Raw genomic sequence first — 230686 nt, 5'->3', positions numbered from 1 at the left:
ACACTCTACATTAGTATCCTTTTTTCGCTCTTTTTTATCCCTAACTTCCAATCTTTAAAGGAAGCTCTGCTATCAACCCGATTACCACTTATTTCGATCACCTCTCTAAAAATAACATTTGGGGCTAGGGTCGTATCTACATTTATTTCCAAGCAAAAGCCTCGGGGAAGATAATTCAGTTTCTTTATATTCTTCATGAATTACAACTGTAGGTGGTCCAGTTATATTTGTCTTTTTGGTAGTAGCTTTTTTAGCAGATTTTGTTTGTGTATAGTCATTAGTAGCAACTAAGCTTAAACCTATGGGCAAATATTTGATGATTTTCATTTTCGAATCAACTTAATTTTCGTAATTTTTATATTTATTATTTCAGACAATCAACTAGCAAAATATCTTCTACTTGAATAGCCATTCTTTTTGCTTTGAGCAAATCGGAACAATAATCTACATCATTCAAAAGCTGTTTAATTTGCCCTCTGACATAATATGAAAACCCGTTATTAGGATCCAGCTCAATTGCCTTATTACAATCTCCCAAAGCATTTAACAGATTTGGTTTATCTTTTTTGGATTTCATAACCCAGTTCATTTTAAACGGTTGATTCGGCAATTTACTGCTGATAATTATATTTGACTGTTTCGATTTTTCAGATAAACATACTTGAGCAATTGCTCTATTGACATAAGCTAACGCATATTTTTCATTGCTCTGGATGCTCTGATCAAAATCTGCCAAAGCAAGTTTATATTGATGTTGAAGCAAATAAATATATCCCCTTCTATTCCAATATAACTCCTTTTCAAAACTACTACCATTAGACATTAACGTTATTGCGCTATTTATAGCAGATAACCCTTCATCCAGATTATCAGATTGAACTTTACATTCAGCATTATTATAATATATACTTGCTGTTGATGCATTGTAATAAGATTGTATATCTTGCTCACTCATATATGCAAACCTCGGATTACGTTTTAATTCCCTCATCAACCCCTCTTTATTGACTAATGCATGATCATAATTTAATGCTGCATTTTTAAAATCTTTTAGCGCAAGATGTGTGTTACCCCGAAAAGATAAAAGCATAGCGTTATTGGGAAATTTAGTGAGCCCGGCATCATAAATTTCCAGCGCTTTATCAAACTTTTTTAAATTATAAAAAGCCACTCCGCGTTGGTAATAAAAGCTAGCTTTACTATTATCGCAAAAATCCAGCAATGCATCATCTATCCTTTTAAAAAATGCGGGGTCATTAACTTTTAACTGTTGTGCAAGCAATTTTGCAGTAGTATAATCCTGATAAGAGGCATCCATATCTTCCAACTCAAAGTGCACTTCAGCTTTGTTCAAGTAAGCTTGCAAATTATTCGGATTTAATTGGATCGCTTTAACATGATCTACCAAAGCCTTTTCCGGTTGTTTTAAATGATGATATATTGTACCTCGAGCATCAACCACTCGATCATCCATAGGATCAATCGCCACGGCCGTATCCAAGTAAGTTAAAGCTTCAGTAAAATCGCTCTTGGCGGCATAAATAAGACCTATATTCAAATAGCAACGTGCACAGGAAGGGTTGATGGAAAGTGCCTTCCTATAGTATTGTTCGCCCAGTACTAAATTACCTATCTGGAGATATTGGTATCCCGTTAAGCGTAACAAAACCTCATTTTCAGGATGATTTTTTACCTGCATCTCCAAATATGGGATGATCTTTTCAGATTGACCAATCAAATTTAAAGAATCTACAGTCTTTTCAAAAACACTTTTACTCTGCCCATACACCTGTACAGTAAACAAAAATGAAAAGAATAACATCGTCAACACCGATCTCATAATATGAAATTTAAAATCTGATAGAGTTTATGAAACATTAGGTCTAGTAAATCGGCAAGTATTATAAAAACCTATCTTCAAAACAATTTATGCACTAATCATGCCTCATTTTTATAAGCACTTTCATAATTTACTTATATACTAAGCTACCTAATCTATTTACTTGTTATAATAAGGTAATTGGATACGCTCTTTTATTTCTTTTTTCCCTTTTCCGTCAAAGAGCTTTGTTATTTTTTTCACCAATTTACTTGATGCAATTCCTAGCACAGTATTGAACACTTTGATTCCAAACTTTGTTTTCGGATGTGCTAGCCATGGTACTCCCGGGGGTAGATTCTGAATATCTTCAACATAAGGGCGCATTAACTTTTCATAAGCTTCAAAGGCATCTTGATGATTCTGGTGTCTCGACAATTCTCCAGCCAATACATATGCACCAACTATAGAAAGACTTGCCCCCATTCCTGACATCGGAGTTGGACAATAAGCCGCATCCCCAACCATAGCACATCTTCCATTGGTCCATCGAGGTGCCTTCACTTGACTTATACTATCAAAATAAACATCTTTACTTTCCTCCAATCCTTGTAGCAGACGTGGTGCCTGCCAACCAGCATCAGCAAACTTTTGCTTCAAAATTCCTTTCTGCTCTTGCAAACTAAGTTTTTCGTACCCTTTCTCTGGCGATAGAAAAGAAAATGATGCACGGGTGGTTCCTACATTATCTGGTCTTAGGTTTAATACTCTTGATTCTGGTGCATTATACCAATAAGCCCATGACGTGTCAGAATCAATACGTGGAATAGTCAAATAAGAGCAGTAAACTCCAATATATTTGATCACGGGCTCATCTCCAAAAATTAGCTTCCGTGTTGACGAACGAATTCCATCAGCAGCAATGACCAAATCAAAGGAGCGCGGAGTACTATTTTTAAAAGTAACATTCACTTTATCTTTATCTTCTACTAAAGCTAGAATCTGATCTCCAAAAATATAGGGAATATTATCTTTAGTCGCATTAAAAAATACCTGCGCAAGATCTCCACGCAAAATCTCAAGTTCTGCGGTTCCGAATCCACCAGTAGTTTTAGGAAATTCAGCTAAAGTATGATTGTTAACATCAACAAAACGGATTCCTAGTTCACCTGTATTTGCTGCTCTGATTTCATCTTCGAGCCCCATTAGCTGTACTACTTTCTGAGCTTCATCTCTAACATCTATATTTTGTCCGCCTAATCTCAATTCTTCTGCACGCTCTACGATGGTGACATCAAAACCAAATCGATGTAACCAAAATGCTAAAGCCGGACCAGCAATACTAGCGCCTGATACAAGTACTGTTCTTTTTTCCATTGATTTTTATGTTTTATGACTCATCTACAATACGAATAACAGTTGAAATTCACATCGTACTGAATTTTCACACTGCTCCCTTTATGTACCGGTTCAATTAGTCCAGAAATATTTTCACTTTCTCTAATGTAAACCTATTTTTCCAAAACTAATAATTCTTGCTATATGATTATAAATTACAAATGCATCATCATGATGATTAAATATCAAGCCACTGCGGCAGCCTGCTATTAAATAATGAAACCTAAAATTCACATTTAATTAATACCACTTACCTGCCTATCTGCTTTTTACTTCATCCAAATCACTCAACTAAAACAACCTACATATTAAATCCATATTAATTAAAAACACACTTTATGACAGATATTTTACCGATAAGCAACAGTAATAAAATAAATTCGGTATATTCAGTTATTATTAACCGTACAGAATTATAGTGATTTGAGCCAATAATATACAAAATCAGCATCATTATGTTTTTAGCAACCAAATCGAAAATCATTACAACAGCCTTATTTATAGGGTTTATGACGTCCTGCTCTGTTAATAAGAATACAGCATTTATGCTGACCCTTAAAAATAGTTATTGCATACCACCAACCTACTTTCTAAAGGCAGAGCAGACATTACCTAATTACGCTATAGATTCTCTAGCCATCCACGATGAATTAAACAGTGTATTCTCAAGACAAAATATCCTTATGCTTTATGCTCTTGGACTGACCAAGGAGATAAAAGAATTACAAAAACTTAAAGGCAATACTAGTGTTAGTGCAGAAATTCGTAAGCTAACGATCAACAATAAGGTCAATCGAACACTGCTTCTAGCACTATCAGATATCAATGCCGCAGCAGCCGAACTAGATTGTGAAGCAGAACGCGTCGATCAGGTCGCTGGATATATAGATAATATCAATGCTTCAAGAAATAATAAACTTGTCGTGGGCTCTATTGCACTGGGTGCGGCTGCATCAATAGCCGGAGCTCTCATTACCAATAATAATGTCAATAATGCAGTAGGTATTACAGGTGGGGTACTTGGTGGAGGCCTTGGTTTTTTCACCTTGAATCCCAAAGGAAAAAAGATAGAGTTTTTTCATCCTCATAACCTATTGCGAAATGTATGGACTGAAAATGATTCGGATCAAAGCTTTTCACCTTTTATCTGGTATATGCTGAGCGAGAAAGAATTTAGTAACGATGGTAATAGCTCGCTATTGCACAATCTCAAAACACGATGGATCGATTATCAGTTTGACAGCAACGAAAATCAGGGAAACCAATCTGTTATATTTTCGGATGGAGGCATTTACTTTGCTGATGATTTACACTCCAGAGCAGCTATGATCAACCAGTTACAAGCCGTTATCCGCTCCATTAACCAAAGTATCAACAACTTAATACTGGAAGCAAATAAAACACTTGAATAAATTAATTACCCAACATACTCACGCTAAAATCAATAATGATAAAACTTACCTTATTAGTTGCTTTAATATTCATTTACTTTAATCCGCTTGCTAGTGATATATATTATCTTCATGAATATTATAAGTTTATGAAGATCTTTTCCCGAAGCGTAATATTCTTGAACGCGCTTTCCGTTTAATTTAACCAATTAATACTGCTCTAAATCAAAACATAAAGAGAAATAGTCTAAGCGTAGGTAATTAGTAATTATAATAATGGTTTGGCCCCAACTTTTCATCATTTACTTTTCTTCCTGTTGTTAGATTTAGAGACGCTGTACTTGTAAGCTTATCTTATAAGGACAGAAAATTACCTCCTATCACTATATTTTATATAAAATCACTTATAAAAATCACGCAATTATTTGTCAATAATAAAAAAATATATCACAACAATAATTGACTTTTCCCCGATTTGATAGTTATAAAAAGCTATTTTCTAAAAATAATTTAAATCCATAAGTAATTGCAAATGAACACATTTGGTTCAAATTAAAATATTTTTAAAATAAAGACTACCAAAATGGTAGATTTAATATTTTTTTCTAATATATTTACATCACAATCAACAGAAATTAGCTAACCCTATGCCTTATAAAAATCATTTCTCACTGCTTCGAATGTGCCACTGGCACTTCACTAATTCTACCCCAAAAGCAACAAGTGTCTATACATCGACATTTCCATAAAAAAACATTTAGTTACTACTAAACAAATCGTCGTTTACTAAAAATTTAAATTTTCAATGAAACATATTCAATTTTCTAAATACACCCGTATTTGGCCGGGGATACCTTTGCTCATATTTACCCTCTCCACTGTAGTGGCATATGCACTTGAAAATCCCCAGTTGAAAGGCAAACAACTACAATTACCTGCATCACCTCATACTAGGTATTCCCAACTGTCAGATCAAAAAACAGTAGTCCGTGGCAAAATCCTTAACGAGTCGAATAAACCCATACGTGGGGCTACAGTTAAGTCGAAAACCTCCGGCGTGCTGGTACATTCTGACGCAGGGGGAAACTTTGAGATTCCTTCCAGTAAAGGAGATATACTAATTATCTCCTATATTGGATTTGAGACCGTTCAATACCCTTTACACAACCCGAAGGAACGAATTGATATTACGTTACGTATTCGTCAAAATGCACTTGAGGAGACCGTCGTTGTCGCCTACGGCCGTTCCAAAGCAAAAGATATTACCGGATCAATGACACGTCTTACTGAAGCTGATCTAAAAAATGCTCCTATGGGGGCCAACATCCAAAGTCTGCTTCAAGGAAAAGCTGCAGGAGTCAATGTAGCCATTCAGTCAGCCTCCCCTACATCACCAGTCAGCGTCATTATTCGAGGAGCATCTTCTTTGACCGGAAACAACCAGCCACTATGGGTCATCGATGGTGTACCTGATTATTCGAACAATACATCTGGCAATATAGCCAATACCCTTTATAATCTGAATCTCGAAGATGTTCAAAGTGTTGACATTCTAAAAGATGCATCTGCTACGGCTTTATACGGATCAAGGGCCTCAAACGGTGTCGTTTTAGTAACTACAAAAAAAGGTAAACAAGGTCAGGCACCGACTATTGAAGTTTCTTCCCGACTGGGACTACAGACTCAGAATTTCAATGATTACTCTTACTTTGACGCACCCCAATACATTGATTTTGCCGATAAGGCGGCACGCGAAGAAGTAATAAGTAGAGGATCCTTCGATTATTTCACTCGCTTATATTTAGATGAGCAAGCATTTTTTAACTTACGTACTAGCGAATATGATAAATCCGATCTCCGTATATTACCAGGCGCTTTTTATGAAGGGAACACCAACTGGTTAAACGAAATGACACAATCCCCCTGGAACCATACCCACACATTATCTTTACGTGGAGGAACACAAGATGTAGTTTATTACGTTTCCCTCAACAATCAGAATTATTATGGAGTAATACAATCAGGAAAAAGTCGACTTTATGGGGGCCGTGCAAATCTAGAAGCAAAGCTTAGAAAAGGATTAAAATTTGGTCTACAGATAAACGGTTCATCCCGCAACACTGATGATAAAGATTATATGCTCAACGTGATTAAAAAAATAAGACCTGACATTCCAGTTTACAATCCAGACGGAACACTTTTCACCCGAGATCCTTATACTGAAAACCCCTATACTACTTTATTGAATACACAAAATGGGGAGAACAAAAATTTTAATGCTACTACTTTTTTAGAAGTAAATGTATGGAAAGATTTCCTCTTTAGAACTGCCTATACCGCCAATTATAGCAATAATGAATTTCTTAAATACATGCGACGGGGCAGTACCTTTAATTACGACGGCAACCGAAACTGGCAGTATCAAAAAACGAACTCTCAAGTCTGGGAAAACACACTTACGTATGCTAAACAACATGGCAACCATGATGTGCTGGCCTTATTAGGTTATTCCTTTGAGAAAACAGGTCTCACCAATTTTGGCATGATAGCATCTAATTTCCCTGACGATGACATCCTCAATAATTTTTCTTCGGGAGCAAACAGAGGTGCTTTGGCAGAGGATTACACAGCCTACGCATTGGTATCTCAGTTCTCAAGACTACAATACAAATATAAAGACCGCTACATCCTAGGTGGAACCTTAAGAAGAGACGGCTCATCCCGTTTTGGTCCTAATAACCGTTGGGGAATTTTCCCCTCCGGCTCTTTTGCCTACCTGATCCACGAAGAATCTTTTTTTAAGAACGCAGCTATTAAAGAAAAGATCTCCTACCTTAAATTAAGGGGATCAATCGGAACAGCAGGATCACAAAATCTTGGAAATTACAGTTGGCAGACTTACATCGGCTCGGCTCGGTACAATGAAAGTCCGGCCATAAGTCCCAGCTCGATCGGCAACCTTGGCCTCAAGTGGGAAGAAACAAAAATGGTCGATATTGGGCTAGACTTTGGTTTATTCAAAGAGCGTCTCCGTGGTTCCTTTGGCTATTACTCCAAAAAATCCAACGACCTCATATATTCCAAACCCCTACCGCCCAGTTCATCATTCAGTTCCATCAGCTCTAATGTTGCTTCAATCAAAAATGAAGGAGTAGAATTTGACATCAGATATGATGTTATTAAGCACCCTAATTTCACACTTACTGTAGATGCCAATATTGCCAGCAACAAGGGAAAGGTTCTTAAGATCAACGGATCCGCCACAGAACTCAATTTTGGCAACATCGTAATCAAAGAAGGAGAACGTACAGGTCAATGGTTTGGTTATGAAACCTATAATCGTCTTTTCGTGACACAAGAAGAAATCATTGCGCTTCAGAGCACAAATGCAACAGGTGGCAAACAATATTATAGAAGTGCACAAGAAAGTATCGGAGATCTCTACTTTAAAGATCAGAATGGGGACGGTATCATCAATACCGACGACAAAGTCTCCTTAGGAAGTGCCGAACCTAAATATTTTGGAGGATTTGGTCTGACTGCTATTTACAAAAATTTCTATGCCAATGCCACTTTCACTTATGCATCAGGGATGAAAAGACTATGGAGCATGCCTATGGAGGATGTAGGCTACGTGGGCAACTACAACCACAGTAACAAGATTGCTGGGCAGAGTGCTACTCTATTGAATCCCTACACCGCCACTATCCCTCGGATGACACAGTATGGTGATGGAGCAAACAGTACTTTTTCAGATTTCTGGCTTTATGATGCTTCCTATATTCGCCTGAGTGCGCTTAACCTAAGCTACAGAATACCGCAAAAAACACTTGCCAATTCGTTAATACAAGGCATCGACTTAACTTTTCAGGCAACCAACCTACTTACCCTTACTTCATATCCAGGGTTTGATCCACAAGGAAATTGGTCCAGCTCCAGTATTGGTACTGGAATGGGGACAGACAACAGTGCATATCCAGCTGCCCGGAATTTCAACTTAGGTGTAAAACTAACTCTTAGATAATAACAATGATACTTATGAAAAAACTTACCATACATATGTTCTTGATTTTATTTTTTGCATCGCTCGTCGGTTGTGAGAAATACTTAGATCAACAGCCTAAATTTGCCCTCACAGAATCCAATGGCATTACAAATTATGCTAAAGCTAAAGCCGCTGTCAATGGGATATATTCCACTTTCCGCAATGACAGCTGGTCTGGAGCTCTTTATGTAGCTCAAACCACCAAAGCTGGTTTTATTAACTTTTCAAGTGTAGCAGATTACAACTTATCTTATACACAGGAGTCAGGAGGAGGATCTGCCATCTGGAGCGCCTTTTACCGCAGCTTAAATGCTGCTAATTTCGCTATAACAGGCATTGAAGCACTTCCACAAACCGCTTTTACCAACAATGAACAGCGCAACTCGTTACTTGGAGAGGCTAAAGCTGTACGTGCATGGATCAACCTTAACATTCTTTGGAATTTCGGTTACTGGTGGGCTGAAGATGCTAGCCCTTATGGACTTGTCTTTAGAGACAAACCCGCTTCTTTAGACAATGTCAGGGCTCCTCGAATATCCGTCGGTGAAAGCTATCGCATCATTAATGAGGATTTAGATTTTGCAATACAGCACGCATCGCAATTTGATAGCCCACGTTATATTTCCAAGCAATTTGCTCAAGTATTAAAAGCCAAAGCACTTTTGTATCGGTCAGGCTACCGCAATGAAACAGAACCGCTCAAACAAGCTCTTACTTTAATAAATAATGTCATGGAACAAGCTAGTAGTAAATTCCAGCTTCAGAGTGACCTAGCACAAGTATACCAAAGATCCTGGGAATCACCCGAAAATCTATTTGTCAAATACTTGGAGGACGATGGTTCACGTACTTCTGCAGGTGGTTATTGGTACACTTACGGCATCATATACCAAGGCAATACACTTCCTTTAGCACCCGGTGGGGCACGTACCGCTGGTCTCCGCTACGGTACAGACTGGTTTACTGGCGACCCACGCTGGCCTATTGCTACCGGAGAAGTCCGCGCTCCTGAAACATGGGACAATACTTTTCGGTATACCTTTAAAAAACTAGCGCGTTTAGGTAGCTATCAGGGCAAAGTCAATTCACCAGTTGATGAAAAATATGCGACCTATTATTTTCGTTTTGCAGAACTTTATCTGCTCAAAGCCGAACTGTTAGCACGTACAGGCGCCAGCGTAGCACAAGCTATCGCGCCGATCAATGAGCTTCGACAAAAAAGAACAGCACAAGCTTTCAACCTCCTTCAGCCTGGTAATCAGGAACAGCTTTATGACGCTATTTTTAAAGAAATATTTTTAGAATTATGCTTAGAAAATGGAAGTGAATTTTTCGCTAGTATCCGATTTAAAAAAGATAATCAACCTTGGATTGTAGCAATCAAAGATGGCTTAACTTTCGATATCACCAGAGTATCTTGGCCAATCCCAAATTCCGAGATTATCAATAATCCTGCTGCATTTCAAAACCCAGGGCAAGAGTAAACAACACTATTATTTTTACAATTATTAATTCAAAACATGAATATATTTAGAACACTCAGTTATCTCTCACTATTGGGTCTGACATTTCTCACAGCATCATGCAAAGATGAGGTCAAAGATGCTTTGGTTCCTTACCCGGAAGATATCACCTTCAATGAAATCATATTGGAAAGGTTTTCCAGCCGCATACCAGATGCACCTTTTCGATCAGGCGCCACATCCACAGGCTTTGTACAGATTAATATCCAAAAAAAAGGTGCTACAGATTTCAGTGGTTTTGCATTGTCCAATAAAAACTACCGTTCCTACCCTTGGGTCCTAAGTCCAGATTTCAGACCATCGACAGGGGTATCGGCAGATTTAAAAAGATCAGCTATAGATTCGACAGTATTTAGCGTCTACACGACCACCCCCAATAGAACAGAAACTTACCTCATCGGACACGCAAAAGATGATCAGGCATTTTTATCGTTTGATGACGCTGTCGCGCCTCAACATGTACTAATTGCTAACACAGCTTATACATATCTTCTGGCAAACTATGGATCGAACTATTCGGGCACATTGGATCCTGCCACCCAACAGTACAAGCTTGACGGAACCAAAGTTCGGAATCCCAACATTTCAAGTACCTCCACAGCAGACTATGGCCGATGGTATCTGCCCACATTAGCAGGAAAAGATCTCACCCGAATAGCAGGCTATACTGCTCTGAGCAAGACTCCAACTTATATCCGCTTGCTGATAACAGGATACCTTAAAGGTTCGCTGACAGGAACCACAACATTCTACCTGGGCACGACCAAAGGTGGTGATATTCAGAACCCAACGGTGGAGACCATTCGTTCCAACTGGACAAAAGTTGATTTGCAGCCTTTAGGGCGGGTTGACAAGATATTATTTACAATTGATGGAAATTATCGGGATGCGGAGCAAACATTATTAAGTCCCGCATATTTTGCATTAGACGGCTTACGCATTCAACATTAATACTAAAATATACAAACATGAAAAAAATCACAAAACACATCTTGCTTTTATTGCTTGCTCCGATTGTTTCGCAAGCACAGGTTTCAAAATTTGAAATCCAGGGCCATATTCCTGTTGTAAAAAAGGAATACAAAGCTTATCTGCTTAAAGGCAGTCAAACAGATTCTGTAGACATTAATCCTCAGGGTAAATTTATATTTTCCGGAGAGGTAGAAAGCCCTATAAAGGCACATCTTTTGGTTGGCTCAAGTCTAAGACAGGCCTACCGATATGCCTTTCCATTTTACATCGAGGCAGGTAAACTTGTGGTATCCAGTAAAGACTCTATAAACAACGCTACTATCAAAGGCGGTGCAGTCAATGCCGATGATCAAAAATTAACAGCACTGCTCAAGCCGTACAACGACGAGCAGACCAAACTTTACGAATGGTACAGAAACCTACCTGATACAGAAAAAGAAACCTTAACTGTGAAGCATAAAATTGATGAAACAAATAAAGAGATCAACCAAAAACGAACGACTATACGCAAGGAATTTTTAACCAAAAACCCCAACAGTCCCATTGCCTTAGATGTAGTGCAGGCAATCGGCGGGTATTCGCCTGAGTACAAAGAAATATATCCGCTTTATGATAAACTATCATCTACTGTTAAAAACAGCACTGCAGGAAAAAAATACTACGAACAGTTATTATTACACAAAGCCGTAGGTCTGGGGAGTATTGCCCCTACTTTCAGTCAGCAGGATACTTCCGGCCGAATAGTAAAATTAGAAGAATACAGAGGCAAATATGTGCTTTTAGATTTTTGGGCTAGCTGGTGTGGTCCATGTAGAGCTGAAAACCCAAATGTCGTAAAAGCATTTCATACCTTTAAGGATAAAGGTTTTACTATTATCGGCATCTCTTTAGATGATGAAAAAGGTAAAAATGCATGGCTTAAAGCGATCAAAGATGATAAACTTCAGGATTGGACCCAATTATCTGATTTAAAAGGCTGGAAAAATGATATTTCTACTCAATATGGTATCCGCGCAATTCCTTCTAACTTTTTACTAGATCCCGAAGGAAAGATTATTGCCAAAAACTTAAGAGGAGCTGATTTAGAAAAAAAACTAGCAGAAATTTTGAAACCTTAAGTATTTATACTTATAAATCCTATTACCATTAATTAAAACATTTATAAGGGTCGCCAGCCATGTGCGCTCTTTATAGATGTTTTAATTCCCAAAACGTCTCATCTTACTTAATTAATCACTCTTCAATTCGTTCACTCAAATATCATATGCATTCCTGATATATGTGTCTACAATAACATTAACACGCTCTCCTTTAGAATCAACCGAAATATTATTTTAATTGATCTTCCAAATGCGAATCCAGTTTAGATTACGCTCCTGTAAACGGCATTCTAAGGTATGTTAGCTTAGCACCAACAAAAACTATAGCATAGTTGTTTTCTTGATAATTATCGTGGCACCTATCTACGGTTATTAAACCAAAGAGCTAAACCACATATCCTTTAAAAAATAAATTGTTATATTCAAAAAGACTGAGAAATAGATACACAAAGAGGCACATATTAAATATCGATTTGATACAGTAACAGAATTGATAAAATATTAAAAAACGAATAACATGAAGTTTAAAACAATAATCGGTTTACTACCTTTTTTGATCTTAAGTTGCAACAATTCAAAATCAAAAAAGGTAGATGAAAGAAAAATTAGTAAAGACAGTTTAAGAGTAGATACAGTTGATTTTCCAACAAAAATAGAGGTTCCAAAAATCGATACATTAGCGCGCATAGAATCAGAAAACAACGCATCTGTTACAGTTTCTGCAGATGATGTAACAAAGGCCTACGTGGATCTGAATACTTCGGATAGCATCCTAACGCTAAACGCCAATATGAGACTTGATCATCGTATATTTGGCTATGAAAAACCTGACACCAATTCCAAAAGACTATTTTTACTATCCATTTTCACCAACGACGTTAAGAACAATCCCTTTAAACTTCCATTAGGCGCCTATTATGAAACTTCCGGCTTGGATGAGAAAGGCCTAAAATTAAAATATAAAAATATCACTGGGAACTTTGTTCAAGCCACATTTATAGATGCAACCAAAATCAAAGGAACGACCCTATACTTGGAAAAAAAATGGGTAGAAATTATCCCTAAAAAATAATTAAACTATGCAAGCAGCTGTAATAAATACACAACATTTCAACTACTCTCTCCGTATAAAAAAGCAATTCACTATCTTTGAATTATGTAATTAATTAAAAAGATGCAAACAGAAGATTTATTAGGTTATTATACCAATATAAAGAAAGAAATCCCTTTAGATCTCATCCATTCTCAACGGAATGCTTTACATTTCAATGTCATCAAAACGGAGAGCTGTATGCTAAGTCTCCCCTATGCACGCAGAGACTATTACAAAATAACACTCACACAGAATCCCGGAATTTTAATTACAGATCAGGGTGAGCTTAAAGTTGACCGGCCCACCATATTCTTCTCACGCCCGGAAGTCAATTATGGCTGGGAACCACTTGCTGCAAATCAGGACGGTTACGTCTGCCTTTTCAATGAATCATTTTTAACCAAAGAAATGAAACTAGAATTCGACCGCGTGCATGAAGAGATGATAGCGAAACCGTTTACCTACATCCATCTCGATCAGGCAAAATTCCAGGAGCTCTTTTTTTATTTTGAAAGACTTGCGTCAGAACATATGGATGGACATATGTTTAAAAATGAAATCATTGACAGCATACTGCGTCTCATTATCTACAACGTTATCAAAGTACATCGCGAAACCATCGATGGACAGCGCATTCCGGCAAGCAACCGATTAGTACATCAGTTTTTCACCCTATTAAATAATCAGTTTCCACTAGAGTCACCGCAACAGATTCTGTATTTAAAAAGTCCTGCTGATTATGCCAATCGTTTAAATACCCATATCAATCATCTCAACCATCTGCTTAAGGCAATGACCGGAAAGTCGACTTCTCAGCATATTCAGGAACGCTTATTATTAGAGGGTAAAAAACTATTGGAAAATAGCGACTGGACCATCGGACAGATCGGTCAGGGTCTAGGTTTTGAATATCCGCAACACTTTACTTCCTTCTTTAAAAAGCATGCGCTTATTACGCCTAAAATTCACCGCGAAAGATTTATGAAACAAGTTTGATTTTCGTAAAAATAACTTTGAATCCTGTCTTTTTAATACATCGATCTTCCTTTAATTTTGCTGACAGCATTAAGGAAACAGGTTGATCAAGATAATATGATTTTAGGATGAGAAGACAAGAAAAGAAACACGAGGGTATCAGTACTATTTTGACATTTATGCTTATACCGCTTTCCGGTTTTGCGATGGACATTTACATCCCTTCTTTTCCGGATATGGTAACCGCATTGGGAACCTCCATATCAAGTGTCCGATTAACCCTGACAGTTTATCTCATTTTTTATGGACTGGGACAACTTCTTCTAGGAAGTTTAGTGGACAGTTATGGCCGTTACAGATTAAGCATGTTAGCGTTAGTACTATTTATCCTGAGCAATATCTTACTGATCAACTCTTCCAATATTTATTTTATAATCGGTATGCGGGCCATCCAAGGCTTAGTCATTTCTATTATTATGGTATCCAAACGTAGCTTTCTCGTGGATGTTTATGACGGTGACAAATTAAAAAATTACACCTCATTACTATCTATTGTATGGTCATCCGCCCCCATTCTTGCACCATTCTTAGGCGGGTTTCTGCAAAATTATGTTGGCTGGAAAGGAAATTTTTATTTCCTTGCTATTTATGCACTCATCATGTTTTTATTGGAGTACCGGTTTACAGGAGAAACACTTAAAGAACAAAAACCCTACCGCATTTCGGCTACACTTAATGCTTTTAAAGTGATGTTGAGCGCTAAAGACTTCAGCATGGGCATCGTGCTATTGGGATTCAGTTACGCTATGGCTATTGTATTTGGGATGTCTGCACCTTTTATGATCGAGCATGACTTTAATTTTTCTCCTGTCATGACCGGAAATATGTCTCTTCTTTCTGGCTTATTTTTACTGTTCGGAGGCCTACTGAGTAAAGCTATGTTAGCAAAGCCTATGCTAAAAAAACTACGGCTAGCAACAATCGGACAAGCCACATTAGCCTGTTTAATGTTTGCAACAGCATTCTGGTATTACAGCTTATTTTCTCTGATGTTTTTTGCCTTATTAATGCACTTCCTGATGGGATTTATGTACAACATCTACTTCACCTATTGTTTGACACGGTTCCCACAATATGCAGGCGCAGCAGGTGGATTAACCAGTGGCGGGGCTTATATCGTGACTTCTTTTGCCAGCTACAGCCTGGTCAGTATATTGAATGTTGGTGACCAACAGACATTAGCGATCTGCTATTTTATCTTATCCCTCTGTATAGGTTTAACTTTATTAATAATCGGAAATAAACTAAAGAGAGCAGACTAACAAGGAGCTTTCCATTATAGATATTCAATTAGAACACAAGCTACTATTTCCAGTTTCTTGCTTAAAAAGTCAACAAACTAAAATGAGAATGGAAAATTATCAGAAATAAAAAACATCATTACCTTTGTTTGGTTTTTAAATTAGAGCGACAAACTAATTCGTTAGAGAAACCGGGTCAAAAAGAAGAACTCATGGAATCGTTTTTTAAATTTAATAAAACAAGTAGACAATGGCATCTTCCCATCGTCGCAGGATTAAGTGTAGGCATTCCTATGATTCTGGGCTGGTATATGGACAACATTGAAGCTGGAAAGCTGGGATCCCTAGCTGGACTATCAATCTTATACATTCAATCAGATAAGCTTATCGAACGCATGATCTTACTGATGACTTGTTGTTTTGGGCTTATGCTATCTTTTTCGGTTGGATTGTTATTTTCGTTCAACCCAATGATTGCTCCTATTGCATTGGGTCTTTTCTCCTTCGGAGTACATTACTCCCTGCATAAGCTTCAACTTACCCGTCCACCAGGCAATTTCTTCTTCATCATGCTGGCATCTACTGCCATTTGTTCCCCTTTTCAACCTGAAAATATAGCCGAAAAAATTGGTTATGTTGCAATGGGAACCATATTAACCTGTGGTATCGGTTTAATATATAGCTTACTGACTCTAAAAAAGAATAATCAGCCCGAAAATAGCATTCATCGTAAATCGAGTTACACCAATATTGTAGAATCTCTCATTTTTGGACTCATTATGGCTTTCTCTTTAGCTGTAGCATTTTCGTTAAACATTGAAAAACCATATTGGATCCCCATCTCTTGCTTAGCGGTAATGCAGGGAAGTAGCTCTAAGCATGTTTGGCTTAGAGCAACACAGCGTATAACCGGAACATTAGTTGGTCTTGGAATTACCTGGCTAATTGCGTCAGGAAACCCAACGCCACTTATTATGGTCATAAGTATTACCCTATTGCAAGTCATCGTAGAATTCTTAGTCGTAAGGAATTATGCAATTGCAGTTGTTTTTATTACGATCCTAACTATTTTCCTCTCTGAATCTGGTAAACAGTTAACGCAAGACACCAACGAGATCTTTTTTGCACGTATGATTGATATTTTTATCGGAAGCGTCATCGGAATGATAGGCGGATGGATTTTATATAATGCCAAATTACTCCATCATGCCACGTTGCAATTAAGAAAAGCTAGAATATTAATGAAGAAGACAAATCGCGGTACAGAATAAATAATAAGAAACGATATCGGTGCTTTACATATTTGTACGCTAAACCTTTATTTACTATTAACAATAGTGAATAAATTTAACATATTATGTGAGGATGGTATTCATCTAAAAATGAGACCGATGTAGTTTACTTTTTAAACTGGCTCGGGATAACACCAAATTTTCTTTTAAAAGCCGCCGAGAAATGACGTGGATTTTTATATCCTATACTGTCAGAAATCTCACTGATACTCATATCCTGCTCGGTAATCATCAGTTTAGCCTGATTCATTTTAGCATCCGTCCAAAATCCAAAAACTGTTGTTCCAAACAACTCTTTAAAACCCTTTTTAAGTGTAAACTCATTTGTACCCACATGATGTGCCAGCTCAATCAATGAACAAGCATTATTGAGATTATTCATAATAAACTCCCGCACCGCATACACTTTATGAATATCTTCCTTTCTTAAAGAAACATGGATGTGAGCCACTTCGCTCAGTTGTTCAAACTGCAGCAATAGGAGCTCAATTACCTTTGCCTCGAGGAACATTCTTTTAAAAACACTTTTTCTCTGACAGTTCATAATGTCATCTATAATCTCATACATCTGACGACTAATTCGATTATTTTCAACATTTATTGTCTCTGAATATCCCTTTTCAATTGCATTTCGAAATCTGTCAAATAAAAGAGTATCCTCCGGAAGATATCTTTTAAAGAATGACGGGGCCAAATTAATCTCAAATAACTGAAAAACATCACTTTCCCATTTCATCTTCCCATGTAGCTGGTTGGCATAAATGATATTATGTTGGTGAGAATCAAAACTTACCTCTTTTTTAAAATGCTCTGTGATCGCAGTACTTTTACCTTTTAGAGCAAAATGCATCTCTACTGTTTCAAAATCACTTTCAAAGTACAGCATTAGATTGTTGGACAAAATAGCATCACCAAAACCAATATGTACTCCCTCAAAATATATTTCACGGTAACATCCCTTTCCGATTGGAAGTTCGAGATGAGTTGTATATTCCTGTATTCCACCATCCGATGCAGGTAAAACATCCGGATACTCTTTTTCCAAAAGCAAATTAGAGATATCGGTATTGTACAATCGTAGCGTCATTATATGTTTAATTTTGATTCAGTTTCTCCTTATCGCGGATCTTTTATTCCTTTTCACAGACCTTTTTAGGGTAATTAACTTCTTATATTTGCACAAATATATAAATTATTTAGAACTATTCTTAATAGTAAAGTTGAATATGCAACGCTCCACTTATCATTATTCCCATCAAGTAAAGATGCCCAAAATGAAATAATCACATAGCAGATTTTCAAGAGATCATTAAGCAAATAAGTTAATTAACGTATAAAATGAGTAAACAAAATTTCAAACCCCTACAGGCTACATTAACGGTAAGCCGTAAAGCATATATTACACCGCATTATATTCGCATATACCTCACGGGCGAAAGTGTTCCATCATTCCGTAATACGACAATCGGAGTCAATAACAAGATACTTATACCTCCCGCGGGAATCGGCACTGTTTATTTTCCAGAATTTGATTATGACAAAAAGCAGTGGAAACCCCAACCCGATGAGATTCGCCCTATAGTTCGAACCTACACACATAGGGGTATCAATCTTCAAAAAAAAGAAATTTATATTGACTTTGTTGCACATGGTGATGAAGGACCTGCATCTTCTTGGGCCATTCATGCTCAAAAAGGTGATCTACTGGGTGTTTTAATGAAAGATGGTAAAAGTGAATTATACGGTAAAGCAGCGAACTATCTCTTAGTAGGCGATGCAACTGCCATTCCGGTACTTGGAGCAATATTAGAGGATCTGCCCGAGACAGCAAAAGGTATCTGTATCATCGAAGTACACAGCAAAGAGGATGAACAGCAATTATCGACCAAAGCGGATATCAAATTTATTTGGCTCTACAACTCCAGTCCTCAATTAGGTAGTAACATAGCAACAGTTGTTAAACAACAATCACTTCCAGAGCACTCCCGCTCGGGTTATGTAGCGGCAGAATTTTCTTCTGTGAAAGAAATACGTCATTATTTACGAAAAGAAAAAGGCTGGAAACAAGAAGAACTTTATGCGTACTCCTACTGGAAATCTGGTGTAGCAGAAGATAAATCGGCCACAGAAAGACATGAGGAAAATGAAAGTGGAAAATGATAAAAACGAATGCAATAACTATCTTAGTTAAATGATTATCACAGGGGTGATTTACTTGTAAACACCCCTTATTTTAGATTTGGTAAGTGTAGAGTTACATAGACAATATGAAAATGCTTTATACTTGAATTTAAAAACAATTTTTCTACAGGTACATCGTTCCTATCCGTCTTCGCTTCTCATCAAGCAGTAATTTTTACGTGCCAAATTGAAGACATATCAACATAATTTCTAGCTCCATAATAAAACAAGATTAAACTTGTTTTATTAAATTAATCTCTTTAAATTTGTTCAAGGATTTAATTAAAACAGTTATACTATGAGCAAATTTGAACTCCCTGCCCTTCTCTATACCTACGAAGCACTAGAGCCACACTTTGACACCCTGACCATGACCATCCACCATAGCCGCCATCATCAAGCATATGTGGATAATTTAAACAAGGCACTTGAACAAGACGACATCAAAAATCTGGAACTTCCTGATTTAATAAAACATATCAGTAAATACAGTCCAGCGGTGCGTAATAATGGAGGCGGTCATTATAATCACTCCCTTTTCTGGAGTATCCTTTCACCCACAGCAAGAACTACTCCCGAAGGAAAATTGGTCGAGGCCATCAACCGGAGCTTTGGTAGTCTTGATCAACTTAAAGAAGAAATTAAAAAACTAGGGTTAGGACAGTTTGGTTCAGGCTGGGCTTGGCTATTTGTTTCCTACAGTGGTGCGCTAGCGATAAGCAGTACGCCAAATCAAGACAATCCACTGATGGATATTAATGTAACAAATCGAGGATTGCCTATACTAGGGGTGGACATTTGGGAACATGCCTATTACCTCAAATATCAAAACAAAAGAGCCGATTATCTAGATGCTTTCTGGTCAGTATTAGACTGGGCTGCTGTTGAAAAAAAATACGAAGAGGCTCTTTTAACAATTTAAATTAGTGCAACCATCTATAAATAAACGCAAAATGGCAGAGGAACAATTTATAAATAAAGTAACTGCATCTGGCATAATCGCTTTCGATCTGCTGGACTTTATGCCAGCAGATGAAATAGCAGAATTTGATATTAAAAACCTACTTTTTATGGGCATGATTGTAAAAGAGAAAGAATTCAAAATAGCTATTTCAGAAATTGATTTTTCCGTATTTGTGGCAAAAACAGTTGCAGTGTACTGTTCAGCTGATGCTATTATTCCACCCTGGGTGTATATGATTATAGCCGATAAACTACAACCTCATGCCGCTCATTTTGATTTCATAGATGTTGATTCTATGAAATTAGAACTGTGGAAATCAAATATTGAAAATGCATCTATCTCATCATTTAAAAATCAAAAAGTAGTCCTCCGCGCACGGCCTGATTTACATCCCGCACTCTATATGTTAGCAACTCAACGTTTAAAACCTATTGTAAGAACACTTATGTATGGTGAAATCGGTCTGCCTAAAGTCATTTTTAAATAATAAAATAAACGCTATGAAAGCAATAATATTTAACGGAGCATTAGAACGAAGATCATTTTCTACCTCAAACCTATTATCCAGATACATAAAATCAGGATTAGAAAATTTCGGCATTGAAAGTCACATATTTGACCTTGCAGATAGTGGTATTCCGCTATTCGACTGTACATTGACCAGAATACCTAATGGTGTACAGGTTATGAACAACCTGTTTCGGGAGGCCGATATACACTTCTGGTTAGCTCCATTATACCATGGAAGCATCCCTGGGGTCATGAAAACTGTTTAGACTGGCTAGAGGTAAGTGCTAAGAAAAATAATCCATACCTAACGGATAAAACAGTGGGGCTAGTATGTTGGGCGGATGGGGTACAAGCGATGCAAGGAATCAATACCATGGATGCGATCGCCAAATCACTCCGGGCATGGCCACTTCCTTACAGTGTGCCAATTTCAAAATAAGAATTATTTGATCCGAACATAAGTGGAGAAATTTCGCAGACATACAAAGACAGACTAAATCTTTTGATCAATTTAGCTACAACAAAAATCATTACAGCTATACCAGCAATAAATCAATAAGAATGATCAAAATAGTTTTTTTAATAATTGAAATAGCTACAACAGATCTATTTATGTTATTCAAGACCGATTTACATGTCTATTACACTGTATAATGATCATAGCTAACGATACACATCACAGCCACTGTTATGTGATCAAAATTTCACCTTTCAAAAAATAATTATCAAAATCTAAGATATAAGCTTTAGATTTTGATAATTAACTAACCATACCTTATTCATCTCGTTAATATAGATTACATCATAAAAAGGTTTATATCGCGATGTTTTCTATTGGAGCGTGGATAGTGATTAACCAAAAATAGTACTGAACATTTCATTTCAAAAGAATTAAATATTGGTCTAACCAACTCTTTTCATTATACAGTGCTGACTTTATAGGTTATTGAGATCATTTTAATCGCATTACTATTCTCGTATTATAAATACCCCCAATTTCGGCTATAGTTTCAAATAGGCAAAGCTTCTAAATTTGGGGAAAATAAAATAATTAGTTATGAGAGAGGATAAAAACATTTCGGCAGACACCAATGATGGAAAGACAGTTGCAATAATAGCCTATTTAACCATCATCGGCCTTGTCGCCGCACTTGTTATGAATAGTAAAAATGCGACCAATTTAGGAAGATTTCATATTCGCCAAAGTATCGGAATAACCGTTACTGCACTAGTTGCCGGCATTTTAAGATTTATTCCCATGGTTGGTAATATTTTAGTATCTGTCATCGGAATTGCTATTCTTGTGATGCTTGTTTTAGGTATCCTAAGTGCTGTTAAAGGAGAAGAAAAAGAGTTGCCATTTATTGGACATCTTTACCAAAATTGGTTCTCAGTGATTTAACATCATAAAAAAGGAAGTGTTCTAGTTGAATACTTCCTTTTTTATACACTCCTTCACAATCACCCTCTTTTACATAGAAGCCCATCTTATAACGAATTTAAATTCATCTTTAACGAATTTAAAATGCTGTTCAAAATTTATTCAATAACATTGTATTTTTATAAAAATATAGAACTAACCATACAATAATAAAACGCTATATGGCATCAAAAATAAAAATACCAGCTCTGCTGTTAGCATCCCTTGGTCTTATATCCCTATCCTCTTGCAATGGTTCATCCATCGATACCATTAAAACAATGGAATCCAATTATGACAATGAGGATAAATCTATAACATTAATTGGTGAATTTGATGCTCCCCTATTTACTTTTTCATCAGGTAAATCAACGTTCATACCGATGAATTTCGTTGTAAAATCCAGTGCATTCAGCTCGGAAAAATTTACTGCAACCAGTGTTATTCTTCCTATTGGAACGAATAAGAATAACGTTTTATTTGAGATTCCAATGGACCAAAAAAAATACTCACTTAAAGATTTTTACGTTGTTGATAATACTGGAGAAAAGATTAATCTCGAAAAACATACTACATATAAGATGACAGGTACAGTACATTACACTGAGTTAGAAAAACCTGAAAGCGAACGAGACAATACTAATTTCAATTATAAAATAACCAATGTTATAATTGAAAAAGATTAAATAACATTCATTTTACAACATCATCAACATTTAAATCAAAACTAAAATTATAATGGAAATTAAACTTGGAAATAATCTCTCATTTGGCTGGATTATTATTGCCTTTGCTATTATTATGGCCTGTGGTATTTACATTGCTTATCGAAAACAACAAGTGATCAAAATAAAATATGTAATTGCTGTCATCATCATGTTGGTCGTAGGAATTAATTGGCTTCTGGAAAATTAACATAGACTTCCCAATATTAAGCCTCTCCTTAAAATATAGTAGCAATTATAGATTTACAGCCGATCGCATCAATGCTTCTTTCTCAATAGAAATCTTTTACGGGTAAAAAGACGCAAAGAACCTATTCATGTCTATTTAGATATTTATGAATTTACAATATGATATTAAATCACTTAAAAAAAAACGATCGTTATATGGTAATATTTTTTTTCATCATAATATCAGTCTGCGCGTCATTACCCAACTTAAAAATATGCTTATCAAACTCGATAAAATCATTTTTTTTGTAAAAATTAATCGCTCGCAGATTTTGTTCCCAAACACCTAACCATACATATTTGACCTGTTTATCATGTGCAATCTGAATTGCTTTTTCATATAGTATTTGGCCAATTTTTTTTCCTTGATATTTCTGTAATACATAAATTCGTTCGATTTCTAAACTCGCTTCATTTTTCAATTCGGTTTGTGACCTTCCATAATTTAGTTTTAAATAACCAATTACGTATTCATCATGTACCGCAAAATAGAATTCAGAGTCCCTATTCCCTAATTCTTCCCTGAGCTTTTTAACAGAAAAACCATCTTCTAAGTACTGTTGCATATTTTCCTCCGAGTTGCTGTTGGAGAATGTTTCAAAGAATGTTTCTCTGCCGATTTTCTGCAGTACTGTAATGTCATCAAGAGTGACTCTTTTTATTGCTATATTTTGCATAGTGTTATCTTATCTGGTAAAAATTCCAATTCATAATTTAAACATTTCATATTTTTTTCAGCTTCTACAATCACAAAAATTCTACCTTACGTAAGTGCTAATACAGGTATTAAATATCTCAATTATCAATGACATATCCGATTTTTGATTAAATTGCATGATGGATATTCAGCAGATTAAATACTTTCTTACATTAGCCGATGAACTACATTTCTGGAATACTTCTGAAAAAGTAGGTATTACTCAATCAGCACTTAGCAGGCAGATTATGGCCTTGGAAAGCGAATTGAATCTCAAACTTTTTTATAGAGACAAGAGAAATGTAAAATTAACGGCCACAGGTGTGTTTCTAAAGGATAAGTGGCAAGCAGAACTCATTAATCTTGATATCATACAGCAGCAAGCTCTTCAAATCCATTTAGGGGAGTGTGGCACACTCAAGTTGGCATATCCAGATTCCTTGTCTTCAGCGATCCTGCCCGACATGATATCAAAAATTTCGTCCGTTTTTCCGAAATTAAAAATAGAGCTGCTACAGCTTGCTTATGAAGAGGAAGAAGAATCACTAAAAAATTACAAAATTGATATGTTATTCAGCAGAGATATCAACCACTCCCCATTTATTAATTCGAAAAAACTGAGTACTGAAAATCTTTGTCTTGTTGTCCCTGAAGATCATGATTTTAAAACTAGCGACGATATTTCTAACGCTAATCTCAGTGCTCAAAAGTTTATACTCACCTATGGAGGATTAAATAGCAGTTATGCTACTCTAATTAAAAAGGTTTTTGCCCATTATGACATAGATCCAGAATCCTACATTTCTTGTCAATTTGGATCAACTATTATACCTCTGATTAGAAAAAGGCTAGGTGTTTCTATTTTACCCCAATCATATGATCTCAACAATGCAACAGGTGTTCGTTTCATTTCACTACCTTTTTATACAGATCTTTACATCAACTGGCGTAAAGATGATCCCAATATCATTATTAAAAACGTCCTTAACCTAATCTAATTATTTGAATTCCTTACCATTTCAATATGTACGATACCATCCTCAATGTATAAATCACCAATTTCCACAAATCCGAATTCGTTATAAAATTTTTTCAGATAAAGCTGTGCACCAATTCGTATAGGCGTAATACCAAACAGCTTTTCACAAACCGCTATTGATTGTTCCATTATTTCTTTTCCTACTCCAAGCCCCCTATAAAGCGGAGATGTAATTACTCTTCCTATAGATACTTCCTCAAAACTCAATCCTTCCGGAAGAACTCTAGTATATGCAGCTAACTTGTCATCTATATAGCACATAACATGTAAACTCTCCTGATCTTTGTTATCCATATCCTGAAAAACACAATGCTGTTCTACCACAAACACCTCGCTTCTAAGCTTTAATATTTGGTAGAGCTCCTCATTAGATAGTTCTTTAAATGATTTTATTGCATATATTTTTCCCATAATCAATTTTCCATCTTATTTTTAAGCTATTTTGTAATTTGTATTTTTTTACCCCATTAACATGCTGTAAAATTACCCAAATAAAAAGTTTTGAAAAATGCTATTTTGTGATTATCTAATTCAATTTTTGCATCAAAAAAATGACTCTATTTTATTTCTCACCCCTCATATTTCCAACCCTATGTGCGTAAAAAATGGAGACAACCTAAGAAAAAAAGCGAAGCATTCCTAAGTAGCTTCCAAAATATATAAAATAATATCCCCCGAAATCACAAGAAAATTAGGATAATAAAAAAAGATTAAATAAATAAGATCTGCTCGTCAAAAAATCGTCCTGTTCATCCTATGGGGCTTTGATAAATACAAAGATCTCAGCGCTGTCAATTCCAAAGGTTCGTTAATTAAAGCTTGGTTATACATTGCCAATACAAATTGCTTTCCAACATTCCCGAAACTATATATTTCAATCTCTCATGATCTGACTATTGAAATTTTGTTGTCCAAAAAATCAAAAATACCTCTGGAATTTTACATATCATAATTTTAACAAACAATCAATACGGCTTCCTAAACCATATATAATAATAAAAAAGTATCAATTAATTAATAATCGATACCTAAAAAGTATAACTCATTTATTTCATTTATCTCCCTGTCGCTGGATCAAGAGAGTAATTTCAATACGACACATGATCACGTTGCTGAACAGTAAAATATCGTTGCATAGAGAATCATGTTAATGACAAAAAAGTTGTTGTTAAATCTAAAATGTCCCTAGCTGAGTAACTTGACCGACTCTATAAGGCTAAAAAAGTATGTGCTCCCTCTTACATTGAGAAAAACATAGAACTGGTCAAGGCTTCAAAAGTTAATAACAAACGATTCATATTATTTTTATGAAAAAATGGCCTAGTTTTCACTAAGCCATTTCCTTTATTACAAAACCACAAGTAATGATCAACCTACCTTAACATGTTGGGATGGTCGATAAGATGTGCTGTCTTTTGGAAGGATCACAGTTAAAATTCCCTCTTCATAACTTGCTGTTAAATTGACATTGGAGACCTGCTCGTTCAGCTGGAAAGATCTGCTGAAAGATTGCGGAATAAATTCACGGTACATATACTGCTCTTCGATCTGTTCCTGCACATTGGCTTCATACGAAATTGTCAATATTTTATCTTTTATTTCAATTTTAAACTGTTCTTTCTTGAGACCAGCAGCATAGAGTTGAAGTGTAAAAAATGCACTATTCTCTTCGATATTGACAAGTGGACGTATATCACGAGAAAACTCATTTCTAAACTTTCCAAATTGCTGTTCAAATTGATTTTTTAACTTGCCGTATTTAGCAAAACAGTCTGCGGTGTTATTATTTCTATTAAACATTGTCTTTGTATTAAAATTAATTGATCGGGATAATGGCGAAATTAGTGTGTTGAACTTTGTGGGAAACTGGACGCAATGGCGAACTGTTATCTGTTCTAAAATCAGGAGTAACGGGGGTCCAATATTCCCGCAACATTTTTTTAGATTTCTTATTACGCATCCTGCTAGCTATAAATATCCCTACCGCACTCAGGATCGTAGCTGCTACTAATAATTTAAAAAGCAGTCCGATGACGAAGGACAATAAACCTACAACGATTGTTACTCCTAAGAGCTTTGGTATGATAAATCGAATTTTATTTTTCATGTTTTGTTTTTTTATAATTATTTTAAAGGCCTTTTGATAGAAGACGCACTTGAATCCATAATACTTTAAAAAAAATATCTTTTTTCAAAGTATTATGGGCCTGAAAGAAATTGTAGCGTATAAAAAAAGAGCAACAAAATGAATTTCGTTGCTCTTTTTACTTTCATCTATATTCCTTTTACTGCTTTTTAATTTCATCATCATTTCTATTCCGATCGTGGCAAGCTGCTGAAAATCTACGTTTCCATTCTGCTTTGAATCTGGATCTATCCTCATCACTGAACTGTTGTGAAGGGTTGTTAAAATCATGTCCATGACACATGTCACCTCTACGGCCTTTAAATCTAAAACCACCAAAAAGAATCTTCGATAAGAGTAGAAGACCAAAAGCCTGCCAAAAGGAGATTACTTTTAAACCAAATATTTCGGGCATAAGTACATTCCAGAGTAACTGTACTCCCCATACAAATAATAAGGCAAGTGTGATTCCGCAAGGGATCATAAAAAAAAGTTTTTTCTTTTTATTGCCACTAAATCTATTGTTCATAAGTTATCTTTTAATATTAAATTTCATTATAAAGCACGCGAAGCCTTTCTCTAAGATGCTTCACAGCATATCCTTTACGACTGATGATAGTCTTTATGCTTTCTCCTTCCTGATCTGCTATTTCCTGTAGCGTCATATCTTCAATCTCATGCCATAAAAATGTATTTCGCTGTTTTTCGGGCAATTCATCCAAAGCTTTCATAAGCTGATCCCAAAAAAGATCTTTGAACATTTTCAGCTCGGCATCATTTGTATCATCAGCCAGTAATATTTCTTTAATCTGTATCTTTCCCTCATCATCTTCATAGGTATGATCTTCCAAAGATTCTGGTTTCTTTTTACGATATAGATCTGTTATCTTATTTTTAGCCACCGCATAAAGCCATCCACTCATATTCTCCAACTGGTCGATATTAGAAAGCCGGCTTGTCTGATACCATACTTCTTGCAAAATATCTTCAGCATCCTCTATCTTTTTAACCTTTCCATTGATGAAACGAAGCAATTGTGAGCCATAGTTTTTGACGACCTCGGATATTGAAGATGTTTTTTTATAAGACATGTTTAAGGTATGAGTAGCATCCATGCATTTGTAGACGATCGTCACGGGTTATTACTTTAAATAATTCAAATTAATTTGTACTAGTCACTTAAGCATACTTATAAACGATGATGATAAAGGTATTGTTTTAAATATAATATAGTTAAAACATTTTTGCCATCACAATTGCTGCGCCATGTTTTAACTCGAAGAAATTTAGATTACAAAGGGACGATTTTTTAGATGTATTAGAATATAAAATCAGGGTAATGAAATATTCTATAATATAACAGCAATATAACTCTAAAAATTAGTTTTTGTCCAAACGAAAGTAGCTCTGTTTATTCAGTCAATCTGCTTTACTAATAAACCTCTCTTGTCGAGAAATAATTTCTCAGACAAGAGAGGTTTAGGATACAATGCAATAAATTTTCCAGAATTCTGAATGCATTGCATCAAAATGATTAGAGCATGAATTTAGTCCCTAAGACTAGTAAGATCCTGAGCAGGTATAGGTAATTGTAGATTAGCTATTTCTGTATAAACCGATTCATTAACTTTTAATCCCCACTTTCTAAAAAAGTCTGATAAATCCTTTTGTGTGATTTTACAAGTTGTAAGCATAAAATAACGCATTTTGTCTTCATCGCTTGAAACGGTAGGCCTTTCCTCTCTATTTATTCTACTTAATTGAATATATAGATTATCTCCGAATGCCAATTGTAACTGATAGAACATAATAAGTTTGAGATCATTGTCTCCAGAATTATAATTTCGTTCAGATAAAGGTTTGAGAAAATAGTTACTTAGCTTCGGCCATAAGTTATTAGCTGTAATTCGACTTATTGGAAGGCCAAAACCTCTTTCAGAAGCCAACGAGTAAACATTGACCGTTGTTTCCGTTAATCCACCCCAGGTCCATCCCTTTTGTTGATAAGTATGTCCAACTTCATGCCAAATACCCCAGCCATTCGTATTGGAAAGATATTTCGGTTGTAACATACGATAAGATAGTCCTTCTGTATAATAAATAGAAATACCAGCGGCCATATAGCCGCCCGACGCCGAATCTCTTACAGTAATCAGGTGTTTATTATCTGGTATTGCATGAAGTCCGCTTGTACCACTTAAACCACTGATGTAGTTGGAAAAATTAATAATAGAATCTAAGCGATTGACAATAAGCTGCTGATCTTCATTTTTAAATAATAAAGCCTCGTCCATATTTGCGACTAAAACTGTTCGGTCTGATGAAAACACAACATCTGGCACATTATTCTTTAAAGAATCGAGCGTTCTTATCCACTGTTGATGTGTAGTCTTACCCTTCTGAAAGAAAGGAACAGGAATAAATCCTTGATCAAAGGAAATCTCGATTTCCCCAGTTGTTGTATAATTATTAGCTGTATAGATTAAATAAACCAAACCACCATACTCATCAACCGTAAATGTCTGCTGACCGGAAGTGAGATTGAAATACTGCCTTACAGGTCTTATGTTATCTCTAAAAGGAGTACCTATGGCAAGTCGAGCCGCTGTATTACCATTAATTACATGAACATTTACAGTGATCGTACTGTTTGGAGCTGCATAATAACCTGTGACCTGCATATCGTTGTGATTGGCACGGAACTGTAATCGATCTGCTACCGTCGCCGCTGATGGAGTAACTTTAAAAAGCTGGACCGAATCTGCAATAGCTAAACCTTGTGGTTCTGGATCAGAAATGACAGGTTCCCATCCCTCAGATACTTTGCATGAGGATAGATAACTAAACAAGGATAATACAAACGCATAAAAACATAATTTTCTCATCGATAATTTAATTTAAGTTTATAATATTTCACAACTATAATAGGTTTTGGTTACCTTCTAGTTTACTATAAAAGTGATTCTTTATTTAAATTTGACAAAATAAAAGCACGAAACAAACGATTGCATAAATCACGAAAACGTTGTTTTGAAGAATCAATAATATTCTAAATCATTCATAAAGAAGTACTAAAATGAATACCTTATAAAACTTTAAATCGGAGAAATTATTAATGAATAACGATTTATAAATAGTAATCATAGAAAGATTATAATAGAATTTTTCCAGTATTAGACGCTCAACATTTTAATTATTAAAATTGTAGCATTACTTCGTTTTTCTGCGTTTATTTAAGTATGAAAAAGATCGTGATATTATCCATGCTCGTAGGCCTACTTTCAGGTTGCACAATGAAAAAGACTGGTGGTATGAGTACAATAGTTCTAACAGGAGAAATAACTCCACTAGGAATGACTACTTTTCAATATGGAACACATAAGATAAATTCGGAAAATAAAACCTATGCATTGCAAAGCTCTCGCGTCAAGTTAGATGACTTTGTTAATAAATCAGTCACTCTAAAAGGTAAAAAAGTTTTAGGTTATCCAATTGAGGGTGGTCCTGAATTAATAGAAGTATCGGAAATTTCATTCAAATAAACTACCAAAGCTCAAAAAATATGGTTCGTCAATTCTCTTTAATAATTGGTTTAGGAATTATAATGTTTACAGGTTGCCAAAATCAAAAAACAATAAGCTCTGCAAGTAAAACAAAACAAACTCTTACAGTAATTCCCAAACTGGCAACACATTTGAGAGCCTATTCTAACAATTTAACCACCGATTCTGTGATATTATCCTTCACTGTGGCAAACCACTCAGATACGATGCAGCGTTTTTGTAAATGGGAAACACCTTTTGAACCCTTTTTAGGTAAATACATGGAAATTATAGATGTTCAAGGGAACGAAGCCGAATTTACAGGCCCTATGGCCAAACGGATGATGCCGCCTCCTGAGGAAAGTTATATTCAAGTACCTCCTCATGATAGCGTGAGTACTGTATTTAATCTAGCAAAAAACTATTCCATAAAACCGGGAAAGTACACAGTCAAATACACTGGAGGAGGTATTAGTGGTCTCGAACCAGATAATGAAATCAAGATCGTAGTACTTGGCAAGTAATTTAGTGGAACGCAATATCGAATTTAAAGTCCAAGTTTTACCAACACTTTCAGTTATTCCAATAATCAATTAGATTATGAACATTTTTTCTTTTTATATATAAAAAAACACCTGTTAAATTAAAAATTCATCACAAAGATATCTCCGCAGATGAATTAATAAGTTTAGATGTCTGAGTTAAACACAATAAAAATCTAGCTTTCAAAATGAAAAGTAACTATAAATAATAATAACGATTAATGATCTCATTCTATTAAATCATAAAGTGATGCACTTAATTACGATTTTCGCAATGATGTACAACATCATTTAAAACTACCTTTATAATAAAATATTGAAACGATCTTTTAGCATTGTTTTAGCAGCATGATAACCGCACATACCGTGTACTCCTCCCCCTGGAGGAGTAGAAGATGAACAAATATAAATCTGTTGATCGGATGTTCTATAGGGTTTTAACTGTACAGTTGGTCGGGTAAATAATTGCCGGATATCTATAATACCACCATTGATATCTCCTCCGATATAGTTTGGGTTGTAGGCTTCCAACTGTGCTGTATTCATTGTACTTTTTGCAGTGATTCGTTCTCTGAATCCCGGTGCAAAGCGTTCAATCTGATTTTCAACTGCAACAGAAACATCTCTGGTCGAACCATTAGGTACATGACAGTAAGCCCAAACAGTATTTTTACCGGCAGGTGCTCGGCTGTTATCGAATTTACTTTGCTGAGCGAGCATTACAAATGGTTTTTCGGGATATCCGCCTTTTGATGTCAGTGATTCAGCAGCAGCTATTTCTTCATAAGTATTACCTAAATGAACAGTAGCAGCATCTCCACATCGCTCATCTAAAAACGGTATTTCTCCATCAATAATAAAATCCATTTTAAAAACCCCCATGCCGTAGCGATAAGATTCTAGCTTTTTTTTGTAGGCAGCTGACAATCTATGTCCTGCTATTTTTAAGATCTGCTTCGGTGTTAGATCAAACATAACGGTATTATACGGTGCCAGCTCATCAATATTTTCTACAAAATAATTAAGTTTTAATTCGCCTCCTAAGGAAGTGTACAAGGAAACTAATGCATCGGCAATAGCCTGTGATCCGCCCTTAGGAATAGGCCATCCATATTTATGTCCAACAGCACTTAATATCAACCCTATTGCTGAAGAAGCTATATTAGTAAATGGCTGAATGGCATGCGCAGACATACCTGCCCATAATCCTCTTGTATGAGTTTCCTTGAATTTATTGACCATTGTAGCCGCTGGTTTTAAAGCCTGCAGTCCAAATTTAGCCAATAGAAGGGGGCGTTTCGGAAATTCAAAAGGACCCATTGTTGCAGAAGCGATATAATCCCATTCGGAAACAATAGGGTCAATCAAATCGCGGTACACCTTTCTGTCCAAACCTAATCCCTCGGCAGTTTCTGAAATAGAGCGACTTAAAAATGCCGAAGAACCATCGTCAAAGGGATGAGCAGCCTGGTACTTAGTAAAAATAAATTCCAGTCCGTGCGCCCTCAAATCCAAAGCGGTAAAAAACGGAGAAGCCAAAGCCATTGGATGGATAGCAGAACAGATATCATGTCGATATCCCGGTTCAATCAAATCGGCCGTACGCATGCCTCCTCCAACAGTATCACGACCTTCAATGATGAGCGTAGACAATCCTGCTTTCTGTAATGTAATACCTGCGGCAATTCCATTAGGCCCTGAACCGACTATAATAACATCATATGTTTTAGACATAATCGAAGATAATGTTAAAATTTAGTAATCGCATTGGAAATATCCATAATATTTAGCTCAGGTCGTAAACGCAAAATTAAACTTGCCGCTATTCCTGAGCGATAGCCAGAAGCACAGTGTACAAGTACCGTTTTTCCATCAGGAATCTCTTGCAAACGCTCCGTTAACTCGGAAAGTGGAATATTAATCACCTTATCGAAATATTTATCCTTTGCTTCTTTTTCAGTTCTAACATCAATAATGGTATATCGGTCTTGATTAGCCCTAAGGAGGTCTGAATCAAAATCATCTATACTTAAATCTGCGCTGTTTTGATTATAGACAAATATACCCTTAACAAATACTTCATATCCAATCTTTGCGGTTTTCAGTAGCATAGGCTTGATTTTTGACACCTCTGAAACCACAACATAGAATCCCTGGTGAGGGGCAATTAAAGTGCCTAACCAAGTCTCGAATTTATCAGCATCTGGAATATTTAGTGCTCCCTTCCTGTGCGCTATTCTAAAAGCTGAAGAAGGACGAGTATCAATAAAAAGCGCACTTTCTTCCCAATAATTATTGTCAAGTATTGGAACAGCTGACAATGCTTTATGCAACTCATTCGCCCCTAATTTATTGAGTTCTACATTATAAGGGAAATATTGGGGAATATCGGGCTGATCGAGCAACAGTTGCCTTACAAATTCATCCTCATCGAGCCAAGTGAAAGCAGGGTTGGTTCGTTTCTCTTCCCTAATTGTACTTTCCTTCACATTGCGAATAGCATTACCACAGTGAGAGCCTGCCCCATGTGCAGGATAGACAAGGGTTTTATCTGGAAATAGTGCGAAGATATCATGCATCGTATGAAACTGCTGCTTTGCCAATTGCTCACGCTGAGTAGTAAATTCGCCTGAATATGTTCGTAAATCTGGCCTGCCTACGGAGCCAAACAATAAGGAGTCGCCCGTAAAAACAGCATGTGGCTCTTTGTCTTTTTCTAATACAACAGAAATACTATCCGGAGAATGTCCAGGTGTAGAGAGCGCTTTTAACCTAATAGATGGACTTAATCTAATGGTGTTCCCTGTATCGAAAGGCTCAAACTCAAAACTTGCTTTCTGTAATTTACTAATATAAATCTTCGCCTTGGTATAATTAGCGATCTCGAGATGGGAACTGACAAAATCAGCATGCGGGTGAGTTTCTATAACACCAATGATCGTTGCCCCATGCTCTTTGGCAAAAGTATAATAAGATCCTGCATCACGTGCAGGATCTATTAAAATAATTTTTTTATCTACTAAGACGGCGTAGGAGAAATGTGCTAAACCTGAATCAAAAAATTGATATATAATTTGTTTATCGTTTACTTTTTTTGTCTGTGCCCATATACCTGTCCCAGCTAGTAGTAGGCTTTGCGTGAGAAAACTTCTTCTATTTATCATCTGCTTTAACTATTTTTCTTCCTGACTGTTCCCAGCCGATTATCCCATCCTGAAGATTGTATACTTTTTTAAAACCATGCTCAATAAGCCATGATGCAGCCTTACTACTTCGGTTGCCAGATCGACAATAAATGTAAACAGGTCTTGATTTATCTAAAACCCCAATTTGAGCAACAAATACTGTCGAATCTTTCCAATCGGCCAAGGACGCTGCTTCAAGATGCCCTAAAGCATATTCTTTTGGAGTCCGCACATCAACGAGCTGATGCCGCTTTCCAGAGATCCCTTTCTCAAATTTTGTCACGGTAAGATTTTCATACGATTGTGCATTGACACCAGAACACGCTATCAGTACCAAGACAAATAAAACGATTAATTTATTGTACATAAGTATATTTTTTATTTTCTGAAAACCAGCCTTTTCCAAGTAAAGGTTGCTCTGGAATTCTATCTAAAACGACTTTAATAGAATCAAAACTCACATCTTGACCGGATAGCACAATCTGTTCTGCGGAAGGTCTTTCATATTTCCATTTGAGAATACCAATGCTATCACGGATTGCTGTTTGATAAAGTTTTTTGAGATTAACTTCATTTTCTTTTTTATTTTCCTTTTCGAAGTTTTCATTAAACTTCCTTCCTTTATTGACGACATAAATCGCATTCTCCAAAGAATCAATTTCATAATATAGATATACTCTACCGCCGGCACGGCCAGTAAACTCATAATCTTTAAAAAGATCTGTCTTATGGGGAGTTCCATTTCTTAGATCTATAGGTTGTTTTTTATTAACTTTATACACTAGTGTTGAGTACCTTTCAAATACGGCATCATGCCAACGTACTGAATCATAAGGCGAATAGGTTAAGGTATCGCCATTTAAGATAAATTGGCTAACCGTATAATGGCCTACTGCCTTGGAAAATCCTGGAATAACGGGTTCTTTTAATCGCCCCTGATAATAATGAAAATCATAGCGGTAAGCACCATACACAAAGACAAATACCAAGATAAAAAGTGCTTTAGCAAGATAATATCCACGCCTTTTAGTCCTACTGTCCAACTTTATACGATAATACTGTGGCGTAATTGCTTCTTTTTTGATAAACAACCGATATAAATCTGGAATATACAGGATCAATAAAAACAAGGATAACAATACAAAGTAAGAACTATAGACATGAACAGCCCCGTCATAGGCAAAATTAGCATGGGCAATATTATATAATACACCTGCATTGATAATAGCTCCAATGGCCGTCGTGGCTCTAAAAAACATCAATATACCCGCTCCTATTTCTAAGAAACCTAAGAATATCTGATACCAAACAGAAACTCCTACGGACTGCCAGTATAATTTGAAAGGTGCGTAATCGCCCAGATCGGTATGCAGGTTTGCGATTGAAGGAAAAGGCATCTGCATCGGATAAAATTTAATAAAACCGAATGCAATCAATCCTAGACCGATACGATAGCGAACCAGGACTCTAAGCCAATAATAAAGTTGATTGTATGACAAGCGTTGGCGCCTACTAGCTAACCAAGTCCAGATTGCGGTTCCAATAGCAGAAATAATTGCCGCAATAGCCCAGGTGGCATAAGAATCTATTCCCCACTTACCACTTTCTGACGAAATCTCTATAAATTCCGGTCTGAAACCGGAGACATTCGCCAATAGTCCATAAAATGAAAAATCTTCAAATAACTTTTTATACCAGGAAAATTGAATGGGAACTACCAGTAGTATAAAAAAAATAAAAGCAAATCTAAAACTTATTTTCTCCCAAGTAGACCATGCACGATATATAGAACTTCTCTCCGGATACATATTTTTTATAGCTGACATTGTGAAATAATTTAATAAATGGAAATTGGCTTTCTACGGCCTTTGTCTAAGAGGTATTCTTTATTAACCTTGCGCAATTTAACCTGTAGGGACTCTCCTTGTTCATTCTTCCCTGACAGCAATAACACATTTTCACCACTCTTTTGCAATTCAAATTGAAATGATTGTATTGCATTTCTCTTATTTATTGCAAGGACCTGATACCGTCCATCTGGAGCCTGAGCAAAGGTATAACGGTAAAATTCCCGACCACCATTTCCGATATTTTCAAAATTGCGAAGTGAATCAGCTTGCCAAATAATACGAGGTTTATGAAGATCTGCTTTGATATCTGATTTTCGTTTTATACTAAAAGTATTCCAAGATTCAAACACCACATTTTGCCACCGACTACTGTCGGTCAGGGAGTAGGCTAATGTATCTGAATTAAGAACAAACTCATCCACGTTGTATAAACCTCGGATATGCGCTATTCCAGATTCCTTTGGGTATGGGTAATTACTACTTTTCCAGGAGCTGTAGGTCCAAAATCCAAAAAGTATAAAAAATAGTAAAAACCCACCTTTTAATATTACCCTTAGTTTTTTGAGAGGCTGTGAAACTAGCGGATTAACGATCTCTGGCTGTGTTTTCACCTGCCGAAATACTGCATTAAAAAAACGGGGTAAATCATAGGAAAATAAGGTAATGGCAATCAATAATAGGAATAGACTATACACCTGTTCTCCCAATTCATACACAAAATTGACAATGACAATATTGGCTAAAAGAGCAATTAAAACACCTGCCCCTATTGCTACTGTTTTTCGGAATACCAAGAGTACACCCGCAGTTATCTCTAAAACTCCTATGCCCGGAACATACCCAGCTTTAGTGATTGCAGTACTTAAGTAATAAATCTTCCATAATAAAAAATCGCCGTATTCGGTATTATAATCACTAAGCGTTGGAGCTGGAAACTGAACCGGTACCAGCTTAACTATTCCTGAAGCAATAATGGCAAAAGCCAAACGATAACGTAAAAGTACCCTAAGCCAATAATAGAGCTCATGTTCTTGACTCTTCCGCTTTTTAGTCCATATAACAGCACCAAAAAAAGCAATAATTAAAGCTATGAGCCAATTATACAATCCCTCAAAATGATTTCCTACATAATCGCTTTCAGCTATAAACGATGTTCTAAAAGTCGCTAGCTGATATACAGATTCAAAGCTGAAGTGCCGAAGAGCTTGATACAAATGAACATCATATGGGAGTGTCAAAATAATAAAAAAGATAAATAAAAGCCGGAAGGAGAAACTCTCAGCTGAACTCCATTTTTTAGTTGAAATAGCTATTTCCATAAAAATATTTATTTATATTGAGGATTTTGTTCTAGATTTTTATCGATCAGAATCTGCGCATACGGAATTGGTAAAAGAAGTCGAAAATCTTCATCTATTCCAAGAACTGTTTTTGCACGTCTTGTGCGCACTAGATCATACCACCGATGATTTTCAAATGCAAACTCAATTCGGTTCTCCTGTTCTATGGCTAATAATAATGTTGCTTTATCAGCTATATTAAGTTCCTGAATATCGGCACGTTTTCTGATTACATTTAAGTCTGCAAGAGATTTGGCAATATCATTATCCTGCGCATATGCCTCCGCACGAATCAGGTATAGTTCAGCTATTCGGATCAGAAATGCTGGATCTGTTCCATTAGTTCTATAATAGAGATTGCCGAACCAATTGTCCACACCATTTAATACAACTTTAGAAATTAAAGATTGACGCGTTCCCGCGATCGATTTATTATTTAATAAATTAACAATTCCCATTGAAGGTCGGATCCAGCCTACTCCTCCCTTTGTACTGGGTTGCCATTGATAAGCCTGGGTATTAACGACATTGGTTGTATAATATAATTCCAATATGGATTCATTTGTTCCTGAAGCATTGTCTGCAAAAAATGAAGAGTAAGGCGTTAAAAGATTATAATTACTTTTATCATCAATTAATTTGCTGGCATAAGTAATTGCTTCTTTCCATTCCTCCCGATACAGATGGTAGCGTGCGCGAAGTGCCCAAACTGTTTTACGGGTTGCACGGATACGATTGGTACTATTGGGTAAAAGTTCTTCTGCTTTTATCAAATCTGCCAGTACTTGCCGGTAGGTATCTGCTAAAGAAGATCTTTTTAAATTCTCTAGATTGTTGGAAGAAGATGTTGGGACTAAGACAAGCTGTACCCCACCCCAGGTTCTACCTAGATCAAAGTAAGACAATGCCCGAAGAAAATGGGCTTCTCCGACCAGTTGATTTCTTACCGCATCTGTAAAAGTTGGAGTAACCGATAGGGCCGGTACTTTAGCAATCACATTATTCGCACGGTTGATCGTATTATATATCGCAGTCCATGCTGTGGCTAAAGCGGGTAAATCTGCTCTTACACTGTGATTGGTTAAAGATTGGTTCACAATCTGGCTTCCTGTATATTCAATATTATCGCCGGAAAAAAAACCGATAGTCTGAAATGTATACCCGTAATATCCGTCTGACTGTAACTGATTGTATATTCCTCTAACGGCAGTGTGTGCAGAATTTTCATCATTGATTGTCACCTGATCAGAGGTAGAAATCCGAGGATCTATTTCCAAAAATTTCTCGCATGAGGACAGTGTAAACGTCACGGCCAAAGTCCATATATAGCTATATTTAAGAATTTTCATCTGTTATTTTTATCTTAGGTGAAATTATAGTGTTAGGTTAAATCCAAGCTGAAAGCTTCTGGGCTGAGGTGGAGTTCCGAATGATCCAAGTCCCTGTGCATTCGGATTTGAGGTAACATTAGATTCAGGATCTCCTGTATATTTTGTCCAAAGGAACAAATTCGAGCCTAGAAAATATATCCGAGCATTACTAATTCCAGCTTTACTCAAGAAAGATTTCGGCAGTGTATACCCTATCGACAATTGTTTAAGCCTTACAAAGGATGCGTCCTCTAAATAACGGCTATTCTGATCAATGGTATAGTTATTCCCTATCGATGTTAATCTGGGCACATCGGTAATATCACCATCTTTTTGCCAGCGGTTTAGCACATTTTCAAATACTCCCCCGCTAGTAGGATTACGTTCTCTAAAGTAGCGCTCCAGATTTAAAGTGTAGTTACCAAATTGATAAGACAGTGCTGCACTGAGATCAAAACTTTTATAGCTGAACGAATTATTTAAACCACCATAAAATTTAGGATATGCATTATGCATAATTTTGCGGGCACTTACTGGAACTGTTCCATCTTCCAGCTGACCATCAAATATGGCATTTCCGGTTTTAGGATCAACAGCTAACTGCTCATAGAGCCAGAATGAATTCAAAGATTGTCCTTCTTTTAAAATCACCCAATCACGTGTATACTGCGTAATTTGGGTTGGTAGTTTTTCTATTTTGTTTTTATTTCCTGAGATATTGAAACTACTTTTCCACGTAAAATTTTGATTTTGAATATTAACACTATTAATAGTCAACTCATAACCTTTGTTACTCACTTCGCCAACATTGGCCCAGTACTGGGAAAAACCAGAAGAAGTCTTGATCGGTTGTTGCAGTAAAATATTGGAAGTATATTTATCGTAAACATCCAGGGTAATAGATAACCTATTTTTAAATAACTCTGCATCAAAACCGACATTATACTGTGCGGTTGTCTCCCATTTCAAGTCATCATTACCAAGTTGCTGAGGCCCTATACCTGGTAAAGGTGAACCGATAACATCGGCATACGAACTACCTCCGGACCAAAGTCCTCGTGAAGCGAAATTGCTAATCCCTGACTGATTACCTGTAATTCCATAGGATGTTCTAATTTTCAGATCATTTAACCAGTTTACATCTTTCAAAAAGTCCTCTTGCTTCAGTCGCCAAGCAAGCGCAAAAGCTGGAAAATATCCCCAACGATTATTTTTTCCAAATTTGGAAGAAGCATCAGCTCTTAATGTCGCTTCTGCAAAATATTTATCGGAATACTGATATCCTGCTCTTCCGAAAAAAGAAGCAATAGAGTAAGCTGTCCAGTCCTGAGATGAAGTACGGGTAGAAGCTGAAGAAATTAATTTATAACTATTGTTGGCAAATCCATTACCTTCTGCGTACAAATAATTCAACGTATTATGCTGCAAGGTATTGCCTACTAAAGCCGTAATTTTGTGAACGCTATTGAATTGTTTTTGATAATTTAAGGTCTGCTCATTAATCCAAGTAGTATTTTCAGAAATTCCTGACGTTGCTTGTCCATTGTTAGCTTTTCCAATACTAGTATTGGTATTCCAGTACTGATTTTCATCATATTTGTTGTAATCAGCACTAAAACTGCTCCTGAATTTTAAACCGGGAAGTATATCTGCTTCAGCGAAAACACTTCCGATATAACGTAAACTTAACGTATTGACATCATAATTATCAACTAACACATAAGTATTATCAGATCCTGTAGCCACCCCCTCCTGATCGTGTGTCGCTGTATAGGTAGCCGAAGAAACTGCAGAATTCCACAAACTGACCTGCGGACCGTCACCTGTACGTGCTTGATTTCTTTTTGTTCTAGCAATATTACTTGTAATTCCGATCTTAATGCGTTCATTTAGCTGTTGATCAAAATTAAACTTAAAATTTGCTCGTGAGAAATCGATAACTTTAAAAAATGCTTCTTGATCTGTATACCCAGTGCCTATATAATATCGGGACTTATTCCCTCCACCTTGAATACCTAAACTATAATCTTGCACACGTCCATTTCTTAAAATAAAATCTAAACGATCATAGGTCTGCTGCTCATCCGGAAGGCCACGACCTCCTTCATTAACCGGTCGAAAAGGTCTATTAGAAAAGTTTTGATTTAATGATGGTTTATCAATACCCGAGTTAATCCACCATTCATTCGCTAATGCAGCGGTCTCTGGTCCAGATGCCAAATGTGGCAAAGTCGATTTGTCCGCTTGAACAAAACCATTGGAAAGGTTAAAATCAATTTTTGTTTTTGCACCATAACTTCCCTGCTTAGTCGTTACAATAACAACACCATTAGCTCCCCTAGATCCATAAATTGCTGTTGCTGAAGCGTCTTTTAATACTTCTATAGATTCAATATCTGCCGGATTTATATCGGCTAATGGAGATGTAGTACGACCTCCTAAATTTGCATTTTGTAAGCTTGTATTGTTTAGAAAGACACCATCAATAATATAGAGCGGATCACTACTTGAATTAATAGAAGTCGTACCTCTGACACGGACAAATATACCTTCTCCCGGAACTCCAGAATTGGCTACGACCTGTAATCCAGCTGCCTTCCCCTGTAACTGAGCATCAAAACTGGCTACAGGAATTTTATTGACTTCCCCTGCATTAATCTTTGTGATGGCACCAACTACATCTTGTTTTTTTGTTGTTCCATAACCGATAACGACAACCTCATCCAAATTAGAAGCTGTGGGCAATAATTTTATCATACTTTTGGGTGATGTGATTTCTACAGTTTGAGATTGATAACCGAGAAAAGAAACAATGACAGTAGCTGGTAATTTTTGTCCCGTAATAAATTGAAAATTTCCATGACTATCTGTTTGGACAGAATGTGTCACTCCTTGAAGCTTTACAGTCGCCCCCACTATTGGGCTTCCATTAACCTGGTCAACAACTTTCCCTTCAAAAGCCGCATTCACTATAGGAGTAGATTTACTTTGTGCATGGGAATAGGTTGGTTGCCCTAAATGCACAGTTAGGACAAAGAGTACCTGAAAAATCAGATACTTTTGATTTTTTTTCATATTCTTGTAGAAAATTAAGGTAAAAAAAGGTTTCTGACGACAACGCCAATTGGGAATCAGAACCTCATCTAATTTTTAAAATGGGGGAAGCTTGCTTCCCCTTTTTGTTAGTTTGTCGTTTTAACAACACATTCGAGAATCGTAATCCAGGTATTCGGAATGGAATAGGATGGTGAAAAAATTTAGGGAAGAAATTAAAACATCATCTTCATAATGTCCAAAAAGGTTTGAGTCATCAAGCGTAGAATAATATTTCATACTGCTGTTTTTTAGTTAGGTGATTGATCCTGACTGTCTCTAATCAGGGTTTATTGTGCTTATTCTTTAAAACACTTTGCAAATATAATTTTTTATTTCAATAAAAACTACCAATCCTATAGATTTTATTACGCGTATGGATAAAATAGATTTCACGCTACTAAAAGGGACACTAAAAAACTAAAGTATAGGCTTACTTAGCTTATTTTTATTCTCATACTAATGTTCCTGTTCCATTATACGTGAATGATTTTTTCCTCATATTTGCTACGGGCATAATCTGAAATTTCTATTGATCCTGCTAAAATCGAGAACTGGGTGCTATGATAGTCAAAAGATTAAAAAATAAATCGTTGTTCACAAATGAAAATATTTATCAATTTAAATAAACCCTCTTTAGTTGGCTGTTACAACGGTAATGTTTGTTTCGTAGTAACCTCATAATAAAAAAACATCTGAACATATGTTCAGATGTTTTAAAATTTAGGAATATGTATTTCAGTTTTAATTCTTAAAACGATCTATTACTCCACGTACCCTGGATTTTGTACAAGCAATGGATTTTTCCGAATTTCATCCCGTGATAGCGGAAGAAAATAAACTTGATTTTTCCAAACCCGGTTTTCTTTTGTATTGAATTCTTGCGGTGCGTAGGTATAATTATAAATTGACTCGTCATATTTATAAACATTTGCTAATGACTTACCTGGCTTGAAAGTAGCATCAATTTTAACAATAGTGACCTTTCGTCCTATGGTTTCATTAGCAATAAGCCATCTTCGGGCATCAAAAAAACGTTGCTGTTCATAAGCCATTTCTATACGTCTTTCTTGACGGTATATTGTCCTCAGCGTATTTTGATCTGTGGCAGTGATAGCTGGCATACCTGCTCTAAACCTAATTTTATTCAGCCAGGTTTTTGCTGTTTCTAATTCCCCTAGTTCAATACTTGCTTCCACATAATTAAAAACTGCTTCTGTATATCTAAAATAAGGCCAAGGTACAAACTGTCTTGCTTGAGCATCTACAATATTTGGATCTGGATCAATAAACTTTTGAATGTAATATCCTGTCCAAGTTCCGTTGTGTGCCTCTTTAGGTCCTTGTTTTGTATCCAATCCTGAAAATTTTGTCAGCTTACCGGCTAAAATTAGATCGTATGCACCTGTTTGTATCTGATTAGCTGGATCGATCGGATTATTTCTCGGTTTCCAATCAGCACCATCATATAATATGGATGCATAAAAACGAGGATCTCTGTTTTTATAAGGACTGGCTTTATGAATGGGATTGTTCCAGTCAAATTTTGTTCCGTCATTCATTTCATAATCATCCACCAAAAGACCTATAGGCTGATTTCCCCCCCAGTTATTATAACCATTGGGACCATTATCTCTAGCATGTGAAGAACTCTGCTCCGTGATAAAATAACGGGCATATATTATATCTGACGCTGCCGTGATATCCATATCTGGCGCTTTACTTCCCCCTCCCATGGCAATACTTTTATAATTTAATCTTCCTTGTGCTGGAGTAACAGGTGCTGTAAGATTTAACTTATATCCTGTTCCTGCATCTAACACCGCTTTTGCTGCTGCTTGTGCCAAACGGTAGCGATCTTGTTGTGATCCTGCAGCATATGCCAATAAGGGTAGTTTTTCAGATAGATCATTTAGATCTGTTACCTTAGAAGTAAGTTTAGCTCGATCATGTAAATCACTTGCTGCATAAATTAAAGTTCTTGATTTGAGCGCTAAAATAGTTAACGAATTAATCCTGCCTTTTTCAAGTTTACCATCCCCCAAACGCTTGTAAGCCTCATCACAGTCCTTTAAAATCTGATCTGTACAGGCTTCATAAGTTGCCCGTTCTTTTTGATAGATAATCGGGTCTTCAGAGTATGGATAACTATTAAGAATTAGAGGCACACCGCCATAATACCTTAACAATTGGTGATAACAATAAGCACGGATAAAGAAAGCTTGTGCCAATAATTCATTTTTTACTTTTATATCGCTAATGCCATTTTTGGTATCATCTCCCAGTCTTTCTATGGCAATATTACTGAATCTGATATAGGTGTACATACGCTCCCACCATCTTGATGTACCACCCCACCCTTCATTAGCACCGTTGATGGCTCCTGTATTCAACAAAAGAAAAGCATCGGTATGGTTCCATAATGATTCGTCAGTTGCAGAAGCCTGCATCTGTTCTGTGAAACCGGAATTACTTGCTTCAAATACGTTGTAAATATCACTAACAAACTTTTCAGCCAACACTGGATCTTGCCATACGGTGGCATCTGAAAAATCATTTCGAGGTGTTACATTTAGAAAATCTGTACTGCAGGCTGTCATAAATAATAGCATAACTGCTAGCATATAAAGAATTCTATTTTTGATCAATGTCTTCATTTTAATTATTTTATTATATATGATTTGATTAAAATATAGCCTTTACGCCAAAACTGATAATTTTCGATTGCGGATAGAATTGACCCGTACTATTATCAGATTCAGGATCCCAAATTTTGATTTTATCAAAGGTTAAAAGATTAATGCCATTGGTATAAAAACGAATGGAGCTCATCCCTATTCTACTGACCAAATTGTTGGAAAGACTATATCCCAACTCCACATTCTTTAATCTGATATAATTGGTGCTCCGTATCCAGTAGGTATTGTCGGTTGTTGTATAATAAGTATCCGAACGGTTGGTAAGTCGAGGATCAACATCACTCGGATTATCAATACTCCAACGGTTATCATAATTCCACTCCAGGTAGTTCCCTATTAATCCCGATTCTGTAGGGCCCATTCGTCGCATACCACCAGTAGCCCCCTGTACCAGTATACTGAAATCAAAACCTTTATAATCACCGCCTAATACAAGACCTCCTGTAAAAGTTGGGGTACCATTTTTGTCCAATCGCACACGATCGTCACTTGTAATTTTACCATCGCCATTATAATCGACATATTTCATATCACCAGGCAATAGCTTGCCATTTTTCAATCCTAAAGCTGTGTAATCTACAGTATTCGCATCAATAGCAGCCTGATCTTTGAAAATACCATCATATTGATACACCAGCCAAGAGTTTGTTACTCTTCCGATCTGTTGCTGATAAGGTAAGGTGTTGACAACATCGCTGGAGTACTGTACATTGTTTTTTGCATAACCACCATTAACGCCTACATTAAAGGAAAGATCACCAATTTTATCGGTATAAGTCAATTTAAACTCATACCCCTTATTGATCAAATTGCCAAGGTTGGCAATTGGCAGATTACCCGAAATACCCGAACTTATGGGTACTACTCCAGGATTCTTTGTCAAAACATTGGTCCGTTTATTATAAAAGAAGTCCAGTTCTAGCGCCAGTTTATGATTTAAAAAAGAAGCATCCAATCCAACATTGCTATTATTAGCTACTTCCCATGTGAAATTAGGGTTAGGGATGGTACTTTCGTATAATGTCTGATAGAGTTTATCATTAAATACTCCCTGCCCGGTATTCATCAGTGCTAAGTATTTGTATTCTTGAAAAGCATCACCATAATAAGCTTCTGCCCCCATTTGCCCCCAAGATGCTCTCAACTTTAGGTTATTAACAAACCTAACATTATCTTTGAAAAAACCTTCTTCGGATACACGCCATCCCGCTGAAACACCAGGGAAGAAACCAAATCTTTTATTAGGTGGAAAAACATAAGAACCGTCAACTCTCCAATTAAATTCAAAGAGATACTTTTCCTGAAAATTATAGTTGACCCTTCCATAATAACTTAAACGTGCACGATCGTAAGTATTCTCATTTCCCAAGGTCTGGCGTTCGCGATCACCAAAATTTAACTGTTCTATTAATGTCGAGGCGAAATCCTTACGATCTGCGTAAAAACCATTATTGGTAACAGTCTCACGAGTTAACCCTGCTATCGCGGAGATATTATGCCCTCCTGTTAATGTCTTTTCATAGGATAACAAAGCAGATAAATTGATTGCTAATTGATCTTCCGCCGCTTCACGAAGCTGAGCTTTAGGCTCTATACCTTTGGGTACATACCCTACCAGTGATGGCGTTACTCCATCGGCCTCAAAACTTACCTTATCCCAATCATATAGAGTCCACGGGGTTTCCCATCTTTTCGATCTTCCCCAATATTTATCAATTGAAGCTGTTCCAGTTAATTTAAGTCCCTCAACACCTGGTATTCTAAAATCAATGGCACCTGTGTTCTGCAAATAATCTCTTGTATTTCTGTCATAGCCCGTTGCACCAGTGGTTATTACAACCGGATTGGCACCATTTTCTAAATCTGGGCCAGGAAGACCATTGGGCCAGGTTGCAATTTCAGTTGGCAGACCGCGAATCAAAGATCTAAAGATCGTGCCCGCTCCGCGTGTAGGGAAATTACGGGATTCTTCACGACCTGTTATGCCAAGTCTAGCGGTAACATATTTGCCCAACTTAAATTCTAAGTTTGCGCGCAAATCGTACTGTTTATAATATGTTGCTGAATTTTTGTAGATCGCATCCTGATTTAAATAACCTAATGAAATCAGATATTTGGTAGTTTCGGTACCTCCATTGATCTGTAGATTATGTCGCTGCTGTGGCGACCAATCTTTTATCGTAGAAGCAAACCAGTCTGTATTTGGATAGCGTAAAGGATCTGAACCATCAGCATATTTTTGTCTCTCTTCTGGAGTAAATGCAGCTTCAATTATCCCCTTAGGAGAAGTATATTTTCCGTCACCTGTATTTATTGCTTTCCAAATTTCTCCCCACTTATCACTATCTTGGGGATAAACTGTCGTTACCTCGTTTATAATAGAAGTATACTGCTCAGAATTGGCCATTTTAGGTGTACGTGTCGGACGTTGTATACCATAGGTAAAATCGTAAGAAAACTGCGTTTTACCAACTTTACCCTGCTTCGTTGTAATGAGGATAACACCATTACCTGCACGGGAGCCATAGATGGCTGCTGACGCATCTTTCAGCACCGACACACTCTCTACATCATTAGGATTAATACGGTCAAAACCTCCAGCGCGCTGTGGAACTCCATCAATTACAATCAATGGGCTCGTATTTCCTCCAGGCAGGGAATTGATACCACGAACACGGATAGAAGAACCATCTCCACCAGGCTCGCCACTACTTTGCATAGCGGTTACTCCAGGCAATCTTCCTGCAAAAGAATTAGAAAGATTGACTGACGATGATTTAGCAAGATCTTCTCCCTTTACAGTAGCAATAGCGCCTGAAACTACAGTTTTCTTCTGAGAACCATATCCGACGACAACTACCTCATCCATCGCCATAATGGTCTGTTCTAGCTTAACCTGCAAAAACTCGTTTTTCCCAATTTGGATATCCTTATTTTTGTAACCTACCATGCTAAAATGGAGCAATGTCGCATCACCACTCACTGAAAGACTAAACGAACCCGACGCATCAGAGGATGTTTTATTATTTGTACCTACCTCACTTATAGTAACATTGGCCAAAGGTTGATCATTTTGATCCGAAACTTTTCCTTTGATCTGTTTTTGTAACATCTTGTCAACCACTGCAGGAGTATTTTGAACTTTTGCCGTGGTACTTTGACTCAACACAATATTATTATCAATCAATTTGTAGGTAATCTGATATTTTCCCAACAAATCATTAAGTACTAATTCAAGTGGGATATTTTGAAATTTCACATCTATTTTTCGAATGTGAGCAATCAAAGACTCTTTATATAAAATATTATAGCCGCTTTGCTTCTGTATATCCTTCAATAAAGTTTCCAGATTCACATTTTTCTTATTAAGATTGATCTTCTGACCGTAAGAATTAGCACTAACATGAAAACTTGTAGCAAATAGTAGCGGGATCGCAATCGACAACTTCATAGCCAATGGTTTAAGAGAGGAAATCTGTTTAAACTCCATAGGGATTCCCCACCGATTTTTTTTGTATTTTTGCATTCGGTTGATTTAATTTAATTTTTGTAATAAGTTGATTTGTCAGCTGTCTTATAAAAGACAAAAACTTCAGGGGCGGTCGCAACGCTCCTGAAATTTTTTTTAAAAGTTTGTATCGTTATTTTTCCATATATACTTTCCTCCCTTCAATTTTGAAATGTATACCCCTTTCCAATTCTTTTGTATTATTAATGTTCGACTTATACATTCGTCCCTTCAATAGCGATATGTATAGTTCCGATTGGTTATTTTATTGCTTTAATTTTTGACATATACCTTTCTTCCTTCAATTTCAAAATGTATACCTCCTACCAATTCGATGGTTTTTAACAGTTTTCGAAAATCTTCGTATCTAGATATTGTGCCTGAAAATTCAAAATTTTCAATTTTAGTATTATAAATGACATCCACATCATACCACCGACTGATGATCCCCATTACATCTTGAATGGAGGTTTTGCTAAAAGCAAATTTCCCATCTTTCCAGGCTGTAAAATAATAGGGATCAACGGTATTTTTAATCACTTTATTTGCTTTGGTATAAAAAATAGACTGTTCCGCTGGTGCTAGATATTGATCATCAAGACGACTGTCCTCAAAATTTAGTTTTACTTTACCTTCAACTAAGGTTGTTACAATGTCCTGTCCATAATTTTGAAGGTTAAATTCTGTCCCAAGCACTTCAAGCGCCTGACCACCAGTATGAATAACAAAAGGGATTCGCCGACCATCTTCCTGCTGCGCCATTACATCAAAATATGCTTCTCCCTGCAGATAAATTTCCCGCTTTATTTTATCAAACACAATGGGATACCTAAGGGTGGTCATTGCATTTAACCATACTCTGGTTCCATCTGGTAATTTCAGATTATACTCACCACCACGGGGAGTAACAATTGTATTGTAGGCAATTTTTTTTTCATTATGATCACCCTTTTTCATGCGATATGAAATTGAACCGTCCGCCAATTTTAGGATTTCGAATGCACCATTATCAATAACCGTATCACCTGTAATTTTATCAAGGTCAATAACCTGACCGTTTTCTAGAATAATTTGAGCTCTTTCTTTTCCAGGAACAACCCAGTCTTTAGTATTACTCACCAGAGTCGGGTTGCTTTTACGATTGATATTCCAAATTAAAAAACTGCCCACAGTTGTGCACAGGATTAAGGATGCGATAGCAATTTTGAAAACTTTTGTGGAAATGAGTTTTTTACGCAGAGGTACTGTCGTTAAATATTCCCTGATTCGGGAATCGAATTTGATTTTATCAAATAATTGATCATCGTCCGGTTCTGAGGATGAAGCACGATCTAATTCATCATCATCGATCAACTGCTCCCATGCTTCTAAGAACTCAGGATCTTCTAAATACTGGGCAAAATGGGCTTTCGAATCCTCGCGGACAGACTTCGTATAAAACTGGCGAATCAAATTTTTATATGCTTCTACTTTGGACATCTTTTATTTCCCTTGCTCTATTATACTAATCGCACTAGGTCGAAAGGATGTACTAGTCAGAAAATAATTTTTATAAAAAAAAGTAGGTAAAGAATCTTATCCAATTTTAATCGTACAAAATTACAAGCTGTAGCTAGATGATTTCGTACGGTATGTTTTGATACACCAATTTCAGCAGCGATTTCCTTATAACTAAGTTCATCAAGTTTATTCATACGAAAAATTTTCTGCTGCTGCGTTGGAAGGTCTTTAATAATAGATTCTAGAATATCGGATAGATCCTTAGTTTCAATGTGGGTTTCCAGGCAGTCATATGCTTCATTAAATTGCGATTGATTTTTTAGCATATATTGTTCCCTTACCACTGCTTTCCTGAAGTAAGATATGGACATCCGCTTTCCAACTATATACAAAAAAGGAAAAATCGATTGAATATCTGGAATCTGCTGTCTTTTTAAGAATAATTGTACAAACACTTCCTGCAATACTTCTTCCACCTCGACATTGGAAGAACAAAATTGGTTAAATTTCCGAAACAGGAAAGGCTTATAAAACACAAATATCTTATGAAATACAGCTTCATCACCCAATTGGAAGCGATTAAACTCTTCTATATTGCAAGGCATTCCCTTCAAGTTCATTGTAGTATTGTGCTTAGGTTTTTCTTAAAAAAGAAATATAATTGAAGATAAATCTATAGAAATATTACAGTATATCAAAATGAAATTATCAAGAAGCCATATGCATTTTGAGAATCGTTGACTTTTTATCGGGTCTACAGTTAACGTCAGCTTCTTGTTCAGTATATCTTTTTGCATGGGAAAATATGTTGTTATTCTCTTTAATTATAGAACAGCAATGATGGCAAATCTGAATATACAACAACAATTATTTGCCCTGGTCACATAAATGTTGTAATTTTAGTTAGCTAGAGCGAAAGCTTATCACTCAAAAAAAAACAGGAATACATTTTGTCCCATATAACACCGGAATTAAAACCTAAAGGCGCATTATTATGAAAAAACTAACCTTACTTATATTCCTACTATCAATCACTTCATTTGTTTTTGGACAGGAATTTACAGAAAACACCACACAAATCGTTACTAAATCGGGGATTGGCTTAGGTTCGGTGATAGCAGTTGTTACTTCTTGGGATCGAAACAAATCGATACTCTGGGCCATATTCCATGGTATCTGTAGCTGGTTCTATGTTATATATTTTGCGATCACGCGATAGTAAACGAACATTTTCTACGCTATGAACTTATCATTGATCAATATCGGAACAACAGAAATGCTTTATCTTCTTGTTCCCATTCTTTTGGTCGTGTACACGATTTATCACATCATCACCAATGATAATATACCCGGTGACAAGAGGATACTGTGGATAGTAGCTGTTTTACTATTCAATGTAATTGGATGCATTTTCTATTGGTGGTTTGGAAAAGATAAATCAAATAATATATAAAGAAGATCAGTGCAATCAAAGAGATGAAATGAGTAAGTTTTAGGAAAATCGCTGTTAAACTAAGTGAAAAACAACGCAGTTAATCAGATTCTAAAAAATCTATGTACCGCATTTCCAGAAGAAAGCTAGTTTCTATAGAAGCCTCAAACGAAGTTGGAATATGGCAAGAATACGAGTTAAAATTCAAAACCAGAACTGATCTTACGGTAAGCACTATAGACAAAAAACATACGATTACATGATAAATCACTTCCCGGAACACCTGATATCGTCATAAAAAAAATGTAAACTGGCTATTTTTGTCGATGGTGAATTTTGGCACGGCTTTGACTGGAAAAGAACCGAAACCGTATTAAATCTAACCGTTTATTCTGGATACCGAAAATCGAACGTAATATGCAAAAAGACGTACGCACTAACCTTGCTCTGCGTGAACTAGAATATACGGTATTCCGGTTCTGGACTCAGGATATCATTAAAAAACTCCCAATTGTAATCAATCAGATTGAATTGTTTATAGAATCCCGAACGTGTTGGAAGTAAATTGACTAAATCTACCTCCTTGCCAGTACAAGAAGTGGATATTCATTTCTTGTCCAAAGTACTGGAGAATTAACTATCGAGGCTTGTTTGAAGCTGGTTGATCAGTTACAAATAAAATATTTATTCCCTCTTCAATAACTAAGATTTGCTGGTCTCAGTAATTATCGCTAAATTAATTAAGTAATATAAGAAAATGAGTAGCAAAATTATAGGTACTGGACATTATACTCCATCCCACATCGTTAAAAATACATTTTTTCAAGATTCCACATTTTTTGATGAAAATGAACAGCCTCTAAAACAGTCCAATGAGATAATCACACAAAAACTAAAAGAGATTACTGGAATCGAAGAAAGACGATATGCAATGGATGATCAAGTGGCATCCGATCTAGGATTTCAGGCTGCACAAAAGGCGATAACAAATGCGCAGATCGACCCTGAAACTTTGGATTATATCATCTTTGCCCATAATTTCGGCGATGTTAAGCACGGCTCTATCCAATCTGATATGGTACCAAGCCTTGCTTCACGTGTAAAACATCTTTTAAAAATTAAAAATAACTTCTGCGTAGCTTATGATCTGCTTTTTGGTTGTCCAGGATGGGTGGAAGGTGTTATTCAGGCAAACGCCTTTATCAAAGCAGGGCTTGCTAAAAAGTGCCTGATCATAGGTGCTGAAACGCTTTCCCGCGTCATAGATCCTCATGATAGAGATAGTATGATCTATGCGGACGGTGCGGGAGCAGTGATAATGGAATGTAGCGATGATGATTCTGGGCTTAAATCCCATATTTCGGCTTCTTTTACACTCAATGAGATTGATTATTTATATTTTGGCCCCTCCTATTTTAATCAAGATTCTGACACAAAATACTTGAAAATGAAAGGCCGAAAAATATATGAGTTCGCATTGACTAATGTTTCAAAAGCGATGAAAAAATGCTTTGACGAGAGTGGATATGACATAAAAGATCTTGCTAAGATCATCATACACCAAGCTAATGAAAAAATGGATGAAGCTATTGTACATAGATTCTACCAACTGTACAATACACCACAACCACCCGACATTATGCCTATGATCATTCAGAAATTGGGCAATAATAGCGTTGCAACCATACCAACTTTATTAGCGATGATACTTCAAGGGGAATTGCCTCAACACAAGATCAACAAAGGAGACATCACCCTATTTGCTTCCGTAGGTGCTGGTATGAATATCAACGCATTTGTTTATAAATTTTAAAACTTTTACCGAAACACAAATAAAATTATGAAGATTAATTTCAAATAACTTTCAGAACAAATCGAACTGAATCTAACATTACAATAGCAAACAAGATTCAGATCTAAACAGACGATAAGAGATTGAAAACCGCTCCTAATCTTAAATTATAACACTTATTTTTAGATACTATTTTCTATACAAATCCATACGTTACACATGTCCGATCGTGAAATTCTTAGAAATCATATAGAACAAACTGTCCAGCTTAGTGATGAACAGTTTGATTACTTTTTCTCATTTTTAAAACCTGTATCCTTTAAAAGAAAACAATCTGTTATAAATATAGGGGATCGTGTAGTATGTGAATATTTTGTTCTCAATGGTTGCCTAAAAACTTTTTTTGTCAACGATGAACAAAAGATGCATATTCTACAGTTTGCAACAAAAACCTGGTGGGCATCTGATTATGATGCACTTCATAATAATAAAAAGGCGACTGTCAATCTAGACTGTGTTATCGATACCAATGCTCTTTGCCTATTTAGTGAAGACCGGGAAAAAGTCTGCAAAGAAATTCACGAGATAGAAACATTTCTAAGATGGCGTTCAAATAAAGGATATATAGGTTTACAAAAAAGAATTCTCTCTTTGCTTAACAATGACGCTAGAAGCCGTTATGAGCAACTCATGCAACAATATCCCGATCTTTATAACCTGGTACCAAAGCATTTAATTGCGGCATATCTCGGAGTTTCGCGCGAAACATTAAGCAGACTTTATCAGGTCAAATAATCTGACATATGTCACCAAAACAAACTTTCTTTAAAATGTGATGTATATCACATAAAGGTCTAATGATTTATGCCCTATTTTGTGATATCATTTTAAACATTTAAAATTTTCAAAGATGGAAAAAAAGAATTTAAAAGTATTGGTTGTACTGACATCGCATGACCAACTTGGAGATACAGGTAATAAAACAGGTTTTTGGGTTGAAGAATTTGCCGCTCCCTATTATGTTTTGGCCGATGCAGGTGTAAATGTAACAATTGCTTCTCCTAAAGGCGGACAACCACCAATAGACCCCAAAAGTGCGCTACCAGAATTTCAAACAGCTGCAACAAAACGATTTGATGAAGATAAAGAACTGAAAATTAAACTAGCAAACAGCATTCCATTAAAGGAAATAAGTGAGCAAGATTATGATGCCATTTTTTATCCGGGAGGACACGGTCCTCTTTGGGATCTAACAAATGATAAAACGTCTATCGCACTTATTGAAGCATTCTGGAGAAACAATAAACCAGTTGCCGCAGTATGTCATGCTCCTGGAGTACTGCGCTTCGTAAAAGATACAAACGGTTCTTCATTAGTTAAAGGAAAAAAAGTTACAGGATTTTCGAACTCTGAAGAAGAAGCTGTGCAATTGACCAATGTTGTTCCCTTTTTAGTAGAAGATGAACTGGTAAAACTTGGAGGGATATACAGTAAAGGAGAGGACTGGAACAGCTATGTTTTAAAAGATGGTAACCTAATTACTGGACAGAACCCAGGTTCTTCAGAAGAAACAGCGAAAGAATTACTCGCGCTATTAGCGAATTAAAAGTCTTCATAAGAATAATTACAATCAAGGTATACGGACTGGATCTTACTACATCAGTTCGTATACCTTGGTTACCTTAAGTATCTTGGCTTTATCTATGAAATATCTGATGTAAAACATTTAATAGATAAGATTCATGACAAAACTTGCACACGATCACTTCTAATAAGTGACATGTCAATAAATTTACAATGTAAAAGGATTTACAAGTCTAAACGCATTTTCAATAAATGGGGTTTAAATCCCGCTTTTAGATAGGCATTTTTAGCGATTACATTTTCATCATAAACATCCAATTGAACTTCCGTTAAGCCACGGCTTTTAGCCCATTCCATAAGTTTTTGTAAAATTACACCGTTAATACCCTGACCTCTAAATGTGGGATTCACATACATAAAACCCAAATACGCGTATTCCTTATGTTTTTGAAACGGTTTCGCCTCCAAAATTTTACCATAGCCTGAACCTACAATTTCATTATTAACAACAGCCACCAATAACGCTGCTCGCTCACTTCGAATGAGATCCATTAAATCATAGTAGTGAATCTCCCCTTCTTTTAAACTGTCATCAAAGGGTCTTTCAGCATCTACTATTCCTTTTTCAAAATTTAATAATATCTCAATATCAGATTCAATCGCATTCCGTATTTCTACCATCATTTAATTAACTAATTTAATCTATGTACAACTAATTTTTACATTTCAAGATACATAAAAATGATCCAAAGTCACATTAAATTTAAGGTTCGATTATTCTTCATTTTTCATTACTTTGTAAAATAGATTAGGAGATAACCATTTTATACCTACTAACCTTACTTTATGAATATAAATATTGATGATTTTTTTGAGCCCGTACATTTTAAAGATACTCTGAATGAGCTGGATTATAATATAACCAAACCTATCGTAGATTTTGCGAGATCACTCAGTCAATTAACTTATCAAAGTGTGTATTTGATTGATTATTATAAAAAGGGATTTCTTTTTGTGTCCGACAATCCAATATTTCTTTGTGGTCGTACAGCTGATGAAGTTTTGAAAAATGGTTATCAGCATTATCTTAATAATGTACCTGAAGAAGATCTTCTACTATTAAAAAAAATTAATGATAGTGGCTTTGATTTCCTCAAAAATCTATCGGAAGAAGATCGGATGCAACATTCCATTTCATATGACTTCCATCTTAAGCAACCAATAGGAAAACCAATTCTGATCAATCACAAGCTAAAGCCTCTCCTACTAGACAACTCCTCAAACCTTTGGATAGCACTTTGTTTGGTGTCCATATCGTCTCATGCTAAAGCGGGAAATATTAGAATAAAGAATGAATTTGACAAATCTTATTTCGAATATGATCTGATCAATAATATTTGGTCAGAAAAACCTGCAATTTTATTAAAAAAAAGAGAAAAAGATATTCTAAGATACTCTGCCCAAGGATTAACAATGGAGCAAATAGCTGAAATGCTTTTTGTTTCTATCGATACTATTAAATTCTACAAAAAGCAAATATTCTCCAAGTTAAAAGTAAAAAGTATTACAGAAGCTACAGCCATAGCAATTGAACTGTCACTTTTCTAATTCATAGTAAGATGCACTTATGCTCATCAATTATAAAAATTAACAATCAATTTCGCAATATCATTCAATAGCTTCTGTATATTCAATTTGATTGCAAAATGAGTATTGATTTTATTCCTACACAAAAGTGTAGATTTAATAGGAACGATGCGTACTAACGATTAAACTTAATACATTTGACTCATGGATAATGACAAACTGTTTCATCCATATACATTTCAATATTTATATCAAAAATGGAAGTTGCTACCGCTCTAACCATTTGTAAATAAATACTAGCCAAATTATTAAATGAAGAGAGATGAATTGTAAAAGTTGCAACAACGAAGTATATCAGAATTACTGTCCAAACTGCGGACAACCTTCAAAACTAAAGAGAATAGATGGGCATTATATTGCACACGAGATCGAACATGTATTACATTTTGAAAGAGGTATCCTATATACCATCAAGGAATTAATAACTAGCCCTGGGGACAATGTGAGACGTTATATTTCAGAAAATAGAGCTCGACTTGTAAAACCTATTATTTTTATCATCATCACTTCCCTTCTATATACAATTGTTAACGGATTTTTCCATATTGAGGAAGGTTATGTAAAATATGACGGAATCTCAACAACAACCACAGGCAGAATTTTCAGCTGGGTACAAAGTCACTATGGCTATGCCAACATCATACTGGGAGTATTTACTGCTTTTTGGGTTAAAATATTTTTCAAAAAATATGACTATAATTTTTTTGAAATTTTAATATTACTATGCTTTGTTACAGGTATAGAGATGCTTATATATGCATTTTTTGCTTGCTTATATGGTTTGATACAAATTGACTTAATGCAATTTGGAGGCATGATTGGTATTGCCTATTGTAGTTGGGCTATTGGTCATTTCTTTGACAAAAAGAAGACCATAAACTATTTAAAAGCATTCGCCGCATTCGTGTTAGGAATATTAACTTCTGTAACAATTGCATTAACAATAGGAACAATAATCGACTTACTTATAAAACATTAAAAATATGGAAAATAGAAAACCAATATCATTTGTATTTAGCATTATCGCTATTATACTCGGAGTGACCTTGTTTAAGCAGTTCGACTTTGAAAATTTTACATTTGAAAAACCCGCATTAGCAGCTGTCTATTTTACCGTCTTTGCATTCTCAATATACATCCTTGTAAAAAAACCTAAAAAGCAATCTGAAAAATAAAGTAAGGAAAATCCTATAGACGAGGTATAAAGGCCTGGTTGTTTCAATGAAATAACATCCTATCTCAATATGTTGATTTCATATTAAATCTCATACTATACACATTCTTTTTCCCTCATATAAGCAGGGAAAAAGAATAAATATTCTTATCCGCATGCTATTACTGCACCTTACCGGAATCTTTTTTCTGAATAGCCTTTCTCCAGAGGGTTAAGGATCTGCAATTTATTTCTTAAACTGTAGAACAAATATACGACCAATTAGCCACGCAAGACTGACTCCTTTAAGCACTACTTATACATAAAAAGAAGTAAACACCCGTTCAAGATATCAATTTTTCACACCCGTTCATTATTCCTTTACTAAAAATCCATAACAGCAGTGAATATCTAAGCAAGTGTGAATCTGTACATAAGACGCATTCATAAATTCGGTAATCCATTCTGTGCGAGCACCACAAAGCGGACAGCAAGCTGGTTTCTTATCCATAATCAAACTATAAAGTATACTAATATTAATAGCACTAATATAACTATAATTTATTATATCTAAAAATATTAGTATATTATTTTTGGATACTAGAATTCTCCACTATATTAGAAGCAACATCACACCTCTTGAGGTCGATATACTTACTTTTAATAAGCAAATCATTATTATAACGGATAGACAAAATCAAGGGTAAAATATTTAAGCTTCATCATTGTATAATTGAATTACTTTATAACCTATCATCCTTCGATCAAGATTTGGATTTACGCATACACTCCAAGAAATTAAATTCAACCTTAATTGAATAATTAGTGCCAAAATTTTAACATAGACCCTATCATAACTTCTGTACAAATTTAGTTGCTTAATTTTCCAGATGGTAACAGTAAATCATCAGCACAATGAGATAATTTTGGTTATTTACTGTCTTCAAGTGACAACAAAAAAGAACAAATAGCATAGGACAACATGTCCGAAATGTTAAAAAACCTTAAATATCTAATTATCTAACAGACATTTAACAAGTATACCAAAGCATCAAAAAACAACGATAACCCCACTATAAATCAGTTGTTTATGACACCAATAATTATATCAAGTTTGTTACAATTGGCAATTAACATATTTTTTAAATGGTTATTAGGGCATGTGTTTTGTAAATAGTCAATCGTAATATTCTTATTACAAAAGATAGTTTATCATTTGATAGCAAAATCAAATGCATTAGCACACACTCATAATAAAGAAGAATATGAATTACATGGAAGAAGTTCTCACTCCCTCATCGGAGGTTAAGATGCAAGTCAAGCCAGCAGTATTTAATTCAAAAGAGCTGGAATCAAAACAACAAAAAAATAATTTGTTACGTAAAACAATGCAATATGGTCTCAAAGAATATAGCATTTGGGGCTTTACATTTTTGATCTTACTAACATCGGTTTTCGGTCTATACATGCTTCAAACAGAATTTGAAGCATTAAGATTTGAACGATTAAATAGTATAGGTGGAACATTGCTTGTTGGATTTGGTATTTTTTTACTTTTATCGAGCGTAAGCTTTTTAGTTTATCTAATTGTTTTACATATGAAGTATAAACCGATAGCTTCGGTTTCAAATGAGGAGTTGCCTTCATGTACCATTATAGTACCCGCATATAATGAAGGTCATCTGGTATATGATACCTTACACAGTCTCGCTAATAGTGATTACCCAGAAAAAAAACTTCAGATTATTGCTATTGATGATGGAAGTAAAGATGATACGTTTACCTGGATACAGCGTGCCAAAGCAGAATTAGGTGACCGTGTGGAAATCTATAAGCAACCTAAAAATATGGGTAAACGACATGCATTATATCGTGGATTCAAATTAGGAAAAGGCGATGTATTTATTACAGTTGATAGTGATTCTATTGTAAAAAAAGACACTTTGCGTAATATGGTTTCTCCTTTTGTAAAAAATGAGAATTGTGGAGCAGTTGCAGGAAATGTACGTGTTTTAAACAATAAGAAAGCAATTATTCCACGTATGCTCAGTGTTAGTTTTATATTTAGTTTTGAATTTGTACGCTCTGCACAAAGTGTATTAGGTTCAGTAATGTGTACACCTGGAGCTCTATCTGCATACAGAAAAGAATCGGTAATGAATTGTCTTGAAGATTGGATTAACCAGACCTTTATGGATCAACCATCAGATATTGGTGAAGATCGTGCTATGACAAATATGATTCTAAAACAAGGATATCACGTACTATTTCAGTCCAATGCTTATGTGTATACTGATACTCCTGTACGATACAAAAATCTATATAAAATGTATATCCGTTGGGAAAGAAGTAATGTACGCGAAAACATCATGATGAGCCGTTTTGCTTTTACCAACTTCCGAGAAGGTAAAAAATTGGGTACGCGTATCTTATTGCTTATGCAGTGGAAAAAAGTCTTACTTTCTTATCCTTTGCTTCTATTAATGCTATGGACAATATTTCACTATCCACTAATGTTTCTGAGCGCTACTTTTGTTGGTATATTAATTTTTTCAAGTGTACAAGCTTTCTTTTTTGCTTCAAAAAGTGATAATAAGAAGGAAGCAATCTGGGCATATACATATAGTATTTTTTACGCACTTTCACTATTCTGGATCACACCTTATGCAATTGCAACTGCGGGAAGAAGTGGTTGGTTAACCAGAGGATAATTTAACGTATAATACTTCCATGTATTAGTTACAATAAATATAAATGCACTTAATGGGCAAGACTAAGTAAATTTCACTTAGTTCTTGCCCATTAATCATTACAAGATGCATTAGATTATTATTTCTTCTAGACTTCATTGATAATGCGAATACTTTAGACTTCAATCATCTCAATTTTCGTAAAATATATAAATTCGGCTACTTGCAGTTGTTCTGAATAAATTAGATAAAGAATTGTTTAAACAATTGATTGCAATACATTGAAATCAATATTCTGTCGAATATAGGGGTTTCTATGTGTTAGGACAGGAAATTAATCATTCCTATATAGTAAGTATGGTGATCAGCTTAGCCTTTATAATTCAACTTGATCTCTTAAAAAAAATTATTTATATAAGCCAAAAAGCATAAAAATAATTTTATAGTGCTATACCTAGATAGACTACATGTTCAGATCATTTAATTAATTTCAAAAATAAAAAACAAGTAATTGCAGAAGTAAGAATCAAAAAAAAATCTCATTTTTAAAACATTCAATAACTATTAAAGTATGTTCTAAAAACAAGAAATCAAAATAGTAAGTAATCTTTCTTACAAACTATACGTAACCATTTATAAAATTAAGCTACTATTTTGAAAGTTCAGCAAGCTCAGCTTTTGAGAATGCATGATCTCCCTTAAGATAGCTATTGGCTTCGCTCAGATATTTATAAATTATTTTTTTCCCTTCCTGACTCGGTAGTTTTTTTAGATTACGCACCAAAAACTCTTTATCATCTATTCGATCTTTACTATAATTGAGAAATGAGGGCGCATGGGTTTGCACAGACCAACGGATAAAACGCAGATCAATATTGTCTTTTTGTTTGACAATAACAGATTCTAATAAGTTTTTACCCTTCTTAAACTGGCTTAATTTGGTGAATGGATTGTTTTTATGTTTTGCCCAAAGAATCTCATATGCAGCAAGATATCCTTTTTCGGTTACTGTATTTGCTCCCTCATCCAAGATTTTAAGATTCGTTTCACAGAGCTTTTTATCTTTAACAGCTAAAGCATAATCTGAGCGCATCTTATCAATATTGATTTGACCAAAACATGTGATCGAGCTTACCACGAAAAAAACACAGACATAAAAACGTATTCCCATACTCAATTTAATTTAAAAAATGATACTCAATGATATAACCTCAAAAACCTGTTATATATTATATTATTAAACAAAACAGTTCCACAAGGACAACTCATAAGCTGTCCTTGACCGAACATATTTTTATTATATAACAACACAGAACGGCTTTAAGTTTGTTTGGTTTTTACTCTTCTCGATTAGTCTGAGTAGCTGCAGACTATAATCCCGAGCAAATTATAAAAAAACGATCCGTTAAAAATCATAAATCTTTTTATATATGTTAAATTATCTATTTTATATTATTTTGTCAAGTCCAAATCAAAGATCAATTTCCTTTTCGATTATTATAGCAAAAGATATCCATAAATAATTTATCATTAGGCTGACAAGAAACATAAAAAGGCCGCCAACTTAAATGTAGTTGACGGCCTCTAATGATATAAATGTTAAGACTTCTTATTTTTGTTTTGCTAGAAACGCAACTAGTGAAGCAAATTCTTCAACTGTTAATGAATTTGCCAATCCAGCGGGCATCATCGAGTTACCCATTTCCGTACGTTTTGCAATATTAGCTTTTTTGATTGTCGTAACAGATCCAGCAATATCTCTCAATACAACTTTATCAGCAGTTTCCTGTGTCACAAAACCCATAAAACTCTTTTTGTCTTTAGTGCTGATCAAAACTGTTGCAAATCCTTGAGAAATTGAAGCATTTGGTTTTAAAATTGATTCGGCAATCTGTTCACGATTCATGATTGCACCAATTTGTCCCATAAATGGTCCTTTCATCGTTTCACTTTTACTAAGACTATGACATGCAAAACATCCTTGTTTTGTAAATAGCGCTTTTCCTTTTACCGGATCACCTTTTATTTTAGCTAATGCTAACATAATATCCTCAATGGATGTTTTTCCTACTTGCCCTTTTTGGTTTTTGATTTTTTCTAAATCAACTTTTTTCTCCTTAACTTCTTTTACAGCAACCTCTTTCTTAGCAACATTAAAAGAAGCAATTTCCATACGGAATTTCTCATTTAGATCCGCAAAAAATTGTTTTTTCGTCGCTCCAGCTTTTACGCTCTCTGCCTTCAGGAATTTCTCAATGACCGGTGAAGATTCCCAAACAACTCCTTTATAGTATGGCCCGTGCGAATCTGGACGAGTTCCCCACCACCACGAAGCATCATAAGCATCTTCTTTCTTATATAAGCGAGCTAAGGTTACTAGAATCTTATCTTTAAATTTTTGATCTTTTGATTTTCCATAAGCAGCGATTAAGCCATCAACTGCTCTGGCATCGTGCATATAACGCATAGCCCATAAAGCTAGATCAGGATTTTCTGTTCCCAAAAAACCTACACTTGCATTAACTGCATTTAAGCGAACTAACGCTTTAACCGCTAGATGTGCAGGTATAATGGCGGCATTAGGTTTATCGTGTGGCCCCTCCACTCCTTTAGCGGGAGCAACAAAAGATGCTGGCACCTTTGTCTGCAATAATGCATTTGCAGCTTCTACTCGGCCCAAGCGACCCAAACCAACCATTGAAGCCGTTTGTACACGTACGGAAGCATCTTTCAATCCATCAATGAATGGATCAATTGGCACTTGCTCTAATGATCCCATACGGTCAGTCAAAGCACGTAACGCAAATTCACGGATCTGATCCTCCTTTGTAAGTTCAACCAAAACCGGAATTGCTTTTTCCTTTGCCAACTGTGCATAAGTATATATTGCGGCAACACGAGCACTGAGCCCTAAACTCTTGTCTTTAGCAATACTAATAGCAGCTGCTGTTGCTTCATCTGATGATCTGGAAATAAGTTCTTGTGACGCGTAAAGCCTAGTTGTTGCACTACCCGATTTCAAAAGATTAGTTAACTCGCCAATAGATGCTTTCTTCGTATTAGGAAAAGCTTTGTATGTCCATCCTTTTGGTACTACGCGCGCAACATAACCTTTATCCGGGTTACCTGAGTAACCTGCTCCATCCCAAGCTGCTAGATATAACCTGCCGGAACCATCCACATCTAAATCTGTAATTTGTGGCAATTGGATAAATTCTTCTTCTTTTTGTGTAAAACTTGGTCCATCTGGTGTAACATGATGCATATATAAGAAACTTCTGCCCCAATCCGCCATCATCGGTACCTTATTATATTTTTCAGGCCAGGTATCCTCGTCCATATATAAAGATCCTGTACCCGATCCACCACCTAACATGGCCAAAGCAGGAATAATCTCTTCTGTAAAATTTTGGAATAACAAAGGATAGCCGTACTCTCCAGATTGAATCTGATGCGAAAAACGAATGTCCCAACCGCCACCATCATTGGTATTATCACGGGTAAAGATATTCATATATGGATCAATAGCGACATCATAGATATTACGTAATCCATGTGTATATATTTCCATTTCTTTTCCATCAGGACGCACACGTAAAATTCCTCCCCCCAGCATGGTCAATTTCTTGCCATCTGTACCTGTTGCATTATGAAATCCAAAATCACCAACTGCAATATACATCCAACCATCAATACCCATCCGTATTCCATTAGTAGCATGATCCGTACCACGCTCTTGAATATATTTGGTATTACTTAGACCCACTATAAGTGGTTGAGCTACCCCATCCGCAACCCCATCTTGATTTTTATCTTCAAATACAACTAAATCCATTCCTGTTGCTTTTCCAGTCGATGCATCAAACGTGGTATGCAAAACGAAAACTTGATCACCTAAAACAAAAATACCACGAGGATTATCAACACGTGCAAAATCAGTATGCTTATCCATTTTCCCGTCGTTGTCCGTGTCAACAAATCTGCGGATAAACCCTTTACCCATATCTTTTCCTAAAGATCCGATCATATCAACCCCAACGTAAACTTCACCCGTAGGCGCCACAGCTAAACAAGCTGGACTAGGAGTAAGATCCGCAGCTGTAAAAGAGGTCATAATCAGGTCTGCCGGAGCTCCTGATAAAGTTTTTAAACTATCCTGAGCATGTAATGTAGCTGTAGTTGAATAATGTACATTTTCATTTTTTACTTTTTGATGTACTGGCTTTTCAATATTATTGGTAAATCCCAATAATATAGGAAAGAGAAATAATAGGTTTAGTTTCCTTTTCATTGTAAGGTATTATAATTGCATAAATATTGAGCAAATTACAACTAATGAATCTAATAACTATAATAATAGCAAAAATATTACGAAAATTGAAAGAAATTTCCATTTTTTAAGATCATAATTATTTCAAAAACTGTAATTAATTCCTATATTCACGGTCTTTTGTCTATTCAATAAAAATATACTACTAATCAAATTTGTCTGCATGCTAAACACACAAACCAATTCGCGTACACACGATCTTAATAAACCACATTACAACGTACTGGATGGACTTCGGGGTGTAGCAGCAATTACTGTGGTATGTTTTCACATTTTTGAAGCATTTGCGACCAGTCATTTGGATCAACGTATCAATCATGGTTACCTAGCTGTTGATTTTTTCTTCATTTTATCTGGATTTGTTATCGGTTATGCTTATGATGATCGTTGGTCAAAAATGTCAACAAAAGATTTTATCAGACGCAGAATCATACGGCTACACCCGATGGTTGTAATGGGAGCTGTTTTAGGTGCAATTATGTTTTACTTTCAAGGATGTTCAGTATGGGATGTATCATCCGTAACGATAACGGCTTTACTTGGAGCAACATTATTAAATGCATTACTTATTCCGGCCATGCCGGGACATGAAGTTAGGGGTCTAGGTGAGATGTTTCCGCTAAACGGACCGAGCTGGTCATTATTCTTTGAATATATTGGAAATATTCTTTATGCCTTAATTATTAGAAAATTTTCAACCAAGATTCTAGCATTATTAGTTTTTATTGCAGGTTGTGGTTTAGCAACATTTGCCATTGCAGGACCGTATGGGGACATTTGCGCCGGTTTCTCGTTAACTGAAATAGAATTTACAGCAGGATTTTTACGCGTTCTATTTTCTTTCTCTGCCGGCTTATTGCTCTCCCGAATTTTCAGACCCGCTCATATTAAGGGAGCCTTTTGGATATGCAGTATCACTATAGTGACCCTATTAGCCCTACCCCGCCTAGGTGGAGCAGAGCACTTATGGATAAATGGGCTATATGACACCATTTGTTGCGTAGTAATATTCCCTATTCTTGTCTATCTAGGCGCTTCAGGCAAAAGCACAGATAAATATACAACTCGATTATGTCGATTCTTAGGAGACATTTCTTATCCATTATATACTGTACATTATCCTTTTATTTATCTTTACTATGCCTGGGTAAAAAATAATAAACTCACTTTCGAGCAATCCTTACCTGGCGCGGCAGCTGTAGTCATAGGAAGTATTATTTTGGCTTATATCTGTTTAAAATTATATGATATTCCTGTTAGAAATTACCTAGCAAAACGATTTGCAAAGTCGAAAAAAGGTTAAGTTTAAAACTTATAAATAACAGATAAAAACAATTAAACTAACCTTTGCTTTTCACTGTAGTAAAATCGACAAAAAATTAGCGATATTAAATTTAAATTATTAAAACGGAACCTATTTATGAATAAGAAACCACTCAGTGAATACAGTAATGAAGAATTGCTGCAAGCAAAAAAAACAACGGCAGTCATAGCCATTACGTTAACCTCAATGTTGGTACTGCTATTAGCAATGGGGATTTATATTTCCATAACCAAAAAGTTCAGTGCCCTTTTAACGATACCTTTTTCACTATCAACGATCGCAATCATTCTTTTCAAAAAGCTAAAGGAAATTACAGCGGAACTGAAAAATAGAGAAACAAATGAATTCAAAAACAAAACTGAAATCTAACCTTTAAGAATTGTCATACATTAAGATTGAAAATTAAAACTTTTTAAATCATGAAATAATCCATTATTCCATTCCAACATGCAGTCGTTATAAATCCTACTAAAATACTGATCCCTATGATCAGATTCACTAACCGGGCATTTAACCGAAACTGCTCTGCAATAATGCCCGAGGTAATTAATGTTGGCATAGCGGCTTCAAATATACTGATGCGGGCGATATCCCCTTTAATACCCATAATAACCGCAATAAACAGTACCAAAGCAGGAGCAATCATGAGTTTATATAACATCGCCATTGAAAGTTGTGAAATTTGCTGTTTCCACCCTTTAAACTTGAGCTGTAGACCTACAGAAAACAAAGCAAGCGGACCAACAGTAGCTGCTAATTTATTGATAAACGGTTCTGCTACCTGCAAATCGATAAATTTGGACAAAAAAAGAGCGCTAACACAACCGATAAAAGGAGGAAAAGTAAATAAGCGTTTAATTAATAAAGAAACTTTAACTCCCCCTGTATCGGAAGGATTTCCTTTAACTGCCGCAATAATTCCAATAGTAGACAAAAGAACAAACATCACCTGATCACAAATAATAGCAATACTCAGATCATGTTCTCCAAAATAGGCCGTAATTAAGGGAAATCCAATAAAAGAAGTATTACTATAACCGCTAGATAATTCTAAAGTACTGCGGGTACGTTGCCCATACTTTTTATAACGACAGTAGAATTCCATAAATACCCAACTTCCTGCCCAGACAATAATGGGAGAGATTGCAGGAAAAACCATCTGATTACTCCATGTGATATGTGGAATATACTTAAATGATACAGCTGGTAAAGCTAAATACAATATCCAGATATTAATACCTCTATGTGCATCATGAGGCATGAATTTGGCATGCTGAAAGATCATTCCTGCACTAATACAGAAAGCGATCATTACAAAATTGTCCATGTGAAAATTTGCTATTTTATGACAGCAAAATTATCACCCTGTTCATCCCTATCGCATGTATAAAAACAACATTAGTATGTATATTTGTTTTAAACAAAAAATAAATAAGTTATAATAATGATGGTAATCAACGGTATTTAGAACAATTTTTGAGTATTGGAAGAGATGTATCACGAAGTTTAACAAAGAGAAGTACTACATAAAGCAGCCTCGCATATGACCAAACTCAAGCAATTTGATGCGTTGAAATTATTTGACTTTGAGGAATCCAACTTCCACCTAACCGTTCATGGACAGAACTACTATGAGCTGGTATATATTTATAAAGGGTCGGGAATTCATGAGATCAACAACAACAGCTTAGCCTATAACGCAGGAGATCTCTTTGTAATATCACCTGACGATCAACATAATTTCAAAATTGAAAAACGGACAAGGGTAATAGCAATCAAATTCACTGACGATTATTTCAGTAATAGCAATCATTGGACGCAACAGAATCAAACAATAAATAAGCCTATTGCGATCATGAATAATAAAATATTGAAAGAAATAAAACTAGATTTCAATCCAGAGATAAGGAAAATATTAAGGAATACAATAGATAATATCTTACTTTATAATAGTGTTAGATCACTTTCCACATCTCCACTTGTTTTCCATCAGATTCTTTCCATATTCGGGATAATCATAGAAACGATGACGAAAATGTTATTATTTGGAATAAATGATTTCCCGGCAAAGGAACTTCTTATTTCTTATATTCACCAACATATTTATGAACCAAAGCAAATACAAATTAAACAAATTGCAGCCCACTTCAATATTGCGCCTACTTACTTCAGCACCTATTTTAAAAGAAACTTCGACATGGGTTATCGCGACTATCTAACAGCATATAAAATAACATTGATCGATAAACGATTAGCGTCAGGACTTTTTACTTTCAGACAGATTGCTGACGAATTTGGATTCAACGACGAAAGTCATTTCTCTCATTTCTATAAAAATAGCAAAGGTGTCAGTCCATCTGCTTATTCCAGATCAAAAAAGTAGGAACTAGATTACGCATTTGCACCTTATTCAGATCCTGTATAATAAAAAAGAGACTTTTAAAAAGTCTCTTTTCAACCTACCTTCTTGAAATATCCTGAATGTTTATCAGTAAGTTAAAGTTTATGCATTTCCTCTAATAACACGCAACAATACTACAATTATTGCAATGACTAATAAAGCGTGGATGATACCGCCACTGTAGAAACCTCCTAAAAAACTGATCGCCCAGATAATGACTAAAATGACTGCGATTATATATAATAAATTTCCCATAATATATGTTATTTTAATGTTTTTAATATTTAGCAACTTAATTATATAACAATAGTAACCGAGCATAAGTTTGTTTGTCTAAACAAAAAACTTATGATTTTTTTTTTAAAAATTAGGCGGTATTCTGAATAAAACTGAAAATCAACATCTTAAACAGCTCACGATCTGCCCCCCATCCTTTTATTACACTAAAAATTGCGCAATCGATTTCATTAAAAACAGCTGCTAATTATACAAAGAAAACTTCCTACCTTAATACCATTGCGGAAAGAATACGCAATAAAAACCCATTATAAACAGATCCTTTTATGAGAAAATTAATGATTCACAGCGTATTTCTCGCTGCATTGAGCACAATAGCGTGTTCAAAGGAAATTGTAAAATCGGGATTAGAAAAGCCTTCAAATCTAATCTCACAGAGTGACAAAGATTTACTTAACCTCACATTGACAGGTAGTAATGCAGCTCCTTCACAACATCTTGTTTACAGTTTCACTTCTGATGCAATATTGAAAATGAGCAAAATAAAGATCACAAATACGGCAAAAACGGAATACTTTTCTGTCCTAAATTATAACGGCGGTTATATGGGACTTCAAGATACACCAGACCTGCGCTATGGCACTTCCAATATTATGCTCGCATCACTGTGGGACAAAAATACTGCAACAAATAATTTAGCATTTTACTCTTATCTCGATAGCAAAACAATTGCTAGCCGATTTGGTGGTGAAGGCGATGGGCAAAAGACATTAAATCCTTATAATTGGACGCTCAACACTTGGTATAATATGGTCATTCGTTCCTGGAAGGAAAATGGGAAAATATATATTGCCAATTTTGTTCAAGATTTATCTACAGGAAAATGGTTGCATACCTCTACAATTGGCCGTGAAGCAAGCGCAGGATATCTGGGGTCAGGTACTGGAACATTTTTAGAAAATTGGGTCGGAGATAATCCAAATTATGATGGTAGATTTCACCGTAAAGCATTTCTTAAAGACAATTGGAATTTAAGTATCAATAACGTTTGGGAAAAATCAAATAGCCGATATTTCTCTGCCAATGACAATGATTCAGTACGTAATGGTCAATTTGATCGCGCCTTTAATGTCGGATACAACAGTACAGAAGACGCATATTTCATGGAACACGGTGGTTCCACCACGCCAGATCCAGCCTTTGGTACAGGGCGGGTACTAAATTTACCAGCACAGGCAGGTCAAGGTAATGCACCGGAATTAACGACTATAGAAAACAGCTATAGTACTGTACGTTACCACAACAACAAGCTGATTGTATCCTGGGGAATAAATGAAAACAAATCACCGCAGCTTAGTTATAAACTTGAGCTATTAAATGCTTCAGGGTCTGTAATACAAACGCAGGAGAAAATTAAACCCGAAAAAAGAGTGGACACGTTATCAAGCAGTTTAACATCAGGAAATTATACAGTCCGCATAACATTAACAGATATTTTTAATCAACAAGCACCCTCAAAATTAATTCCGCTCACCATTTTCAGTGCGAATGATACCTACAAAATAAAAAATGTAAGCAGCGGCAAATACCTCACTGTTCGCGATAATAGTACTGCTAATGCAGCTCAGATCGTACAGTATAGCAATAGCATAAGTGATTCACAAAAATGGAAAATCGTTGCCGGAAGCGCTGGGTATGCTTTAGTAAACGTTGCTAGTTCCAAATCTATCGATATTCCTGGAAGTATAGATGACATCAACACAGGATTAATTCAATATACCAATTCGACAAACCAAAATCAACAATGGACCATCAATTTTCTGGAAAGCAACAATACGGTATACATTAAAACCATTCTGAGCAAAGGATACATTATCGACAATCCCGGAAGTAGTACGAGTGATAATACACAAGTTGTATTATACAGTATCAATAATAATATTGGTACTAATAATCAAAAATGGGTTCTAGAAAAGCAATAAATTAAAATCTCCAGTAGTAATTCCAATTCTGGTACTACTGGAGATACCTTGAGAAAATCAAATAGCAGATTGATTATTTTTTTTCAAAAACTTTTACTCTTTTGCGCGATACACTGCTCCCGACTTTGGTTTCTGAACAATTAGTAAAGTATAGATCAAATAAACAGGTACGAATAACTTTAATTCTTCATAAAAGTACGATCGAGATCTATTTATTAATATTTTTACCTAACGTAGTTTCAAAGATCGTCATCACAGCAGCATGATCAGAAGCCCAAACGTCATCAATTTCCGGACTTGTCCTAATGATTTTTGAGGAGATCGCCTGAATAGTCCCCTTATAGTAAATAAAATCTATTCTGGCATCAGGCATTTGACCATATATGGGTGCAAAAGTGCCGCCCTGATTACCTAATTCGTCAGGATTAATTTCACGAAAAGAATCCTTAAAACCGTTTTCTATCATAAACTTCGATGTCGGAAATGGTACTGCACCATAACCAAAATGCAGATCTTTAGTTTTTTCAGTCCAGTCCAGGTGACTATAAGAATTGAAATCGCCGCCTATTATAATAGGCTGATCTACAGCTTCAACATAAGGATCAACATCCTTTTCTAATAAATTTTTCACATCCACCAAAGAAAGTATAGCGTCTTCTGCAACCCAGGTTTTAGGTTCCATACCGAAGTTTTGATAACCACTTGTATATTCAGGTCGATACGCATATCTAAGCCAGCAGCCATTCACTATAATGTCACGTCCATTAGGTAGTTTGATTGTTGCAGGATTAGATTTAAACGGTTCACTTGATTGGATCTTCTTGATAGGATATCTACTGAACAATGCCAGATTGTCCTTTGAAGATTTGGTTTGTAAATAAAATCCCAAAGTTTTTGCGATCGTATCCTGTGCACCATAACCTTCCTGCATGGTAATAATATCCGCATTAGAAGTTTGGATCAAATCAATAATACGTTCTCGGCCTTTATCTTTACCCAAATGCACACCACCATGCCAGATATTCCACTGAAGCACTTTAACAAAATTATTCTTGTCTTTAGGAGTAACAAACTGTTTAACTTTTGATTCCTCTATCTCAGGTTTATATTTTTTTCCAGACAAAACGAAATCAGTAATGAGCGCCCCCAGTTGATTCCCGATCTCCGCTTTATCTTGGACAGTGGCACTAACGAGAAAATAATTAACACCTGGTTTTAAGTAAAATTTATTTTTTGCATTCTTATTTCTAAAAATCATCTTTTTTTCGAGATGCTGTGTACCATCGAAAATTGGCTGTTTAATATTCGATTTAGGATACTGCCCCGTATAATACAATTTTATACCATTGAGATCTTTCAAAGAAGAGTTTTGCGTGAGATCAAGCTTAATTTCGTCCAAGCTAAGCGCTTTTTGATCACCCTGTACCACAATCCTCAATTTTAACAGCTGGCCATCTAAAGTACCTTGTTCTAAATCCCACTCATTCTGTACAACGACCGCATTAAACAATTGCTGTTTCTTATTAAAATTCTGAAAAGAAACATTGGTATTTTCTACCGTATATGCCATCGGAAGCTGGCCATAATAGTCACTGCGTCCATTTCTCAAGTGATAAGATAGATGTCCCTTTCCTACCCAGTTTACCGATACTACATCTTTAAAATCATCAAATGTATAATAGCCTACGAGGGCAGAAAACTGGGGATGAGTTCTTTCAACAGATCTATTTTTCCACTTATTGATTACGTTGATAGGAACAGCTTTTGACCAAATTCTAACCTCATCAATATATCCACCAAAACTTTGTTTTTTCTCGTGGAGACCAATAGCACCTGGTAAAATGGCAACAACTGTATCTTTACGAGCCACTTCTTTACCATCTAAGTATAAAAAAGTAGACTTCCCATTACAGGAAGCCGCAACGTGGTGCCAATTATCATCCAATTGCTCAGAAGCCGTAAGTCCAACCCCATTACTATGTAGATAACCATTCTTAATCACAAGAGGCATATTATCGCAGCTATTTAGATCGCTATACTCACCGCCACCAAAGATAGCTTCATACTCCTTCCATATACGATCATCTCCTTTTATCCATGCTTCTATCGTCCATTCATTCCGTAAAACACCCATACCCGTTCTTACATCATTATCATGACCATCTAAACGCAATGCTAGGTTATGGAAAGATTTTTGAGGATAATTTTTAGGTTTTTGTACAGCAAATGAGCACAGGCAAACGATAAGGAGAAAAGATAATAGTTGATATCTTAGGTACATAATTATTGGTTTGAAGTATAACAAAAATGAGCCAAACTTAATTGTCGTCCCTTTTTCATGTGCCATTCATAGGAAAAGCGCATAAAAAACGATAACAATAAATAAGTCAACCTTATTTTTGTATTTCAAATATATAATAATATGCGCAAAAGCCAAGTTGCAAGCCAGATCATCAAGAAGTGTGGTCCACTAGTTCAAACGTCATTAGACTACCGAATCAAACGTTTGCTTATAAAAAAACAGCTCAATGAGCTGTTCCAAAATTGATTTTTAGTACTTAAAATGTTACAGGAAATACGAGAAATACACTTCATCTTGTAGCATTAGAAACTACAATTCTATTCCTATGCTTATTTCCTATATTTATAAATATAGATTAACCTATTTACTGATATGTTCTACGAGCAATTTTTCACATACCATACTACTTAAAACCTCGGTTCCATCACCCGAGTAACTAACAGACATGCTCTTATCAAATAATTCAACAGATTTTATCGTAATCACAGCCCCAAGAATCAATTGACGGCTATTTAAAAATTTAAGCAATTCTTCCGAAGAAGGTCTAACAGCCATAAATTTTACGACATCCCCACTTTTACAATCGCTCAATTTAATAAACTCTTTTAATTTTAATTTACCATTTACATCTGGTATGGGAGAACCATGAGGATCCACTTCAGGAAAACCTAAAATTTCATCCATTTTCTCAAAAAATGCTGGAGATTTTATATGTTCAATTTGTTCCGCAATATCATGTACCTCTTCCCAGCCAAAACCCATTTTCTCCACAAGATACATCTCGGTAAGACGATGCTTCCGAATAATCAATGATGCCTCTTTCTTGCCCTTTTCCGTAAGCTTTAATGGTTTATAACTCTCATAAATAACAAAATCCTTTTCACTGAGGCGTTTCATCATACCATTAACGGTAGGCATTTTTATATCCAGCAGTTTACTTAATTCATTTACGCTGGCTTCACCTTTTGTACTCGTCAAAGCAAATAATGCTTTCAGATAATTTTCTTCAGTCTGTGATATCATTATAACAAAACTACTAATTATTAGCACAATCTAACAATATTGTTATAAATAATTTGTTAGTTCATACAAACTTTATAGATTTGCATGACTAACAAATAATATTTACATAATGAACATTAACATTTTTTTAATAACAGGAGTCCTCATTTTGATGAGTTTGACTCTTTCTGCCCAAACTGCACGTCTAAAAGGTAAAATAACAGATAGCGAAGGAGAACCTATTGAATGGGCCACAGTAAGCATTCCCCTATTAGGTCTTGCCACAAAAGCAGACAGCACAGGAAATTATGAATTGCAAAATATCCCTGTAGGTTCGCATCAGATCAAAGTAAGTTTCATTGGTTTTGCGACAAAGCTTTTAACGTTAACAATAGCAGATACAAAACTTCAAGTAAGAGATGTAGCATTGACCTCGATCAGCAATCGCTTAAATAGTGTCGTCGTAACCGGTACCCGCACGGCGCGCAAAAGGTCTGAAAGTCCTGTAGCAGTCAATATCCTAGATAGTAGAACATTCAATATTACACAATCCAACACCTTAGCCGACGGATTATGTTTTCAGCCCGGTTTACGTATGGAAACAGACTGTCAGACCTGCAATTATTCTCAATTGCGGATGAATGGATTAGGAGGTTCTTATTCACAGGTTTTAATTAATAGTCGGCCCGTATTTAGTTCATTGATGAGTTTATATGGATTAGAACAGATACCTGCCAACATGATTGATCGTGTTGAAATTGTCAGGGGGGGCGGATCAGTCTTATATGGTTCATCAGCTATAGCCGGAACAGTCAATATTCTGACCAAGCAAGCCCAAAAAAGCTCCTTTACACTTTCAAATAACAGTTCATTAATGGGAAACAAAACCTGGGATCATTTTTTCAATGCCAATCTAACAGCAGTCAATGAAGAGCAAAATGCGGGAGTTTCTTTCTTTGCATCTCACCGCAACCGTAATTCTTACGATGCAAATGGCGATGGTTTTTCCGAAATGCCTATGTTACAAAACAACTCCTTTGGTTTCAATTCATTTTTTAAGTTATCTCCTCAGGATAAACTAGAAATAAATGGTTGGAGTATCAACGAAGAAAGAAAAGGTGGAAATAAATTGGATCTGCAAGCCGACAAAGCCGACCAGTCCGAATATCGGTTACATAATATCTTAGTAGGAGGTTTCAATTATGAACATCAGGCAAAAGATAAAGAAAGCTCATTTAGCGTTTATGGCGCTGCTCAAAATACAAAAAGAACACATTATACAGGCATAGATCAAATCGATGCCTGGGGGCATACAAAAAATCACTCCATTCAAAGCGGAGTCCAATACAATTACATCAGCTCTGATTTTCTGAATGGAAAAAACACCTTTACCACCGGAATTGAAAATCAATATGAATACACTTTCGATGAAATTAAGGCATATGATTATCTTATTGATCAGCATGTCAATCTATTGGGTGCTTTTTTACAAAGTGACTGGGAAGTAACCCGAAAATTAACCGTTCTATCAGGACTACGGTTAGATAAATCCAATCGTATAGATAAACTTGTACTGACCCCTAGGTTAAGTGCATTATATAAATTGGGTAGTGAAACCCAGCTTCGCACATCCTATGCGAGAGGGTTTAAAGCACCGCAAGCATTAGAAACCGACATGCATATGGCTTTTGCCGGAGGTGGAGTTTCCGTCATTAGAATAGATGACAACCTGATCGCAGAAACATCCAATAGCTTTAACGTTTCATTAGATTTCAATAAAGCAAGCGAACATTTTATCTACGGTTTCACGGTAGATGGCTTTTTCACACGGCTGTATAATACTTTTGTTTTAGAAGAAATCGGTACCGATCAAAATAACAATCAGCAACTCTTACGAAAAAATGGATCCAGCTCATCCGTAAGAGGAATCACAGCTGAAGGAAGATTCAATTATGATCAGAAAATACAGCTTGAGACGGGTTTAACATTCCAAAAATCAACCTATGATGAAGCCGTATCTTGGTCTTCAACTATTTCAGGAACAAGAAAATATCTGCGTTCGCCCGATCTTTACGGTTATTATACACTCAGTTTTTGGCCCCAGAATCGCTTCAATGCCGTTTTATCAGGAGTTTTGACTGGTCCGATGAAAGTACCTCATTTTGCAGGTGCCCCAGGCATTGATCAGGATGTCCTGAACACCTCACCCACATTTTTAGAAAATAACATCAAATTATCCTATCGATTTACCTTAAAACAAATTAAGCAAGATCTTCAATTCAATATTGGTATTCAGAATATGTTCAATCAATATCAGAAAGATTTTGATATCGGTAAAAATAGAGACAGTAATTATATTTATGGTCCTGGTCGACCAAGAACTTTTTTTATCGGATTGAAATTTGGACTGATGTAAACCTGTCCATACTAAAAACAACTTCATACCGCTCCTTTGTTATGAGCGGTACGAAGTTGTTAGGAAAAAAAATATGCCTAAGCTGAAGTTAGCACCCGTCAAGAATTAATGATGCTCATCCTCTTGCACCGCCAGTCCAATAAAAAGAGAGGAAAGCATTGTAAAGATATAAGCCTGTAAAAATGCCGCCAATAACTTGATAATAAACAAAAAGGACGTCAGTAAAAGTGAAACAGCAATACTTCCCCCCAATGTCAATTGATTATTCAATAAGTAAATAATTGCAATAAGCCCCATAATAACAGTGTGACCAGCTACATTATTGGCGAACAGTCGAATCATTAATGAGAAAGCTTTGGTAAAAATTCCGATAACCTCAATCGGCATCAATGCGATACGAAAAGGAATTGGAACACCTGGCATCCAGAAAATATGCTTCCAATAACTCCTAGATGCCTTCATATTGGTAATGATTAAAGTAAATAAAGCCAAACATAATGTCACCGTAATATTTCCAGTAACATTAAAACCTAAAGGAGTTAACCCAATCAGATTTAAAATCCATATTAAAAAGAAAACAGAAAGAAGATAAGGTAAAAACTCCTGATATCTAGAGCCGATATTAGGCTTAGCCATTTCATCGCGCACATAGATAATAAGAGGCTCTAACACTCGTCCAAATCCCTGTGGCAACTTATTTTTCCGGTATGATCTTGCCAATGCTATAAACATAAAAAACATTAAACCAGCAGTCAAAATCAAACCAACAACATTTTTTGTAATAGACAAATCGATCGGTTTTACAAATTTATTAGCTTCAACTAGCTTATCCCCATTCTCATCAGTTCGATAAATTTTATTATGATCTATACGATAAAACTTATCCTCGATCTGGACAGGACCATCCGTATGGATAAACCTAGATGATGAAAATATGTTAATACCCTCATCTATTAATATCACTGGCAAAGGAAATCCATAAGTGAGGCTATTCTCTTCGTCTTTAAATAACGAAAAATAATAGTCATCCTCCAGATGGTGCTGTATGAAGCGATCTATATTTTCCTTTTGAGAATTCTTTGCATCCGAAGCATTCCCCTTTGACACAGAAACGAACAGTGTGAAAAGAAACAAACAGAACCATTTCAGATTTTTGATATCATGCATTATTCAATTATTAAGAATTTTAGATTTATGGTGTGCATCACGAGACGCACACCATAATGAAGGAGTATTTTATCGATTTAAAAGATAGGCAAAGATCAAAGGAGCAACTATTGTTGCATCGGACTCAATAACATAGCTAGGAGTATCCACGTCCAGTTTACCCCAGGTTATTTTTTCATTCGGGGTACATCCGGAATACGAACCAAACGAAGTAGTTGAATCTGTGATCTGACAATAATATCGCCACTTTTTAATATTTTCCATTTCAAGATCCTGCTCCAGCATTGGCGCTACACACATCGCAAAGTCGCCCGCAATTCCACCTCCGATTTGAAAGAAACCGATACCTTGATCAATAGCATGCTTCGCATAGTAGTCAGCTAACCAGACCATATATTCAATACCGCTCTTAACCGTTGATGCTTTTAATTCATTTTTTATAACATAGGAAGCAAAGATATTTCCCATAGTCGAATCCTCCCATCCTGGGACCACAATCGGTAGATTCTTTTCCGCTGCGGCAAGCATCCAGGAGTTTTTAGGATCAATTTCATATACATCCTTAAGAACACCACTTAATAAAAGTTTATACATATACTCATGCGGAAAAAATCTTTCACCAGCTTGCTCAGCATCTTTCCAGATTTTCTCAATATGAACCTGTATTTTCCGGAATGCCTCCTCTTCCGGTATACAAGTATCCGTCACGCGGTTATATTTACTGTTAAGAAGATCTAACTCATCTTGAGGAGTTAAGTCCCTATAATTCGGAATTCTTTTATAATGCGAGTGGGCAACCAAATTCATAATATCTTCCTCGAGGTTAGCACCCGTACAGCTTATGATCGCGATTTTATCCTGTCGAATCATTTCTGCCAATGAAATTCCCAGCTCAGCAGTACTCATTGCTCCGGCTAATGAAACCAACATTTTACCCCCCTGCTCCAAATGAGCTTCATAACCTTTCGCTGCGTCAACCAGACTCGCCGCATTAAAATGTAAAAAATTAGCTTCAAGAAACTGTCTAATCGATCCTATCGTTTTTTCCATATCTGAATTTTGTTTATTTAGCAAATCATATTTAATATGGGTGTAAAATTGATAAATCAAAAACAGATAAAAATTTACATATGTTAAATAATGCCTACATACAAATCAGTTCTTTCTTAATGAATCCAGCAGTACCATACCTCCGAACTAAAATAACAAAAGGGCTTTCAGCCAATTGGATGAAAACCCTTTTATAATTACTCCTTGCAGCAAATAAAACGTTCATTATTAAATGCGTTATAATAATATTGCCCTAACTTTTTTTTCTGATCCTACTTAGCGTAACTTGTGTTATCCCCAGGTAAGAGGCCAAATATTTCAATTGTATCCTACGCAATAAACTCGGATTTTTACTCACCAACAACTCATACCTTTCTTTTGCAGATTGTATCTCCCGGGATATCAATTTATTTTCAACTTTTATCAATTCCTTTTCAGCAAGTTTTCGACCCCAATTAGAAATGTAAATATCTTCGTTAAATAAATGTTTTACTGCTTTTATCTCAAGTTCATAAAGTTGACAAGGTTCCATTAATTCTATAAATTCATAACTCCTTTCATTTTCAGCATAGCTTTTCATGGAAAGAATAGTTTCACCTTCCTCACCGAACCAAAAAGTACGTTGTAAACCTTCATGCTCAGCATAAGCTCGAACAATTCCCTTTTTGATAAAATAGATCGACTTTTCGATTTTATTAGCTTTAATAATAATATGCCCCTTTGGAAAATGAACTTCTCGAATTAATAGCAACAACTTCGAAATCGATTCTTCAGGCAATGGATAAATTTCCACTAATATCTTCTTAAGATCCATACTTACTCATTTATAATCAATTCAATTTTATACATCTATTGTAATCAACCTATCATGCGGAGTACAAAATTGACCAAAAGCATTGATTATAAATTTTACATATGTTAAAAAATGATCCTATCTTATGCTATAAAGAGTCAGGAAATTCAACACGTCAGCTTATCCCTTATTAATATCATAACATAAATCCACGAGATCAATATCAGTTACAATAGATTTAGTATCCGCTAACCGCAAAAAACAGTCATAATATAGCTCAAATTCCTTTTCTACAAATTGTATATCTAGCGTTTGCATCCTATTTTTCAATGCAGCTCTACCACTTCGGGCTGTCAGTATAAGATCTGGTAACTCGAAACCGATCATCGCAGGATCGATTATTTCATAATTGCTTCTGTCCTTGAGTACACCGTCTTGATGAATTCCCGAAGAATGCGCAAATGCATTTCTCCCAACAATAGCCTTATTCGCCTGAACAGCATTCGACATAGCCCTTTCGACCATTTTACTCAACTTACTAATATAGATCGGATTCACAGTCGTATACACAGGCAGATCTTTGATCATAAGCGTCATAATGATTTCCTCCAACGCGGCATTTCCAGCTCTTTCACCAACACCATTCACAGTCCCTTCCGCTTGGCTAGCGCCAGCTAGCAGACCTGCGATCGTATTTGCAGTCGCCATTCCCAGATCATTATGGCAATGGACAGAGATTTTAGCTTTATGAATATTCGGAACAGTGTCAATCACAAATTTTATCTTTTCATAATATTCAAATGGTGTGCAAAAACCATTTGTATCTGGTAAATTAACAACCTTTGCTCCCGCATCAATTACATTTTCAACCATTTTTGCTAAGAATAAATTATCAGCTCTACCAGCATCCTCAGCAAAAAATTGCACCTCTTCAATTTTTTTGGACGCATACCGCACCATTTTAAATGCTACGGCTAAAATTTCATCTCTGGTACTATTAAATTTATTTTTAATATGAATATCCGAAGTCCCGATACCAAGTTGCACACGAGGGCACACTGCATTTTTGAGGGCATCAACCGCAATGTCAATATCCAGTTCACGAGCTCTTGCCAATGCGCACACTTTAGCATTTTTAATTAATTTTGAAACTTCCTGTACGGCCTTAAAATCTGCAGGAGAACTCACAGGGAAACCGGCTTCTATAATATCAACACCGAGAAATTCAAGCTGTTCGGCTATTTCCAGTTTTGATTGAAGAGTCAGCAAGCACCCAGGTCCCTGCTCGCCATCGCGAAGAGTTGTATCGAAAATATCTATTTTTTTCTTATTCATTCTATTTCTTTTTCCCAAAAATAAAGACAGATTTTATTTTGTTATATTTGAAAATAGAGCAATACTTATCTAATTATGCCAAAAGCTTATATATCAACACTAGATTGTACAAAAGTTATTGAAGATGGAAATATTGAGATCCGGTATTTTGGTCAATTTAATACCGAGATACATGATCATGAAAAAGCACAGCTGATCTCCCCCGAAATGAGCGCCGTATATCTCTACTCAGAAAAGGGAAGTTTTTGTATTCCTGCCCGCCACTACGCTTATGTTGACGCACAAGTCAAACATAAATTAATATCAAGATCGCCCAATTTAAAACTCAAGACGATCTTTCTTGATTTGAATAAGGAACAGTATCCTATTGCACATTGGGGAAATATCGCTATTTTCTCTCCATCAAACTTATTGGATAATCTGCTAGCCTTTGGCGTACAACATTGGTCCGATAAAGAACTGAAAGAAGTTGGGTTAGCGTCTTTAAAAAAAATGTTATCATATATATTAGTCAGCCCCCTAAAACTTCATGCACAACCACCAAAATCCGAGTCACTCCTAAAAGTTGTTGAATATATTACGCAATCAATCAGTGAACAGATTACAATAACATCCTTATCCAAACACGTAAATATTCCCGAGCGGACATTGTCAAGACAATTTAAAAAAGAAACAGATATAACCATTTTTCAGTTTATAAAATTAAGCCGTATGCAGCTCGCATTAGAATTATTAGAAGATCAATCACTGCATATTAGTGAAATTGTTTACAGAATCGGTTACGACAGTATTCCGACTTTTTCAAACCTATTCAAAGAATTAATAGGAATCAGCCCTCAGAAATATCGGCAAACCTTCCTCTAACTCTAAAAACTTATCCTAGAAAGACAGAATACCCCTACCCGATTCTTATCAAAGAGGAAGTTTAACGAACAATGCATATGTCGATTAGGGGTCGCAGTATGATACCCATTAATCCTTTATAAACAACAAGCATATGCAATTAGGAATAGCGTCAAATATTTAAAAAATTGATGACCTATAAATATTAATTGTACATTTACCTGTTCGATTTCATACATTATTTTAGCATATAAAGAAAAGATATGGCAACACTATATATAAAAAACATGGTATGCGACCGCTGTATCATGGTGGTACAGAGTGAATTAAAAAAACTTGACATTCAGACAGAAAATGTGACCCTTGGAAAAGTGGCTTTGAAGCAAGAATTATCGGACGATCAAATTAAAATGCTGAATGAAAATCTATTAGCAAGAGGATTTGAAGTCATTGACGATAAAAAAAGTCAAATCATTGAGGGTATCAAAAACGTTATTATTGAGTTGGTACATTACCAAGACAGTGAAACAAAAAATAACCTATCCGATATTTTGAGCAATAAGTTACAACATGATTATAATTATCTTTCAAACCTATTCTCAGAAGTTGAAAGCACGACGATCGAAAAATACTTTATTGCCCAAAAGATTGAAAAAGTCAAAGAACTGTTAGGATACGACGAATTGTCTTTAAGCGAAATTGCTGACAGCCTTAACTATTCCAGTGTTGCATACTTAAGCAACCAGTTCAAAAAAGTAACAGGGCTTACACCAAGTCAGTTCAAGCAGATCAAAGAAGACAAAAGAACACCGTTGGACGAGGTGTAAATCTTACAACTCTTTTCCATTAAAGTGCAATACCCAAAACCTTAATTGTTCTCAACTTTGTATCATAAAATAAAAGATACAAAATATGGCAACGAATAATAGGCAACCAATATTCCTTCCTTTAGAAGATGTAGACAGCGAACATTGTGCTTTGATTGTTGATAAAGGATTAGCACAGGTTAAAGGTATTGAAAGCCACAAAGTAGAGCTAAACAATCGCCGTGCAACGATAACGGTCAATGATACCGATACCGTGACGGCGGCTGTTAAAGCCATCCAGGATTTAGGTTATGGCGTTACTACTGTAAAACAATCCTTTCCTGTCCTTAATATGACCTGTGCGTCTTGTGCCATCAGTGCAGAAAGCGGTGTTAAATATGCTGACGGCGTCGTCAATGCAGCTGTCAATTTTGCTACAGCAAGACTGTCCGTAGAGTACCTTCCCAATATGACCAACCCATTAGCGCTCCAAAAAGCAGTGCAGTCCATCGGATTCGATTTACTCATTGAAGACGAAGCCAAAGAACAGGAGACGTTAGAGGCAATACATGAAAAGAAATTCCGTACACTAAAAAATAAAACTATTTGGGCAATCCTACTTTCACTTCCTGTAGTGACTATCGGTATGTTTTTTATGGATATGCCCTATGGCAATGAAATCATGTGGTTTTTTGCCACACCAGTTGTCCTATGGTTAGGTAAAGATTTTTATATCAATGCATGGAAACAAGCAAAACACCGTTCGGCCAATATGGACACCCTAGTAGCCTTAAGCACAGGTATAGCCTATATATTCAGTGTATTCAATATGATTGCACCCGATTTCTGGCATGCAAGAGGATTGCACGCACACGTTTACTTTGAAGCCGCTGCCGTGGTTATCGCATTTATTCTCTTAGGAAAACTACTTGAAGAAAAAGCGAAAGGAAACACCTCGTCGGCTATAAAAAAACTGATGGGATTACAACCTAAAACAGTGATGGTAATACAATCTGACGGTACTGAGAAACAAACAGCAATAGAAGATGTAAATGCAGGCGATGTTATATTAGTAAAGCCGGGAGAAAAAATTGCTGTAGACGGTATAGTAAAATCAGGTAATTCGTATGTGGATGAAAGCATGCTAAGTGGAGAACCTGTTCCTGTGTTGAAAATCGAAAATGAGAAAGTATTTGCAGGAACCATCAATCAGAAGGGAAGTTTCCAATTTACCGCGGTCAAAGTTGGTAAGGAAACAATGCTTGCTCAAATCATCAGAATGGTTCAGGATGCACAAGGAAGCAAAGCTCCTGTACAAAAACTTGTCGATAAAATCGCAGGTATCTTCGTTCCCGTAGTTATTGGCATTGCGCTTATCACTTTTGTGTTATGGATTGTATTAGGTGGCGAAAGCGGTTTAGTACAGGGTCTTCTGGCTGCAGTAACAGTATTAGTGATTGCATGTCCATGTGCTTTGGGATTAGCTACACCTACCGCAATTATGGTCGGTGTTGGTAAGGGAGCAGAAAATGGAATTTTGATTAAAGATGCTGAAAGTCTTGAATTAGCAAAAAAAGTAAATGCGATTGTTTTAGATAAAACTGGAACCATCACTGAAGGAAAACCACAGGTTACCGGTATCAAATGGTTAAATGAGGATGAAACAGTAAAGCAGATTTTATTCAGTTTAGAAAAACAGTCTGAACACCCTTTAGCTGAATCAGTCGTTAAACATATGGCAGGTACAGCTCCCGTTTCACTCAGCACATTTGAAAGTATAACAGGCAAAGGTGCAAAAGCAGGTTACAATAATGAAAATTATTGGGCAGGTAATAGAAAATTACTCCTGGAAAACAATATCAGTATTACAGATGAACTACAGCTGCAAGCTGATAAATGGAGTGAACAATCAAAAACAGTTATCTGGTTTGCAGACAGTCATCAAGCATTGGCCGTACTCGCAATCTCAGACAAGATAAAAGAAACATCTATTGAGGCCATTAAGCAATTGCAACGGATGGGCATCGAATTGTATATGCTTACAGGTGATAATGAAGCTACCGCAAAAGCCATTGCGCAGCAGACGGGCATAGCGAACTACAAGGCCGAAGTACTACCGCAACATAAAGCTGATTTTGTAAAAAAACTACAAAAAGAAGGTAAAACAGTAGCAATGGTAGGCGATGGTATTAATGACAGTACCGCACTAGCTACGGCAGATGTCAGTATTGCCATGGGTAAGGGAAGTGATATAGCAATGGATGTCGCCAAAATGACTATTATTTCATCCGACTTGTCAAAAATCTCACAGGCTATACGTCTTTCTAAACAGACTGTAGCAACAATTAAGCAAAACCTGTTCTGGGCATTTATCTATAATCTTATCGGCATTCCCATTGCTGCAGGAATTCTTTTCCCGATCAATGGTTTCTTGCTCAATCCCATGTTTGCTGGAGCAGCAATGGCCCTAAGCAGTGTAAGTGTGGTAAGCAATAGCTTGCGGTTAAAATGGAAAAAATAACCCAATAAGAGCTAGAAGATTATAAACTATTAATCGTAATCAATATGAAAATAAACAAATTTATAATAGCGATACTGACCTCGGCAATTGCATTTTTATCAGCTTGTGCTAGCGATAACACAAGTGCAAAAAAAGGACATGATCATCAAGATGGAGATACCCACAATCATACGGAGGTTGCTCAGAATAATGGGGCAACAAAAAGAGTAAACAAGTACGAAAATGAACTCGGTCACGCACTTGATAAAAATGGTAATTTTATTACAGGTTGTCCATCACATAAGGAGATGATCGGTATAGAAGGAGACCAATGTCCGAAATGCGGCTATATGACCATGCTTCCCATTACATGGTCTTTGGAAGGGATCGATACGATAAGAGTAACTAATCTTCCCGACTACACACCTATTGCAAAAAAACAGTAACTATAATTTCGACTTTAAATAAAAAGCACAATATTTAAATTGGCGGTTCCATCATTAAGGGCCGCCTTTTCTATTGAACTACCTTCATCAACTATATAGAACAGTCTCGACTTCGACACAATACACCATTCCATCAGTAAATATCGCAAATCAAATAGGAAAAAGTGTAATATAGGATTCAATAACTATCCGGTAATTTGCTATATCAAAATTAGTTAAAAATGAAAAAAGTAGAATTGAGTATACCAGACATGCAGAGTGCTCATTGCCAAACAAGAGTGAACAGTGCTGTGCAAGGTATCGCAGGCATTACAATCGAAAAAATTGAAAGTGGCAAGTTGTTCATCAACTATGAAGATGACAATGAAAAAAAGGAGGTAATTGAAACGATTGAAAAAGCTGGTTATAAAGTCGCTGATAACATCACACAAGACTCAAGTTGCGCAACAGGTTGTTGTGGCAATTAAAAGATTTTAAATCTCAGGGATACCTTAAAACACAATAAAGTATCCCTGAAATTATGTTTAGATTATAGCTGATTAATAATAACACCCTGTTTACACCCACTTTATTGAACACTTTTTCCCGACAGATACTACTTATCGGATATTTCATTTAGAAATCCTCTTTTAATACATCTTTCAGTTTACGATATTGCAAACTTAAATCAGCATACATCGTTTTCAACCTATAATTTTCGTCATGTAGATCTATAAACTCTTTCAAGATATCTGTCCCTAAGTCCTTATATTTTTTCTTCAGTTCAAAAATATTTGTCCCTGATACACCATATTTAGCAAACAGCTCCGAACCACTTTTTCCTGATTCATAATCTTTAAGCACATTTAAAATTTGATCTTCCGTATTTTGTCTATTTTTCATTTTTTTCGCGTTTTTACTTCATACAAAAATCTGCATGATTGATAGTAAATTATTGCTGCTTTTACTTGTTTAGTTTGTAATTTTTAATGCTAATAAATTTGTCGATTATTTTCATGATTCTTAAAATTTCATAAAATAAACAAGAAATAACGTAATATTTTATTACTGATAAAAACGCAATTTTGATCACATAACACAATCAATATTAAACATTTATTTTATCCATGAAACTATTAATCAAAGGAATGGTGTGCGATAGGTGCATATACATTCTGTCAGAAGAATTACCAAAGCTTGGTCTGGAGATTTCCGACATACGCTTAGGTGAAGTAATTCTAAAAGTAAGGGATAAAATCCTTGAAGAGCAAGTTATCAAAACCATGTTGCAGAAGTATGGTTTTGATTTACTATATAACAAAGATCAGAGACTCATCTCGCAGATTAAAAGCGCTGTAGAAAAAGGCATTCAAAAACAATTAGACACTGGCGAACGCATTAAATTCTCAACACTTATCCGCGACGAATTACGTAAAGATTATGATTCATTAAGTGCACTATTCTCATCCTCAGAAGGATGGACACTTGAAAAATTCATTATCTCAAGGAAAATAGAGAAAGTAAAAGAACTGTTATTTTATACACAACTCTCCTTATCTGAAATTGCCTATAGTCTAGGGTACAGTAGTCCTGCACACCTGTCAAACCAGTTGAAGAAATACACAGGTTTTACATCTTCCCATTATAAAAGAATGAAACGCAATAAACTAGCAATTATAGAAGAGCAATCAAAAAATAAAAACCAAGTTTAGAAAACTGCTAAAGAAAATTAGCGGTATAAAACCGCATTAATTAATTCAAATATTTATTCGAACTCCTGTTTATATATGAACAGGAGTTCCTATTTTTTGCCAAGATGTTAAGCGATTCCACTCACGCCATTCAGCAAAAAACGATATAAAACATCAAAATAAATATCATAACTCTTATCTGTAATTCTGTAAAAGTACGGTCGCATTTGTATCTAATTTTGGCAATGAAATTTAATCGATTGTTAAAAATAAAACATCAAAACATGTTATACAAATACACAATACAAAGATTAGGAATTTTAATTCCCATACTCAGCATCTTACTTATTTCTTGTGAAAATAAACAAGAAAAAACGTCAGAAAAAGCACCAACACCATCCGCAGATGCCAGTAAATTACCCGTAGATATCATCATCGCACAGGAAGAGCAACTCGATCAAAAAGAAGCCGTCGTCGGCACCATGATGCCTTATCGAGAAGTTTCCATAGTTGGCGAGCTCCCTCAGAAGATTACTCAGGTATCTTTTAAAGACGGTAGTTATATCAGTCAAGGAACCGTACTTTACAAACTCAATGATGCCGATATCAGATCCCGTTTAAAACAAGTAGGTGCCGAATTGAATCTCGCTAAACTGAATAAAGAAAGACTTGGCAATCTATTAAAAACCGAAACCGTAAAACCGCAAGAATATGATGAGGCCGTTATGCGATTCGAATCTTTAAACGCACAAGAACAGCTGCTTCGAGTAGATTTAGAAAAGACCATAATCCGGGCGCCATTCTCCGGGAAAATTGGTATTTCAAAAGTACATCTCGGAGCCTATGTATCTCCCGGAGAGACACTCGTGACCTTACAGGATCAAAGCGCTATTAAGATCAACTTCTCTGTCCCAGAAAAATACTTACCATTGATAAAGACAGGAAGCAAAATTAAGTTTACATCCGAATTATCCGATACCGAATATTTCGCTACAATAGCAGCTACAGAACCAGGGCTTGAAGCACAAAGCAGAAGCTTACAAGTACAAGCAATAACAAATAATGCTGACGGACAATTCCGTGCAGGTCTATCGGCTAAAGTGTACTTCCAAGTAAATAATCAAGGTGCAAAAGGAATAACAGTTCCAACTGAGGCTTTAGCACCAGGTGAAAAAGGCTATGCTGTTTTTGTGATCAAAAATGGGGTTGCAAAACCGATGGCAGTCACCGTAAGTAACAGAACAGAAAAGGACGCAATCATAACGTCTGGTATCATGCCAAACGACAGCATCATTGTTTCCAATATGCTGCGCTTAGGAGACGGTACTCCCGTAAAAGCTGTCCTGTCAAATTAATTAATTTCAAATCTTAGCTTCATGAGTATATCAGATTTAAGTATAAAAAAACCCGTCTTGGCCGGGGTATTTTCTCTCCTTATCGTCATATTAGGAATAATAGGATGGAAACAATTAGGTATCCGCGAATTCCCGTTAACAGAACCACCCGTCATTACGGTCATTACCTTCTATCCTGGTGCAAGTCCAGATGTAATTGCATCTAAACTGACCAGACCGATGGAAGAATCCATTGCCGAATCAAGTGGCATACGGACCATATCATCCGAATCGCGAGAACAGGTAAGTGTTATTTCAATCGAATTTAATCGGGAAATTGACATTGAGGATGCGCTGAACGATGTTAGAGACAAAGTCTCCAAATCTCGTAAACAGCTCCCGAGCGATGTCGATCCACCAATCGTACAAAAGGCATCATCACCAGACAATCTGGTGGCATTCCTGGAAGTGGAAAGCGACACCAAAAATATAAAAGAAGTAAGTCACCTTGCTTCTACGACTATCAAAGATAGAATGCAGTCTATCCCTGGTATTAATAATGTAGCCATCGTAGGCGAGCATAAGTATGCTATGCGATTGCGCTTTGAACCAGCAAAACTTGCGGCATATCAACTTACTCCTGCCGATATAAGACAAGCATTACTCCGCGAGAATATTGACTTGCCGGCAGGTCGAATCGAAGGAAACAACAGTGAGCTTAGCATCCGGACGATGGGACGCCTAACTTCTGTAAAAGATTTTGAAGAAATGCTCATTAAGCAAGTTGACAATACCATCATAAGATTAAAAGATATTGGATCAGCCGAATTAGGAGAAGAGAATGAACGTACAGCCATCATCAACGAAACAGGAAATCTGAACCGTATCGGTGTCGGTGTTGCTATTCAGATACAACGTGGAGCAAATGCCATAGAAGTAGTCGATGAGTTTTACAGAAGGTTAGATCAATTAAGAAAAGAAGTTCCTTCAGAATATCGCTTGATCGTAGGGTTCGACTATACGCGCTCCGTACGCGAATCCATTAAAGAGGTCGAAGAAACGTTATTCATAGCATTCGGACTCGTGGTCTTGATTATCTTTCTATTCCTGAGAGACTGGAGATCTACTATTATTCCCGTTCTTGCCATTCCGGTATCCATTCTTTCCGGATTTTTCATTATGTATATTGCCGGTTTCACGATCAATATCTTGACACTTCTTGGATTGGTACTTGCCATTGGACTGGTCGTAGATGATGCAATTGTCGTGTTAGAAAATATCTATAAAAAAATTGAAGAGGGTATGTCCCCTATTCAGGCGGCATTTAAAGGTACAAGAGAGATTTATTTTGCGGTTATTTCCACGACAATTACGTTAGCAGCCGTATTTTTACCCATTATTTTTATGGGTGGTATCAGTGGACAACTTTTCAAAGAATTTGCCATTGTCGTATCAGGATCAGTATTGGTTTCAGCATTTGTAGCGCTTACACTGACCCCTATGCTAAGTGCATACTTTTTGAAGAAAAAAGAAAAACCGAGTTGGTTCTATCGTGTCACCGAACCCTTTTTCGTTAGTCTAAACAATGGCTACGCCTATTTACTGATTGCATTTATGCGCGTTCGATGGTTAGCTTGGGTCTTCTTAGCTGGCACTACCCTGCTTATTTATGCTATAGGTAAGCAACTTCCTTCAGAACTAGCACCTGTAGAAGATCGTTCCAACATGAACCTCATCGCTATAGCTCCTGAAGGTGTCTCTTTTGATTATATGAAAAAGCATATGACCGAAGTTGGAAAGTATGTAAATGACTCGACCGACGGATTGTACCAAACCTACTCCATGGTCGCTATTTCATTCATTCCGGCCCCAGCACCGGTCAACGTAGCCGTGCAGAGTATCTATCTTAAAGATCCAAAGGAAAGAAAATCCAGCATTCAGGATCTATATAACCAATATGGAGCAGCTGCGGGTAAATTTAGAGGCTTTCTGCTCTTCCCTTATTTACCTCCAACAATCGGAACCCGTTATGGTGGTGGTATGCCTATTCAATATGTTCTTCAGGCTCCGAACTTAGATAGTCTGACTACCGTGCTTCCAAAATTCCTGGCTGCTGCACGCCAAAGTAAAAAACTGCTATTCATTGACGCTGATCTTAAGATCAACAAACCTGAGGTGAAAGTAAATATCGATCGTGCAAAAGCTTCTATGATGGGCGTATCCATCGAAGAAATAGCCCATACCTTACAACTCTCGTTCTCAGGACAGCGTTACGGATATTTCTTACGTAACGACCGTCAGTACGAAGTGATCGGACAATTAGACCGCCAGTACAGAAATGATAAAAGCGACCTGAATACGATTTATGTCCGTTCAACTTCAGGACAGATGATTCCACTTAATAACCTGATAACAATGGAAGAAGCCGTTAGTCCGGCGGCCATTTATCGCTATGATCAGTATACATCAGCAACTGTATCTGCGGCAACAGCGCCAGGAGTAAGTCTCGCAGAAGGTATACAGGAAATCGAAAAAATAAAAAAAGAAGTACTGGGCGAAACATTCAAAAGTTCACTTGCCGGTCAGTCCAGAGATTATACCGAAAGTCAAGGCAATATCACCTTTACGCTCATCCTGGCACTCGTACTTATTTATATGATTCTGGCAGCACAATTTGGAAGCATGCGCGATCCACTTACCATTATGCTTACCGTACCCATGGCAATTGCTGGAGCAGTGCTTAGTCTTTACTGGTATGAGCAGAGTTTAAATGTATTTAGCCAGATCGGGATTATTACATTAGTAGGACTGATTACTAAGAACGGAATTCTGATCGTTGAATTTGCCAACCACCTCAAGGAAACAGGCCTTTCGAAATACGATGCTGCGATTCAAGCTGCAGAGCAGCGTTTTAGACCGATCCTTATGACGTCTCTTGCCATGATATTTGGTGCATTACCCATTGCACTGACAGCCAATAGCCGCCAGTCATTAGGAATCGTGATTGCCGGAGGACTTGTCTTTTCAGGTATCCTCACCCTATTTATCATTCCGGCAGTTTACTCGTATTTATCAAGTAAGAAAACTCCAAAAGCTGTTGTTGAGGAACCAACTGAAGAGCGCGCTATCGAAATACAACATTAAGTTAAACTGAAACAGATCATGAGCATACCCACACAAAAAAAACGATGAAGCGATCGAAAAATCTTGAATAGGGTTACAAATAAATCTAAAAGGGAAAAAATATGCTCATGATGGTTTCATTTCCTCCGCAATAAGCAGCGATTTGCTTAGCAAAAAATAAAGGAAAAGCATGTATACCGTAACAAGTGAACATCACCACAAATTATAATTCAATGAAAACAAATATCCTATATATCGTTACCCTACTGCTACTCATTGGTAGCAGTAAACCATTGCATGCCCAGAAAAAAATGCTGGCACTCAAAGATGCTTTGGAAATGGCAAAACAGGGAAATAAAGCAATACAGGTGCAAATATTGGAAGAAATCCATGCCCGAGAAATAACCAATGAAGTCAAAGGTGGATTACTTCCAAGTATCTCGGCTAATGCTGCATACTCGCGCTATTTTGACAGACAGGTTATCTTCCTCCCGGGTTCATTTGCAGGTACTGATAAAGCAGTACAAGATGTGGCTATCGGTGGTAAAAATGTCTATCATGTTTTTGCTACCCTCAACCAGCCCATTCTTGCACCTGGTACGCATCATCTGACAAAAGCTTCAAAGATTAATGAATCGATTCAAAATGAAAAAACAGCTGACCTCAAAAGCCAGATTGCCCTTTTGGTCTCTACACGTTATCTTGATATGTTGATGATGAACAGTCAGCTTGATCTACTAGAACAAAGTCTTCAGAGAAATAAAAAAGCACTGCAAGATTCCCGTTCATTATTAGCCCAGGGCAGAGGTTTAAAATCAGATACATTAAGAAGCTTCGTTGCTGTCGCAAATTTGAAATCATCCGTTTCTTACTTAAAAAACAATGTAACGGTAGCAGGCATTGAACTCAAAAGACTGATCGGACTAGAAGATCCTGCAGAAATTGAGCTATCTGACAATCTAGAACTGAACATCGAAACAAGTCAGCATGAGTTTCATCAAGTTGATGCCGCATTGGCTATTGCCGAAAAAAACAGAAAAGATCTCAATATTCAAGAACTTACCATAGAACTGCAACAGAAAAATATGAAGGTGATCCAAGCGGAGCTATTGCCACAGCTTTCTCTAATCGGTCAGTATCAGCTGCAGGCACAAGCGGATAATTTTAAGTTTGGTCAATATGCATTACCCAGAACATCCTTCTTAGGGCTCCAGCTTACAGTACCTGTTTTCAATGGCAACCGTACCAAGTCCAAAATCAACCAGTCCAAAATCAAAATGAGACAGGAAGAAATACGATTAAGCGATTTAAAAGATGAAGTTAAAACCGAGCTTGCAACGTTGATCAGTCAGTGGAAGGAAGCAGTTAACCAATTAAACATCCAAGAAAAAACGGTGCAGTCTGCCACATTAAACCATCAGATGGTAGATGACCGTTTCAAAAACAGTCTGGGGTCAAGACTTGAGTTGACAGATGCTGAACTGGCATTGACACAAGCAAAGATCAACAACCTCAATGCGATATATAAGATACAGGTTCTACATGTAAAATTAAAACATGCTGTTGGGCAGCTAAGCCTATAATTACTTACCATTAATTAAATAAAAAATGAATAAAAATAAAACAGGTACCATAAATCCAACTGCTCCGTACAGTAAACGCTGGGCAGCACTATTTTTACTATGTACCGCACAATTTATTGTGATCATGGACACTTCTATTATTGGCGTGGCATTACCGGCAATAAAAGCCGATCTTGGCTACTCACAAAGTGGCTTACAATGGATTTTTAATGCCTATGTAATTCTATTTGGAGGTTTCTTATTGCTAGGAGGACGTTTATCCGATCTCTTTGGCGCACGTAAGATTTTCATGTGGGGGTTTGCCATTCTCTCAGGAGCGTCACTTTTAGCGGGTGTGGCCTGGTCAGAGGCCGCCCTCAATACCGGAAGAGCTTTACAGGGCTTAGGCTCTGCACTTATAGCCCCTGCAGCACTTACCTTAGTACTGTCCAAATTTACCGATCCCAAAGAACTCAATAAAGCATTAGGTTTCTGGGGGGCTTCTGCTGCTGCAGGTGGTTCAGCCGGTGTATTCCTTGGTGGAGCCATTACTGAATGGCTCTCGTGGCATTGGTTATTCTTAATTAATATTCCAGTAGGACTTGCTGTATTATTCTTCAGTCAAAAACTACTGTTCAAAGGAACTACCCGTAAAGGAAAAGTAGATATCGTCGGCGCAATTTTAGCAACGGTAGCCCTTATTGTGATGGTATATGCGATTATATCAGCAGAAAATGCCGGTTGGATATCAGTCCAAACCATTGGATTACTGGGCTTATCATTGTTGCTGTTCATTATTTTCATTATCATACAGAAACAGAAAAGGGAGCCTTTAATTCCCCTTGCTATTTTTAAAGTCCCTAATCTTTTATCAGGTAACGTGGTGATGGCATTATTAGCGGCAGCATGGATACCCTTATGGTTTTTCCTCAATCTTTACCTGCAGCAAACCCTGCATTACACAGCTTTCAATAGTGGACTTGCTCTTTTACCGATGACAGTTGCAATCATGTTTTTGATGGTCGGTCTTACAGGTAAATTAGTCGCTCGATTTGGCTTCAAAGCAAACATGATAGCGGGCCTGCTTGCCTTGGCAGGTTCACTCCTTCTTTTTAGCACAATCCCTCCTGATGGTACATTTATAATCAATGTATTGCCAGCATCTTTATTAGGCGCTTTAGGTATGTCACTAACGTATATACCTGGCACTATCGCTTCGATGTCGGGTGCCAAACCTGAGGAAACCGGCCTTGCTTCCGGTCTGGTAAACACCAGCTATCAAATCGGTTCAGCTCTAGGACTGGCTATAATAGTTGCCATTTCCGCAGCAAAAACCAATACTATAAAAGCAACAGGAGCCACAGAAGCTACTGCTTTGAACACAGGTTTTCAAACCGGTTTTTTTGCAGCTTCCATCATATGTCTCATTGCAGCAGTCATGGCTGTAATTTTCATTAAGACACTTAAAAAGTAAACGTTAAAACCATATGAAAAAATATAAATGGACCACGCATCAGGTTATACAGGAGACCAAAGATGCTGTAACCATATTTTTCAGTACTGACCAGGATACGATTGAATATCAGCCTGGTCAGTATCTTAATATTTCCTGTATTGTTAACGGAGAACCCCTACAGAGATCCTATTCCTTTAGCTCCGCACCTGCCGATAAATTCCCGTCCATTACAGTTAAACGAGTTGCTGGTGGAAAAATGAGCAATTATCTAGTGGACAATGCAAAAAATATTAGCGAGTGGGATATCGATGCACCTATAGGCAACTTTATCTTGAAGAAACATATTATCCCTGATTCAGAACTTGTTTTTCTTGCAGGTGGAAGTGGAATATCACCCTTGTTCTCTATGCTAAAAAGTCTTATTAAAACAGCTTGTCCCCCTCTGTTGCTATATTCTACCAGCAGCCCGGAGGATACCATATTCAAATTCCAACTGGAAGAAATGGAAAAGAACAAGCAGTTGCGTATTTTTCATTCATTTACGCGTCTTAATAAAGAGATTAAAGGCATTAACAGTATCTCCGGTCGATTTTCTCAACCGATCATTAAAAGCTTGATCGGACAGTATATTAAGCAAAAAATGAAAGCTCATTACTTCATATGTGGTCCAGTAGAACTGATGCAGTTGTATCGTGAGACACTGCGCGCTTTACAGATTCCCGAATCAAATATCCATACCGAATATTTTGATCCGGTCATAACCGATAAGATCATCGTTATCGAGAACGAAGAGCACAGAGAAATACTGGTCAGCTACTTTGAGACTCATTACAGAGACAATGAAGAACAGACCTACGAGTGTACTTCTCTCATCGATGTACAACCAGGACAATCCCTTTTAGAAGCCATTAGTGCCCATGCCATTCAGGTGCCCAGTTCATGTAAAAAAGGCACCTGCGGTTCATGCTGGGCAATCCAAGAAAATGGCAAGATCAAAATGGTAAACAATTATGCCCTCTCGGATGAAGAAGTCACTGAAGGTAAAATTCTACTTTGCCAGAGCTATCCTTTAGATCAGTCTGTTTCCATTGTCATCGCATAATAGTATGAAGCCGTCTAAACACTATCCGGGATACTATTGAGAGTAAGATTACACATGACACGATAATAAAAACAGCATAATCAATAGCATGACTATAATCAGTAAATATTACAAATCAAATAGCAAATAACGTAAAGTGCCACCGTATTTTTTTACTGAAATTTGTACTATAAACAAACGCTAAAAAATAAAATAAAATGGATAGCAATAATCAAAATTTTCAATTCAAGACCAATATTAACTGCAGTGGCTGTGTAACCAAAGTAACTCCTTTTCTAACTGATAAAACGGGTATTAACCATTGGGAAGTAGACGTTGCCAGTAGAGATAAAGTACTTACAGTTAAGACAGATGGGATATCGGAACAGGAAGTTATCGAAATCGTAGAGAAATCAGGTTTTAAAATCGAACCTTTAAAATCTTAAAAAAGAATTAAACAGATTCTTTAAACACTAAGAATTTTGGGTTAAGTAATTGCGGAAGCATATCGAAATTCCGCAATTACACCCAAAGCAAATCTTCAGATATGGAAAACCACCGCCATGCACCTCAGATGAGCATATACACCTGTCCTATGCCCCCCGAAGTAAACGGAACTCAAGGCAACAGCTGTTCGACATGTGGAATGGATCTGAGATCTGTTCAACAGGAAAATCCAGATCAATATCAGGTACAATTAACAACTTTACCACAGATTATTGAAGCAGGACATCCCGTTAGACTACTATTTGCAATCAAAAAAAACCAAAAACAAGTAGCATTGGACATTTCTGATGAAATGAACATTCATGTCATCGTCATTAGTGAAGATCTTAATTGGTTCAGACACATCCATCCAGTGCTGCAGCAAGACGGTAGCTATGCTGTAACACAGACTTTTCATAACGGTGGAAAATACCATTTGTTCACCTATTTTAAACCTCTTGGTAAAGAACATGTCTTAAACATGTTAGAAATCGAAGTGAAAGGGTACTATATGACTTCTCGTGAAGTCACTTCAAAAAAAACGATATGTTACATAGATGACTATACAGTTATCCTTGAAAATACCGATAATTTTAAAACCGGCAACATACAACGTATAAAGATAGCCATCGAAAAATGCGAAAAGAAACTGCATAACAGTAGTTTGGAACAATATTTGGGAACATCAGCTCATATATTAATGATCAATAAGACGGATAAAGAGTTTTTACAGATCCGGCCCATACCACATGTACAATACCCGATATATGCAGAAACAAACATTACAAAGGCTGGTAAATACAAGATGTGGGTGCAGTTTAAAATACATGGAAAAGTCTATACAGCAGACTTTAATATTGACATAAGATCAATAAAGGAAAGCGAAAAGGAAGTACAGCTTCGTCAGCATCAGGTATAGCAAAATGTAAAGCCGAGTGCATTTGAAAGACACAGAATACAGAACCTCTGCTTTAGAAATCGAGAAAATAACGAAGCAGTTCAAAAGTAAAATTTTAAAACTATCTTTAAATGATTAACAGAAAATAGATATGAAAAAGAACTTATTGATATTGGCAATTTCACTATTTGGTCATGTGGCACTTGCCCAAAATACAGAAACACTATTAAGTAAATATTATGGTGTAAAAAATGCATTGGTAAGCAGTGATGAGAAAAAGGCTTCCGAATTCATTCAAGCACTTCAGAAAGTGGTAAAAGCAGAAAGTGCTTTCAAACTGAAAGATAACTTGACCCTTGAAGTAGATAAATTAGCAAAAGCAGGCAATCTTGAAAAACAGCGTGCATCATTCAATGAAGTTTCAACGATCATGTGGCAAATCGTAAAAAGCAGTGATAAGGTCAGCCAACCAGTTTATTATCAATATTGCCCGATGAAAAAAGGCTATTGGTTAAGCAATGAAACGGCGATTAAAAATCCTTACTATGGATCTGCGATGCTTACCTGTGGTAAAGTTACTGAAACCAAGAAGTAACCCGTGAAAAGCTGAGCATTCGATTCAAATAAAAAACTCCGAACCAACAATATCCAATTGTTCGTTCGGAGTTTTTACTTTCCATAGCATCAAATTCATTATCTTCGAATACATAAACCAGTATTCATTCATAAAGATACCCCATGATAGCTATAAAAGTGACTTATACCATCAAAGAAGACTATGTTAATGCGAACAAAGAAAACATTCAGATTTTTCTTGATGAGTTTAAAGAATTGGACAATCATCAATTTGTATATACGATATTCCAGGTTAATGGCAGCAACACCTTTATTCATATGTCACAATATAAAAATGAGGCCATTCAAAAAGAATTATTAAATATGCCCGCTTTCTTAGAATTCCAAAAACAACGCGATCTCCATCTGCTCTCTGAACCAACTATTGAATCCTTAACACAGATCGGTATGTCAAAAAATATATGGTGATGAAATAGTTTAAAAAGCAAGAGCCCTGACAATACTCAAAAACTTCATAATCAATTCATACACAGTTAACATATGCTTTGTAAATTTATATAAGCAAATTAATGTAAACAGTGGTTTAAAACATTTGAATTATGAAAATGATCACACATTTCTTCCAAAGGGTATTATTTCGTATCTTTCTAGTGCAGTTTAGTTCATTCTATTCTCCTCTTAGATTTCACAAATATTAAAACAACTTAAATAAGTGATATTTGCACCACTTGAGAAAATAAATTCCGTAAATGATTTTAACTAAAGATTCCTTTGGCGAAGATTTTATTTGGGGAGTTTCTACAGCCGCCTACCAAATTGAAGGAGCTCATGATATACATGGAAAAGGCCTTTCTATTTGGGATACTTTTGTAAAAAAAAAGAATAAGATCTTTAAAAACCAGCACGGAGATATTGCTTGCGATTTCTATAATCGCTACATAGCAGATCTCCATTTGATGCACAGCTTAAATATTAGGAACTACAGGTTTTCCATTGCCTGGAGCCGTATTCTACCGCAAGGTACAGGAGAAGCCAATCCATCAGGCATTGACTTCTATAATAAACTCATCGATCTTTCTTTAGAATTAGGGATTACACCTTGGATAACACTCTATCACTGGGATCTGCCGCATGCCCTGGAACAAAGAGGTGGATGGATCAACAGGGAAGTCACCGATTGGTTTGCTGATTATGTAGCACTCTGTGTTAAACACTTTGGCGATCGGGTAAAAAACTGGATGGTTTTAAATGAACCTGCGGTATTTAGTGCCGCTGGATACTTCTTTGGCGTACATGCACCTGGAAAAAAAGGAATCGATTACTTTTTAGCAGCTGCACATCATGCATCACTAGCACAGGCTAAAGGTGCAAGAATTATTAAATCACTACAACCAGACAGTACCGTTGGAACCACTTTCTCCTGTTCGCATATTGAACCGTTCACCGGAAGAGAAAAAGATATCCTTGCTGCTAAAAAAGCAGATGTATTACTCAATAGGTTTTTCATAGAGCCCCTGCTAGGTATGGGCTATCCTACAGATGAGATCAAAATTCTAAGAAGAATTGAAAAATATATCAAGCACAATGATGAAAACGAGCTAAAGTTTGATATGGATTTTATCGGAGTACAAAATTATACCCGCGAAATCATCCGTCATTCCTTATTCGTCCCCTACCTACGCGCAAAAATTGTAAGTGCAAAATCGCGCAAGGTCGAACTCACGGCCATGAACTGGGAAGTATTTCCTGAATCCATGTACCATGTTTTGAAAAAATTCAGTGCCTATCCCAATATACCGCCACTGATTGTCACTGAAAATGGAGCCGCTTTTCCAGATGAGGTGGTTAACAATCAGGTCGATGACCCCAAGAGAGTGCAGTATTTACAGTCGACCATTGCCCAAGTACTTAGGGCCAAACAAGAAGGAGTTCAGGTCAATGGTTATTTTGCATGGACTTTTCTCGACAACTTTGAGTGGGCAGAAGGTTATCATCCCAGATTTGGTTTAGTATATGTTGATTTTGAAACGCAACAACGCATCGTTAAATCGTCGGGACATTGGTATGCTGATCTTCTGAAGGAGAAGATATAGGTTCAAGCTATTTGACATTAGCTAAGTGGTATTGATTATAAAATCGATACCACTTACCATATTAATACCTATCATTCACATATTCCGACAGTAACTTCAAGTTCTGAATTGCGTCGCCCATTGTATTGTTAAAATAAGTGAAAACCTCTTTCCCTTCAGCTAACCATTCCCGAATATATGAACTATATTCCTGTAGAAAATCATCTTCATAACTGCCCCGGTAATTACCATTGGGACCATGAAATCGCAGATAAATAAAATCTGTTTCACTATAGGACAATTGCATACCATTACTGTTCTTGTCATGCAGCACAAGACTGGCTCCGTACGAATTTAACAAGCTAAATGTATCTTCACAATGCCAAGATGGATGCCGAAACTCGACGCATACCCGCCATCCCTTTATATGCTCATCATTAACAACAGTCTCTAGCAAAAGATTGACATGCACAGCAGCATTAAACGTAACAGAGGGGGGAAACTGAATCAGTAAACAACCTTTCTTCTCGCCTGCTTCTGCAATCACCTTCAAAAAATGAGCAACATCATTCGGGTCAAAGATCAAACCTTTTGCGTGAGTAATTCCCCTCCATAATTTAAAGGTGAAACGAAATCCATCCGGTACTTCATCTGCCCATCGTTTCACAGTTTCTTCACGTGGTATTTTATAGAATGAACTGTTTACCTCCAACGAATTGAATAATAAAGCATAGACCGCAAGCCTGCTTTTCTCCTGAAGATTTTCGGGATAAAAACTTTTATTTTTATAAGGCAGTAAAATACCGCTCGTACCAGAAAAATACAAAGACTCCATAACCATACAACAAGCACCTCGGAGAGAAGTTATTTTTAATCCTAAATATTAAGATTACATTAGGCAAAAATTACTCAGGATTCCAAATTGAACCATCTAAATATTTTCGGATGTATGTCGACTGGACAAATGCTGAAGTACGATTTGATAGGCCGACTTTTTCTCCCACTTAGCGATCAGCCATGAAATAAAACAAATATGAAAAATATCCGCATGTTCTTTATTCTTTAACAGATCGACCGCAGTTTTTTGAAATACAGGATTAAACACAATATCAGGCTTATTGAAATATTTCTCCACAAGACTCGCAAAATGTAATACCCTTTCTTCATGAGTTTCTGTAAGAAAACCACTGTATCGACGTTTGAAACTACTTAACCTTGAAACAGCAAGTTCGATATGCCCGAACTGTGCATGAACCAAAACCTCCATCAGATTTTTACGAATGGTCCAAAGCATACCCATTTTTTTCTCGTACCATTGATCAGTATGCTGAAACAAAGCAAGATGGCGTAAGCAAGATCTGTCATCCTGCAACGATAAAAACATCGTTAAACATATCCTTAAATCTTCTATGTCCTCCTGTTTTGTCTTTTTTGTTGTCATTTCCAAAGCCTTCATCAATACTGCTGTTCCTTCTCCACCCCTTCCAGTAAAATATAGATTCAGAGCGGATAACAACTGATGCCGCGGATAAAATTGAGATTCATGAAAACGGTGCTGTTCCATTTGGTTCTTCATTTCAGAAAGATACTCCGCACTCTTATCAAAGCTTCTGTTGCGTAAATGAAAGTTTGCCAAAAAATAAAGGACATGCAACTGATAAAATAAGTGCGATTCATCCGCTTTCTTCTTTCCCTGAATAAAATGTTGGATGCGCTGGATATAACGTTCTATAAAACTATAATCCTGATGAATAGCCGCATATTCATTGGCTATAAAAAGTATCTGATAAATAGACTTATAATTCATTAAATCTTTGACTGCAATCTGATATTTTCGTATGGTCCCGAGCATCAGTGCGGCCAAGTTGACCACTTTACCTTTCAGATTTACCTCACGCATTTCCTGACGCAGAAAAGCATATGCCAGATTCAATTTTGCCTCCCGTTGCATATGTTGCTGGTTGACCATAAAACGTGTTGTTAAGTCTTCTAAATTTTCTGAAGCTTCACTATGCGCATAATTTATTTTAAGAAGCAATATATCGTTCAATAAATTATACTGTTCCAGTTTTGTTGCGATTTGCTCGGCCTTCACCAAGCACTTGAAAGCAGTTTTATCCACATCATTTTCCAAAAGAAAACGGCTTACAACGATTAAACGCATCACTTCCGAAGCCTGACTGTTATTGCTTTCAAATGTCTTCTGAGATAGAAATAAAAGTAGGTTATCGTGCAGTCTTTTACGCAAAGCATGGTAAGAATCCCTGCTTTTTGTTTTTTTTAACAGCTTTTCTAAGCCATTTATATCGTCAGTATTTAGCAATTCAAATAATAGAATATTTTTAACATCGTGTCGCTTATTCTTCTTGCGCATAAATGCCTTAAAATCCTTTTTATCCTGATCACCAAGTAAATTTATTAATGTCGCAAGCGCATCCATAATAGGTTAATTTTAAAAACAAACCTACTAAAAAATTAATTTAAATCATCAGTATTTTCAAATATCTCATTTGTGCATCTAGCGACAACAGCGGACATTTGCTTTCATAATAACACATAAAAAAACAAAAATTATGGAACCGCTAAAACACAAAACAGAGGAGAACACTCCACTTACAAAAAACGAAGAAAAAACAAAAAATCCATTCAAACCTACAGGTGCATTCATCGGCGCATCCTGGTTTGCTTTACTAACCGGCTCCATGGGATACTGCATCGGGCTTTGGAACGCTACCATGGAGCTCAATGAAAAAGGATATTATTTCACGATCCTATTATTCGGTTTATTTGCCGTAATCTCCGTACAGAAAAGTGTGCGAGACAGAGCAGAAGGCATTGCCGTAACCGATCTTTATTATGGCCTTAGCTGGTTTGCAACAATTGCTGCAATGGTACTGCTTACCGTAGGGCTCTGGAACGCCGATCTGCTGCTTAGTGAAAAAGGATTTTATGCCATGTCATTCTGCTTAAGTATATTTTCAGCCATCGCTGTACAAAAAAATACCCGCGACGCCAAGATGTTTGAGGAAAACGAATTGTAACTTAGCGGTTGCCACCCGCAGTGACTTGCACAGCAAGCCTGCGGGTTTATTTAATAAATACTGATAAATGAAAAAAAGTAAACTTAAATTATTGAGCAGTACAGCTTTTGTTGCGATGACACTATTTGCATTTACTTTTATTCAAACATATTGGTCGATGGGAAAATTAGCAGATCAAACATCAAGTGGCTGTCTAGACTGTAGTTTCATATACGATGCATGCTTGATTTCTTTATGCAACGCCATTATCCTAACCCTACTATTTCTTTTAATAGCGAAGATCAAGAGAAACCGATATCAAATCGCAGTAGAATTCGTGCTATTGACCAGCTTTTGGTTCTTTTGGAATTACAGTATTTTTGTAGATCGAGAATCCTCGTGGAGTACCTATAGTTTCGATGAAGAAATCTATTATACGGTTTATTTATCCCTATTACCAGTATTGGTAACAGCAACTCTTACCCTCATGACCATCCATCATCAGGTCATTCGTTCAAAATTTAGAGGGCAAAAAAAAGTGACCAGCACCACTCCATAAAAGGTAAATCACTTATTTCGCTTCTATGATCATTAACAAATAATCCGAACCGCCCCATGGAACTTAATCATATTCTGGGGCTTTTTTTTAAAAAAAGATGCCCAGATCGTACAATGTATCGTTTCATAGCAGAATATCTAAGAGCCGCATTGTGTAATACAAGCAAAATTATCTATGTTTGGTCTACTAAATCTACCATAAGTACATTCGTCATATGGCTTAGAATCAAAAAATAGCTTGCAATATGAAAAGACTTTACATTTGTTTCCTTACTGCTTTATTATGCTTTTCAGCCGTCCTTCAGCTCCCGGCTCAGGAGACAGATTCAGTTAATACAAAAGAACTTGGACTGAGCTCCCTATTAAATGGGATCAGGCAGCAACAGATTAACGACTCTTTAGAACGTGTTAAGCTTCAAAATGAAATCACAAATCTAAAGACACAAAATAGCGCAAAGAAAGAAGACCTAAAACAACAGCTCACTAACTTTGATGAAGAAAATATCATCCGAAATCAGCAGTTAAAAATAAAAGTTGATTCAATCAAAAAAAACACCAAACGTTATGCTGTCGCTCCATTTAACGATACGCTGTTTTACATATACAATAAACTCGGTTCATCTTTAGCAAAAGACCGAGCTGACAATGTCGTCACCCGCATTCAAAACTTATACGAAGATGATTTCGTAAAGGTCGATTCCTTCAAAATTGAAAACAATGAAATCAGTTCAGACATTGTATATAAAGATCTCATTATCACTTCAGTTACTGAGTTAGACGCACTACTTGAAGGAAAAAGTAAAGAAGAAATCGCAAAACAATATCTAAAAAGTATTCAGGAAACCATTAACCGAGAAAAAGAAGAAAACAGTATTTCAAAATTATTGATCCGCATCGGGCTTATCGCGCTCATCTTTATTGTTTTTTACTTATTGATACTATTGATCAATAAAATTAAAGATTACAGTGTGCAGCGGATCATGACCGAACGCACACAGCTGATCAAAGATGTTAAAATCAAGAATTATGTTTTAGTCAGTTCCGTTCAAAAAACCCGCATCCTGATTAATAGCATCAACATGTTACGCTGGGCACTTATCATATTAATGGCCTTTATCATGTTGCCTATTGTATTCAGTGTCTTCCCCTTTACACAAAGTTGGGCCAATAGTTTGATCGGCCTATTTACCAAACCTCTAAAAAAGGCATTTTTAGCGATCTGGGATTATATTCCCAACCTCATCACGGTATTTGTTATCCTATTTGTCATGCGTTATGCCGTCCGATTGGTAAAATACATCTTTACGGAGATTGACAAAGGAAAACTAGAAGTGAATGGTTTCCATCGTGAATTTGCGATGCCGACATTTACCATTGTCCGCTTTCTATTGCAAGCATTTACACTCGTCCTGATATTCCCTTATCTACCAGGATCTAACTCGGATATTTTCAAAGGTATATCCGTATTTATTGGGGTGCTATTTTCATTAGGTTCATCTTCAGCAATATCCAACATTATTGCAGGTCTTGTGATTACCTATATGCGGCCTTTCCGAATCGGAGACCGCATCACGATAGCTGATAAAACTGGCGTCGTGATTGAAAAATCACCGCTTGTAACAAGACTGAGGACCATTAAAAATGAGGAGATAACCATCCCTAATTCATCTATCTTGTCAGGTAACACCGTGAACTATTCCACCTTTTCAGATCAGGGAATTTGTTTTCAGGTCGAATTAACAGTAGGCTATGAAGAACCTTGGGAACGCATCCATGAAATGCTCTTAAACATACCTCCGCGGGTAGCACGGGTCAATACCACGCCAGCACCTTTTGTCTTACAGAAGAAACTAGATGACTTTTATGTCCTCTATGAACTAAATGTCTACATTTCGCAGTCTGCTGAAATCGCACTGGCACAGTCCGAGATCTTTCAGTTGATTCTGAACGATTTTCTAGCCGCAGGCATTGAAATGAATGCCCCTCATATTTTCGCTAAAGTGGACCATACTCCACAATATAAAGCAGGAATAGATCACATCTAAAAGTACGTCAAAACACGTTAATTACACCAAAAAATTGCGACCAACTCGGAGAAACCGAGTTGGTCGCAATTAATATCTATTTTGAGCTTAAGCTTCTATTTGTTACCCTTATCTGCTGCAGGCAAATAAGCAAGTACGTCAAAAACGGTATCCCTAAATACAAAACTTCCAACTTTTGTAATACCCATTTTTTCATGAGCACGTAAAGATGGTATGTTGTCTTTTCTAATAAATAAAATCCCTTCTCGATTTGGCACCTGCTTTATAAGTTCGCTGAACATCAATTGTGCCACCCCTTTTCCGCGCAGATCCTTATTTACACAAATTGGACCATACACGTACGAATCTAAAGCGCCACTGTAAGCACTAAACATAGCATCAAGAATCGGTACAGGATGCTCTTTATAGACCATTTTAGATGTAGATAATAAATATCCAACAACTTGATCGTCCGAGATAGCCACTACTTGAGGCATATCTTGCATCATGGCTACAATTTGCTCCCGTCCAAGTTCACCTGACAATGTACCACCCTGTGCAGGCTGGTTTTCAAATTGTAACGCAAGTATTCCATCCAGATCCGCTCCGGATGCGATTTTAATTTTAATATCCGCTTTCATCTTATAAAAATGACTACACCTATTCTAACAGACAACCTACTTATATCGTCGCAAAAGTATAACCAAATCCTCTTACTCAAATATTGAATCCCCTACATCAAATACTTCTAGCATGTACTAGTCAATGACGAGCAAAATATGGGAAACAAATAGAAATAAGCATAAAGGACTAAAGAAATAAGTATCTTTCTTAGCAAAAACAGATTTTCGAAATCTTTTACTAATGCCAACATATTTAAAATCCCCTATAAATCGAAGTAGAAATATAACGGCAATAGTCCACATACCATAAACAACATAGGAGGGTGCTATTGGTACCTGAACAAGACCATCAAAAACCATATTGAGCACCGCAAACAGGAACAACCCAACAGCGACGATAAAGGTTCCAAACCGACTGGGGGTAAAAACTCTCTTCCCATTTAACTTTGTCGGAATCGTGGCCGCAATTCCGAACTGCCCATTGCATACCCAATACAGATGCATCGCGGCAAGAAACAAGAAAACAACAATATTTATTTTTGAAAGTATAAACTCCATTCGTTTATTTTTTTATTTTAATTCAATAATAAGGATACTTAAAACAAGATCAAAGATTCTTCATCCGAATCTCCAGTTAATTCAGGTAATACGACAGCTTTCTGACAATCGTTCAGATAAGTTACCTTTCTTGGGTACTTCGTCATATAGGCATTGATCAGTTGCATCATGTAGTGATTGCCGGGATATCGCTGTAAACTAGAACGGATATCTTCCATCGACTCGAATTGCACGTATTCATCCAGATAACCCATGGCATAAAAATTACCCTGCTCTACCCAGACATAACTTTTCTCCTCTGGTGTTCTTCCTTTATCAACGATTACAAAGGTAGGTTGCTGCTCCAAAAGATGATCGACAGCCAATTCCACTTGCGCATTATGTTTTTCAACTTCCGGCAAATCCGGTTCATCAGGAAAACACCTACTTGCATAAGGTATTTCTGTAGCACCAAATGTACACATACGATGATCGAGCTCAAAATTAACCATCAACTGCCGCAAGACCTGTACCCCATCATATTCCAGATTAAATACCTGAATACATTGACAGTGCTTTTTCAATTTACCGACCGCAAGATACAGATAGCCATTCTGTGCTTCATATTTAAACAAACCAAATTTAGGCTCAAAACGTTTCAATGCACGATTATAGGCCGGCCATAGTTTCTTTATTTCTGTACATTCCAGTAATAGCGCCATGAGTTCCGTCGCGCACACCTCAAATGTGATATGATAGATCTCCCTTAAAAAATGCTGTCGTTGTTTATTGATATTGTGCCCCGTAAAATGAGATGCAACACGCTTCTTCAGGTTTATAGCTTTTCCAACATAGATAACCTTTCCGTATTGGTTCATAAAATAATAGACGCCCGGATGCTGCGGTAAGGCTTCAAAATCCTCTGGTGCCAAATTAGGCGGAAGTCGTTGATCCGGAGCCGCTTTCTTCAGCATTTCGTCCACCACACCTTCATTATCCCACTCCAGTAAACAAGAAAACAATATGGCCGTTGCTTCTGCATCTCCGCCGGCACGATGACGATTTGAAATAGGAATAGCTAAACTGTCGCAAAGCTTTCCTAAACTGTAAGATCGAAAACCCGGTTTTATTTTACGGCTCAGTCGTACTGTACATAGTTTTCGTGCCGTCCATCTATAGCCCTGTTCTTCCAGTTGATGACGAATAAATGAATAATCAAAGTTGACATTATGAGCAACAAAAATACGCCCATCCAGCATATCGAAAACCTTTTGCGCGATATCACCAAATACAGGCGCATCTGCCACCAGCTCGTTATCAATCCCCGTCAGTGCAAAAATAGCCAATGGAATATGCTGTTCCGGATTAATCAACGATTCCCATCGATCAATGACTTTCTCTCCGTCATGAATCACAATCGCAATTTCTGTCATACGGCTACCCCGGGCATTTCCACCCGTAGTTTCAATATCCACGATGGCATACGTTATGTTTTTCAACTTGTTCACCTCAATCAATTTAACAAAGTTTGCAACTCATTATTCTATATACTACAGGAACTAACTAACTTCCGATCAACTTTGCGTAATTTTTCTATTTACAAAAATAAATCCAAATCGTCAGCTGTCACGATAATGCCCTACAAATAATCAATATTTTACACTACATTTGTTTCCAATAGAAACAATTCAATGTTTCTAATAATAGCAAATGGAAAATAAAGAACCAAAAATATTTTTTACCAATAACCTAAAGTTCCTCCGGGAGCGTAAAAAAGTCAGTCAGGCAGTACTCTCCGAAGCCATCAATGTAACACGGGTAAAACTTGCACTTATTGAAATTGGCAAAACAAAAGCCATGGAACCACATTTTATGTTATCCATCTCCAATTATTTTAAGATCAGTTTAGATACCTTAATGACCGTTGACATCAGTAAGCTAGGTGAGTTAAAGATTCGCGATCTGGAAGCTGGGAACGATATTTATATCAAAGGCGGAAATCTTAGAGTTCTGGCCATCAGTGTTGACAAATCCGATCAGGAACATGTTGACTATGTGCCCATAAAAGGACGAGCTGGCTATGTATCTGGAGGGTATGCTGATCCGGACTATATTTCAGAGCTACCGAAATATCATATTCCCAATCTTTCTAAGCACCGAACCTATCGTACCTTTCCTGTAGTTGGAGACTCCATGTTGCCCTTTCCTCAAAATATGGATATAACAGGAAAATTTATTGAAGACTGGAGCCAAATAAAACCCGAATCACTCGCGCTTGTAGTCTTAAAGGGGCAGGATATTATATTCAAAGCCATCACACTGCTTCAAGACGGAATGTTACAGTGTCGTTCTTTAAATCCTATTTACGAATTGTATACCGTTCCACTTGAAGAAATTTTAGAAATATGGGAGTTTCATAGTTACCATACAACAGAATTGCCCGAAACAACAGCAACTATTGCAACTGTACTCCAAAGTTTAGATGACATAAAAAAAATGATTATTCAGAAATCCTAATCCAAGGTCTGCACCCCGCCCCCATTTACAAACAGTACCTGTCCACTTGTCCAACTGGAAATCGGAGCCGCAAAATAAAGCACCGCACCAGCAATATCTTCTGGTTCCCCCAAGCGTTGCAAGGGCGTATGATTCAGCATACTGCGTTCTATTTCCGGCGTTAATACTGTACCCAGTGCATGTGTTCGAACCGCTCCAGGACCCACCGCATTCACGCGGATTTCCGGTCCGTAATCGAATGCCAAATTTTTAGTCATATGATTTACCGCAGCCTTAGAAGAAGCGTAAGCACTAATTGCAGGACTGGTATTTATAGAAGCCATAGATGACATGTTGATTATGCTCCCATAACCTGCCGATTTCATATGGGGCGCTACCAATTGACATAGCCGCCACATACTAAAAACATTCATTTCAAATACCTTGGCAAATTGTGAAACAGCGATCTGATCAGGACTTTCTTTCCCTGCTCCACCTCCACCCACATTATTTACTAAAATATGTATTCCACCATACTTTGAAACGGCAGCATCCACCAGATTAACCAACGCTTCATCCTTCGTTACATCACATTCAATTGCAAGTGCATTTCCACCATCTTGATTAATTTCAGATGCTGTTTGCTGCGCTGCAGAAAAGTTATAATCGGCGACCACGACATACGCGCCATAAGCAGCCAGCATCTGGCAACAAGCCCTGCCTATACCTGCTGCTCCGCCAGTAATAACAGCCGTTTTACCGCTTAAATCAAATAATTTAGAAATATCCATGCCTGTTCTGTTGTAATCAATAATAAAAGCAAACAAGAACCTTCAAGACATCATTGCTCGCAATTTCTAAACAAACAAGGAGCATAATAGTTTCTCTAAAAACAAATCACATATCTTACAAACCTATTCAAGTGCATACACAGCGCCATCTGCAGAACTAAAATACAATGATTGACCATCAATCCAGACCGTAGAAAAAATACTGCCCATCTGCAGGTATCCCGTAAACAATTTATGGATATCATGTGCATATTTTTCATCCAGTCCAGTTCGTAACTTATCTTTTTCATCAAAAAAATTTGACCGGTTCAGTTTACTGGATGCCGTTTGAAAAACACTTGAAACCGTACCTTTCGAAAGATCTAACTTATAAAGCACACCATCTAATGCACCAAAATAAGCAGCAGAATCTGTGATCGAAGCACTGCTAAACGTATTTAATGGAATCCGTGGTTCATAAAGTTTCCCTCCATAAACCTTATCCAAAGCGAGCACACTATAAGAATCCGACATAGTCAGCAGCAGCTGTTTTCCAGCAAGACTAGGTACACTGATCCAGCTTCCGGGCTGATGGTAAACCCAATGTCCAGTACCATCTTTAATTTTTAAAGCATAGCTATTAAAATCCCGGGCTCCAAAATAAACAGAACTATCCGCCGCAACAGCATGAAACTGCACCTCTCCCTTCGGAAAATAGTGCTCACCAATCGTTTTAAATTTCCAACGTAAATCACCATTTTTCTCTAAACAGTAAAAATAACCATCAAAACTACCGATCAAGATTTCATGGGCTGTCACAGTAGGCGAAGCATGTACAATACCTGCTGTTTTATATTTCCAGATTTCTTTTCCATTTTTGGCATCAAGCGCATAAATATGTCCATCTCCAGATCCAAAATACACGATTCCCGATTCTACAGCTGCCGAAGATTGAAAATAATCCCAGATATCATAAGTCTTTTCACCTTCCGTTTTAAAAGTCCACAATTGCTTTCCGGTATGCACATCTAGCGCATAAAAATGACCATCAGCACTTAAAAAATAAACAACCTGTTGATCCACCGCCGCAGTAGCCCGTACCTCTCCACCTGTCTTATATTTCCAAAGTACGCTTCCATCAGCTTTATTTAAAGCATAAAGATTACTGTCACAGGATCCAATAATAATTTTGTCGGCATATAAAACGGGAGAAGAATAAACCTGACCTTCGGTTTGAAAACGCCACTTCACCTGAGGCCGTTCCTGAATCAAGGCACCGGAAGTATAATTGTGACGATCGGCCGTTCTAGCCAACTGTTGCGCGTATAAATTCATTTCTAAAAAAAAGAAAGCAAGCACAAAACAGTAAAAATATTTTTTAAAATAAGGCATACAGATTCCAGCGTTTTAAAATGGATCAATTATTTATTAGGTTCTAATATCGCATCAATAGAGCATCGATACCAATCAAAGATATCAAAATTAACCTTAAAAAAAAGACATCCTTTCCTGAAGAAAGGATGTCTCTCAAAAACTTTCAGAACCTGCGGATTACAGAAGCTAAAACAGTATACCACTTAAGATAAAACCGACAAAAATAGTAACGGCGATTGCAACCAGACCCGGAATCATAAAACTATGGTTAACGACAAATTTTCCAATTTTCGTACTTCCCGTTCGATCAAAATCTATTGCAGCGAGCAATGTCGGGTAACCAGGAAGCAGAAAATCACCATTTACAGCTGGAAACATCGCTAATAAATGTGGACTTGTAATACCCAGTGCCAAACCCATTGGCATAATTGTCCTTGTTGTGGCTGCCTGACTAAAAGTCAAAGCACCCATCAAAAATAAAGCAATCGCAAAAGTCCAGGGATATACCGTTACAATATCCTTAAAAGTATGTTCAATAACTGCCTCATTCGCCAGCATAAAAGTAGCACTCATCCATACCACACCCAACACCGAAACAACAGCCGTCGCCATCGATGTAAATAAACTCATCTTAGCGACTTTTACAGCAGAAGTTTTTGTTATCAGCATGATAAATGCTGAAGCCGACAAGGTGATCATAATGATCAAACTGGTCAGATTGATCGTTCCATTTGCATTTACACTGAAACTAGGACCTCCACCCACATGAGGAACAAAAGCAGGAAAAGCGCCAAAAAATATAATCAGCAGAATTGCAAATCCAAATATCGCAACCGCAATTTTAGCCCCTGGCTCAGGTTGGTATTGGGTAGTCCCATTTTCCATCTGACTAGGATCCATCGATCTCGCAAATTCCGGATCCTTCATTTTCTCCAGAAATATCGGATCTTTATCCAGTTCCAATCCCTTCTTTCGTACCGCTAATATACTGGCAAATATACCACAGAGTGCCGCTGGAATACATATTTTCATGATATCGATAGAAGCCGAAGAATAAGCCAGTATAGCAACTAAAGAGGCACTTGCAGCACTCATCGGGCTGCCCGTAATGGCTAAATGCGAAGCAATGACCGATACCGAAAGCGGTCTCTCCGGACGAATACGCTGTTTGGCCGAAACCTCTGCAATAATGGGCAAAAGCGAGTAAACAATATGAGCCGTGCCTGCAAACAAGCAAAGAAAATAGGTCGTAAATGGCGCAATAAAGGTGATCTGACTCGGATTCTTACGGATTATACGTTCCGCTATACTCACCAGATAATCCAAACCACCTGCGGCCTGAAGAGTCGCTGCCGTCGTTACAATAGCAAGGATAATCAGTAAGACCGATATGGGCGGATCCGCCGGTGTCATTTTAAAAAACAGCACAAAGATAAACAGTCCGATCATTCCCATGACACCCAGACCGATTCCTTTCATACGTGATCCGATTAAGATCATCGCCAACAGAATCACAAATTGCACAAATATCATTTCGATATAAATTTAGGATGAATCAAATTTTCGATCGAATAAATCTCATCCCACTTCGCCTGCGTAATCAACTTACGCTCCATGACCACAATTTCGTGAATAGATTTACCCGTTTTTAAAGCTTCTTTTGCTATAGAGGCAGATTCTTCATATCCTAAGATCGGATTCAATTGTGTTACGATCCCGATGCTCTGCATCACCAGATTTTTACTATGTTCAACATTTGCGGTAATACCGACGATACATTTATCTTTCAAGGTACCACAAGCTTTGGTCAGGTACTGCAAGGAAGTAAACAAAGCCATGCCAATGACAGGTTCCATTACATTCAGTTGCAACTGACCAGCTTCTGCCGCCATCGTAATTGTAAGATCCGCACCGATAACATAAAAACAGGTCTGGTTGACCACCTCAGGAATAACCGGATTAACCTTTCCTGGCATAATCGAAGAACCCGGTTGCATAGCCGGTAAATTTATTTCATTTAGACCGCAACGAGGGCCGCTGCTCAACAGACGAAGATCATTACAGATCTTACTCAATTTTATTGCATTACGCTTCAGCGTTCCGCTCAGCTGGACCAAAGCTCCAGTATCGTAAGTCGCCTCGATCAGATCGGCGGCAAGCGTAACGGGAACCTGGCTTATTTCGGCTAGGTATTTTACACATAACTGTGCATATCCCTCAGGCGCATTCACGCCGGTACCGATTGCTGTAGCTCCCATGTTCACCTCTGTAATTAACTGCGAAGCCTCCCGAATACGCAGCACATCTTCGCCCAGCGTGGTTGCAAAAGCATTAAACTCCTGTCCCAAAGTCATTGGCACTGCGTCCTGCAACTGCGTACGCCCCATTTTTAAAATGCCGTCAAATTCCTTCCCTTTATTAAAAAATGCGCCTTGCAGATCCTCCAAAGCGTGGGAGAAAGCCCCAATTTTAAGATAAACTGCAATTCGAAAAGCAGAAGGATAAGCATCGTTTGTACTCTGCGACAAGTTAACATCGTTATTCGGGTGCAAATATTTATATTCTCCTTTTTGGTGCCCCAGATATTCAAGTCCCAGGTTGGCAATCACTTCATTGGCATTCATGTTACAAGAAGTACCAGCACCGCCCTGAATCAGATCGCTGATAAACTGATCCGTAAACTCACCCGCGATCAAACGGTCGCAAGCATACGCGATCGCTTCGGCTTTCTTTGCATCCAGAATACCCAGATCCCTATTCGCCAATGCCGCCGCTTTTTTCACAAAACCAAATGCCTTTATAAAAAGAGGCTCACTACCGATCGGAATTCCAGTAATATCAAAATTTTCCTTCGCGCGTAACGTCTGTACACCGTAATAGCAGTCGTTGCTAATTTCTTTTTCACCTAAAAAATCGTGTTCAATTCGAGAAGATGTCATAATATTAATTATTTAAAATGATAATCGTTTATAATGCTATTAATAACGCAAGAAATAACCTTGCAATGTTTCTTTATCATGTGTATTTAACAAGCCCAGCATCAGCAAAATCCGGGCTTTCTGTGGATTTAGATCATCGGATACCAACGTTCCTAATTCATCATCATTCACTTCTCCATCTTCGACAACCCGCCCCGATACACATCTGCTTCCACGACACACCATAATGCCTGTTTTTACAGCCTGTTTGACCTGTTCAGTAAAAGCTTTCGAAAAATTTCCATTCCCTACACCAGCGATGACAATACCCGCGGCCTTTTCTTTTACCAGCAGGTTGAGGTAAGCTGGTGAAGCATCGGCATACATGTATGCAATTTCAACCTTTGGAAAGACCGTATTAGCATCTATTTTAAAAGGAGCCAAAGGTTTCACCTGACGGTCTGAAGATTTGTAGAATTCCACTTTTCCGTCAAAAACCTGACCGATTGCACCACTATTAGGTGAACCAAATGCATTGACCTTTGTCGTACTCAATTTGGTCACATCCCTTGAACTAAAAATGGATTCATTAAAAGATACCAGCACCCCTCTGCCCTTGCTTTTCGCATCAGCCGCCAAGGTTATGGCATCAAATAAATTCTTAGGGCCATCAGCACTGATAGCGGTAGAGGCACGCATAGCGCCAGTCAAAACAACAGGACTATCGTAAGCCACCACCAGATCCAGAAAATAAGCCGTTTCCTCCTGCGTATCAGTACCGTGTGTAATCACAATTCCGTCGGCTTCCTTTTTACTGAAAATCTCATTAATGCGAACCGCTAACTTTTTCCAGATATCCAAACTCATATCCTGGCTGCCAACAGAAGAAATCTGTTCACCGCTCACCTCCGCGATTTCGTTGATCGATGGAATACTCCCGATCAAATCAGATACCGGAATCTTTCCTGCAGTATACCCTGCACGATTTGCCGAAGCCCCCTGTCCAGCTATGGTTCCACCCGTGGCCAATATGATGATCTTAGGCTTTTGTCCATAGGCCAACTGCAGAAACAGCAGCAGGGTTAGAGATATCAGTAGTCTTTTCATTGTATTATAATTTGATTGGTTAAAAATTAAATAGCATTCCAAAATTCATCCGCATTGCATTTTTCCCTTTTGTAAGCCCTTCATCAAATTCCAGCTGTTTATAACCGAACTGCGGTTCTAATCCCAGCATCAGATTTTCTAGAACATTGTATGAAAGATTTAAGGTAAACTGATAATTATTCATTTTATTCCAAGGACTTAGCGTATTTTCTCCGCCCGAAAAATGATTATAGGAAGTCATAAGCATCGTATGGAATTTAGGTGTCCAAAAGCGCTGATACGATATAAATCCCGCAGTTACATCCAATAAATTGAGCAGCCCGGGCTGTTCTTCATGAGCGAAGCCATCCAGTCCCGAACCTCCGATAGCCAAAAAATAATCAGCGATACCCCGACCCATATTCCATTGTGCCTGCAGGTTGTTGACCAATCCTGATTTTTTATTAAAAAAAATACTGGCCATCCCTGTCAGCCCCCAGCCATTGGCTGTCCTGTACCTGTAGTCCGTATCCCCAGTTAATACTTCTTTCGAATCGTAAGCAATATTGCGGTAAACCCCTGCTACCTTCAAGAAGCTTCCTCCATCGTAATCATAGCGCAGTGCACCGATGACGTCAGGAATTCGTCGCGGTGCATAATCTACCCCACGATCTGTATTGATGGTATAATCATACAATCTGCGGGGTTCCATTTGCTCTATCGCAAGTTCATAACCAGCACCGCCCTTTTCCGTAAATTTGTTTTTATAATTCAATTGGATGCGGCGACTCAGAACCATCCCGGTAGGACCATCCCAGTCCAGCAAACTTGCCGGCCACAGATCCGGATCTCCAAAGGTGGACCAATTCTGTCCCAAAGTAAAGTGATCATACTTAATCCAGGCATGGCGCAGTCTGAACAGTGAAGTCCGGTTAGGTCCCCCCTCGAAATCACCTTCCAACATCGCACTGATCTCCTTGCCATTCTTCAGCTGCGTCGTGGAAGCAAAACGTATTTGACTCTGGCGCATATCAACCCAGAATGCCGGTCTATCACGGCCATAAACATCATTTTCGTGGATTAAAAAAGAACTGTTACCATGCAGGTTACCCTTGATATCGTAGATTCCGTTTAATTTCAAACGGCCGATTAAGAAAGAGGTCATTTTAGGTTTCCCATTCAGCGAATCCTTTGTCTCATAACGTATGAGTTGCGCACAAAGGGGTTGCACAAACAGTAAACAACAAGACATTAATATTGCTAATCGGTATTTAGTAGTAATTGGTATATTCATAAAGACTCTAATCTAAGCCAACAGTAAGTAACCAGTATCCTTTACTCTCAGTTAAACCAATGCCTTCGTTAAAATGTTTTGCAAATTTTCAAATAAACCACAACACACTTAAAAACAATTAATTACCACCAGTAATCATAAATACAATTTATTTAGATCATATTTCAGTTAATTCTAACCTAATTCAACCACACCGTATTTTATATATTTTCTTAAGACACAAGTCTAACAGGAAAATTATTAAAAAAAGATAGCAAGACAACTTTATAAAGAATATTGCTATCCCCATCTATGCCATATCATTGTCAACAAACACATTAAAAAGCCCTATTTTTTAAATTGCACACAACTTAATTGCAAATAATATTTATATTTGTACCGCAAACAAAATTGACATGAAAGATCTTTTAAAGTTGGACAATCAGCTCTGTTTTCCCCTCTATGCACTGAGCCGGGAAATCATTCAGCGCTACCGCCCTCATCTCGATGAGATCGGACTGACCTATCCACAGTACCTGGTATTGATGGTTCTTTGGGAAAAAGACCAACAGACCGTCAATCAGATCGGTCATAAACTGTTTTTAGATAGCGGTACACTGACACCGTTACTAAAACGTCTCGAACAAAAACATCTGCTCGTGCGAAAACGGAGTACGGTTGATGAGCGGGTTGTCGAAATCTTCCTGACAACAGCTGGAAAAGACCTGAAAAAAGAGGCCAAGTGCATACCGCAGAAGTTAATAGAAGAACTGGAGATCAGTGCTGAAGAGATTGAAATTATGCGCAACATTGCTAATAAAATATTAAAAAGTAAAATAGTAACAGAAGTATAACCTTGATATCAGGAGTATCTGACAATTGAAAACACCTAAAAGAACAAATCTTTTAATATCAAAATTGCACGCTCCGTTATCAACATATCATTAAAATTAAAACAATGGCATTAATTGAAGATTTACAGTGGCGCCATGCTACAAAAGCATACGATCCCACAAAAAAAGTAAGTAAAGAAGACATCGAAAAAATTGTAGAAGCGGCACGCTTAGCGCCCACTTCTTCAGGATTGCAACCTTTTAGAATCATCGTTGTCGAAAGTCAAGAAGTACGCGAAAGATTAGTTGCTGGAGCTTTAAATCCAGAGTGTATGCGCGACTGTTCTCATTTGTTGGTATTCGCTGCATGGGACAAGTATACCGAAGAACGCATCGATACCATCTACAACCGTACAACAGAAGAGCGTGAATTGCCTGAAGGACGATTCAATAGTTATACAGATATGATCAAAAAGCTATACGCTTCTCAGACTGAAGAACAGCATTTTGTACATACCGCAAAACAATCTTATATTGGTTTAGGGCTGGCATTGGCACAGGCAGCGGAATTGCGTGTTGACACTACTCCTGCTGAAGGCTTTAACAATCAGATTGTAGATGAAGTACTTGACTTAGCAAGCTTAGGTTTAAAAAGCGTATCATTAATGTACGTGGGCTACCGTGATGCTGAAAAAGATTGGTTAGCACCAATGAAGAAAGTAAGAAATCCGATGGAAGAATTTGCTATCTACAAATAATAAAAAGCAGGATTAGTAAAATAATACCATATCCTGCAATCTATTGGCTAATAATAAAGAAAGGGTTATGTTTTACACATAGCCCTTTTCTGTATAGAAACATTGCCATGCTAAGGCAGTCTCGGTCTCAATATGATGGAGAAAGATGTATAAAGGTGATTATTGGCACAAGATTAGTATAAAATTGCTATCATTTCAATGCGTAACTTTGGTACAGAAAAGAAACATCTTTTTAGCTTTGGCGGTAAGTACCAGAAATATTATATTAGGATCAAGAATGGAAAAACAAGTAAATGCGAACGAATTTGTCGAACGGTTTATGTCCGGCAGTCTGGAACATCTAAAATACATGCAATCGTCAGTCAAAATATTTCGATTGAGCGAAATTGCGCCCTATATTAAATTTCCGACACCACCTATTTTTCTGGGTTACAATTTACTTGTTCATATAACCGAAGGCTATTTTAAACACCAGATCGGCCCCAAAGAATACGTGGTTCAGGCGCCGGCGATCCTCATGAGTAACTATGGTAATATATCGGTGATCAGATCGGTTGATAAATCAGCCAAAGGACATTGTATTCTGGTCAATGATGCAGCCATGACCTCCATTTTCAGAGAGCAGGAAATTTTAAATATTTTTACCATATCACCGCTTCACAATCTCTCTGCAGCAGATGATCACGATCTGCACCAGCTATTTAGATTGCTTTACAAAGAGTTGCATACGGCATCTCCGTATAAAGAACTATTTGAAAGCTTGCTTAAATCAGCACTATTAAAAATCATCAAGCTTTCCAACACCAACAACATGCTCAACCGCAGTCAGGAGATTGCGATGATGTTTAAACAACTTGTGCACAAAAATTACCTGAAACAGAAGGAAATCGGCTTCTATGCAGATAAATTAGCCGTATCGCCCAATTATCTCAATAGATGTGTCTCCGCTGTTTTTAAAAAATCATCAAAGGAACTTATTCTGGAAGTTCTGGTTATGCACAGCCAGCTCCTGCTATTCGAATCCACAAAAAGCATTGCCGACATATGTTATGAATTGGATTTCTCCGATCCGTCCTATTTCTCACGCATCTTTAAGAAAATTGTAGGCATGTCACCAACCTCTTATCGAAATAAAGCCAGGTAGTTTCGTGCCACACATGCACGATTTGTCCTAATCTTTATACTAAATAAAACAAAGAGATTGCGTTTTTAGGTTTATTTTTGTACAAAGCGATGGTGAATATGCAATCACTTTTATAAAACTCATGTTAAACCAGAAAAAAATGTATTTTTTGATAACAAGTTTTTTGTTACCTTACTTCAGTACTCACTTCTCATCAGAGAAGTTAGGAGACGCTGAGCAAGAATGGTATCTGCATAAGCCCCTTCGTTATTGTTCATCATTTAATCCTACATTTTAAGATGCTTAACTTTTTAGAACAATCAACCATGACGCAAGATTTTGATATTTACATTTCCTCATTTAAGGAAAGATTATCCAGCTTATTTAATCAGGAATATGACTATAATAACCTTAGTCTATCGCGCGATTTACCGCCTGATTTTTTAAGCAAAATCATGGACATGACACCGCTTGCGGTTGCTATTCCAGAAAGCCATGGTGGTCGTGGAGTACATGTTAAAGAGTGTCTGGGAGTACTAGCAGCCGCTTCGTACGAATCGTTATCGCTGTCCCTTATTTTCGGAATCAACATTGCCCTTTTTCTAGAACCATTAGCGAAGTATGGTAATATCACCGTTCAGGAAAAAGTATTCAAACAGTTTTTGGAAAACCAGGCAATGGGTGGCTTGATGATCACAGAGCCTGACTTTGGCAGCGATGCGCTCAATATGCGTACTTCTTATGAGCAGGTAGGAGATCATTACAGCATACAGGGCCAGAAACATTGGCAAGGTCTTACAGGAGCAGCCGATTACTGGTTGGTGACTGCACGTAAAAGAAATGAAAACGGCGATCTGACCCGTGATATTGATTTCTTTTTAACGGAAGACGCAGCCGCAGAACAAAAAATTGAAGTTGAAAGACGTTACAACAGTCTTGGTCTATATGCTATTCCTTACGGAATCAATAATATTGACATCAAAGTACCCGCAGCACAGCGATTGGTTCCAGAAAGTACCGGTATAAAATTAATGCTGGATACACTGCACCGTAGCAGACTGCAGTTTCCGGGTATGGGTATGGGCTTTATCAAGCGTATGCTGGATGAAGCGATGCAACATTGTCATGAAAGACGTGTTACAGGCATCCGCCTTAATGAAATGGACTCCGTTAAATTTCAGTTATCACGTCTACAGGCAGCCTTTACCCTATGTTCGGCAATGTGTGCATACAGCACCACAGTAAGCTCAATCAGCAATGACTTATCTAGTCATGGTGTAGATGCCAATAGTGTAAAAGCATTCGTGACAGATCTGATGCAGGAAGCATCACAGATATGCTTGCAATTGTCAGGAGCAAATGGATACCGCTTAGACCATATTGCCGGCAGAGGTGTTGTAGACAGTAGACCATTTCAGATTTTTGAAGGATCTAATGAAATGTTATATACACAGATTGCTGAAGCAATTGCCAAACTGATGCGCAAAAGCAAAGAAAATAATCTTCTGGCATTCTTAAAACAATATAAAGGGACAGAACTTGCTGCACCATTCTTCAGTGAAATTCTTAATTTCAATCTTCCAGATCAGCCAAAACAACGCGAAATGATGACTTTGGGAAGAATGATCGCACGCGTTGTTTGTTATCAATATGTATTGTTGATCAACAATGCAGGGTTTAACGATAAGATGACCGAAATAACACGTCAGCATATCAAGATGGACCTGGGGATGTTTGCTGGTCAGTTGCATAGCAACAACACAGCAGACCCGTTAATGGATTATGAAGAAAATGCGGACTGGATGAAATTCGCATCATTATAATGAATTAGGACTTGCAGTTTCAAAGCATATAGAAAAGACACATCGTCGTACGATGTGTCTTTTCTGTTTAGGACTGATTTTAATCGGTTCATCATCGCAACATAGTCAAACTTCCCTCCCCCCAATGAGCATGTAACCAAATGAATAAGCATAGTGGAATTCATTTTTTAAAAAAATATTTTAAAAAAAAATATGGCCCTATTGGCTTTAAAAACAATAAATAATGCAGAAATGTCATAAAATCTTAATTTTACGGGAAACCGTAAAATCCCGTTATTAGGAATTTTAACTTTGTATCATTCACATTAAAGGTAGGTGCGAATTTTTATTTACAACGTTTGCAGTTGCATGCAGTTTATCCCTAAAATGCTGTATCGACTGCAAACAAATTGATTACTTAGTAATTTTTAAGAAATGGTTAGCGTACAGGTCCTACGTTAACCATTTTTTATTTAAAATAAAATTCTTAATGGGGTTTATTGCTATGATTTACCTAAATTTAAACATAATATAAGGAGCAGCTGTTTCTTTGTTATGAAATAATTTAAAAATTCCATTTATGTTGAAGAAAATCATTCTAGCAAGCTTATTCACATGCAGTATTCCGATTCTTGCATTTTCCCAATCACATGAATTGCGGGTAGGTATTACTTCAGGTTCTTCCAATTTTACAGGACCAGGAAGCGATTCTAGATCATTCCTGAACGGTTCTAGCCCACAGGACTATTATACCAACAATCCTTTTGGAGTAAAGTATGGTATTAACCTGGGCGGAGCGATCAACTACCGCTACGTATTTAGCAACAATTTCTTACTGGGTGTAGAGGGTGCATTTGAACGTTTACAGACTAAAATATATCTTCAAAGCTTAGAAAACACGAACAACATCATAGGCATGACCAAGCTGAACCAGCAGTTTTTAAATTTTAATCCTTTCATTGGCTATCGTTTTTCATTTGAACCTATTACTTTGGATATGCAACTGGGCGTTGATATCGCCAACACGCTTCAGATAAAAGAAAAAGGAAGTATTGAAGACAATAAAGGCAATGAAACCGAATTTGAAAAAGACAGAGGCAAGGATCTCATGAAAATGGATCTTAGACCCCGCCTACAGTTCAACGTCAATTATGACCGTTATACGGTATTTGCGGGTTACGCCTGGGGTACTAAAAACTATAAAGGGGAGATGGATGGCGCGTCCTCATCAGATGCGACCCGTTTAAATGTCTTTCGTTTAGGGTTGCAGTTTCAACTCTTAAGACCTTCTTTACAATAATAAAAAGTACGTGCTAAATAGACAGGGATTCGCTTTCTGAAAATAAATTCAGAAGCCCTGTATAACGGGTTCGGCAAGGATAGAATATCGGTTTATTTAAATTAAACCGATATCTTTTGAATAAGCAATAAGCTGTTCATTCTTCGAAAATTCTAGCACCTCTTTCATCAGGTTCAATCTTTTCTCAACACTGCTCAGTCCGGATGGCTTTATCTGTTGCTGCTGCAAATGATGTGGAATATCCTTCTGCAGGATCCCTTTTGCCAATAGGGCAATGATATGAATATCGAGCGTAGTAAATTCATGTGAATTCTTTTCCCGGATAGACTGTTTAATTTCAGGGGACTGATAAAGTTTATCCTGGTGTGCGGCCTGTAAAGCCTCTTTCAGGTATTGCGCATCTCGTCTTGCTTTACGCACATAACCATCAATGGCTCTGCTTTTAAAAAGTTCATCTATAACAGCAGTCCGACTTTCCGCTGATAACACAATGATTTTCAACTGAGATTGAATCTCTTTAACTGCCTGAATAAGTGCCAAACCTCCAGATAAACGTTGCGGATTATGATCTTCTTCGAAAGTCAGATCGGTAATCAACAGATCGTAAGGCTCACCGTCCCGCTGTGCATTTTTAACCCAGGTAAATGCATCATCACAATAATAGACATATTTTGCTGTCTGGATCCCCAGCTCCTGAAGTGTTTTCTGAACCGAAATATTGGCAATTTCATGATCTTCGGCTATAAGTACTTTTTTAAACATATAATAAGATCTTTTTAAAAAATAGGGATGGACACTTCAACCTTTAGCCCTTTCCCTGCATTATTGACAAAGGTAATCTTACCATCCAAATTAGAAATACGGTTTCCCGTACTGGTAAGACCATTACCTTTTACCTGCGATTCGGGCATTCCTACACCATTATCACTGTAAAAGATACGCAATAGCCCAGGAGACCAGTCAAAACGGATCACCACATCGGTTGCTTGGCTATGCTTGCGCATATTAACCATCAGTTCCTGTAGCACATGATGAACTTCATGCTTGATATGTGCCGTAACCCCCTCCCATTGCTCAGCATCATTTCCGGCAATAATGACCTTTCTATTTTCAGTCACAAAAGATTTCAAAAGTTCAGCAACTTGTTTCTGACAATCTGGCTCTGCATCTGGCGTTATGTCGGTTTCGTAAGAAATATCACGAGATTTCTCATACATCATTTCCAGACGGTCGAGGATCCCTTCCCGGTCAATATCTTCCCTGTTCTCGATTTCGGTCATGACGCGGTAAAGGCCATTGGCTACCACATCGTGAATCTTACGTGAGATAGTAAGCTGATTGGCTTTGATTCTATTTTGTGCCTCAAACTGCATACGTTCTTTGCGTCTCTTATACCATAAAGTACCGCCTACAATAACCGTAACACATAATAAGGAAACGCAGAATGTCCAGATTCGCTGCCTAACGATATTAAATTCTTTCTCCGCATTATCCTTCTGCAAGCTCAGGTTATCTGCCTTATTTTTTTCCACCTCATAGCGAATCATAGTAAACTGATTTTTTGCAACGAGACGTGCTTCCTGAATACTATCGTTCAGAACATTATAAATTTTAAAATAATATTTTGAGGAGTCACTTGGGCTCAATTGTATCAATGTTTTCAGTGCTTTAATTTGATCGTCTGGACTAGCAATTTTTTTAGCAATATCATAACGTTTTTTAGCATAAAACAAAGCTGAATCAGGTTTTTGATCTTCATAATATTCTGTTATATGCAGGAAACTAGAATTTTGCCCACGAAGATCATGCTCTTGTTGCCTAATTTTTAATGCTTTTTGGTAGTCATTTATTGCAGGGTAAGTTGGATCCTGCTTCCATTTCACTCTTGTCAGATTGGACAGCACACGCGCATATTCAACCGCATTTTTATGTGTACCACCGATGATACCATCATATATCTCACGAGCTTTTTTATAATCCCTATTATAAAGATAGGCATTCGCTAAATTATTCCGGTAGATCAGTGTATTTTGCGCATCGTCAGAATATTTAATTGCTAATTCATAGAAGAGAATAGCCTTTGGATAATCATAAAGTTCATCTGTAGAAAGTCCAAGAGCATTGAAATTCATACTCAGAAAACTATGATGTTCAGGTTTATTTTCATCCAGAAAAGGAACAGCCTGCAAAGCTGTTTCCTGAGATCCAAAATAGTCTCCCTGCTCCTTTTGGGTAATCGCCATATTGATTAAACACTTGGCTACTTGCAGACTATCTCCTTTTTCCAAAAAGATCTGTTTTGCCGCATTAAAATAGAAGAAAGAACTATCTGCTTTCCCCATTTCGAGATACTCGAATGCCTTATCATAAGCCGGATTATCAATAGGAATTTCCTTTTGAATAACTGCTTGTTGACAGGAATAAAAAAAGACAATAAGTATGTATAAGCTAAAGCGTTTCAATAAGGAACTTATTTTGTTCGAATTTATCGAAATTTTACTGGAAAAACAACCAGACGCTTAAAAACAAAATAAGGCAACCTTGTGTTGCCTTATTTTAACTGATATTTATTTATCCTTATTTACCAGGACGAACAGGACCAGTATTTCCTTCATTGTCCACATCCTGCACAGAGGATAATGCTTGAGGGTGATTTGTATCTGTATTGGAAGGATTGCCAAATAAAAGTGCTAAAATGAAATACCACATTTTTCAAAAAATTAAAAGTCAAAAACCTGGTAGTCCCGCGGGCCTCATGCCCGGGGTTACTACAATGTTTTCAGAAGGCCTTCTGAATTTTTTGGGAAGTGAGTGAGCTTCAATCGCGGGAACCAATAACTGCTTCCCAAACCGGTTAAAAACGACCGCGATATCCACTCCTTATGAAATCTTTTCGTCGCTTTCCTAGAAAGAACTAGTCGATTGATCAACTGATTTCAAATCAAAATTAACGCAGATAAAAAGCTAAACATCAAAGGATTCCGATCTTTCCAACCTTTCCGTTATTATTCCAGAAATTCCGATAGAATTCCGAAAATTCCAGTGCAAAAAAGTGCGTAAAGAGTCCATTATTTTACGGTTTTCCGTAAAATCGGGTGCTAGGGTTACTTTAATTTTGGGACAATGTTTGAGTTTGAAGAATTTAAAAAAGAGGTGATAAGTAACTTTAGGGAGTTGCTTTCCCAACATGAGTTAGATCTAAAACTTGAGAATCCCACACCCGGGAATCTAAGAGATTTGAGTTTAAAATTATTTGCAAATGGACTATCGAAAGAAGATACACAGGTATTTCAGGATTTTTTTAATCCGATCAAACGATATGATGATCTGGAGACCAGCATCCGTCGATTTCCGTTAGATAAACTGAAACCGCTTAAAAATTTTATAACGGCTAAAACGAGCAATCCCGACGAAAACATCGTCAAACTACTGGCCATACTCACACAGTTTGGTCCAAGACCATTCCATAAATGGCGGGAATTGCGCCATTTAAAAAAGCGAACACCTGAATTTTGCGATCCTGATGATCATGAAAAAACGATCGTACCTGAAGCAAGTACAACAGCAATTGGTCACGAGAGTCAAGAACAGGAAAATCACATAGCGGAAGAGGAAATACTCGAAAATGAAGAGGTGGAAATAGCTTCTGCGGATAATTCGAGCGATGGGGAGGTTATCTTAAAAAATAAAGACAAAAAAAAAGGGAGGCTTTCCCGCGAGGAAACCCCCAGGGAAAAACCGCCCTCAAAAAGAACGTCTATGAAAGTGCATGTTACTTTCTCTAATTTTCAGTTGAAGCAACTGATTTATTTTATGGGTATGATCGCTGGTCTGTTCTTCCTGTATGCTGTATCCCATTTCTTGATCGCAAAACAACGGATGTGCTTGATCGAGGTACAATATGTTTCTGGAAATGATACAACGCAACAGCCATATTCAGAAATTATTACACTAGATCCTGATCATCCAAATTATATCAAAATAAAAACAAATCCTGATACCTTAACAGAAAAAACAATCTACCCCGTACAGATCTCTAAAACAAATAATCATGTTGAATTTTCAACTGCCCCAGACGCATCAGCTTTACAGGATCTCAAATTATTAAAGGATCCCAATCATTATATCATACTGCTCTACCCGGGAGAATTTTCCGTCGGAGAAAGCATGAGACGGGGACCGTAAAATAATTTTTATTTACCTTTTACCGTCAACCTATAAGCGATTAACATAAATGGAATTGTCCCTACCATGACAATTGATGTAGCCAATAGTGCATCTTTTGAAAAAACAGAAACGATGGCACTCGCTATAAAACAGATTCCTAGCTGAATTGCATTTTGTAAGCCCGCGGCTTTACCCAGATTATTTGGAAAAACACGTAGTGCCTGAGCAACTACAATCGGGTAACATGCACCATTTGCTAATGCCATACCGCAGAACGGGATCAGTAATAATGTCAATGTAGGTGTCGTCATCACACTCATAGCATATATCGCTAGAAGAGAAACGGAATATAAAATCAGTAAAACCGGCATCAGTTTTTTGGTCTCAATACGGTTTGCCAGCGCACGATAGCCATATCCGCCCAGCATAAATGCAATGGTCTGCGGAACAAAGCTCAATCCGATCTGACTTTCGTCGTACCCCAGTTCTTTGAGAAAAAATGGAGAGCCCGTTAACCAGGCAAAAAATGAACCCGAGCAAAACGCATAGATGAGCACATTGCCCACATACACGTTGGATTTTAAAAGTGAAAAATAGGACTGTTTCGTTTTTTCACCTGCTTTTGTATCAACTGGAGTATCCAACTTTTGCTTGCGCATTAAAGTGAAGGTATACAGCATCAGGAGCACGGCGATACCAGCTAGGGTGATAAAGATGGATCTCCATCCAAAATGTTGCAACAGATATACACCCAGCAAAGGAGCCAGAGCCGGAGATAAAGCCACCATCGGCATGATGGTCGCGAAAATTTTATTGGTCTGCGATGCCGGATAGTATTCTACGACCAGAGCCTGCCAGCTTACCGCCGCTGCACAGACACCGATTGCCTGCAGTAAACGTAAAATAAGCAACCATAACACATCGTTGGTAAAAAAAATACACACAGAAGCCAGTGTAAACAATGACAGTCCAATAAGGATTGTTTTGGGCTTCCCGATCTTATCAGCTATTGGCCCCCAGACCAGCTGTGCAAGAGCATAACCAGCTAAAAATAAACTTAAACTCGCGCTGATACTACTCTTATCTGTCGAAAGATCCACACGCATCATATCAAATGCCGGCAGATACATATCCGTTGCCAAAAAACCAATAATACTCAGTCCAACCAAGTAAATCAAAAACAAAAAACTATTCTTTTTCCTATCCAACATATCGTTTTCACTAAATTTCTGCAAAGGTAACAATTTTAATGGAACGCTTACCCAAAGATGCTCAATGTTTAATTTTGTGAAAAATTAAGTAATTTAAAAAGCCCCCTCACTTACGATTTGACATTTTACGTGATCTTCTCCTTATTTGTCTATCAATAGTACGATGCAAAACATATAGCAAACCAATTAGGGATAGTCACAAAAACTACTATAAAATTAAGACTAGGAGAAAATAAAATGTAACACAATCGATTTCGTAGATTAAGCAATCGATTGTCTATACTTGGTATTCTAAAATCGACCAAGTTGTTATATAAATTCGTTAACATGACTAATGTGGTGATTAATCTGTTCTCCGGTATATTCTATTTTGGGTAAAACCTGGATAAGGAAAAGCTACTATTTTCATTATAAATCTAAGAATCTATGTTGTCAAAAATGAGTATTTCAGATTGTAGATACTGACAATGAAATCATCTGTATTCTCCTACCCAGGATCATATTGTGTTCAAAAACTGGGTTTTAATTTATCAAAAGAATCATCAAACGAACGAACATGAAACGGATAACAATAAAAGATATTGCTAAAGCTCTGGGTTATTCACCAGGTACAATATCAAAAGCATTGGCGGATAGTTATGAAATAAGCAATATAACGAAGATAGAAATCCAGAAATATGCCAATGAAAATGGTTATTCATTCAATCATTATGCAAAACTATTAAGAACAGGAAGGACAAACATTATTGGAATGATCGTCCCGGCAATTGGAAATTCTTTTTTTTCGCAGATTTTAGAGGGGATTGAGGAACAGATGTCCAAGACCGCTTATAACCTGCTCATTATGCAAAGCAATGATGACCCTGTATGTGAAATGACCCATTTGGAGACTTTATATAAGAAAGGTGCAGATGCAATTGTTATCACACCGACCGGAAATAGGGCCTCGATGGAGTATTTGAAGAAATTAAAGGATGAAGGAATTCCAGTAGTTTTAATGGACCGGACAAATTACAACATCGACACACACAAAATAGGCATCGATAATTATGCAGCAGTATATGAAAGCATTACCCATTTAATCAATCAAGGACGCACTAATATTCTCTTTATTTCAAGTTTTGCGAAGGGAGTGGTAGAAGAGCGTCGGCGTGGCTATCTACAGTGCCTTAGAGACTATAATATCCAATATCATAGTAAAAACTTACTATCAATTGATGTTGAGAAAAAGGGACGAAAAAGTCAAGAAGAGTTAATGCTCTATTTATCCCAAAAAATGAAATCAGAATTGCCTCCAGATGCCATATTTACGGCTTCAGACCAATTAACATACCAAACTTTAGAAGTTCTGCACGCGCTGCATATTGAAGTACCAGCTCAGCTATCCCTCATTGGTTTTGCTAATTTCCGGTTTACAAACATCTTTGAACCGCCGTTATCTTGCATCGTCCAACCTTCCAAAGAAATGGGAGCTCAAGCTTTTTTACTCCTATCAGAGATATTGGAGAATCAATCCCAAAAGACTACCTTGTTTAAAAATATAAAGCTACCTGCATCGGTCGAAATCCGTCAATCTTCTTAAAATAATTAGTAAATAAATCTACATTAAATTATCTCCTTAATCGTTTTCGCACATTACGCAAACGTTTGTTCTGTTTTTTTGCACCAATTAATATAAAGTTTTCTCTAATATTAGGAATAGGTTTAAGTTGATTCTCAAATTTAGCAAAATCTATTATATTATAACTAATTAAAATTCATGAAAAAAAAATCATTGAAACTGCGGAGATTTGTCAAAACATTCGTGCTCCCGTTAATAATAATGTGTTTTTCATGTTCACAGACCAAGATTGATAGTAGGAATATCAAGGATCAAAATTTAAACAATAATAACAATGAAAATGTTTCATTGACGAATCATGAATTCGTATCAAATCCTGTTAACTTAAACATTGTCATGTTTGTGCCAACAGATAATCCAGCTTTAAAAGATTATAAAACTAGGCTCTCTGCGTTATTCGTTTATTTTCAAAACTGGATACATACCGAGATGATGCGGTATGGATACAGCACCTACTTAGGCCTGCCTGTAGATCAACTAACAGGACTCGTCAAAATTATTGAAATTCCAGCTTCAGGGACACAGGCAGATTATCCGTACAAGTCTGCTATTTCTGTAGGTAAGATCATCAATGAAATCAAAACTTTTAAAACTAAAAATCCAGCTCAGTTTTCATCCGATAACCACTGTTTAGTTTTGCTACCAGCAAGAACTGACGGCGGTAATCAGCCTTTTTATCGTCACGGAAAATTTTGTTTTGCTGTTGACAATTCGGAAATGTCTGTTACTGGTATACCAAACCCCAATTCCAACTATTTGGGCGGTATGTTACATGAGCTGGGTCACGGATTAAATCTTCCTCACAGTGAAGCTAAATACAGTGAAGGATTTATACACGGTACTTCATTGATGGGCAGTGGAAATTACAGTTTCAGTAAAGGGCAACCAACATTTCTAACCGAATCTGATGCCGCTATTTTGAACAGAAATGAAGTTTTTCAACCCGCCAAATCTTCTAGCACCCCCTATCTAAAACCCATATACAGCTTGCAACCTAGATTTAATATTGACAATCGTCAACAAAAACTCTTTGTAAACGGCTCCTATACTTCAACACTTCCGGTAAGTGATATTTTAGTCTATATGGATCCTAATGTTAACAATGAAGGCACGGGAGTCAATAAAGATTATAATGCTGTTACATGGCGATTTTCACCTCAATCTATTGGATTAATTCAAGGGACAATTGATTTAAATGAATTAAACTTCAAAAACAATACTCCCTATGAATTAAAGATTAAACTTCTCTTACAAAATGGACATATAACATCAGATGTCTTTCCTTTCCAATATAATAACGGAAAGTTAACGACTAGACTGGACTCTTCCTTAACCTTCTCTAACGCTTCTTATTAAAGATGAAAAGGTAGCTTTACAAAATAAAATACAGCTGCAGATAATCAATCTATAACACGTAAATGCTTTTATGTTCTGAATATCTTTTGCGCTGTTTATCTGATTCTTTAAGCTTTTATTGTTTAAAATTAAATTTCAAATTCTTAATTTTCCAAATCCAACAACATCTTCTTCAGTACCTCTAGACAAAAAGTTATGTATCTTCCAGTCCCAATGTCGTTTTTACCAAATTTATGCAAGCATTAATTTTTTAAAAATGTGCAGATGCCACAGGGACTATTATTGTATACTTCCAACGCATTCTTCAAGATCACGTACATTTAGTTGTTTTTGGAAGTCATCTTTCCAGAAATTAGCGTAATTTTTATCTTTCATCCGTCGGCTGATGATTAGCATTAAATCTATTTTCCCCAGATTAAAGCTAGAAAGAACATCAGCATAAATTATCCCCTTTCTTAATCGTTTTCGTGGATTAAGCAATCGATTGCTATAAGTATTTCACACTGACTATTAAAGAGTTATTTATAATATAGAAATAGATTTTAATTCTTTCTCCCATTGAACAAAATCCATTAACAATTATAAACATTTATAAATAATCAAAGATTATGAAACAAAAACCATTAAGGCTGTCTCGTTTTTCAAAAACAGTTGTCCTCTCGCTGGTACTTTTGAGTGCCGCGTGTTCAAAACCCGCTGTGGATAGTACGAATATCAATGAATCAACTTTAAGCAATAAGCTCAACGAAAATGCCACATTAACGAATCAGGAATTCGTATCAAATCCTGTTAATTTAAACATCGTCATGTTTGTACCAACAGATAATCCTGCTTTAAGCGATTATAAGACTAGGCTTTCTGCACTATTTATCCATTTTCAAAATTGGATACACAATGAGATGTCAAGGTATGGATACAGCACCTACTTAGGTTTGCCAGTCGATCAATTAACAGGACTCGTCAAAATAATTGAAATTCCCGCTGCTGGCGCGCAAGCAGACTACCCTTATAGCTCAGCTATTTCTGCAGGAAAGATCATTAATGAAATCAAAGCTTTCAGAACGAATAATCCAACTCAGTTTTCCTCCAATAACCACTACCTGGTTCTCTTGCCTGCGAGAACAGATGGAGACGGGAGCCAACCATTTTACGGTTATGGAAAATTTTGTTTTGCAGTAGACAATTCTTCTATGTCTGTTAATGGTATCCCAAACCCCAATTCCAACTATTTAGGTGGTATGCTACATGAGCTTGGACACGGATTAAACCTTCCACATAACCGCGCAAAATACATCAGCGAAGAACCGTTACTAGGTACCTCATTGATGGGTAGCGGAAATTATAGTTTCAGTAAAGGCGAGCCAACATTTTTAACCGAATCTGATGCCGCTATCTTGAACAGAAATGAAGTATTTCAATCAGCATCAACTTCTATTACGCCTTATCAGGTACCGACCTATACTGTGCAACCCCAATTTAATATTGATAATAATCAACAGAAGATCTTTCTTAGCGGGTCCTATACTTCAACATTACCGGTAAGTGATATTTTAGTATACATGGATCCTAATGTCAACAATGAAGGAACAGGGGTCAATAAAGACTACAATGCAATAACTTGGCGATTCACTCCTCAGCCCGGAGGCGGCATTCAGGGGGCAATAGATTTAAGCGAATTAAGTTTTAAAGGCAATACACCTTACGAATTAAAGGTGAAACTGCTTCTACAGAATGGTCATACAACTTCCAACGTATACTCTTTCCAATATAATAACGGACAATTGACCACAAATCAAGACTCGGTTTTCACCTACTCTAATGCTTCTTATGCAGGGGTAAAAGGGAGCTTTTCGAAAGGAAATTATACAACAGCAGATTTGCTTGCCAAAGGCGTTACAGACAACAGCATATCATCCATCAAAGTTGGCGCTAATGTAAAGGTTATCTTATTTAACGGAAACAACTTCACAGGAGATAGTTTGATTGTTACCTCTTCATCAACTTACCTTTCTACTTTCAATGATAAGGTATCATCCATGAAAATAAATAACTTATAAAAGCTATATCCTTTAATTATCTGGAAAATAATAAGGAGTACTATTGTCTTATTATTTTCCAGATATTAAGTAAAAAAACGATAAATAGTAATTAGGGTACTGAAATATATTATATTTTCTTGAAAATAAAACAGCCTGCCTCTGAGGGGTGATCTAAGACCATCGTATCTTTATCTTCTTTCCATATCAGGTTGATGATCATAAAATCACCAGCTGCGGCGCCCGTAAAAAATATAGCAAATATTAACAAGAACACATTACCCGTAAAAATTGCGATAAAGGCTGGGAGTACTCCTAAAATAATGGCAGGCATAATAGCTCCTACTATATACTGTCTAACTCTTAAAGGTTCTTTGCAGTGGCAATAGGGAGTTAACATCTTTAATAAGATTCCAAACTTTATGGATTTAAATCCATGCTTAGCGAAAAGAGCAAAAGTAACTCCGTGAATTAATTCATGTACAACTATTCCAGCAAGTAGAACGATTACAACAGCTATCGGAAAGAGGGGATTTTCTCTAAAACTCTCCACAAATACTCCAATAAAATCCAGTTCACCCCATATCAAATAAAAGGGAAGACCATATACTAAAATGATGGGTATGAATAAGAGCAGAGAAAAAATATTTGCCTTGGCTAAATCAATAGTTCTAATCTCCTTTATATAATTTTCTAATAAATTTTGTTCCATATACTTACTCAATAACGTACTTTCATTTATAAAAATTTAAATAAAAGTCCACCACAGTAATACCCAATTTTATAAATTGCAAATACTGAAATTGTTGCTATTATAATGAATCTTTTATTCTTTACGTATAGCTGTAAAATATTATTTAATCCCATAAATGTGTCCTACTATTTATTTGCAATCAACTACATCCAAACTCATCTTTTACTCCTTAGAAATTTAATGCTATTGAACGAACTGAAATAAGTAAGTAATGATAAAATAAATTAATATTCCTACTACTGCTGCTAGCAAATAATAAATCTTTTTATTCATAAATTTAAATTGACATAAATGAATCGATTATTCTGAGAACTCCACCATCAAATTGAGTCATCTCATAAGTATCCAATTCTTGAACATGGATTGATTTTAATTCTAAGTTATTGATTTTTATCTTGATAAAAAAGTTATTCATACTCTATTTCTAAGGTTATTTTCGTAATTATTGTTTTCCTGGGGGCCGAAGCTATCCTCTCTTTGTGCTAGATGGTTGGCTAACGGCTTTGTTGATCAGCAATACTAAATTACAACAGCTCAATGCTCAAAAAAAGCATTGGCGATATTTACTGAAGGTTAATGTTGTTCTGTCGAAATATGTCTGATCTTTCCTTTCCAGCATACCGGAGTTCTTGACCTTACCATGTTCTTTACCAAAGATTATATTATATTCTTAATAAGATTTGTTGGCAATATTATGGGTTTTTACATTCTAGAAAAACTCATATTATCATAGCTGATGAGAAATAACCTGCAACTATATGATCACAAATAAGTAAAGCCACATTTCACAACGTGGCTTTACCGCACATATATAATTAATTAAACAGTAAGCAGCGCTTTTCAGATTAAAATACATTGCAAGCGCATGTGCTGATTCCGATCCTTGCCATTTTTTTGTTGATCAGATATCCTTCCGGTTATCATCCGAATCCATATCAATCAACTTATTGTACGGATCGATTCCGACCTGAAGAGGCAACTCGTCGACCACAAGTGTTATTTTATTATTGATCTGATCGATCCTATGTTTTTTCAGATACAATTCCTGTGTTGAATGGCCACCTTTCTTATTTGCTTTTGCAAACACACCGATTTCAATGTAATCCCTTAAAGGCAATGACTCCACAGTTTCATTATTCGATTTCTTAAATGAAATAGGGTTGTTGCCTTTATCATGATAACTTTTCGTTCCATTTTCATCCACACGATATTTGGCAACCTCAAATTCAATATCGACCTGATACTTGCCATTTTTCATTTTTTTAGCAGTAACTTTTTCAACCTTATTGTTATATAAAGTGATGGTCTCAAACATATCCTTAATCAGATATTGCAATGAATCAGGTGTCGCCTTTTTAAAGTGCTCCACAAACTCCAATGATGTTGTATACGGTGGATTTTGAAAGGCCGTATGTTCCAGATAGGTTTTAGCAGTCTTATTGAAAACATCCTCACCCAGATAATCGCTTAAAGCATACAGTACCAAGGAACCTTTCTGATAGTGGATATACATTTGATTTTCATTGAACATGAGCGGTCTCTCCCCCAATTTCTCAGCACTTCGCCCTGTTAGATAACCGTCCAATGCATCTTTTAGAAATTTGCGCATCTGTCCCTTACCATAACGTTTTTCCAACACTTTCAACGAAGAATACTCCGACATACTTTCCGATAGCAATGTAGCTCCCTGTACATTCGCACCTACGACTTGATGAGCCCACCATTGATGTGCGATCTCATGTGCGGTGACTGCATAAGGATAATCCACCGCATCTTCATTTTTCTCCTTTACATCGGCTATAAACCCGATAGCTTCTGAAAAAGGAATAGTATTGGCAAATGACTGGGCAAAGGTTCCATCGGTAAGCGGAAACTCGACAATACGCAACTGACGGTGTGGATAAGCACTGTATTCTTGGCTGTAATAAGCCAGAGATGCCTTACTGGATGCCATCATGCGGTCCAGATTGAACGTATGTCCTTTATGATAATATACTTCCAGATTCACGCCATTCCAGCTGTCTTTCTTCACTTCATATCGCGCAGAATTAAATGCGTAGAAATTGAGAATCTCCGTATCCATCTTGTAGTGGTAATATTTACGTCCATCCTTTTCCCATTCCTTAGTCAGGTAACCCGGTGCTATGGCCAACTGATCCAAATCAGTACTCACAGTAGCCTCAAAACGAATCCAATCGGCATCATTCGAAATATAATTATTTTGCAATGCTTTCTGATCTGTTGGTGGTGCCATCCGATTTCGATGTGGCAGTCCGTATTTCTTTCGGATATCGTTCTCGACCAATTCCCCTCTATCCAAATATCCAATATTCGGGAATTGCATATTGTTGATAAAAGTACCATTGCCTTTGACAGGAGATCGTTCATTCACCCAAGTATTGAGCGGACTTTGGGTACTGAAATTCAAAGTAATGGAATCACCTGGAGCAAGTGGCTGTTGTAATTTATAGATGTTAAAATTATACTTATCATCTTCCGAAACTAATGTATTGGGCACACTAAACGAGAACTTGTAATCATAATCATTATAATTGACAAAAATGGAATCAATGGCTACCCCGGTCTTATTTTTCAATACATAAGCTACCTGTGCCTTAAAGCTTCGCTCTTTTGGGAAGATATCCATATTGAATTTAACATCCACAACCCTAGGCTGTGGCCGGTATTGATATTTTTTGTATTTCTTTTCCCATTCAATAGCCTGTTTTTCATGATCTAAACTGGTATAATACGGTTTTTTAATATTATTTTCATAATATATACCAGCTCCCATAGCGATAAATCCGACAAGACTGACCGTGATTATCGCAGTTATAGTAAGATTTAAATTACTTTTAAGGATCAGCCATCTTTCCTTAATTCCTGAGAACAAACCTCTTCGCCATAGTAACAACGAAATGGTCAAGAAGAAAACCGAAAATAAAAGCCAATATACCCTATAGGTCAAGAACGGCAACACATACCCGAACCCATCCATATCCGAATAATCAATCCCAGGTCCTTGATTAAATTTGTAAATATTCTGTTCCACTCCCATTGCCGAAAGAAAGGGCAATGCGATAAACAAGAGCAAGAGCACAAAAAATCCCGTCAGATAATTTTTGAACAAAGTATGGACAAACACAGAGACAAACAGCCAAGCTATATTGGACAGCATGCCATACACCATGAGATTCATCACATATTGTCCGATCTCAAAAATATAATACCCATGATATACCTGAAAGGCCATACAAGTCACGATAACAACCAGTAACAAGGCCAGCTGCATTTTGACAATAGCAATTAAAGTTGATAAAAGTAAAACCCAGTTCGGGACAGGACTCGCATCAATCAATCCCCCCATACGGCTAATGCTCCCCCGATGAATCAGCAAACCTGTAAACAGGAAAGTCAATATCAACAGAAAAAACTTAAATGTGGATCCAGGTATCATCAGCATTTTCCAAGTAACAGGATAAGTCGACGTTCCCGAAATAGAACCGACGGTACTTGCCATTAAGATAACAAAGAGGATCCCGACCAATGTCAAAATCATAAATACAGGATTTTTGACAATGTAACTAAAGTTGTATCTCGCCAATGCCCATGAAGTCTTAAAATAGTGAAAAGTTGAAAAATTATATTTCACCACTGGCAGATCCATTCTAAAAATACTTTCAAAATTATTTTTAGTCACGCGTTTACCAATTTTACTCGTTTTAAACGTAAAAGCTTGTTGAGAAAACGAAAAGAACAAGTAAAAACCACCAATAAAAAGTGCAGATACGGCTAGCCAGATCAATCGGTTATAGATCACCGCTCCAGTAAAAGGAAGATTTCTGATATCTTTTTCTGCTGGAGACCAATATTGTGTATAGTAGGAAATGGCACTATCCCCAAATGGATCGATCAACGCACCCAGGTATCGGTTATCCATATCAGCTGTAGTACTTTGCACCACCGCTTGCAGCAGGAGTAAAATCAGTACTGCAACAAAACCTACATAAACATTTCTAGTCAGTGTCACCAATACAAAAATAATGGAACTGAAAATTATCAGGTTGGGGATGACCTGAATAAGATAGGTCTGAAAATAGGCAAATACATGTACCGGCCCCAATAAACTTTGGTTAATACCGGGGACATACTGCGCAACTATAATCCCTAGTGTAGAAGCCATTACGATGATTAAGACTACTGTAAGTGAACCGAAAAACTTACCCAGCAAATAATCAGTCTTGGTAAAGGGATAGCTAAACAGAATGCTATGCACATTGTATTGAAAGTCCCGATAGACAGAAGCCCCCACAATGGTTGGGATCAGAAAATAAATGAGATTAGACATCCCGTTGATCATTTCGCTGATCGCCAGAGGTGAGTTCATGATTGTATTGGAAGATGTCGTCGCGGTAATACCATCAAAGATACCAAGTGCAGACAGCATGATGAACAGTGCTAGCACAAAGAACAGCAACATGTAGATATAGATCGTACTATTCTTAAACCAGCGGGTGAACTCAAATTTAAAAATAGTGCTAAACATGGTGTTGATCTTTTTTAAGGGCGACAAAATAAACATCTTCCAGTTGTCCATCAGCAGGAACAAAAGATTCATCAGGACATAAATCGCTATAGACCCGGATATTTAAGGTATTATCCTGATTATAGTTGGTCGATATCACATTATATTTTTGGGTGTACTCATCCAGTTGTTCCCGGGTGATGATACGTACCCAAATCTTACCGGACAGTTCATCTATGGTTTCTTTCGGAGTTCCCCTTAATAAAATCTTACCCCCATTCAGGATGGCCATTTCATGACACAGTTCACGTACATCATCTACGATATGCGTAGAAAATATAACAGTATGATCCGTGCCGATCTCGCGCAGTACATTGAGAAAACGGTGTCTTTCTGCAGGGTCAAGTCCGGCAGTAGGTTCATCCACAATAATCAATTTGGGATCGTTCAATAGCAGTTGTGCAATACCAAAGCGCTGTTTCATCCCACCAGAATATCCACTGACACTTTTATGGCGCACATCCCACAGATTGGTCACTTCAAGAACACGGTTGATGATTTTTTGGCGATCAGCACCTGAAGAAATACCTTTAAGACGAGCAAAATATTGTAATAGATCGACAGCCGAAAGTTTGGGATAGACTCCAAATTCTTGAGGGAGGTAGCCCAGTACTTTCCTCAAGTCCATCTGATTTTTCAGCACATCAATCTGGTCAAAAGTAATTGTACCACTATCCGGTCTTTGAAGTGTCGCGATAGTTCGCATTAAAGAAGATTTACCAGCTCCATTTGGCCCTAAGAGACCAAACATGCCTGGTTTAATTTCAAGAGTGACATCATCTAAGGCTTTTACACCATTCGGATAGATTTTACTGAGGTTTGTTATAGATAAATTCATAAATAAGTTAACTGGTAATAATCGATTAGTCGATTGAATAAAAAAAATGTTACAACAATATAAAAAGAATATCTCAAATTAAGTTTTCGACGAACCTTGAGAAAGACTTATTTAATACTCTTTTTTACTCAATAAAACCTATTGGATCTGACTTAATAGCTCATACCTGATTTCCCCTAGTCCATATCCAATTTTATAAATTATGTATCAAGAAAATGGACAATAAGATTGATTTTTGAAGTTTATTGTAAAAAGCTAAAATTTGAAAGGTGTTCATAAACAACTAAATTATAGTTGCTCAATGGTAAGAAAAGCATTGGAGATATTATTTGATAAATAATACTTCCCTGCTGAAATACGTCTAATCTACTGATAATTCAGATACTGAATATCAACCTTGATTTATCTACTAATTCTACTTCATTTATGAAACTATAAAAATGTTTCTTCTTTTTAAGAGTCCGAAAATTAAAGAATCCTCTCAAACAGCTGAAAGGATTCTTTAATTTTAGAAGGTAATAATATTACTTCCGATTTGAAATTTTTCTTAAAATTCTACTTGTTGCATAACTCACCACTGTTCCCAATGCAGCCATCAACACGGTCTGCAATACATCTCCAAAAGAAAATGAAACCCATATCGAACATAGTGTACCACCTATCGTACCGATACGGATATCATTCCATTTCATCCTGCACCTCCTTTTCTTGATTAGATAGAAACCCTTCTGCTGTTGGCGGTCCTTCCTCCTCTCGTTTTGTCTCTTTATCATCTAGAACTGTTTCTACTACACCAAGTCCCAGAGCAATGTATTTAATAATATTTAGTGCCTTTCCTGGCAACTTAATTGGCGCCAGCAACACCACTTGCAACACCGCACTTATTTTTTGAATTATCTTTTTCATTTGTATAAAAGTTAAAAGGTTAAATAGTTAGTAGATTAGAAAATCACTTCTTCACTTGGTTACTATGTTACTGATTACTTCGTTACTCCTTCACTAGTCATTGCGTTACTCCGTTACTTCAATAATCACATCCCGTACTAACATCAATTCCACCAACAATCCATACAATTTCTTGTACGCCGTCACCGACTGCATCAACCGATACTCTCCTTTCTCAAACACATAACTTGTTCCTACGAGCAAGCAGCCAGCAGTTTCCTTATACGTATTGCCAATGTGGACATAGACGTAGTTAAACCCAGGAATATTCTTGATTTCGATCATTCCTTTATGCAGTTTAGGAAAACGGTCATAATAGTTACCGTTCATCCCTCCATCACGGTTGAAACCAAGCTTATATCTTCCTGCAGGAATGCTCGTACTTCCTGGTATCTTTTTTTCCCGAGGGATGTCCTCCAGACCATAGCAGATAAACTGATTATTCAGATAAATTTCGGACAGGGTACTGTTTTTCCCCTGTTCGATACGGATCACCTTTAAATGCATAGCCATACTGTTAAAATTTCCCTAGATATTTACTATTGGACACCATCCGCTTATCCCGGTCATGGAGCATCAGATACAGATGCACCTGCTTTCCGCGCAGCACAGAAGGCAATTCCAGTGTCATTCGGGCATCTTTTCGGATTACCTGCTGTTCATTGATCGCCGCGTTGCCGGCTTCAACATCATAAGCACATAAGATCAATTCATCATCCCAGTTGCACTGATCCGGAAAAAAGCCATCCGGTAATAGCCACTTCACTGAGATAAAATCACCGGTTCTCTCCACCTGTTCGAGCATAACCGGAGCTAAGGTTCCTTCACTTATTTTTGCTTTAGCGGGATCGATTTCCATATTCGGATATTCTCCTTTGAGCGCATTCCGCAGATGATGTGACATGGCTTTTCCAATTGCAGTTTTCCCTTTTTTACGGGTTGCAAATCCGATCTGGATCAATAGGTTGAGCGGATTGAGGAAATAGCGCACCAGTTTAAATCCAAGCTGGATAGCTTTGGCTTTATTCGGTTCCGAAGCTGTTTCTTTTTTATTTGATATCATCAACATATCGCTATATTTTAAAGATCAGAACCAGGAGAAACTCTCGCTTCTCCCGGTCTGATGGATGAATAAAATTGATTACAGTAAATCTACCTCTCCCAGATAGGTACTGCCGGAAACCTTGGATCCCTTGCGGTCTGCAAAAAATATCCAGACATGACCTTTTGCTCCGAGGAGATGATCCGGTATAGTGATATCTATAGCCCCATCTGCACGCATAGGCGGTGTCGGAGCCGTCATAAACTCGTTCGCTGTCGGCTGATACAGCAGGATAATCACCTGATCATCGGCTTTGGACTGATATAACGTATTCAGCGTCACGTCCCAGTTTATAGAGAGAAGTCCTAATGAAGCCGAAATACCTGTCGCACCGCCACCTATAAATGAACCCGAACTGATCTCGATCTTGCTGTAGTCCAACTCAAAATTTGGATACGTTCCGATCACTGCTTTATCAATATTTTGTCTCAGCGCGACATTGGTCGGTGTCATCCGATCTGACTTCACCTGACGGAATCCCAGTCGTAGGATCGGTGTGATCGGCATTAAGAATTTCGTCATCGCGTAAAAGCGTGCCTGCACGATCAGCTGTTCCTCCGAGGCTGCTTTTGTGCGCTTTCTGGACAGACCTCTGATGTAGTCGATCCCCTTCCAGCTCGCACCTATCACGCTTCCCGTTTTGCCGCTGAAACTCCCATTTGCACCCTGTCTAATTGTTCCCATTTTTCTAATTTTTTAAAGATTTAACCATACATAAAAGCCTGATAAATACCGGTATATTTCGCTTTACGATGACAAACATAGCATCTGGACATAGGGCTTGTCAAGAGCCAGAAAGGGATTGTCGGCGTTTGTCGGAGTACCGCTGGAAATTTGTCGGTGTTATGTCGGTGTACTGCAATTGGCTTTTCACATCGATATATCTTAAGTTCACAAAAAACTCAGCTATATCGCTGTTAAGAATGCTTAGAAAAATATAAATTGGAAACCATCTACCGATCATTAGAATACCTGCCGGTAACCCGCTTTTACCAAAAGCCGTCCCTGCACCGCAAGTGCACCGTACTTGCACCGTCCCTGCATCGGGAAATGGACGGTGCAAGTACGGTACAGGGATGGTGCAACAGCGGAGAAACTTAAAAGCGGGTTAAAAGAAGGTCCGAACAAGGTTAAAAGAAGGTCCGAACAAGGTTAAAAGAAAATCCGAACAAACGGAGTTATGGCAGACTAAGGCAAATGAGGTGGCTTATAGCCTCGGTAAGCGATATAAAGTCGCACCACATCCCGCTTCAAAAACTGATTCTTTTTCATATTTTTTGCAATCGGACGGATCGCTCCCTCCTTTACCCTACGTTCAAAAGTACGTTTCGAAATCGCGATAAATTCGGCCGCTTCACGTGTGCACATCGTACCGACAAGTCCGGCATATTCATCCTCATTTTGAGGGCATTCCAGCAGGAGCAGCAAACGGTCAATTTTACCATGTAGCTCTTTTTCAGGAAATACAGGATGATGAGAAAGGTGATAATGAATTTTGAAATTAGAGCTTGTCACATGCGAGACAAAGCAGTAGCTAGACTCCCGATAAATAGGAGTACTTTCATAAAAAAACATAATAGGTTCAGTAAGGCGACTCACCGCCGAAATCCCCATCAAAAGGTGGCTTCTGCCACCTTTTGACTACAGTTTATCTTGGTTTATAAATTGAGATGGTTTTGCGCTTAGAGGTATATAGTCATCCCATCCCGTATGCCTCAGATCATTGATATTATCCAAAAAAACAACCAGTTTTTTATTTTTCTTGATCCATGTAGTCAATACTAATTCTTTCTGAATAGCAAGTTCAGTAAGATTCTGACGCAAACAATCAAAAACCTCCCGATGGAAAACCAATCGATCCACATTGTGAGCAATTGGGTAATATACCAGCATCATATTGACGCTATAATTATTGCTGATCTTAAAATACCACTTATCCAGCCCCCGCTTTTCCAGTTCTTTCATAAACCGGTCAGCTTTTCTTCTTTCTCCATTGACCAGAATAATCTCTTTTGTATCTGCACTGGAATAATAAAATGGAACATCAAACATTCGAGGGGCCCCACACGCATTAAAGATTGGTCCTAATCCTTCAACATGAAACAGTACTTCAAATAAGGAGCTGATAACAATATGTTCATCTAACACATGTGGAGGGACAACCTTCACCTCCTTAACAATTACTCTTTCTACCGGAACTTCAACTTCCTTTATAATTTCTTTTGTTTCGAGCACCGTCTCTCTAATCGGTATTACTATTACTTTTGAAACAAAACGTGTTTTGAATACAGTCCGTATCCAAGACAATTTTCCCTTTATAAAAACATAAGCAGTATAAACTAAACAGATCAATGCAATGCGGCTTGCATAATATTTCATGTAGCTGATGAAGAGTGCTATTGTATCTCCTTCCCTTACATACGAAAACATGAAAATAAAAAAAAGATAGATGGACATCAGTATGCTCACTGTCGATCCGATACCCCAAATTTTGCTAAACAGTGGCAACCGCTTAAAGTATAACTTTTCCCCTTCTATCAATTTCAGTGTCGGATATTTCTTTTCCCAAAAGCTTGCCAACGATAATAACCGAAACTGAACCAGCAGGGTTCCTATAACCAATATCATTGTCAATCCACCAGTCCATATCCAAAAAGCAGGGGTAGAAAACCGGCGGAGCTGCAAGCCGGTATTACCGAACAAATTAAATACTACTGCCAAAGAGATTATAATAATCAGTGGTCTAATTCTTTTCATGAAATTTGGTCAATTGGGTTGATAAAATATTAATTTTCGATTCAAATCAACCTCCAAAATACCAATTATGCTTAATATTTAGATCAATTATTTCACTAAGATAGACTAGAATAACCTACCAAATACGGCAGGTTATTGTATAACAATAGAAAACACTGGCTTTTATGAACTTTAAAGCAAATATTTGAAAGAAAAACAAATATGAAAGAAAACTTTAACACAGCTGGAGTTAACAACAAAGTTACAAACCTACTTGCACTTTCCAGTGCTGATCTACATCTTCAAAAGCAAATGCTCTATACCGATTTTGCCCTCTGGGTGAGAGAGCATTTTAACCTAGAGCAGGAGCAATTGGAGCAATTAGACAACATGCCTCAAAATTTCCGCAACCAATTGGGGACTGCAATTGCAAACTGTCTGGATGCTGGTTATCCTGTACAATTTTTAAAAGAAGAAAAAGAAGAAGATATTGACTGGAAAGAATTATCCATACAGGGACTTGAAGAATGGCAGGAACCGTTCATGACGAGGCAGTTTAGAAGTCCACTTTTTATAGCTATCCGCTATAAAAAGAACCCATAGGAATTAATACAAAACACCACATTATCCAAACCAAGCCTATCACTTTTTCCGAAATCCCAAGTGATGGGTTTACAATAACCACATTAAGAAAGACGAATAAGTATCCCTATTATTAGCCTATTAAAATAATGAAAAAATCGCTACATATAGATCTAGAAAAGCTACTTGGAACTACAATTGAACGAAAACAAGTCAGTATAACACCGTCAATTAAAATGTCCAACGGTCAAATTTCGTACTTTTCTAATCAGCTTGATGAAGCTATTCTGCAGGAGTTCGACGGGCTCTTCGGCTTTATCAATATGATTGATTTCAAACTTAAAAGTAAAAGAATAATTCCTTTGCACATTGAGCAGGCTGATCTGCATATTTTCTATCTAATTGAAGGGAGATCAAGCATCTTGATTAATGATTTACGAACAAAAAAAAGTATTGATATTTCCCCCTTAAGAGGACGTTATTTCTATCTACCAAAGGGTGAATACGAACTTATTTTACCCGAGGGAAGAACAGCTATCTGTAACTTTTACTTTCGATGTAGCATTTTTCGCAACGGGAATGAGAGGCCTTTTCAATTTTTACATGCTCTAATTGATGCTCACCGCAACAACAATCCCACCTCCAGCTGGAGTATTGATTTTCGTGTTGGTCCACGCACCACAGCACATATACAGCACCTGCTTATCAAACTCAAAAAAGGAGACTTAGACACAGAGAAACATATCCTACACGAGCTCAATGAATTGATTAAACTATCGAATGAAAAAGTATTTGAGGAATATCACAAGCTATCTGGTTCCATCTTAAAGGCCAGAGAAGCGCGTGATCTCATCATCCAATATGTAGATCAGCATGGGCAAAATTTCAGTATAAGCAGTATAGCTGAAAACACCCAGATAAGCCATGATTATCTGAACGAAATATTTCATCAGTATTATGAACAAAGTGCAAGTGCCTTTAAATATGATCTTCTCGAAGAAAAGGTGAAAAGCTTATTACTTGAGGGGATTTCAGTAGTAAATGTAGCGTACAGTTGCGGATACACAGAGAGCTCAAGATTATGCAAATTTTTCAAAAAAAGGACAGGTCTCACGCCAACTGAATTTATAACCAAATCAAAAAACAATTGATCAGCTAATCACTATTCTTAATCCCTAACAACTTAGCCTAATATCATTAATATAATTTGATAAAAAACGAAAGCCTATGCGAAAATTCATTTTTTTATATACCAGAGCACCGCAAGGCCAACTACCTAAAGAAAGATGTTATTACTGTGAACGCTGGATAGGGACTAGAGACAGTTGCGGTCTATTGAAACGATCGGTCGATCATGTACGGCCCAAATCAAAACATGTCTACTCCAATATCTTGGTAGTATGTTGTCATTTCTGTAACACTTCTAAAGGAGACCTGGAGCCTGAGATATTCCTAGAAAAACTTAAGATATCGCTAGAAAATAAAGCAGACTTTTCAAATATTCCACATGCAGTATTAAGCAATGTCATCAAAAACACGACTATACTGCTCGAAAAGAAAATAAAACCACTTCGAAATTATCCCGTTACCAAGCATTTAAATTGCTGTTCGATCCATCATTTACGTAGTGTAGCCCGAGATCAATTAGGAGATAAAATCGTCGATCAGCTTCATGATCATTTTTTCCTTGATTTAAAGATCATTATGCTTGGAACTTTAAAATATGTACCCAAACTACTTTTGGAAATCCGCCAAAGAAACATCTCCAAGAGCCATTTTGATAAGCTCATTCAGACGCTGAAAGACCTTGGATGGATCATTGAGTTTGGTTCTGACAGTATTAATAAATCTAGAAGGAGGTACTATGCGCTAAGCAATTCAGGTAAAAAAGCACTATTATTGGATCCAGAATAGTAGCGATATTTGATCCACGATAGGAATGGCAATTTTTATTGTAGTACCTTAAAAATTGACAGTCCAATACCCCTGAACTGGTCAATCCTAAATCATCAATACTCCCGACCTTAGTCTCAACGAAGTTTATAAAAGATAAACCAAATTATGACTAGAAAAGTAAAACATATCATCGCTTACATTATCAGTATTTTTCTGATCATCTTCTGGCTATTTGTCGGACTGGAAAAAGCATGGAGCTGGCAGAACTTCAGGATCTCACTGCAACAGCAACCGCTTCCACAATGGTCAATGAGTATATTGTTCTGGCTGGTACCTCTTATTGAGATCGCGACTGGAATACTACTGGCCTTTCAAAATAGAAAATTACAGCGATTGGGATACTGGGGTTCTATATTACTCCTCACCGCTTTTACAATTTTTATCGGACTGGGGGTAGCCGGAGTTTACGAAAAGCGTCCATGTACCTGTTCGTCCATCTTTAATGAAATGTCCTGGGAGTGGCATTTAGTAGTTAATATCATATTATTGAGTGTTTCTATATTGGGATTATTTATGCTTCGTCCTGCTTCCTTATCCTCAGGTGATAGCGAGCGATACAGCAAAAGTGTACGGTTATTTATCATCTATCTGATTCTTTCATCAATCGGCACGGTACAGAGCAGACCACTCGGGCTTAAAACCAATGCATTTGTAATGCCCCAGAAAATGACAACCTACCCCAGTAACCTGGTGTATCAATTTAAAGTATCTTGAACACCAATTAGGACCGCTGAAATCATTATAAATCGACGTAGGCAAAGATTATGAATATCTGTTTAAAAAAATGAATACAAATTTGAATCGTATTTTTTAGGAAATACAATAAAGTCTTACAAAATGAATACAATCAATTTTATAAAAAAATATGCGCTGGCTATGGTAGCTGTCGCAACAGTTTTAACTTTCTCTGCTTTCAAAGTAAGTGGTGGAGATGGACAACAAAAAAGAATGACGGTTGCTGTATATTTCCATGGTAATCCTACCATTCCATCTCAGGTAGAAAATGAAGCACTTTGGAACACTGATCCAAATGATGAAAGCTGTAATGCAATTAACCAGAAAGCGTGTATGCAACTGGTTGAACATACTGATTTAACGGGATCCAATACCCTTGATCCGGCAAAAATAACCTTGGGTTCCGTTAATACCGGCGCTGGATATGTACCGACAAGAACAGGAGGATCTAGTTCAACTCCATTCAATCCTATCAACCGTAGTTAATACGATATAGAAGTTGACAGATTAGGACCGCCCAATAAAATTGGGCAGTCCTTTTTTTTAAAATATTTAGAAAACAAAAATATGAAACTAATAATCTTTATAAAAAAATATGCCATGGCAATAGTTGCATGCATGGTAATTTTATGTTTTTCTGTCCTTAAAGTAAATGGCGGAGCAAAACAAAAAAGAATGACTGTTGCTGTGTATTTTCACGGAAATCCAAATGATCCTGCCCAGATCGCAAATCATACACTCTGGAATACGAACCCAAACGGACAAACCTGTAGTGGCATTAACCATAGAGCTTGTATGCTTTTGGTTGATCATACCGATCTCACACCTACCGGCACATTGAATCCAGTAAAGATAAAATTAGGATCTGTCTTTACCGGTGTTGGATATGTTCCGACACAAATCGGGGGCTCCACTTCAACAATATTCACTCCGATCAACCGCAATTAACAGTTGATGACTACAATTAGTTAGATCGCTTCAAACTTTCTTAGGCCGTCCTTTTATTTAAAGAAGATAATCTTATGAAACTCTATATTTTTTTAAAAAGCAATGTGGTAGCCATTGCAGCTGTTATAGCTATAGCGAGCTTATTAACGCTGAAAGTAAGCGGAGATATACAACAAAAAAAAATGACTATTGCCTTCTCTTTTGATGGAAAGCACACTATCCCAGCTCAGGAATCATATGAAAATAGATGGAACGTAACACCAAATGACTTACCGATAAATGGATTAATCAAAAAACCGATATGCTACTGGTTGAAAATACGGATCTAACAGCAACTTATTTTAATGAATGAAAGGCGACCCAAGTATATTTGAGTCGCCTTTATGAATTGATTATACCGTAAAAATGGACCAACATTAAATGGGATTCTGAGGCATACCGGTCTCCCTAATAATATCAATAGGCAGTGGCAATGCAAATCGATTGGCATTTGGAAGCAAGATATATTCCTTATCATTGATTTTACGTTTTAAAGTAATGTTTGCACCTTCCAGATTTAAACGTTTAATATCGATCCAGCGTAATCCTCTTAAAACCAATTCTTTTCTTCTTTCCTTCAGAATTAACTGCAGTACCGCCTGTTGACTTGTCAGCGCATATGGCTGGAAAGTACCAGTTTTATAACGTTTTACCAAAAGTTTGTTAAGAGCTTCCTGTGCATCTTCAAGTTTACCTGCTCTTGCCAGACACTCTGCCCGAACTAAATAAAATTCGTCAGTTGCCAGTCCTCCAAAGAAAAATGTTTCAAAAGCTGGCTGACCTGCATAATTACCTTTTAAACTGACATAGGGAGCTAAACCCGTCAAAAAGTAGGCTTCTCTGCGCAGATCATGTGTACTATAGGTTGCATAAAGAAGCGTATCCACCTGAATGTTGGCATACTGATCGAAAATTTCACTCGTAGTCAGATTAAAATAGGTAATCGTTTCTTTATTAAATCTTGCAAACGGAAAGTTAGATGTGATAGCGACATCTGCGGGGTTATTAAAATCCAGCAAATCATCTTTTATTTCCAATACTTTATCAGCAAAATAATAAGCAGAATCATACTTGGCCATCGAAAGATAAGTCCTGGATAATACGCCATAAGCTGCAATTTTCGAAGGTCGCATGACATGCGTTGCCTGATCCGGAAGAAGCTCCATCGCTGTTCGAAGATCCTGAATAACCCTGTCATAACAGACTTGCACTGAAGAACGCACTGATTTTTCATTAAAATCTGATGAATTTCGCAACACGATACCCATATCTGTGTTCGCTGTTTCGGGATGATAAGCTTTGGCATAATTCCATAATAATGACAGATACTGATTTGCACGGTAGAAAAGCGCGGATCCTAATACCTGATCTCTATTGGCCAAATCATCAGAAGCAGGATTAATATGCTGTAACTGATCTATAACCAGATTACTGATGTACACGGGCGTATAACCTTTAGACCAGTCGTTTTCAAAAACATCCAGATCATTCTCCCAGATATACGATCTTTTATTCTCTTCCGTTTTTGCATCATAGAGGGTCTGATCGATAAAATAATCGTCTGCTGAAACCTCTCCGTAAGATCCGACACCCCTATTCATTTTCGCCGAATTGTCCAGTAACTGTTGCAGACTTTCAAGATCCTTAGGAATCACCTGCTCATCATTGGACTGTATATCTAAATATTTTTCACAGGCAGTCATGCCCATAAGTGCTATACATAGACTTATTTTACTTATGAAACTTTTTAATTTTTCCATCATTTAAATTCCTTAATAATCAATCTGTACTCCTAATGAATATGTCTTGGCAGGTCTTATCATATAAGCAAATTCAGGATCGATATGATCCTTATTGGCTGTCCATAAAACCCCCAGATTACTGGCATTTGCAAAAAGACGTACGTTCATCGATCTATAGCCCATCTGCCATTTTCGTTGCCAGGATAAGGTAATGTATTCCAGACGAAGATGATCGGCCTTCAAAACGTTGATAGCAGCATTTCTGTAGAAAGTGTCTCTATCCTGATTTAAAGGATAGATCATCGCAGGTACATTGGTTTTATTTTCATCACCGGGCTGTTGCCAGCGTTTTTCAAAATCGGGATAAGCTTCTCCCATCCTGAAGAGAGAAAAATAGGTGGTAACCGGTTTATTGAAGTAATAATCACCTTTATAGCTGACATTTACCGCCAGTTCAAGTCCTTTCCAAGCCACGCTATTGATCAAATTCCCATATACCTGAGGTTTGGACGGACCTATAAACGATAGCGATTCGTTTCCTTGAGGATTATTAATCGCCATTTGATTTAAAGCCATATAATCGGTACTTGGTTCACCATTAAGCAATCCTTGCGGCATACCCTGATCACTCAGCCCCATCCAGGTATAGGCGGCAATACCGTACAAAGGTTTACCGACAACAGGTTGAAATATATCTCCATTCCCCAGGTAAGACAGTACTCCTGTAAAGGGAGCTGCAAAATATTCGGTCGTCCTGTTTTTATTTAATCCCAGTAATAATCGGGTATTCCAGGCTACAGCACCAGTAGTATTTCTTGAATTGATGGTAAAGTCCCATCCCTTTCCTTCCATGCTGCCGACATTCTTAGTAATGGTTCCCTCTGCACCCCAAGTGGTATAGTCATAACCGGTCATACCATAGAGGTCCTTTCCTTTTTTGATATAATGATCAATAGAACCCGAAATCCGGTTCTGAAATATTGAAAAATCAATTCCTACATTTAAGATTCCAACTTTTTCCCAGCGTAAAGAAGGATCATTCAGGGACTGAATGCCGAGATAAGGATAATTGGTATAAGTATCAACACCGCTATTAGCGATCGGATATGGGGTCTTTCGCAGATCGACATTTCCACTGTAACCGTAAGACGTTCGAAGTTTTAGATTATCGACCCATTTCACCTGAAAAAATTCTTCTTTATCCAATTGCCATGACGCACCTGCTGACCAGAGCGGAGACCATTTATCATTGGTAGTAGCACCGAAGATATTGGCGCCATCCTGCCGGAAGCTACCAGAAATTCCATATTTACCCTGATAGATATCACTCCAGTTGCTATACAGAGAAACGAACCTGTTGGTCACTTTAGAAAATTGCGGTGCTCCGGGTATCATTCCCTGAAAAAATGTCGGTGCAAAGCCCATATAACTATTTGCATAATCAACAGGAACAGAGGTCAGTGGAATCTTATTATAGCCATAGGCTGTGTTACCGGATCCAGATAACCTACTTTCGCGCACCTCCGCGCCCAAAATGCCTGTTATCTGATGTGCTCCGACCATTTTATTAAAATCCAGCTGTCCTCTTGCGGTATAAGAAGCTGCAGATTGACTGTTCAACTCTCGAATAGCTCCCATAGGTACATTATACTTGACCGCACCGGAAGCAGGATCAATAGACATGAATTTATTGATCATCAAACGGGTCTGATAACTCTCTATATCCTGTAGATTTACAGATTCTGTCCGTTGGTTCTGCCACTGAAAAGAAGCATTGGCACTAAAAAAAGGAAATATCTGATAACGGATACCGGTTGTTGCATACCATTCATCCAATTTTTTTCGATCGGTATCATATCGGTATTCCGAAAGCGGATAATAGCCCCAGTCCAGGTAAGGATCAGGAAATTTTTTATTCAGATAAGTATTGTTATACAGCAGATCAAAGGGTATTTCCTTTCCCAGAGCATCTCTAAAAGCGGTATATGGCACTGCCTTACCTGAATATTTAAACTGCGAATACTCCGGTTTTCCGGAACGGTTCAGTTGATCGGTATATTGCACGCTCAGATCAATCTGCAGCCGGTCTACAGGACGAAAACTATTAGAAAGCAGGATATTGAGTTTTTTACTGTTCGCATCGAGATGGGTTTTATCGGTCGTATACCCTATACCAAGGCCATAGGCATTGAACTCACTCCCGCCATTGATATTCAGAGACAGCTGGTTAGAAAATGGTGTTCCATAAAACTCGTTCATATAATTCTGTCGTCCATCCTGTGCCATGAGCCAGTCCATCGTTTTTGCGGAGTCTGCAGCAGTTATCAATCCCTTTTTCCTGTTATGAAAAAGCTGAATAACTGGAGTAACAGATAAATGCGGTGAAGAATTTAGCCTGGAATTATAAAACCCTTTGTTGAACAGCAACTGCTCAATAGCTATAAAATCGCTATTAGGCAATTCATAAATCTGTTTTAGATCGGGTTTTTCCTTGGTGATAAAGGTATTGCTCAGGGATATCCTGGTTTTTTGGTTTGCCTGAAATGCACCTTTTTTCGAGGTGATAACAATGACACCGTTACCCGCTCTGGCACCCCAGATGGAACTTGCGGAGGCATCTTTCAAGATGGAAACCGATTCCACATTATTAGGATCAATATTCTGTATATTACCTTCATAAATAAAACCGTCCAGTACAACCAACGGATCCAGATTACCATTGATGGTACTGAGCCCACGAACAGAAAAATTCAGCTTCTGAACATCAGGAGTCCTAATCCCTTTATTATCAAACCGTATGGATGAAGTGATATTATTGAGCCTCTCAACGATATTAAGACCAGTTTGTTGATTTAGCATCGTATTCGACACGACATCAACAGCTCCGGTTATTTCATTGGCCTTTAGAGATTGGTAACCGGTATTAACGCGAGCTTCCTCCAGATAATTTACCTTTCGGACCAGATAGATCCGGTCTTCTTTTTGAAAGTAAGAGGCAATAATTTTTTGTTCCGTATAGCCTATCATAGAAATCTGCAGAGAATCTAGGAGACTATGCACACGGATTGTAAAATTTCCATTGATGTCAGTAGCGGCGATGTCCGTACCCGGAAATACTTTTACCGTTACGCCAACAAGCAGTTTACGTTCATCAAGGGAACGGACCTGCCCTTTGATCCAAAAGGACTCCATCTGCTGCGCCTGGCACAGCAGAGCCCCTAGACTATACAATAGGGTAATAAATAAAGCTTTCATGTCAATTATGCGCTAATTCAATATGGAAATTTCAGCATAGTCCCTATTCATCTCCACAGCATTTAGAATGATTCCCTGATCTGCTAGGAATGCTAGCCTTTCAGCAATTGATTTGCGGGCAAAATCTGCAGGTAGTTCAATATTGATCATCCGGTTATCGTTCTGATCAAAAACCAGAGGCCTGTCCAGATAGTAAAAGAGATTGGTCAGAAATAAACTGACAGGTGCATTGCGGTACTGCTCGGGATCTGTCCGGGGATATGGCTGTATAATGGGCATCTCTCCTTTTGCTTTGATTTTATCAAAATTTGGATTAAAACTCACCTGATATACCGGTGTTTTTCCGTTCTTCCGCACTACTTTCATTTTAAAATATTTTGAGAAAGTTTCCTGAAAATGAGATTCAGCCTCTGTCTGATTGATTGAGTCACGCACATAAAGTTGATAACTAAATATATTCCCGTTATCGATGGAATTGAGCAGTTTATATTTAATATCCTCCATATCAGGATCAAAAGCATAATCTTTCCATGACAGTCCATTCAGTTCTTTTTTAAAGGCTTCATATAGCATAAATGCAAATGTGTTATTGATCATCTGGTAGCTGGTATGCCCGTTTTTATAAAACACATTTGGATAGGTCGGCAGATAGTAAGGATTGAACTTCGTTATCTCCGATATAAACTCCGCCCCCACAGTATCATGCAATGGAGGCACATCAAGTCGATTTTTGAAATTGCGATAGATCTGAGTAACTGCCATATCAGACTTCCCTGTCTTCAGGATCGATTCAAGATTCTGTTCATTGACCTCACTGGACATCGTATTCCCCATATAAATTCCCTCGGGATTGATCCAGGCCGTGCTCGGTATCGCATTATGAGGAAACAGCGTCGTCAGTAATGTATCGTCTAAAATCGTAAATAGACCGATATCGTATTTATACTGTTCTTTATACCGCTTCATGGTCGCATTTATCTTACCGGGGGTATCTCTGTTCCGCTTGCTATTGACCAGAATGATAGCCAATTCGTTTGGATACTTTTCCTGTATCTGCTCCATATGCGGGATATTTTCGATACAGCTTTTGCAGGTGGTGGACCAGAAGTCAAAGATGATTACCCGGCCTTTCATATCGCCAAACTTAAAGTTTGACTTTTTGCCTTTAAAGTCATTCAGCTCCATAGGCATCTCCCAAAAACTCTCCGGCATTTTATCACCCGGCTTTAGTGCCTGTAAGAGATCCTGTACTTTATTTTGCATACCGGTGCTATCTGTTACATGCTTCTTTTCACTGCTCTTCGCCAAAAGAACTCCTGCACATATCAGAAACAGGATCGTGGAAACACAGACTGCAAAGCGCAGTCCCTTAATAAATCTTATATATTGATTTTCCATTTTAATTTCATTTAATGAGTGTACAGCTTAGTTCTTACGCGCTCTATTTTTAAGCAGTTCGGCTAAACTGTTTTCATTAACAAATACAGCTTTGGGATTGATCTGCACGTACTTCGGGAAAACAGGAGCTTTAAAAAGCTGATCAAGGTTTTTATTCCCGATAATACAGGCAATATCCATATCGACCTGATATTCCTTTTTGAAGCGCTCTAGGGCAGACGCTACCCTAGCCATTGTTGATTTATCACGTTTGCTGATGACAATAATAAAGGTGGAGCTTGCTCCCATTTTTTCTTTATAATCGTAGATTTTCTTAAGGTCTGTCAGGTGATCGACATATGAAGCATCCCAAAAGAACAGCTGTACAAAATTCTCGCTGAGCTTTCTGAAAGAAGACATCACTTTTGCTTTTCCATCAAAATATTGCAGTTCCAATGGCATATCCTGTACAGCATCAGGCAGGTATTCATACTGCTTGATCTCCGGTAGCTGTTTTGCATGTGTAGCACTTGAAGGCTTACTTTTCGTTTGAGCAGATGAGATATTAATCTGCGCGATTATTATTGTAGCCATCAGTAGCATTTTATTGAACATCAATATGCTATCACCTTTAGATCTGAATAGCTTCTGTAGATAATTCCAGAGTACAGCTTTAGATATATGATATATTTTGTAAGATTTCATTATTTTAATTTTTAAGGTATTCCGTTTTACTATTCCCTTTTCGTACCGAGGGATCGACCTGTTCCTAAAGTCTACTTTTAGCCCTCGGTCGAATCGGGCCTTCTAAACAGTGACACCAGTTATTAACTTTTTATATTTTGCTCTGTTGGCCAATAGTTCGGCTACTAACCCCCGTTTTGTACGCATGATCAACATCAGCTGTTCCTCCCAGATCAGCTCAACAGACTCACCGTCCATGGTGAATACTTTTCTGCTGTCTTTCACGATGGAGAGTTTTTCAACTTTAACATCGAGATCAAACTGTTCATTAAGATCATTGAGTATGCGTTGCCGGTATTCTTCGCGCTCGGTACTAGCTGGCAGAGCAAGCTCATAACAATACAGGTTTCTAATTTCGCGTGACGATCGCTCATGGCATACTTTACAGGGTATATACTTATCTCTGTTATGACCATAGACGATGATCTGCTCGGTCGGAAAACTAGATGGCAATCCTAAAGCAAAGAGGTAGCACTCATAGATGGCCATATTGGCAAGTGATATGCGGAGCACATCCGTACTATCATCACGTACAACAGAACTGTATGAACGACCTGCCTGTTTTGACTGGGTGATTATCGAATAATAGCGTTCCTTTGGCCTTCTCTTGACCAAAGCTCTAGGCATCATTGGAGGCCCAGGTTTGTGGGATACGGACATCGGTTTCTTCCATATCCGATTTGGTAAAAGTGTCATCATAATTGGTTTTTTGATAATTGGATCACGTTTTTTACACAAAATCGAAGGCAGTTTTTCCCCTGGGGACAGCGCATAGCTTTCCCTGTTGCAAAGTTTTTGCATTTTTTTTAGGTTAAATTGAGATTTAAAAGGAAGCTAAAAAATAGACAATAGGTTCCCTTTTCAACCACAATAGTTAAAAAATAAGATTAGAAAAAATGCAATTATTAGTCTACATCAAGGTTATAACTGGTCTTCGCGATTGCATAATTTAGATAAAAAACAAAAACCGGCTTCCAAACAATAGTGTATCACGATAAATTTGTGATTTCAAAATTTGCTTTACCACAAGAAAGGTCGTACTTTTAAAGTGTAAAATAAAAAATGTATACCGTGACTATTGTGGCGTATGCAGTATTGTATACTAACTGAATAAAAGCCGGTAACATATGTCTTCTAGGGATTGTTAGCTGATAAGCTTCATACCTTTTCCATGCACCTTTTTTCAGTATGAGGTCGGGCCATTAAGCCATACTTTTTACTGCGGATACGTCTTTGGATTTAGCAAGAGCGAGCTCTTTCCTATTCGACAATATGTTTTATTGTAGCTGCTATTGCGGGGCACAAATAACGTTCTTTATAAGATTGGAATGGGCTGAACATAGACCTTGATCCTCGATCAGGTCGGCGTGTTTTTTTTGGATGGTTTTTAATCGTTGTATCATAATAATGTTTGGTTATGCAACGATGTGACTTGTCAAGCATTAGGATACTCCTTTGCAAAAATCAAAGGAGCAGACTTCAAAGCTTCGCTCGTGGCACCGTCAAGAGCCTGTTAACTTAAAGCTAACCGCTACGAAGGCTGAAATGAAGTCCGCTCCACTGAATTATGTACGAATATACAAAAACGCAATGGAAAGCGAACTCCGACTCAACTTACGTAGCAAAAATTTGACGGTTTTCGAGCGTAAGAGACATCGTAAAAAGAGGATTAACCTCTTATATATTGTCGCTATTAATTATTTACAATACAAATATAATGAATAAATATTAGTTCCAAGTACTAATTTTTAAATTTTTATGCCAAGAAATAAGAATAAGGATTTTATTCAAAAGAATAGAATAAAAGAAGAAGTAAAATTAGCTGGTGCATCTCAAAGGCTATTATCACTATGGTTAGATGTGAATTACACCACAATAAGTCCCTGGAATACAAATAAATCACAACCGGAAGAGGAAAACTTAAATAAAATCGGTGAATTACTTGAAATTGATAATCGCGAATTATTGGAGTCTCAAGGTCGCTTCAAAACTGGTTTGGCGAAAGCTTTAGAGTTAGAATTAGTACGTATCAATAAGGAAGAAGGTATACCATTCGAAATCGAAAAGTTCGATTCGGTTAAGAAAAAAAATATATGGGTCAATAATCCAGAAGTAATAAAGCGGTTAGAAAAATATGCTGCGACATATAAAAAGACGCATGAAAAGATATCACCAATTTATCTGGATAAAATCTTTTCTGAGATTAGTAAGGATGAATTGAAAGGAAAAGAGATTATAATCTGTAACAGTAACGACTCTACTTCAAAAAAGAAAGAATATCAAGTAGTTCATCTACAACTTGAAGATCCATTTATAGCAAAATTCAATGATCGCACTCTCGCTGAAAATTATGTAGATCTAATTCTTCGTGGCTTTGTAAAGATTAAGTAGACTTTACTTATTAAAATATTGGTTTTTGATAAAAAAATAAAAATGAGAACAGATATTTCTCAATATTTATTTCATGGAGTTGGTGCTCCAAAGAAAAAAGAAAGTAACAATTTAACAGATAAATCTACTGTACAATATTATCCTTTATTAGAGGGTGCAGAGTTAAAATCTGAATTCGAAGTGCTACTTAATATAATTAAAGAAGGAGGATTAAGAGGGACTTTTTCATTTAGAAATGGTAAACCTACAATCTATGGAGGATCACCAGCTATTTGCTTCACAGAGATGCCTTTATTAAATTTAATAGAATATGTACGTTCTAGAAAAGATGATAATAAAGTAACGGAATATGGATTTGCTATATTGAAGAATAACGCATTTTCTTACGGAGCTAGGCCTGTAATATCTGGCCTTTCAAATGCTTTGAGCTATTCAAACTACGAAAGAAGAATTTTGAATCCAGAGATCCTACCTATATCAGAACAGTATAGGTATGTCGCTCTCGATCTACTTTCAAAGAATAAGATTGATTGGACTCATGAAAGGGAATGGAGAATCAAAGTCGACCATAAAGACTTTTGGGTAAGAGACGACTGGCATATGAATGTGCACCAAACTTCTGGAATAAATATTTTTAGTGATTTAAATTTTACTGAGTGCATTATCATTATAAAAACAAATGAGGAGGCCATAATTATTCAAAAAGTAGTCCAAAAACAACTAGATTCTGGATATTCAGCAGGAGGTAACGAATTTCATACAGATATTAAATATTTAGTAATAGATGAAGCGCTTAAATATCTTGGCATTAATGAAATAACTAGCATCGAGAATTTACCTGAGAAAGCATTTTATAAACAAAAATATGATATAATTACTGATGATGAAAAAGTTCAAGTTTTAAAAATCATAGAAGAATGCAAAACTATGGCTCTTTCATATGCTGATGAATATATAGATAAATATAAAAATACTATCGATTCTTCTGGAAATTTCAGAGATTGTTGCGGATATGCATATGTTTGTACTTTTGATTCAGAAAATAAAATTATTCGGTTTTTACTAGAGGAAGAAATAGTTTCTTGTGCTAATGGACAATATATCTTTTACGGTTTACAAAATAAAATACCACAAATGCAAGGAATGTCTTATGTGGAGTATATTGCTAATAAACAAGCCGATTTTTTAAATCAACATATCGGTACCATCTTTACTACAACTAGTTGGATGGATTAATTGATGTATTTTAAATTAAACATATAGCAGACATATAATAGAAACTGTACAACCCACTGTACATCGATTTCGGGAGTGTAACTCGAACTGTGTCATTGGATAACTAACCTAATGCTAAAAGCGTCTATCAAGTTTGAGTCTATCTCAAAATTTAATGTAAAGCTATTTCAGGACAAGACATCAAGAATTCATGTTCATCCTATTCGGTTATTTTACAGTGGATTTTATGTTGTCTTCTATTAACTTAATTTAGATCATCAATTCCAGATTCTTTATATCGCTTAACCTATTTTCTCAGCGTAGGCTCAATTTTACCACACTTTAAATATAGCATCCCTGCATTACAAACAGACTGATAAAGCTTGATCCATTTAAGATGCATTTTTATCTCATTGTTATTGACTATGTTAAAATGATGTTATAACTACCAACTCTACCAACATTTTAACATTACGTTATTGAAACGATTTGCACAAACTTCAAAACTAAAAACTAAGAATAATAATTATTAACTTTTTGTGTTTTTTATCAATTCTACGGTTGTAGAGAGTAAACCTTTGGCTTGTTCTAGTGATTTCTCACTAACATTACTCTTTTCCTGCACTAATGTTGGTTTCTCATATATATTATTAACAGCTTGAAGTAATAAACTTTCTTTAACACTTATTTCATCAGATTTATTATTCGAAAGTAAATCTGAATAAGAGGTTATTGTCATAGCTACAGCCGACTTAAAAGCATATTGTTCTTGATAATTGCGTTCTTTTTGATATTGTCCTATGCAAAAACCAACAAGCAACCATGCTGGAGAAGTCTTAATTGCATTAACCAAAAGATTAATCCATGGAATATTTAAATCTGTAGAAAATTTTGTAAACACCAGATAAACCCATACAATTGCACAAATAGTTGCAACTCCAGTACCTATGATCCAATATTGTGCATTTTTTGCTAATTCAGTTTTTCTATCATTAAATTTGTACCCAAGACTACCATCTGCTGCTCTTCCAATTAAACTAACAATCTGTTCCTCCTGAGCTAAAATTTTAGTGCAAGCTTCATTAATACTTTCATTTATTTCTTGATTTTTTTTCTCTAACACCTCAACATTTTTAATAGTTTGATCAAACTGTTGTTTCCTAGTGTTAAAGTCATCCTCATATATCTTTTTAGTTTCATTAATCACGTCTAGTTCAGTCTTAGATGATTTTTGAATTTTTGATATTTCAACATCAGAAGCTTGAGTTTTCACTAACAGAGTATCGACTTGCTCTGCTTTTGTTTGCATCTCTTGATCTACCTGTACTATTTTAGCTAATTCTTCAGAATATTTTATGTTAGCGCTATCAATTTCCAATTGGCTTTCTGTAAATTTATTTTTCAAATCTTCAAAGTTAGCTAATCTGAATTCTATATTTTTTGTTACTAATTCTATTCTTTCCTCAGCATCTTTAATTTTTAAACCTTCAATTTTATGCATTTTTACCGAAGATTTATCCCAGAATCCATGAAATATTTGATAATATATCTGTCGTTTTAAATAATCTGCAGCGTTGTCTTTGTTAGCATAGTTTTTTAAATAAGAATAAAAATTTGTTATTTCGTTATACAGATCAATAACAGCATATTCGTTACCTGTACTAATTGTATTTGGTAATATAGTACCTAACCCCTCTTCTAACTCCGATCTGAGTTGTGAAAAAGTTCTTATATATAGACTCTTAAACTCTGAAACCTTATATTCACCATATAAAATATCGTCTACATTATCAGTGAGATTATTATTTAATATCAATTCATCGAAATCAAAAATCAATATTTGTTCTATCTGATTTAGGATGTATTCTTTCTGCTGTATATTCATAATAATGGCTTTGAAATTTAGTTTTTTTTCGAAATAATATATATTATAAAATTGATAAATGAGTTTCTTAGAATTAATGAATAATTCACATAGTCAGAATCTAAATTCTACAAAATCAGGAGGAGCTATAATTAATAAATTGGCAATGTTTACGGAAACCATAAAAATAGCATTTTAAACTATTAAAAATCCTAAAGAATCAAAAATTTCATCCTTCGAGTCCTGAAATAATGTGCGATGATGATCAATTGCTAAAACTTTTTAAAACGTAGAAAATGAAAAATGAAGTTTATGGTCTTCGCCTAATCTCATTTAATCCTATGATTCCAAATTCTGATTCTTTAGTTAATCAAAAATTGAGACCCATATACATTTTGGTCTCTCTCGCAATATATTCATCTAGATTCTTATTTTTGATTAACCTATGTAGTTTAAAAGAAATGTAGCTTTTAATTTTTATAATTATAAGAATTCACATATCTGTTTGCTAGTCTAAATTTTTCATTCACAAAATTTTAATGTTATTAAAATCATTTTATTTTCCATAACTATTTAGATCCCTTTATAAAATTCAAAATTTTTGTGGTGATGTTTTTAACATACAATGAGTGCTGTAAAGTCTCCCAGTTATAACTACCATCTAATACCTTTCGATACACAAATTCTGCTAATTTTTTTTTATAGGATGACGCAAGTGTTCCACCAAATTCTGCTTTAATCTTTAATATTCTCCCATTTTTTTTAACCCCATTAAACACCTCTCCTAGCTTCTTCGTCAAAACAAGCTTAAAGTCTATAGAATCGATTTGATTTCCTGAAACACCCAATTCCTTTAAAAAATCTTTTAAAATCTCATCAGGAAGAATATTTTCTATTTCAGGGAGACCAGTATCTAAATAAACGAATTGTCTATTTTTAATTTTTGAAAAACGAATAGATTTACCTTCGTTATTGTCATTATCGGCTAAAACTAAAATTCTATTACTACTATAAAATGCTTTGATATCTGCTGACGCTGTATTCTCAACTGTTTCGTTAAAATCATAATGTATAATACTACTTCCCCCATACTCAATAAAACAATAGTCTAGTCCTTCTCTAATAACCTGATCCTTTTTCTTTAAACTATTAATATAAGCTTTCAAAAAAGATTTTACATATAATCTATCAGTAATCCCTTCTACCCAAAGTAGACAGTTACTAATTAAGACAGAAGTATTTAAAACACCTAATAGATCCAAAGTAGATTTCTTGTCATCATTAAAACTTGTAATTGATGTTGTATCTTGATCTCTTTTGGAAAACACCATTACATTAATATCTTGAGGACTTAAGTAGCTATTGACAAGAATATGATTGGAATGAGTATTTATGAAAATTTTTAAATTCTTTTTTTTCAAGAACGAGTTTTCAGCTAACGTCTTAACAAAAATATTCTGAAATGCAGGGTGTAAATTATTCTCAGGCTCTTCAATAAACACCCAACTATCGTCGTGGGCAGTAAAAATTGGATACAGTAAATTGATAATCCCACTTACACCATCTCCGAGATCATTGAACGAAATATTTGGTCTCTCACCTGGCAGGCTAATTTTTATTTCTTTACCGCCAAATTGAGCTATTATATTGATATTGTCGCCACCGAAAAAAGTATTTCCAATAAACTTTTCAAATTCAAGGAAATCAAAAAAATCCTCTTTTGTCCCATTTCTTGATTTCAACACTCTATCATTCAAGCTTAAACCTGTATGAATAACAGTATTACGATTTAAATTAGGCATTTGGTCTTTAACAGTTTCTTCAAAAATATCTCGGCTAATCCCCATGAGCGTCCTCGAAGTCCGTAGAACAGGAATATATATTATATTAGGATTAAATAATTCAAATGAGATATTTTTATAAAAAGGGATCAAAAGTTCCTTTATTTTAATTAAGACTTTGGAAATTTCAGCATCTTTTAACCGTTTTCTCAAATCGCTAGGCCTTTTAGCATTTAGCGCTAAATAAGGAGATTTTGTCAAAGAAAATTGTTGTTTGATCAATAAATCTTCATTATAAATTGCTTGAACTAAATGATTCGACATATTCAATGAGTAGATTAAATCATCAACACTTGTTTTAATTTCATTTAGCCCTGCTTTGGTTTTGCATTGTTGAATATTGTCTATTACCCCTTGAACGACGCCCTTTATCAAAACAATTTGTAATTGATATTCTTCATTAGCGGACACTTTCTTTATTACATTTTGTATTTTCCCTTTAATATCAGCAGATATTCCGTAAAGTTTTAAATCTGCTACAACAATTTCATTAAAGTTTGCCAATTCTTGATTTGCTAATTCTAAATCTCTAATAAAAGGCTCTAGCGCCAGTGCTGTATCCCAAACTGGATAAGACTCCTGTTCCATCAACATTTTAAAGAAACGGCTTTTTCTAGTGTTGTTTCCTCCTACTATAATATTTATATCTTTTATGTTTGAAAGAAACCGAATCGGTTGATCATTGCAATAGAACTCTTTATTCTCCAGACGAATTTTGTTATCATAATAGTAGCTTGAAAGGCTCAGATTCGTGATCATATCTTAATTTGAAATCAATATTTAGGTTAAAAATCTTTGATTAAGTTAATAAGATTTTTTTAATTTCACACTAAATACCAATCTTAAGGAATCTTTGTGAAAAATAAAATTATAAAATAGTTAGCAACTTCAGTTTACCTAAACGCCAAAATAAAAGGTCTAATTCTCATTAGACCTTTTATTTTATAATAACTATTAATACCACGATCACTCTTACTCTATATTGAAAAATTATACGACAGGGATGCGCAGTAGATTGTAGCTTATCACTAGGAAACAATCTTGATTTACGTGCTTCCGAATCTGTTATTATGGAAAATTAAAATTCATAATTCCCATTTTAATCGCTCGACTCCAAACTCTCTCGATAAGCTTTACTAATAAAATTATACGTCAACATGGCGGCACCTTCTTGTGAAAGGACAGGATCTCGTAAAACGGCCAGTTGCATGGTATTTTCATTCAATGACATAATGCGAACATCGCCCCAATCGACCACGATACCATCTTGAGGTTTACCATGTAAGGGTGTTGCATCAACCATACGGATCGTCTTCTTGTCCGTATCAATCATAAAGGATCCTTTTTGCTTTCTACCTAGCATATTGTGGTTGACGATGACATTGGCACCTCCTTTTAAATTAAAAGTCATTTCTCCATAATCACCCGCTGGCATAAGCCAGGTATTTTCTTTCCAGGTGGGATCCCAAAGCCAAGAATCGCTATTAAGAGGCTTTCCCTGCTGATTGACATTGCCCCACCAGTCACCTGTTCCATAAAAATATAATGGCCCTTTGAAAACTCTAGACAGTCCATTTTGATCCAGATCCAGATACCAGGTTTTCTCTTCTCCTGCCCCACCTGCCAACAGTGTCCAGGTTTCGTCACTGATAAACTCGGCATACATATCATCTACCTTAAAAGTGGCAGGTTCTCCATATACAATACCACCGCGGGTTTCAACACCAAACTTCACTTTGTATTCTCCAGGGAATGGAATTCTCAGAGTAACCTTTTTATCTTGGCTACGTCCCTGAGGATGCTCCCACAAAGGTGTATATTTTGCATCCACCAAACTGGTCAAATAAATAATATTGGGATTCGAAGCATCATGTTCAATTTTATAGGATATGCCCTCTACGATCTGGGCCGGTGCAATATCGATACCCCCTAATTCATATTTTTCAGGAGTACAGGCTCCAAACAGAACTATTCCAATAAAGAAATAGATGCTATACTTTACTATATTTTTCATCTTTGTACAATTTTTATCAAAGCAAAATTTAACGATCGGCTTTACTAATTCCATCCGTCATTTTGTTTTAGCACGCCATTCGATAGGGTAATCTGTTTATTAGGAATCTGCATAAAACCTCTTGTCTTTAAGAAGTTCTCTTTTTTAACTGTGACTTTTTCAGGAACAGAACCACTAAGCACATCCTCGGAAGTTTCCAGTATGCCCGCAGCATTATTTAATCCTTGTCTTAAAACGTCCCAATAACGAATTCCCTCGAATGCAAACTCAAATTCTCTTTCTCTTAAAATAGCAGCCTTGGATACAGCGGCTGCTGTGAAGTTGCTTTTGTAAGCTCTTTTTCGCACATCATCAAAATATTTTTGAGCATTGCCCGAACCCAACTCTGCAGCCATCAGTAATACATCGGCATAACGGATTACAAAATAATCTTGATCTTGAGAAAGCTGCATATCTTTCTCTCCTCCCGTATTGGTCGTTCCGTCCGGTAAAGCGGTTGGCGCATATTTCTTTACGGTATATCCGGTATATTCACGTTGATCTCTCAGATCAAAATCAGTAATGCCTTCGCCATCGATGTCAATGATAGACGCTACTTTTCGGGTATCATTATTACTAAATTTATTAAAGAAGTTTTTACTAACGGTACAGGCACCCCAACCTTGGCCATACGGAGACCAGCTTTTACCTCTGAGTCCTAAGAAAACGACCCAGCGATTGCCATCAACATAACCATTATAGTTGGAGGTATTATTGAACTTCTGTGCAAATACCACTTCTGAATTCCCTTTTCCGATATACTTGGATATATCTAACGAGTTGTTGGTTTTGTTGGGAACATAACTCGCTGCCGGCCATAGCGCGCTGAAGTTTTGTACTAAAGCAAACTGCCCACTGCTAATCACGTCTTCTAATCCGGCGAGTGCTTCGGCTTTAGTGACACCTATATCTTCAGTACCATAGTATCCGGTATAAAATAAATAGACACGTGCTAATAATGCTTTTGCCGCTAAAGGCGTTGCCCGACCATCATTGGTTCCTGCTGCCGATTTTGGATAGGCATCTGTAGGAATATGAGTTGCTGCAAACTTAAGATCTTCGACGATCAGTTTGTATACATCCTTAGGATCTGCTTGGGGTATATTTTCATTAGTAGCACTCGTTAGCAAAGGGACTTTTTCAAATAAACGCACCAGATCAAAGTACATCAAGGCGCGTAAAAATTTTGTTTCCCCCTCAATCCTTGCTCTAGCAGCGGTATTATTAGCAAAGTCTGTCCCGTCCAATTTACCCAAAAGCGTATTCGTTCTAAAAATACCGGCATAATAATCTGACCAGGTACCATCAAAAATATTATTATCTGAAGAGGACTCCGAAATATCAAATCGATCGATCGCTTGAAATGCTCGCCCATCTGTGGTACCTGTACCGCCAAAACACTGGTCTGCGGCAACCTCAGCTGTTAAATAAAAGGACTGGCTACCATTGGATACAGTACGCTGATAACCATCGTAACAACCCACTAAGGCCATATCTGCATCGGCTACTGTTTTATAGAAATTACTTTCTAAAACACTTGTCATCGGCTCGACATCGAGAAAACTGGATGAACAAGAGTTGAACAGTAAGGCCGACATTAAAAAAGAACTGTATATGAAATGAGATTTATTCATGATTTTTAGTGTTTAAAATTTAACGTTTAGACCGAACAAAACACTTTTAGGTCGTGGATAATAACCTAAGTCTATACCTGAAACCCAACCATCTGTGCCGTAACCGATTTCGGGATCCATACCGTCGTATTTGGTGAACGTGAATAGATTTTGTCCCTGTACGTAGAAGCGGATCTGATTGGTGAATTTCCAGCGGAGAACTTTGGATAGATCATAACCCAATGTAATGTTACTGATGCGCAGAAAATCGCCATCTTGCAAGTAGAGATCGGAGAATTGCCAGTTGACATTTGTTTCGGTAACCCTCGGTATGGTATTGGAAGTGCCTTCACCAGTCCATCTGTCCAAGATGCGCGTGGTATAGTTTCCTTGTTTGTTCGCGTGGTTGCGATAGGACTGTACGATCTTGTTCCCTACGGATCCATAGGCCTGTATTGAAAAATCGACTCCTTTATAATCTAGGCCTAGGTTAAATCCATAGGTAAAACTTGGCATACCTACACCAAGATTTACTTTATCGGTTGCATTTATAACACCATCGCTATTTTGGTCTACATACCTGACATCACCAGGTCGTACGTCTGCCTGTAGAACACCCTTTCCGGCATCTCTCCATGCATCAATTTCGGCTTGGTTCTGAAATAAACCATCGGTTTTATATCCCCAAAAATATCCAATCGGCTGACCGTTTTCGGCACGATAAAACTCTTCGGAGTTGTCATAAAGCATAGCTGTTCGACCATGAATAATACCGTCTTCAGTCGGAATCTGACCAACTTTATTTTTGTTATAAGCACCATTGACACCAAAGTTATATTTCAGTTCATTGACGCGGTCAGACCAATTGATCGCAAGTTCAACCCCTGTATTCTTGACGTCTCCACCATTGATAAAAGGTGGTCTTGTACCTGTTGTGGCCAGTACGGGCGCTGTAACCAACCAGTCTTTGGTAGTTTTTATATAGAAATCGGTAACAATGTCCAAACGATTATTGCTAAATTTGGCGTCTATACCAATATTGGTCTGCTCGGAAGTTTCCCATGTCAGGTATGGATTAGATAACCGGCTTGGATAAGCTCCAGCGATATTGTTATTGCTTGTTCCAAATACATAATGCGCTCCGGGGTTGCCAGAAGTGATACCTGTTGAAGTACTTATCGGCGAAGCGTATTGAAAATCATCGATATCTTGGTTACCTACCTGACCCCATGATGCTCGAAGTTTAAAAAAGTTTATCGCACTTAAATTGTCTTGAAAAAAATCTTCAGAAGAGATCACCCATCCGGCAGATACCGAAGGAAAATAACCCCAACGGTTGTCTTTGGAGAATTTGGATGAGGCATCGGCTCTTAGGGTTGCATTTAAAAGATACTTCTCTTTGTAATTATAACCCATACGTCCAAAATAAGATACCCTGCGGGTAATATTCTCCGGTTTACCAGCCACTGTGCGGGTTTCTACGACATTACCTTTCTCATCTAAGTGCGCCTGACCTGTGGTATTATCCAAGTAAGCATGCGAAAAATCATTGAACTGCGATAATAGATTCCAATTGGAAGCAGATAGATATGTTCCTTGATAACGCAATGATTCCATACCCACCATAGCTGAAAACCGGTGATCGCTATTGATGCTAAAATCATAGGAAGCTGTATTGGTCCAGGTCAGTGTATGACCTTTGCTCATGTTCTGAGAAGTTGTCGTATGATCTTCGTTGTAGGTGTAAATTGAAAAGCGGTACATGGGCGTAAAGCTTCTGTATTCGGATGCATAATAATTAAATCCCAACAGCGACCTGACTTTCAAACCCTTGATTGGTTCAATTTCAGCAAAGATATCAGCCAGCAGTTTCTGACCATCATTGCTATTATTGGAATTGGTCATCATGCTGCCATAGGGATTACCGTCTCCGTTGTACCAAGGCGAATTGGAAGTATCGTTAAATGGACTTCCAAAAAGACCATTGTCCGAATAGACGGGAGACAATGGCGATGTGCTAAATGCGCCACGTAGCGTATTGCTGTACTGATCACCAACACTTACACCTCTATTTTTTATGTAGTTGAAATTGAGATGCTGTCCTATTTTTAGAAAGTTATTCAATAATTTATGTTCCGAATTACTGCGGAAGCCATAGCGTTCATAGTTGGAAACATCCTTGCCCCCAACAATCCCTTCTTGTGCAACATAATTTAAGGACATCGCGTAGGTTGACTTTTCCGATCCACCGGTTAATCCAATATTATAGTTATCCATCCGGGCATTGTCTTTAAACATGTGGTCCAACCAGCTGGTATTGGCTAAACCTTCCATACCATCAAAATTGATAACGGATGCCCCAGAATTAAGCGACTGTTCATTCATGATGACTTTATATTGGTCGGCATTCAATAGTTTTGCTTTGCGGGCTACATTCTGAATTCCGGTAAAGCCATCAAATGACAAGATACTTTTACCGGCGGAACCCATCTTTGTGGTCACTAAAACAACCCCATTTGCAGCCTGAGACCCGTAAATGGCTGCAGATGCCGCATCTTTTAATACATCGATCGACTGAATATCTGCCGCATTTAACACCGAAATATCTCCTCCCGGCACACCATCGATCACATATAATGGTCCGGAGTTACCTATTGTACCTAAGCCGCGAACGACAACTTTCATGTCTGCTCCCGGTTGCCCTGAGGTCGATGTAATGGATACACCCGGTGCCTGTCCTTGAAGTGCCTGTAGCGGATTGAGCTGATTACGTTTTTGCAGATCTTCGCCTTCAACTTTAAGATTTGCTCCTGTATTTAATTTCTTTTTTTGTACGCCATAGCCAATGACGACCACCTCATCCAGATCGGATACCAATGGTTGTAGACGAATGACCAGATCTGTACCTGAGGCAGCAATTTCTTCTGTTTTATAACCGACATAGGAAATGATCAAGATCGTTCCTTTTGCTGCAGGTATGGAAAATTTCCCAGATTCATTACTACTTGTTGAGGTTGCCTGATTTTTCACTTTAATACTTGCGCCCCCGATTGGCAAGTTGGAATCAGCAGAAACTACTGATCCCGAAAAGGATTGTGCACAGACAACTGAGGTCATGCCCGTCATGACGACGACGGCAATTCCCTTTTTAAACAATTGCTTACTTATCATATAATTTAAAATTTAAAATCGGTTGTATTTATTTTAATTTAACCTGTAGTTTTTTTCCGGAATAAGAAATCATCTTTGATTTTTTGGCCTGTATATCAATACCGGCGCCGTGAGCAGGATCAACAAAAATGATATTGAATTTTCGATCCTTTAGCATACCAGCAAACGAACCAGCACGGTCTGCTAACACGAGTGTTTTTGTGCTGTTGTCATAGGTCATATCGATACGGCTATATTGTCCTTTCTCGTAATTATAATTGATTCCTTCATCTTCATATAGCGTAAATTGACCATCGGATCCATCGTAAACATACAGGTTGATCAGATCTTGTTTTTGCTCAGTTGTAAACTGAATGGTTCTGCCTACTGGCAATATTGATCCTGCTTTTACAAATACCGGCATACGCTCATAAGCAGCTTCTGCTGTGATATCTTGTCCTCCCCGACTCATTTTGCCCGTATAGAAATTGTACCAATCTCTGCCTTCGGGTAAATGAATGACTCTCGAAGTGGCTCCCATTTCTGTAACTGGACTGATCAATAAGGATGGTCCCCACAGGTACTGGTCATTAATATTAAACCCCTTCTGATCTTTGGGAAAGTCCATTGCCAATCCACGAATCATCGAGTAGTCTTCAAAAAATGTCTTTGCGGCTATACTGTAATTGTAAGCCAGAAGTTTATAGCGCAGATTGATGTAATAAACCATGCTTTTATATGCAGGATGATCTTCTGGCGCTATATTAAAAGGTTCGCGAAATGGAAATTGACCATGAGCGCGGAATATAGGCAGGAAAGTTCCATACTGATACCATCTGGCATTCATTTCGCGCCATTCTTCCTGATCTGCAGGATTGGGCTTATGAAATCTATTCTCTACTAAAAATCCACCGGCATCCATCGTCCAGTAAGGCGTACCAGACATTGAAAAGTTGATTCCAGCAGCAATCTGATCCTTCATATCATGCCATCTTGAAGCTATATCGCCACTCCAAGCTGCAGCCGCATAGCGCTGCTGGCCCGCAAAATAGGAACGTGTTAAAATAAATACGCGTTTATTGGGATCTGTTTCGCGCTGTCCCTCATAGATTCCTTTCGCATTTTGAAGTGGAAATGCATTGTAATAGCGGACTGATGATCCGATATTTGGCTGAAAGACAGATTTGCGTTCGTTCAGATCGATGTTTGAATGTATATCAGGTTCACTGGCATCCATCCACCAGGCATCGACGCCAATTTGAAAAAGATTTTTGTCTAATAATTGCCAAAATCCATCACGTGCTCCTTTATTGAAGGGATCATAAAAAGTCGATGTATATCCTTTTCCGATCCAGTCTTTCCGTCCATCATAAATATTTCTGGTGTAAATCCATTTATTGTCGCTGAACTGTTTGTAGACGGTAGATTGTTCATTGATCTTGGGCCATGCCGAAATCATCAACTTATAATTTTGATCATGTAATCTTTTGATCATCCCTGCTGGATCAGGGAATCGCGTCTTATCAAACTGCTGGCTCCCCCAGTCGGGCTCTGACCAGTATGACCAATCTTGTACGATATTATCAATGGGAATTTTTCGGTTTCGAAATTCTGTTGCGACACTTTCAATCTCCGCTTGCGTTTTATACCGTTCGCGACTTTGCCAGTAACCAAAACTCCATAAAGGCATAATCGGTGCTTTTCCTGACACGTGGCGATATCCAGAAACGACTTCATCCATCGATTGCCCATGTACAAAGTAATAATCAATCGCATCACCGGCTTCAGAGTTAAAAGAAAACACATTTTTACGCTGCTCTGGAATAGGGCTTTGCCAATTTAAAGTAAAATAAGATTCTCCCCCATCTGGCAACCATTCTATACGAATATCATGATCCTCTTCTCGTTTAAATTGCTGTTCAATTTCAAATGTTCCTGCATTCCAGGATTGTCTCCACCGATCAGCGACCAATTGTCCATCAATCCACACTTTCATGTAACCCGAGTATTTAAAATGGAGCACATGTTTTCCTGAATAAGGAGAAGATATACGGCCTTCGTAGATAACTTTACTGTCTACGAGTTTGACATCTTTGGGAAACTTATGCTGATCAGTCAGGTAACTATATTCGATAATTGATTCGGGACGTGACAGGAAAACTTCGTCATCTTTATGCTTATTCACATAGGTTGCTGTCAACCACCCTTGCTCGCCCTCTTTAGAAGTTAATTTAAACGCATTGAGGGGCAGAAAAGCACGTGTATCTCCAGCTTTGGTGATGGAATAGTTGTGCCATAAAAGTCCATAATTGTTTGTCGAAACCAGAAAAGGAATTCCAATTTCTGTGTTATATTGCAACAGAGTCACCTGTTTACCGCGATTGTAATTCATAATCGCATTTTGATGCTGACCAAGTCCAAATATGCCCTCAGCGGTGTCTACAATAAAATCTTGATTTAATCGATAAAAAGGATCTCCATTATAGCTGTCGGGAATGAATGCATCGGCATTTCTTTTTGATTCACTGAAAATTCTCTTGCCTGATAAATCAAAAAAATCAACTTTCCCGCTCACCAAAGAAACCTTAGCGATAAGATTCGATGTTGTTAAGTTGATCGTCGAATCTGTTGGTTGTACATGAAAGGCTTTGAGCTGACGTTGCAAAGAGTCTACGACCACTAAACTTGCTTGTGATGGAAATGGATCTCCATAAGGAAGTGCAGTGACGCGGATGATTTTATCCGTGATCACATCCAGATAAACATCTTGATCAATAGCACTTTCAGATCCTTTGAAACTGACCTTTACACCTGATTGGGTTTTTATAAAATTGGATTTATTCACTTGCGCATTTCCATTATGGACAAGTGCAAAAAGCATAATACCGCTCAGAGCAAACTTTAGGTTTTGCATATATAAATAATTACTGGTTTAATTTTGGTTATTTCCCTTTTACCGTTTGAATTGGTAGGATCAAATATAGCGCAGTAGTTATTTCCAGGAGGGGGTATTATGTTAACAATTAGGGTATCTAATGTTAACTGGTGAGATCTGCAGAGATCATCTATAAATCACAAGAATTTAATTTACAGGCTTTTACGATAATAGGATGGTAAAAATCCAAAAGTAGCTTTAAAGTATTTCGTAAATTGTTTGGGATTACTAAAACCAACTTCATATGCAATTTCTGAAAGCGATAAACTGGAATGTTGTATCAGGTGCATGGCTCTTGTTAGACGGATATGCCTGATGTATTCTGTTGGTGAATATCCGGTAATGGCTAATATCTTTTTATAAAGTCCTACCCGGGTCATGTGCATGTTTCCTGCTAATATTTCGACAGACAACGTCGAGTCTGACAAATCTCGCTCGACTTCAAGAATGAATTCGCGAATGAACTTCTCGTCGGCAGACTCAACCTCTGGCTGGTTGAGTTCGATTGCGATATGCTTTTTGTATTTTTTGACCAGGGATGATTTTTGATCCAGGACACTGGCGATTTTAGATTTCAGCAGTTCAAAATTAAATGGTTTTAGAACATAATCTGAAGCTCCTGCACGAAGTGCCTGCAGCTGTATTTTTTGATCTAACACTGCAGTTACCATAATGACAGGAATATGTCGATAACGTTCTGATGATTTTAGATATGTACAAAAATCGATACCGCTTTCACCAGCAAGCTGAATATCGGCAATCACTAAATCATACTCCTTTTTTGTCAGATGGTCTTTTGCTTCCTTTACGGTACAGACACCATCAACTAAGTATTCATCGTTTAAATTTCTTTTCAAATATTCTAAAAATTCTACATGATCTTCAATCAGCAAAATCTGATTTCTCTTGTTGATTTGTTTCTCTGGGAGTGCTGATATTTCCGAAATCGCTTCAATCGGTATTTCAACCACAAAACATGATCCTTCTCCGACTTTGCTCTGAACGGAAATATTTCCATTGAGAAACTCGACATATTCTTTCACAATGGCTAATCCAATACCTGTACCTTGATTTAAACGGCCACTGTTGATATCATATTGAAAATAACGGTCAAATATCCGATTTTGATATTCTTCCGGTATCCCGGGACTTTGGTCTTTAATCTCTAATCGCCATATATCGAGGTCATCGTTTTGTTCCTTAATCGTGCTCGTGATATGGATAGTACCTCCCGATCTACTGAACTTAATTGCATTGGACAATAGGTTGAATAGGATACTTTCTAATTTTCCTTTGTCAAAATTACCGAGATAATGATCGCGGTTATATATTACCTCGATGCAGAGCGAATTGACTTCGGCCAATTGGAAAAAGGGCTCAATCTGTTCTTTAGTAAAAAGAATTAAATCGCCATATTCGTCCATACGGCTAAGCTGGTTTTTTTCCAGTTTTCGAAAATCCAGCAATTGATTGACCAAAATCAATAGACGAGATGCATTTTTATTGATCAGCCTTAAATTTTCTTTTTTATGCAGATCTGTTTCTTCTTTTAGAAGCTGCTCTGATGGGGTTAAAATTAAACTGATCGGCGTTCTGAACTCGTGGCTTACGTTAGTAAAAAAGCGTGTCTTCAACTCTTCGAGTTCTTTTGCTTGCAACGCCTGTTCTTTGACCATTATCAATTGATTTCGTGTCTTTGTCCGCAGTTTTACCCAAGCTTGCCACAGGTAGATACAGGAAATAGAAATCAGCACGTAAAGCATTAATGCCCAATTGCTCCTCCAAAAAGGAGGCTCAATCACGAGGGTTAATAATAATGTTTTTTCGGACCAGCTTTCATTATCGACTGAATGTCGGATGTAAAATCGATATGTTTTGGAATCAAGATTCGTAAAATTGGCCTTCATTGTTCCCGTTTCAAAATCAAACCACTCCTCACTGAGTCCATCCAACTGATACTGGTAGATCCGATTATCCTGCTGCAAATAATTAAATGAGGATAGTTCCAAGGAGATCGCATTTTGATCATATGGCAGTTCTAATTTCTTCACATTGGTCAGTGCCTCATTATAAATAACCTTGCCGTTTACGCGTTCACCAACGTTGATTTTACGATTAAAAAGATAGATATTGGATAGAACAGGTGTTATATTTTCTTTTGATCCCAAAATTTGATTTGGATCAATAATATTATAACCGTTTGGTCCTCCAAATATGAGCTGGCCGTTATCCATCTTTAAAGCTGAATTTTCATTAAAGACATTGCTTTGCAGTCCCTGTTCTTTGGTGAAGTTACGAATGACAAATTGCTTAGCATTTTGATTGGGAACAATTTCAGATAATCCTTTTGCTGTTGAGGCCCACATATTGCCCTTATTATCTTTGATTAATGCCAGTACGGCATTGTCAATCAGACCGTCGCTCGTATTGAGGAATTGGATCGTTTCATCCTGAATGATATTAATTCCTTCTTGAGTGGCCACCCAAATGCGACCTAGTTCATCTTCCTTAATATCATATATCAAATCATTGGAAAGACGCAACTTGCCTTCTTTTTCATTAAATTGATGGATTTCTCCATTTGACCGAATCAGTTCGATGCCTGTAGCAGTTCCAACCCAGATATTATTTTTTGAATCTTCAAATAAGACAGATACATAGGTACTTGAAATTGTCTTTCCCTCACGCGAGCGATAGGTGGAAAACGTTTCCGTATCCTTATTAAACAAATATAAACCAGCAGATAGTGTTCCAACCCAGAAACGACCTCTTGAGTCTTCAAATATTTCCCAGACGCTATCGTCCGGTAATCGATCAGTACCCTTGTTGTATGTTTTGAAACTTTTACCATCGAACCGACTCAATCCCCCGTGGTAAGTGCCTACCCAAAGTATATTTTTTTGATCCAGATACAGACTTACGACAACGTTACTGGGTAAAGAAGTTGCATCATTTGGATTGTGCAGATATTGTTTATATACTTTATCTTGAAAGTTATAATGCAAGAGACCGCCACCATTTGTTCCGATCCATAAGTTATGATTTTGATCTTGAATAAACCTGTTGACATCATCAAATGGCAATGTTTTCGTGTAACCTGCATAATTTTGGTATACCGGAAAAAGCAGTAAGTTTGGGTGATAATAACTGATGCCGCCCTTGTATGTCCCAACCCAGATAATGCCTTTCGGATCTTTATACAGGGAGGTAATACTATTATAGGGTAAACTTCTTAAATTATACGCCTCGTGATTGATCACAAAAAGTGATTGCGTCTTTTTATTAAAGACATTGATTCCACCATGATCAGTAGCTAACCAAATCAAACCTTGTTCATCTTGAACGATACTGCCTACAAATACATTCGAAAGTTGCTCTTTGATATGACTGATCTCATCCGATCCAGCTTTGACCCAAAATACGCCGATTGGAACATCTTTTGAATAAATCCACAGATCGCCTTCGCGATCTATAAATAGACCATACGTAACGCGCTGTTTGCTGGCAGGTAAAGAAAATTGTTTAAGAATATTCCAGGTCTTTTTTTGTACGAGCTGTGTCAAACCGTTTTCATAGATTATCCAAAAAGATTCCTTCGAATAATTTACAACATCGACAATTTTTTGATTCTTAATTGGTGAAAATTTTCTCGTTTTTTTTGAAATCGTATGTGTTAGCATGAATGAATTATCGCTGTACAAAACAGCATATTCATCATCTTCAAAATGGCGGATAATTTGAGGATCTCCGATCGGTAAATTCCATGTCTGAAGAATGGAATCTATATTTTGAATAATTACTCCTTTTTTTTGATCGTACACATTCATTTTCGAATGGGTACGGATCCAAATTTGCTCCCCTGGTCCTTCAAATAATGCCGATATACGATTACTGCTCAGTCCAAAACCTTTGTTTGATGTATACCGGAAATTTGTAAATTGAAGTCCATCAAATCGACTAAGTCCAGATTCTGTTCCAAACCACATGTAATTATATTGATCTCGTAGGCTGCAATTGATATGGTTATGTACCAATCCTTGATCGGAAGTGATGTTCTTAAAAGAATAGACTGTTCCTTGCTCTTGACCGAAACAAAAACTAGTAATCCATGAAAAAAGAAGTATACTGATCGAAAGTAAGGTACTACGGATCATCAAAATTTATAATTAGTACTGTAATACCAATATTAACAAAAATATTATTCAAATAAGAATAACCGCTTGAAGTTTCTACGTTTGCGCAGAGAAATTATTAAGAAAAATACGGAAATTGGAGTTTTGGAAATTTTCAGATCCTAATAAACAAGAAAGTTAACTATTTTTATTATTCACTGAAGTTTAGAATTAATTACCATTGACTTAATATCAAACCATATGAACCAAATAATAAAACCTTATTTAATACTGATTTTTTTATCTTTTACTAGTATTTGCTACGGTCAACAAAAAACACCCTTGTCATTTGATCTCAAAATAACTTATAAATTAAGCTATCTCGGAGATAGTACAGATCAAAAAACATTACGTTCTGAAAATACTGTTTTATTTATACAGCATGATTATTCTTTATTTGAAACCGAGAACTCTCACTACATGGATTCAATAACCTTTATCAGTAAAACAGAAGGGGATAGAAAATATAGTTTTTTCAACTATAAAATAGTAAAAAAAGATAATAGTATTATTACCTATGATAATATCTTACCTAATCGTAATGAACCAGGAAATGAAGGATTTCATTACATTGAAGATGTCAAAGATCTCCTCTGGAAATTATCTGAGGATACACTTACAATTGGCGGTTTTTTATGTCAGAAAGCCACCACTACATTTGGAAATAGAACTTGGATAGCTTATTTTGATCCTTCAATACCAACTTCGGAAGGTCCATTTAAATTTAAAGGACTTCCTGGGCTTATTATTCAAATTTCGGACACAAAAAAACATTGGAACTTTAATCTTATCAGTATTGAAAAAGGAAATCAAAGCTTTAAAGCCACACTACTTCCTGTTATAGACAATCCACTTACCGACAAAGTGACTTTCTTTAAAAATAAACGATACGCAAATGAAAATTTCATGGAGCTTCAACAAACGATGAGAGTTACTGATACTGATCCAGCACGACGAGAAAGAACAAAAAAACTATTTAATCAGGCTTTAAAAATAAGAAGTAATTGGATAGAACTATATTGATGGCTGGATAAAAATTCGTGACAGGATCAGGTTTTGAACATCCCGTACTTTCTCAAAGAAAATTAAGTTCCTGCATTTGCGATGTTGTAGAAATGCAGGAACAATATACCTATTTTACTTTCTCGGAATAGAAAACAATCTGATCAACAATATGGATGACACCATTGTCCGGAACAAGATTTGACGTACGGATTTGCCATTGCTTATTGGTTCCTTCATTGATGAGCCCCACATATGTACCGGTATGGGATAGATACATGATCTGACCATTTTCAGTCTGATATGCAATGGGCTTATTTTTTGGAGCCAAAGCCGGATCATTAAAATTCACTACTGCCTTTACAATATGATATCGCAACATATCTTTCAGTATGGTTACCGGTACTGTACCTATAGCGTCGTAATTATTTTCTTTTAAATATGCCTTAAACGCACGATTCGTGGGCAGAATAAAGGTCGATTTCTCTGTACGTTCGTATAATCCTTCATCCTTACCTAGCATAATTGCTTCTTTTAGGGAAGACAAAGAATCATTTTGTTGGATATAGGCCCATGCAGACATATTTAATCTGCTATTGTCTGCTGCGTAATCGTATTCAAAGCTGTCCTGTACTTCGCAACTAAAAAAAGTAACCAGCACAACAAAACTGCACAGCAAAAGCGTAACGATATATTTGATCTTCTTCATATGATTATCTATAGAATTCATTTTGTTTCAAATTTGGATTTTTAAGTAGTTCGCCTTCGTGTATCGGCCATAGCAGATTTCGATTGTCCGAGAGGCCATTCATCGGTTTCATTGTTGAAATGGCAGTTCCAGTCCGTACAAGATCAAACCATCGATGTCCCTCAAAACAAAGCTCTACGGATCTTTCATGCAAAATTCCGGTGAGTAAGCTTCCAAATTGGGTATTGGCTTTATTTTGATCCAAAGCAGGGAGTCCGGCACGGATGCGGATACGATTAAGTAATGCTAATGCCTCAACGGTCTGGTTTAAATTTGCATGTGCTTCGGCCTTTAGTAAAACAACATCAGCTACTCTGGTTAATACCATATTGCCTGCCGAAGGTTCTGGACTCTCGTCATTAAATCCCTGTCCAAAAAATTTCCAGATCTTACGTGGTTGTACTTGGGACACATCGTAAATACGTGGTTTGCGAAGATCCCCCGGTTCGATAGACGCAATAAAAGATGTACTGGGTACATAGTCACTATCTGATCCCATGGCGTACCATATACGGAGGTTATTGGTCTGTACTTCATTGTAGCCGACTTCAAAAATACTTTCAGCACTGCTCCCTTTTACAAAAATGTTATTCCAATCCTCGATCGACACCAAGGTATATTGCGGATCCGCGAGCACCTTTTCGGACATTTCTATGGCCTGCGCATATTTCTTTTGCCACATATACAGTTGCGTCAGAAATGCATAAGCAGCTCCTTTGGTGATCAGCACACGATTCCCGGCTCCTGAATAATTTGTAGCACAATTCTCTGTCGCGAGCATCAAATCTTCCTCTACCTTAGCCAATACTTCAGTCTCCGTGTTCTTTTGTACAAACAGCTCCTGACCCAAACCCTCGTACGGTTCGATGACTAAAGGTACCTCCCCCCAGATCCGAACTAGGTAAAAATAAGCGAGTGCCCTTAATGCATGTGCCTGCCCGAGTAATTGTTTTTTAAGTTCGCTATCCTCAGTTCCAAATGCCTGGGGAATATATTTGATTGCGTAATTCGCACGGGATATAACGATGTAAAAATTATCCCACCGTGCTGAATTGATAATTGGCGTTAACGTATTTTGTTGCAGCGCTCCAGGATCACCGGCATGACGGGTCACCACATTATCAGCCCGGCCCTCGCCCCAATGGGCATAATTTTGACGGAAAAGAGTTTGTAGACCATTATAGATTCCATTGACTCCAGCTTGGGCATCACTGGGCTTTTTATAATACCCTTCTCCAGAAAAATTGCTAATAGGTTCTTTATCCAGCAACGAATTAGAACAGCTGGTAGCAGATAGAAAAAGAATAGACCAAAATATGTATTTATACATTTTTTTCATCGTTATTTATTAAAGTCCAAAGATTAAACCAAACGTAAATGTGCGGCTCTGTGGATAAGAGCCTTCATCCAATCCTACACGAAGACCGGAATAGGAATTGACATCTGGGTCAAAGCCCGTATATTTTGTCCAGGTGACCAGATTCGTAGCGGTAACAAATGCATCCAACTTGCGCAGACCGATCCGTTTGCTCAAAGCTGAATCAAAAGAATATCTTAAATTGACGTTCTTTAATTTGAGATACGAACCATCTTCAACCCATCTACTTTGGACCCTGCTGTCGGACTGTTTTGGATCGTCCCGAATCAATCGGGGGAAATCTGTTTGATCCCCCTGCTCCCGCCACCGAGTCAGGGCATCGGTCGATAAATTGTTGTAACGAACGATTGAGTTTCGTTGATGATTCAATTCGTTATAAATCTGATTACCGACAGCATATTGAAAAAACACATTCAGATGAAAGTTCTTATAGCTAAAATCGTTGGAGATCCCGCCAAAATATTTAGGTTCTGCATATCCGATTATCTCCCGGTCATTCTGATCGATAATTTTGTCATTGTTGACATCCTTCCAAATGGGGTCTCCACCTACAAAGACAGCTCCGTTGGCTCCATTAGTGAGCTTGTTTGTATTGTCTTCGTCACGCGCATACACACCAAGAAAATTCCAGCCATAAAATACGCCTATAGGTAAACCTTCTTGCAGTATATGGAAATTACCGTTTTGGATATGCCCATTGGTCAATAAATTCTTAGGTAAAGAGGTCACTTTATTCCTATTCAAGCTAATGTTTACATTCGTGCTCCAACGAAAAGCGCCTTCTAGATTGCGGGTCTGTAAGCTAAATTCCAGGCCCCGATTCTCAATCGAACCTATGTTTTGTGTAATATATTCAAAGCCAGAAGTTCCGGGGGTAGGCACATTATACAGTAGATCTTTCGTTTTCTTCAAGTACGCATCTGTTGAAAGTAGGATTCTATTTTTAAAAAAACCGAGCTCTAAACCCAGATTATATTGATGGGTAGTCTCCCAAGTGAGGCTCGGATTGGGCATCACAGTAGGCGCGGCACCCGAAAAATCCAAATAGTTTGTTCCTAAGGTAAACTCTCCTCTTGATGTGTAATCACCGATGGCTTCATTTCCAGTACTTCCGAGACTAAAGCGGAGCTTACCGTCACTCAGCCAGCCCAGATTTTTGATACCTTCTTCTTCCACAAAACGCCATCCTGCGGATGCAGAGGGAAAGAACCCAAACCGTCGATCACGGCCAAAGCGGGAAGAACCGTCAGAACGAAGATTGAATTCCAACAAATATTTGCTCTCATAATCGTAAGTAACCCGGCCAAAATAAGAAAGCATAGCATGTTCGGAAGCGACATTTACACCCTGGTTTGAAATGACAGATGCACCATTGAGTGTACGTATGTCATCGCTTGGGAAATATTGTCCGTCAAGACCTGTCCGGTCATAACGCCATTTCTGAAAGCTCATGCCAAACACCGCTCCAATATGGTGCTTATCCGCTATATTTTTTGTGTATGTAAAGTAACTCTCATTCCCCCAAGTAAGATTTCCAGAAGATCGTACAGCACCGCTATTGTATCCTTCGCGATAGTCCAGTATCGATGGCATAAATTCATCTTCCTTCATTGAAATATAATCCAGATTGACATTGCTCCGGAACTTAAGATCCTGATAAATATCAATTTCTAGATATTGGCTTCCAATAATACGGTTGCTCTTATTGAGATTGGTGGAAAATAAAGCCATACCGACAGGATTCCGCTGACCAATCATATAGCCGTTCAGTGATCCATCAGGCAAGTACATCGACATATTTGGTGGCCTTACCAATAAACTCCTGATAATACTCAAATTCCCGGAGCCAGCAGCATTCGTGCGATTATTGACCGCGTTGGTATACGAAATGCTCTGCCCTATCCGCACACGATCTGAAATTGTAAAGTCAACATTCAGTCGGGAGGTAAACCGTTTATAATTCGAATTCAATATGACTCCATCTTGATCCAAATAGGACGAACTCCAGGCGTATTTTGTTCCTTCATTCCCTCCCCTTACAGAGAGATCTAACTTATACTGTTTTGCTGTACGCATCAATTCATCCTGCCAGTCTACATCACCATTGTTCATGGGGTTGAGGGAGTCGATAATCGTATAGAAAGGGTCTTCTGGGATTGTCATGCCGCGATAAGAGTCCAACACTGCTTCTCGATACTGTCTGGCATTAAGAACACTTAGTTTTCGCGTCAAGGAGCTCATTCCTGCATTTGCATTCAATATTACTTCCGGCTTACCTGCTGCACCACGTTTGGTCGTAATCATCACAACTCCATTGGCAGCGCGGGAACCATAAATTGCTGTTGACGCTGCATCTTTTAGTATTTCAATGGAGGCGATATCGCTTGGATTGATATCCGCCATTGGATTTAGACCTGAATTTTCTGTACCATTTAAAGAAGAAATAGAATTGGATTCTAACGGGATACCATCCACAACAAAAAGCGGATTATTACCCGAGTTCAGTGAAGAACTTCCCCGGACACGGATACTCATTTCTCCACCCGGTGCTCCCGAATTGGACGATACCTGCACGCCGGCTGCCCGTCCCTGTAAAATGGAAATCGGATCCTGCAACGTTGTTTTCTCAATTTCAGCAGCACCCACAGAAACAATAGCTCCTGTTAGATTTCGTTTTTTCTGACGGCCATATCCCACCACAACCGTTTCTTCGATCACATTGGAAACAGGTGCTAAAGATATTGCATAGCTTGTACGCGTATCTATTTTTATCGTCTGACTGGAATATCCCAAAAATGAAAAAGTTAGCGATTGTCCTATTGCCCCATTGTCTAATACAAAACCACCTTGTTTATCTGTCGTTACGGTCGTACCATTTTTATTGTCAAGCTTTATCGTAACACCTAACAAAGGTGTCTTTGTCACCGCATCGATCACTTTACCGAGGATCGTTTTTTGCTGCGCTGCCGCAACGCCAGGAATAATCAATAGGACATGCAAAAAGAACAAGGATGGTACATAATATGACAACCATAGTTTACATTGGGTAGCACTAAATTTCATACAAAGGTTTTAAGTTTAGATCATCTATAAATTGTCGATAACGATTAATAAAAAGTATTTTAATGAAAACATTTACATTAAAACTTAAGCATCATCAAATAATTAACGACGAAAAAAAACCTATAGTATCTGGAGCAATACATTTTGTAACATTATTGTTATAAATATGGATTTCCTGCTCCTGAAGCACACACTTATTCTGACCGATTTATGAGGGGAATTGGCAGATATAAATTATTTAGTGGAGGTAAAAAAGATTTTATTTAGTAAGTACCTATAACCAGAGGCTTTAGTATCCTTTCCTTGAAAATTTTTCCAGATTGATTTTTTGAAAAACTTTCAAAACCTTCCAGGTTTTTAATTTTTTCAAGTTCTGAATTGAGATAAGGATCGGTCTTTATTATTGATAAAACGGCAGGGTCATCTTTCCAAAGATCTAATAAAACAAGAATACCTTTTTCCAGTCCCAAAGCAATCAATTCTGCAAGCTTGGTATTGGCGAATATATGTTCCGGTTTTCTGAAATATGCATTGTTAAGCTGAAGGTATTTACTGCTAATCCATGGAGCTACTTTTTCACTCTGAACACCAATCTTACCATCCTGAACACCAAGTTCGCTTATAAAATCATGTGCCTCCACAATATCGATGAGGCCGAAATGATATAAATCCCTAATGGTATAATCTATTCGATCTGCACAAAGCGCAGGTAGCGGCATCTCAAGCAAAGTATGCTTTGGATCTTCCAGTAAAGAAGTACTGAATCCATATTTAGTGAGAATAGAAGGGATAGTGGACGTTGCTATTACCTCTTCAAAAATTTGCTCATGATAATCTTCGCCTTTATGCTGCAGAACATAATCGATCACATGCGAAAAAGCAGTGTGCGAAACATCGTGCAAAAGCGCAGCTATCTGTTCTTCCAGACTACCTCCAAGTTTCCGCACAAGAAGCATAACGCCGATAGAATGTTCATATCGGTTGTGACAAACATGTGGAGAGACCAAAAAGATGGCACCTCCCTGATGAATATTTTTTAACCGTTGAACAGGCTCCGAGTTTATTAGCTCGCTAAGAATATCTTCAAGTTCGAAATTGCCGTAAAAAATATCACTTACTATCATCATTCAAATATAAAGTATTTAAGGTAATGATAGAGGTAAAAATGAAAACGCCCTTCTTTGTACAGGAATTCTATTAAAAAAATCATTTACAGTGCAATTGAACCAGTATGATTTACTATAAAAACTTATTTACACTGTTGGGCTCCATTTTTTTAAGCACAATTCTAATGATCGCATGGATATTATTCAAAGAAAATCAAACTCGTAAAGTATTAAAATATAAACTAAAACAATTATCTTTAAAGTCTAAGAAGCTGTAAATTACGACAGCTCTTTATCCATCAAATTAAAAACCATAAGACAAATTATTATGCTTAAAAAAATTTCAAGTTACTTCGTACTTCTTTTGATCTCGACAGGTAGCTATGCGCAAAATTTCGATTCACAAAAACTAGACTCGTATTTTGCATCACTGGAGCAAAATAACAAGTTTATGGGAAGTGTGGCTATATCAAAAAATGGTACACTTATATATTCCAAATCGGTCGGCTTTTCTGATCTTGAAAACAATAAGAAAGCAACTACAAATTCTAAGTATAGAATTGGCTCCATTTCAAAAACATTTACTTCTGTTTTAGTTTTGAAAGCTGTAGAAATGAAAAAATTAAAACTAGATCAAACCATCGAAAGCTTTTTTCCGATAATTAAAAATGCTGAAAAAATAACCGTAAAACACTTATTAAGCCACAGAAGTGGAATACATAATTTTACAGATGACAAGGATTACCTGACCTGGAATACACGACCTAAGACCGAAAAAGAAATGGTAGCAATTATTGCAAAAGCGGGCAGCGATTTTGTACCTGACAGTAAAGCGCAATACAGCAATTCGAATTTTGTACTGCTAACCTACATACTTGAAAAAAGTTTCAAAAAAAGTTATACAGATCTGTTAAAAGAATTGATCACAAAGCCTCTTGATTTGAAGAATACATATATGGGAGGAAAAATTAATCCGGCGAAAGAAGAATGTAAATCATATACCTTTAATGAGAAATGGATTCTCCAACCTGAAACAGATATTTCTATACCTTTGGGAGCTGGAGGAGTTGTTTCTACACCAAGCGATTTGGTCGATTTCAGCAACGCACTGTTTAATGGTAAATTGTTGAATCCTGAAAATCTTGAAATCATGAAAAGCATCAAAGATCAATATGGTGTAGGCTTATTTCAAATTCCTTTTTATGACAAAATTGGATATGGACACACCGGAGGAATTGATGGTTTTAGTTCTGTCTTTTCTCATTTTGCTGACGAGAATATTGATTTTGCTTTAACTTCAAACGGAACTCATTTTAATAATAACAATATTGCTATTGCGCTATTAAGTGCCGTTTATAATAAACCATATGATATTCCAAATTTCTCCAGCCATGAAGTATCTTCAGAAGATCTGGACAAGTATTTAGGTATTTATGCGTCAAAACAAATCCCCTTGAAAATTACGATTACAAAAGACAAAAAAACGTTGATGGCTCAGGCAACAGGACAATCGGCCTTTCCTCTTGAAGCAACAGAAAAAGATAAATTCAAATTTGAACAGGCAGGGATTGTTTTAGAATTTAGACCGGAAGATAAAACAATGAAATTGAAACAAGGTGGTGGAGAATTTCTGTTCAATCTGGAATAATAAAACATTATCTCTACCCTGCTCTATATTACGCACAACTGTAAAAGCTACTCCAGCACTTTCAGCAAGATCCTCTTGTGTGAGTCCGAGTTGCTTTCTTTTGGATTTTACAAATTATGCTATTATATACATTTTATATGCATAAGCATATAAAAATATGAAATAATGATATATTATATGTAAAAGCATATAACCCACTTATTATGTCGCTTTTGTCCAGGCATTGATATCTTGGGTAAATTCATAAGCCTCAACCCTACAAACCATAAAAAAATAAAATAAACAATCTGCAGTTCTGATTATAATTATTGATCATTTTGAGAACAATCTAGCAATCACTATCTTAGTTGAAACGTTACTATTTACTATAGTCCACACCGATGCATCCGATCAATACGATATGGAATACATTAGGCTTTAATTAAATAGTGCTAATTACTTCAGAACCCTAAACCAACAATATGACAAAATTTATGCTCCTATTTTTGTTGCTCCCTATTTTTATTGATAGTAGTGCACAACAAACGCAATTGCAACTCAAGACAACAAAAAATATCATCCTCGAAACTGCTGGCATCGCACTGGTTCTGAATGTAGAGGAAAACAAAGATGTCAATATGGTCTACCTTGGAAATAAGCTATCAAAATCGGATGAATACACACAAGTAACCAGGCAATATAAACAAGCTCATGATTATACCAGCATGTATCAATCTGCTTATGCGGCTTCGGGCACCCGAAACTTACTTGAACCTGCTATAAGCGTCGAGCATGCCGACGGTAATCAATCTTTAGATCTTAAATATATCGACCATAAAAATGATATCAGTATTGCTGGCAAACAGCATGTCACCATTTTTATGAAAGATGAACTGTATCCTTTTTATGTGGAATTACATTATCTGGCAAATTATCAGGACAACATCTTTGAACAATGGACGGTTATTCGGCATGAAGAGAAAAAAAATGTAAAACTAACCAAATTTGCTTCGGCGAATCTTAACCTGAAATCAGACGATTTCTACTTGCGCAGCTATCACGGTGACTGGATAGCCGAGATGCAACCAGAAACTGAAAGACTTACCCACGGTATCAAAACACTGGACAGTAAACTGGGTACCCGGACCAACTTGTTGATGAGTTCTTACTTTGCCATTGGTATGGATAAGACATGGAATGAAACACAGGGAACAGTATTACTAGGTGGGTTGGATTGGAGCGGTAATTTCAGAATTGATTTTGAAAAAGATCCGCAAGATAATTTGAGAATTATTGCAGGCATTAATAATTATGCATCGCATTATGCTTTAAAACCTAAAACAGCTTTCACTACCCCAAAATTCACCTATACGCTTTCGACGAAAGGTGTAGGAGAAGGATCTCGTAATTTCCATCGATGGGCAAAAAATAACCGCCTGGTTGATGGAAACGGAGAACGCCTCACTTTGCTCAACAACTGGGAAAGTACTTATTTTGATTTTGATGAAAAGAAGATCTTTCATCTGCTGGAAAATACCAAAAAATTAGGTGTTGATCTTTTCCTGTTAGATGATGGTTGGTTTGGAAATAAATATCCCCGAAATGCGGACACATCTGCATTAGGTGACTGGACTGAGAATAAGAAAAAACTACCCAATGGAATTGCCTCAATCACCAAAGAAGCAACTAAAGTTGGTGTGAAATTTGGTATCTGGGTAGAACCTGAGATGATAAGTCCCAAAAGTGAACTTTATGAAAAGAAACCAAACTGGGTGGTGAAGCAGACAAACAGGCCTGAGTATTATTTTAGGAATCAGCTCGTGCTGGACTTATCCAATCCCGAAGTACAGGATTTTTTATTCAACACTCTTGATCAATTATTACAGAAAAATCCTTCTTTAGCTTATATCAAATGGGACTGTAATGCTGTTATATACAACGCATACTCGAGTTTCCAAAGTGACCAAAATAATTTCTATGTTGACTACACCTTGGGCTTATACAAGATTCTAGAACGATTCCGCGCCAAGTATCCGAAACTTCCTATGATGCTTTGCTCTGGTGGTGGTGGGCGTATCGATTACGGTGCATTAAATTACTTTAGTGAATATTGGCCAAGTGATAACACGGATCCTTACGATCGGATCTTTATGCAATATGAAAACTCGCTGTTCTTCCCCGCAATAGGAAGTGCTAACCATGTCACCACTTTTGGGAAGCAGGATCTTAAATTTAAAATTGATGTAGCCATGATGGGAAAAATGGGTTTTGACCTCAATCTAGAAGAATTGCGTCCGGAAGAACTAAGTTTCGCGCAAAAAGCGGTTAAAACATACGATAACATCAAAGACATTGTATGGCATGGTGATCTTTATCGGTTTTCTAATCCTAGAGAAAACAATTATGCCAGTCTCGCATACATCAACAGCGATAAAAGTAAAGCGGTTATGTTCAATTACCTCACCTTTTATAACCATGTTTTTAAAACCACTAAACCGATCAAATGGCAAGGTTTAGATCCGAATAAATCGTACAAAGTCCAAGAAATAAACCTGAATAAAGACGATAACACGATCGCTGAAAACCTGATCCTATCCGGAGACTTCTTAATGAATATTGGATTAAATCCTGTTTTAGAAAATAACAGAAGAAGCGTTGTCATCCTGTTGACAGCTACTCCATAAGTAGATCAATGGCTTAACAACAGAGGTTAAATATCATATTCCCTTTTCCAGTCAACAGGGAATGTGATATTTTGTTACAACGAATTTTTAATTTTATCTCTATGGATCAAACCCCAATTTACCAGTGTCTCGGTCACCGTAAATACTGATTTCCCGTATTCTGTTACAGCATAAATGACCGTAATGGGTTTGGTATCTTGAATAGTTCTTGTAATCAGTAAATTGATTTCAAGCTCTCGGAGTTCTTTCGTAAGCATTTTAGCTGAAATTCCCGTTATACCACGTTGTAACTTCTTAAAATGAATCTGTTGATCCGTTCTGTTGGTCAGATAACGTAAAATCATCAGTTTCCACTTACCTCCCAATACATCGAGACTGTCGCGCATGGCAAAAAGCTCTTCTGTACATGTCGCCGGTCTTTCTACACCATTCTCTATAATATTTGCCATAATAGTTACCTTCATGTTACTAGTTACCAACAGTTAACTAGTAGCAAATATAAACTATTCTACCTATACCTTTGTCTAAAATCAACACATCATGCAAGTAGTAACGATCAATGAATATGGCCAACTGGAAGATGGATCCATTCCTAAACCAATTCCTAAAGACCATGAGATTCTGATTCACATAAAAGCCAGTGGTTTTAATCCTATCGATTACCAGATGTTGGAAAATGAACACGAAAGAAAACTGATCAGTTCACCGATATTGGGACGAGAACTGGCAGGAATCGTAGTCGACAAGGGCACTCAAGTATTTGAATTTCAAATTGGTGATGAAGTTTTCTGTGCTAGTGGATCAATGGGAAGTATTGGTACATATGCTGAATTTATTACCGTTCCTGAAGCTATCGTTGTCTTAAAACCCAAGAAAATCTCTTTTGAGGAAGCGGCAGCAATACCATCAGCAGCGCTGACAGCACTACAAATTTTTAATCGGCTCCAAATCAGTCCGAAGGACACAATACTGATTACGGGAGCTACTGGAGGAGTCGGTTCGTTTCTTGTCAAGATATTAGTGGCGCATAAAATTAAGAATATCATGGCTACTATAGGTAGTGAGGAAAGTACTAAACTTCTCTTGAATATGGGACTAAAGGAAAATCAGATCGTCAATTATAAACTGCCTAATCTAAGAGATAACCTGCTTAAAGCAAACAACAATCAACCATTTGATATCGGAATCGATCTGGTTGGAAACGAGATGGCCGAAATTACAGCGGAATTACTAAAAATTAATGGAATCTATGTTGATGTTACTTTTATGAACACCACGAAATCCCGTGAAACGCTCTTTAATAAAGGAATAAGCATCTTGAACATCTCCAATTATGCTCACAGCGTAACCAAAAATTACGCCTACTACAAAGATAATCTCCAACATATTTCCAAACTGATCCAGGATGGGACGATAAGTCCGCCAAGTTATAAAATTGTAGGCAAGCTTTCCACCGAAACAGTGCTCGAAGCTCATCGTATGCTTAAAAACAACCAGACAAAGGGAAATAAATTAATAATGATCCATGAATAAAATACCAAGAAGAATCGTCACCGGAATCCAAAACGGAAAATCTGTAATCATTGAAGATGAAATTGTGGCAAATGCTGTAGAACATTTCCCTAATCTGGTCATATCAGACGTTTGGAATACCCAACAGATGCCCGCGAGCCTGGACTATGAAGTACAGATCCCAAATAAAGGTTTCCCCGAAACGCCAAAAAACGGAACGTATTTTCGTTATGTTTCTATCCCGCCTGATAAAGAATTGGGGGTGGATGTAAAAATCGGACAGCCCCACCCGATGATGCATCAGACCTCAACCTTGGATTACATCATCATCCTTTCAGGAGAACTTTATCTGATCATGGAAGAAGGTGAAACGCTTTTAAAAGCAGGAGATATTGTCATTCAGAGAGGCACTAACCACGCTTGGAGTAACCGCTCCGATCATCCATGTATACAACTCGCCATTTTAATTGACGCAGTTCAGGAATAATTATTTCTATTCTTATGAATGATGAGACCATCCTTTTGGCTTGCTGTTCAGAGATATACATGCGGCTTGCAAAATGAATATGGACAATGGAACACGATCAGTGATTTTAATCTGATCAAAAAAATTATTATTCTTCAAAAAAATTGGATAATAAAAGTATTTTCTTTTCTTTGTAAAAACACAAAAGAAAACACTTTCATAATGAACAATCTAGGACAGATTAATATTAACATCTTGATTAACGCTACAGTCGTGGTCATCGTCATTATTTGTTCAAAATGGGAGGTTAATACTTTGTAAGATATTTAAAAATAAATAATATTATAAAAAGCTTCCCAAAAAATTTGGGAAGCTTTTTTTTTGATTCCATGTTATGAAAAAGAAAAATATGACCGCTAAATTGTTCACCTTGAATTGCAAAAATCAACGTGATTTACTACCAGAAATCATTTCAACAATGCATCAATTAGGATTAGAAATTGAGACGATTTCACAATCCCGTACAGATATTCCAGAAATAGTTTTGATAACGATTGAGGTAGCTATGCCAGGAATCTTAATCGACAATACCATACTCACTCTTAAAAAAATAGCCGATGTACTGGATGTTACCATCACTTTTGGTTCTGTTTTAAATGCTGCTTTATTTAAAATATCATTCGACACAAATGAAAACATCTGGGAAATTTTACATCGCTATAATGTACGCTGTGTTTCCATGGAAAATAACACACTATTAATTCACCAAATCGCAAAAGAAGGCGATATTCAAAGGTTATACAATGCTTTAGAAGGGCCTGGACTAATATCTTTTTCGCAGTTGCCACTTTCAAATTATCAATCTACCATTTAATAGTAATTTCGCGACAATTGAATTATCCATTTATACGGCAGGAGTATAAGGATAGTTATTCTTTAAAAGTTTATTAAATTAGTAGTGGAGTAAAATAAATCATTTAAGTTGGAAGCTAAAAATATAACCAATGACAGAAACAGAAATTTTAGATCAGGAAAATAGGCTTTATGAAGCGATCAAGGAAAGTAATATAAGCGTGCTTGAAGAACTGCTGCACGATGATCTGCTTTTTGTGCTTCCAAGTGGAGACGTGATCACAAAGGAAATGGATTTACAGAGTTACCGCGACGGTAACTTAAAAATAAGCGAACTTATTCCCCATGTTGAACATCTAAACATCATAGATGATACAGCAGTGATTACGTTGACCTTGGAATTAAAAGGAAATTACAGTGGTCAAGACTTTGAAAGTAAGTTTCATTACATCCGTTTTTGGAAAACATTCCCTAGTGGAATAAAAGTAGTTGGAGGAAGTGGAAGGATTGTTCATGTTTAAACGGGCTGTACCATTTAAAAGCGTTGCAAAAAGCCAGTAACTTTTTGCAACGCTCTAATTGAAAACGGTGCTACTACACGCGATTATTATTTATACCATACCGGTCCTGGTTTGTTTCCCATTTCGAATACCAATGTTGCCCCAGACATCATTTGCTGCTATGTGATATAACTTGTTTCAATAGGTTTACCATCAATTGAAACAAGATCCGATATAAATATATGGGTGTGAGACAGGGATGCGGATTGATACCATGTGGACATTAATTATACATATTCGGCAAGCCCGCGCATCCAGTTATTAAAGTCAACGTCCGAAGGGATTTCAAATTTTTTACGTAATCTGTTCTTCCGAATCTGTACAGCCCTTACTGTCACAAACGTATATTCGGCAATATTTTTTGTTGAAAAATTAAGAAAGGCCATAGCGCAAAACTCAAGCTCGGTGCTTCTAAGATTCGAATCAAATGATTTCAACGCTTGAATAAACTGTGGGTATAATTCGGTAAACAAAGTCAAGAACTCCGGATTGTTACTTTTAGCCAAGTCGATCAGATTATTGAATTTATTTTCTCCAATTTGCTCTGTCAGTTCTTTATTAATGAGCTCTGTTTCCTGTAAAGCTTCTTCTTTTTGCCCCAAAACTTTACGATTGTGCCTAGATCGCCATACAAAAAAAGTGATCGCGGCAAGGAGCACGATCAAAGCAATTATTGAAACGGTAACTGACTTTGACACCTTTGTCGCAGATTCCTGATCTTTTAATTTCAAAATCTGATTGAGCACCTGATCGACAACCTGTCGATTTTCATTTTCCAAAGAATCATTGAGTCGGCTAAAGGCCATTTCATAGTGATCAGCTTTGTCTTTGTCCAAGTTGTTTGTTCGGTAAAAATCAGCCAACTCCCGATATGAATTCTTCATTCCAATTCTGCTACCGGCTGCCCGCTTTTTTGCTAAGCTCTCTTCATAAAAAGCTGCAGCCTTTTTAAAGTTTTTTCTTTTTTCTTCCAAAAGACCTAAAGCACCATAGGTATTCAAAACAACAGGAATTTTATATTTCTTCATGAGTTCCAGGGATTTGTCAAGGTATTGTTGCGCCTTCACTAAATCGCCTTTCTTAACATATAAACTTCCCAGGTTTTCATATACTATCTGATAACGCATAGCCGCATCTTTCTCTTCAAAGACCTTTAGATTCTCTAATTGTAGTTCGGTATATTTTTGCATAGAATCCAGTTGCCCCAAACGTCGGAAAGCAGCACTTAAATTTTCGTAGTTAAACTGATAGGATTTTACTTTTATTTCGCCAGTCAGCCTTTTGATCACTTCCTGTTGCAAACGGAACTCCCGAATAGCTTGCTGATGAAGCATGAGCCCCCCATATGCTCTTCCCCGCAACCGATGGACTTCTGATTGCATGAAAATTTCATTCTTATAGAAGTCAGTGGCTTCAATACGATCCAGCTGCTTCAGTCCTTCCTTAAATAAGCCTACAGTCACAAGACCTTCTGCAATGTAAGAGCCAGATTTTGCTTTTCCTTCATCATAGTTGGCAACATTAGCCAAATTAAGCGCTTTGATCGCCGTCTCTATATAGGTCACCAAATCTCCTCTACTAGCAAATTCCATTGACTTTGCTAAGAGTGAATCAACCTCTTGCTTCTTGTCATCCCCAGCGATTGCTTTAAACGTAAATAATAATAAAATAAAAAAAGAAGTTGTTTTCTCATTTGGTAGGTCATCAATTGTGATAGATAGTTATGAATCACAACAGTTTAAAGCTCCCTTCAGCCTTAAAGTATTGCGCTACTAATCTAAGAATTTTAAATCATTAACCAGATATCAAACCATCTACAGAATACATTTTCATCCCGAATTTTCTAATCCTCTAACTTCAGATAATCATCCTCCAATGGCGATACTCCCTGGGAAACCTGTGCAGAACCAGCAGCGACTCCCTGCTCCATTTCTACGATTGTAATACTCAAAATCGGAGGAATATAACTTTCCTTTTTCTTTTGATCTTCTGTATCCATGACTATTTTTTTTAGTTTTTATTTGGCGTAAATCTTTCTGACGGCTTATTGTTTTAGATTGATCATTTATTAAACCTTCGATTTGCACAGCCGTAAGCAATACCAAAATCAAATTAATTATTGGGAACAAAGATTAGGATTTTGAAATACAATCGATGAAAAATGACCTATCACATACATATCACATAAAAACTAACCATCATTTATTAACTTGAAATCGATCAAAATAAAATAGAAATAGTGGAAAACTTTTTGATCTCAAATTATATTAACACTTTCTCCTTTTATGTATGCCATTAAATTTTAATATTTAGTGCTTGAAAAGCTATTCCGGCAAGCAAATAGATCTTCCCTAAAATTTTCTTTAATATTACTGAACAATTCAAAATTGAAGTAGGAAAGTCTCATACTTACCGCATTGCTAAATAGTCTCAATAGCTATTTGCTCTTGTTCAATCATTGGAATTCGCTGGATCTGCTCGCGCATCCAACAATTAAAATCAATATCGGAAGCGATATTTAACTTTTTGCGCAATCTATTTTTACGTACCTGTACGGCACGTATCGTGACAAAAGTATATTGAGCGATATTTTTGGTCGAGAAATTCAAAAAGGTCAGGGCACAAAATTCTAATTCACTACTACGGATTTTCGGATTTATTGTCTTTAACGAGACAACAAAATCGGGATAGATCTCGCTGAACAGCGTCAAAAATTCAGCGCTATTATTTTTCGCTAAAGCAATTAAATTATTGAAGTTATTCCTTTCCATTATATATCATTATTTAGTAAATTTTCATTCCCATATTACCGTCCTTGGAGATAAATTCCTTCAACCAGTAGTTGCCAATTTTGCTTATTTTTTAGAGGAAATAGCAATTAAAATCGACAGCTCCAAATTGATACCCGTAGACTAAATCCAACTATATTAGCACGGACCTTCACACAAATTAGGTACGAGCAATAATGCGACAACAAGCATCAAAATGTTCTCAACAATATATTTTTGAATGCTTTTATCCAGCGGCACCTGAACTAAACTGTACTGTCTTATTCTGCCTAACAAATATTTGCATTAAAAGAATGAATCAAAAAAAACCGCCTTTCACATTCATATCACACTTTGTAAAAACCTAATAAACAACACCTTAACATCATTAAAAACAGTAAATAACTTAAATATAAGTATTGAGCAAACGTCCTTCGCCCTTAAAAAGAAAGTCCTTCTTATGAAAGAAGGACTATTTTTTCCCTGATTTAGGACTTTTCGAAGTTTATTTGAACTGAATTTGTGCGCGCATCCAGTTTAAAATCTTTATGCTATCTCATAAAAAAGCTCGACAGGAGTTATTAAAACCTGTCGAGCAACTAAGATGAATTAAACAATAATTAGTTCGGATACATTACCAGTCGATGGTACGATTATCATCATCAGCATTATCCCATGATTGTTGCACGTCGGAGCTAACAGATGCAGCTGCAATACCTTGTTCCATTTCCACTATCATCAATTCGATTCGTGGACTTAAATAGATTCTCTTGGGCTCATTAGTATTCATAATATGATTTTAAAAAAAGTTAACATTCTGTGATTCTACCTACAGTGTACAAGCAGTTTTCTTTCTGCCACTACCTGACCCCACCATCATCGTCTTACCTTGTACTACCTGTGTGATTTTTACAGTATTGGAAGTCGTACTCCATGGCACCGTATTAAATGAACCTTGTGTCAGTTCAAGTGGATATAGTGCACCTCCTGAGGTCTTGCTACCATACATAGTAACCTCACCGGTACGACTAATTACAACTCTGATAAGCGGCTGCGCTGCTGTACCTACCATATCATAAATTTGTTGGATTGTACCGCCTTCAACATTGTTTCCGCCGTAAACACTTCCATCTACATATCTCACATTTTTTTGCGCAATGGCAATACCACCTTCAAATTGAATTTCTTGTGTGGACAGCTTGATACCATTAACCTCCATATTAAAGGAATTGTCTAATTGAAGAATATCAAATACAAATCCATAATCAGCACCTGGTGCTGTCAATGTCTGTGTAACTAAGTTTCCGTTAGGAACAAATGTACCATTGACATTGGCACCTGATCCAGAAGCAGGATAATCCCAGTTTAGATCCGCACCTCCTGTCACAGATTCTGTACAAGTTTTGAAGTTTAGGTTTAAGTTATAACGTTGACCTGGTATAATCTGTAATCCAGCAACGCCTACATTAGATCTTGTCTCTCCATCAATAGTAATAGATCCAAAACTAAATACACCATTGGCAGCGCCAGGGTGGATTAACATTGTAGGGATACTCGATACCGTCCGTAAGCCCGCTCCCAAAGCTGGAAATTGTACAGCAGTAGTTGCAGTATTTCCATTGTAGGATATCGTACCATCTGCTAATTTTAAACTTGCACTAGGATGCGTAGGGTTTATCGTTGGCGTAACCAAGCTTGTTATTGCTCCAGTCATTTCAGTTGCCATACTTAAATTAGTAATTACCTCACTATACTGATGTTTCAATACCACATCAAGATTATTATCACCTGAATGAACTGTCAAATCTTTCTTAAAATACATCAGATCTGCACTGATGTTATCCAGACTGGCATTTGCTAAGTCGGCCTGTGCAGTCACTCCTGGAACGGTTGCCGTACTATTGACTGAATACGCTACAAAAGTATAGCTCTTTTCTGCATCCAATGTGATTTCACTATTATTGTCAACAGAATTTGTGTAGATCTTTTCTGTTACATATTCCCCATCTGCATTATACACCACGATCTTGTACTTGACATTAGCTGCTAAGGGTGTCCTCTCTTCGGAAACTGCGGCACGATTTCCCGACGATGCCCGCAACAGGTTACCATTAACCACGGAAGACTTGCTTGTCAACGTTGCCTCAAAAGAACTTGAGCTTGTCAAAGGAATTACCTGAGTTTGGGCTGTGCTCCCAATGCTTCCCCCATTGCTTGCTTTTTTACTTGTGACAACCGGGTTTTCTACGCCAAGTAAATGAATGCTGACGCTAGCTTTACCACTGGCCGCTACACTGTCTTTGCTTTCCTTACAGGAATACAACGATCCACACACCAAAGCTGATAGAACCAATGCCTTCCAGCTTATTTTTGTCGGTGATTTTAAAATCATTTTTCTAATTTTTTTGATGATTAATAAACATTTTAATTAATTCGTTGCAAATGTTGTAATAATTTCCCAAAAGGAAACAACAAGCTTATATCACAAAGATATCACACATTAATATGACTATTAACAAAATACAAGTCATATTAAAGAAAAGTATTATCATAAAAAGATGTCAAAGATAAAGTACAAGATAAACTATGGAAATTAGGAACAGTATTTTTCTTAATAGTTTTATCAAATCAACACAATAACCTGTATTTCAATTAGTTAAATACCTGAGATAGGGATGTGATATTAATGTGATATGTGCATTATGCTATATTTTTCTTTATCCGTACTACCTTTGAAGTAAAGAATACAACATGTTTTGATGTAGTAAGACCATATAAGCAGATAGCGGAAAATTACCGATATCATTAATTATTTAAATGAAGAGAAATTAACTTTTAGATCGCCACAAAAAATACACGCAATTGAAACCTGAGCTAATACAGGATATTTATCAGGGTGATATAACTGTTTTGGTGCCATATTGGGCACCGTGTCCGTGGTGGCAGATGTTAAAAATATAAACCAAATAAAATATTAAACATGAAAAAGAGAACTAAAAAAAACATTTACGTGAAACCCGTAATCGAACAGTTACAGGTGGAAATGGAACATGGTGTAGCTGCAGGGTCGGCTGGATCAGGTCAACCCGGAGGCGGAACTGGAGTTAACGAAACAGACTGGAACAATGGCGGAACGGAAACCCAGGATCCGAATGGCGGTGAATGGTGGAACTAATACCAATCAAAAATTATTTATAACAATTATGAAAACAATGTATCAGATTATAAAGATAAAACTAGCCTTAATCGTTCTCCTAGCAGTTGCCGTTTCCTGTAGTAAGGAAAAAGGTGAAAATACTCTTGAAGCGAATAAAGGTGGCATAAAACTGGCTTTAACGGAAGCCCAATTCGGTGGAGATCATGTATCTGTGGCCAAAGCATCGGCAAAAGCTAGCGCAACTGAACCGTTGGTGATCACACAAGAACTGCACTCGGGGCCTTTTACTATAACAGCAGAGCTTACTGAAAATACGGCAACGAACAACGGACTTAAAGCATCTACCAATAAAAAGTCCGCCACTTCTTTGTTGTCATTGAGAGGTGCGGTAACGTATCGGGTAGTAGTCTATGAAACAGACGGTACCTATATTGACCAAGCGGTTGGTGATGCATCAGATGCAAGCCTGGTATTTTTTGGAGATAAATTGATCGCAGGCAATAAATATACCTTTGTGATCTATTCATTGGGCTCTACGACTACTCCTCCTGCTGCTGCCCCAACAACAAACCTCTATACTGCAGGTACAGTTAATTTCGATTTTACAAGCTATGAGGAGAATGGAGCGGATTTGATGTATGCCATCGAAAAAGATGTCACCATCCTCGGTAACAATACGCCGACTCCATTAACGGCTCCACTGCAGCATATGTTTACCCGTGTCACTCTTCTGGTCGACAATAGCGATGCTACGGGCACATTCGGAACCGCAAATTATCTAAAAGGAGGTTATCTTTCAGAGGTTCCGGTTCAAGCGCAATGGGTTTCACCTTTCGCTGACGCCACTGTCGACCTCAGTACTGGAGAAGTCGTATCGGCAGTTAATGAGAGTACTGTACCTCCTATTGCAACTCTCAATGCAACAGCCCGCACTTTTATCGTAAACCAAAATCGGTCAAACACTTTTTCAATTGCATTGTCGATACCAACAGGTCAAGTCAAAATAGGTCATGATGTCAATGCACAAGCAGTAAACTTTAATTTTTCAAATGCAGGCCTTGGTTTAAAACCAGGTTATTCGTACACCATGAAATTGCGTTTTAACAGTGACCGTTATGTGAATGCACTTAATGAAACAAGAAGCGCAACTGCTGCTGATGCGCGTTATGCAGTGATCGGTGGCCATCGTTGGGATCGCTATAACCTGGGTGTCGCAAATGTAAATCCAGTAACAAATAATCCAGATGCTAACCCTTCGATACAAGCCCTATATGGCAACTACTATCAATGGGGCCGTCAATTGCCAGTGGCAAATGCTTACAGCGGAGATGGCGCTATTGTTGGATGGAATACGACATTTGCTCCTGATGGTTCCTGGAATAATGGTACAGCATCTGTTCCAGTGAAAGCAGCATTAGACCCATGTGGTACGGGTGATCGAGTGCCTAGCCCTGTTGAATATACCCGTTTAGGAAATTATACTCGCCATACTTCCATTGGAAACTGGATTCCAAATACAGGAACTTCTGCTGGATTATCGGACTTTACTGCGGCGCATATTATGACCAGTAAAAAGAGCAGTGATATTAAATTAAGCTTTCCCGCAGCTGGTCATAGAGAAACAACTGACGGATCACAGCGTGTTAGACAAGCCACCGCTATCTACTGGTTAAATACAGAAGTTGGCGGTAATGATAGAGCGTTTCAAGGCCGAGGATTCCAAAGTGCTTGGGATACTCAGAATTATTTTAAACGTGCGGGCTATCCTGTACGCTGTATCCAAGATAAATAATAGACAAATTATAAATTTATTTCATAGTTTTCATATTATTCCTACCTATTTAAAAACATCCTATTGAAATCAATAGGAATTGAAAGCCCGGCATGGTTAATTCATGTCCGGGCTTTTCTCTCCTACAAGTTATTTCTTATACCATACTGGCCCTGGCTTGTTTCCCATTTCGAATACCAATGTCGCACCCGACATCAATTGCTGATGCGTGATGTAACTGGTTTCAAGTGGTTTTCCATCTATTGAAACAGATTGGATATAAATATTCTCTTTACTGACGTGATTGGCTTTGACCGTAAATTTCTTACCGTTAGCAAGCATAATTTCACTATGATCAAAAAGCGGTGTACCGATCTCATAATGGCCACTGACAGGATTTACTGGATAAAAACCTAATGCACTGAAGACATACCATGCAGACATCTGTCCACAATCTTCATTGCCACTCAAACCAGAAGGATTATTTAGATATAGCTTTTCCATTACCTCAGCAGCATACTGCTGTGTTTTCCAAGGCTGTCCGGCAGCATTGAATAGATATAAAGCATGATGGCTCGGTTCATTACCATGTGCATACTGCCCAATCATACCGGTGCTAAAAATAGGCAGTTTGGCTGTATCTGATGGATGGAAAGTAAACATACTATCGAGCTTTTGTCCAAAGCGTTCTTCCCCGCCGACCAAATTGATCAACCCAGGAATATCATGCTGTACCGACCAAAAATATTGCCATGCATTACTTTCACAGATATGTTCGCTGTAATCTTCAGGATCGAACGGGCTTATAAATTGACCATTACTATGACGTGGCTGCATAAACGACGTTGCTGGATTATAGACATTCTTATAGTTTTTTGATCTCGCCAAAAATGTAGCAGCAATATCCTCTTTCCCCATCTTGCTTGCCATTACGGCTATACAATGATCATCGAAAGCATACTCCAATGTGCGGGATAAGGACCAGTTCTCTGCATTATATTTATCAGCTACATCATAAGGAACATAGCCAAGTTTTTTATACAGTCCAACTCCTCTGTATGCATCGGTGTTCGCTGAAGCGACACAAGCTTCAAGCGCTTTATTGACGTCAAAGTCACCGATCCCTTTTAAATAGGCATCGGCGATAACAGGTATAGCATGGTGCCCGATCATCATATCGGTTTCGCTTCCATATATATTCCATACCGGTAAACGACCATGTTGCTCGTAAAAGGCAATAAAGGACTTAATCATATCATTTACACGATCTGGATCAGTGATGGTAAATAATGGATGTGATGCTCTATAGGTATCCCACAATGAAAAAGTACTATAATTGGTCCAATTTTCGGCCTTATGTATTTTCCGATCAGCACCAAAGTAAGATCCGTCTACATCTCCAAATATGGTAGGAGCTAACATACTATGGTATAATGCGGTATAGAATTTCACCTTGGTATCTTTATCTGCTGTCTGGATAGCGATCTTGCCAAGTTCATCATTCCAATTTTTTTCAGCCTGCGCGAGATAATAGTCAAAATCATCTTTTGGCGCTTCTGCTTTTAAATTGTTTGATGCTCCTTCCATACTCACTCCGGAAAGTGCTGTACTCAATGTGACTTGATCTCCTTTAGCTGTTTTAAAATCAAAACGGGCTTTAAATGCTGTTCCAGTTCGTTTAGTAGCTTTTGTAAGGGTATCTGTAACGGATAAGATGGCAGTACTATCTAAGTGTACGGCAGTAAAGGGTTTTGAAAATCGAGTTTCGAAATAGACGCGTTGCCCTCTTGCCCAGCCTTCAGAAAATCGATAACCGCGAATCGTAACCGAATCGACGACTTCAATATGGGAATCAACTGTGGCATCCCAGTTCATTGCTTTCTTCAGGTCTAAAAATACAGCAGCATCTGCTTCTGGGAAAGTATAACGCTGAATACCGCAACGAGGGGTTGCTGTCAATTCGACATTGATATCATAATCTGTAAGTTTTACTTGATAATATCCGGCGTGTGCCTGTTCATCGCTGTGCGTAAATTTGGAATGAATACCGAGTGGAGCTTCTGCTTCTTTGTACGGAAGCGTAACTGGCATAAAAGAGATATCATACAGATCCCCTGCTCCTGTTCCACTTAGGTGTGTATGACTAAAACCTGCGATGGTGCTATCCGGATAGAAATATCCCGATATACGGTCCCAGCCCGGCAAACCATTGTCAGGGCTCAACTGGATCATACCAAATGGAGCCTGCGCTCCAGGATAGGTATTTCCCGTAAAATCTGTCCCTATAAAAGGATTAACAGATTTTGCATAAGAATCATGCTGGGTATCTTTTTTGGAAGCACAGCCTAAAGTAACCAATAGACTCGCACAAACCATATAATTCACATATTTCATTGTATATATCGCTTTTTTTAAATTTTATTTACAACTAATTATCACTACTAAAAGGAGATCATCATGGCTATTTTACGGGAGTTTGATCACTTAGTTTAAACTTCGTAAATGTTACTCCTCGACTACCTCTTTTGTTATCTTTTCTATACTAATTTCTAACAACCGATCGCTACATTCTATGATCTCACTACTGTTTAATTAACCCGACAACTGTTTTGATCAAGAAAAACAAGAGCCCAATATAAGATAAATGGAGCGATCAATAAAATTAAATTTAATTTCTTGTTATATATTTAAAACGTTTTAGCAAAATCAAATAGTGCTCGTTTGATTTTGGAACAAGATCAAACGAATATTAATCCAAAATCCCCGAATATACATTTATAGCGATTACAGCAGTAAATTGTCCTTATCTTAATTTTGTAAATAAAACTTTATGCATATGAAAAATTTAGAATTGTTAAAAGAAAAATCGACCATGCTTTCCAAAGAACAGATGAAAGGTGTGCAAGGGGGTATGAAATGGACAAAGGACAGAAGTAACAATGTCCATGATACAAGATACCTGGATGGCTGGCTCAAGCACAGAGCGTCATTATCAGCCGAAACTATTTTATTCGGTCACGATCGATATTAGTATTCGTAATACTTCATTAACGAAATAAATCCCATCAAGTCACTACAAGCTATACGATTATTCAATTGTAAAGAATATCCGTATAGCTTGTGCTTACATTAAAATAAGATTTGATAAAAGATAAGTTTATTTCGCATTCTCCGCATAATAAAGGTCGGCAAATAGCTTCGACAGTTTAGCAGGATCTTCTCTCCAGGCATTATACATGCCCTGCCCCATTTCGTCAGGTATACTATCGAGTTTACCGTCAGCTACACCTTGCAGTATTTGGATAGCAGTACTGTCTGGATCGGGCATATCCCAATCACTACCTTTGTTCATATCCGTGTCAATTGCTCCGGGATTGACCGCATAGACGGATACATCTTTTTTAGCCAATTCAATTCGTACAGATTGTGTAGCAGAAAAAAGAGCTGCTTTTGAAGCCGCATATCCTGCAATAGATGGCAAAGGGGAGTAAGCGGCAATAGAAACAATATTGATCATAATGGAGGGTTTATTTCGAATCAGAATTGGTGCAAATGCCCGCATCATTTTTATTGTTCCAAAATAATTAACCTGTAAATCATTATCCATTCCCAGGAGATCTCCTTCTAAGATATTTCCAGAGTTTACTGTTCCGGCATTGTTGATAAGAATTTCAGTATCCTGAGCTACGGTTGCTACCCATGCAACTTGTTGGTCATCTGTAATGTCTAGTTCTAACGGTACTATCCGATCGTCATTAAATGATGGCATTTTCTTTAAATCCCTGCAGGTTGTATATATTTTCCCTACCCCATTATTAAGTAGAACCTTTACAAGTGATTGGCCTATTCCCCTATTGGCTCCTGTAATTAGGATCACCTTATCTTTAAAAATTTGCATCGTGTTTTATTTTTTGGTTAACACAAAGCTAGTGTGACGAAAGGAATGATAAAATCCAAAACGTGCGGTATTAAAGAATGGTCTCCATTCATTTCACAAAACATCTATGGTGTTGACTAGCGCAGTGCTACCGACGAATCAAAATTAGCATTTGTCCATTTCAGTTTATTATAACTTTTGAGAAATTTGAGTCTTAATTCTAAGATCTTTTCTTGGGCATCAATAAGCTTATTTTCTCGGCTGTTGATTAGAAATAACGAACTTTCGCCATTAGCATATTTGGATTGCTCGGCCATTAGTAATCGTTTATAATTATCCATGTTTTTGGTGGCGATACCGATCTGACTCCAATAGTTGTAGATTTCATTTTTGTAGCCGGTTATCTTGGTTGCCAATTCCTGACTTTTATAAGCTAGATCCAAACTGTTCTGATCGATCTTCAATTTTGCCATTTTATAATCAGCTCTTGCCTGTCTTAAAAAAATCGGTATTTCAAGTTTTAAACCATATTGGAAGTTATTATCAAAAAGTGGAAAAAACTGGTGTGTATACCCTTCTTTATTATAAAAATTATAGCTAAAATCAATCTTAGGCAATAAGCTCTGCAATTTGAGGCGACGTTCGCTTTCTAATATTTTGCCTTTTTCATCATAATAACGTACAGAAGCATGGCCATTTAGCGTATGCGCATCCACCTGCGCCAATAGATCGGTGTATTGCGTATCGTCAGTATTGTTCTGCAATCTTTCTGAGGGAATAAGCCCTTCATTGACGGGATATGGCTTAAGGTCCTCCTCCCATAAATATACCGAAAGCTTTTGTGTCGCACTGACAAATTGAAGATAAGCATCCTGCTGCTCCAGCTCATAATTCTGCAGCTGCGAAAGTGCTTCGGTGGTATCAATTGCAGCCTGTTCACCATACTGAAAAGTTTTGATCACAAGTGCCAGCCGCTCTTTATTGATGTTAACTGTTTCCCTTTGCAGTAGATAAAGCTCATATTGTTTGACCCATTCCCAATAGCTGTTTTCCGCTTCCAGCATCAGCTCGTTGGTCAACACGGTTTGTTCGGCTTCCGTCATACGCTGCGCAATCTGTGCTTGCTCCAATAAAGCACGTCTTTTATCATAAAGCAGATTTTTTGCCAAAGGAACAGTTACGCCAACTTGATATAAACCTCCCTTTGTATCACTGTTATTGAGTTTTTCTCCATCTAAATAGCTGTAACTACCATTCACCTCTATACCATACCAAGTCGGAATACCTAGACCAACATTACGCTGCTGATAATACAGTGTGCCATCAATGGTTTTTTCTCCCGTTTTAGCGTCCAGAACAGGATCAAAATTACCTTTAGCCTGCTGTATACCGGCAGCAGCAATACGGTTCTCTAAGCGATATTTGAAAGCCATGGGATGATAATTTTTAACGATGGCCAGAAACTCGTTCCGCGATAATCTTAAAGTATCCTGCCCAAAAGAAGATTGGCTGAAAAAACATATCAGAATAAGGATGATATAACTATTTTGCCGCTGCATCGTTTGTTGCTTTATTTTCATTTTTGACTGTGTAATAATCCGGAGGGAAACCATTTATATTTCGCCACAGCTCATACCAGATCGGCACATCGTTCAGGATCGCAATACCTTGCACCCCAGCACCCACTTTAATCTGTGGAGGCCATGGTTTTTGTCCTTTATCTTCCATAACCAGAGCCCTAAAAAGTCCGCTCGCATTGATATTATTTTCGACAGCAATTACTTGACCTGCAAAAGTTCCGTAACTCGTGGTTGGCCAGCCTGAAAATACAATGGCAGGAAAACCGTCGAACACACACATCACCCGTTGTCCAACTTTGAGTAAAGGTAAATCTACGGGTCTCACAAAAATTTCGACAGCGTAATCAACCTTGCTGGGCACGATCGTACCGATACTTTCGGTTTCCTTCAGGATTTCTCCGATACCACCTTTATTAAGTTGTACAATCTGTCCGTCCTGAGAAGCTTGCACAAAATATAATCCCCGTCTCGCTCTATAATTGGCAACCTGATTTTCAAGTTTTGCTATTTCGCCAGTACTTCCCTCAATCTGCCCCAAACTCGAAAATCTGTCACCTTCTGTTTTGCTTAGCTTTTCAGTATAATCCTGGATCGTTGCGCGCTCTTCGATCTGTACCGTTAGAATCTCCTGATTTGTCTGCGCCAGCTTATTGTCTATGGCTGTTTTTTTAGCTAAAACATTTTGATAGGAAACATTTCGCTGTTGCAATTGGGTAAGGGACACCAGACCATCATCGTACATTTTTTTCTGTCGGTTAAATTGATCTTCGCTTAATCGCAACTCGTTGGTTATAGCCAAAAGTTCTGCCTGCTCCGCCTGCAGCTTATTATTTAACTGACTGATCTTCACTTTCAATTGTGCCAGCTTAAGTTCTCGCCCAGCACCGAGAGCTTTGATCTGATCTGCAGTAGTCCCCACTTTGGCTTCGTAATAATTACGGACACCTTTCTTCGCGCTGACCTGCTGCTCGGTACGTTCCAGCAACTGCGGATCCATATAGTCATCTTTCACTTCAGCTAGCTGCAGTATGGTATCACCTTTTTTTACAAAATCGCCGTTCTTGACATACCATTTCATGATTTTACCTGGAATAGGCGAATTGAGCTGCTGCGGACGCTGATCCTGATACAACGTGGTCACAGTACCCTTCACCTTAATATTCTGTGTCCAGGGTAAAAAAAGCGTCACAAAGCACAGTATACCCATGAAGATAAACCAGTTTTTAACTGAAGACTGCTTATGGATATGGTATATTTTATCGAATGATTTGAGTTTCATCTGTTCACGTTATCTTTACTTAATTTCAATAGTACGGTTTTGCAGGTAGAGATGCTGATCTGCAATCTCCATTACTTCTTTTTCTTTAGACACTAAGATCACAGTTGTATGTTGCTTGATTTCATCCAGATATTGTGTCAGTTTTTTACGAAATACCTCATCCATCCCGTCAAGAGGATCCTCCAATAGAAGTAGACGGTTATTTCCAAGAAGCGCTCTCAGAATTAAGATCATCTTCCTTGAACTAAAAGAAATCTCGGTATCTGTCTCACTCAATAAGGTATAAAAACCGTTGCTAAATTGATCGGATAGCTGCTCAATACCGATTGCTTCAGCAAGTCGGAGTATATCTTCGGTACTGATGTTTTCACGGCCAAGCACTAAGTTTTCGTGCAGGGTACCTTTGATAATCGTCATATCCTCCATGTACAGACCGATGCGATTTCGTAAGGCAATTTTATCAATATTTTTGATCGGTATTTTATCAAAAAGGACTGTTCCACCAGATGGCTCATAAAAGCCGGCTATCATATTTAAGAGCATGGATTTTCCGGCACCTACCTGTCCCGAGATGATGGTCAGGCTATTGGCCGGAATAGTAAAATTCAGATGGATAAAAACCGGACGGCTGTCGGCAAAATTTAAGCTGACATCTTTAAAAACAACTTCCATTCCTCTTGCTGTACTCTCCAATACAATCTCGCCATTGGATTCTTCACGAAGCCCCGTCACCTTGTGAAGTTTGAGTACCGAAGCAATCATATCGTAGTAACTTTCGAGACTTTTAATCAGCTTTTCAACCGCGGACATAATCATGATCACCACAATTTCTGTTGCAACAAATGCACCGATATTGAGTTTTTGATTGATCAACAAATAAGTCCCTATTCCCAGCATAACCAATGTAATGGTCACATTAAACCCAATGATGGATTTGTACTGAAACAATAAAACCTTGAAATGCGAAGTCCGGTGATCAAGATACTGAACCACCCGTTCATCCGTACCTGTTAAATGCATATCTGATTTTGAATTAATCTTGAATGTTTTTATAGCGCTGGCGATATCTTCGAGCCATGAAGCCACCTCATATTTTTTATTACTTTCTTCAACACTGGACTGGATACCCGAATCCATTGTAAAATAAAAAATACAACCCACAATAATGATCACAACTGCTCCGAATACTAAAAACCAGACATGATAAAAAGACAGCAGGATGATACCAAAAAAGATCTGTATCAAAGCTGTTGGAATTTCGAGCAGAATTTTAGAAATACTTTTTTGTAGGTTCAGAATATCAAAAAAACGGTTAACAAGTTCGGGTAGATAATATTTCTTGGTGGCGGCGAGGTCTATTTTTGGAAGTTTCTTGGCAAAAGCGATGGAATATTCGACGAAAATCTTTTGCTGGATCTTCTCAATAATCTGCATGACTTTAACCCGGAAAACACCGTATAAAAATGTACCCAGCACCACAAAACCGATCAGCAGATAGAGCGATGTGACCATGGTGGCACCCAAAACAAAACTGACGATTGCCTGAATACCTAGTGGAATACTCAATTGCACAAGACCACTGAGAATGGCATATATATAAATGGACGCAACATCTTTCTTTTCCTTGGTTATCTGCTTAAACCACATTCGGGTGCTCGCAGTATAATCTTCTTGATTTGCCATTATAATTTATTTTTGGACAGTATATTTAATGTATTTAGAGGGTCGATATTTTGCTTATTCTCCAATAAAATGTGGTATAAATAATCCTGTAATCAACAGTTTCCTTATCTCAAACTTAGTAAAAAATCCAAATAAAATGCACAGGCATACTGCATTTTTATACGCGCAAATAAGTCTAAAATATAAAATCCACCACCTTGTGCAGCATTTACCATAAAACCGAGACATACTCCTAACCACCTGATTACCTAATCTTTTAAACCCAAGATACCCTGCATTTATAAGATCAACAGCTGTGCCTTTTAAGACTCAAACTTAAGTAGCATAAAAATCAAAAAGAACAATATGCTCTTTATAAAAAAACATGAATACACCAATAATGCGAAAGTTTCGAAAACGGAATTAAACCCAATAAATTGGGCTTTAAAAGGTTAAAAACAATGAATAATATTTGAATGGAAGCTATGGGTAGAAATAACCCATTAAAGAAACGCATCTAGTCCTTACTTATGACAGAAAGGTAAGATAAAAATCCCCCAGAAAATATTAAATTTTCTGGGGGATAATGAAGACAATACTTGTTCGAAAAGTTTCTCTTATTTTAGATATTTCCAACTAAAATTTTGTCCCTTTACGTCAACTTCAAGGTGACCAGGTACTGTTCCTTCAAAACTACCTTGCCACCAATTACCAGAAACTGCACCTGCTGTTATAAATTGTACACCTTTTACTTTAATCTCTTCATATAAATGCATATGCCCTTGAAGTACTAATTTCAGATTATGCTCTTTGAAAAGATCAAATACCTGCTTTTGATTTGTAAACGTATCGGCAGCGGTATAACGTCCTTCCAGGACAGGATAATAAACGGATAAAAAAGGAACATGGGACACAATAACTATGGGCTGTTCTTTCGCTGTACTGTTAATAATACCCTGTAACCAAGCAAACTGTTGCTCTCCAATGATGTATTGATTATCCTGTACTTCTACACTATTGAGCACAATGAACTTCCATCCTTTATGATCAAAGGTGTAATAAGTCTGACCAAAAGTTCTTTCGAAAAGTTCAAAATCATTTTTACCGTTTCTTAGATCACGCGGTAATCTATCGTGGTTTCCGATAGCCATATGATAAGGCTTTTTTGTATGTTCAAACACATCTTTAAGCAACTTGAATCGTTTTTCTCCCAGCGGTAGATCAGTATTTTTTAAATTGTCGATATCGACATTATCTCCACCACTCATAATAAATTCCACCTGTGGCGACAATAATTTAAGCCGTTGTGCTACCTGTCCCAATGTAGAGTCACTATGCGTGTGCATATCGGTCAGAAATGCAAATTTAAAATCTTGTGCCTGTACGGTCTTTATGCCAAAGAGCATCAAGAATAGACAACTTACTGTTAATCGTATTATTGGATTATGCTTTACCATCCGAATATTTGTTTAAGGTTATCATTTAAAAGTATCTCTCCCTGTGGTATAGGGCGATAATAAAATTTTGGGGTTTCAAAAGTTCCTGTATTTTCAACCGTCTCTACAGTACCACTATTGCCATCGGATAAAAACACCCCCACATCCTGACCAAAACGTCCAACACGGTAGTATTGTAATTCTCGTCCCAGGCTATTTTTTTCTTTGACTTCGGGAATTGAAGATGAAGATGCAAGCAGTACGACATCGGGAATACCATCACCGGTCATATCATGCTTTCCTAATCCAGAGAAATAGACACCTTCACGCTTATTTTTTAATAATTCGCCCACATTCCAACGCATAAGATCTGTAAATCGGAATCCTTCAAATGCAAGTTCGACACGGCGCTCTCTTCTGATCTCCAATACAAGATTCCGTTGATTACTTTCAACATTGGCATAGCGTGATGCCAAGACTGGATCTATACGTTCGCCAAGTGTCATAGCGGGCATACCCGCTCGTGTACGCAATAGATTGACACTTCGATCTAAATCGGCTTGTGTCAGCAAACCCAGTTCAGCCTTTGCTTCGGCAAAATTCAAGAGAACCTCCGCATATCGGTACAAGGGAATATCTAAGTTATTACGAGCCTCTAGACTCAGCGTATTTTGAAAACCTTTAATTTGATGATAGCCAGAAAAGTTTTTCGCCAGTTGTTGGACATACAATCCCGCTCCCTGTGCGTAGGTGTGGGAATAGATCAACTCCCATCCCGGATAGGCATAGGTTTGTGACAAACGGGGATCTCTGTTTTCAAACTCCTTCACAAATGAATTCTTATCATATCCTACTTGAGCCGAATAGAAGGAACCATCTTTCATCAGATAGGACTGTACCAGATCCCGCAAGGGATAATATTCATAATTACCGAACATACCCGGCCATGAATCGGCGTTGAGCACATTGTTGGCATAAAAACGACCAAATACAACCTCTTTATTGTTTTCTAGATTTTCACTAAAAAATAAGGATCCATAATCCTGATTGGGTTTGCCTGTTTGATGAATACTAAAACCTCCTTCCCGCATAATTTGCTCACTTAATTGCTGTGCTTTGGTCAAAAAATCATTTGCAGAAACTTTTAAATCCAACTCCTGGTGATACTTACGGTAAGTGCCTTCATAGAGCGCAAAACGACTATACTCCTGCAGTACAACCCACTTATTGACTGTCCCCAATTTAATTCTGGGTTCAACATTTTTTGCGGCAAACTCAAAGTCTTCCATAATTTTTTCGACAACAGTAGCGCGAGGATCGCGTTTAGCAAACAGATACTCTGTATCGCCCACTTCCAATGCTTTATCCACCCAAGGTACATCAGAAAACCGTTGTACTTTTTCGACATAAAATCTGGCACGGAAATATCTGCCCAGACCTTCATAATGTGCCTTCTCACTCGCACTGATTTGTGCTTTCTGCATATGCTGCAGAAAGAAGTTCACCTTACGAAGTTGGTCCCAGTTCCAGCCTCCTGAAATAGTTGCTGCAGATGCATTTCCAGCCATAAGGGTTTTAATTTCCACGTTCCCGGTCGTACTTGCATTGTCACTGGTAGCGTCTGCCTGATAAATGCCTAATCCAGAAAAATTATACAAGCCTGTAATGTACAGTTCCAGATCGGTGGCGGTATTAAAAAAGTTTTCATTATTGATTGCCGTTTCTGGAACACGATCCAGATATTGATCATTACAGCCTCCTAAAAGTGAAAGCCCCGAAAACACAAAAGCTAATTTTATATATTTATTTATCATGATATTCGATTAAAAAGTTAATTGGACACCTGCAGAAAAACTACGTTGAAAAGGATAAGTAAGTCCATTGCCGACACGATCTGAACCCGCGGTAGGATTGGTATAGGTATTTTCATTAAGGGTTTCAGGATCAAAATAGCGTTTTACAGCAGACCATTCGATGATGTTTTCACCACTCACATATACCCGAAGCTGACGGATCTTGGCTCTTGAAGTAAACAATTTAGGTAAGGTATAACCGATCGTTAAATTCTTGAGTCGCAAATAAGCAGCATTCAATAAATAGTTTGTTTGTGGAATAGCCAATCCCTGCGCCTGATCGATACGTGTACCTAAATTACGGTCGGCCAGCCATGACTGCAATATCGGATAAGCGGCATCGAGGTTTTGATCTGCAAGCCCCAAATTTAGGTATGCTTGAGAATGTTTTGCGCGATCGATCTCCGAATCACTATCAGGGCGGTAGAAATCAAGCAAGTGTCCATAAAAATTTCCGTAAGGCTGCTGATAAGTACCCCAATACAGATAATCCAATGGATAATAATCGCGTTTGCCAATTCCTTGGAAAAATGCGCGTAGGTCAAGACCTTTCCAATCTGCTGATAGGTCTACCCCAAATTGATAACGGGGCGTGGAGTTTCCGATGATTTTAAGATCTTTTGTGTCGCCAAGTGTATATCCCTTCTCAATCTTACCATTATTATCCTGATCAACATAGGTCGGCCAGCCCGGTACGATGGATAATGCACCCCAAGGAATAATGGAGGTTTGATCCAATTTAGCGATCTCTGCCTGATCTTTGAAAAGACCGTTATTTTCCAATCCCCAGATTTCACCTAACTGCATCCCATCATAATATTGCAAAATACTCTTATTGGGATTGTCAAAGCGGGTGATCTTGGACTGTGAATCTGACAACAATAATTTGGCGTTAAAGTGCAATGGAGCATTATCCACTTCGAAACGTTCCTGAAAATTAAGCGTCAACTCCCATCCATTAGTCCTGAGATCAGCGGCATTTTCACGTGGCTCGGCAGCACCCAATATATTGGGAAGATCCTTACCTAAGGTCAACATACCTAGCGTACTTCTTGAATAATAATCAAAACTGGCAGAAAACTTATTTTTAAGAACAGCAACATCTACACCGACATTGACCGTATTGACTTTCTCCCAGGTATAATTGGGCGAAACTAAAGATGGAACTTGAATATAGATACCTCGCTCGCTGCCAAGTAAGTAATCTGAATCCTTTTTCTCCATCGAAGGAAGATAACCATAGTTGGATACAGACTGATTACCAAGTTGTCCGTATGACGCTCTCACCTTTAATAAATCAATACCGGATAGTGATGACATGAAATTTTCACGGTCTAATCGCCAGGCAACAGAACCGGAAGGGAAGAAACCAAAACGCTTACTTTTTGGAAAACGAGAAGATCCATCATATCGGCCGTTGAATTCTACAATGTACTTATCGTCGTAGGTGTAGTTAAACCGATAGAATGCACCGCGCAATGCATAGGTATCTATAGCCTCCCCCATTCTCATGGTTCCTGTAGCAAATTGGATCGTAGGGAATGATTCTGAAATCAATCCCGAACGTTCGGCATTAATAAGCTCATAACGATAGTCTTCCTGATTAAATCCGACCACAGCATTTACCTGATGCTTATTAAATGACTGCATATAGGTACCATATATATTATAGACGTTATAGTAGGAGAAGCCAGCTTCACGGAAAGCACCTGTAGTTCCTTCTTTGCGCACATCGTCAGGTCCATATCCGATCTGATATTGTGTCGTATACCAGTTTCTATTCAGTGAATTGCGCTGAAAAGTGTAATCTGCATTCAGTTTAAACTTATTGCCCAAAAAACGAAGTTCTGTATTAAAAGTAGACTGAACATCCAAACGTTTTTGATCACTTTTACCGCCATCGACCATCCGTGCGGCGATATTTCCGGCTGCAGCATTAGCCCATGTGCCATCAGGGTTCTTATCGTAGCTTGTTGGAAAAATATTATAGATATCGGCCAAATTCATTTGTGAAGGTTCAAGTCGTCGCGTACTACCAATCACGGTATTATTGCCGAATGATATAAAATCTGAAAGTCGATAGTTTACTTTTGATCGCAGATTGTACCGGTCAAAATAATCTTCTGTAAGTTTAACGGGTGAATTTTGGCGATTGTAACTTCCGCTGATGTAATACTGTACTTTTTCATTGGATCCTGAGATGGACAGGTCGTGTGAATGGGTTGAATTCCAATCTGAAAAGAAGTAACGTGTCCAGTCCCGATTGCCCATATATTCCCAAGCTTTGGCATCTGATGGATTGATCCGCACTCCGGGAATAGAAGGATTGTCAGAGCGCTCTCTTGCATATTGGTAAAATTGATCGGAGTAATTCACATTATCCCAAGGGGTATTATCAGTAGATGTTTCCAATAATCTGGAAAACACATATGGATCCGTTATTTTATCAGGCATAACAGTTGGCGTATTCCAAGTAAAATTATTTGAATAACTTACTTTAACATCACCCTTACCCGTTTTAGTGGTGATGATTAGAACACCAAAAGATGCCCGCGCGCCATATATTGCCGCAGCAGAAGCATCCTTAATCACGGTAAATGATTCGATGTCCTGTGGGGCAATACGAATCAGTTCAGCCGCCGAAACAGGTACGTTGTCTACTAAAATAAGTGGATCTCCACCATTGATGGACGTGATACCGCGAATGTTAATATTGGGCACAGCACCAGGTGCTCCTGAATTAAACTGTATGTTTAAATTTGGTGCTATACCCTGAAGTCCCTGTGCGGCATTTGAAATCGGACGGCTTTCCAGTACTTCTCCACTGATATAATCTACAGCACCGGAAAGATTGGTTTTTTTCTGGGTACCATAACCGATGACGACAACTTCATCCATGTTATTTGAAGCCGTATCCGTTAGTTGAAAAACCACACTTGACCGTTTCTCCGAAGTGACAATATATTGGCAATCTTCTTTCGGTTGTAATCCGGTATAAGTCACTAAAATACAATAATTGCTGTCTACGGGCAGATTATTGAACACCGCTTTTCCTTGCTGATCAGCTTGGCCGGATCGCTTCAAATTATTCACTTTATTCTTTACAGTTACGGTAGCATTGGCCAGACCTTTTGCCTTCGCGTCCTGCACGATAACAACAAGTTCTCCACGCTCCTGGGCAAAGCCCATTTCGCCAAAAGCAATCGCTAATAGCAGTAATAAAGCCCTGCTGGAAGGCATTTTCATAGTTAAAGATATTCGCATATTTTTCATTAATAATTGTGCATAATATGTCCAGGCTCCCTCTTTTTCGTAGGGTGCTGCTGGTTATTTTTTATTTTTTTACTGGCTTACTTTTGTAATCGCATAGGTATTGGTTGCAGCATTAAACGTCATCTCTAAATCATTGGCAAAGCAGATTGTCTGTAAGATCTGTGCGATATCATCATCTTTTGTATAAGTACCATAAAATGAAAGCCCTGAAACTTCTTTTGAAGAAAAGCGAATCGTTGTATGGTATAATGATGCTAAGGCAGGCAAGACTTCTTCTAAAGGTTTATGATGAAAAGTCAGCGTGTCGATGACTGCTGCTTCCACTATTTGCTCCTCTACTTCCGGATGACGATCGCGCTGTCTAGCCGGTGCTACCGTTTCTTTCCACGACTGCCCAGGAGTCAAAAATGCAAGTAAGCGTACTGCGCCATCTGCTGTTTTCTCTTTGATGGAAACCCGTCCGGTCACCAGGCGTATTTTGGGTTTTGCACTTTTATTGTCCTGCACAACCCAGAAAGAGGTTCCTAGCGCTGTTGTTAGAATATTGCTTGCTAGAACAGTAAATGGACGTTCATGATCGTGAGCCACTTCAAAAAATGCTTTTCCCTGCAATTGAATTGCACGGCAGTCATCCGGAAAGGGTTGCGTCCAAGTCATCGTCGAATTGGCCAAAAGATGAACGCGAGTACCATCTTCCAATACTACTAAACTGTCCTTAGACACCGTAAAGACCTTATTGATTGGCTTTATCAAAGATGGCATGATTGTGCTGTATGCAACTTTCTGCGGTTCATGAATACGATCTGGGTCTACTAGATACCAGCCCAAAGAAAGACAACAAAGCAAGACTGCTGCCACCTGTCCCAAAAGTTGCCAGGAATGACCAGCCTTTTGGACGTCTACCTCCGGCAGGAGTAAACGGGAATCTATCTGTTCTTTCATTTTACGATAGGACTGATTCATATCAATCTGCTCTTTGTTCGAAAGATCCAATTCGCGCATCCACTTCATTAAGTGTCCACGCTCTAGATCAGTAAGCCGTCCCTCCGAATATTTATTGATCAACTCTTCCAGTTCTCTTTTTCTATCTTGCATACATCCTAATAGTTGCGATAACCAAGAGATCGTACCATGCAAAATGCATGAAGTTTATGTTAAGTTTATTTTAAATAAAAAGACAGATCTACAACGGTACAACAAACCCGATTAGAAGAACAATAATAATGAAACCGACAAATAGACCATCGGATTTAACTGTTGCTGTTGCATGTGTGTGCGCACAAGTGTCAATGCTTTGCTTAATTGATTTTTAACTGTCTGAAGTGATATCCCTAATTGTTCTGCGATTTCAAGATTACTGAGACTACGCTGATATTTCAAATTAAAGACGACGCGCATGCGATCTGGCATATCTTCTATAGACTGTTCGATGGCAACTAAAACATGGGTATAGTTTTCTTCGTAGCCATTCACAGTGAATATTTCTTGCAAACCGTCGTGTATTAATAACTTATATTGGTCAATATGTTTTTCATGGATCCCTTGCTTTCTAAAATGCTGAAAGAGTTTATGATATAAGGCCGAAATGAGGTATGCCCGTAATCCGGTATGAATGGTAATGGTGTGCCGTCTTTGCCAAAGGTCCACAAAAAGATCTTGCACGATATCCATGCTCAAATCAACATCTCCTATTTTCTTAATGGCAATACGAAGAAGCAGGTTCCAATAATGGTCATAAATCTCGTTAAAAGCACTGTAATCAGCATCAACAAGGCGTTTTAATAGAATTTCGTCTATTGTTTTCACAGGTATACTCTTTAGATCAAAGGTGTTTCATCTGTAGCAAATATCTCGCTTTAATATAAATTGAGTATTAAGGATAGGTGAAAAATTTATGAACCTCAAAATCGCTCATCGATATTTTCTAAGTGTTAAATATACTGCCAATATCAAGCTATTTTTTGTACTTTTATAGGATTCAAAATAAATTACTGTTATGAATGAAACTGTGAATCTCTCATACAGCAATCAGCAGTAAAGCCTTATAATAAGATTGTAATTACCGTCATTAATATATATGAAAAAATCCCTATTCTTCGTCATTGCGTATTTCGTTATCAGCGTATCGAATGCTCAGGAATCAAATTCAAAAGCTTTTATACAAGCTTTTAAAACACATTTAGGTAATTATTATGAAGGAACTATTATTGCTGGCGGAAAGGAAGGTGACGGGTTTACCGGCAAACGTTTGTTGATGCAGGTAATGCGCTATAGTGACAGTGAAGTCAAGGTTCCCTTCTTTGTAGGGGACGACAAATCACGTACCTGGATCTTCTCCTTGAATAATAATCTTGTAGAGCTAAAACATGATCATAGAAAGCCAGATGGAAATCCAGACAATATCACTTTTTATGGTGGGACCGCAACCAACGAAGGAACAGCTGAGATGCAGCTATTTCCTGCTGATGCAGCAACCGAAGAACTAATCGACTACGCTGCTTTTAATGTCTGGTGGGTAACAATTAATGAAACTAAGTTTTCTTACAACCTCAGGCGAATAGGTTCGGAACGGGTTTTTTCAGTCGAATTTGATCTGACAAAACCGATCTCATCAGATTTTAAACCTTGGGATAATGCTAAGTAAAGCATCATCCTTACTTTAAAACTCTTTTGATTTTATGCAATTCATGCAAAAGATACAGTACTAATATTTGATCGACGCCTTTTATTAATTACATGCTAGAAGGATATTTTGTGACCACAAATATCGATGTTCAATAATATTTAAAGAAAATGAACTCAACAAGGATCACGTTAATCCCTGTTGAGGTGAATTCAACTGTACCATTATGAACATACAATTGAAATTTCATTTAATAATCAAAAAAGTAATATGCACTACCAATCGATGGTCCTATTGTCACCATCAGCAAAGCATAAACATATCTCAATTATTTCTGTGGTAAAGATTAACATTAAATAAATAATCAAAGAAAAAAGATATTTCACATCGCTATCACACTTTTACAAAAACCTATAAATGAATATATTAAAATAAAAATTAGGCTATTTAAACCCATTTACCAAGATTCTTAACCCGCTAATAGTAGCTGTTTTATATATCAAACAGCTTTATAAAAAAAAACAATATGGATACAGAACATTAAATGAATCTAGTTTTCGATTAATTTGGGTGCTTTGGGGAGCAAAAGCTTCAAAATAAAATCATATTTTCAAAGCTTGATGTTTATTATCATCAAGCTAAAATAGAATTGTAAACAACAAAAAAATGAATTTGCTAAAAAAATATTCTGCTCATAAACAGCATCATCTGTATCGGCCATAACGAATAAGAGCAGAATACTTGCAAAGTATAGGTTTCGTTTTTATATTTGCGACATCAAAGAAATCCTAATGCGGAAGTGGCGTAATTGGTAGCCGCACCAGACTTAGGATCTGGCGCCGCAAGGCGTGGGGGTTCGAGTCCCTTCTTCCGCACTTGATATCCTTCTGAACTGAATAGTTCAGAAGGATTTTTTTTATACTCCAATCTGAAACATCAAATCCTCCAGCTTTTATTGACCCCAACATTTTGAAGAAATGGGAGTACATACTGATCTTCCCGATAATGAAATAGAGCAACTATCTTAAATATTATTTAAATTAGCTATGGCGCATCTATATTGATTTTCACTTATCAGGATCTTGTTTTGATGTGACCTTTGATTTTCATAAAAAACAGAAAGTAAATCATAATATTTTGAAAAAGACAAGCGGTACATTTGTATTCTATAAAATATTTAATAGCTCATTATGTTGAAAACTTCGGATATCGAAAAGGTAGATTTGCTACGAAACTCAGCGGATTTCTTACCGGTAAGCCATGCTTATTTTGAGAATTGGAATATCCGTGTGGTGAGCCGAAAAGAGGATCCTTGTAAAAATTATCTGTCTCCACATCGCAGGGACTTTTATAAAATATTATATATTTCTAAAGGAACAGGCATTCTTACTATCGGTACACACACATATTACATCGATAAGCCGACAATTATCTTTCTGCATCCGAATGGAATTATCTCCTGGAAGAATCTTTCTGATGATTCTGACGGATATTACGTCTTGTTTAAAAAACGTTATCTGGATGAACAGCCGATCTTAAAGGTTGCAATGGAAAAATATGAACTGTTTAGTAAAATAGAGAAAAATGTCATTCGATTGGGCGAAAATGATCTAGACTCTTTAAATCATTGGTTCGCCATTATGCTTAAACAATATGAAGATCAGGATGGCATGACGGAGGACCGCTTACAAACGTATATGCAAATGGTAATGATTGAAAGTTTACAGTTTGCTAATTTTCCAAAACCTGATATTGTAAGTGAAGAATATAGACAGATTCACGATTTTTTTCAATTATTGGAAGCTGAGGCTTCGGATATCAATAGGCATAATCCGGTGCGTATTAAAACAGCTAAAGAATTTGCGAACTCGCTATCTATACATCCTAATTACTTAAATGCGATATTAAAAAAGTATACGGGGCAAAATGTGAGTACGCACATTAAAAATCGTTTGCTGGAAGAGAGCAAAGCTTTATTGATACAATCTGACTGGAGTTTACAAGAGATAGGGTTTAGCATCGGTTTTGCAGATCAATCAAATTTCAATCAATTTTTTAAGAAAAATATAGGCTTAACTCCGCAAGCGTTTAGAAAAAGCTATCAAATAAAACATTAATTTATATAAAAAACAGAATCTATGATTACAACGAAAGGATATGCGGCTCAGCAGGCTGGTGCTGAGCTTGCCGAATGGAATTTTGAACGTCGTGAACTGGGGCCTAAAGACGTACAATTTGATATTTTATTTTGTGGGGTTTGTCACTCGGATCTACATCAGATTAATAATGATTGGTTTGAAGGTTTATTTCCCATGGTACCGGGGCATGAAATCGTAGGTAAGGTTGTCCAAATAGGAGCTGAAGTCACGAAATTCAAAATCGGGGATTTAGCAGGAACAGGATGTATGGTAGACTCTTGTAGAGATTGTGAAAATTGCAAGGATGGATTGGAGCAGTATTGTAAAAATGGTAACGTACAAACATACAATGGTGTAAATCCATACACGGATGGTATGCCTACTTATGGTGGTTATTCTAAAACAATTGTCGTTAACGAAGATTTTGTTCTACATGTGTCTGATAAGTTAGATTTAGCTGCAATAGCCCCTTTATTATGCGCTGGCATAACTACGTATTCTCCCCTACGCCACTGGAAAGTGGGAAAAGGTCACAAAGTGGCTATTTTAGGATTAGGTGGCTTAGGCCATATGGGAGTGAAATTTGCTGTGGCATTTGGTGCTGATGTTACGGTGCTCAGTACTTCACCTAAAAAAGAAGCTGATGCTAAAAAATTAGGTGCCCACCATTTTGTTGTAACAACAGATCCTGAACAGTTTGAAGCGGCTAAAGGAACATTTGATTTTATATTAGATACCGTCAGTGCAGAACATGATATCGCATCATATTTGTCTCTCCTACGCACAAATGGAACTCATATTTGTGTTGGAATTCCTGCAGTTCCTTCTCAAATACCACCATTTGCACTACTGGATGGACGTAAAAGTCTAGCCGGCTCGGGTATAGGCGGTATTAAAGAAACGCAGGAAATGTTAGATTTCTGTGCTGAACATAATATTGTATCAGATATTGAACTGATTGATATTAAAGATATTCATGAAGCATATAAGCGGATGGAAAAAGGTGATGTTCGGTACCGTTTTGTCATTGATATGGCAACGCTATAATCAATAACAGATACTGCTTTACCTACATAAACTGTACCTCTTATGAAACAACTCTTGCTGATTTATAATGTATTAATCAGCAAGAGTTTTAGGTATAAACAATGCGACTAATCATCATTTTTTCTATTTTTCAAATAAAATGCAACTGTACAATTAAGTTTATGTTTACATTTAAGGTATAATAAGTCGCTCGATATTGGAGCAATAGAACCTGAAACAATCGTTTTAAATGATGATGCAAGAAATAGAAATATTTTATCCTATTGATAGTAGAGCCTGGCGCGAATGGTTAATGGAAAACCATCAGACAAAACAGGCTGTATGGATTGTTTTTCATAAAAAAAGTTCTGAAAAAAAATCGATTACCTGGAGTGAGGCGGTTGATGTTGCACTTTGCTTTGGATGGATTGACAGTAAAAAGATTTCTGTAGACAACGAAACTTCTCATCAATATTTTAGTAAACGTAAACCTAAAAGCACTTGGTCCAAAATCAATAAACAAAAAGTGCTCGACCTTATTGACAGCGGACTGATGCACGATGCTGGTCATAAGAGCATAGAAATCGCAAAAGAAAATGGTTCGTGGATATTACTGGATGAGGTGGAAGAATTGATTATTCCAAAAGATCTGGAAGTCGCATTTGCAACTAAATCTCATGCTAAAGCATTCTATGTAAGTTTAAGCAAATCAGTAAAGAAAGCTATTTTACAATGGATTGTTCTTGCCAGACAACCGCAGGTGCGACAAAAAAGAATTACTGAAATCGTCGAATCAGCAGAACAAAATTTAAAGCCGAAACACCTTCGATAGAACAGCTATAATTTTTAAAAATATCTGGTTGGATATTCGGAATACTTTCTATGATATACAAAAAGGCACACAAGTAATATGTGTAATTAATTTAGAAAATCCTTAAAATAAAAAATATTTAAAATTATTTGAACTTTTTCTGAAGACAGGTGTTCATCTAGTACAAATCAGTAGTAAACATACTTTTAATTAAGTATAAAACGATAAATGACGTAGTACAGTAATAAAGTCCAATTGTCCCAAAACCATTTGGATGATGAAACAAAAAAGAGGAAACGATAAGAAACATAAAATTACTGTGCAGTTGAACGCCAAGATAAAGGGTCTAATGAAAATTAGGCCCTTTTGATTTTATTCAATTTGTGACAAAGGCCTGGAGATGAACGCTGAACGTATAAGTTAAACAAGAAGATCGATTTATAAATTACATAGAGCAGGGAATTAAATTTCCAACGCAATTAAAACATCATTTTTAAATCATCTTTAACAACGAAATGTAATAAATTCGTATTTCCTTATGGCATGTAAAGAACAATCAAAAAATACCTAGCCTTCACGAATTTCTACGGTTTATTACTACAACACTACGTTATATTCATTCAAAAAATACTGTTTGATCGACAATGCTAATTTGTTATAAATTATCTTTCCATTGGATGGATATAAAAAACTTAATTCACTTATTTTTAACCGTTAAAACCTAAATAAAGTCCACTAAATGATGGTAAGGCATCTTTAAATAAGATGATTATCGGGAAGGTTTAATGCACCGTAAATGATCCGCTTGTAGAAAATTATAAAAAATAAGTTGCTTGTAAAGGCATAGTATTTGTAAAATTGATTCTATAATTAATATATTTTGAAATGAAGTCTACACATCCTGATAAAGACTTCATGTAACGAAAATAAATTTTATGATAAATGAGAATCTCAACATATATCTTCAAGCCTTAAATTCGGCAAACTCGGGTATTATTATCACAGATAATTTGCAGCCCGATAATCCTATCATATATTGTAACAGCGCGTTTGAAAAAATATCTGGCTACAACAAGGATGAAATAATAGGTCACAACTGTCGCTTTTTACAAGCACAAGACAGATCGCAAGCTGAGCGACAACTTATTAAAGAAAGTATAAGAGATGGGAAAGAATGTAAGGTTGAAATTAGAAACTACCGAAAGAATGGTCAATTGTTCTGGAATGAACTGTTCATATCTCCTGTTAAAAATGATGATGGAATGATCACCCACTTTATCGGAGTGCAAAATGATGTAACAGATCGGAAAAAGGTAGAGTATGATTTGCGTGAAGAGAAATCATCTGTAGAGGAAAAAATACAGCAACGCACGAAAGAGCTGATGGGAAAAGAAGCTTTTTTATCCAGTATCATTCAAACGGTTCGGGAAAGCTTATTAGTTCTCGATTCGAACTATGTTGTTTTGAGCGCCAATAATCATTTCCTAAGTTCATTTAAAGTGACTCAGGAAGAGACTGTCGGGAAAGTACTTTTCGAACTCGGAAACCATCAATGGGACATTGATACTTTAAAAGATCTCTTAACGAAAATATTGCCAACAAATAATCCGGTCACCGATTATGAAGTCGAGCATCATTTTCAACATATTGGAAAAAAAGTGATGCTTCTTAATGCTTATAGAATAGAGTTTGAAGGACAGTACAAGGATAGAATACTCATTGCTATAGAGGATATTACAGATAAAAAAGAGTTGGACCGCAGAAAAGATGATTTTCTTTCTATAGCAAGCCATGAACTGAAGACACCGTTAACGACAATAAAAAGTCTGATACAACTACTTCAGCGTATGGATCCTGCTAAAAACCCAGATCAGTTCACAACCTCTCTTGATAAAGTTTCTATATATATTGAAAAACTAAATAAGCTGATCTCTAAATTACTGGACACATCAAAAATTCATTCCGGCAATATAGAACTACATCTAGAACCTTTTGAAATTGATAAAACTATAAAAGAAGCAATTGAAAACCTATCTGTTGTTAATCCTGAGTATGAGATCTCATTTTCCGGATGTACAAATGCCTCTGTACTTGGTGATGAAATGCAGATTTTACAGGTGTTCAACAACTTAATTTCAAATGCAATCAAGTATGCTCCAGGATCTAAAAATATCGAAGTTTACATCAATACTGTCGGAAATTTTGTAAAAATTTCGGTTAAAGATTTTGGAATGGGTATCAGCCACCAAGATAAGATCAAAATCTTTGAAAGGTTTTTTAGAGCAAGTAATATTCAAAAGAAATATCCCGGATTAGGAATCGGACTATATGTTTCTCATGAAATTATCGTGAATCATAAAGGAACGTTATGGGTAGAGAGTGAAGTTGGCGAAGGATCGACCTTTAATTTTACGTTACCGGTCATAAAAAATTAATGCTATGGATAAGAAAAAGATAATGATTTGTGATGATGATCAAGGAATACTTGATGTGCTCCAGATGTTACTGGAGATTGAAGGGTTTGAGGTTTTGCCACAGATCAATAGTATTCATATTATTAATGAAATTTTAATGCAATCGCCCGATCTGCTATTGCTGGACCTTTGGATGCCCATCTTACCGGGGGATGAGATTTTAAAAATAATTCGGGATAATCCGGAGATAAAAAAGTTACCTGTTATTGTGATATCTGCGAGTGGAGATGGAAATAAGATCGCCATGGAAGCGGGAGCTGACAGCTTTCTAGCAAAACCTTTTGATCTCAACGAAATCATATCGGAAGTGAACAATTTATTGTCAAATTAATAGTAAAACCCAATTTTGATAATCGCGATGTTAGATATAGGAACATTCACTGGACATGCCAATGAAATGATTTTTAGCTGATGCAGTGATCAATATTCAAAATCTTTTTAGTGAAATTTTCTTTATGTGTATCTGGCTCTTGCCGATAATTCATTTTTTCAGAACCTAAACCGTCATGTACTACATTAACTTACTGACCTAAATGTGTATCTGTAAAAAAGCTATTTTCTTCATAATAATTTATTCACTTGACTAGATCTGATATGGGCCAAAAGTAACTATTTTTTCAATAGTGCTAATGCGTGCGTGAGGCGGATTTTTTATATGCGCCAGCAAATAATATGGCTAATATAGACGAAATTATAAGAACTAAACCAAAATCTTGAATCCACCCTGATACTGTAAGACCTAAACCGATAAGTGTATAATAGAGTAATCCAAAGAGGGCTCCCGCAGTTCCAACAACATCCTTATACTTAATAAGTGCCTGACTTAATATATTGGGTATTGCAATACTAAATGCAATCAGTATGAAAAGCATGGGAAATAAAAACCATAGACTGCCCTGCAATATAAAGGTGCCTACTGCACCGATTATAGAAATCGCCGATGAAATATAAATCAATCTATATGCAGAAAAATTTAAATGAATAAGTTTTTTATTCAGTACCCCCCCAGCTAATGAACCAATGGCAAGTACGATACCGCTATATCCAAAGTGTGTAGGACTATAGCCGGAGTGCTCAAATATAAATGGGGCTAGAGAATAGTAACTAAATAACATGATATTGAATAAGGCTACCAATAGTGCACTTAACCAGATCATCCGATCACTTAATAATTCTCTCAAAACTGCTCCAATTTTCGGACGGTCTTGTTTAATAGGCGCTTTTGTTTCAGGCAAAAACTTAATAGCATTGATTAACAACAATACCGCAACTAACAAAACTACCATAAATACACCCTGATATCCAAAGCTTTCAGTCATATAACCTCCTGTTATAAAACCGATAATAGGACTTAAAGAGAGCGCAATTCCAATAATAGAAAAAACGTAACCAAGTTCTTCTTTTCGATATACATCCCGAAGGATAGTCTGTGTTATAATAGAACCTACGGAAGCTCCAAAAGCAGCGACTACCCGAGCGATTAATATCATATTGAAATCCCTGGTTAATAGTGCCATAACAGCTCCAATTGCATAAGAAAATAGTCCCCAGATCATAGCACTTCTTCTCCCTATTATATCGGATAATATGCCCCAAAAGATTACACCAAATGCGAAAGCAATAAAGTAAAATGATAGGGTTAACGACGCCTGCTGATTGCTTACCTGAAAAGCTTGTGCGATACCGGGTAATGCAGGGCTATAAATTGTTTCGACAAATTGTGGAAACATAATCAAGATGATTAATAGCATTAAATTTGGTTTATTTTTCATTTTTCACTTTAATTATTTTGCAAAATAACACATGATTTATCGTATCTTGTTATTGGTATTAAGACAAAAAATATCAATATCAAGACAATGACATACATAGCTAAAGATGATTACTTTGATCCCGACAAAATAGATGCTGCTGTAATTGGTATTGCGTCAGAACTGAATGCTCATGATTCAGGAAGCCACAAACATCAAAAAGCCCAACTATTATATGCTCCAAGCGGATGCATGTCAATACGAACAGATAGTACACAGAGTTTATTACCGCCCACAATGGCGGCATGGATTCCACCAAATGTATTACATAGCGTTACGATTAGAAATACAGTCGCTTATCGTTCTATATATTTTGATCCCAGTAAGTTTAAAAATTTACCCGATGAACTAATAATTATGAATATCAGCCCTTTATTACGAGAGGTTATTGAACGCATATCGTATTGGCCTTGGGATATGCTCTGGAACAATCAGAAAAATATAACAGCTGTTTTTTTTGAAGAATTTCAGAACGCATCCCGTGAAAACTTAACTTTAGTAGAGCCATCGGATCCAAGATTTCAACCCTATATAGACCAATGGAATATAGGGAAGTCAAAACCTCCGCTAATGAAGAAATTTGCGTTAGAAATCGGGATAACTGAAAAAACAATTGGACGCATTTTTATGAAAGAAACAGGCATGTCTTATCAGGACTGGAGGCAACAATGGAGGCTGCATCAATCAATAGAATTATTAACCAATGGTAGAAATGTGAACGAGACGGCTCATGAATTAGATTTTTCTAGCCCGAGTGCATTTATAGAATTCTTTAAAAAATATCTGCGAAAAACGCCAAATCAATATTTATAATTTTAAATCTAAAAGAGCCAAAAGACTTAGTAGATCAACCTATTGATGTCAAAATGTAATGACCTCTTTCAATTTTCTTTTAACTCTTTTAAGCTGCTTTTCCAGCCATTGCATTTCTGTTTTGAATCAGATAATTTGATAGATTAAAAACCATTTCTAATGGCTATTTGTTAATCTTTTAAGCTCGCTTAACAGGCAATATTTACGATAGCAAATTATAAGCAGGCAAAATTAATCTAACTTGACTATGAAACACATTTTAAAATTTACAATTTATCTCTTCACTTTACTGATATGCGCCACCACAACTATTGCACAGCAAAAAGAAGATGTCATCTATCTGATGGACGGTGGACAGAAAAAAGGAAAAGTCATCACGATTGGGGACGAAATCATCAAGTTTTCTTATACCGGTGAGGAGTTACAATACGAACTTAAAAAATCTTTAATTGATAAAATTGTATTTGCCAATGGAAGAGAAGAATCCTTTAGGTCAGCTGGTAATCCCAGCAGTACAGTAAATGCAACAGCATTACAATCTAGCGCTATACAGGGCGGGAACAGACTTGCTGTTATTCCATTTGAAATTGCCAGTAATGACCAAGGTCTTACCACCGATGTGATGAGACGGGAAGTGCAGCAGGCCTGTGTCGATGCTTTGAGATCACGATCACTTTCTATTCAGATGCAAGATTCAAGGACGACCAACGCTACCCTTTCTAAAGCAGGTATTAATCTCGCTGATATTGCCAATCATACACCGGAAGAATTAGCAAAACTATTAGGTGTAGATTATGTAGTATTAGGGGTTTATGATATTGAAAATAAAGGAACATTCAGCTATGGATCTGGGGTAGCATCTTATGATGACAAGAAAAAAGATAATAAAACGAAGGGTACTGTTGTCCAATCAAACAACAGCTACACCAGTACAAATTATGACACAAAAGTTTTAATGACTATTTATGATGCGACTGGAAGGCAACTGTTTTCGGACACAAGAAAACCTTTTCTTGGCGGAGTCGATTCTTATAAAGGAGCATTAAAAACATTAGCCAAACGAGTACCTCTAAAATAATTATAGTTGACTGAAAGTATATAATATTATGTAATCAGAAAGATTAAAAATGAGCGTGAAATAAGTAATAAAAAAACAGGCCCTTACTACTGTAAGAGGCCTATTTTTATTAAAAAGCAATTCATATTATAAATTAGGATTTCTAACAATTTCTTCGTTTGGAATAGTGAATAGATAATATGGGCTATTAGCGACGAAATTAGATCCATCCGGAAATTTCACTACGCGATGTCCCTGTCCATTAACAAGTTTAGTACCTCCATTTGCTGTTTTGATCGAAACCTGGATTGGTTTACCTGTTTCATCAATAAACAATTTACGCTGTACTTTTCCTTGCGTTCTAATAATATCCGATAAAGCGAAGCCTTCTCCCCAAAGTTCTTTACGTCGTTCTATCAAGATCTCTTCAATTAAGTTTTTCCCTTGGCTCACATCATAAAGTTTTGCTTGACGGGCTGTACGCAATGTGTTTAATGCAGCAATGGCTTTGTCCTGCAGCCCTGCGCGCGCATAACCTTCGGCTTCAATCAATACCATCTCGGAAGAACGCATATATACGATATCTCCGATCACGTTGGGTTTAAATTTGAATTTTTTATATCTTAAAAACCCTTCACGTCCAGCCAATGGATCCCACTCGAATAAACTGTAGCGCGTATCGCTTTCGTCAAATAAATTCTTAAAATAAGGATCTGCCATAAAGCTGAAATAATAAGATGCATCGGAGGATACGTCTAAATAATGGAAGGTATAACTAGCATTGCTTTGTTCAGTAGTCTGCTTATGTCCCCATATCCATTCTGAATTCCCAAGATCATTGAACCCTGCCTGATAATCAGCTGCACCCATAAGATTGTAAGTACTTCTTGCTTTTTCTGCAGCCTCAGCTGCTAGCTTCCATTCACCCACCTGCAGATAGGTACGTGCCAATAAACCTTGAACTACATTCTGATTGATCTTATATTTCTCGGTACGGGTATATCCTTCAAGAAGTGTTTGGCTATCTTTTAAGTCACTTAAAATTTGATCGTAAAGTTGCTGTAGACTTGCTCGCGGATTTCCTTTGGTCGCTGTGGTGCTTGGTTCAGTATAAATCGGTGCTGTTAACGCATTTTTATCTTTCTGGTAGCTGAACTGATAAAAAGAGGCTAGATTTAGATAAGCAAATGCACGAAGTGCTTTTGCCTGTCCCTTTAACCGATTCTTATCTTCTATCCTGCCTTCAGCCCCATCGACTTTAGCCACTACATTATTGGCATTATCGATGACTTTATAAAGCAAAGTCCAGAAAGAGTTAATGCGGTAAGATCGGTTATTATTGAGTTCTGAAAATGTATAAGCATCGCGATATCCGTATTTTGTCGTCAAAGCAACGTCACTCCCCATGGCATCACTGGTACGCAAAATAGCTGAGTAGCCCGGATTGGCATACGTGAAAAACGTATCATTGAGGTATTTCCAAGTTCCATTAATAACCGTTTCAACATTCGCGGTCGTTTTATAAATCTCGGACTCAGCGACGGCAGTTGTCGGATTCGTGTCCAAGACATCTTTACAAGATGTACCGAGTAAGGAAACTGCCAAAAGTATATAGGTAGATTTTAATTTCATATTCATACTGTTTTATTTTTATATGATTGCCTAAACATTAAAAAACAAGCTGTAAACCTCCTGAAATGGTACGCATAGCCGGGTACCGGAAATAAGTAGCTCCATTTAATGTCTGCTCCGGATCCATTCCTTGATGTCCATAAAAAGTTAGCAAGTTTTCTGCTGTTGCAAATACGCGTAATTTACCGAGTCCAATTCGTCGGATTAAATCTCCAGGTAAACTATAGCCTAAACTCACATTCTTTAAACGCGCATACGTTGCATCATATAAAAAGCGTGTGGAGGTTGAAGTCCAGTTTAAATTATCTGTGGTCAACTTTGGGACGTTTGTAGCTGTATTTTCTGGTGTCCAATGATTCAACATTTCAACACTCCACGCTCTTCCCACATTATTTCCGGTATGCATCAACTGGATATAATCGTTATCCAATACTTGTCCACCTAAACTGAAGCTGACCAAAGCAGATAAATCAAAATTCTTATAACTAAAGCTATTGCTTACACCACCTATTAAATCAGGCAATGAGCTTCCGGCATCAAAAAATCCAGCTTTAGTATACTCAGATGTTTTTTGATCTGTTTTTTTCCCGTCCTGATCGGCCACATACCATTGAGGTAATCCATTTTCAGGATTTACACCCGCCCATTCCGGCATAAAGAAATCATAGATCGTACCACCAACTCGTAATGCACGTGTGCCCGTAATGATATCTTTGTTATTATTTGGCAACGAGGTGATTTTATTGGTATAATGAGATAGATTCACATCCAAGTTCCATCTGAAGTTTTCAGTCAGTACTGGGATCGTGTGTATATCGATATCGAATCCTCTATTTCGAAGTGATCCAATATTGGCATCATAACCTGAATAACCGCTCGAATAAGGCATCGGCATTGTAAATAACAGATCTTTACTTTGGCGATTAAAATATTCCACACTTAATGAAACTCGATTTTTAAAAGCAGCAACATCCAAACCCACATTAAAGTTCAAGTTTGTCTCCCATTTCAGATCTGGTGTTGGCAATCGGCTTGTAACCGTTCCGCCTTCACCTAAACTATTGGAAATAGTATATAAGCCTTGGTAAGCATAGTAAGTTCCCAAGTTGTCATTACCCTGGCCTCCATAACTAGCTCTCAAGGTTAACTGATTAAGAGCTGAAACATCTTTCAAGAAATTTTCCTGCGCAATTTTCCATGAACCGCCCACTGACCAGAAAGTTCCCCAACGGGTTTCAGGTGCAAAACGGGATGATCCATCGGTACGTAATGAGGTCGAGAAATAATAACGGTTATCATAGTTATATTCGGCACGTCCAAGGAAACTCAATAAGCTGTAATCGACGCTAGATCCTGTAAAATTATTCAATTGCGACGCTGCGACCGGTTCGTAAAATCCTGGAAGTACAAATCCCTGACGACTACCACTCATATTGGAACTGTTGAAATCATAATATTCCTGACCTGCCAATACATTCAAGTGATGTAGGTCAAACTGCTTATCAAACGTTAAAATATTGTTCCAAGTTTGTCCTACTGTTCGTACATTGGATTTGGACACAGATCCTTTTGTATCGACACCAAAACCAACCGTAGGATTGGTATAATTATGGGTATTACTATTGATATAGTCTAGACTATAAGTAGATCGGAATTTCAGATCTTTTGAAAAAACAGCCTCAAGGTAGGCTCTAGCGGCAACATTTTCTCTTCGGATATCATTTTTATCTAAAGGCAGTGAAGCTGCCAGATTGTTCTTTGGAGTAGCGCCACTCGGACGGTAAAGTCCAAAATCATATATTTTATTTCCGTTTTCATCCAGCACATAAGAACCGTCTGCTGCACGCTCGTAGTAAGGATAAAAAGAAGGTACTAAGCGGGAAAAATTGATAATATTAGCGGTGTTGCTATCTTCGGATTGCGGATATTTCTGCTGTGTACTGCTACCTGCTATATTGAGACCTGCATTTAACCAGGATTTCATCTTTCCATCGATATTGGCACGTACATTATACCGTTTGAAACCTGATTCAATTGCAATACCCTGATCATCCAAATAACTCCCGGACATAAATAGGTATTTTTAGGACCACCACCACTGAAACTTAAATCTCCTTGTGTACGCACACCTGTACGTTGCAAAACATCGGTCCATGGATCATTCCATAATGCTTTTGCTCCTGGAACTAATTTCCCATCCAGTCCTACCGGCTGCGGAAATGCCGACCCATATGGATTTTTATTCAGATCAGTTATAACACTGTTCGTCGCATTTGTTGCTGCCTGCGCGGCTGTCAAGCCATTTGAAAGGTTTTTATTACGAAGTGCCTCCCAATACATTTGGAAATAATCATCCGTAGATACCTGATCGTAGTCACGAACCGCTCTTCCAGAATAACCTTGGGTAAAATTGAGATTGATCGTCGTATTTTCAGAAGACTTACCACTTTTTGTCGTAATGATAATGACACCATTAGCACCTCTAGATCCATATAAGGCGCTTGAAGCAGCATCTTTCAAAACAGAAACGGATTGAATATCATTGGGATTGATCGAGTTGATATCTCCTGAAAATGGATTTCCGTCCACGACAAATAACGGTGAACTGGAGGCGTTGATAGAACCGATACCGCGGATTCTGATCGCCGCATCGGTACCGGGCTGACCAGAAGATGCGACCGACTGTAAACCGGGTACTTGACCTTCCAAAGCTTTAGAAATACTGGATACCTGTCTATTTTCAATTGCTTTTTGCATTGATCGTGCTGACTGAACCGGTAATATTCGCACGCTTAGAAGTACCATAAGCCACTACAACAACCTCATCAAGGTTTTGACTGGTGACCTGCAAAGCGACAGTCAGATTAGAACCATCGGCTTTTACCCGTTGTGACTCATAACCAATGTAGGAAAACTCAATAGTGGCGTCGGTAACCTGTTGTACAGGAAGTGTAAATTCGCCATTTAAATTGGTTGTTGTTCCCCTAGTCTGTCCAGTGAATACAACATTGACTCCAGCTAGTGCTTTTCCTGTTGTGGCATCTGTAACTTTACCTTGTACATTGCGTTGTTGTGCCTGGAGCTGGCTCACACTTGATACGGTTAATACCGTGGCTACTAATGGAAAAATTTTGTTTGTTAACTGCATGTAATACTGTTTAGAATTTTAATACTGCACTTATAAAGCATATAACATAGACACTATTTTTATTCATATTTATTGAAAATCAATAGTCTACTAATTAGGTAGTCTTTATTATGTGGCAAGTAAA

185 protein-coding genes, 1 tRNA gene and 1 pseudogene are annotated in these 230686 nt (G+C 37.2%); 90 read left to right on the top strand and 97 right to left on the bottom strand.

Features of this window, described 5'->3' with window-relative positions; genetic code table 11:
• Window positions 1–105 precede the first annotated feature (105 nt).
• From FHR29_RS00925 to FHR29_RS00915, 3 genes are all read right to left on the bottom strand, one after another.
• On the bottom strand, window positions 106–327 hold the full coding sequence (locus FHR29_RS00925; RefSeq protein ID WP_183911841.1) for a hypothetical protein: 222 nt from the start codon (window positions 325–327) through the stop codon (window positions 106–108).
• A 37-nt stretch (window positions 328–364) separates the two neighbouring features.
• Window positions 365–1840 (bottom strand): tetratricopeptide repeat protein, encoded by a 1476-nt coding sequence (locus FHR29_RS00920; protein WP_183911840.1) that lies wholly within the window; start codon window positions 1838–1840, stop codon window positions 365–367.
• A 159-nt stretch (window positions 1841–1999) separates the two neighbouring features.
• Complete coding sequence (locus FHR29_RS00915; protein WP_183911839.1) at window positions 2000–3196, bottom strand: FAD-dependent monooxygenase; 1197 nt, start codon at window positions 3194–3196, stop codon at window positions 2000–2002.
• A 476-nt stretch (window positions 3197–3672) separates the two neighbouring features.
• Here FHR29_RS00915 and FHR29_RS00910 point away from each other — a divergent pair, with 476 nt between their 5' ends.
• The 9 genes from FHR29_RS00910 to FHR29_RS00870 all read left to right on the top strand — a co-directional run bounded on the left by FHR29_RS00910 (window position 3673) and on the right by FHR29_RS00870 (window position 16888).
• The gene (locus FHR29_RS00910; protein ID WP_132770293.1) at window positions 3673–4629 is read left to right on the top strand and encodes a hypothetical protein; all 957 of its coding nucleotides are present in this window, start codon (window positions 3673–3675) and stop codon (window positions 4627–4629) included.
• Window positions 4630–5413: 784 nt separating this feature from the next.
• Window positions 5414–8632 carry a SusC/RagA family TonB-linked outer membrane protein gene (locus tag FHR29_RS00905; protein ID WP_132770295.1) on the top strand — a complete coding sequence of 1073 codons (3219 nt, stop codon included), beginning with the start codon at window positions 5414–5416 and terminating at the stop codon, window positions 8630–8632.
• A gap of 14 nt (window positions 8633–8646) precedes the next feature.
• Complete coding sequence (locus tag FHR29_RS00900) at window positions 8647–10137, top strand: RagB/SusD family nutrient uptake outer membrane protein (RefSeq protein ID WP_183911838.1); 1491 nt, start codon at window positions 8647–8649, stop codon at window positions 10135–10137.
• Between the two features lie 36 nt (window positions 10138–10173).
• Window positions 10174–11127: a DUF4465 domain-containing protein gene (locus FHR29_RS00895; RefSeq protein ID WP_132841920.1), complete on the top strand. Its 954-nt coding sequence runs from the start codon at window positions 10174–10176 to the stop codon at window positions 11125–11127.
• 17 nt (window positions 11128–11144) lie between these two features.
• Window positions 11145–12266 (top strand): TlpA disulfide reductase family protein, encoded by a 1122-nt coding sequence (locus tag FHR29_RS00890; RefSeq protein ID WP_132770301.1) that lies wholly within the window; start codon window positions 11145–11147, stop codon window positions 12264–12266.
• A 499-nt stretch (window positions 12267–12765) separates the two neighbouring features.
• Window positions 12766–13320: a hypothetical protein gene (locus FHR29_RS00885; RefSeq protein WP_132770303.1), complete on the top strand. Its 555-nt coding sequence runs from the start codon at window positions 12766–12768 to the stop codon at window positions 13318–13320.
• Between the two features lie 102 nt (window positions 13321–13422).
• Complete coding sequence (locus FHR29_RS00880; RefSeq protein WP_132770305.1) at window positions 13423–14337, top strand: AraC family transcriptional regulator; 915 nt, start codon at window positions 13423–13425, stop codon at window positions 14335–14337.
• Window positions 14338–14444: 107 nt separating this feature from the next.
• Entirely contained in the window at window positions 14445–15638 is a 1194-nt protein-coding gene (locus FHR29_RS00875) for an MFS transporter (protein ID WP_183911837.1), read from the top strand.
• A gap of 191 nt (window positions 15639–15829) precedes the next feature.
• Window positions 15830–16888, top strand: coding sequence for an FUSC family protein (locus FHR29_RS00870; protein ID WP_132770308.1), 1059 nt, complete (start codon window positions 15830–15832; stop codon window positions 16886–16888).
• A gap of 127 nt (window positions 16889–17015) precedes the next feature.
• Here the strand turns inward: FHR29_RS00870 and FHR29_RS00865 are convergent, their stop codons facing one another.
• Window positions 17016–17996 carry a helix-turn-helix transcriptional regulator gene (locus FHR29_RS00865; protein ID WP_183911836.1) on the bottom strand — a complete coding sequence of 327 codons (981 nt, stop codon included), beginning with the start codon at window positions 17994–17996 and terminating at the stop codon, window positions 17016–17018.
• 251 nt (window positions 17997–18247) lie between these two features.
• Between FHR29_RS00865 and FHR29_RS00860 the strand changes: the two genes are divergently transcribed.
• The 7 genes from FHR29_RS00860 to FHR29_RS00830 all read left to right on the top strand — a co-directional run bounded on the left by FHR29_RS00860 (window position 18248) and on the right by FHR29_RS00830 (window position 22899).
• Window positions 18248–19069: a siderophore-interacting protein gene (locus FHR29_RS00860; RefSeq protein ID WP_183911835.1), complete on the top strand. Its 822-nt coding sequence runs from the start codon at window positions 18248–18250 to the stop codon at window positions 19067–19069.
• Between the two features lie 319 nt (window positions 19070–19388).
• The gene (locus FHR29_RS00855; protein ID WP_132770319.1) at window positions 19389–20012 is read left to right on the top strand and encodes a superoxide dismutase; all 624 of its coding nucleotides are present in this window, start codon (window positions 19389–19391) and stop codon (window positions 20010–20012) included.
• Between the two features lie 31 nt (window positions 20013–20043).
• Complete coding sequence (locus tag FHR29_RS00850; RefSeq protein WP_132770321.1) at window positions 20044–20541, top strand: DUF2480 family protein; 498 nt, start codon at window positions 20044–20046, stop codon at window positions 20539–20541.
• A gap of 13 nt (window positions 20542–20554) precedes the next feature.
• A complete protein-coding gene (locus FHR29_RS26515) occupies window positions 20555–20830 on the top strand; it encodes an NADPH-dependent FMN reductase (RefSeq protein ID WP_260291380.1) in 276 nt (91 codons plus the stop codon).
• A gap of 791 nt (window positions 20831–21621) precedes the next feature.
• Window positions 21622–21966: a DUF4870 domain-containing protein gene (locus FHR29_RS00840; RefSeq protein WP_183911834.1), complete on the top strand. Its 345-nt coding sequence runs from the start codon at window positions 21622–21624 to the stop codon at window positions 21964–21966.
• A gap of 200 nt (window positions 21967–22166) precedes the next feature.
• Window positions 22167–22670 carry a hypothetical protein gene (locus FHR29_RS00835; RefSeq protein WP_183911833.1) on the top strand — a complete coding sequence of 168 codons (504 nt, stop codon included), beginning with the start codon at window positions 22167–22169 and terminating at the stop codon, window positions 22668–22670.
• Between the two features lie 52 nt (window positions 22671–22722).
• Entirely contained in the window at window positions 22723–22899 is a 177-nt protein-coding gene (locus tag FHR29_RS00830; RefSeq protein WP_021189353.1) for a hypothetical protein, read from the top strand.
• Between the two features lie 190 nt (window positions 22900–23089).
• On the opposite strand, the gene FHR29_RS00825 is transcribed toward FHR29_RS00830, so the two are convergent.
• Window positions 23090–23614, bottom strand: a complete 525-nt coding sequence (locus tag FHR29_RS00825; RefSeq protein WP_183911832.1) for a GNAT family N-acetyltransferase — start codon at window positions 23612–23614, stop codon at window positions 23090–23092.
• Window positions 23615–23771: 157 nt separating this feature from the next.
• On the opposite strand from FHR29_RS00825, the gene FHR29_RS00820 reads away from it, so the two are divergent.
• Window positions 23772–24632 carry a LysR family transcriptional regulator gene (locus FHR29_RS00820; protein WP_221197772.1) on the top strand — a complete coding sequence of 287 codons (861 nt, stop codon included), beginning with the start codon at window positions 23772–23774 and terminating at the stop codon, window positions 24630–24632.
• Here FHR29_RS00820 and FHR29_RS00815 read toward each other — a convergent pair.
• The 6 genes from FHR29_RS00815 to FHR29_RS00790 form a co-directional block, all read right to left on the bottom strand.
• A complete protein-coding gene (locus FHR29_RS00815; protein WP_183911831.1) occupies window positions 24629–25084 on the bottom strand; it encodes a GNAT family N-acetyltransferase in 456 nt (151 codons plus the stop codon). The two genes, FHR29_RS00820 and FHR29_RS00815, sit on opposite strands and share 4 nt — an antisense overlap.
• 957 nt (window positions 25085–26041) lie before the next feature.
• Window positions 26042–26473, bottom strand: coding sequence for an Hsp20/alpha crystallin family protein (locus FHR29_RS00810; RefSeq protein WP_183911830.1), 432 nt, complete (start codon window positions 26471–26473; stop codon window positions 26042–26044).
• Window positions 26474–26489: 16 nt separating this feature from the next.
• Window positions 26490–26780: a hypothetical protein gene (locus FHR29_RS00805; protein ID WP_132770335.1), complete on the bottom strand. Its 291-nt coding sequence runs from the start codon at window positions 26778–26780 to the stop codon at window positions 26490–26492.
• Between the two features lie 178 nt (window positions 26781–26958).
• Entirely contained in the window at window positions 26959–27327 is a 369-nt protein-coding gene (locus tag FHR29_RS00800; RefSeq protein ID WP_132841896.1) for a hypothetical protein, read from the bottom strand.
• A gap of 16 nt (window positions 27328–27343) precedes the next feature.
• The gene (locus FHR29_RS00795; protein WP_237682795.1) at window positions 27344–27889 is read right to left on the bottom strand and encodes an RNA polymerase sigma factor; all 546 of its coding nucleotides are present in this window, start codon (window positions 27887–27889) and stop codon (window positions 27344–27346) included.
• Window positions 27890–28345: 456 nt separating this feature from the next.
• On the bottom strand, window positions 28346–29683 hold the full coding sequence (locus tag FHR29_RS00790; protein ID WP_132841894.1) for a M60 family metallopeptidase: 1338 nt from the start codon (window positions 29681–29683) through the stop codon (window positions 28346–28348).
• A 354-nt stretch (window positions 29684–30037) separates the two neighbouring features.
• On the opposite strand from FHR29_RS00790, the gene FHR29_RS00785 reads away from it, so the two are divergent.
• Window positions 30038–30340, top strand: coding sequence for a hypothetical protein (locus tag FHR29_RS00785; protein WP_132770342.1), 303 nt, complete (start codon window positions 30038–30040; stop codon window positions 30338–30340).
• Between the two features lie 206 nt (window positions 30341–30546).
• Window positions 30547–30864 carry a hypothetical protein gene (locus FHR29_RS26425; protein WP_132841892.1) on the top strand — a complete coding sequence of 106 codons (318 nt, stop codon included), beginning with the start codon at window positions 30547–30549 and terminating at the stop codon, window positions 30862–30864.
• Between the two features lie 321 nt (window positions 30865–31185).
• On the opposite strand, the gene FHR29_RS00775 is transcribed toward FHR29_RS26425, so the two are convergent.
• From FHR29_RS00775 to FHR29_RS00725, 11 genes are all read right to left on the bottom strand, one after another.
• Entirely contained in the window at window positions 31186–32616 is a 1431-nt protein-coding gene (locus FHR29_RS00775; RefSeq protein ID WP_183911828.1) for an NAD(P)/FAD-dependent oxidoreductase, read from the bottom strand.
• Window positions 32617–32630: 14 nt separating this feature from the next.
• On the bottom strand, window positions 32631–34046 hold the full coding sequence (locus tag FHR29_RS00770; protein ID WP_183911827.1) for a rhodanese-like domain-containing protein: 1416 nt from the start codon (window positions 34044–34046) through the stop codon (window positions 32631–32633).
• Entirely contained in the window at window positions 34036–34434 is a 399-nt protein-coding gene (locus FHR29_RS00765; RefSeq protein WP_132770348.1) for a rhodanese-like domain-containing protein, read from the bottom strand. The genes FHR29_RS00770 and FHR29_RS00765 overlap by 11 nt, the downstream gene beginning before the upstream one ends.
• Window positions 34424–35893, bottom strand: coding sequence for a hypothetical protein (locus FHR29_RS00760; RefSeq protein ID WP_183911826.1), 1470 nt, complete (start codon window positions 35891–35893; stop codon window positions 34424–34426). The genes FHR29_RS00765 and FHR29_RS00760 overlap by 11 nt, the downstream gene beginning before the upstream one ends.
• Window positions 35894–35904: 11 nt before the next feature.
• The gene (locus FHR29_RS00755; protein WP_183911825.1) at window positions 35905–37236 is read right to left on the bottom strand and encodes a beta-carotene 15,15'-monooxygenase; all 1332 of its coding nucleotides are present in this window, start codon (window positions 37234–37236) and stop codon (window positions 35905–35907) included.
• Window positions 37237–37244: 8 nt separating this feature from the next.
• Window positions 37245–38606, bottom strand: a complete 1362-nt coding sequence (locus tag FHR29_RS00750) for a RagB/SusD family nutrient uptake outer membrane protein (protein ID WP_183911824.1) — start codon at window positions 38604–38606, stop codon at window positions 37245–37247.
• Window positions 38607–38630: 24 nt separating this feature from the next.
• Entirely contained in the window at window positions 38631–41702 is a 3072-nt protein-coding gene (locus tag FHR29_RS00745) for a TonB-dependent receptor (protein ID WP_183911823.1), read from the bottom strand.
• 782 nt (window positions 41703–42484) lie between these two features.
• Window positions 42485–44377 (bottom strand): RagB/SusD family nutrient uptake outer membrane protein, encoded by a 1893-nt coding sequence (locus FHR29_RS00740; protein ID WP_183911822.1) that lies wholly within the window; start codon window positions 44375–44377, stop codon window positions 42485–42487.
• A gap of 28 nt (window positions 44378–44405) precedes the next feature.
• A complete protein-coding gene (locus FHR29_RS00735) occupies window positions 44406–47945 on the bottom strand; it encodes a TonB-dependent receptor (protein WP_260291359.1) in 3540 nt (1179 codons plus the stop codon).
• A gap of 255 nt (window positions 47946–48200) precedes the next feature.
• A complete protein-coding gene (locus FHR29_RS00730; RefSeq protein WP_183911821.1) occupies window positions 48201–49406 on the bottom strand; it encodes a FecR family protein in 1206 nt (401 codons plus the stop codon).
• 56 nt (window positions 49407–49462) lie between these two features.
• A complete protein-coding gene (locus FHR29_RS00725) occupies window positions 49463–50047 on the bottom strand; it encodes an RNA polymerase sigma factor (protein WP_132770362.1) in 585 nt (194 codons plus the stop codon).
• A 374-nt stretch (window positions 50048–50421) separates the two neighbouring features.
• Between FHR29_RS00725 and FHR29_RS00720 the strand changes: the two genes are divergently transcribed.
• The 5 genes from FHR29_RS00720 to FHR29_RS00695 all read left to right on the top strand — a co-directional run bounded on the left by FHR29_RS00720 (window position 50422) and on the right by FHR29_RS00695 (window position 54257).
• Window positions 50422–50646 (top strand): hypothetical protein, encoded by a 225-nt coding sequence (locus FHR29_RS00720; RefSeq protein WP_183911820.1) that lies wholly within the window; start codon window positions 50422–50424, stop codon window positions 50644–50646.
• Window positions 50647–50667: 21 nt separating this feature from the next.
• Entirely contained in the window at window positions 50668–50880 is a 213-nt protein-coding gene (locus FHR29_RS00715; RefSeq protein ID WP_183911819.1) for a PLDc N-terminal domain-containing protein, read from the top strand.
• Window positions 50881–51616: 736 nt separating this feature from the next.
• A complete protein-coding gene (locus FHR29_RS00705; RefSeq protein WP_132841875.1) occupies window positions 51617–52672 on the top strand; it encodes a 3-oxoacyl-ACP synthase III family protein in 1056 nt (351 codons plus the stop codon).
• 198 nt (window positions 52673–52870) lie between these two features.
• Window positions 52871–53446: a Crp/Fnr family transcriptional regulator gene (locus tag FHR29_RS00700; RefSeq protein ID WP_183911818.1), complete on the top strand. Its 576-nt coding sequence runs from the start codon at window positions 52871–52873 to the stop codon at window positions 53444–53446.
• Window positions 53447–53561: 115 nt separating this feature from the next.
• Entirely contained in the window at window positions 53562–54257 is a 696-nt protein-coding gene (locus tag FHR29_RS00695) for a type 1 glutamine amidotransferase domain-containing protein (protein ID WP_183911817.1), read from the top strand.
• 203 nt (window positions 54258–54460) lie between these two features.
• Here FHR29_RS00695 and FHR29_RS00690 read toward each other — a convergent pair whose 3' ends face one another.
• Entirely contained in the window at window positions 54461–54919 is a 459-nt protein-coding gene (locus FHR29_RS00690) for a GNAT family N-acetyltransferase (protein ID WP_221197771.1), read from the bottom strand.
• 162 nt (window positions 54920–55081) lie between these two features.
• Between FHR29_RS00690 and FHR29_RS00685 the strand changes: the two genes are divergently transcribed.
• From FHR29_RS00685 to FHR29_RS00670, 4 genes are all read left to right on the top strand, one after another.
• Window positions 55082–55843 (top strand): response regulator transcription factor, encoded by a 762-nt coding sequence (locus tag FHR29_RS00685; RefSeq protein ID WP_183911816.1) that lies wholly within the window; start codon window positions 55082–55084, stop codon window positions 55841–55843.
• Window positions 55844–56144: 301 nt separating this feature from the next.
• Window positions 56145–56861 (top strand): DUF3667 domain-containing protein, encoded by a 717-nt coding sequence (locus FHR29_RS00680; protein WP_183911815.1) that lies wholly within the window; start codon window positions 56145–56147, stop codon window positions 56859–56861.
• Between the two features lie 4 nt (window positions 56862–56865).
• On the top strand, window positions 56866–57057 hold the full coding sequence (locus FHR29_RS00675; protein ID WP_132841866.1) for a hypothetical protein: 192 nt from the start codon (window positions 56866–56868) through the stop codon (window positions 57055–57057).
• A 1252-nt stretch (window positions 57058–58309) separates the two neighbouring features.
• Window positions 58310–59746, top strand: coding sequence for a glycosyltransferase (locus tag FHR29_RS00670; RefSeq protein WP_221197770.1), 1437 nt, complete (start codon window positions 58310–58312; stop codon window positions 59744–59746).
• Window positions 59747–60374: 628 nt separating this feature from the next.
• On the opposite strand, the gene FHR29_RS00665 is transcribed toward FHR29_RS00670, so the two are convergent.
• Window positions 60375–60896, bottom strand: a complete 522-nt coding sequence (locus FHR29_RS00665) for a hypothetical protein (RefSeq protein ID WP_183911814.1) — start codon at window positions 60894–60896, stop codon at window positions 60375–60377.
• 438 nt (window positions 60897–61334) lie between these two features.
• A complete protein-coding gene (locus FHR29_RS00660) occupies window positions 61335–64016 on the bottom strand; it encodes a c-type cytochrome (protein ID WP_183911813.1) in 2682 nt (893 codons plus the stop codon).
• Between the two features lie 202 nt (window positions 64017–64218).
• On the opposite strand from FHR29_RS00660, the gene FHR29_RS00655 reads away from it, so the two are divergent.
• Together FHR29_RS00655 and FHR29_RS00650 are read left to right on the top strand one after the other, a co-directional pair.
• Window positions 64219–65358, top strand: a complete 1140-nt coding sequence (locus FHR29_RS00655; RefSeq protein ID WP_183911812.1) for an acyltransferase — start codon at window positions 64219–64221, stop codon at window positions 65356–65358.
• Window positions 65359–65475: 117 nt separating this feature from the next.
• Complete coding sequence (locus FHR29_RS00650; RefSeq protein WP_183911811.1) at window positions 65476–65748, top strand: redox-active disulfide protein 2; 273 nt, start codon at window positions 65476–65478, stop codon at window positions 65746–65748.
• Between the two features lie 43 nt (window positions 65749–65791).
• Here FHR29_RS00650 and FHR29_RS00645 read toward each other — a convergent pair whose 3' ends face one another.
• Window positions 65792–66706, bottom strand: a complete 915-nt coding sequence (locus FHR29_RS00645) for an AEC family transporter (protein ID WP_183911810.1) — start codon at window positions 66704–66706, stop codon at window positions 65792–65794.
• Between the two features lie 216 nt (window positions 66707–66922).
• Here FHR29_RS00645 and FHR29_RS00640 point away from each other — a divergent pair, with 216 nt between their 5' ends.
• Window positions 66923–67762 (top strand): AraC family transcriptional regulator, encoded by an 840-nt coding sequence (locus tag FHR29_RS00640; protein WP_183911809.1) that lies wholly within the window; start codon window positions 66923–66925, stop codon window positions 67760–67762.
• A 120-nt stretch (window positions 67763–67882) separates the two neighbouring features.
• Here the strand turns inward: FHR29_RS00640 and FHR29_RS00635 are convergent, their stop codons facing one another.
• A complete protein-coding gene (locus FHR29_RS00635) occupies window positions 67883–68035 on the bottom strand; it encodes a lmo0937 family membrane protein (RefSeq protein ID WP_108158845.1) in 153 nt (50 codons plus the stop codon).
• A gap of 308 nt (window positions 68036–68343) precedes the next feature.
• On the opposite strand from FHR29_RS00635, the gene FHR29_RS00630 reads away from it, so the two are divergent.
• Entirely contained in the window at window positions 68344–69999 is a 1656-nt protein-coding gene (locus FHR29_RS00630; RefSeq protein ID WP_183911808.1) for a DUF3472 domain-containing protein, read from the top strand.
• A 208-nt stretch (window positions 70000–70207) separates the two neighbouring features.
• On the opposite strand, the gene FHR29_RS00625 is transcribed toward FHR29_RS00630, so the two are convergent.
• Window positions 70208–72280, bottom strand: a complete 2073-nt coding sequence (locus FHR29_RS00625; protein WP_183911807.1) for an endonuclease/exonuclease/phosphatase family protein — start codon at window positions 72278–72280, stop codon at window positions 70208–70210.
• A gap of 381 nt (window positions 72281–72661) precedes the next feature.
• On the bottom strand, window positions 72662–73324 hold the full coding sequence (locus tag FHR29_RS00620) for a metal-dependent transcriptional regulator (protein WP_132841854.1): 663 nt from the start codon (window positions 73322–73324) through the stop codon (window positions 72662–72664).
• A 109-nt stretch (window positions 73325–73433) separates the two neighbouring features.
• Here FHR29_RS00620 and FHR29_RS00615 point away from each other — a divergent pair, with 109 nt between their 5' ends.
• A complete protein-coding gene (locus FHR29_RS00615; protein ID WP_183911806.1) occupies window positions 73434–75719 on the top strand; it encodes a TonB-dependent receptor in 2286 nt (761 codons plus the stop codon).
• 105 nt (window positions 75720–75824) lie between these two features.
• Here the strand turns inward: FHR29_RS00615 and atpB are convergent, their stop codons facing one another.
• From atpB to FHR29_RS00595, 4 genes are all read right to left on the bottom strand, one after another.
• Window positions 75825–76886 carry a F0F1 ATP synthase subunit A gene (gene atpB / locus FHR29_RS00610; RefSeq protein ID WP_183911805.1) on the bottom strand — a complete coding sequence of 354 codons (1062 nt, stop codon included), beginning with the start codon at window positions 76884–76886 and terminating at the stop codon, window positions 75825–75827.
• 69 nt (window positions 76887–76955) lie between these two features.
• Complete coding sequence (locus tag FHR29_RS00605; protein WP_183911804.1) at window positions 76956–77936, bottom strand: deoxyhypusine synthase family protein; 981 nt, start codon at window positions 77934–77936, stop codon at window positions 76956–76958.
• A 253-nt stretch (window positions 77937–78189) separates the two neighbouring features.
• Entirely contained in the window at window positions 78190–78750 is a 561-nt protein-coding gene (locus FHR29_RS00600; protein ID WP_132770391.1) for a Crp/Fnr family transcriptional regulator, read from the bottom strand.
• Window positions 78751–78909: 159 nt separating this feature from the next.
• Window positions 78910–80064: a 2-isopropylmalate synthase gene (locus FHR29_RS00595; protein ID WP_183911803.1), complete on the bottom strand. Its 1155-nt coding sequence runs from the start codon at window positions 80062–80064 to the stop codon at window positions 78910–78912.
• A 75-nt stretch (window positions 80065–80139) separates the two neighbouring features.
• On the opposite strand from FHR29_RS00595, the gene FHR29_RS00590 reads away from it, so the two are divergent.
• The 5 genes from FHR29_RS00590 (at window position 80140) to FHR29_RS00570 (ending at window position 85126) form a co-directional block, all read left to right on the top strand.
• Window positions 80140–80928, top strand: coding sequence for a helix-turn-helix domain-containing protein (locus FHR29_RS00590; protein WP_183911802.1), 789 nt, complete (start codon window positions 80140–80142; stop codon window positions 80926–80928).
• A gap of 242 nt (window positions 80929–81170) precedes the next feature.
• A complete protein-coding gene (locus tag FHR29_RS00585; protein WP_132770396.1) occupies window positions 81171–81734 on the top strand; it encodes an AraC family transcriptional regulator in 564 nt (187 codons plus the stop codon).
• Window positions 81735–81819: 85 nt separating this feature from the next.
• Complete coding sequence (locus FHR29_RS00580; protein WP_183911801.1) at window positions 81820–84234, top strand: heavy metal translocating P-type ATPase; 2415 nt, start codon at window positions 81820–81822, stop codon at window positions 84232–84234.
• A 44-nt stretch (window positions 84235–84278) separates the two neighbouring features.
• Window positions 84279–84659 carry a hypothetical protein gene (locus FHR29_RS00575; protein WP_183911800.1) on the top strand — a complete coding sequence of 127 codons (381 nt, stop codon included), beginning with the start codon at window positions 84279–84281 and terminating at the stop codon, window positions 84657–84659.
• 221 nt (window positions 84660–84880) lie between these two features.
• The gene (locus FHR29_RS00570; RefSeq protein ID WP_132841838.1) at window positions 84881–85126 is read left to right on the top strand and encodes a heavy-metal-associated domain-containing protein; all 246 of its coding nucleotides are present in this window, start codon (window positions 84881–84883) and stop codon (window positions 85124–85126) included.
• A 148-nt stretch (window positions 85127–85274) separates the two neighbouring features.
• Here FHR29_RS00570 and FHR29_RS00565 read toward each other — a convergent pair whose 3' ends face one another.
• Window positions 85275–85541, bottom strand: a complete 267-nt coding sequence (locus tag FHR29_RS00565) for a transposase (RefSeq protein ID WP_132841837.1) — start codon at window positions 85539–85541, stop codon at window positions 85275–85277.
• Between the two features lie 224 nt (window positions 85542–85765).
• On the opposite strand from FHR29_RS00565, the gene FHR29_RS00560 reads away from it, so the two are divergent.
• From FHR29_RS00560 to FHR29_RS00510, 11 genes are all read left to right on the top strand, one after another.
• Window positions 85766–86350, top strand: coding sequence for an AraC family transcriptional regulator (locus FHR29_RS00560; protein ID WP_021191689.1), 585 nt, complete (start codon window positions 85766–85768; stop codon window positions 86348–86350).
• A 263-nt stretch (window positions 86351–86613) separates the two neighbouring features.
• Window positions 86614–87684: an efflux RND transporter periplasmic adaptor subunit gene (locus FHR29_RS00555; RefSeq protein ID WP_183911799.1), complete on the top strand. Its 1071-nt coding sequence runs from the start codon at window positions 86614–86616 to the stop codon at window positions 87682–87684.
• A 21-nt stretch (window positions 87685–87705) separates the two neighbouring features.
• The gene (locus tag FHR29_RS00550; protein ID WP_132841832.1) at window positions 87706–90807 is read left to right on the top strand and encodes an efflux RND transporter permease subunit; all 3102 of its coding nucleotides are present in this window, start codon (window positions 87706–87708) and stop codon (window positions 90805–90807) included.
• A 212-nt stretch (window positions 90808–91019) separates the two neighbouring features.
• Window positions 91020–92369 (top strand): TolC family protein, encoded by a 1350-nt coding sequence (locus tag FHR29_RS00545; RefSeq protein ID WP_168127322.1) that lies wholly within the window; start codon window positions 91020–91022, stop codon window positions 92367–92369.
• 25 nt (window positions 92370–92394) lie between these two features.
• The gene (locus FHR29_RS00540) at window positions 92395–93822 is read left to right on the top strand and encodes an MFS transporter (RefSeq protein ID WP_183911798.1); all 1428 of its coding nucleotides are present in this window, start codon (window positions 92395–92397) and stop codon (window positions 93820–93822) included.
• 13 nt (window positions 93823–93835) lie between these two features.
• Complete coding sequence (locus FHR29_RS00535; RefSeq protein WP_183911797.1) at window positions 93836–94906, top strand: flavin reductase family protein; 1071 nt, start codon at window positions 93836–93838, stop codon at window positions 94904–94906.
• A gap of 197 nt (window positions 94907–95103) precedes the next feature.
• A complete protein-coding gene (locus FHR29_RS00530; protein ID WP_132770411.1) occupies window positions 95104–95331 on the top strand; it encodes a heavy-metal-associated domain-containing protein in 228 nt (75 codons plus the stop codon).
• Between the two features lie 101 nt (window positions 95332–95432).
• Window positions 95433–96290, top strand: a complete 858-nt coding sequence (locus FHR29_RS00525) for a heavy metal-binding domain-containing protein (RefSeq protein ID WP_183911796.1) — start codon at window positions 95433–95435, stop codon at window positions 96288–96290.
• 130 nt (window positions 96291–96420) lie between these two features.
• Window positions 96421–96864, top strand: coding sequence for a DUF3347 domain-containing protein (locus FHR29_RS00520; RefSeq protein ID WP_183911795.1), 444 nt, complete (start codon window positions 96421–96423; stop codon window positions 96862–96864).
• Window positions 96865–97007: 143 nt separating this feature from the next.
• Window positions 97008–97313, top strand: a complete 306-nt coding sequence (locus FHR29_RS00515) for a hypothetical protein (RefSeq protein ID WP_183911794.1) — start codon at window positions 97008–97010, stop codon at window positions 97311–97313.
• 281 nt (window positions 97314–97594) lie between these two features.
• Window positions 97595–98938: a GH1 family beta-glucosidase gene (locus FHR29_RS00510; protein ID WP_183911793.1), complete on the top strand. Its 1344-nt coding sequence runs from the start codon at window positions 97595–97597 to the stop codon at window positions 98936–98938.
• A gap of 61 nt (window positions 98939–98999) precedes the next feature.
• Here the strand turns inward: FHR29_RS00510 and FHR29_RS00505 are convergent, their stop codons facing one another.
• Both FHR29_RS00505 and FHR29_RS00500 read right to left on the bottom strand, forming a co-directional pair.
• Window positions 99000–99752 (bottom strand): DUF72 domain-containing protein, encoded by a 753-nt coding sequence (locus tag FHR29_RS00505; RefSeq protein ID WP_260291322.1) that lies wholly within the window; start codon window positions 99750–99752, stop codon window positions 99000–99002.
• Window positions 99753–99848: 96 nt separating this feature from the next.
• Complete coding sequence (locus FHR29_RS00500) at window positions 99849–101357, bottom strand: hypothetical protein (protein WP_183911791.1); 1509 nt, start codon at window positions 101355–101357, stop codon at window positions 99849–99851.
• 133 nt (window positions 101358–101490) lie between these two features.
• On the opposite strand from FHR29_RS00500, the gene yiaA reads away from it, so the two are divergent.
• The 3 genes from yiaA (at window position 101491) to FHR29_RS00485 (ending at window position 104540) form a co-directional block, all read left to right on the top strand.
• A complete protein-coding gene (gene yiaA / locus FHR29_RS00495) occupies window positions 101491–101958 on the top strand; it encodes an inner membrane protein YiaA (RefSeq protein ID WP_132770422.1) in 468 nt (155 codons plus the stop codon).
• A 67-nt stretch (window positions 101959–102025) separates the two neighbouring features.
• Window positions 102026–102496: a hypothetical protein gene (locus FHR29_RS00490; protein ID WP_183911790.1), complete on the top strand. Its 471-nt coding sequence runs from the start codon at window positions 102026–102028 to the stop codon at window positions 102494–102496.
• Window positions 102497–102740: 244 nt separating this feature from the next.
• Window positions 102741–104540: a mechanosensitive ion channel family protein gene (locus FHR29_RS00485; protein WP_132770425.1), complete on the top strand. Its 1800-nt coding sequence runs from the start codon at window positions 102741–102743 to the stop codon at window positions 104538–104540.
• A gap of 95 nt (window positions 104541–104635) precedes the next feature.
• Here FHR29_RS00485 and FHR29_RS00480 read toward each other — a convergent pair whose 3' ends face one another.
• The 3 genes from FHR29_RS00480 to FHR29_RS00470 form a co-directional block, all read right to left on the bottom strand.
• Entirely contained in the window at window positions 104636–105160 is a 525-nt protein-coding gene (locus FHR29_RS00480; protein ID WP_183911789.1) for a GNAT family N-acetyltransferase, read from the bottom strand.
• Between the two features lie 117 nt (window positions 105161–105277).
• Window positions 105278–105700: a DUF3995 domain-containing protein gene (locus tag FHR29_RS00475; RefSeq protein WP_132841817.1), complete on the bottom strand. Its 423-nt coding sequence runs from the start codon at window positions 105698–105700 to the stop codon at window positions 105278–105280.
• Window positions 105701–105738: 38 nt separating this feature from the next.
• Window positions 105739–107187: an exonuclease domain-containing protein gene (locus FHR29_RS00470; RefSeq protein ID WP_311732288.1), complete on the bottom strand. Its 1449-nt coding sequence runs from the start codon at window positions 107185–107187 to the stop codon at window positions 105739–105741.
• A gap of 202 nt (window positions 107188–107389) precedes the next feature.
• Between FHR29_RS00470 and FHR29_RS00465 the strand changes: the two genes are divergently transcribed.
• Window positions 107390–108196 carry a helix-turn-helix domain-containing protein gene (locus tag FHR29_RS00465; RefSeq protein WP_183911788.1) on the top strand — a complete coding sequence of 269 codons (807 nt, stop codon included), beginning with the start codon at window positions 107390–107392 and terminating at the stop codon, window positions 108194–108196.
• On the opposite strand, the gene FHR29_RS00460 is transcribed toward FHR29_RS00465, so the two are convergent.
• The 6 genes from FHR29_RS00460 to FHR29_RS00435 all read right to left on the bottom strand — a co-directional run bounded on the left by FHR29_RS00460 (window position 108193) and on the right by FHR29_RS00435 (window position 115617).
• A complete protein-coding gene (locus tag FHR29_RS00460; protein WP_183911787.1) occupies window positions 108193–108966 on the bottom strand; it encodes a glucose 1-dehydrogenase in 774 nt (257 codons plus the stop codon). The two genes, FHR29_RS00465 and FHR29_RS00460, sit on opposite strands and share 4 nt — an antisense overlap.
• A 123-nt stretch (window positions 108967–109089) precedes the next feature.
• Window positions 109090–110280 carry a PQQ-like beta-propeller repeat protein gene (locus FHR29_RS00455; RefSeq protein ID WP_183911786.1) on the bottom strand — a complete coding sequence of 397 codons (1191 nt, stop codon included), beginning with the start codon at window positions 110278–110280 and terminating at the stop codon, window positions 109090–109092.
• A gap of 225 nt (window positions 110281–110505) precedes the next feature.
• A complete protein-coding gene (locus FHR29_RS00450; protein WP_183911785.1) occupies window positions 110506–111852 on the bottom strand; it encodes an anaerobic C4-dicarboxylate transporter family protein in 1347 nt (448 codons plus the stop codon).
• Window positions 111849–113261 (bottom strand): aspartate ammonia-lyase, encoded by a 1413-nt coding sequence (gene aspA / locus FHR29_RS00445; RefSeq protein WP_380921841.1) that lies wholly within the window; start codon window positions 113259–113261, stop codon window positions 111849–111851. Before aspA ends, FHR29_RS00450 begins: the two co-directional genes overlap by 4 nt.
• A 36-nt stretch (window positions 113262–113297) precedes the next feature.
• Entirely contained in the window at window positions 113298–114344 is a 1047-nt protein-coding gene (locus FHR29_RS00440) for a type II asparaginase (RefSeq protein WP_132846082.1), read from the bottom strand.
• A 19-nt stretch (window positions 114345–114363) separates the two neighbouring features.
• A complete protein-coding gene (locus FHR29_RS00435; RefSeq protein WP_183911784.1) occupies window positions 114364–115617 on the bottom strand; it encodes a hypothetical protein in 1254 nt (417 codons plus the stop codon).
• A gap of 395 nt (window positions 115618–116012) precedes the next feature.
• Between FHR29_RS00435 and FHR29_RS00430 the strand changes: the two genes are divergently transcribed.
• The 5 genes from FHR29_RS00430 to FHR29_RS00410 all read left to right on the top strand — a co-directional run bounded on the left by FHR29_RS00430 (window position 116013) and on the right by FHR29_RS00410 (window position 121412).
• On the top strand, window positions 116013–116450 hold the full coding sequence (locus FHR29_RS00430; RefSeq protein WP_183911783.1) for a MarR family winged helix-turn-helix transcriptional regulator: 438 nt from the start codon (window positions 116013–116015) through the stop codon (window positions 116448–116450).
• A gap of 104 nt (window positions 116451–116554) precedes the next feature.
• Window positions 116555–117187, top strand: a complete 633-nt coding sequence (locus FHR29_RS00425; RefSeq protein WP_132846078.1) for an NAD(P)H-dependent oxidoreductase — start codon at window positions 116555–116557, stop codon at window positions 117185–117187.
• A 277-nt stretch (window positions 117188–117464) separates the two neighbouring features.
• Window positions 117465–118331 (top strand): AraC family transcriptional regulator, encoded by an 867-nt coding sequence (locus FHR29_RS00420; protein ID WP_183911782.1) that lies wholly within the window; start codon window positions 117465–117467, stop codon window positions 118329–118331.
• Window positions 118332–118636: 305 nt separating this feature from the next.
• On the top strand, window positions 118637–120133 hold the full coding sequence (locus FHR29_RS00415; RefSeq protein WP_183911781.1) for an acyl-CoA dehydrogenase family protein: 1497 nt from the start codon (window positions 118637–118639) through the stop codon (window positions 120131–120133).
• Between the two features lie 559 nt (window positions 120134–120692).
• Window positions 120693–121412: an outer membrane beta-barrel protein gene (locus FHR29_RS00410; protein WP_183911780.1), complete on the top strand. Its 720-nt coding sequence runs from the start codon at window positions 120693–120695 to the stop codon at window positions 121410–121412.
• A gap of 96 nt (window positions 121413–121508) precedes the next feature.
• Here FHR29_RS00410 and FHR29_RS00405 read toward each other — a convergent pair whose 3' ends face one another.
• The 3 genes from FHR29_RS00405 to FHR29_RS26510 form a co-directional block, all read right to left on the bottom strand.
• Window positions 121509–122174, bottom strand: a complete 666-nt coding sequence (locus tag FHR29_RS00405) for a response regulator (RefSeq protein ID WP_183911779.1) — start codon at window positions 122172–122174, stop codon at window positions 121509–121511.
• A gap of 14 nt (window positions 122175–122188) precedes the next feature.
• Window positions 122189–123874, bottom strand: coding sequence for a tetratricopeptide repeat-containing sensor histidine kinase (locus tag FHR29_RS00400; RefSeq protein WP_183911778.1), 1686 nt, complete (start codon window positions 123872–123874; stop codon window positions 122189–122191).
• Window positions 123875–123989: 115 nt separating this feature from the next.
• Window positions 123990–124121 (bottom strand): hypothetical protein, encoded by a 132-nt coding sequence (locus tag FHR29_RS26510; protein ID WP_021188240.1) that lies wholly within the window; start codon window positions 124119–124121, stop codon window positions 123990–123992.
• Between the two features lie 414 nt (window positions 124122–124535).
• Between FHR29_RS26510 and FHR29_RS00395 the strand changes: the two genes are divergently transcribed.
• The gene (locus tag FHR29_RS00395; protein ID WP_183911777.1) at window positions 124536–125597 is read left to right on the top strand and encodes a hypothetical protein; all 1062 of its coding nucleotides are present in this window, start codon (window positions 124536–124538) and stop codon (window positions 125595–125597) included.
• 8 nt (window positions 125598–125605) lie between these two features.
• On the opposite strand, the gene punC is transcribed toward FHR29_RS00395, so the two are convergent.
• A complete protein-coding gene (punC, locus tag FHR29_RS00390) occupies window positions 125606–126814 on the bottom strand; it encodes a purine nucleoside transporter PunC (protein WP_221197768.1) in 1209 nt (402 codons plus the stop codon).
• A gap of 532 nt (window positions 126815–127346) precedes the next feature.
• On the opposite strand from punC, the gene FHR29_RS00385 reads away from it, so the two are divergent.
• The 3 genes from FHR29_RS00385 (at window position 127347) to FHR29_RS00375 (ending at window position 131824) form a co-directional block, all read left to right on the top strand.
• A complete protein-coding gene (locus tag FHR29_RS00385; RefSeq protein WP_183911776.1) occupies window positions 127347–128372 on the top strand; it encodes a LacI family DNA-binding transcriptional regulator in 1026 nt (341 codons plus the stop codon).
• A 177-nt stretch (window positions 128373–128549) separates the two neighbouring features.
• Window positions 128550–129767, top strand: coding sequence for a hypothetical protein (locus tag FHR29_RS00380; protein ID WP_183911775.1), 1218 nt, complete (start codon window positions 128550–128552; stop codon window positions 129765–129767).
• 608 nt (window positions 129768–130375) lie between these two features.
• Window positions 130376–131824: a hypothetical protein gene (locus FHR29_RS00375; RefSeq protein WP_183911774.1), complete on the top strand. Its 1449-nt coding sequence runs from the start codon at window positions 130376–130378 to the stop codon at window positions 131822–131824.
• A gap of 109 nt (window positions 131825–131933) precedes the next feature.
• Here FHR29_RS00375 and FHR29_RS00370 read toward each other — a convergent pair whose 3' ends face one another.
• The 10 genes from FHR29_RS00370 to FHR29_RS00325 all read right to left on the bottom strand — a co-directional run bounded on the left by FHR29_RS00370 (window position 131934) and on the right by FHR29_RS00325 (window position 142784).
• Window positions 131934–132515 (bottom strand): DUF3267 domain-containing protein, encoded by a 582-nt coding sequence (locus FHR29_RS00370; protein ID WP_183911773.1) that lies wholly within the window; start codon window positions 132513–132515, stop codon window positions 131934–131936.
• 943 nt (window positions 132516–133458) lie between these two features.
• The gene (locus FHR29_RS00365; RefSeq protein ID WP_183911772.1) at window positions 133459–137103 is read right to left on the bottom strand and encodes a M1 family aminopeptidase; all 3645 of its coding nucleotides are present in this window, start codon (window positions 137101–137103) and stop codon (window positions 133459–133461) included.
• On the bottom strand, window positions 137096–137980 hold the full coding sequence (locus FHR29_RS00360) for an ABC transporter ATP-binding protein (RefSeq protein ID WP_021188235.1): 885 nt from the start codon (window positions 137978–137980) through the stop codon (window positions 137096–137098). The genes FHR29_RS00365 and FHR29_RS00360 overlap by 8 nt, the downstream gene beginning before the upstream one ends.
• A 524-nt stretch (window positions 137981–138504) precedes the next feature.
• A complete protein-coding gene (locus tag FHR29_RS00355) occupies window positions 138505–138672 on the bottom strand; it encodes a hypothetical protein (RefSeq protein WP_183911771.1) in 168 nt (55 codons plus the stop codon).
• A complete protein-coding gene (locus tag FHR29_RS00350) occupies window positions 138659–138886 on the bottom strand; it encodes a hypothetical protein (RefSeq protein ID WP_183911770.1) in 228 nt (75 codons plus the stop codon). Before FHR29_RS00350 ends, FHR29_RS00355 begins: the two co-directional genes overlap by 14 nt.
• Before the next feature lie 105 nt (window positions 138887–138991).
• A complete protein-coding gene (locus FHR29_RS00345) occupies window positions 138992–139438 on the bottom strand; it encodes a DUF5675 family protein (RefSeq protein ID WP_260291282.1) in 447 nt (148 codons plus the stop codon).
• A 4-nt stretch (window positions 139439–139442) separates the two neighbouring features.
• Window positions 139443–139994 (bottom strand): DUF6266 family protein, encoded by a 552-nt coding sequence (locus FHR29_RS00340; protein ID WP_132845830.1) that lies wholly within the window; start codon window positions 139992–139994, stop codon window positions 139443–139445.
• A 72-nt stretch (window positions 139995–140066) separates the two neighbouring features.
• On the bottom strand, window positions 140067–140711 hold the full coding sequence (locus FHR29_RS00335; RefSeq protein ID WP_221197767.1) for a DUF6266 family protein: 645 nt from the start codon (window positions 140709–140711) through the stop codon (window positions 140067–140069).
• 504 nt (window positions 140712–141215) lie between these two features.
• Window positions 141216–141602 (bottom strand): hypothetical protein, encoded by a 387-nt coding sequence (locus tag FHR29_RS00330; RefSeq protein ID WP_183911768.1) that lies wholly within the window; start codon window positions 141600–141602, stop codon window positions 141216–141218.
• Window positions 141603–141668: 66 nt separating this feature from the next.
• Entirely contained in the window at window positions 141669–142784 is a 1116-nt protein-coding gene (locus FHR29_RS00325) for a hypothetical protein (protein WP_183911767.1), read from the bottom strand.
• 201 nt (window positions 142785–142985) lie between these two features.
• Between FHR29_RS00325 and FHR29_RS00320 the strand changes: the two genes are divergently transcribed.
• From FHR29_RS00320 to FHR29_RS00290, 7 genes are all read left to right on the top strand, one after another.
• Entirely contained in the window at window positions 142986–143366 is a 381-nt protein-coding gene (locus tag FHR29_RS00320; RefSeq protein WP_183911766.1) for a hypothetical protein, read from the top strand.
• Between the two features lie 128 nt (window positions 143367–143494).
• A complete protein-coding gene (locus FHR29_RS00315) occupies window positions 143495–144496 on the top strand; it encodes an AraC family transcriptional regulator (RefSeq protein ID WP_183911765.1) in 1002 nt (333 codons plus the stop codon).
• Between the two features lie 76 nt (window positions 144497–144572).
• Complete coding sequence (locus tag FHR29_RS00310; RefSeq protein ID WP_183911764.1) at window positions 144573–145259, top strand: hypothetical protein; 687 nt, start codon at window positions 144573–144575, stop codon at window positions 145257–145259.
• A gap of 147 nt (window positions 145260–145406) precedes the next feature.
• Entirely contained in the window at window positions 145407–146015 is a 609-nt protein-coding gene (locus tag FHR29_RS00305) for a MauE/DoxX family redox-associated membrane protein (RefSeq protein WP_183911763.1), read from the top strand.
• 123 nt (window positions 146016–146138) lie between these two features.
• A complete protein-coding gene (locus FHR29_RS00300; RefSeq protein WP_183911762.1) occupies window positions 146139–146522 on the top strand; it encodes a hypothetical protein in 384 nt (127 codons plus the stop codon).
• A gap of 81 nt (window positions 146523–146603) precedes the next feature.
• Window positions 146604–146984, top strand: a complete 381-nt coding sequence (locus tag FHR29_RS00295) for a hypothetical protein (protein WP_183911761.1) — start codon at window positions 146604–146606, stop codon at window positions 146982–146984.
• Window positions 146985–147058: 74 nt separating this feature from the next.
• Window positions 147059–147313, top strand: a complete 255-nt coding sequence (locus FHR29_RS00290; protein WP_183911760.1) for a hypothetical protein — start codon at window positions 147059–147061, stop codon at window positions 147311–147313.
• Window positions 147314–147400: 87 nt separating this feature from the next.
• Here FHR29_RS00290 and FHR29_RS00285 read toward each other — a convergent pair whose 3' ends face one another.
• The 5 genes from FHR29_RS00285 to FHR29_RS00265 form a co-directional block, all read right to left on the bottom strand.
• The gene (locus FHR29_RS00285; RefSeq protein WP_183911759.1) at window positions 147401–148786 is read right to left on the bottom strand and encodes a RagB/SusD family nutrient uptake outer membrane protein; all 1386 of its coding nucleotides are present in this window, start codon (window positions 148784–148786) and stop codon (window positions 147401–147403) included.
• A 9-nt stretch (window positions 148787–148795) separates the two neighbouring features.
• On the bottom strand, window positions 148796–152020 hold the full coding sequence (locus tag FHR29_RS00280; RefSeq protein WP_183911758.1) for a SusC/RagA family TonB-linked outer membrane protein: 3225 nt from the start codon (window positions 152018–152020) through the stop codon (window positions 148796–148798).
• Between the two features lie 12 nt (window positions 152021–152032).
• Window positions 152033–153418 carry a TlpA disulfide reductase family protein gene (locus FHR29_RS00275; protein WP_183911757.1) on the bottom strand — a complete coding sequence of 462 codons (1386 nt, stop codon included), beginning with the start codon at window positions 153416–153418 and terminating at the stop codon, window positions 152033–152035.
• A 27-nt stretch (window positions 153419–153445) separates the two neighbouring features.
• Window positions 153446–153991 (bottom strand): hypothetical protein, encoded by a 546-nt coding sequence (locus FHR29_RS00270; RefSeq protein WP_183911756.1) that lies wholly within the window; start codon window positions 153989–153991, stop codon window positions 153446–153448.
• Window positions 153992–154204: 213 nt separating this feature from the next.
• Window positions 154205–154840 carry a hypothetical protein gene (locus FHR29_RS00265; RefSeq protein ID WP_183911755.1) on the bottom strand — a complete coding sequence of 212 codons (636 nt, stop codon included), beginning with the start codon at window positions 154838–154840 and terminating at the stop codon, window positions 154205–154207.
• A 1059-nt stretch (window positions 154841–155899) separates the two neighbouring features.
• Between FHR29_RS00265 and FHR29_RS00260 the strand changes: the two genes are divergently transcribed.
• Window positions 155900–156532 carry a hypothetical protein gene (locus FHR29_RS00260; RefSeq protein WP_183911754.1) on the top strand — a complete coding sequence of 211 codons (633 nt, stop codon included), beginning with the start codon at window positions 155900–155902 and terminating at the stop codon, window positions 156530–156532.
• Between the two features lie 42 nt (window positions 156533–156574).
• Window positions 156575–157768 carry a hypothetical protein gene (locus tag FHR29_RS00255; RefSeq protein ID WP_183911753.1) on the top strand — a complete coding sequence of 398 codons (1194 nt, stop codon included), beginning with the start codon at window positions 156575–156577 and terminating at the stop codon, window positions 157766–157768.
• Between the two features lie 508 nt (window positions 157769–158276).
• On the opposite strand, the gene FHR29_RS00250 is transcribed toward FHR29_RS00255, so the two are convergent.
• From FHR29_RS00250 to FHR29_RS00220, 7 genes are all read right to left on the bottom strand, one after another.
• Window positions 158277–159632: a hypothetical protein gene (locus FHR29_RS00250; RefSeq protein WP_183911752.1), complete on the bottom strand. Its 1356-nt coding sequence runs from the start codon at window positions 159630–159632 to the stop codon at window positions 158277–158279.
• Window positions 159633–160180: 548 nt separating this feature from the next.
• Window positions 160181–162211, bottom strand: a complete 2031-nt coding sequence (locus FHR29_RS00245; protein ID WP_183911751.1) for an AAA family ATPase — start codon at window positions 162209–162211, stop codon at window positions 160181–160183.
• Window positions 162212–162551: 340 nt separating this feature from the next.
• A complete protein-coding gene (locus FHR29_RS00240) occupies window positions 162552–163466 on the bottom strand; it encodes a hypothetical protein (protein ID WP_183911750.1) in 915 nt (304 codons plus the stop codon).
• A gap of 44 nt (window positions 163467–163510) precedes the next feature.
• The gene (locus FHR29_RS00235) at window positions 163511–165139 is read right to left on the bottom strand and encodes a RagB/SusD family nutrient uptake outer membrane protein (RefSeq protein WP_183911749.1); all 1629 of its coding nucleotides are present in this window, start codon (window positions 165137–165139) and stop codon (window positions 163511–163513) included.
• Window positions 165140–165151: 12 nt separating this feature from the next.
• The gene (locus tag FHR29_RS00230) at window positions 165152–168289 is read right to left on the bottom strand and encodes a TonB-dependent receptor (protein ID WP_183911748.1); all 3138 of its coding nucleotides are present in this window, start codon (window positions 168287–168289) and stop codon (window positions 165152–165154) included.
• 28 nt (window positions 168290–168317) lie between these two features.
• Complete coding sequence (locus FHR29_RS00225; RefSeq protein ID WP_260291263.1) at window positions 168318–171182, bottom strand: TIM-barrel domain-containing protein; 2865 nt, start codon at window positions 171180–171182, stop codon at window positions 168318–168320.
• Window positions 171183–171355: 173 nt separating this feature from the next.
• Window positions 171356–175357 carry a two-component regulator propeller domain-containing protein gene (locus FHR29_RS00220; RefSeq protein WP_183911747.1) on the bottom strand — a complete coding sequence of 1334 codons (4002 nt, stop codon included), beginning with the start codon at window positions 175355–175357 and terminating at the stop codon, window positions 171356–171358.
• 219 nt (window positions 175358–175576) lie between these two features.
• Between FHR29_RS00220 and FHR29_RS00215 the strand changes: the two genes are divergently transcribed.
• Window positions 175577–176398: a GLPGLI family protein gene (locus tag FHR29_RS00215; RefSeq protein ID WP_183911746.1), complete on the top strand. Its 822-nt coding sequence runs from the start codon at window positions 175577–175579 to the stop codon at window positions 176396–176398.
• 109 nt (window positions 176399–176507) lie between these two features.
• Here FHR29_RS00215 and FHR29_RS00210 read toward each other — a convergent pair whose 3' ends face one another.
• The 4 genes from FHR29_RS00210 to FHR29_RS00195 all read right to left on the bottom strand — a co-directional run bounded on the left by FHR29_RS00210 (window position 176508) and on the right by FHR29_RS00195 (window position 182693).
• The gene (locus tag FHR29_RS00210; protein ID WP_260291260.1) at window positions 176508–177086 is read right to left on the bottom strand and encodes a fasciclin domain-containing protein; all 579 of its coding nucleotides are present in this window, start codon (window positions 177084–177086) and stop codon (window positions 176508–176510) included.
• Window positions 177087–177090: 4 nt separating this feature from the next.
• Window positions 177091–178455, bottom strand: a complete 1365-nt coding sequence (locus tag FHR29_RS00205; protein WP_260291258.1) for a RagB/SusD family nutrient uptake outer membrane protein — start codon at window positions 178453–178455, stop codon at window positions 177091–177093.
• Window positions 178456–178473: 18 nt separating this feature from the next.
• Window positions 178474–181566, bottom strand: a complete 3093-nt coding sequence (locus tag FHR29_RS00200; protein ID WP_183911743.1) for a TonB-dependent receptor — start codon at window positions 181564–181566, stop codon at window positions 178474–178476.
• A 263-nt stretch (window positions 181567–181829) separates the two neighbouring features.
• Window positions 181830–182693 carry an HD domain-containing protein gene (locus FHR29_RS00195; protein WP_183911742.1) on the bottom strand — a complete coding sequence of 288 codons (864 nt, stop codon included), beginning with the start codon at window positions 182691–182693 and terminating at the stop codon, window positions 181830–181832.
• Between the two features lie 307 nt (window positions 182694–183000).
• On the opposite strand from FHR29_RS00195, the gene FHR29_RS00190 reads away from it, so the two are divergent.
• Entirely contained in the window at window positions 183001–184320 is a 1320-nt protein-coding gene (locus tag FHR29_RS00190; protein WP_183911741.1) for a serine hydrolase, read from the top strand.
• On the opposite strand, the pseudogene FHR29_RS26785 reads toward FHR29_RS00190, so the two are convergent.
• Window positions 184246–184419 (bottom strand): annotated as a pseudogene (locus FHR29_RS26785) (multiprotein-bridging factor 1 family protein); the annotation flags it as partial. The gene FHR29_RS00190 and the pseudogene FHR29_RS26785 overlap by 75 nt on opposite strands.
• Before the next feature lie 362 nt (window positions 184420–184781).
• Here FHR29_RS26785 and FHR29_RS00180 point away from each other — a divergent pair.
• The gene (locus FHR29_RS00180) at window positions 184782–186983 is read left to right on the top strand and encodes an alpha-galactosidase (RefSeq protein ID WP_221197766.1); all 2202 of its coding nucleotides are present in this window, start codon (window positions 184782–184784) and stop codon (window positions 186981–186983) included.
• A 74-nt stretch (window positions 186984–187057) separates the two neighbouring features.
• On the opposite strand, the gene FHR29_RS00175 is transcribed toward FHR29_RS00180, so the two are convergent.
• Window positions 187058–187432 (bottom strand): helix-turn-helix domain-containing protein, encoded by a 375-nt coding sequence (locus FHR29_RS00175; RefSeq protein WP_183911740.1) that lies wholly within the window; start codon window positions 187430–187432, stop codon window positions 187058–187060.
• A gap of 91 nt (window positions 187433–187523) precedes the next feature.
• Here FHR29_RS00175 and FHR29_RS00170 point away from each other — a divergent pair, with 91 nt between their 5' ends.
• The 4 genes from FHR29_RS00170 (at window position 187524) to FHR29_RS00155 (ending at window position 190334) form a co-directional block, all read left to right on the top strand.
• Window positions 187524–188516, top strand: a complete 993-nt coding sequence (locus FHR29_RS00170; protein ID WP_183911739.1) for an NADP-dependent oxidoreductase — start codon at window positions 187524–187526, stop codon at window positions 188514–188516.
• Window positions 188509–188982, top strand: a complete 474-nt coding sequence (locus tag FHR29_RS00165) for a cupin domain-containing protein (RefSeq protein WP_183911738.1) — start codon at window positions 188509–188511, stop codon at window positions 188980–188982. The genes FHR29_RS00170 and FHR29_RS00165 overlap by 8 nt, the downstream gene beginning before the upstream one ends.
• 373 nt (window positions 188983–189355) lie before the next feature.
• On the top strand, window positions 189356–189835 hold the full coding sequence (locus FHR29_RS00160; RefSeq protein WP_183911737.1) for a hypothetical protein: 480 nt from the start codon (window positions 189356–189358) through the stop codon (window positions 189833–189835).
• Between the two features lie 130 nt (window positions 189836–189965).
• The gene (locus tag FHR29_RS00155; protein ID WP_132845036.1) at window positions 189966–190334 is read left to right on the top strand and encodes a nuclear transport factor 2 family protein; all 369 of its coding nucleotides are present in this window, start codon (window positions 189966–189968) and stop codon (window positions 190332–190334) included.
• Window positions 190335–190600: 266 nt separating this feature from the next.
• On the opposite strand, the gene FHR29_RS00150 is transcribed toward FHR29_RS00155, so the two are convergent.
• The 5 genes from FHR29_RS00150 to FHR29_RS00130 form a co-directional block, all read right to left on the bottom strand.
• Window positions 190601–191965 (bottom strand): tetratricopeptide repeat protein, encoded by a 1365-nt coding sequence (locus FHR29_RS00150; protein ID WP_183911736.1) that lies wholly within the window; start codon window positions 191963–191965, stop codon window positions 190601–190603.
• Window positions 191966–192216: 251 nt separating this feature from the next.
• Complete coding sequence (locus tag FHR29_RS00145; RefSeq protein WP_183911735.1) at window positions 192217–192372, bottom strand: hypothetical protein; 156 nt, start codon at window positions 192370–192372, stop codon at window positions 192217–192219.
• A 421-nt stretch (window positions 192373–192793) separates the two neighbouring features.
• Window positions 192794–193144: a hypothetical protein gene (locus tag FHR29_RS00140; RefSeq protein ID WP_183911734.1), complete on the bottom strand. Its 351-nt coding sequence runs from the start codon at window positions 193142–193144 to the stop codon at window positions 192794–192796.
• A gap of 631 nt (window positions 193145–193775) precedes the next feature.
• Window positions 193776–193931 (bottom strand): hypothetical protein, encoded by a 156-nt coding sequence (locus FHR29_RS00135; RefSeq protein ID WP_183911733.1) that lies wholly within the window; start codon window positions 193929–193931, stop codon window positions 193776–193778.
• Window positions 193932–193970: 39 nt separating this feature from the next.
• Complete coding sequence (locus FHR29_RS00130; RefSeq protein ID WP_183911732.1) at window positions 193971–195533, bottom strand: fimbrillin family protein; 1563 nt, start codon at window positions 195531–195533, stop codon at window positions 193971–193973.
• Between the two features lie 588 nt (window positions 195534–196121).
• Between FHR29_RS00130 and FHR29_RS00125 the strand changes: the two genes are divergently transcribed.
• Both FHR29_RS00125 and FHR29_RS00120 read left to right on the top strand, forming a co-directional pair.
• The gene (locus FHR29_RS00125) at window positions 196122–196316 is read left to right on the top strand and encodes a hypothetical protein (RefSeq protein ID WP_183911731.1); all 195 of its coding nucleotides are present in this window, start codon (window positions 196122–196124) and stop codon (window positions 196314–196316) included.
• Window positions 196317–196344: 28 nt separating this feature from the next.
• On the top strand, window positions 196345–198090 hold the full coding sequence (locus FHR29_RS00120; protein WP_183911730.1) for a hypothetical protein: 1746 nt from the start codon (window positions 196345–196347) through the stop codon (window positions 198088–198090).
• A 129-nt stretch (window positions 198091–198219) separates the two neighbouring features.
• Here FHR29_RS00120 and FHR29_RS00115 read toward each other — a convergent pair whose 3' ends face one another.
• Window positions 198220–200463, bottom strand: a complete 2244-nt coding sequence (locus FHR29_RS00115) for a GH92 family glycosyl hydrolase (RefSeq protein ID WP_183911729.1) — start codon at window positions 200461–200463, stop codon at window positions 198220–198222.
• A gap of 436 nt (window positions 200464–200899) precedes the next feature.
• Here FHR29_RS00115 and FHR29_RS00110 point away from each other — a divergent pair, with 436 nt between their 5' ends.
• Window positions 200900–201100: a hypothetical protein gene (locus tag FHR29_RS00110; protein ID WP_183911728.1), complete on the top strand. Its 201-nt coding sequence runs from the start codon at window positions 200900–200902 to the stop codon at window positions 201098–201100.
• 126 nt (window positions 201101–201226) lie between these two features.
• On the opposite strand, the gene FHR29_RS00105 is transcribed toward FHR29_RS00110, so the two are convergent.
• The 9 genes from FHR29_RS00105 to FHR29_RS00065 form a co-directional block, all read right to left on the bottom strand.
• Window positions 201227–201967 carry an SDR family NAD(P)-dependent oxidoreductase gene (locus tag FHR29_RS00105; protein ID WP_183911727.1) on the bottom strand — a complete coding sequence of 247 codons (741 nt, stop codon included), beginning with the start codon at window positions 201965–201967 and terminating at the stop codon, window positions 201227–201229.
• A 116-nt stretch (window positions 201968–202083) separates the two neighbouring features.
• On the bottom strand, window positions 202084–203526 hold the full coding sequence (locus FHR29_RS00100; protein WP_183911726.1) for a TolC family protein: 1443 nt from the start codon (window positions 203524–203526) through the stop codon (window positions 202084–202086).
• The gene (locus FHR29_RS00095; RefSeq protein ID WP_183911725.1) at window positions 203489–204805 is read right to left on the bottom strand and encodes an HlyD family secretion protein; all 1317 of its coding nucleotides are present in this window, start codon (window positions 204803–204805) and stop codon (window positions 203489–203491) included. The genes FHR29_RS00100 and FHR29_RS00095 overlap by 38 nt, the downstream gene beginning before the upstream one ends.
• Window positions 204806–204820: 15 nt before the next feature.
• The gene (locus FHR29_RS00090; protein WP_221197765.1) at window positions 204821–206488 is read right to left on the bottom strand and encodes a peptidase domain-containing ABC transporter; all 1668 of its coding nucleotides are present in this window, start codon (window positions 206486–206488) and stop codon (window positions 204821–204823) included.
• A 596-nt stretch (window positions 206489–207084) separates the two neighbouring features.
• Window positions 207085–207924, bottom strand: coding sequence for a metallophosphoesterase (locus FHR29_RS00085; protein ID WP_183911724.1), 840 nt, complete (start codon window positions 207922–207924; stop codon window positions 207085–207087).
• Window positions 207918–209717, bottom strand: a complete 1800-nt coding sequence (locus FHR29_RS00080; protein WP_168127219.1) for a RagB/SusD family nutrient uptake outer membrane protein — start codon at window positions 209715–209717, stop codon at window positions 207918–207920. Before FHR29_RS00080 ends, FHR29_RS00085 begins: the two co-directional genes overlap by 7 nt.
• A 9-nt stretch (window positions 209718–209726) precedes the next feature.
• Window positions 209727–213020: a SusC/RagA family TonB-linked outer membrane protein gene (locus tag FHR29_RS00075; RefSeq protein ID WP_260291239.1), complete on the bottom strand. Its 3294-nt coding sequence runs from the start codon at window positions 213018–213020 to the stop codon at window positions 209727–209729.
• Between the two features lie 78 nt (window positions 213021–213098).
• A complete protein-coding gene (locus FHR29_RS00070) occupies window positions 213099–214124 on the bottom strand; it encodes a FecR family protein (protein WP_183911723.1) in 1026 nt (341 codons plus the stop codon).
• A gap of 111 nt (window positions 214125–214235) precedes the next feature.
• The gene (locus FHR29_RS00065; RefSeq protein ID WP_168127217.1) at window positions 214236–214835 is read right to left on the bottom strand and encodes an RNA polymerase sigma factor; all 600 of its coding nucleotides are present in this window, start codon (window positions 214833–214835) and stop codon (window positions 214236–214238) included.
• 271 nt (window positions 214836–215106) lie between these two features.
• On the opposite strand from FHR29_RS00065, the gene FHR29_RS00060 reads away from it, so the two are divergent.
• The 7 genes from FHR29_RS00060 to FHR29_RS00030 all read left to right on the top strand — a co-directional run bounded on the left by FHR29_RS00060 (window position 215107) and on the right by FHR29_RS00030 (window position 222432).
• Window positions 215107–215673, top strand: coding sequence for a hypothetical protein (locus FHR29_RS00060; RefSeq protein ID WP_168127216.1), 567 nt, complete (start codon window positions 215107–215109; stop codon window positions 215671–215673).
• Between the two features lie 772 nt (window positions 215674–216445).
• Window positions 216446–216527, top strand: a tRNA-Leu gene (locus FHR29_RS00055).
• A 315-nt stretch (window positions 216528–216842) separates the two neighbouring features.
• Entirely contained in the window at window positions 216843–217769 is a 927-nt protein-coding gene (locus FHR29_RS00050; protein ID WP_168127215.1) for an AraC family transcriptional regulator, read from the top strand.
• 21 nt (window positions 217770–217790) lie between these two features.
• Entirely contained in the window at window positions 217791–218837 is a 1047-nt protein-coding gene (locus tag FHR29_RS00045) for an NAD(P)-dependent alcohol dehydrogenase (RefSeq protein ID WP_183911722.1), read from the top strand.
• 229 nt (window positions 218838–219066) lie between these two features.
• Complete coding sequence (locus FHR29_RS00040; RefSeq protein ID WP_183911721.1) at window positions 219067–219648, top strand: YdeI family protein; 582 nt, start codon at window positions 219067–219069, stop codon at window positions 219646–219648.
• A 914-nt stretch (window positions 219649–220562) separates the two neighbouring features.
• Window positions 220563–222062 carry a PAS domain-containing sensor histidine kinase gene (locus FHR29_RS00035; protein ID WP_132845049.1) on the top strand — a complete coding sequence of 500 codons (1500 nt, stop codon included), beginning with the start codon at window positions 220563–220565 and terminating at the stop codon, window positions 222060–222062.
• A gap of 4 nt (window positions 222063–222066) precedes the next feature.
• On the top strand, window positions 222067–222432 hold the full coding sequence (locus tag FHR29_RS00030) for a PleD family two-component system response regulator (protein ID WP_183911720.1): 366 nt from the start codon (window positions 222067–222069) through the stop codon (window positions 222430–222432).
• Window positions 222433–222727: 295 nt separating this feature from the next.
• On the opposite strand, the gene FHR29_RS00025 is transcribed toward FHR29_RS00030, so the two are convergent.
• On the bottom strand, window positions 222728–223873 hold the full coding sequence (locus FHR29_RS00025; RefSeq protein ID WP_183911719.1) for a multidrug effflux MFS transporter: 1146 nt from the start codon (window positions 223871–223873) through the stop codon (window positions 222728–222730).
• 87 nt (window positions 223874–223960) lie between these two features.
• On the opposite strand from FHR29_RS00025, the gene FHR29_RS00020 reads away from it, so the two are divergent.
• The gene (locus FHR29_RS00020; RefSeq protein ID WP_132845053.1) at window positions 223961–224725 is read left to right on the top strand and encodes a helix-turn-helix domain-containing protein; all 765 of its coding nucleotides are present in this window, start codon (window positions 223961–223963) and stop codon (window positions 224723–224725) included.
• 247 nt (window positions 224726–224972) lie between these two features.
• Window positions 224973–225803: a hypothetical protein gene (locus FHR29_RS00015; protein ID WP_183911718.1), complete on the top strand. Its 831-nt coding sequence runs from the start codon at window positions 224973–224975 to the stop codon at window positions 225801–225803.
• Between the two features lie 126 nt (window positions 225804–225929).
• On the opposite strand, the gene FHR29_RS00010 is transcribed toward FHR29_RS00015, so the two are convergent.
• Genes FHR29_RS00010 through FHR29_RS26500 form a run of 4 tightly spaced genes read right to left on the bottom strand, consistent with a single transcriptional unit; the run spans window position 225930 to window position 230562 of the window.
• Window positions 225930–227420, bottom strand: coding sequence for a RagB/SusD family nutrient uptake outer membrane protein (locus tag FHR29_RS00010; protein ID WP_260291215.1), 1491 nt, complete (start codon window positions 227418–227420; stop codon window positions 225930–225932).
• Between the two features lie 31 nt (window positions 227421–227451).
• Window positions 227452–229485: a SusC/RagA family TonB-linked outer membrane protein gene (locus tag FHR29_RS00005; RefSeq protein ID WP_260291211.1), complete on the bottom strand. Its 2034-nt coding sequence runs from the start codon at window positions 229483–229485 to the stop codon at window positions 227452–227454.
• Window positions 229395–230171, bottom strand: coding sequence for a TonB-dependent receptor plug domain-containing protein (locus FHR29_RS26505; protein WP_260291209.1), 777 nt, complete (start codon window positions 230169–230171; stop codon window positions 229395–229397). Before FHR29_RS26505 ends, FHR29_RS00005 begins: the two co-directional genes overlap by 91 nt.
• Window positions 230155–230562, bottom strand: coding sequence for a carboxypeptidase-like regulatory domain-containing protein (locus tag FHR29_RS26500; protein WP_260291207.1), 408 nt, complete (start codon window positions 230560–230562; stop codon window positions 230155–230157). Before FHR29_RS26500 ends, FHR29_RS26505 begins: the two co-directional genes overlap by 17 nt.
• Window positions 230563–230686: the final 124 nt, after the last annotated feature.

It is taken from the genome of Sphingobacterium sp. JUb56 (assembly GCF_014191365.1).
Classification (GTDB): Bacteria; Bacteroidota; Bacteroidia; order Sphingobacteriales; family Sphingobacteriaceae; genus Sphingobacterium; species Sphingobacterium anhuiense.
This window is presented reverse-complemented; position numbering and strand designations above follow the sequence as displayed.

What these genes read in the sequence shown, in the direction of transcription:
- FHR29_RS00925 (WP_183911841.1), bottom strand. Translation starts at nt 327, where the DNA reads ATGAAAATCATCAAATATTTGCCCATAGGTTTAAGCTTAGTTGCTACT.
- FHR29_RS00920 (WP_183911840.1), bottom strand. Translation starts at nt 1,840, where the DNA reads ATGAGATCGGTGTTGACGATGTTATTCTTTTCATTTTTGTTTACTGTA.
- FHR29_RS00915 (WP_183911839.1), bottom strand. Translation starts at nt 3,196, where the DNA reads ATGGAAAAAAGAACAGTACTTGTATCAGGCGCTAGTATTGCTGGTCCG.
- FHR29_RS00910 (WP_132770293.1), top strand. Translation starts at nt 3,673, where the DNA reads ATGTTTTTAGCAACCAAATCGAAAATCATTACAACAGCCTTATTTATA.
- FHR29_RS00905 (WP_132770295.1), top strand. Translation starts at nt 5,414, where the DNA reads ATGAAACATATTCAATTTTCTAAATACACCCGTATTTGGCCGGGGATA.
- FHR29_RS00900 (WP_183911838.1), top strand. Translation starts at nt 8,647, where the DNA reads ATGAAAAAACTTACCATACATATGTTCTTGATTTTATTTTTTGCATCG.
- FHR29_RS00895 (WP_132841920.1), top strand. Translation starts at nt 10,174, where the DNA reads ATGAATATATTTAGAACACTCAGTTATCTCTCACTATTGGGTCTGACA.
- FHR29_RS00890 (WP_132770301.1), top strand. Translation starts at nt 11,145, where the DNA reads ATGAAAAAAATCACAAAACACATCTTGCTTTTATTGCTTGCTCCGATT.
- FHR29_RS00885 (WP_132770303.1), top strand. Translation starts at nt 12,766, where the DNA reads ATGAAGTTTAAAACAATAATCGGTTTACTACCTTTTTTGATCTTAAGT.
- FHR29_RS00880 (WP_132770305.1), top strand. Translation starts at nt 13,423, where the DNA reads ATGCAAACAGAAGATTTATTAGGTTATTATACCAATATAAAGAAAGAA.
- FHR29_RS00875 (WP_183911837.1), top strand. Translation starts at nt 14,445, where the DNA reads ATGAGAAGACAAGAAAAGAAACACGAGGGTATCAGTACTATTTTGACA.
- FHR29_RS00870 (WP_132770308.1), top strand. Translation starts at nt 15,830, where the DNA reads ATGGAATCGTTTTTTAAATTTAATAAAACAAGTAGACAATGGCATCTT.
- FHR29_RS00865 (WP_183911836.1), bottom strand. Translation starts at nt 17,996, where the DNA reads ATGACGCTACGATTGTACAATACCGATATCTCTAATTTGCTTTTGGAA.
- FHR29_RS00860 (WP_183911835.1), top strand. Translation starts at nt 18,248, where the DNA reads ATGAGTAAACAAAATTTCAAACCCCTACAGGCTACATTAACGGTAAGC.
- FHR29_RS00855 (WP_132770319.1), top strand. Translation starts at nt 19,389, where the DNA reads ATGAGCAAATTTGAACTCCCTGCCCTTCTCTATACCTACGAAGCACTA.
- FHR29_RS00850 (WP_132770321.1), top strand. Translation starts at nt 20,044, where the DNA reads ATGGCAGAGGAACAATTTATAAATAAAGTAACTGCATCTGGCATAATC.
- FHR29_RS26515 (WP_260291380.1), top strand. Translation starts at nt 20,555, where the DNA reads ATGAAAGCAATAATATTTAACGGAGCATTAGAACGAAGATCATTTTCT.
- FHR29_RS00840 (WP_183911834.1), top strand. Translation starts at nt 21,622, where the DNA reads ATGAGAGAGGATAAAAACATTTCGGCAGACACCAATGATGGAAAGACA.
- FHR29_RS00835 (WP_183911833.1), top strand. Translation starts at nt 22,167, where the DNA reads ATGGCATCAAAAATAAAAATACCAGCTCTGCTGTTAGCATCCCTTGGT.
- FHR29_RS00830 (WP_021189353.1), top strand. Translation starts at nt 22,723, where the DNA reads ATGGAAATTAAACTTGGAAATAATCTCTCATTTGGCTGGATTATTATT.
- FHR29_RS00825 (WP_183911832.1), bottom strand. Translation starts at nt 23,614, where the DNA reads ATGCAAAATATAGCAATAAAAAGAGTCACTCTTGATGACATTACAGTA.
- FHR29_RS00820 (WP_221197772.1), top strand. Translation starts at nt 23,772, where the DNA reads ATGATGGATATTCAGCAGATTAAATACTTTCTTACATTAGCCGATGAA.
- FHR29_RS00815 (WP_183911831.1), bottom strand. Translation starts at nt 25,084, where the DNA reads ATGGGAAAAATATATGCAATAAAATCATTTAAAGAACTATCTAATGAG.
- FHR29_RS00810 (WP_183911830.1), bottom strand. Translation starts at nt 26,473, where the DNA reads ATGTTTAATAGAAATAATAACACCGCAGACTGTTTTGCTAAATACGGC.
- FHR29_RS00805 (WP_132770335.1), bottom strand. Translation starts at nt 26,780, where the DNA reads ATGAAAAATAAAATTCGATTTATCATACCAAAGCTCTTAGGAGTAACA.
- FHR29_RS00800 (WP_132841896.1), bottom strand. Translation starts at nt 27,327, where the DNA reads ATGAACAATAGATTTAGTGGCAATAAAAAGAAAAAACTTTTTTTTATG.
- FHR29_RS00795 (WP_237682795.1), bottom strand. Translation starts at nt 27,889, where the DNA reads ATGTCTTATAAAAAAACATCTTCAATATCCGAGGTCGTCAAAAACTAT.
- FHR29_RS00790 (WP_132841894.1), bottom strand. Translation starts at nt 29,683, where the DNA reads ATGAGAAAATTATGTTTTTATGCGTTTGTATTATCCTTGTTTAGTTAT.
- FHR29_RS00785 (WP_132770342.1), top strand. Translation starts at nt 30,038, where the DNA reads ATGAAAAAGATCGTGATATTATCCATGCTCGTAGGCCTACTTTCAGGT.
- FHR29_RS00775 (WP_183911828.1), bottom strand. Translation starts at nt 32,616, where the DNA reads ATGTCTAAAACATATGATGTTATTATAGTCGGTTCAGGGCCTAATGGA.
- FHR29_RS00770 (WP_183911827.1), bottom strand. Translation starts at nt 34,046, where the DNA reads ATGATAAATAGAAGAAGTTTTCTCACGCAAAGCCTACTACTAGCTGGG.
- FHR29_RS00765 (WP_132770348.1), bottom strand. Translation starts at nt 34,434, where the DNA reads ATGTACAATAAATTAATCGTTTTATTTGTCTTGGTACTGATAGCGTGT.
- FHR29_RS00760 (WP_183911826.1), bottom strand. Translation starts at nt 35,893, where the DNA reads ATGTCAGCTATAAAAAATATGTATCCGGAGAGAAGTTCTATATATCGT.
- FHR29_RS00755 (WP_183911825.1), bottom strand. Translation starts at nt 37,236, where the DNA reads ATGGAAATAGCTATTTCAACTAAAAAATGGAGTTCAGCTGAGAGTTTC.
- FHR29_RS00750 (WP_183911824.1), bottom strand. Translation starts at nt 38,606, where the DNA reads ATGAAAATTCTTAAATATAGCTATATATGGACTTTGGCCGTGACGTTT.
- FHR29_RS00745 (WP_183911823.1), bottom strand. Translation starts at nt 41,702, where the DNA reads ATGAAAAAAAATCAAAAGTATCTGATTTTTCAGGTACTCTTTGTCCTA.
- FHR29_RS00740 (WP_183911822.1), bottom strand. Translation starts at nt 44,377, where the DNA reads ATGAAGACATTGATCAAAAATAGAATTCTTTATATGCTAGCAGTTATG.
- FHR29_RS00735 (WP_260291359.1), bottom strand. Translation starts at nt 47,945, where the DNA reads ATGCAAAAATACAAAAAAAATCGGTGGGGAATCCCTATGGAGTTTAAA.
- FHR29_RS00730 (WP_183911821.1), bottom strand. Translation starts at nt 49,406, where the DNA reads ATGTCCAAAGTAGAAGCATATAAAAATTTGATTCGCCAGTTTTATACG.
- FHR29_RS00725 (WP_132770362.1), bottom strand. Translation starts at nt 50,047, where the DNA reads ATGAACTTGAAGGGAATGCCTTGCAATATAGAAGAGTTTAATCGCTTC.
- FHR29_RS00720 (WP_183911820.1), top strand. Translation starts at nt 50,422, where the DNA reads ATGAAAAAACTAACCTTACTTATATTCCTACTATCAATCACTTCATTT.
- FHR29_RS00715 (WP_183911819.1), top strand. Translation starts at nt 50,668, where the DNA reads ATGAACTTATCATTGATCAATATCGGAACAACAGAAATGCTTTATCTT.
- FHR29_RS00705 (WP_132841875.1), top strand. Translation starts at nt 51,617, where the DNA reads ATGAGTAGCAAAATTATAGGTACTGGACATTATACTCCATCCCACATC.
- FHR29_RS00700 (WP_183911818.1), top strand. Translation starts at nt 52,871, where the DNA reads ATGTCCGATCGTGAAATTCTTAGAAATCATATAGAACAAACTGTCCAG.
- FHR29_RS00695 (WP_183911817.1), top strand. Translation starts at nt 53,562, where the DNA reads ATGGAAAAAAAGAATTTAAAAGTATTGGTTGTACTGACATCGCATGAC.
- FHR29_RS00690 (WP_221197771.1), bottom strand. Translation starts at nt 54,919, where the DNA reads ATGATGGTAGAAATACGGAATGCGATTGAATCTGATATTGAGATATTA.
- FHR29_RS00685 (WP_183911816.1), top strand. Translation starts at nt 55,082, where the DNA reads ATGAATATAAATATTGATGATTTTTTTGAGCCCGTACATTTTAAAGAT.
- FHR29_RS00680 (WP_183911815.1), top strand. Translation starts at nt 56,145, where the DNA reads ATGAATTGTAAAAGTTGCAACAACGAAGTATATCAGAATTACTGTCCA.
- FHR29_RS00675 (WP_132841866.1), top strand. Translation starts at nt 56,866, where the DNA reads ATGGAAAATAGAAAACCAATATCATTTGTATTTAGCATTATCGCTATT.
- FHR29_RS00670 (WP_221197770.1), top strand. Translation starts at nt 58,310, where the DNA reads ATGGAAGAAGTTCTCACTCCCTCATCGGAGGTTAAGATGCAAGTCAAG.
- FHR29_RS00665 (WP_183911814.1), bottom strand. Translation starts at nt 60,896, where the DNA reads ATGGGAATACGTTTTTATGTCTGTGTTTTTTTCGTGGTAAGCTCGATC.
- FHR29_RS00660 (WP_183911813.1), bottom strand. Translation starts at nt 64,016, where the DNA reads ATGAAAAGGAAACTAAACCTATTATTTCTCTTTCCTATATTATTGGGA.
- FHR29_RS00655 (WP_183911812.1), top strand. Translation starts at nt 64,219, where the DNA reads ATGCTAAACACACAAACCAATTCGCGTACACACGATCTTAATAAACCA.
- FHR29_RS00650 (WP_183911811.1), top strand. Translation starts at nt 65,476, where the DNA reads ATGAATAAGAAACCACTCAGTGAATACAGTAATGAAGAATTGCTGCAA.
- FHR29_RS00645 (WP_183911810.1), bottom strand. Translation starts at nt 66,706, where the DNA reads ATGGACAATTTTGTAATGATCGCTTTCTGTATTAGTGCAGGAATGATC.
- FHR29_RS00640 (WP_183911809.1), top strand. Translation starts at nt 66,923, where the DNA reads ATGACCAAACTCAAGCAATTTGATGCGTTGAAATTATTTGACTTTGAG.
- FHR29_RS00635 (WP_108158845.1), bottom strand. Translation starts at nt 68,035, where the DNA reads ATGGGAAATTTATTATATATAATCGCAGTCATTTTAGTCATTATCTGG.
- FHR29_RS00630 (WP_183911808.1), top strand. Translation starts at nt 68,344, where the DNA reads ATGAGAAAATTAATGATTCACAGCGTATTTCTCGCTGCATTGAGCACA.
- FHR29_RS00625 (WP_183911807.1), bottom strand. Translation starts at nt 72,280, where the DNA reads ATGTACCTAAGATATCAACTATTATCTTTTCTCCTTATCGTTTGCCTG.
- FHR29_RS00620 (WP_132841854.1), bottom strand. Translation starts at nt 73,324, where the DNA reads ATGATATCACAGACTGAAGAAAATTATCTGAAAGCATTATTTGCTTTG.
- FHR29_RS00615 (WP_183911806.1), top strand. Translation starts at nt 73,434, where the DNA reads ATGAACATTAACATTTTTTTAATAACAGGAGTCCTCATTTTGATGAGT.
- atpB (WP_183911805.1), bottom strand. Translation starts at nt 76,886, where the DNA reads ATGCATGATATCAAAAATCTGAAATGGTTCTGTTTGTTTCTTTTCACA.
- FHR29_RS00605 (WP_183911804.1), bottom strand. Translation starts at nt 77,936, where the DNA reads ATGGAAAAAACGATAGGATCGATTAGACAGTTTCTTGAAGCTAATTTT.
- FHR29_RS00600 (WP_132770391.1), bottom strand. Translation starts at nt 78,750, where the DNA reads ATGGATCTTAAGAAGATATTAGTGGAAATTTATCCATTGCCTGAAGAA.
- FHR29_RS00595 (WP_183911803.1), bottom strand. Translation starts at nt 80,064, where the DNA reads ATGAATAAGAAAAAAATAGATATTTTCGATACAACTCTTCGCGATGGC.
- FHR29_RS00590 (WP_183911802.1), top strand. Translation starts at nt 80,140, where the DNA reads ATGCCAAAAGCTTATATATCAACACTAGATTGTACAAAAGTTATTGAA.
- FHR29_RS00585 (WP_132770396.1), top strand. Translation starts at nt 81,171, where the DNA reads ATGGCAACACTATATATAAAAAACATGGTATGCGACCGCTGTATCATG.
- FHR29_RS00580 (WP_183911801.1), top strand. Translation starts at nt 81,820, where the DNA reads ATGGCAACGAATAATAGGCAACCAATATTCCTTCCTTTAGAAGATGTA.
- FHR29_RS00575 (WP_183911800.1), top strand. Translation starts at nt 84,279, where the DNA reads ATGAAAATAAACAAATTTATAATAGCGATACTGACCTCGGCAATTGCA.
- FHR29_RS00570 (WP_132841838.1), top strand. Translation starts at nt 84,881, where the DNA reads ATGAAAAAAGTAGAATTGAGTATACCAGACATGCAGAGTGCTCATTGC.
- FHR29_RS00565 (WP_132841837.1), bottom strand. Translation starts at nt 85,541, where the DNA reads ATGAAAAATAGACAAAATACGGAAGATCAAATTTTAAATGTGCTTAAA.
- FHR29_RS00560 (WP_021191689.1), top strand. Translation starts at nt 85,766, where the DNA reads ATGAAACTATTAATCAAAGGAATGGTGTGCGATAGGTGCATATACATT.
- FHR29_RS00555 (WP_183911799.1), top strand. Translation starts at nt 86,614, where the DNA reads ATGTTATACAAATACACAATACAAAGATTAGGAATTTTAATTCCCATA.
- FHR29_RS00550 (WP_132841832.1), top strand. Translation starts at nt 87,706, where the DNA reads ATGAGTATATCAGATTTAAGTATAAAAAAACCCGTCTTGGCCGGGGTA.
- FHR29_RS00545 (WP_168127322.1), top strand. Translation starts at nt 91,020, where the DNA reads ATGAAAACAAATATCCTATATATCGTTACCCTACTGCTACTCATTGGT.
- FHR29_RS00540 (WP_183911798.1), top strand. Translation starts at nt 92,395, where the DNA reads ATGAATAAAAATAAAACAGGTACCATAAATCCAACTGCTCCGTACAGT.
- FHR29_RS00535 (WP_183911797.1), top strand. Translation starts at nt 93,836, where the DNA reads ATGAAAAAATATAAATGGACCACGCATCAGGTTATACAGGAGACCAAA.
- FHR29_RS00530 (WP_132770411.1), top strand. Translation starts at nt 95,104, where the DNA reads ATGGATAGCAATAATCAAAATTTTCAATTCAAGACCAATATTAACTGC.
- FHR29_RS00525 (WP_183911796.1), top strand. Translation starts at nt 95,433, where the DNA reads ATGGAAAACCACCGCCATGCACCTCAGATGAGCATATACACCTGTCCT.
- FHR29_RS00520 (WP_183911795.1), top strand. Translation starts at nt 96,421, where the DNA reads ATGAAAAAGAACTTATTGATATTGGCAATTTCACTATTTGGTCATGTG.
- FHR29_RS00515 (WP_183911794.1), top strand. Translation starts at nt 97,008, where the DNA reads ATGATAGCTATAAAAGTGACTTATACCATCAAAGAAGACTATGTTAAT.
- FHR29_RS00510 (WP_183911793.1), top strand. Translation starts at nt 97,595, where the DNA reads ATGATTTTAACTAAAGATTCCTTTGGCGAAGATTTTATTTGGGGAGTT.
- FHR29_RS00505 (WP_260291322.1), bottom strand. Translation starts at nt 99,752, where the DNA reads ATGGAGTCTTTGTATTTTTCTGGTACGAGCGGTATTTTACTGCCTTAT.
- FHR29_RS00500 (WP_183911791.1), bottom strand. Translation starts at nt 101,357, where the DNA reads ATGGATGCGCTTGCGACATTAATAAATTTACTTGGTGATCAGGATAAA.
- yiaA (WP_132770422.1), top strand. Translation starts at nt 101,491, where the DNA reads ATGGAACCGCTAAAACACAAAACAGAGGAGAACACTCCACTTACAAAA.
- FHR29_RS00490 (WP_183911790.1), top strand. Translation starts at nt 102,026, where the DNA reads ATGAAAAAAAGTAAACTTAAATTATTGAGCAGTACAGCTTTTGTTGCG.
- FHR29_RS00485 (WP_132770425.1), top strand. Translation starts at nt 102,741, where the DNA reads ATGAAAAGACTTTACATTTGTTTCCTTACTGCTTTATTATGCTTTTCA.
- FHR29_RS00480 (WP_183911789.1), bottom strand. Translation starts at nt 105,160, where the DNA reads ATGAAAGCGGATATTAAAATTAAAATCGCATCCGGAGCGGATCTGGAT.
- FHR29_RS00475 (WP_132841817.1), bottom strand. Translation starts at nt 105,700, where the DNA reads ATGGAGTTTATACTTTCAAAAATAAATATTGTTGTTTTCTTGTTTCTT.
- FHR29_RS00465 (WP_183911788.1), top strand. Translation starts at nt 107,390, where the DNA reads ATGGAAAATAAAGAACCAAAAATATTTTTTACCAATAACCTAAAGTTC.
- FHR29_RS00460 (WP_183911787.1), bottom strand. Translation starts at nt 108,966, where the DNA reads ATGGATATTTCTAAATTATTTGATTTAAGCGGTAAAACGGCTGTTATT.
- FHR29_RS00455 (WP_183911786.1), bottom strand. Translation starts at nt 110,280, where the DNA reads ATGAATTTATACGCGCAACAGTTGGCTAGAACGGCCGATCGTCACAAT.
- FHR29_RS00450 (WP_183911785.1), bottom strand. Translation starts at nt 111,852, where the DNA reads ATGATATTTGTGCAATTTGTGATTCTGTTGGCGATGATCTTAATCGGA.
- FHR29_RS00440 (WP_132846082.1), bottom strand. Translation starts at nt 114,344, where the DNA reads ATGAAAAGACTACTGATATCTCTAACCCTGCTGCTGTTTCTGCAGTTG.
- FHR29_RS00435 (WP_183911784.1), bottom strand. Translation starts at nt 115,617, where the DNA reads ATGAATATACCAATTACTACTAAATACCGATTAGCAATATTAATGTCT.
- FHR29_RS00430 (WP_183911783.1), top strand. Translation starts at nt 116,013, where the DNA reads ATGAAAGATCTTTTAAAGTTGGACAATCAGCTCTGTTTTCCCCTCTAT.
- FHR29_RS00425 (WP_132846078.1), top strand. Translation starts at nt 116,555, where the DNA reads ATGGCATTAATTGAAGATTTACAGTGGCGCCATGCTACAAAAGCATAC.
- FHR29_RS00420 (WP_183911782.1), top strand. Translation starts at nt 117,465, where the DNA reads ATGGAAAAACAAGTAAATGCGAACGAATTTGTCGAACGGTTTATGTCC.
- FHR29_RS00415 (WP_183911781.1), top strand. Translation starts at nt 118,637, where the DNA reads ATGACGCAAGATTTTGATATTTACATTTCCTCATTTAAGGAAAGATTA.
- FHR29_RS00410 (WP_183911780.1), top strand. Translation starts at nt 120,693, where the DNA reads ATGTTGAAGAAAATCATTCTAGCAAGCTTATTCACATGCAGTATTCCG.
- FHR29_RS00405 (WP_183911779.1), bottom strand. Translation starts at nt 122,174, where the DNA reads ATGTTTAAAAAAGTACTTATAGCCGAAGATCATGAAATTGCCAATATT.
- FHR29_RS26510 (WP_021188240.1), bottom strand. Translation starts at nt 124,121, where the DNA reads ATGTGGTATTTCATTTTAGCACTTTTATTTGGCAATCCTTCCAATACA.
- FHR29_RS00395 (WP_183911777.1), top strand. Translation starts at nt 124,536, where the DNA reads ATGTTTGAGTTTGAAGAATTTAAAAAAGAGGTGATAAGTAACTTTAGG.
- FHR29_RS00385 (WP_183911776.1), top strand. Translation starts at nt 127,347, where the DNA reads ATGAAACGGATAACAATAAAAGATATTGCTAAAGCTCTGGGTTATTCA.
- FHR29_RS00380 (WP_183911775.1), top strand. Translation starts at nt 128,550, where the DNA reads ATGAAAAAAAAATCATTGAAACTGCGGAGATTTGTCAAAACATTCGTG.
- FHR29_RS00375 (WP_183911774.1), top strand. Translation starts at nt 130,376, where the DNA reads ATGAAACAAAAACCATTAAGGCTGTCTCGTTTTTCAAAAACAGTTGTC.
- FHR29_RS00370 (WP_183911773.1), bottom strand. Translation starts at nt 132,515, where the DNA reads ATGGAACAAAATTTATTAGAAAATTATATAAAGGAGATTAGAACTATT.
- FHR29_RS00365 (WP_183911772.1), bottom strand. Translation starts at nt 137,103, where the DNA reads ATGTTTAGCACTATTTTTAAATTTGAGTTCACCCGCTGGTTTAAGAAT.
- FHR29_RS00360 (WP_021188235.1), bottom strand. Translation starts at nt 137,980, where the DNA reads ATGAATTTATCTATAACAAACCTCAGTAAAATCTATCCGAATGGTGTA.
- FHR29_RS00355 (WP_183911771.1), bottom strand. Translation starts at nt 138,672, where the DNA reads ATGAAATGGAATGATATCCGTATCGGTACGATAGGTGGTACACTATGT.
- FHR29_RS00350 (WP_183911770.1), bottom strand. Translation starts at nt 138,886, where the DNA reads ATGAAAAAGATAATTCAAAAAATAAGTGCGGTGTTGCAAGTGGTGTTG.
- FHR29_RS00345 (WP_260291282.1), bottom strand. Translation starts at nt 139,438, where the DNA reads ATGGCTATGCATTTAAAGGTGATCCGTATCGAACAGGGGAAAAACAGT.
- FHR29_RS00340 (WP_132845830.1), bottom strand. Translation starts at nt 139,994, where the DNA reads ATGTTGATGATATCAAATAAAAAAGAAACAGCTTCGGAACCGAATAAA.
- FHR29_RS00335 (WP_221197767.1), bottom strand. Translation starts at nt 140,711, where the DNA reads ATGGGAACAATTAGACAGGGTGCAAATGGGAGTTTCAGCGGCAAAACG.
- FHR29_RS00330 (WP_183911768.1), bottom strand. Translation starts at nt 141,602, where the DNA reads ATGTTTTTTTATGAAAGTACTCCTATTTATCGGGAGTCTAGCTACTGC.
- FHR29_RS00325 (WP_183911767.1), bottom strand. Translation starts at nt 142,784, where the DNA reads ATGAAAAGAATTAGACCACTGATTATTATAATCTCTTTGGCAGTAGTA.
- FHR29_RS00320 (WP_183911766.1), top strand. Translation starts at nt 142,986, where the DNA reads ATGAAAGAAAACTTTAACACAGCTGGAGTTAACAACAAAGTTACAAAC.
- FHR29_RS00315 (WP_183911765.1), top strand. Translation starts at nt 143,495, where the DNA reads ATGAAAAAATCGCTACATATAGATCTAGAAAAGCTACTTGGAACTACA.
- FHR29_RS00310 (WP_183911764.1), top strand. Translation starts at nt 144,573, where the DNA reads ATGCGAAAATTCATTTTTTTATATACCAGAGCACCGCAAGGCCAACTA.
- FHR29_RS00305 (WP_183911763.1), top strand. Translation starts at nt 145,407, where the DNA reads ATGACTAGAAAAGTAAAACATATCATCGCTTACATTATCAGTATTTTT.
- FHR29_RS00300 (WP_183911762.1), top strand. Translation starts at nt 146,139, where the DNA reads ATGAATACAATCAATTTTATAAAAAAATATGCGCTGGCTATGGTAGCT.
- FHR29_RS00295 (WP_183911761.1), top strand. Translation starts at nt 146,604, where the DNA reads ATGAAACTAATAATCTTTATAAAAAAATATGCCATGGCAATAGTTGCA.
- FHR29_RS00290 (WP_183911760.1), top strand. Translation starts at nt 147,059, where the DNA reads ATGAAACTCTATATTTTTTTAAAAAGCAATGTGGTAGCCATTGCAGCT.
- FHR29_RS00285 (WP_183911759.1), bottom strand. Translation starts at nt 148,786, where the DNA reads ATGATGGAAAAATTAAAAAGTTTCATAAGTAAAATAAGTCTATGTATA.
- FHR29_RS00280 (WP_183911758.1), bottom strand. Translation starts at nt 152,020, where the DNA reads ATGAAAGCTTTATTTATTACCCTATTGTATAGTCTAGGGGCTCTGCTG.
- FHR29_RS00275 (WP_183911757.1), bottom strand. Translation starts at nt 153,418, where the DNA reads ATGGAAAATCAATATATAAGATTTATTAAGGGACTGCGCTTTGCAGTC.
- FHR29_RS00270 (WP_183911756.1), bottom strand. Translation starts at nt 153,991, where the DNA reads ATGGCTACAATAATAATCGCGCAGATTAATATCTCATCTGCTCAAACG.
- FHR29_RS00265 (WP_183911755.1), bottom strand. Translation starts at nt 154,840, where the DNA reads ATGATGACACTTTTACCAAATCGGATATGGAAGAAACCGATGTCCGTA.
- FHR29_RS00260 (WP_183911754.1), top strand. Translation starts at nt 155,900, where the DNA reads ATGCCAAGAAATAAGAATAAGGATTTTATTCAAAAGAATAGAATAAAA.
- FHR29_RS00255 (WP_183911753.1), top strand. Translation starts at nt 156,575, where the DNA reads ATGAGAACAGATATTTCTCAATATTTATTTCATGGAGTTGGTGCTCCA.
- FHR29_RS00250 (WP_183911752.1), bottom strand. Translation starts at nt 159,632, where the DNA reads ATGAATATACAGCAGAAAGAATACATCCTAAATCAGATAGAACAAATA.
- FHR29_RS00245 (WP_183911751.1), bottom strand. Translation starts at nt 162,211, where the DNA reads ATGATCACGAATCTGAGCCTTTCAAGCTACTATTATGATAACAAAATT.
- FHR29_RS00240 (WP_183911750.1), bottom strand. Translation starts at nt 163,466, where the DNA reads ATGAAAAATATAGTAAAGTATAGCATCTATTTCTTTATTGGAATAGTT.
- FHR29_RS00235 (WP_183911749.1), bottom strand. Translation starts at nt 165,139, where the DNA reads ATGAATAAATCTCATTTCATATACAGTTCTTTTTTAATGTCGGCCTTA.
- FHR29_RS00230 (WP_183911748.1), bottom strand. Translation starts at nt 168,289, where the DNA reads ATGATAAGTAAGCAATTGTTTAAAAAGGGAATTGCCGTCGTCGTCATG.
- FHR29_RS00225 (WP_260291263.1), bottom strand. Translation starts at nt 171,182, where the DNA reads ATGCAAAACCTAAAGTTTGCTCTGAGCGGTATTATGCTTTTTGCACTT.
- FHR29_RS00220 (WP_183911747.1), bottom strand. Translation starts at nt 175,357, where the DNA reads ATGATCCGTAGTACCTTACTTTCGATCAGTATACTTCTTTTTTCATGG.
- FHR29_RS00215 (WP_183911746.1), top strand. Translation starts at nt 175,577, where the DNA reads ATGAACCAAATAATAAAACCTTATTTAATACTGATTTTTTTATCTTTT.
- FHR29_RS00210 (WP_260291260.1), bottom strand. Translation starts at nt 177,086, where the DNA reads ATGAAGAAGATCAAATATATCGTTACGCTTTTGCTGTGCAGTTTTGTT.
- FHR29_RS00205 (WP_260291258.1), bottom strand. Translation starts at nt 178,455, where the DNA reads ATGTATAAATACATATTTTGGTCTATTCTTTTTCTATCTGCTACCAGC.
- FHR29_RS00200 (WP_183911743.1), bottom strand. Translation starts at nt 181,566, where the DNA reads ATGAAATTTAGTGCTACCCAATGTAAACTATGGTTGTCATATTATGTA.
- FHR29_RS00195 (WP_183911742.1), bottom strand. Translation starts at nt 182,693, where the DNA reads ATGATGATAGTAAGTGATATTTTTTACGGCAATTTCGAACTTGAAGAT.
- FHR29_RS00190 (WP_183911741.1), top strand. Translation starts at nt 183,001, where the DNA reads ATGCTTAAAAAAATTTCAAGTTACTTCGTACTTCTTTTGATCTCGACA.
- FHR29_RS00180 (WP_221197766.1), top strand. Translation starts at nt 184,782, where the DNA reads ATGACAAAATTTATGCTCCTATTTTTGTTGCTCCCTATTTTTATTGAT.
- FHR29_RS00175 (WP_183911740.1), bottom strand. Translation starts at nt 187,432, where the DNA reads ATGGCAAATATTATAGAGAATGGTGTAGAAAGACCGGCGACATGTACA.
- FHR29_RS00170 (WP_183911739.1), top strand. Translation starts at nt 187,524, where the DNA reads ATGCAAGTAGTAACGATCAATGAATATGGCCAACTGGAAGATGGATCC.
- FHR29_RS00165 (WP_183911738.1), top strand. Translation starts at nt 188,509, where the DNA reads ATGAATAAAATACCAAGAAGAATCGTCACCGGAATCCAAAACGGAAAA.
- FHR29_RS00160 (WP_183911737.1), top strand. Translation starts at nt 189,356, where the DNA reads ATGAAAAAGAAAAATATGACCGCTAAATTGTTCACCTTGAATTGCAAA.
- FHR29_RS00155 (WP_132845036.1), top strand. Translation starts at nt 189,966, where the DNA reads ATGACAGAAACAGAAATTTTAGATCAGGAAAATAGGCTTTATGAAGCG.
- FHR29_RS00150 (WP_183911736.1), bottom strand. Translation starts at nt 191,965, where the DNA reads ATGGAATTTGCTAGTAGAGGAGATTTGGTGACCTATATAGAGACGGCG.
- FHR29_RS00145 (WP_183911735.1), bottom strand. Translation starts at nt 192,372, where the DNA reads ATGGATACAGAAGATCAAAAGAAAAAGGAAAGTTATATTCCTCCGATT.
- FHR29_RS00140 (WP_183911734.1), bottom strand. Translation starts at nt 193,144, where the DNA reads ATGGAAAGGAATAACTTCAATAATTTAATTGCTTTAGCGAAAAATAAT.
- FHR29_RS00135 (WP_183911733.1), bottom strand. Translation starts at nt 193,931, where the DNA reads ATGAATACTAATGAGCCCAAGAGAATCTATTTAAGTCCACGAATCGAA.
- FHR29_RS00130 (WP_183911732.1), bottom strand. Translation starts at nt 195,533, where the DNA reads ATGATTTTAAAATCACCGACAAAAATAAGCTGGAAGGCATTGGTTCTA.
- FHR29_RS00125 (WP_183911731.1), top strand. Translation starts at nt 196,122, where the DNA reads ATGAAAAAGAGAACTAAAAAAAACATTTACGTGAAACCCGTAATCGAA.
- FHR29_RS00120 (WP_183911730.1), top strand. Translation starts at nt 196,345, where the DNA reads ATGAAAACAATGTATCAGATTATAAAGATAAAACTAGCCTTAATCGTT.
- FHR29_RS00115 (WP_183911729.1), bottom strand. Translation starts at nt 200,463, where the DNA reads ATGAAATATGTGAATTATATGGTTTGTGCGAGTCTATTGGTTACTTTA.
- FHR29_RS00110 (WP_183911728.1), top strand. Translation starts at nt 200,900, where the DNA reads ATGCATATGAAAAATTTAGAATTGTTAAAAGAAAAATCGACCATGCTT.
- FHR29_RS00105 (WP_183911727.1), bottom strand. Translation starts at nt 201,967, where the DNA reads ATGCAAATTTTTAAAGATAAGGTGATCCTAATTACAGGAGCCAATAGG.
- FHR29_RS00100 (WP_183911726.1), bottom strand. Translation starts at nt 203,526, where the DNA reads ATGAAAATAAAGCAACAAACGATGCAGCGGCAAAATAGTTATATCATC.
- FHR29_RS00095 (WP_183911725.1), bottom strand. Translation starts at nt 204,805, where the DNA reads ATGAAACTCAAATCATTCGATAAAATATACCATATCCATAAGCAGTCT.
- FHR29_RS00090 (WP_221197765.1), bottom strand. Translation starts at nt 206,488, where the DNA reads ATGGCAAATCAAGAAGATTATACTGCGAGCACCCGAATGTGGTTTAAG.
- FHR29_RS00085 (WP_183911724.1), bottom strand. Translation starts at nt 207,924, where the DNA reads ATGGTAAAGCATAATCCAATAATACGATTAACAGTAAGTTGTCTATTC.
- FHR29_RS00080 (WP_168127219.1), bottom strand. Translation starts at nt 209,717, where the DNA reads ATGATAAATAAATATATAAAATTAGCTTTTGTGTTTTCGGGGCTTTCA.
- FHR29_RS00075 (WP_260291239.1), bottom strand. Translation starts at nt 213,020, where the DNA reads ATGCGAATATCTTTAACTATGAAAATGCCTTCCAGCAGGGCTTTATTA.
- FHR29_RS00070 (WP_183911723.1), bottom strand. Translation starts at nt 214,124, where the DNA reads ATGCAAGATAGAAAAAGAGAACTGGAAGAGTTGATCAATAAATATTCG.
- FHR29_RS00060 (WP_168127216.1), top strand. Translation starts at nt 215,107, where the DNA reads ATGAAAAAATCCCTATTCTTCGTCATTGCGTATTTCGTTATCAGCGTA.
- FHR29_RS00050 (WP_168127215.1), top strand. Translation starts at nt 216,843, where the DNA reads ATGTTGAAAACTTCGGATATCGAAAAGGTAGATTTGCTACGAAACTCA.
- FHR29_RS00045 (WP_183911722.1), top strand. Translation starts at nt 217,791, where the DNA reads ATGATTACAACGAAAGGATATGCGGCTCAGCAGGCTGGTGCTGAGCTT.
- FHR29_RS00040 (WP_183911721.1), top strand. Translation starts at nt 219,067, where the DNA reads ATGATGATGCAAGAAATAGAAATATTTTATCCTATTGATAGTAGAGCC.
- FHR29_RS00035 (WP_132845049.1), top strand. Translation starts at nt 220,563, where the DNA reads ATGATAAATGAGAATCTCAACATATATCTTCAAGCCTTAAATTCGGCA.
- FHR29_RS00030 (WP_183911720.1), top strand. Translation starts at nt 222,067, where the DNA reads ATGGATAAGAAAAAGATAATGATTTGTGATGATGATCAAGGAATACTT.
- FHR29_RS00025 (WP_183911719.1), bottom strand. Translation starts at nt 223,873, where the DNA reads ATGAAAAATAAACCAAATTTAATGCTATTAATCATCTTGATTATGTTT.
- FHR29_RS00020 (WP_132845053.1), top strand. Translation starts at nt 223,961, where the DNA reads ATGACATACATAGCTAAAGATGATTACTTTGATCCCGACAAAATAGAT.
- FHR29_RS00015 (WP_183911718.1), top strand. Translation starts at nt 224,973, where the DNA reads ATGAAACACATTTTAAAATTTACAATTTATCTCTTCACTTTACTGATA.
- FHR29_RS00010 (WP_260291215.1), bottom strand. Translation starts at nt 227,420, where the DNA reads ATGAATATGAAATTAAAATCTACCTATATACTTTTGGCAGTTTCCTTA.
- FHR29_RS00005 (WP_260291211.1), bottom strand. Translation starts at nt 229,485, where the DNA reads ATGTCCGGGAGTTATTTGGATGATCAGGGTATTGCAATTGAATCAGGT.
- FHR29_RS26505 (WP_260291209.1), bottom strand. Translation starts at nt 230,171, where the DNA reads ATGCAAAAAGCAATTGAAAATAGACAGGTATCCAGTATTTCTAAAGCT.
- FHR29_RS26500 (WP_260291207.1), bottom strand. Translation starts at nt 230,562, where the DNA reads ATGCAGTTAACAAACAAAATTTTTCCATTAGTAGCCACGGTATTAACC.